General features: G+C 69.8%; 201 protein-coding genes, 3 tRNA genes, 3 rRNA genes, 1 pseudogene and 1 riboswitch (2 of these 209 only partly in view). Of the genes and pseudogenes, 112 read left to right on the forward strand and 96 right to left on the reverse strand.

From position 1 onward, the window contains the following. Positions 1–532, forward strand: partial view of a TauD/TfdA family dioxygenase gene (locus tag FIU83_RS00730; protein ID WP_152482295.1) — the final stretch only. The gene continues 689 nt to the left of window position 1, outside the view; the window shows 532 of its 1,221 coding nt (coding positions 690–1,221); the start codon falls outside the window, past its left edge; the stop codon is at positions 530–532. Between the two features lie 135 nt (positions 533–667). Here the strand turns inward: FIU83_RS00730 and FIU83_RS00735 are convergent, their stop codons facing one another. Together FIU83_RS00735 and FIU83_RS00740 are read right to left on the reverse strand one after the other, a co-directional pair. After that, positions 668–1,201, reverse strand: a complete 534-nt coding sequence (locus FIU83_RS00735) for an invasion associated locus B family protein (RefSeq protein ID WP_152482296.1) — start codon at positions 1,199–1,201, stop codon at positions 668–670. Between the two features lie 224 nt (positions 1,202–1,425). After that, positions 1,426–3,096: a BCCT family transporter gene (locus FIU83_RS00740; RefSeq protein WP_152482297.1), complete on the reverse strand. Its 1,671-nt coding sequence runs from the start codon at positions 3,094–3,096 to the stop codon at positions 1,426–1,428. Between the two features lie 316 nt (positions 3,097–3,412). Between FIU83_RS00740 and FIU83_RS00745 the strand changes: the two genes are divergently transcribed. The 5 genes from FIU83_RS00745 to ahpF all read left to right on the forward strand — a co-directional run bounded on the left by FIU83_RS00745 (position 3,413) and on the right by ahpF (position 10,943). Next, positions 3,413–5,131, forward strand: coding sequence for an NADH-ubiquinone oxidoreductase-F iron-sulfur binding region domain-containing protein (locus tag FIU83_RS00745; protein WP_152482298.1), 1,719 nt, complete (start codon positions 3,413–3,415; stop codon positions 5,129–5,131). A gap of 11 nt (positions 5,132–5,142) precedes the next feature. Continuing rightward, positions 5,143–8,001 (forward strand): formate dehydrogenase subunit alpha, encoded by a 2,859-nt coding sequence (gene fdhF, locus FIU83_RS00750; RefSeq protein ID WP_172975995.1) that lies wholly within the window; start codon positions 5,143–5,145, stop codon positions 7,999–8,001. Between the two features lie 123 nt (positions 8,002–8,124). Then, positions 8,125–8,517 carry a ribonucleotide reductase subunit alpha gene (locus tag FIU83_RS00755; protein ID WP_152482300.1) on the forward strand — a complete coding sequence of 131 codons (393 nt, stop codon included), beginning with the start codon at positions 8,125–8,127 and terminating at the stop codon, positions 8,515–8,517. Between the two features lie 136 nt (positions 8,518–8,653). After that, entirely contained in the window at positions 8,654–9,217 is a 564-nt protein-coding gene (gene ahpC, locus FIU83_RS00760) for an alkyl hydroperoxide reductase subunit C (protein WP_152482301.1), read from the forward strand. Between the two features lie 172 nt (positions 9,218–9,389). Then, entirely contained in the window at positions 9,390–10,943 is a 1,554-nt protein-coding gene (gene ahpF / locus FIU83_RS00765; RefSeq protein WP_152482302.1) for an alkyl hydroperoxide reductase subunit F, read from the forward strand. A 129-nt stretch (positions 10,944–11,072) separates the two neighbouring features. On the opposite strand, the gene FIU83_RS00770 is transcribed toward ahpF, so the two are convergent. From FIU83_RS00770 to FIU83_RS00780, 3 genes are all read right to left on the reverse strand, one after another. Continuing rightward, a complete protein-coding gene (locus FIU83_RS00770; protein ID WP_152482303.1) occupies positions 11,073–11,444 on the reverse strand; it encodes a DUF6164 family protein in 372 nt (123 codons plus the stop codon). Positions 11,445–11,454: 10 nt separating this feature from the next. Then, positions 11,455–12,051 carry a hypothetical protein gene (locus tag FIU83_RS00775; RefSeq protein WP_253939511.1) on the reverse strand — a complete coding sequence of 199 codons (597 nt, stop codon included), beginning with the start codon at positions 12,049–12,051 and terminating at the stop codon, positions 11,455–11,457. A 111-nt stretch (positions 12,052–12,162) separates the two neighbouring features. Continuing rightward, entirely contained in the window at positions 12,163–12,615 is a 453-nt protein-coding gene (locus FIU83_RS00780) for an Rrf2 family transcriptional regulator (RefSeq protein WP_152485197.1), read from the reverse strand. Between the two features lie 305 nt (positions 12,616–12,920). Here FIU83_RS00780 and hemN point away from each other — a divergent pair, with 305 nt between their 5' ends. After that, positions 12,921–14,306: an oxygen-independent coproporphyrinogen III oxidase gene (gene hemN / locus FIU83_RS00785; protein ID WP_152482304.1), complete on the forward strand. Its 1,386-nt coding sequence runs from the start codon at positions 12,921–12,923 to the stop codon at positions 14,304–14,306. A 105-nt stretch (positions 14,307–14,411) separates the two neighbouring features. Here the strand turns inward: hemN and gdhA are convergent, their stop codons facing one another. Next, the gene (gdhA, locus tag FIU83_RS00790; RefSeq protein ID WP_152482305.1) at positions 14,412–15,764 is read right to left on the reverse strand and encodes an NADP-specific glutamate dehydrogenase; all 1,353 of its coding nucleotides are present in this window, start codon (positions 15,762–15,764) and stop codon (positions 14,412–14,414) included. Between the two features lie 524 nt (positions 15,765–16,288). Between gdhA and FIU83_RS00795 the strand changes: the two genes are divergently transcribed. The 3 genes from FIU83_RS00795 (at position 16,289) to FIU83_RS00805 (ending at position 19,893) form a co-directional block, all read left to right on the forward strand. After that, a complete protein-coding gene (locus FIU83_RS00795) occupies positions 16,289–16,774 on the forward strand; it encodes an SCP2 domain-containing protein (protein ID WP_152482306.1) in 486 nt (161 codons plus the stop codon). 62 nt (positions 16,775–16,836) lie between these two features. After that, on the forward strand, positions 16,837–18,948 hold the full coding sequence (locus tag FIU83_RS00800) for an adenosylcobalamin-dependent ribonucleoside-diphosphate reductase (RefSeq protein WP_152482307.1): 2,112 nt from the start codon (positions 16,837–16,839) through the stop codon (positions 18,946–18,948). Between the two features lie 204 nt (positions 18,949–19,152). Beyond that, a complete protein-coding gene (locus FIU83_RS00805) occupies positions 19,153–19,893 on the forward strand; it encodes a ribonucleoside-diphosphate reductase (RefSeq protein WP_152482308.1) in 741 nt (246 codons plus the stop codon). Positions 19,894–20,037: 144 nt separating this feature from the next. On the opposite strand, the gene FIU83_RS00810 is transcribed toward FIU83_RS00805, so the two are convergent. Beyond that, complete coding sequence (locus tag FIU83_RS00810; RefSeq protein WP_152482309.1) at positions 20,038–20,955, reverse strand: U32 family peptidase; 918 nt, start codon at positions 20,953–20,955, stop codon at positions 20,038–20,040. 8 nt (positions 20,956–20,963) lie between these two features. Next, complete coding sequence (locus FIU83_RS00815) at positions 20,964–21,959, reverse strand: peptidase U32 family protein (RefSeq protein WP_152482310.1); 996 nt, start codon at positions 21,957–21,959, stop codon at positions 20,964–20,966. A gap of 198 nt (positions 21,960–22,157) precedes the next feature. Between FIU83_RS00815 and FIU83_RS00820 the strand changes: the two genes are divergently transcribed. Then, positions 22,158–22,586 (forward strand): globin, encoded by a 429-nt coding sequence (locus tag FIU83_RS00820; RefSeq protein WP_152482311.1) that lies wholly within the window; start codon positions 22,158–22,160, stop codon positions 22,584–22,586. Positions 22,587–22,706: 120 nt separating this feature from the next. Here the strand turns inward: FIU83_RS00820 and FIU83_RS00825 are convergent, their stop codons facing one another. From FIU83_RS00825 to FIU83_RS00835, 3 genes are all read right to left on the reverse strand, one after another. Continuing rightward, positions 22,707–23,903: a PLP-dependent aspartate aminotransferase family protein gene (locus tag FIU83_RS00825; RefSeq protein WP_152482312.1), complete on the reverse strand. Its 1,197-nt coding sequence runs from the start codon at positions 23,901–23,903 to the stop codon at positions 22,707–22,709. Positions 23,904–24,002: 99 nt separating this feature from the next. Then, positions 24,003–25,172, reverse strand: coding sequence for a globin domain-containing protein (locus FIU83_RS00830; RefSeq protein WP_152482313.1), 1,170 nt, complete (start codon positions 25,170–25,172; stop codon positions 24,003–24,005). A 100-nt stretch (positions 25,173–25,272) separates the two neighbouring features. Further along, positions 25,273–25,839, reverse strand: coding sequence for a YIP1 family protein (locus tag FIU83_RS00835; RefSeq protein ID WP_152482314.1), 567 nt, complete (start codon positions 25,837–25,839; stop codon positions 25,273–25,275). 142 nt (positions 25,840–25,981) lie between these two features. On the opposite strand from FIU83_RS00835, the gene FIU83_RS00840 reads away from it, so the two are divergent. The 13 genes from FIU83_RS00840 to FIU83_RS00900 all read left to right on the forward strand — a co-directional run bounded on the left by FIU83_RS00840 (position 25,982) and on the right by FIU83_RS00900 (position 38,267). Next, positions 25,982–26,395 (forward strand): MarR family winged helix-turn-helix transcriptional regulator, encoded by a 414-nt coding sequence (locus FIU83_RS00840; RefSeq protein ID WP_152482315.1) that lies wholly within the window; start codon positions 25,982–25,984, stop codon positions 26,393–26,395. A 301-nt stretch (positions 26,396–26,696) separates the two neighbouring features. Further along, a complete protein-coding gene (locus tag FIU83_RS00845; protein ID WP_152482316.1) occupies positions 26,697–27,905 on the forward strand; it encodes an NnrS family protein in 1,209 nt (402 codons plus the stop codon). Between the two features lie 38 nt (positions 27,906–27,943). Then, positions 27,944–28,330: a SirB2 family protein gene (locus tag FIU83_RS00850; protein ID WP_152482317.1), complete on the forward strand. Its 387-nt coding sequence runs from the start codon at positions 27,944–27,946 to the stop codon at positions 28,328–28,330. Positions 28,331–28,406: 76 nt separating this feature from the next. Further along, complete coding sequence (locus FIU83_RS00855; RefSeq protein ID WP_152482318.1) at positions 28,407–28,724, forward strand: carboxymuconolactone decarboxylase family protein; 318 nt, start codon at positions 28,407–28,409, stop codon at positions 28,722–28,724. Positions 28,725–28,852: 128 nt separating this feature from the next. Further along, positions 28,853–29,881: an amino acid ABC transporter substrate-binding protein gene (locus FIU83_RS00860; RefSeq protein ID WP_152482319.1), complete on the forward strand. Its 1,029-nt coding sequence runs from the start codon at positions 28,853–28,855 to the stop codon at positions 29,879–29,881. 86 nt (positions 29,882–29,967) lie between these two features. Continuing rightward, a complete protein-coding gene (locus tag FIU83_RS00865; protein WP_152482320.1) occupies positions 29,968–31,146 on the forward strand; it encodes an amino acid ABC transporter permease in 1,179 nt (392 codons plus the stop codon). A 28-nt stretch (positions 31,147–31,174) separates the two neighbouring features. Then, the gene (locus FIU83_RS00870) at positions 31,175–32,257 is read left to right on the forward strand and encodes an amino acid ABC transporter permease (protein WP_152485198.1); all 1,083 of its coding nucleotides are present in this window, start codon (positions 31,175–31,177) and stop codon (positions 32,255–32,257) included. A 22-nt stretch (positions 32,258–32,279) separates the two neighbouring features. Next, positions 32,280–33,044: an amino acid ABC transporter ATP-binding protein gene (locus FIU83_RS00875; protein ID WP_172975997.1), complete on the forward strand. Its 765-nt coding sequence runs from the start codon at positions 32,280–32,282 to the stop codon at positions 33,042–33,044. 185 nt (positions 33,045–33,229) lie between these two features. Next, positions 33,230–33,682, forward strand: a complete 453-nt coding sequence (locus FIU83_RS00880; RefSeq protein ID WP_152482321.1) for a c-type cytochrome — start codon at positions 33,230–33,232, stop codon at positions 33,680–33,682. Positions 33,683–33,719: 37 nt separating this feature from the next. Continuing rightward, entirely contained in the window at positions 33,720–35,075 is a 1,356-nt protein-coding gene (locus FIU83_RS00885; RefSeq protein ID WP_152482322.1) for a cbb3-type cytochrome c oxidase subunit I, read from the forward strand. 57 nt (positions 35,076–35,132) lie between these two features. Continuing rightward, positions 35,133–35,945 (forward strand): CbbQ/NirQ/NorQ/GpvN family protein, encoded by an 813-nt coding sequence (locus FIU83_RS00890; protein WP_152482323.1) that lies wholly within the window; start codon positions 35,133–35,135, stop codon positions 35,943–35,945. A gap of 163 nt (positions 35,946–36,108) precedes the next feature. Further along, the gene (locus tag FIU83_RS00895) at positions 36,109–38,049 is read left to right on the forward strand and encodes a nitric oxide reductase activation protein NorD (RefSeq protein WP_152482324.1); all 1,941 of its coding nucleotides are present in this window, start codon (positions 36,109–36,111) and stop codon (positions 38,047–38,049) included. A gap of 11 nt (positions 38,050–38,060) precedes the next feature. Continuing rightward, positions 38,061–38,267: a hypothetical protein gene (locus FIU83_RS00900; protein ID WP_152482325.1), complete on the forward strand. Its 207-nt coding sequence runs from the start codon at positions 38,061–38,063 to the stop codon at positions 38,265–38,267. Between the two features lie 35 nt (positions 38,268–38,302). Here FIU83_RS00900 and FIU83_RS00905 read toward each other — a convergent pair whose 3' ends face one another. From FIU83_RS00905 to FIU83_RS00935, 7 genes are all read right to left on the reverse strand, one after another. Beyond that, complete coding sequence (locus FIU83_RS00905; RefSeq protein ID WP_152482326.1) at positions 38,303–38,593, reverse strand: hypothetical protein; 291 nt, start codon at positions 38,591–38,593, stop codon at positions 38,303–38,305. 40 nt (positions 38,594–38,633) lie between these two features. Next, positions 38,634–39,215, reverse strand: coding sequence for a cytochrome c oxidase subunit 3 family protein (locus FIU83_RS00910; RefSeq protein ID WP_152482327.1), 582 nt, complete (start codon positions 39,213–39,215; stop codon positions 38,634–38,636). Beyond that, complete coding sequence (locus FIU83_RS00915) at positions 39,212–39,649, reverse strand: hypothetical protein (RefSeq protein ID WP_152482328.1); 438 nt, start codon at positions 39,647–39,649, stop codon at positions 39,212–39,214. The genes FIU83_RS00910 and FIU83_RS00915 overlap by 4 nt, the downstream gene beginning before the upstream one ends. A gap of 97 nt (positions 39,650–39,746) precedes the next feature. Next, positions 39,747–41,030: a nitrate/nitrite transporter gene (locus FIU83_RS00920; RefSeq protein ID WP_152482329.1), complete on the reverse strand. Its 1,284-nt coding sequence runs from the start codon at positions 41,028–41,030 to the stop codon at positions 39,747–39,749. 45 nt (positions 41,031–41,075) lie between these two features. Continuing rightward, positions 41,076–42,728 (reverse strand): MFS transporter, encoded by a 1,653-nt coding sequence (locus FIU83_RS00925; protein WP_152482330.1) that lies wholly within the window; start codon positions 42,726–42,728, stop codon positions 41,076–41,078. Positions 42,729–43,002: 274 nt separating this feature from the next. Next, a complete protein-coding gene (narL, locus tag FIU83_RS00930) occupies positions 43,003–43,665 on the reverse strand; it encodes a two-component system response regulator NarL (protein ID WP_152482331.1) in 663 nt (220 codons plus the stop codon). Further along, positions 43,662–45,569: a type IV pili methyl-accepting chemotaxis transducer N-terminal domain-containing protein gene (locus FIU83_RS00935; RefSeq protein WP_152482332.1), complete on the reverse strand. Its 1,908-nt coding sequence runs from the start codon at positions 45,567–45,569 to the stop codon at positions 43,662–43,664. The genes narL and FIU83_RS00935 overlap by 4 nt, the downstream gene beginning before the upstream one ends. Positions 45,570–45,722: 153 nt before the next feature. Between FIU83_RS00935 and FIU83_RS00940 the strand changes: the two genes are divergently transcribed. From FIU83_RS00940 to FIU83_RS01000, 13 genes are all read left to right on the forward strand, one after another. Next, positions 45,723–47,054 carry an MFS transporter gene (locus FIU83_RS00940; protein ID WP_152482333.1) on the forward strand — a complete coding sequence of 444 codons (1,332 nt, stop codon included), beginning with the start codon at positions 45,723–45,725 and terminating at the stop codon, positions 47,052–47,054. 203 nt (positions 47,055–47,257) lie between these two features. After that, positions 47,258–51,034, forward strand: coding sequence for a nitrate reductase subunit alpha (locus FIU83_RS00945; RefSeq protein ID WP_152482334.1), 3,777 nt, complete (start codon positions 47,258–47,260; stop codon positions 51,032–51,034). Then, on the forward strand, positions 51,031–52,611 hold the full coding sequence (narH, locus tag FIU83_RS00950; RefSeq protein WP_152482335.1) for a nitrate reductase subunit beta: 1,581 nt from the start codon (positions 51,031–51,033) through the stop codon (positions 52,609–52,611). The genes FIU83_RS00945 and narH overlap by 4 nt, the downstream gene beginning before the upstream one ends. Further along, a complete protein-coding gene (gene narJ, locus FIU83_RS00955; RefSeq protein WP_152482336.1) occupies positions 52,604–53,386 on the forward strand; it encodes a nitrate reductase molybdenum cofactor assembly chaperone in 783 nt (260 codons plus the stop codon). Before narH ends, narJ begins: the two co-directional genes overlap by 8 nt. Before the next feature lie 11 nt (positions 53,387–53,397). Continuing rightward, positions 53,398–54,081 carry a respiratory nitrate reductase subunit gamma gene (gene narI, locus FIU83_RS00960; protein ID WP_152482337.1) on the forward strand — a complete coding sequence of 228 codons (684 nt, stop codon included), beginning with the start codon at positions 53,398–53,400 and terminating at the stop codon, positions 54,079–54,081. A 174-nt stretch (positions 54,082–54,255) separates the two neighbouring features. After that, entirely contained in the window at positions 54,256–55,077 is an 822-nt protein-coding gene (locus FIU83_RS00965) for a peptidylprolyl isomerase (RefSeq protein WP_152482338.1), read from the forward strand. Positions 55,078–55,185: 108 nt separating this feature from the next. Further along, the gene (moaB, locus tag FIU83_RS00970) at positions 55,186–55,779 is read left to right on the forward strand and encodes a molybdenum cofactor biosynthesis protein B (RefSeq protein ID WP_152482339.1); all 594 of its coding nucleotides are present in this window, start codon (positions 55,186–55,188) and stop codon (positions 55,777–55,779) included. Then, positions 55,776–57,032: a gephyrin-like molybdotransferase Glp gene (glp, locus tag FIU83_RS00975; protein WP_152482340.1), complete on the forward strand. Its 1,257-nt coding sequence runs from the start codon at positions 55,776–55,778 to the stop codon at positions 57,030–57,032. The genes moaB and glp overlap by 4 nt, the downstream gene beginning before the upstream one ends. Further along, on the forward strand, positions 56,998–57,735 hold the full coding sequence (locus FIU83_RS00980; RefSeq protein WP_152482341.1) for a Crp/Fnr family transcriptional regulator: 738 nt from the start codon (positions 56,998–57,000) through the stop codon (positions 57,733–57,735). The genes glp and FIU83_RS00980 overlap by 35 nt, the downstream gene beginning before the upstream one ends. 28 nt (positions 57,736–57,763) lie before the next feature. Beyond that, positions 57,764–58,153 (forward strand): putative zinc-binding protein, encoded by a 390-nt coding sequence (locus FIU83_RS00985; RefSeq protein WP_152482342.1) that lies wholly within the window; start codon positions 57,764–57,766, stop codon positions 58,151–58,153. 99 nt (positions 58,154–58,252) lie between these two features. Continuing rightward, positions 58,253–59,023, forward strand: coding sequence for a sulfite exporter TauE/SafE family protein (locus FIU83_RS00990; protein ID WP_152482343.1), 771 nt, complete (start codon positions 58,253–58,255; stop codon positions 59,021–59,023). A 160-nt stretch (positions 59,024–59,183) separates the two neighbouring features. Next, on the forward strand, positions 59,184–60,587 hold the full coding sequence (locus FIU83_RS00995) for a D-alanyl-D-alanine carboxypeptidase family protein (protein ID WP_152482344.1): 1,404 nt from the start codon (positions 59,184–59,186) through the stop codon (positions 60,585–60,587). Positions 60,588–60,694: 107 nt separating this feature from the next. Then, positions 60,695–61,585, forward strand: a complete 891-nt coding sequence (locus FIU83_RS01000; protein ID WP_253939512.1) for a DMT family transporter — start codon at positions 60,695–60,697, stop codon at positions 61,583–61,585. A gap of 10 nt (positions 61,586–61,595) precedes the next feature. Here FIU83_RS01000 and FIU83_RS01005 read toward each other — a convergent pair whose 3' ends face one another. Further along, positions 61,596–62,258 carry a DUF1826 domain-containing protein gene (locus tag FIU83_RS01005; protein WP_152482345.1) on the reverse strand — a complete coding sequence of 221 codons (663 nt, stop codon included), beginning with the start codon at positions 62,256–62,258 and terminating at the stop codon, positions 61,596–61,598. A gap of 98 nt (positions 62,259–62,356) precedes the next feature. Between FIU83_RS01005 and FIU83_RS01010 the strand changes: the two genes are divergently transcribed. The 9 genes from FIU83_RS01010 (at position 62,357) to FIU83_RS01050 (ending at position 72,680) form a co-directional block, all read left to right on the forward strand. Beyond that, positions 62,357–63,706 (forward strand): TonB-dependent receptor, encoded by a 1,350-nt coding sequence (locus tag FIU83_RS01010; RefSeq protein WP_152482346.1) that lies wholly within the window; start codon positions 62,357–62,359, stop codon positions 63,704–63,706. Positions 63,707–63,769: 63 nt separating this feature from the next. After that, a complete protein-coding gene (locus tag FIU83_RS01015) occupies positions 63,770–64,195 on the forward strand; it encodes a TraR/DksA C4-type zinc finger protein (protein ID WP_152482347.1) in 426 nt (141 codons plus the stop codon). After that, on the forward strand, positions 64,195–65,415 hold the full coding sequence (zigA, locus tag FIU83_RS01020; protein ID WP_152482348.1) for a zinc metallochaperone GTPase ZigA: 1,221 nt from the start codon (positions 64,195–64,197) through the stop codon (positions 65,413–65,415). The genes FIU83_RS01015 and zigA overlap by 1 nt, the downstream gene beginning before the upstream one ends. 3 nt (positions 65,416–65,418) lie before the next feature. Beyond that, positions 65,419–66,492 carry a GTP-binding protein gene (locus FIU83_RS01025; protein WP_152482349.1) on the forward strand — a complete coding sequence of 358 codons (1,074 nt, stop codon included), beginning with the start codon at positions 65,419–65,421 and terminating at the stop codon, positions 66,490–66,492. Positions 66,493–66,516: 24 nt separating this feature from the next. Further along, a complete protein-coding gene (gene folE2 / locus FIU83_RS01030; RefSeq protein WP_152482350.1) occupies positions 66,517–67,413 on the forward strand; it encodes a GTP cyclohydrolase FolE2 in 897 nt (298 codons plus the stop codon). Further along, a complete protein-coding gene (gene hisI, locus FIU83_RS01035) occupies positions 67,413–67,826 on the forward strand; it encodes a phosphoribosyl-AMP cyclohydrolase (RefSeq protein WP_152482351.1) in 414 nt (137 codons plus the stop codon). Before folE2 ends, hisI begins: the two co-directional genes overlap by 1 nt. Before the next feature lie 35 nt (positions 67,827–67,861). After that, entirely contained in the window at positions 67,862–69,238 is a 1,377-nt protein-coding gene (cysS, locus tag FIU83_RS01040; RefSeq protein ID WP_152482352.1) for a cysteine--tRNA ligase, read from the forward strand. A gap of 50 nt (positions 69,239–69,288) precedes the next feature. Then, positions 69,289–71,310, forward strand: a complete 2,022-nt coding sequence (gene thrS / locus FIU83_RS01045) for a threonine--tRNA ligase (RefSeq protein ID WP_152482353.1) — start codon at positions 69,289–69,291, stop codon at positions 71,308–71,310. Further along, positions 71,307–72,680 carry a dihydroorotase gene (locus tag FIU83_RS01050; RefSeq protein ID WP_152482354.1) on the forward strand — a complete coding sequence of 458 codons (1,374 nt, stop codon included), beginning with the start codon at positions 71,307–71,309 and terminating at the stop codon, positions 72,678–72,680. Before thrS ends, FIU83_RS01050 begins: the two co-directional genes overlap by 4 nt. Before the next feature lie 46 nt (positions 72,681–72,726). On the opposite strand, the gene FIU83_RS01055 is transcribed toward FIU83_RS01050, so the two are convergent. Further along, the gene (locus tag FIU83_RS01055) at positions 72,727–73,074 is read right to left on the reverse strand and encodes a hypothetical protein (protein ID WP_152482355.1); all 348 of its coding nucleotides are present in this window, start codon (positions 73,072–73,074) and stop codon (positions 72,727–72,729) included. A gap of 222 nt (positions 73,075–73,296) precedes the next feature. Here FIU83_RS01055 and luxS point away from each other — a divergent pair, with 222 nt between their 5' ends. Then, positions 73,297–73,821 carry an S-ribosylhomocysteine lyase gene (gene luxS, locus FIU83_RS01060; protein WP_016854070.1) on the forward strand — a complete coding sequence of 175 codons (525 nt, stop codon included), beginning with the start codon at positions 73,297–73,299 and terminating at the stop codon, positions 73,819–73,821. Positions 73,822–73,842: 21 nt separating this feature from the next. Here luxS and FIU83_RS01065 read toward each other — a convergent pair whose 3' ends face one another. Both FIU83_RS01065 and FIU83_RS01070 read right to left on the reverse strand, forming a co-directional pair. Next, complete coding sequence (locus tag FIU83_RS01065) at positions 73,843–74,670, reverse strand: metal ABC transporter permease (protein ID WP_152482356.1); 828 nt, start codon at positions 74,668–74,670, stop codon at positions 73,843–73,845. Then, positions 74,670–75,437, reverse strand: a complete 768-nt coding sequence (locus tag FIU83_RS01070) for a metal ABC transporter ATP-binding protein (RefSeq protein WP_152482357.1) — start codon at positions 75,435–75,437, stop codon at positions 74,670–74,672. Before FIU83_RS01070 ends, FIU83_RS01065 begins: the two co-directional genes overlap by 1 nt. A 147-nt stretch (positions 75,438–75,584) precedes the next feature. Between FIU83_RS01070 and FIU83_RS01075 the strand changes: the two genes are divergently transcribed. Beyond that, the gene (locus tag FIU83_RS01075) at positions 75,585–76,712 is read left to right on the forward strand and encodes a zinc ABC transporter substrate-binding protein (protein WP_152485201.1); all 1,128 of its coding nucleotides are present in this window, start codon (positions 75,585–75,587) and stop codon (positions 76,710–76,712) included. A 48-nt stretch (positions 76,713–76,760) separates the two neighbouring features. Here FIU83_RS01075 and thiE read toward each other — a convergent pair whose 3' ends face one another. The 4 genes from thiE to dauA form a co-directional block, all read right to left on the reverse strand. Then, complete coding sequence (gene thiE, locus FIU83_RS01080) at positions 76,761–77,372, reverse strand: thiamine phosphate synthase (protein ID WP_152482358.1); 612 nt, start codon at positions 77,370–77,372, stop codon at positions 76,761–76,763. Then, positions 77,362–78,168 carry a hydroxyethylthiazole kinase gene (gene thiM / locus FIU83_RS01085; RefSeq protein ID WP_152482359.1) on the reverse strand — a complete coding sequence of 269 codons (807 nt, stop codon included), beginning with the start codon at positions 78,166–78,168 and terminating at the stop codon, positions 77,362–77,364. The genes thiE and thiM overlap by 11 nt, the downstream gene beginning before the upstream one ends. 36 nt (positions 78,169–78,204) lie before the next feature. Continuing rightward, positions 78,205–78,305, reverse strand: a riboswitch (TPP riboswitch). Positions 78,306–78,346: 41 nt separating this feature from the next. After that, positions 78,347–78,613, reverse strand: a complete 267-nt coding sequence (locus FIU83_RS01090; protein WP_152482360.1) for a hypothetical protein — start codon at positions 78,611–78,613, stop codon at positions 78,347–78,349. 119 nt (positions 78,614–78,732) lie between these two features. Further along, a complete protein-coding gene (dauA, locus tag FIU83_RS01095) occupies positions 78,733–80,472 on the reverse strand; it encodes a C4-dicarboxylic acid transporter DauA (RefSeq protein ID WP_152482361.1) in 1,740 nt (579 codons plus the stop codon). A gap of 142 nt (positions 80,473–80,614) precedes the next feature. Between dauA and FIU83_RS01100 the strand changes: the two genes are divergently transcribed. Further along, positions 80,615–80,809, forward strand: a complete 195-nt coding sequence (locus FIU83_RS01100; RefSeq protein WP_152482362.1) for a CopG family transcriptional regulator — start codon at positions 80,615–80,617, stop codon at positions 80,807–80,809. 20 nt (positions 80,810–80,829) lie between these two features. On the opposite strand, the gene FIU83_RS01105 is transcribed toward FIU83_RS01100, so the two are convergent. The 7 genes from FIU83_RS01105 to FIU83_RS01135 all read right to left on the reverse strand — a co-directional run bounded on the left by FIU83_RS01105 (position 80,830) and on the right by FIU83_RS01135 (position 87,493). Beyond that, positions 80,830–82,218, reverse strand: a complete 1,389-nt coding sequence (locus tag FIU83_RS01105; RefSeq protein ID WP_152482363.1) for an ATP-binding protein — start codon at positions 82,216–82,218, stop codon at positions 80,830–80,832. Next, positions 82,215–82,883, reverse strand: coding sequence for a response regulator transcription factor (locus FIU83_RS01110; protein WP_152482364.1), 669 nt, complete (start codon positions 82,881–82,883; stop codon positions 82,215–82,217). Before FIU83_RS01110 ends, FIU83_RS01105 begins: the two co-directional genes overlap by 4 nt. A gap of 93 nt (positions 82,884–82,976) precedes the next feature. Next, a complete protein-coding gene (locus tag FIU83_RS01115) occupies positions 82,977–83,819 on the reverse strand; it encodes an SDR family oxidoreductase (RefSeq protein WP_152482365.1) in 843 nt (280 codons plus the stop codon). Further along, positions 83,806–85,986, reverse strand: a complete 2,181-nt coding sequence (locus FIU83_RS17725) for an AMP-binding protein (RefSeq protein ID WP_152482366.1) — start codon at positions 85,984–85,986, stop codon at positions 83,806–83,808. Before FIU83_RS17725 ends, FIU83_RS01115 begins: the two co-directional genes overlap by 14 nt. Then, complete coding sequence (locus tag FIU83_RS01125; RefSeq protein ID WP_152482367.1) at positions 85,970–86,668, reverse strand: thermostable hemolysin; 699 nt, start codon at positions 86,666–86,668, stop codon at positions 85,970–85,972. Before FIU83_RS01125 ends, FIU83_RS17725 begins: the two co-directional genes overlap by 17 nt. A gap of 40 nt (positions 86,669–86,708) precedes the next feature. Next, entirely contained in the window at positions 86,709–87,149 is a 441-nt protein-coding gene (locus FIU83_RS01130; RefSeq protein WP_152482368.1) for a C40 family peptidase, read from the reverse strand. Beyond that, positions 87,149–87,493 (reverse strand): hypothetical protein, encoded by a 345-nt coding sequence (locus FIU83_RS01135; RefSeq protein WP_152482369.1) that lies wholly within the window; start codon positions 87,491–87,493, stop codon positions 87,149–87,151. Before FIU83_RS01135 ends, FIU83_RS01130 begins: the two co-directional genes overlap by 1 nt. 228 nt (positions 87,494–87,721) lie before the next feature. On the opposite strand from FIU83_RS01135, the gene gloA reads away from it, so the two are divergent. Together gloA and FIU83_RS01145 are read left to right on the forward strand one after the other, a co-directional pair. Next, entirely contained in the window at positions 87,722–88,267 is a 546-nt protein-coding gene (gene gloA, locus FIU83_RS01140; RefSeq protein WP_152482370.1) for a lactoylglutathione lyase, read from the forward strand. Positions 88,268–88,354: 87 nt separating this feature from the next. Next, the gene (locus tag FIU83_RS01145) at positions 88,355–89,323 is read left to right on the forward strand and encodes an ABC transporter substrate-binding protein (RefSeq protein ID WP_152482371.1); all 969 of its coding nucleotides are present in this window, start codon (positions 88,355–88,357) and stop codon (positions 89,321–89,323) included. 74 nt (positions 89,324–89,397) lie between these two features. Here FIU83_RS01145 and FIU83_RS01150 read toward each other — a convergent pair whose 3' ends face one another. The 8 genes from FIU83_RS01150 to FIU83_RS01180 form a co-directional block, all read right to left on the reverse strand. Next, the gene (locus FIU83_RS01150) at positions 89,398–90,576 is read right to left on the reverse strand and encodes a lipocalin-like domain-containing protein (protein ID WP_152482372.1); all 1,179 of its coding nucleotides are present in this window, start codon (positions 90,574–90,576) and stop codon (positions 89,398–89,400) included. Further along, positions 90,573–93,098: an ABC transporter permease gene (locus tag FIU83_RS01155; RefSeq protein WP_253939513.1), complete on the reverse strand. Its 2,526-nt coding sequence runs from the start codon at positions 93,096–93,098 to the stop codon at positions 90,573–90,575. Before FIU83_RS01155 ends, FIU83_RS01150 begins: the two co-directional genes overlap by 4 nt. Then, positions 93,089–93,775: an ABC transporter ATP-binding protein gene (locus FIU83_RS01160; RefSeq protein WP_152482373.1), complete on the reverse strand. Its 687-nt coding sequence runs from the start codon at positions 93,773–93,775 to the stop codon at positions 93,089–93,091. The genes FIU83_RS01155 and FIU83_RS01160 overlap by 10 nt, the downstream gene beginning before the upstream one ends. A 92-nt stretch (positions 93,776–93,867) precedes the next feature. Further along, entirely contained in the window at positions 93,868–95,019 is a 1,152-nt protein-coding gene (locus FIU83_RS01165) for a zinc ABC transporter substrate-binding protein (RefSeq protein WP_152482374.1), read from the reverse strand. A gap of 23 nt (positions 95,020–95,042) precedes the next feature. Next, positions 95,043–95,933, reverse strand: coding sequence for a metal ABC transporter permease (locus FIU83_RS01170; RefSeq protein ID WP_152482375.1), 891 nt, complete (start codon positions 95,931–95,933; stop codon positions 95,043–95,045). Continuing rightward, positions 95,917–96,651, reverse strand: coding sequence for a metal ABC transporter ATP-binding protein (locus FIU83_RS01175; RefSeq protein ID WP_152482376.1), 735 nt, complete (start codon positions 96,649–96,651; stop codon positions 95,917–95,919). The genes FIU83_RS01170 and FIU83_RS01175 overlap by 17 nt, the downstream gene beginning before the upstream one ends. Continuing rightward, positions 96,651–96,800 carry a hypothetical protein gene (locus tag FIU83_RS17405; protein ID WP_172975998.1) on the reverse strand — a complete coding sequence of 50 codons (150 nt, stop codon included), beginning with the start codon at positions 96,798–96,800 and terminating at the stop codon, positions 96,651–96,653. Before FIU83_RS17405 ends, FIU83_RS01175 begins: the two co-directional genes overlap by 1 nt. A gap of 74 nt (positions 96,801–96,874) precedes the next feature. After that, positions 96,875–98,053 (reverse strand): UbiH/UbiF/VisC/COQ6 family ubiquinone biosynthesis hydroxylase, encoded by a 1,179-nt coding sequence (locus FIU83_RS01180; protein WP_152482377.1) that lies wholly within the window; start codon positions 98,051–98,053, stop codon positions 96,875–96,877. Positions 98,054–98,142: 89 nt separating this feature from the next. On the opposite strand from FIU83_RS01180, the gene FIU83_RS01185 reads away from it, so the two are divergent. Next, positions 98,143–98,613, forward strand: coding sequence for a TspO/MBR family protein (locus FIU83_RS01185; RefSeq protein ID WP_152482378.1), 471 nt, complete (start codon positions 98,143–98,145; stop codon positions 98,611–98,613). Between the two features lie 25 nt (positions 98,614–98,638). On the opposite strand, the gene FIU83_RS01190 is transcribed toward FIU83_RS01185, so the two are convergent. Continuing rightward, positions 98,639–99,232 carry a cyclopropane-fatty-acyl-phospholipid synthase family protein gene (locus FIU83_RS01190; RefSeq protein ID WP_152482379.1) on the reverse strand — a complete coding sequence of 198 codons (594 nt, stop codon included), beginning with the start codon at positions 99,230–99,232 and terminating at the stop codon, positions 98,639–98,641. Positions 99,233–99,632: 400 nt separating this feature from the next. Between FIU83_RS01190 and FIU83_RS01195 the strand changes: the two genes are divergently transcribed. The 3 genes from FIU83_RS01195 (at position 99,633) to FIU83_RS01205 (ending at position 102,439) form a co-directional block, all read left to right on the forward strand. After that, entirely contained in the window at positions 99,633–100,844 is a 1,212-nt protein-coding gene (locus FIU83_RS01195; RefSeq protein WP_152482380.1) for a YbfB/YjiJ family MFS transporter, read from the forward strand. Positions 100,845–100,981: 137 nt separating this feature from the next. Continuing rightward, positions 100,982–101,323, forward strand: a complete 342-nt coding sequence (locus FIU83_RS01200) for a YbjQ family protein (protein WP_152482381.1) — start codon at positions 100,982–100,984, stop codon at positions 101,321–101,323. Between the two features lie 162 nt (positions 101,324–101,485). Continuing rightward, complete coding sequence (locus tag FIU83_RS01205) at positions 101,486–102,439, forward strand: DUF4349 domain-containing protein (RefSeq protein WP_152482382.1); 954 nt, start codon at positions 101,486–101,488, stop codon at positions 102,437–102,439. Positions 102,440–102,557: 118 nt separating this feature from the next. On the opposite strand, the gene FIU83_RS01210 is transcribed toward FIU83_RS01205, so the two are convergent. Continuing rightward, the gene (locus FIU83_RS01210) at positions 102,558–103,484 is read right to left on the reverse strand and encodes a glycerophosphodiester phosphodiesterase (protein ID WP_152482383.1); all 927 of its coding nucleotides are present in this window, start codon (positions 103,482–103,484) and stop codon (positions 102,558–102,560) included. 217 nt (positions 103,485–103,701) lie between these two features. Then, positions 103,702–104,250, reverse strand: a complete 549-nt coding sequence (locus FIU83_RS01215) for a GNAT family N-acetyltransferase (protein WP_253939514.1) — start codon at positions 104,248–104,250, stop codon at positions 103,702–103,704. Between the two features lie 191 nt (positions 104,251–104,441). Here FIU83_RS01215 and FIU83_RS01220 point away from each other — a divergent pair, with 191 nt between their 5' ends. Further along, positions 104,442–104,903: a DUF3592 domain-containing protein gene (locus FIU83_RS01220; protein ID WP_152482384.1), complete on the forward strand. Its 462-nt coding sequence runs from the start codon at positions 104,442–104,444 to the stop codon at positions 104,901–104,903. Between the two features lie 12 nt (positions 104,904–104,915). On the opposite strand, the gene arsH is transcribed toward FIU83_RS01220, so the two are convergent. Beyond that, on the reverse strand, positions 104,916–105,635 hold the full coding sequence (gene arsH / locus FIU83_RS01225) for an arsenical resistance protein ArsH (RefSeq protein WP_152482385.1): 720 nt from the start codon (positions 105,633–105,635) through the stop codon (positions 104,916–104,918). Positions 105,636–105,797: 162 nt separating this feature from the next. After that, entirely contained in the window at positions 105,798–107,345 is a 1,548-nt protein-coding gene (locus tag FIU83_RS01230) for an alkaline phosphatase (RefSeq protein ID WP_152482386.1), read from the reverse strand. A gap of 462 nt (positions 107,346–107,807) precedes the next feature. Here FIU83_RS01230 and FIU83_RS01235 point away from each other — a divergent pair, with 462 nt between their 5' ends. Continuing rightward, positions 107,808–108,413 carry a DUF4202 domain-containing protein gene (locus tag FIU83_RS01235; RefSeq protein WP_152482387.1) on the forward strand — a complete coding sequence of 202 codons (606 nt, stop codon included), beginning with the start codon at positions 107,808–107,810 and terminating at the stop codon, positions 108,411–108,413. A 59-nt stretch (positions 108,414–108,472) separates the two neighbouring features. On the opposite strand, the gene FIU83_RS01240 is transcribed toward FIU83_RS01235, so the two are convergent. The 3 genes from FIU83_RS01240 to FIU83_RS01250 form a co-directional block, all read right to left on the reverse strand. Beyond that, entirely contained in the window at positions 108,473–108,841 is a 369-nt protein-coding gene (locus FIU83_RS01240; RefSeq protein ID WP_152482388.1) for a DUF6746 family protein, read from the reverse strand. 75 nt (positions 108,842–108,916) lie between these two features. After that, positions 108,917–110,023 carry a C45 family peptidase gene (locus FIU83_RS01245; protein ID WP_152482389.1) on the reverse strand — a complete coding sequence of 369 codons (1,107 nt, stop codon included), beginning with the start codon at positions 110,021–110,023 and terminating at the stop codon, positions 108,917–108,919. Between the two features lie 183 nt (positions 110,024–110,206). After that, a complete protein-coding gene (locus tag FIU83_RS01250) occupies positions 110,207–111,463 on the reverse strand; it encodes a dicarboxylate/amino acid:cation symporter (RefSeq protein ID WP_152482390.1) in 1,257 nt (418 codons plus the stop codon). A 310-nt stretch (positions 111,464–111,773) separates the two neighbouring features. Between FIU83_RS01250 and FIU83_RS01255 the strand changes: the two genes are divergently transcribed. Then, positions 111,774–112,982 (forward strand): ABC transporter substrate-binding protein, encoded by a 1,209-nt coding sequence (locus FIU83_RS01255; RefSeq protein WP_152485204.1) that lies wholly within the window; start codon positions 111,774–111,776, stop codon positions 112,980–112,982. Between the two features lie 93 nt (positions 112,983–113,075). Here FIU83_RS01255 and FIU83_RS01260 read toward each other — a convergent pair whose 3' ends face one another. The 8 genes from FIU83_RS01260 to FIU83_RS01295 form a co-directional block, all read right to left on the reverse strand. Then, on the reverse strand, positions 113,076–114,377 hold the full coding sequence (locus FIU83_RS01260) for a branched-chain amino acid ABC transporter permease (RefSeq protein ID WP_152482391.1): 1,302 nt from the start codon (positions 114,375–114,377) through the stop codon (positions 113,076–113,078). Beyond that, positions 114,377–115,381: a branched-chain amino acid ABC transporter permease gene (locus FIU83_RS01265; protein WP_152482392.1), complete on the reverse strand. Its 1,005-nt coding sequence runs from the start codon at positions 115,379–115,381 to the stop codon at positions 114,377–114,379. Before FIU83_RS01265 ends, FIU83_RS01260 begins: the two co-directional genes overlap by 1 nt. 34 nt (positions 115,382–115,415) lie before the next feature. Further along, positions 115,416–116,120 (reverse strand): ABC transporter ATP-binding protein, encoded by a 705-nt coding sequence (locus FIU83_RS01270; RefSeq protein WP_152482393.1) that lies wholly within the window; start codon positions 116,118–116,120, stop codon positions 115,416–115,418. 82 nt (positions 116,121–116,202) lie between these two features. Next, a complete protein-coding gene (locus FIU83_RS01275) occupies positions 116,203–116,970 on the reverse strand; it encodes an ABC transporter ATP-binding protein (RefSeq protein ID WP_152482394.1) in 768 nt (255 codons plus the stop codon). 60 nt (positions 116,971–117,030) lie between these two features. Beyond that, positions 117,031–118,476, reverse strand: a complete 1,446-nt coding sequence (locus FIU83_RS01280) for a sodium-dependent transporter (protein WP_152482395.1) — start codon at positions 118,474–118,476, stop codon at positions 117,031–117,033. A 129-nt stretch (positions 118,477–118,605) separates the two neighbouring features. Next, positions 118,606–118,935: a hypothetical protein gene (locus tag FIU83_RS01285; protein ID WP_152482396.1), complete on the reverse strand. Its 330-nt coding sequence runs from the start codon at positions 118,933–118,935 to the stop codon at positions 118,606–118,608. 139 nt (positions 118,936–119,074) lie between these two features. Further along, the gene (gene typA / locus FIU83_RS01290) at positions 119,075–120,901 is read right to left on the reverse strand and encodes a translational GTPase TypA (protein WP_152482397.1); all 1,827 of its coding nucleotides are present in this window, start codon (positions 120,899–120,901) and stop codon (positions 119,075–119,077) included. 139 nt (positions 120,902–121,040) lie between these two features. After that, a complete protein-coding gene (locus FIU83_RS01295; RefSeq protein WP_152482398.1) occupies positions 121,041–121,580 on the reverse strand; it encodes a hypothetical protein in 540 nt (179 codons plus the stop codon). Between the two features lie 586 nt (positions 121,581–122,166). On the opposite strand from FIU83_RS01295, the gene glnA reads away from it, so the two are divergent. Further along, a complete protein-coding gene (gene glnA / locus FIU83_RS01300; RefSeq protein WP_152482399.1) occupies positions 122,167–123,573 on the forward strand; it encodes a glutamate--ammonia ligase in 1,407 nt (468 codons plus the stop codon). A 92-nt stretch (positions 123,574–123,665) separates the two neighbouring features. On the opposite strand, the gene FIU83_RS01305 is transcribed toward glnA, so the two are convergent. Then, entirely contained in the window at positions 123,666–124,379 is a 714-nt protein-coding gene (locus tag FIU83_RS01305; protein ID WP_152482400.1) for a ZIP family metal transporter, read from the reverse strand. 147 nt (positions 124,380–124,526) lie between these two features. Here FIU83_RS01305 and FIU83_RS01310 point away from each other — a divergent pair, with 147 nt between their 5' ends. The 4 genes and pseudogenes from FIU83_RS01310 to FIU83_RS17730 all read left to right on the forward strand — a co-directional run. Continuing rightward, on the forward strand, positions 124,527–125,105 hold the full coding sequence (locus FIU83_RS01310) for a DUF4124 domain-containing protein (RefSeq protein WP_152482401.1): 579 nt from the start codon (positions 124,527–124,529) through the stop codon (positions 125,103–125,105). A gap of 492 nt (positions 125,106–125,597) precedes the next feature. After that, positions 125,598–126,644 (forward strand): nitrogen regulation protein NR(II), encoded by a 1,047-nt coding sequence (gene glnL, locus FIU83_RS01315; protein ID WP_152482402.1) that lies wholly within the window; start codon positions 125,598–125,600, stop codon positions 126,642–126,644. After that, positions 126,637–128,049 carry a nitrogen regulation protein NR(I) gene (gene glnG, locus FIU83_RS01320; protein ID WP_152482403.1) on the forward strand — a complete coding sequence of 471 codons (1,413 nt, stop codon included), beginning with the start codon at positions 126,637–126,639 and terminating at the stop codon, positions 128,047–128,049. Before glnL ends, glnG begins: the two co-directional genes overlap by 8 nt. Positions 128,050–128,138: 89 nt before the next feature. Further along, a pseudogene (locus FIU83_RS17730) lies at positions 128,139–128,222 on the forward strand (helix-turn-helix domain-containing protein); the annotation flags it as partial. 115 nt (positions 128,223–128,337) lie between these two features. Here the strand turns inward: FIU83_RS17730 and FIU83_RS01330 are convergent. Both FIU83_RS01330 and FIU83_RS01335 read right to left on the reverse strand, forming a co-directional pair. Beyond that, positions 128,338–130,152: an aminopeptidase P family protein gene (locus tag FIU83_RS01330; RefSeq protein WP_152482404.1), complete on the reverse strand. Its 1,815-nt coding sequence runs from the start codon at positions 130,150–130,152 to the stop codon at positions 128,338–128,340. A 1-nt stretch (position 130,153) separates the two neighbouring features. Continuing rightward, on the reverse strand, positions 130,154–131,731 hold the full coding sequence (locus FIU83_RS01335) for a peptide MFS transporter (RefSeq protein WP_152482405.1): 1,578 nt from the start codon (positions 131,729–131,731) through the stop codon (positions 130,154–130,156). Positions 131,732–131,961: 230 nt separating this feature from the next. On the opposite strand from FIU83_RS01335, the gene FIU83_RS01340 reads away from it, so the two are divergent. Together FIU83_RS01340 and FIU83_RS01345 are read left to right on the forward strand one after the other, a co-directional pair. After that, positions 131,962–133,311 carry a deoxyguanosinetriphosphate triphosphohydrolase gene (locus tag FIU83_RS01340; protein ID WP_152482406.1) on the forward strand — a complete coding sequence of 450 codons (1,350 nt, stop codon included), beginning with the start codon at positions 131,962–131,964 and terminating at the stop codon, positions 133,309–133,311. A gap of 2 nt (positions 133,312–133,313) precedes the next feature. Continuing rightward, positions 133,314–134,153, forward strand: coding sequence for a ribonuclease I (locus FIU83_RS01345; protein ID WP_253939515.1), 840 nt, complete (start codon positions 133,314–133,316; stop codon positions 134,151–134,153). A gap of 12 nt (positions 134,154–134,165) precedes the next feature. Here FIU83_RS01345 and FIU83_RS01350 read toward each other — a convergent pair whose 3' ends face one another. Next, the gene (locus tag FIU83_RS01350) at positions 134,166–135,065 is read right to left on the reverse strand and encodes a nuclease-related domain-containing protein (RefSeq protein ID WP_152482407.1); all 900 of its coding nucleotides are present in this window, start codon (positions 135,063–135,065) and stop codon (positions 134,166–134,168) included. 124 nt (positions 135,066–135,189) lie between these two features. Between FIU83_RS01350 and FIU83_RS01355 the strand changes: the two genes are divergently transcribed. Beyond that, positions 135,190–136,071, forward strand: coding sequence for an NAD-dependent protein deacetylase (locus tag FIU83_RS01355; protein WP_152482408.1), 882 nt, complete (start codon positions 135,190–135,192; stop codon positions 136,069–136,071). Here the strand turns inward: FIU83_RS01355 and FIU83_RS01360 are convergent. After that, positions 136,052–136,426: a translation initiation factor Sui1 gene (locus FIU83_RS01360; protein ID WP_152482409.1), complete on the reverse strand. Its 375-nt coding sequence runs from the start codon at positions 136,424–136,426 to the stop codon at positions 136,052–136,054. The genes FIU83_RS01355 and FIU83_RS01360 overlap by 20 nt on opposite strands. Positions 136,427–136,557: 131 nt before the next feature. Then, positions 136,558–137,241, reverse strand: a complete 684-nt coding sequence (locus tag FIU83_RS01365; protein ID WP_152482410.1) for an HAD family phosphatase — start codon at positions 137,239–137,241, stop codon at positions 136,558–136,560. A 193-nt stretch (positions 137,242–137,434) separates the two neighbouring features. Between FIU83_RS01365 and FIU83_RS01370 the strand changes: the two genes are divergently transcribed. Both FIU83_RS01370 and FIU83_RS01375 read left to right on the forward strand, forming a co-directional pair. Further along, a complete protein-coding gene (locus FIU83_RS01370; RefSeq protein WP_152482411.1) occupies positions 137,435–137,818 on the forward strand; it encodes a DUF6394 family protein in 384 nt (127 codons plus the stop codon). Positions 137,819–137,861: 43 nt separating this feature from the next. Then, positions 137,862–139,598: a TrkA family potassium uptake protein gene (locus FIU83_RS01375; RefSeq protein ID WP_152482412.1), complete on the forward strand. Its 1,737-nt coding sequence runs from the start codon at positions 137,862–137,864 to the stop codon at positions 139,596–139,598. 35 nt (positions 139,599–139,633) lie between these two features. Here FIU83_RS01375 and FIU83_RS01380 read toward each other — a convergent pair whose 3' ends face one another. Continuing rightward, positions 139,634–140,662, reverse strand: coding sequence for a sodium:calcium antiporter (locus FIU83_RS01380; protein WP_152482413.1), 1,029 nt, complete (start codon positions 140,660–140,662; stop codon positions 139,634–139,636). Between the two features lie 231 nt (positions 140,663–140,893). On the opposite strand from FIU83_RS01380, the gene FIU83_RS01385 reads away from it, so the two are divergent. Beyond that, positions 140,894–141,178: a DUF4235 domain-containing protein gene (locus tag FIU83_RS01385; RefSeq protein ID WP_152482414.1), complete on the forward strand. Its 285-nt coding sequence runs from the start codon at positions 140,894–140,896 to the stop codon at positions 141,176–141,178. 105 nt (positions 141,179–141,283) lie between these two features. Here the strand turns inward: FIU83_RS01385 and fba are convergent, their stop codons facing one another. The 5 genes from fba to FIU83_RS01410 all read right to left on the reverse strand — a co-directional run bounded on the left by fba (position 141,284) and on the right by FIU83_RS01410 (position 145,844). Next, positions 141,284–142,348, reverse strand: a complete 1,065-nt coding sequence (gene fba / locus FIU83_RS01390; RefSeq protein WP_152482415.1) for a class II fructose-bisphosphate aldolase — start codon at positions 142,346–142,348, stop codon at positions 141,284–141,286. Positions 142,349–142,421: 73 nt separating this feature from the next. Next, positions 142,422–143,585, reverse strand: coding sequence for a phosphoglycerate kinase (locus FIU83_RS01395; RefSeq protein WP_152482416.1), 1,164 nt, complete (start codon positions 143,583–143,585; stop codon positions 142,422–142,424). 37 nt (positions 143,586–143,622) lie between these two features. After that, a complete protein-coding gene (locus FIU83_RS01400) occupies positions 143,623–144,678 on the reverse strand; it encodes a type I glyceraldehyde-3-phosphate dehydrogenase (protein WP_152482417.1) in 1,056 nt (351 codons plus the stop codon). A 90-nt stretch (positions 144,679–144,768) separates the two neighbouring features. Further along, a complete protein-coding gene (locus FIU83_RS01405) occupies positions 144,769–145,479 on the reverse strand; it encodes an LrgB family protein (protein WP_152482418.1) in 711 nt (236 codons plus the stop codon). Then, positions 145,476–145,844: a CidA/LrgA family protein gene (locus tag FIU83_RS01410; protein WP_152482419.1), complete on the reverse strand. Its 369-nt coding sequence runs from the start codon at positions 145,842–145,844 to the stop codon at positions 145,476–145,478. Before FIU83_RS01410 ends, FIU83_RS01405 begins: the two co-directional genes overlap by 4 nt. Before the next feature lie 264 nt (positions 145,845–146,108). Here FIU83_RS01410 and FIU83_RS01415 point away from each other — a divergent pair, with 264 nt between their 5' ends. After that, positions 146,109–147,161 carry a class I fructose-bisphosphate aldolase gene (locus tag FIU83_RS01415; protein ID WP_152482420.1) on the forward strand — a complete coding sequence of 351 codons (1,053 nt, stop codon included), beginning with the start codon at positions 146,109–146,111 and terminating at the stop codon, positions 147,159–147,161. Between the two features lie 93 nt (positions 147,162–147,254). Here the strand turns inward: FIU83_RS01415 and tkt are convergent, their stop codons facing one another. Beyond that, a complete protein-coding gene (tkt, locus tag FIU83_RS01420; RefSeq protein WP_152482421.1) occupies positions 147,255–149,258 on the reverse strand; it encodes a transketolase in 2,004 nt (667 codons plus the stop codon). 231 nt (positions 149,259–149,489) lie between these two features. On the opposite strand from tkt, the gene metK reads away from it, so the two are divergent. From metK to ahcY, 3 genes are all read left to right on the forward strand, one after another. After that, positions 149,490–150,710 (forward strand): methionine adenosyltransferase, encoded by a 1,221-nt coding sequence (gene metK / locus FIU83_RS01425; protein ID WP_152482422.1) that lies wholly within the window; start codon positions 149,490–149,492, stop codon positions 150,708–150,710. 99 nt (positions 150,711–150,809) lie between these two features. Then, the gene (gene ligB, locus FIU83_RS01430) at positions 150,810–152,513 is read left to right on the forward strand and encodes an NAD-dependent DNA ligase LigB (RefSeq protein ID WP_152482423.1); all 1,704 of its coding nucleotides are present in this window, start codon (positions 150,810–150,812) and stop codon (positions 152,511–152,513) included. Positions 152,514–152,601: 88 nt separating this feature from the next. Next, the gene (gene ahcY, locus FIU83_RS01435; RefSeq protein WP_152482424.1) at positions 152,602–154,011 is read left to right on the forward strand and encodes an adenosylhomocysteinase; all 1,410 of its coding nucleotides are present in this window, start codon (positions 152,602–152,604) and stop codon (positions 154,009–154,011) included. Positions 154,012–154,035: 24 nt separating this feature from the next. Here ahcY and FIU83_RS01440 read toward each other — a convergent pair whose 3' ends face one another. Then, positions 154,036–154,974: an AEC family transporter gene (locus tag FIU83_RS01440; RefSeq protein WP_152482425.1), complete on the reverse strand. Its 939-nt coding sequence runs from the start codon at positions 154,972–154,974 to the stop codon at positions 154,036–154,038. 139 nt (positions 154,975–155,113) lie between these two features. On the opposite strand from FIU83_RS01440, the gene metF reads away from it, so the two are divergent. Then, a complete protein-coding gene (gene metF, locus FIU83_RS01445) occupies positions 155,114–155,956 on the forward strand; it encodes a methylenetetrahydrofolate reductase [NAD(P)H] (RefSeq protein WP_152482426.1) in 843 nt (280 codons plus the stop codon). 94 nt (positions 155,957–156,050) lie between these two features. Here the strand turns inward: metF and FIU83_RS01450 are convergent, their stop codons facing one another. The 5 genes from FIU83_RS01450 to prlC all read right to left on the reverse strand — a co-directional run bounded on the left by FIU83_RS01450 (position 156,051) and on the right by prlC (position 163,770). Continuing rightward, the gene (locus FIU83_RS01450; RefSeq protein WP_152482427.1) at positions 156,051–158,234 is read right to left on the reverse strand and encodes a TRAP transporter permease; all 2,184 of its coding nucleotides are present in this window, start codon (positions 158,232–158,234) and stop codon (positions 156,051–156,053) included. Between the two features lie 81 nt (positions 158,235–158,315). Then, positions 158,316–159,311 (reverse strand): TAXI family TRAP transporter solute-binding subunit, encoded by a 996-nt coding sequence (locus tag FIU83_RS01455; RefSeq protein ID WP_152482428.1) that lies wholly within the window; start codon positions 159,309–159,311, stop codon positions 158,316–158,318. 304 nt (positions 159,312–159,615) lie between these two features. Then, positions 159,616–161,334, reverse strand: a complete 1,719-nt coding sequence (locus FIU83_RS01460) for a Na/Pi cotransporter family protein (RefSeq protein ID WP_152482429.1) — start codon at positions 161,332–161,334, stop codon at positions 159,616–159,618. Positions 161,335–161,341: 7 nt separating this feature from the next. Next, the gene (locus FIU83_RS01465) at positions 161,342–161,587 is read right to left on the reverse strand and encodes a YheV family putative zinc ribbon protein (protein WP_152482430.1); all 246 of its coding nucleotides are present in this window, start codon (positions 161,585–161,587) and stop codon (positions 161,342–161,344) included. Between the two features lie 134 nt (positions 161,588–161,721). Beyond that, on the reverse strand, positions 161,722–163,770 hold the full coding sequence (prlC, locus tag FIU83_RS01470) for an oligopeptidase A (protein ID WP_152482431.1): 2,049 nt from the start codon (positions 163,768–163,770) through the stop codon (positions 161,722–161,724). Positions 163,771–163,875: 105 nt separating this feature from the next. Between prlC and FIU83_RS01475 the strand changes: the two genes are divergently transcribed. The 3 genes from FIU83_RS01475 to FIU83_RS01485 all read left to right on the forward strand — a co-directional run bounded on the left by FIU83_RS01475 (position 163,876) and on the right by FIU83_RS01485 (position 166,562). Next, positions 163,876–165,216 (forward strand): sodium-dependent transporter, encoded by a 1,341-nt coding sequence (locus tag FIU83_RS01475; protein ID WP_152482432.1) that lies wholly within the window; start codon positions 163,876–163,878, stop codon positions 165,214–165,216. 45 nt (positions 165,217–165,261) lie between these two features. Further along, entirely contained in the window at positions 165,262–165,810 is a 549-nt protein-coding gene (locus tag FIU83_RS01480) for a gamma carbonic anhydrase family protein (protein ID WP_152482433.1), read from the forward strand. 80 nt (positions 165,811–165,890) lie between these two features. Then, positions 165,891–166,562, forward strand: coding sequence for a metal-dependent hydrolase (locus FIU83_RS01485; RefSeq protein ID WP_152482434.1), 672 nt, complete (start codon positions 165,891–165,893; stop codon positions 166,560–166,562). Here FIU83_RS01485 and FIU83_RS01490 read toward each other — a convergent pair. The 3 genes from FIU83_RS01490 to FIU83_RS01500 are packed head-to-tail and all read right to left on the reverse strand — an operon-like array spanning position 166,538 to position 170,606. Next, positions 166,538–167,920, reverse strand: coding sequence for a sigma-54 dependent transcriptional regulator (locus tag FIU83_RS01490; RefSeq protein ID WP_152482435.1), 1,383 nt, complete (start codon positions 167,918–167,920; stop codon positions 166,538–166,540). The genes FIU83_RS01485 and FIU83_RS01490 overlap by 25 nt on opposite strands. Next, on the reverse strand, positions 167,913–169,826 hold the full coding sequence (locus FIU83_RS01495; protein WP_152482436.1) for an ATP-binding protein: 1,914 nt from the start codon (positions 169,824–169,826) through the stop codon (positions 167,913–167,915). Before FIU83_RS01495 ends, FIU83_RS01490 begins: the two co-directional genes overlap by 8 nt. 9 nt (positions 169,827–169,835) lie before the next feature. Beyond that, complete coding sequence (locus tag FIU83_RS01500; protein ID WP_152482437.1) at positions 169,836–170,606, reverse strand: GntR family transcriptional regulator; 771 nt, start codon at positions 170,604–170,606, stop codon at positions 169,836–169,838. Positions 170,607–171,067: 461 nt separating this feature from the next. Between FIU83_RS01500 and lldD the strand changes: the two genes are divergently transcribed. The 9 genes from lldD to FIU83_RS01545 all read left to right on the forward strand — a co-directional run bounded on the left by lldD (position 171,068) and on the right by FIU83_RS01545 (position 183,351). Beyond that, positions 171,068–172,210, forward strand: coding sequence for an FMN-dependent L-lactate dehydrogenase LldD (gene lldD, locus FIU83_RS01505; RefSeq protein WP_152482438.1), 1,143 nt, complete (start codon positions 171,068–171,070; stop codon positions 172,208–172,210). A gap of 39 nt (positions 172,211–172,249) precedes the next feature. After that, positions 172,250–175,144, forward strand: coding sequence for an FAD-binding and (Fe-S)-binding domain-containing protein (locus FIU83_RS01510; protein WP_367642280.1), 2,895 nt, complete (start codon positions 172,250–172,252; stop codon positions 175,142–175,144). A 149-nt stretch (positions 175,145–175,293) separates the two neighbouring features. Then, positions 175,294–177,033 (forward strand): hypothetical protein, encoded by a 1,740-nt coding sequence (locus FIU83_RS01515; protein ID WP_152482439.1) that lies wholly within the window; start codon positions 175,294–175,296, stop codon positions 177,031–177,033. A gap of 725 nt (positions 177,034–177,758) precedes the next feature. Beyond that, positions 177,759–179,296: ribosomal RNA gene (locus FIU83_RS01520) — 16S ribosomal RNA — on the forward strand. A 98-nt stretch (positions 179,297–179,394) separates the two neighbouring features. Beyond that, positions 179,395–179,471, forward strand: a tRNA-Ile gene (locus tag FIU83_RS01525). Between the two features lie 14 nt (positions 179,472–179,485). Further along, positions 179,486–179,561, forward strand: a tRNA-Ala gene (locus tag FIU83_RS01530). Between the two features lie 197 nt (positions 179,562–179,758). After that, positions 179,759–182,647, forward strand: a 23S ribosomal RNA gene (locus FIU83_RS01535). 81 nt (positions 182,648–182,728) lie between these two features. Beyond that, positions 182,729–182,844 (forward strand): 5S ribosomal RNA (gene rrf, locus FIU83_RS01540). Together the 16S, 23S and 5S rRNA genes with 2 tRNA genes alongside form the textbook arrangement of a ribosomal RNA operon. A 306-nt stretch (positions 182,845–183,150) precedes the next feature. Continuing rightward, positions 183,151–183,351 (forward strand): hypothetical protein, encoded by a 201-nt coding sequence (locus FIU83_RS01545; RefSeq protein WP_216645048.1) that lies wholly within the window; start codon positions 183,151–183,153, stop codon positions 183,349–183,351. A gap of 138 nt (positions 183,352–183,489) precedes the next feature. Here FIU83_RS01545 and FIU83_RS01550 read toward each other — a convergent pair whose 3' ends face one another. After that, positions 183,490–184,296, reverse strand: coding sequence for a Tim44 domain-containing protein (locus FIU83_RS01550; protein ID WP_152482440.1), 807 nt, complete (start codon positions 184,294–184,296; stop codon positions 183,490–183,492). A gap of 118 nt (positions 184,297–184,414) precedes the next feature. Here FIU83_RS01550 and FIU83_RS01555 point away from each other — a divergent pair, with 118 nt between their 5' ends. After that, positions 184,415–184,990, forward strand: a complete 576-nt coding sequence (locus FIU83_RS01555) for an isochorismatase family protein (RefSeq protein ID WP_152482441.1) — start codon at positions 184,415–184,417, stop codon at positions 184,988–184,990. A gap of 15 nt (positions 184,991–185,005) precedes the next feature. On the opposite strand, the gene yaaA is transcribed toward FIU83_RS01555, so the two are convergent. Then, positions 185,006–185,785 carry a peroxide stress protein YaaA gene (gene yaaA / locus FIU83_RS01560; RefSeq protein WP_152482442.1) on the reverse strand — a complete coding sequence of 260 codons (780 nt, stop codon included), beginning with the start codon at positions 185,783–185,785 and terminating at the stop codon, positions 185,006–185,008. Between the two features lie 298 nt (positions 185,786–186,083). On the opposite strand from yaaA, the gene FIU83_RS01565 reads away from it, so the two are divergent. Both FIU83_RS01565 and FIU83_RS01570 read left to right on the forward strand, forming a co-directional pair. Then, a complete protein-coding gene (locus tag FIU83_RS01565) occupies positions 186,084–186,644 on the forward strand; it encodes a tetratricopeptide repeat protein (RefSeq protein WP_152482443.1) in 561 nt (186 codons plus the stop codon). Positions 186,645–186,693: 49 nt separating this feature from the next. Continuing rightward, positions 186,694–187,194, forward strand: coding sequence for a hypothetical protein (locus FIU83_RS01570; RefSeq protein ID WP_152482444.1), 501 nt, complete (start codon positions 186,694–186,696; stop codon positions 187,192–187,194). Between the two features lie 51 nt (positions 187,195–187,245). On the opposite strand, the gene FIU83_RS01575 is transcribed toward FIU83_RS01570, so the two are convergent. The 7 genes from FIU83_RS01575 to FIU83_RS01600 all read right to left on the reverse strand — a co-directional run bounded on the left by FIU83_RS01575 (position 187,246) and on the right by FIU83_RS01600 (position 190,770). Then, a complete protein-coding gene (locus FIU83_RS01575; RefSeq protein WP_152482445.1) occupies positions 187,246–187,800 on the reverse strand; it encodes a TIGR00730 family Rossman fold protein in 555 nt (184 codons plus the stop codon). A gap of 115 nt (positions 187,801–187,915) precedes the next feature. Continuing rightward, positions 187,916–188,038, reverse strand: coding sequence for a hypothetical protein (locus tag FIU83_RS17675; protein WP_301538566.1), 123 nt, complete (start codon positions 188,036–188,038; stop codon positions 187,916–187,918). Positions 188,039–188,099: 61 nt separating this feature from the next. Next, positions 188,100–188,621, reverse strand: a complete 522-nt coding sequence (locus FIU83_RS01580; protein WP_152482446.1) for a DUF501 domain-containing protein — start codon at positions 188,619–188,621, stop codon at positions 188,100–188,102. Then, a complete protein-coding gene (locus tag FIU83_RS01585; protein ID WP_152482447.1) occupies positions 188,590–188,919 on the reverse strand; it encodes a hypothetical protein in 330 nt (109 codons plus the stop codon). The genes FIU83_RS01580 and FIU83_RS01585 overlap by 32 nt, the downstream gene beginning before the upstream one ends. 91 nt (positions 188,920–189,010) lie before the next feature. Continuing rightward, positions 189,011–189,481, reverse strand: a complete 471-nt coding sequence (ybaK, locus tag FIU83_RS01590; RefSeq protein WP_152482448.1) for a Cys-tRNA(Pro) deacylase — start codon at positions 189,479–189,481, stop codon at positions 189,011–189,013. Beyond that, entirely contained in the window at positions 189,478–189,885 is a 408-nt protein-coding gene (locus FIU83_RS01595; RefSeq protein WP_152482449.1) for a thioesterase family protein, read from the reverse strand. Before FIU83_RS01595 ends, ybaK begins: the two co-directional genes overlap by 4 nt. Positions 189,886–189,942: 57 nt before the next feature. Then, positions 189,943–190,770 carry a hypothetical protein gene (locus tag FIU83_RS01600; protein WP_152482450.1) on the reverse strand — a complete coding sequence of 276 codons (828 nt, stop codon included), beginning with the start codon at positions 190,768–190,770 and terminating at the stop codon, positions 189,943–189,945. 54 nt (positions 190,771–190,824) lie between these two features. Here FIU83_RS01600 and FIU83_RS01605 point away from each other — a divergent pair, with 54 nt between their 5' ends. Continuing rightward, the gene (locus tag FIU83_RS01605; RefSeq protein ID WP_152482451.1) at positions 190,825–191,166 is read left to right on the forward strand and encodes a hypothetical protein; all 342 of its coding nucleotides are present in this window, start codon (positions 190,825–190,827) and stop codon (positions 191,164–191,166) included. Positions 191,167–191,172: 6 nt separating this feature from the next. On the opposite strand, the gene FIU83_RS01610 is transcribed toward FIU83_RS01605, so the two are convergent. Beyond that, on the reverse strand, positions 191,173–191,604 hold the full coding sequence (locus FIU83_RS01610) for a hypothetical protein (RefSeq protein ID WP_152485209.1): 432 nt from the start codon (positions 191,602–191,604) through the stop codon (positions 191,173–191,175). 43 nt (positions 191,605–191,647) lie between these two features. Here FIU83_RS01610 and FIU83_RS01615 point away from each other — a divergent pair, with 43 nt between their 5' ends. Beyond that, entirely contained in the window at positions 191,648–192,826 is a 1,179-nt protein-coding gene (locus tag FIU83_RS01615; protein ID WP_152482452.1) for a MalY/PatB family protein, read from the forward strand. A gap of 90 nt (positions 192,827–192,916) precedes the next feature. Here FIU83_RS01615 and FIU83_RS01620 read toward each other — a convergent pair whose 3' ends face one another. Further along, positions 192,917–193,852, reverse strand: coding sequence for a tetratricopeptide repeat protein (locus FIU83_RS01620; protein WP_152482453.1), 936 nt, complete (start codon positions 193,850–193,852; stop codon positions 192,917–192,919). Positions 193,853–194,155: 303 nt separating this feature from the next. On the opposite strand from FIU83_RS01620, the gene FIU83_RS01625 reads away from it, so the two are divergent. The 4 genes from FIU83_RS01625 to FIU83_RS01640 all read left to right on the forward strand — a co-directional run bounded on the left by FIU83_RS01625 (position 194,156) and on the right by FIU83_RS01640 (position 198,872). Beyond that, positions 194,156–195,451, forward strand: coding sequence for a dicarboxylate/amino acid:cation symporter (locus tag FIU83_RS01625; protein ID WP_152482454.1), 1,296 nt, complete (start codon positions 194,156–194,158; stop codon positions 195,449–195,451). A 149-nt stretch (positions 195,452–195,600) separates the two neighbouring features. Further along, positions 195,601–197,058 carry an aspartate/glutamate racemase family protein gene (locus FIU83_RS01630; protein ID WP_152482455.1) on the forward strand — a complete coding sequence of 486 codons (1,458 nt, stop codon included), beginning with the start codon at positions 195,601–195,603 and terminating at the stop codon, positions 197,056–197,058. 92 nt (positions 197,059–197,150) lie between these two features. Beyond that, a complete protein-coding gene (locus FIU83_RS01635; RefSeq protein WP_152482456.1) occupies positions 197,151–198,065 on the forward strand; it encodes a LysR family transcriptional regulator in 915 nt (304 codons plus the stop codon). Between the two features lie 189 nt (positions 198,066–198,254). Then, positions 198,255–198,872, forward strand: coding sequence for a LysE family translocator (locus FIU83_RS01640; RefSeq protein WP_152482457.1), 618 nt, complete (start codon positions 198,255–198,257; stop codon positions 198,870–198,872). A gap of 142 nt (positions 198,873–199,014) precedes the next feature. Here the strand turns inward: FIU83_RS01640 and FIU83_RS01645 are convergent. Continuing rightward, positions 199,015–199,091 (reverse strand) — tRNA-Met (locus FIU83_RS01645). Between the two features lie 194 nt (positions 199,092–199,285). On the opposite strand from FIU83_RS01645, the gene phbB reads away from it, so the two are divergent. Then, positions 199,286–200,032 carry an acetoacetyl-CoA reductase gene (gene phbB, locus FIU83_RS01650; RefSeq protein WP_152482458.1) on the forward strand — a complete coding sequence of 249 codons (747 nt, stop codon included), beginning with the start codon at positions 199,286–199,288 and terminating at the stop codon, positions 200,030–200,032. A gap of 104 nt (positions 200,033–200,136) precedes the next feature. On the opposite strand, the gene FIU83_RS01655 is transcribed toward phbB, so the two are convergent. Continuing rightward, positions 200,137–202,905, reverse strand: coding sequence for a DUF349 domain-containing protein (locus FIU83_RS01655; protein ID WP_152482459.1), 2,769 nt, complete (start codon positions 202,903–202,905; stop codon positions 200,137–200,139). A gap of 254 nt (positions 202,906–203,159) precedes the next feature. Here FIU83_RS01655 and minC point away from each other — a divergent pair, with 254 nt between their 5' ends. From minC to sbcB, 4 genes are all read left to right on the forward strand, one after another. Next, a complete protein-coding gene (minC, locus tag FIU83_RS01660) occupies positions 203,160–203,948 on the forward strand; it encodes a septum site-determining protein MinC (protein WP_152482460.1) in 789 nt (262 codons plus the stop codon). A 71-nt stretch (positions 203,949–204,019) separates the two neighbouring features. Further along, positions 204,020–204,838 (forward strand): septum site-determining protein MinD, encoded by an 819-nt coding sequence (minD, locus tag FIU83_RS01665; RefSeq protein WP_152482461.1) that lies wholly within the window; start codon positions 204,020–204,022, stop codon positions 204,836–204,838. Then, on the forward strand, positions 204,835–205,086 hold the full coding sequence (minE, locus tag FIU83_RS01670) for a cell division topological specificity factor MinE (RefSeq protein ID WP_108447396.1): 252 nt from the start codon (positions 204,835–204,837) through the stop codon (positions 205,084–205,086). Before minD ends, minE begins: the two co-directional genes overlap by 4 nt. A gap of 94 nt (positions 205,087–205,180) precedes the next feature. Then, positions 205,181–206,671: an exodeoxyribonuclease I gene (gene sbcB, locus FIU83_RS01675; RefSeq protein WP_152482462.1), complete on the forward strand. Its 1,491-nt coding sequence runs from the start codon at positions 205,181–205,183 to the stop codon at positions 206,669–206,671. 90 nt (positions 206,672–206,761) lie between these two features. Here the strand turns inward: sbcB and FIU83_RS01680 are convergent, their stop codons facing one another. Together FIU83_RS01680 and FIU83_RS01685 are read right to left on the reverse strand one after the other, a co-directional pair. After that, positions 206,762–209,599: an insulinase family protein gene (locus FIU83_RS01680; RefSeq protein WP_152482463.1), complete on the reverse strand. Its 2,838-nt coding sequence runs from the start codon at positions 209,597–209,599 to the stop codon at positions 206,762–206,764. After that, on the reverse strand, positions 209,599–210,285 hold the full coding sequence (locus FIU83_RS01685) for an SOS response-associated peptidase (RefSeq protein ID WP_152482464.1): 687 nt from the start codon (positions 210,283–210,285) through the stop codon (positions 209,599–209,601). The genes FIU83_RS01680 and FIU83_RS01685 overlap by 1 nt, the downstream gene beginning before the upstream one ends. Before the next feature lie 188 nt (positions 210,286–210,473). On the opposite strand from FIU83_RS01685, the gene FIU83_RS01690 reads away from it, so the two are divergent. Together FIU83_RS01690 and FIU83_RS01695 are read left to right on the forward strand one after the other, a co-directional pair. After that, on the forward strand, positions 210,474–211,091 hold the full coding sequence (locus FIU83_RS01690) for a TetR/AcrR family transcriptional regulator (RefSeq protein WP_152482465.1): 618 nt from the start codon (positions 210,474–210,476) through the stop codon (positions 211,089–211,091). Next, positions 211,091–211,852 carry a 1-acyl-sn-glycerol-3-phosphate acyltransferase gene (locus FIU83_RS01695; protein ID WP_152482466.1) on the forward strand — a complete coding sequence of 254 codons (762 nt, stop codon included), beginning with the start codon at positions 211,091–211,093 and terminating at the stop codon, positions 211,850–211,852. Before FIU83_RS01690 ends, FIU83_RS01695 begins: the two co-directional genes overlap by 1 nt. Here the strand turns inward: FIU83_RS01695 and FIU83_RS01700 are convergent. After that, entirely contained in the window at positions 211,849–213,132 is a 1,284-nt protein-coding gene (locus FIU83_RS01700) for an HlyC/CorC family transporter (protein WP_152482467.1), read from the reverse strand. The genes FIU83_RS01695 and FIU83_RS01700 overlap by 4 nt on opposite strands. 76 nt (positions 213,133–213,208) lie before the next feature. Continuing rightward, positions 213,209–214,009 (reverse strand): inner membrane protein YpjD, encoded by an 801-nt coding sequence (ccsA, locus tag FIU83_RS01705; protein WP_152482468.1) that lies wholly within the window; start codon positions 214,007–214,009, stop codon positions 213,209–213,211. A gap of 225 nt (positions 214,010–214,234) precedes the next feature. On the opposite strand from ccsA, the gene ffh reads away from it, so the two are divergent. The 10 genes from ffh to FIU83_RS01755 form a co-directional block, all read left to right on the forward strand. Further along, a complete protein-coding gene (ffh, locus tag FIU83_RS01710) occupies positions 214,235–215,644 on the forward strand; it encodes a signal recognition particle protein (RefSeq protein WP_152482469.1) in 1,410 nt (469 codons plus the stop codon). A 227-nt stretch (positions 215,645–215,871) separates the two neighbouring features. After that, the gene (gene rpsP / locus FIU83_RS01715; protein WP_152482470.1) at positions 215,872–216,120 is read left to right on the forward strand and encodes a 30S ribosomal protein S16; all 249 of its coding nucleotides are present in this window, start codon (positions 215,872–215,874) and stop codon (positions 216,118–216,120) included. A gap of 37 nt (positions 216,121–216,157) precedes the next feature. Continuing rightward, complete coding sequence (rimM, locus tag FIU83_RS01720) at positions 216,158–216,706, forward strand: ribosome maturation factor RimM (RefSeq protein ID WP_152482471.1); 549 nt, start codon at positions 216,158–216,160, stop codon at positions 216,704–216,706. A gap of 26 nt (positions 216,707–216,732) precedes the next feature. Then, positions 216,733–217,506 carry a tRNA (guanosine(37)-N1)-methyltransferase TrmD gene (gene trmD / locus FIU83_RS01725; protein WP_152485210.1) on the forward strand — a complete coding sequence of 258 codons (774 nt, stop codon included), beginning with the start codon at positions 216,733–216,735 and terminating at the stop codon, positions 217,504–217,506. A gap of 166 nt (positions 217,507–217,672) precedes the next feature. Further along, positions 217,673–218,029 carry a 50S ribosomal protein L19 gene (gene rplS, locus FIU83_RS01730; protein ID WP_152482472.1) on the forward strand — a complete coding sequence of 119 codons (357 nt, stop codon included), beginning with the start codon at positions 217,673–217,675 and terminating at the stop codon, positions 218,027–218,029. A 119-nt stretch (positions 218,030–218,148) separates the two neighbouring features. Beyond that, on the forward strand, positions 218,149–219,051 hold the full coding sequence (gene xerD, locus FIU83_RS01735) for a site-specific tyrosine recombinase XerD (RefSeq protein ID WP_152482473.1): 903 nt from the start codon (positions 218,149–218,151) through the stop codon (positions 219,049–219,051). Positions 219,052–219,054: 3 nt separating this feature from the next. Further along, positions 219,055–219,798 (forward strand): DsbC family protein, encoded by a 744-nt coding sequence (locus FIU83_RS01740; protein ID WP_152482474.1) that lies wholly within the window; start codon positions 219,055–219,057, stop codon positions 219,796–219,798. Positions 219,799–219,891: 93 nt separating this feature from the next. Continuing rightward, entirely contained in the window at positions 219,892–221,208 is a 1,317-nt protein-coding gene (locus FIU83_RS01745; protein WP_152482475.1) for a homoserine dehydrogenase, read from the forward strand. Between the two features lie 3 nt (positions 221,209–221,211). Continuing rightward, positions 221,212–222,600: a threonine synthase gene (thrC, locus tag FIU83_RS01750; RefSeq protein WP_152482476.1), complete on the forward strand. Its 1,389-nt coding sequence runs from the start codon at positions 221,212–221,214 to the stop codon at positions 222,598–222,600. Between the two features lie 257 nt (positions 222,601–222,857). Further along, a protein-coding gene (locus FIU83_RS01755) for a DHH family phosphoesterase (RefSeq protein WP_152485211.1) crosses the window boundary here: on the forward strand, positions 222,858–224,265 show its 5' portion. Its footprint extends 386 nt past the window's final position; only the first 1,408 of its 1,794 coding nucleotides appear in the window; it begins with the start codon at positions 222,858–222,860; its stop codon lies beyond the right edge, outside the window.

Raw genomic sequence — 224,265 nt, forward strand, 5'->3', positions numbered from 1 at the left:
CCCCGGCCTGCAGATGCTGCACTGCCTGGAGAACAGCGTCGAGGGCGGCCAGGCGGTGATGCTCGACGGCTTCGCCGTGGCCGAGGCGCTGCGCGAGCGCCATCCCGACGCCTGGGCGACCCTGACCCGGGTGCGCTGGTGCTACGCCAACACCGCCAGGACCACCGACTACGTCTGGTTCGAGCCGATGATCCGGCTGGACGCCCGGGGCGAGCTGCTCGAGGTGCGCATCGCCGACTTCCTGCGCGGCCCGCTGCAGACCGCCTTCGAGGACGTCGAGCCGGCCTACGAGGCGTTGATGACCCTGCAGCGACTGCTGTGCGATCCGGCCTTCGCCATCCGCTTCACCTACGCCCCCGGCGACCTCGTCATCTTCGACAACCGCCGCCTGCTGCACGCCCGGGACGCCTTCGAGGGCAGCACCGGCCGCCGCTGGCTGCAGGGCTGCTACATGGAGCGCGACGAGATCCGCTCGCGCTACCGCATGATCCAGCGCGCCCGGCGCCGCCGGCGGATCACCGCCGAGGCCTGAGGTTCCCGCGGAACGCGCAAGCGAGATCGCCCCGGCAGAGCCGCGGCCGTTATCGTCGTGCTCGCCTCGACGCCCGCCCCAACGCAACGCCCCGGCCAGTGGCCGGGGCGTTGGTGTCTCGGGGCGGACGTTCGTTCAGGGTGCGATGCGCGCGCTGGCGTCGGTGAAGCCCATCAGCGAGATGTCCAGGTCCATGCGGTTGCCCCGCGGGCCGACCAGGCTCAGGGTCGCGCTGCTGCCGCCGCGCAGGTCGCTGAGCAGCGCCGGCGACACCGGCAGGTCGGCACGGCAGCCCTGCTGCAGGCAGACCTGGTAGGGGAACTGGGCCGGCTCGCCGCCGCCCACGTCGAGCTGCAGGCCCGCGGCGAGGCGCACGCCCAGGGGCAGCAGGAAGGTCATCGCCGGCCGGCCCTCGAGCTCCGGCGGATAGCCCAGGATCACCCGCATCAGCGGGTCGTTGCTGTTGGGGTTGGTGACCAGCTGGCTCATGGTGCAGGGGCCCTGCTGGCCCTCGGGCGGGCAGAGCACCTGCCAGTCGCGGAACTGCTCGGTCTGGACATTGGCCCCGCCGGCGCCCGGCGTCGCCTGCTGGGCGAAGGCGTTGGGCGCGATGGCCAGCAGCGACAGCAGGGCGGCCAGGCACAGGCGTCTGGTCAGACGGTTCGACATCGGTAGTTCCTCCTTGGCCCCGGGGGCCATGAACGCTCGTGAGGGGCGTGGCACTCGGGTCTCGTCACCGCGGGCCGGCGGCCTTCCGCGCCCCGGTGCGACACCCGACACTAGGACTCAACCATGCCTGTTCGCCGGCGCGAGGTCGAGCCCGGCCGCCGTCTGGCCCGTAGACCAGGCGGCGCGAGTCGGGCACTCCCCGGCCGGGCCGGGGAGGCGTGGGGTCAGCCTCGCGGCTCGGAGAGCAGCCCCTTGATGATGGCGTAGCAGCCGACCAGCAGCACCAGGGTGAAGGGCAGGCCGGTGGAGACGGAAGCCGTCTGCAGGGCCGTGAGGCCGCCACCCAGCAGCAGGGCGATGGCGATGGCGCCCTCGATGATGGCCCAGAAGATGCGCTGCGGCTTGGGCGCATCGACCTTGCCGCCGGCGGTGATGGAGTCGATCACCAGCGAGCCGGAGTCGGAGGAGGTCACGAAGAACACGATCACCAGGATGATGCCGACGAAGGAGGTGATGGCGGACAGCGGCAGCTCGCCCAGCATGGCGAACAGCTTGATCTCCAGCGCCGCGTCCTTGACGCCCGTGAAGCCGTCGGCGATCACCTGGTCGATGGCGGTGCCGCCGAAGGCGGTCATCCACAGCACCGAGACCAGGGTCGGCACCAGCAGCACCGCGGTCAGGAACTCGCGCACCGAGCGGCCGCGGCTGACGCGGGCGATGAACATCCCGACGAAGGGCGACCAGGAGATCCACCAGGCCCAGTAGAAGGCGGTCCAGCCCTGGCTGAAGTTGGCGTCCTCGCGGCCGAACGGCATCGACAGCGCCGGCAGGTTGACCACGTAGGCCATCAGGTTCTCGAAGAAGCCGGTGGCGATCAGCAGGGTCGGGCCGACGATGATCACGAAGGCCAGCAGCAGGAAGGCCAGCACCATGTTGAGCTGGGAGAGGCGCTGCACCCCCTTGTCGACGCCGAGGACGATCGAGCACAGCGCCACGGCGGTGATGCCCATGATCAGCAGCACCATGGTGAGGTCACTGTTGGGCACGTCGAACAGGTAGTTCAGGCCGGCGGCGGCCTGGGAGGCGCCGAGGCCCAGCGAGGTGGCGAGGCCAAACAGGGTGGCGAACACCGCCAGGATGTCGATCAGGTGGCCCGGCCAGCCCCACACCCGCTCGCCCAGCACCGGGTAGAAGATCGAGCGCATGGTCAGCGGCAGGCCCTTGTTGAAGGCGAAGATCGCCAGCGACAGGCCGACGATGGCGTAGGCGCCCCAGGGGTGCAGGCCCCAGTGGAAGATGGTCGCGGCCATGCCCAGCTGGTGGGCGGCGGCCTCGTCACCGGCGGCGCCGCCCAGCGGTGCCCAGTCGGTGCGCAGGCCATCCTCGCCGATCGAGGTGCCGCCCATGGCGCTTGAGAAGTGCGACATGGGCTCGGAGACGCCATAGAACATCAGGCCGATGCCCATGCCGGCGGCGAACAGCATCGCGAACCAGCCCGCGTAGCTGAAGTCCGGCGTGGCGTGGGCCCCGCCGATGCGCACCTTGCCCAGCGGCGAGGCCACGATGCCGAGGCTGACCAGCACGAAGACGTTGCCGCCGAACAGGAAGACCCAGCTAAGGTTGCCCGTGAGGAAGCCGAAGACGGCGTCGAAGATCGGCTCGATCTCGTCCTGCAGCGCCAGCGTCAGGATCACGAAGACCAGGATCAGCAGCGACGAGATGGTGAAGACCTTGCCGTGCAGGTCGACATCGAGGCCGAACCGGCTGGTGGTGACGTTATCCTGGCCGATCACGTAGTCGGTATCGATCAGGTTCGCCGGGCCTTCCGGCTTGGGGACGCCGTCAGAGACAGGGGGGCCCTGATCGCTGTGCGCCTTGGGAGAGTCACTTGCCACGGGGAATTCTCCGGTGGGGGAACGAAAGGAGCACGCCGGGAAGGCTCGGGGCCAGGACGGCGTGCCGGGGAGGGGCTGCCATCGCCGGGCGATCGCAGCCGCGGAGGCGAGGGGGCCGCGCAAGGCCCCATGCGACAGATAAGACGTTAGTCTGAGGATTCGCCGGGGGAATTGCCAATCCGGGGATCAACGCTCGCCGGTGGGGCCCCTCGAGGCGGCCCGGGCGTCACGCGCCGGCATTGCCGACGCCGGCGGCCGGTGCCACGATGACGGGTAGGCGCGACGCCGGGTCGCGTCCCCCAACCCCGAGCCCGCCATGACCGTCGAGACCGTGACTCCCCCGCGTCGCTTTCGTGGCCAGCCCCGCGGCCGCGCGCTTCCCCCGGTGGCGCTGGCGGCCCTTCGCCAGCTGCTCGGCGACGAGCGCCGAGCGCCCGAGCTCGCCCGTCGCGACCGGCTGATCGAGCACCTCCACGCCCTTCAGGATGCCCACGGCCACCTGTCGCTGGTGGCACTGCGCGCCCTGGCCGCCTACATGAACCTGCCGATGGCGTCGGTCTACGAGACGGCGACCTTCTACGCCCACTTCGACGTGGTGCATGACGACGAGGCGCCGCCGCCGGAGGTGACGGTGCGGGTCTGCGACTCGCTTTCTTGCCAGCTGGCCGGCGCCGCGGCGCTGCGCGCCGAGCTCGAGGCGGGGCTCGATCCCGAGGCGGTGCGGGTGGTGCGCGCGCCCTGCATGGGGCGCTGCGACGCCGCCCCGGTGGCCGAGGTGGGTCACCATCACGTGCGCTTCGCCACCGCCGAGGGGGTCGAGGCGGTGGTGGATACCGGCCACCACCATCCCGAGGCGATCGACTGGCAGCGCCTGGCGGCCTATCGCGAGGCGGGGGGCTACGCCCTGCTCGACGCCTGCCGGGCGGGGCGGCTCACGGTCGAGGCGCTGGCCGACGAACTCGAGCGGGCCGGCCTGCGCGGCCTCGGCGGGGCGGGCTTTCCCACCCATCGCAAGTGGCGCTCGGTGCGCGAGGCGCCGGGCCCGCGCTACTGCGCGATCAACGCCGACGAGGGCGAGCCCGGCACCTTCAAGGACCGCCACTACCTCGAGCGCTCGCCGCACCGCTTCCTCGAGGGCGCGCTGGTCAGCGCCTGGGCGGTGGAGGCCAGTGCCCTCTACCTCTACCTGCGCGACGAGTATCCCGGCCTGCATCGGGTGCTCCACGAGGCGATCGGCGAGCTCGAGTCGGCCGGCCTCGCGCCCCCCGGCTTCATCGTGCTGCGCCGCGGTGCCGGCGCCTACATCTGCGGCGAGGAGTCGGCGATGATCGAGTCGCTGGAGGGCAAGCCCGGCAAGCCTCGCCACCGCCCGCCGCTGGTGGCCCAGGTGGGGCTCTTCGGCCGCCCGACCCTGGTCAACAACGTCGAGACGGTCTACTGGATCCCGCTGATCCACGAGAAGGGCGCCGACTGGTTCGCCGGCCACGGCCGCCATGGGCGCACCGGGTTGAGAAGCTTCTCCCTCTCGGGGCGGGTCAAGCGCCCCGGCGTGCACCTGGCCCCGGCCGGCATCACCCTGAACGAGCTCGTCGCGGAGTACGGCGGCGGCATGGCCGACGGCCACCGCCTGGCCGGCTACCTGCCGGGCGGGGCCTCCGGCGGCATCCTGCCGGCCAGCAAGGCCGATCTCCCGCTGGACTTCGACACCCTGCAGGCCGAGGGCTGCTTCATCGGCTCCGCCGCCGTGATCGTGCTGTCGGACCAGGATGACCTGCGCGCCGTGGCCGCCAACCTGCTGGCCTTCTTCGCCGACGAGTCCTGCGGCCAGTGCACCCCCTGCCGGGTCGGCACCGAGAAGATGCTGAGCCTGATCGAGCGCCCCGAATGGGAGGTTGAACAGCTCCGGCGACTCTCCCGGGTGATGCAGGATGCCTCGATCTGCGGCCTGGGCCAGGCGGCGCCCAACCCGGTGCTGGGGCTGCTCAGGGACTTCCGCGAGGCCCTGGCCGACCAGCACGTGATCGTCAGGGGGTAGGGGAGATGGCCATGAAGGTATCGCGCCAGAACGAACGCTTCACCCTGACCCTGGACGGTGCCGAGGTCACCGCCAGGGCCGGCGAGACCCTCTGGCAGGTGGCTCGGCGCGCCGGCGAGACGATTCCCCACCTCTGCTTCAAGGACGCCCCCGGCTACCGCAGCGACGGCAACTGCCGCGCCTGCATGGTGGAGATCGAGGGCGAGCGGGTGCTGGCGGCGAGCTGCCTGCGCGAGGCGCGACCCGGCATGGTGGTCAAGAGCGCCACGTCCGAGCGGGCCCGCCTGTCCCGGGAAGGGGTGATGGAACTGCTGGCCGCCGACCAGCCCGCCCGCGATGCCGGCCCCGATCGTGCCAGCCACTTCTGGGCGATGGCCGATCGGCTGGCCATCGACGCCACGGCGGTGCGCGAGCGGCTGCCGGCACGGGCCGAGCGACCCGGCCCCACGGTGCACCATGTCGCCGAACGCTGTGCCGCGCTTCCCCATGCCCACGGCCATGACACCAGTCATTCGGCGATGCACGTCAATCTCGACGCCTGCATCACCTGCGGGCTCTGCGTGCGCGCCTGCCGGGAGGTGCAGGGCAACGATGTCATCGGCCTGGCCCATCGCGGCGCCGCCGCCAAGGTCGTCTTCGACTTCGACGACCCCATGGGCGAGAGCACCTGCGTGGCCTGCGGCGAGTGCGTCCAGGCCTGCCCGACCGGAGCGCTGATGCCGGCGACCCTGGTCGACGAGGCGGGGCGCGGCGACTCGGCGGCGGCCGATCGCAGCGTCGACTCGGTCTGCCCCTACTGCGGGGTCGGCTGCCAGCTCACCTATCACATCGAGGGCCAGCACGCCGAGGACGAGCGCATCCTCTTCGTGGAGGGCCGTGACGGGCCTTCGAACCAGGGCCGGCTCTGCGTGAAGGGGCGCTTCGGCTTCGACTACCCCCGTCATCCCGCGCGGCTCACTCGGCCGTTGATCCGCCGGCCCGGCGTGGCCAAGAGGCTCGACCCCGCCTTCGATCCGGCCGACCCCGGCACGCATTTCCGCGAGGCGAGCTGGGAGGAGGCGCTGGATGCCGCCGCCGGCGGGCTCACCGCGCTCAAGACCGCCCATGGGCCCTCGGCACTGGCCGGCTTCGGCAGCGCCAAGTGCTCCAACGAGGAGGCCTGGCTGTTCCAGAAGCTGGTGCGTGCAGGCTTCGGCAGCAACAACGTCGACCACTGCACCCGGCTCTGCCACGCGAGCTCGGTGGCGGCGCTGATGGAGTGCCTCGGTTCAGGCGCCGTGACGGCCTCGTTCATGCAGGCGCTCGAGGCCGACGTGGTGATCCTCACCGGCTGTAACCCGGCGGTGAACCACCCGGTGGCGGCCACCTACTTCAAGCAGGCGGCGCGCCGCGGGACCCAGCTGATCCTCCTCGACCCCCGCGGCCAGGCGCTGGACGCCTACGCGAGCCTCAGCGTGCGCTTCACCCCCGGGGCCGACGTGGCGCTGTTCAACGCCATGCTCAACGTGATCGTTGGCGAAGGCCTGTACGACGAGGCCTATGTCGCCGCACACACCGAGGGCTTCGCGGCCCTCGCGGCGAGCGTCGCGGACATGACCCCCGAGGCGATGAGCGGCCTGTGCGGGGTGGCCCCGGCGACGATCCGCGAGATCGCCCGGCGCTACGCCACCGCCGAGCGGGCGATGATCTTCTGGGGCATGGGCATCTCCCAGCATACCCACGGCACCGACAACGCCCGCTGCCTGATCTCCCTGGCGCTGGCCTGCGGCCAGACCGGCCGGCCCGGCACCGGCCTGCACCCGCTGCGCGGCCAGAACAACGTCCAGGGCGCCTCGGATGCCGGCCTGATCCCCATGGTGCTGCCGGACTACCAGCCGGTGGGCGACGCCCAGCTGCGCGCCGCCTTCGAGGAGCTGTGGAACACGACGCTCGAGGAGAAGCCCGGGCTCACCGTGGTGGAGATCATGGACGCCATCCACGCCGGCGAGATCAAGGGCATGTACATCCTCGGCGAGAACCCGGCGATGTCCGACCCCGACCTTAACCACGCCCGCGGGGCGCTGGCCCGGCTCGAGCATCTGGTGGTGCAGGACCTGTTCGTCACCGAGACCGCCCAGTTCGCCGACGTCATCCTGCCGGCCACCGCCTGGCCGGAGAAGGCGGGCACGGTGACCAACACCAATCGCCAGGTGCAGCTCGGCCGCGCCGCCGTGGCGCCGCCCGGTGAGGCTCGGCCCGACTGGTGGATCATTCAGGAGATCGCCCGGCGCTTCGGGCTGGCCTGGGACTACGCCCACCCGCGGGAGGTGTTCGCCGAGATGAAGCGGGGCATGGCCTCGCTGGACCACATCACCTGGGCGCGACTCGAGCGCGAGGGCTCGGTGACCTACCCCTGCCCGGCCGAGGATGCCCCGGGCGCCGACGTGGTCTTCGCGGAGCGCTTCCCGCGCCCGGGCGGGCGGGCCCGCTTCTCCCCGACCCGGCCGCTGCCGCCGGATGAGCCCATCGATGCGGCCTATCCCACGGTGCTGACCACCGGCCGACAGCTCGAGCACTGGCACACCGGCTCGATGACCCGGCGCAGCCGGGTGCTCGACGCCCTGGAGCCGGAGGCGGTGGCGAGCCTCTCCCCGGGCGAGCTCGACCGCCTGGGCGTGAGCCCCGGCGAGGCGCTGACCATCACCACCCGGCGCGGCACCATCACCCTGAAGAGCCGGGTGGATCCGGGGATGCCGGATGGCATGGTCTTCGTGCCGTTCTGCTACGTGGAGGCCGCGGTCAACCTGCTGACCAACCCGGCGCTGGACCCCTTCGGTAAGATCCCGGAGTTCAAGTACGCCGCCTGTCGGCTGAGCCGGGCACAACACTGATCCAGGGCATGCGAGCCGCGATCCGCCCTTCACGCGGCGGGTGGCGGACCGCTACGCTGCCCCGTATGCGTCAGCTTCGAAACTGCCAGCTCCACCCCTGTCATGCCATCCCGAGGAGGGCCCATGGCCATTTCCTGTTTTGCCGATTTGCTGGACGAGGCGCGTGCCCAGCCCGAGCCCCAGCGCCTGCTATTTGTCTTCACCCATGCCGAGCTGCCCGATCACCCCAGCGAGGCGCAGCGGCGCCGCTTTGAGCAGGGCGAGGGCGGCGTGCTGACCCCGGTGGTCTGCGTCGACAAGGCCCCCGAGGCGCTTACCGACATGGCCGCGCTGGTGGCGGAGTCCCGGGAGACCGGCGCCGAGTGGGATATCGTCTTCGTCGCCGCCCTGGCCGGCCACAACGCCGAGGCCGAGGCCGAGCAGCACCTCAACCGCATGGTGGAATCGCTGAAGATGGGCAACGTCGCGTCCTACCTGGCCTTCGACCGCCGGGGCGAGGCGGTGAGCATCGGCTGATGCCCGCCGCTATAGCCATAGGATTGAATTATCAGATCCATGACGCCATTCAATTTACGCTATCAGGAGATGCGGGCTACCATGCCTCTCGTATCGCCACAGAACACTCAACGACACTCGAAAGGAGCACTACCGAATGTCCCTGCTGAACACCGAAGTCAAGCCGTTTAACGCCACCGCCTACCACAACGGCGAGTTTGTCGACGTCTCCGACGCCGATCTCAAGGGCCAGTGGAGCGTCTTCTTCTTCTATCCGGCCGACTTCACCTTCGTCTGCCCGACCGAGCTGGGTGACCTGGCCGACAACTACGACGAGTTCAAGAAGCTGGGCGTCGAGATCTACGGCGTTTCCACCGACACCCACTTCACCCACAAGGCATGGCACGACAGCTCCGAGACCATCAACAAGCTGCAGTACCCGATGCTGGCCGACCCGACCCACACCATCTCGCGCAACTTCGAGGTGCTGATCGAGGACGCGGGCATCGCCGAGCGCGGCACCTTCGTGGTGGACCCGGACGGCAAGATCCAGATCATCGAGCTGAACGCCGGCAACATCGGCCGTAACGCCGAAGAGCTGCTGCGCAAGGTCAAGGCCGCCCAGTACGTGCGCGCTAACCCGAACGAAGTCTGCCCGGCCAAGTGGGAAGAAGGCGAAGCGACCCTCTCTCCCTCCCTGGACCTGGTCGGCAAGATCTAAGCGATCTGCCCCTGCCGGCGAGGCCGCTCACGGCCTCGCCCGTCCCGACCCGGGCATCCCCCGCCCGGGTCCTTGATCTGGAAGCCTGAGCGAATCGAGGCGCCCCGTGCGGGACGCCATGATCTCCTCATACCTCCGTCTTCACCCCCGAACATGAAGGAATGCCGCTGTCATGTTGGACGACAATCTGAAAAGCCAGCTCAACGCCTACCTGCAGAAGGTCACTCAGCCGTTCGAGATCGTCGCGTCCCTCGATGACGGCGACAAGTCCAAGGAACTTCACGGCCTGCTGACCGATATCGTCGGCCTGACCGACAAGATCACCCTGCGCCTCGACGGCGAGGATGCCCGCACCCCCTCCTTCGCCTTGAACCGTCCCGGCGAGGAGAGCGGCGTGGTGTTCGCCGGTATCCCCATGGGTCACGAGTTCACCTCGCTGGTGCTGGCGCTCCTGCAGATCGGCGGCCATCCGCCCAAGGCCTCCGAGGAGGTGATCGAGCAGATCAAGAGCCTCGATGGCGAGATGCACTTCGAGACCTACTTCTCGCTCTCCTGCCAGAACTGCCCGGACGTGGTCCAGGCGCTGAACCTGATGGCGATCCTCAACCCCAACGTCCATCACGTCGCCATCGATGGCGCGCTGTTCCAGGATGAGGTGAAGGCGCGCGAGATCATGTCGGTGCCGAGCGTCTATCTCAATGGCGAGCCCTTCGACCAGGGCCGCATGAGCCTGGAGCAGATCCTGGCCAAGGTGGACACCGGCGCCGCCGAGCGCGAGGCCGCTAAGCTCAACGACAAGGCCTCCTTCGACACCCTGATGATCGGCGGCGGACCCGCCGGCGCCGCGGCGGCCGTCTATTCCGCGCGCAAGGGCATCCGTACCGGCGTGGCCGCGGAGCGCTTCGGCGGCCAGGTGCTCGACACCTTGGGCATCGAGAATCTCATCTCCGTGCCCCGCACCGAGGGCCCGAAGCTGGCCGCGGCGCTGGAGGAGCACGTCAAGGAGTACGAGGTCGACATCATGAACCTGCAGCGCGCCGTCGAGCTGGTTCCGGGTGAGCCGGGCGGCGAGCACGAGGTGGCGTTCGAGTTCGGCGCTCGCCTCAAGGCCAAGACCCTGGTGCTGGCCACCGGCGCCCGCTGGCGCGAGATGGGCGTGCCCGGTGAGGCCGAGTACCGCAACAAGGGCGTGGCCTACTGCCCCCACTGCGACGGCCCGCTGTTCAAGGGCAAGCGCGTGGCGGTGATCGGCGGCGGCAACTCCGGCGTCGAGGCGGCCATCGACCTGGCCGGCATCGTCGGCCACGTGACCCTGCTCGAGTTCATGGACGAGATGCGCGCCGACGCGGTGCTGCAGAAGAAGCTCAGGAGCCTGCCCAACGTCGAGATCATCCTCGGCGCCCGCACCACCGAGGTGAACGGCGACGGCAAGCGTGTCGACGGCCTGACCTATGAGGAGCGCGCCACCGGCGAGCTGCGCCGGGTCGACCTGGAGGGCGTCTTCGTGCAGATCGGGCTGGTGCCTAACACCGAGTGGCTCCAGGACTCGCCCATCGAGCTCTCCGAGCGCGGCGAGATCGTCGTCGACGAGCGCGGCATGACCTCGATCCCCGGCATCTTCGCCGCCGGCGATGTCACCACCGTGCCCTACAAGCAGATCGTCATCGCCATGGGCGAGGGCTCCAAGGCCGCCCTTGGCGCCTTCGACTATCTGATCCGCAGCTGATCGCGGCCGGTCGTCCGGCCCTTCCTCGACGCCCCCGCCGGTGCTGCCGGCGGGGGCGTCGTCGTTCAAGAGACAGCGGCGGCCGTGGGGAGCGGCGAGGTGGGCGCTCAGCCGATCGGCCAGAGCCCATCAGTCAGAGCCCGACAGCCATAGAAAGGGCAGCAGCGAGAGGGCGAGCACGCCGGCGGCCAGCAGGGCCAGCAGCAGCGTGCGCAGCGGCCGCCGCCGGAGGCGTCGCCACAGGGTCGGCGCCTCGCCGCAGGCGGCGAGGCGGGCCAGTTCGTCGCGCATCCGCTCGCCGAGCTCTCGCTGGTAGGCGTCGATCAGCGCCCGGGCCTCTTCCCGCTGGGCCTCGTCGCGCAGCCAGATGGCCGCCACGCCGAGCCCCCAGAAGCCGGCGCGGGTCTCGTAGGTCGCGATCCCGTGCTCGTCGAGCAGGCGGCGCACCGCCTCGGCCTCCTCGTCGGGCACGTTGCCCAGGTGAAACAGCAGCGTGGCCATCGAGCCCTCCTTAGGAATCGCGCCCGTCGTTGCCCGGGGCGGGCGCCTGGGCGCAGAGGCGGCGCATGCGCGCGATCGCCTCGCCGGCCCCGGCCAGGGCGAAGGCCATGTACCAGGGATCGTCCTCGCCGCGCATCAGGCGCAGGCGCAGCAGCTCGCCGTCGGCCATCTCCGCAAGCAGCCGGTCCAGTTCCGGCAGGGCCAGACGCACGTAGAAGCCGCGGTCGCCGCGTTCGGTGACGAAGGCGGCGCGGCCGCTGCGTATGGGCGCGTGATCGACCCGCGCATCGGCGGGCACGCGGTTCACCGTGGCGCTCTCGGGCTGGTAGTCGTCGAGTTCCACGCGAAGCTCCAGCCAGGGCAGGTCGCAGGCCCCGGCGCTGGCGTTGACGCTGAGGATCGCATCGCCATAGCTCTGCTGGTCGAGGGCGCGGAAGTGGCGCGCCTCGCCGAGCGTGAGGGCCAGGGAGTGCCAGCCGCCATGGGCCTGGACGTCGCTGGTGTTGTAGTTCGTGGCCGCGGCAGGGCCGGCCAGCAGCAGGCCTGCCGACAGCAGCAGCATCGAGCAGAGCGGCAGGAGCGGGGCGAGACGGGGGCGGCGGGGCATGGCAGGAGCTTCCTCGGACCGGGACGCGCCGAGGCTAGCACGGAGCGGCGGGACTGTCCTGTGGGACCATCCGCATGGCGGCGGCCCCGCCCCGGGGAGACAGGGGCGCCCTCAGTCGGCGGCAGTGACGTCGTCGAGCTGCAGCAGCTGCATCAGCTGGGGACGCCGGGGGCCGAGCAGGTCGGCCAGGGTGTAGCGGTCCAGCACGGCGAGGAAGGCGCTGAGGGCCTCGGCCAGGATCGGCTTGAGCCGGCAGGCGGGGGTGATCGTGCATGCGTTGTCGTCACCGAAGCACTCGACGAGCTGGAGGTCGCGTTCGGTGGCGCGTACCAGTTCGCCCAGCGGGATGGATTCCGGACGGCGCTTGAGCACCAGGCCGCCGTTCTTCCCGCGGATGGCGGTGAGGTAGCCCTGGTGATTGAGGTCCTGCACCACCTTCATCAGGTGGTTGCGGGAGATCCCGAAGCGCTCGGCGATCTCATGGATGGTCGAGCGTTCCTCGCCCTTGACGGCCAGGTAAAGCAGCACGCGCAGCGAGTAGTCGGTGAAACGGGTCAGATGCATGGGCATTCTGGCGCCTTGCAGGACGGGGTGGGTAGTAAACGCCCCACTATAGCATCCTGCCGGCAGGGAAGGCGTTTCGGCCCGGCTTGGTCGGGATGCGAGCTCATTATAACTTATATTATATATGAATCTTATTTCCTGGGTTCAAGGTGCCGATCCCAGCCATGTCGGCGCTTTTTTCCATGTCTTGATCTGAGTCAGCTACCCCTTCGAGGGTACCGACGGGCGCGGTCGCGGCTGGCATACTTCGCCCAACGGTGACGGCTGCGGCCGCCGCCCTTCGGTTCAAGAGGCTCGATTCGCTCATGCAAGATACCCTGCCGTTCATCCGTCCCCTGGTCGAGAAGTACGACCGCCCCGGCCCGCGCTATACCTCCTATCCCACGGCGCCGCAGTTCCAGGCGGCCTTCGCCGAGGACGACTACCGGGCCGCCGCCGAGCGCAGCAACGCGGCCGCCTCGCCCAAGCCGCTCTCGGCCTACGTGCATATCCCCTTCTGCGAGAGCCTCTGCTATTACTGTGCCTGCAACAAGATCATTACCCACAATCGGCAGCGGGCGGCGGAGTACCTGGCTTGGCTCAAGCGGGAGATCGAGCTGCAGGGGGTGCTGTTCGACGAGTCGCGGCGCATGACCCAGCTGCACTTGGGCGGCGGCACCCCGACCTACCTCGATAACGACCAGCTCGGCGAGCTGATGGCGGCGCTGGACGCGGCCTTCCACTTCGCCGAGCCCGAGGAACGGGAGTTCTCGCTGGAGGTGGACCCGCGCACCGTGACTCCCGCGCAGATCCATGAGTTGCGTGCCCTGGGCTTCAATCGCCTGAGTTTCGGCGTGCAGGACTTCGATACCCGGGTGCAGGAGGCGGTCAACCGTATCCAGAGCGAGGAGCAGGTGCTGGAGCTGGTGGGGGCGGCCCGCGAGGCGGGCTTCCAGTCGGTGAGCGTCGATCTGATCTACGGCCTGCCGCTGCAGACCGTGGGGAGCTTCGACGCAACCCTGGACAAGATCATCGCCCTGCGCCCGGATCGCATCGCCACCTACAGCTATGCCCACCTGCCGGAGCTGTTCAAGGCGCAGCGCTTGATCCGCCCCGAGGACATGCCGCCGCCGGAGCGCAAGATCGAGCTGCTGGAGCTGATCATCCGCCGCCTCACTGAGGCGGGCTACGTTTACATCGGCATGGATCACTTCGCCCTGCCAGAGGACGAGCTTTCGCTGGCCAAGGAAAACGGCACCCTGCAGCGCAACTTCCAGGGCTACTCGACCCACGCCGACTGCGATCTGATCGGCCTGGGCAACACCGCCATCGGCAAGGTCGGCGACAGCTACAGCCAGAACGTCAAGGAGACCGCCCAGTACCAGGCGCGCCTCGAGGCGGGGCGGCTGCCGGTGATGCGCGGCTACCGCCTCAACGCCGACGACGTGCTGCGTCGCGATGTGATCAACGCCCTGATGTGCCACGGCCGCATCGTCTTCGCCGAGATCGAGGCGGCTCACGGCATCGTCTTTCGCGATACCTTCTCCGAGGCCCTCGAGGAGCTCGAGGAGATGGTCGACGACGGCCTGCTTTCCCTCTCCGATACCGCCATCGAGGTGCTGCCCGCCGGGCGGCTGATGATGCGCAACGCCGCCATGGCCTTCGACGCCTACCTGAGCCACAGCACCGGGCGCTACTCGCGCACCGTCTGATCCCGGCGGCCATCCCTGCTCAGGGCGGTTCACCCCGCCCAAAGCAGTGCGGCGCCCCTCGGGGCGCCGCGTGGTCTTCCGTTACTGCGATCTCGCCCGTCGGGCTTAGCAGACGCCCTGCTCGATCATGGCGTCGGCGACCCTGCGGAAGCCGGCGATGTTGGCGCCCAGCACCAGGTTGGTGGGGTCGTCGAACTCGGCGGCGGTCTCGGCGCACTGCCGGTGGATATTGGCCATGATCGCCTTGAGCTTGGCGTCGACCTTCTCCAGCGGCCACTGCTCCATGCTGCTGTTCTGCGCCATCTCCAGCTGGCTGGTCGCCACGCCGCCGGCGTTGGCCGCCTTGCCGGGGCCGTAGGCGATCTTCGCCGCCAGGAAGCGATCCACGGCCGCGGCGGTGGAGGGCATGTTGGCGCCCTCGCTGATGCAGGTCACGCCGTTGCCCAGCAGGGTCTCGGCGTCGGCCTCGGTCAGCTCGTTCTGGGTGGCGCAGGGGAAGGCGACCTCGCCCTTGAGGCGCCACACCGCGTGGCCGTCGGCCGGGTAGTCGCCCGCCGGGATGTAGCGCGCCTCCGGGTGCTGGGCCAGGTAGGCCTCGAGCGAGGTGCGCTGGACCTCCTTGAGCTCGCGCAGCAGCGCCAGGTCGATGCCGTCGGGGTCGTGCAGGGTGCCGCGGGAGTCGGAGCAGCTGACGGGATTCGCGCCGAGTGCCTGGAGCTTCTCGATGGTGTAGATCGCGACGTTGCCGGCGCCGGAGACCAGGCAGGTCTTGCCGGCGAGGCTATCGCCGCGGGCCGCGAGCATGTTCTCGGCGAAATAGACGGCGCCGTAGCCGGTGGCCTCCTTGCGCCCGATGGAGCCGCCCCAGTTGAGGCTCTTGCCGGTCAGCACGCCTTCGTAGCGGCCGGTCAGGCGCTTGTACTGGCCGTAGAGGAAGCCGATCTCGCGCTCGCCCACGCCGATGTCGCCGGCCGGCACGTCGGTGGTCGGGCCGATGTGGCGGTAGAGCTCGCTCATGAAGGCCTGGCAGAAGCGCATGATCTCGCCGTCCGAGCGCCCCTTGGGGTCGAAGTCCGAGCCGCCCTTGCCGCCGCCGATGGGCAGGCCGGTAAGGGCGTTCTTGAAGATCTGCTCGAAGCCCAGGAACTTGATGGTCCCCGCGGTCACGCTGGGGTGGAAGCGCAGCCCGCCCTTGTAGGGGCCGAGGGCCGAGTTGAACTGGATGCGATAGCCCTTGTTGACCTGCACCTTGCCGGCGTCGTCGGTCCAGCAGACGCGGAACATGATCTGCCGCTCGGGTTCGACGATGCGCTCGATGATGTTGTGGTCGAGGTAGTGGGGGCTGCGCTCGAAGAGCGGGCGCAGGCACTCGAGCACCTCCTCGGCGGCCTGGTAGAACTCGGTCTGGGCCGGGCTGCTCCTGCGCAGGGCCTCGAGGGTGTCGTGAACGTAGGGCATGGGTCGTGTCCTGTGCGGTGGAAAACCATTCCACGCACTCTAATCGATGCACCATTATGCAGCAAGCGCATAGCTTATGCGGAGATTAGACATAGTATTGACGCGAAATTCCTTTAAAAGCGCAGAAATGTGTGCACCAGATTAAAACATCTAACCTATCTAATAAATTGTGTATCAACGATCTCCGAGTCGCATCGGCCGCGTCGACAGGGCAAGGGAGCCAGCGTGGGGGCGCCGGAGGACGCGAGCCGGGGGCCGGAAGGAGGCCGAGCAGGGGACGCAGGCGGGTGCGCCATCGCCTGGCTGCCGCCCCGCCAGGTGCCGCGGCGTGACCGGCGACGGCGTTGAGGCTTCGCTTGCACATCTTGTGCCAGGGGGGGGGCAGTGGTCTATATATGGTATGCAGCGCTTGGGGAGCGCGCCGCAGGCGACGCCTTGACGCACGTCAGTGCAGGCGGTTTAGATGCCCCCTAGGATGAGCGCTCCGGCGGCCTAGCCGCCCCGACATCATCAGGAGAAGCCGCATGTCTCTGCCCCATCCGACGCTGTCGCTTGTGCGCCCGCTCGCCCCGAGTCGTGTGATCCGCGCCCTGGATCCCCGGGTGCCGCTGGGCATCAAGCGCCGGCTGGTGGAGCCGCTGCTCAACCGCACCTTCGCCGGGCCGCTCGCCGAGGGCGAGTTCGACGCCCTTGAGGGCCGCCGCATCAGCCTGACCGTCGAGGACCTCGGCGTGACGCTGACGCTGAGCCTCGTCGAGCAGCGCCTGGTGCTCTGCCTCGAGCCCGGCGAGGCGACCATCCGCGGCGGCTGGCGCGAGTTTCTGTGCCTTGCCACCCGGAGGGAGGATCCCGACAGCCTGTTCTTCCAGCGTCGCCTTTCGATCGAGGGCGACACCGAACTCGGCCTGATGGTTAAGAACCTGCTCGACGGGCTCGAGGAGGGCCTCGCCCAGGGGCGTCTCGGCGAGTGGCTGTTGCGCCTGGAGCGCCTCACGGCGCGCGATCGCTGACCCGCCGCCCCGCGTTTCTCTCGATACCGACTCCCCCGACACCGCTCTGGAGACCCCCCGACATGAGCACATCCGCCAAGGCCGTCAAGACCTCCAACGAGGTGCCCCTGCAGGCGCCGTCCCGCGACATCTGGGACGCCAAGTACCGCCTCAAGGACCGTCACGGCCACCCCGTGGACCAGGACGTCCCTGCCACCTGGGAGCGCGTCGCCAAGGCGCTCGCGGCGGTGGAGGGCGATCAGGCCGAGGCGTGGCTGCCGAAGTTTCGCTGGGCGCTGGAGAACGGTGCCATCCCGGCCGGGCGGATCATGTCCAATGCCGGCGCCGAGGCCTACAAGCCGGCGGTGAGCCTGATCAACTGCACCGTCTCGCGCACCATCCGCGATGCCATGCACGATATCCTCGACTCGGTGGTGGATGCCGGCATGACCCTCAAGGCGGGCTGCGGCATCGGCTACGACTTCTCGACCCTGCGACACAAGGGCGCCTTCGTGTTCGGCGCCGGCGCCGGCACCAACGGCCCGCTGGCGTTCATGGATATCTACGACAAGATGTGCTTCACGGTGGCCTCGGCGGGCGGGCGCCGCGGCGCCCAGATGGGCACCTTCGACGTCGGCCACCCCGACGTGCGCCAGTTCATCGAGGCCAAGCGCGAGGCGGGCCGGCTGCGCCAGTTCAATCTCTCGCTGCTGATCACCGACGAGTTCATGGAGGCGGTGAAGAACGACACCGACTGGCCGCTGGCCTTTCCCCTCCACCCGGGCGAGAAGGACGACGTCGAGGAGAGCGAGCTGATCTACCGCGACTGGCCGGTGATCGAGGAGGGCTACACCCTCGACGACGAGGGGCGCGTGGCCTGCCGCATCGTCGAGGTGATCCGCGCCCGGGAGCTGTGGGACACCATCATGGCCTCGACCTACGACTTCGCCGAGCCGGGCTTCATCCTGATCGACCAGGTCAACCGCATGAACAACAACTGGTTCTGCGAAGAGATCCGCGCCACCAATCCTTGCGGCGAACAGCCGCTGCCACCGGAGGGCGCCTGCCTGCTCGGCTCGGTGAACCTGACTCGGTTCGTCATCGACCCCTTCGGCAAGGCGCCGCGCTTCGACTGGGAGCGCTACCGCCAGGTGGTGGCGATCTTCACTCGCATGCTCGACAACGTGGTCGAGATCAGCGGCCTGCCCCTGGAGGGCCAGCGACGCGAGATCGAGGCCAAGCGCCGCCACGGCATGGGGTTCCTGGGCCTGGGCTCGACCCTGACCATGCTCAAGATTCCCTACGGCTCGGCGGAATCGCTCGCCTTCACCGAGGAGGTGAGTCGCACCCTGGCCCTCGAGGGCTGGAAGCAGGCCCTGGAACTCGCCCGCGAGAAGGGCGCGGCGCCGGCGCTCACCGAGGACTACGCGATCACCCCGCGGATGATGCGCGAGCGCCCCGAGCTCAAGCGCGACGGCTACGAGGTCGGCGACAAGGTGCCGGGGCGCATCCTCCACGCCCGCTACAGCCGCTACATGCAGAAGGTCGCCGAGGTGGAGCCGGAGCTGGTGGCGGCGCTGGCCGAGCACGGCGCGCGCTTCACCCACCACAGCTCGATCGCCCCCACGGGCACCATCTCGCTGTCGCTGGGCAATAACGCCTCCAACGGCATCGAGCCGTCTTTCTCGCACCGCTACTTCCGCAACGTCATCCAGTCGGGCAAGAAGACCAAGGAGCAGGTCGAGGTGGTCTCCTTCGAGCTGGCCGCCTACCGCCACTTCATCGCCGCCGAGGCGGTGGAGAGCGACCTGCCCGACTACTTCATCACCGCCGACGCGGTGAGCCCGAAGCAGCACGTGGCGGTGCAGGCGGCGGCCCAGGGGTGGGTCGACTCGGCGATCTCCAAGACGGTCAACGTGCCCACCGAGTTCGCCTTCGAGGAGTTCAAGGACCTCTACCTCGACGCCTACGCCAGCAAGCTCAAGGGCTGCACCACCTTCCGCTTCAATCCCGAGGCCTTTCAGGGCGTGCTGGTGCGCGAGGACGACCTCAAGAACACCACCTACGTCTTCGAGCTGGAGAACGGCGAGACCGTCGAACTCAGAGGCGACGAGAAGGTCATCTACGACGGCGAGGAGCACAATGCGGCGAATCTCTATGATGCGCTGAAGGAAGGCACCTATGGCAAGTGGTAAGCCAGTGTTCTCGAGCTGGCCCTCAGCGAGAGGCGCCGGGGATGAGCCGAAGAGGAGGTCCTACGCCATGGATGGCGTCGGTAGCGTACAAGGACGTATTCACAGCGCCTCCTCGCTGGTCCGACATTTCGGGGCTTGTCCCCGTCTCAGCCCCGAGCGATGGATGTCCAGTGCCACCCAACAACTTTTCGGAGGAGTCTCCTGATGGCCGTCGAGATCACTTCCAAGATCGTCTCCTACAGCGTCAAGAAGGCGGTGGAAGCCCCGCCGCTGGCCGAGGAGAACCCGCTCACGGTGCGCATCCCCTCGCGCCCCGAGGGCACCCTGGAGGCCGTGTCGGAGAAGATCTCCTACGTCGGCGCCGAGGGGCGCAAGAAGGTCTACCTGCTGGTCTCCTTCATGCCCGTGGAGGGCGTGGTCAACGGCAAGCGGGTGGTGATCGAGCGCCCGGTGGAGTTCTTCTTTCCCTCTGGCCAGCTCTCCAGCGAGCACCAGTGGATCACCGCCACCATGCGCAGCCTGTCGCTGGCCGCCCGGGGCGGCTACGTCACCCAGGCGGTGGCCGACCTGCGCAAGGTGGCCTGGGACAAGGGCCTGGTGCGCTGCGGCATGAACCGCTGGGGCAAGCCGGTGTTCCACGACTCCGAGGTCGCGGCCATCGCCTGGTCGATCCAGCAGATCCTCTACCGCCGCGGCTTCCTCGACCAGGATGGCCACCAGGTGCCGGTGGAGGAGCTGGTCAGCCGTTACGCCCAGCGCCTGGCGAGCGGCCGCCCCTGGCATCCGCCCACCCCGGAGGAGCTCGAGCAGGCCGACCGCCAGGCGCAGGAGCAGGGCGGTGGCCCCGCCGTGGTCGGCCACTGCCCCGAGTGCAACGGCGAGCTGATCATGATGGACGGCTGCCCCACCTGCTACTCCGGCTGCGGCTGGTCCAAGTGTGGATAAGCGGGCCCGCTAGAGGGCCTGTGGATAACGCGGGCCGGCCCGGCTGAACGCCCGCGATGGGGGTAATAGCGATGGAGAGACGCCCCGGGACGCAGCGCGTTCCGGGGCGTCTCTTTCATGTTGGCATGGGAAGGCGCGTTGCGCTCAGGGCGCGGCCGAGCCGCGGCTGTGGTCCATGCCCGGGCGGCCGTACCAGTAGCCGTCGCAGACCTCGGCCTCCACCAGCGCCAGCGGGTCGGGGGCGGGAAGGGCGCCTCGCCGCGCCGCATCGAAGGCCGCGACCACCTCGGCCATGCCCTCGGCGCGGGGACTCAGCCGGGCGCTCGCCACGCCCATCTCGGCCATGGTCGGCAGCTCGTGGCGCAGGTCCTGGCAGGCGCCGGAGAGGGTCTGGATGCCGTTCAGCGTGAACACCTCCCGGGATTCCTGGGAGCGCAGGGCGAGGCCCTCGGGATACTTCTGGCAGACGAACTGGCAGCGGTCCTTGGGCTTCTGGTGGCGCCGCGCGGTGAAGCAGCGTGACGACCAGGCCAGCGGCAGGTGACCGTAGGCGACGACCTCGCAGGGCTGCTCGAGCCCCCTGTCGCTACAGTCGGCCAGCAGCCGGGTCAGATCGTCTCGGGACATCTCCACCGGCGCCTGCCAGCCCTGCATGCCGGCGCGGGCCAGCACGGCCAGCGAGGCCGGGTTGTAGAGGTTCAGCGCGGCCCCGGCGACGAAGGGCAGGCCGGCAGCGGCGAGACGCTGCACCGCGCTCTGGTCGTTGGCCTCGACGGTGAACTCGCCATTGTCGCAGAGCCTGCGCAGGTCGCGCAGGTCGGCCTCGGACTCGATCAGGGTCTGGCTCGCCAGCACCACCCGCTTGCCGTTCTGGGCGAGCTCGCGGCCGATCCCCAGCCAGTCGTCGAGCTTCATGTCGCGGCGCCGGGAGCAGACCGACTCGCCCAGGGTGACGGTCTCGACGGGCCAGTCGGCGGCGGCGCAGTAGAAGGCGGCGTAGTCCTCGCGGGTCCAGTAGAAGAGCACCGGGCCAAGGCTCATTTCCAGGGTCGTGGCGGTCATGAGGTCTCCTATTTCCAGCGCCGCTCGTAGGCGCCCAGGGTGGTTGTGGCGCCCTCGGAGAGCTCGCCGAGGCCGGCCATCCAGGCGGGCTCGGCGCGGAAGTGCCCGGGGGCGCGCTCGACACGATCCAGGGCCTGGCGCCAGATGCCGGCGACCTTCGAGACGTAGGCGGGGCTGCGCTGGCGTCCCTCGATCTTCACCGCGCTGATGCCCAGCTCCTTGAGCTCCGGGAGCAGCTCCAGGGTGTTGAGACTGGTCGGCTCCTCGATGGCGTGGTAGGTCTCGCCTCCCACCGCGAAGCGCCCCTTGCACAGGGTCGGGTAGCCGGCCCGTTCGCCCTCGGCGTAGCGGTCGATCAGCACGCCGTTGAGGCGTGACTCCCGGCCCCGGGGGGTCTCCTCCCAACGCACGTGGGCCGCCGGCGAGCAGACGCCGCGGGTGTTGGGCGACTCGCCGGTGAGATACGACGACAGGTAGCAGCGCCCCTCGGCCATGATGCAGAGGCTGCCGAAGGCGAACACCTCGAGCTCCACCGGGCTCTGCTTCGCCAGGTCGCGGACCTGGGTGATCGAGAGCACCCGCGGCAGCACGGCGCGCTTGATGCCGAACTGCTCGTGGTAGAAGCGCAGCGCCTCATGGCTGGTCGCCGAGCCCTGCACCGAGAGGTGGCGGTCGAGGTGCGGGTGGCGGCGGGCGGCATAGTCGAGCAGCCCCATGTCGGCCAGGATCAGAGCGTCGACGCTGAGCTCGGCGGCCTGGTCCACGGCGCGGGTCCACATCGCCCAGCCGTCCGGCTGCGGGTAGGTATTGATGGCGCAGAACACCCGCTTTCCCCGGGCGTGGGCATAGTCGATGCCCTCCCCGGCGCGCTTGTCGGTGAAGTTGAGCCCGGCGAACTGGCGCGCGTTGGTGGTGTTCTGGAAGCCGAAGTAGACGGCATCGGCACCCTCGTTCACGGCTCGCTTGAGGGCGGGCAGGTTGCCGGCGGGGCAGACGAGCTCCATGGCGCGACTCCTCTCGATGAAATCCCGGCCATGCTAGTCGACCCGCCCGGCCCCGCCCTTGACGGGCGTCATCTCGGGCGGGCATTCGCCCCCGACGTGATCCAGGTCATGTCCTGTCCACCGTTCGGCTCCCGGCCGTGGCGGGCATGCGCGCCTGGCCTAGGCTATGATCAGGCCCGTTCACCGTGCGGGGTGACCATGGACATCGAGCGGCTCTTCGACGAGAGCTACGTGCGGGTGCTGAACCGCGAGGTCGAGGGGCAGGCGTTCTTCGCGATCTTCTACGACCGCTTCCTCGCCGCCTCGCCCGCGGTCGCCGAGAAGTTCCGCCATACCGACATGGCGCGCCAGCAGGCGATGCTCAAGAAGGCCTTCTACCACCTGCTGGCGTTCTACGCCTCGAGCCATACCGACTATTACCTGCAGCAGGTGGCGATCACCCACGACCGGGCCCACCGGGATATTTCTCCGAGGCTCTACGACCTCTGGCTCGAGAGTCTGATCGACACGGTGCGCGCCTTCGACGAGGCCTTCGACGACGACATCGAACTGGCCTGGCGGCTGGTGATGACCCCGGGCATCGTCTTCATGACCTTCCACTACGACCGGGGAAACGGCGACGGCTAGGACTTTCCGTGAACACCCTGGTGGGTTGACACGACTGGGCGCGTGCAGGGCCCCCGCGGGCGGACGTCCAGGGGGCGATGCCGCTGAGTCGGTAGACCTCGCGCCCGGTGCGAGGCGCCCTCAGCCGGCCGGCTCCGGATCCAGCGCCTGGCGCAGGTCGGCGAGCAGGTCCTCGACCTCCTCCAGGCCGATCGATAGCCGCAGCAGGTTGTCGCCGATGCCGCGCCGGGCGCGCTCCCGGGGCGAGAGATCGGCGTGGGAGGTGGTGCAGGGCTGGGTCACCAGGCTCTCGGCGCCGCCGAGGCTGGGCGCCAGCGCGAACAGCGCCAGCCGGTCGGCGACCCGGGCTGCCGCCTCGCCGCCGCCCGCCAGCTCGATGCCGAGCATGCCGCCGAACCCCGACATCTGGCGGCAGGCCAGCGCGTGCCCGGGATGGCTCGGAAGGCCCGGGTAGAGCACCCGGGCGAGGGCGGGGTGATTCGCTAGCGCCTCGGCGATCGTCTGGGCGGAGGCGCTGTGGCGCTGAACGCGCAGCGCCAGGGTGCGCAGGCTGCGGGACAGCAGCGCAGCCGTCTGGGGGGAGAGCGCCGTGCCCAGGCTCTGGCGCCATGCCCACATCGGCGACAGCACCTCGGCACTCCCCATCACGGCGCCGGCGGTAAGGTCGCCGTGGCCCCCCAGGTACTTGGTGGCGCTGTGCACCACCAGGTCGGCGCCCAGTGCCAGCGGATTCTGGTTGATCGGCGTGGCGAAGGTGCCGTCCACCGCGACCAGGGCGCCGTGACGGTGGGCCTGCTCGGCCACCGCGGCGACATCGATCAGCTGGAGCCTGGGGTTGGTCGGCGTCTCCAGATAGACCAGGCCCGCGCCCGCGACCAGGTATCGCTCCAGCGCCTCGGCGTCATGGCCCTCGAGCAGGCAGTGCGTGTCGATGCCCAAGCCCGGCAGATGTCGCTCGAGCAGGCTCATGGTGCCGCCGTAGACCTCGCCGAGGCAGACGATGCCGCGCCGGCCGTGGGTCAGCAGCAGCGCGCTGATGGCGGCCATGCCCGAGCAGAAGGCCCAGGCCGACTCGGCCTGCTCCAGCGCCGCCAGGGTCTCCTCAAGGGCGTAGAGCGTGGGATTCTGGCCGTAGCGGGTATAGAGAGGGGCGCGTCGGCGCCCCTCGGTGACCTCGCGCAGCGCCGCGGTGTCGGGGTAGGCGAAGGTGGTGGTGTCGTAGATCGGCATGTGCGGGCTGCCGAAGGCGTCGCGCTGCCGCTGAGCGTGAATGGCCCGGGTCGCGGGGCCGTGGCGGGGCGGTTGGGAAGAGGACATGGGAACTCCTTCGCGCGGTGAGAGGATTGGACGCGGCCCCGGCCCCCGGCGGGGAGGCCGTCCCGGGGTCGGGGTGGCATGACCGGGCCCGACGTGCCGTCAGGCGGCCTCGAGGGGGCGGGAGGGGCCGAAGTGCTCGTAGTGGCGACGTTCCGCCGGCACGCCGAGGTCGGCCAGTGCCCGATCCACGGCGGTCATGAAGCCCGGGGGGCCAACGAAGTAGCAGCGGGCGCCCTCGGGCAGCAGATCGGCGAGCAGCTCGCGGTCGATGCGACCGATATGGTCGGCGTCGGCGCCGCGCTCATGGACGCTCACGGCATGCAGTCGCTGCGGGTGCGCGGAGGCCAGCGCCGCCACCTCGTCGCGGAAGGCGTGGTGCTCGGCGTCCAGGGCGGCGTGCAGGTAGATCACCCGGCGTCCCGCGGCCAGGGCGTGGCGCGCCATCGGCAGCAGCGGGGTCTGGCCGACGCCGCCGGAGGCCAGCAGCAGGGGCTCGTCCTCACCCTGCAGGATCAGCTCGCCGGCGGGCGGCAGCAGCTCCAGGGTGTCACCCACCGCCATGGCATCGTGGAAGTGGCGGCTCGCCCGGCCCTCGGGCTCGCGCTTGATCGAGATCCGGTAGGAGCGGCCGTTGGGCACGTCCGAGAGGCTGTAGTGGCGATAGAGCGGCTCGCCGTCGATGGTCAGCCGCACGCCGATGAACTGGCCGGGCGCGTGATCGGCCACCAGGCCGCCGTCCTCGGGCTCCAGCACGAAGGAACGGATCACCGCGCTCTCGCGGCGGATCTCGGCGATGCGAAAGCGCCGCGTGCCGCGCCAGCCGCCGGGGCGCTCGGCGAAGGCCCGGTAGCGGTGATCCTCCAGCTCGATGAGCAGGCCGGCGAGCTCCTCGTAGAGGGCGCTCCAGGCTCCGGCGACCTCCGGGGTCACCGCCTCGCCCAGCACCTCGCCGATGGCGGCCATCAGGCACTCGCCGACGATGGGGTACTGATCGGGCCGGATGCCCAGGGCGACGTGCTTGCCGACGATAGTACCCAGCGCCCCCCTGGCCTGCTGGGTATCCTCGCGCAGCCCCACGTAGGCCAGCACCGCGCCGGCCAGCGCCCGGGGCTGTCCGCCGTCGCGCTGATGGGCCTCGTTGAACAGCGGCTTCACCTCGGGGTAGCGCGAGAACATCAGCGGATAGAAGCGCTGGGTGATGGCGTCGAGATGCTCCGCCACCGTGGGCGCGGTGGCGGCGATCAGGCGTTCCTGGTCTGGGGTCAGCATGGCGGGGCTCCGGTCAGGGGTGTCTTTTAAAGTGCATTTAAAATACATCTTAAAGCCTGGCCCCGTCATCTCGCGGCGCTGACGCAAAATGTCGCAGGGATCAGTAAGCCCAGACGATGGTCATCAGCAGGCCCCAGGCCAGCACGCCGGCGGCCATGATCGTGTAGGCGGCCGACATGGTGTTGACGTCGTTGTCGCTGCGTCCACACAGCGCCTGCAGGCCGTGATAGAGCAGCTGACAGGAGATGCCGAGCGCCGTCAGCACGGCCAGGACGCCGAGCAGCAGGCTGGGGATCAGCAGGACGAGGGCCGAGGACCAGAGCGGCAGCGGCGCCAGGGCGGCCAGCAGGTAGGCGTCGTGATAGCTGATCGACAGCTCCCGGGTGCTGTTGACCACGGAGTGGATCAGCCAGCCCATCAGGAAGAAGGTGAGCAGCTCGGCCAGGAACAGGATGGTGGTGATGAAGCGCCACTCCCGGTCGGCGAAACCCATCACGAAGTCGTCGCCGTAGTGGGTGCCGGCGTAGTAGAGCATCACCGGGGGCAGCAGCGACATGGGTAGCACCAAACACCAGGCCAGCACGGGAATCGGCGTCTGGCGCTGTTGAAGCGACTTCCAGCCGGCCTGGCGGGTGAAGGGCAGCTTGAAGATCGTCACGGGGTTCATGGGAGGCTCCTCGCGTCCGGGCATGATAAAATATCACGGCATGATATAGTTGCTTAACCTTTTAGGCCCCGGCCCCCTCCCTGTCAAGCGACACGGACGCCGCCGGATCGCCCCACTTCCCTCTTTCGGATCGAGAACGGCCATGATCGACGACGCCTTGACCAAGCAGGACTTCCAGCGGCTCTCGCACTTCCGCTACCAGCTGCGCTGCTTCCTGCGCCAGAGCGATGACATCTGCCGCGAACACGGCCTGACGCCGCTGCAGTACCAGCTGCTGCTGCACCTGCTTGGCGGGGAGGGGAGCGAGTGGGCCTCGGTGGGAGAGCTGGCTGAGCGGCTCCAGGCGAAACACCACGGCACGGTGGCGCTGGTGGATCGCTGCGAGCAGCTGGGCCTGGTGGAGCGACGCACGAGTCGTGCCGACCGGCGGCGCACCGAGGTGCATCTGCTGCCCCGCGGAAGCGAGCTGGCCCGGCGCATTGCCGAGCTGCATCAGCCCGAGCTGCGCCATCTGCAGGAGGAGTTCCATCTCCCCGGCTGGCCCGAACTCTCCTGAGCCCCTCGTCGGGGCCCCTTGTCCCCTGAGGGGGCACCATCTACCGAGTGGACAAGCCGTCATGCCTTGCTGCGCTCGATGTCCAGGCCTGCGGCGGTGCCGAAACGCCGACCCGGTCAGCGCCTTATGGAACCGCCAGTCACCTCCTCGTCCTCCACTCCGCCGGCGGCCAGATTCCGGTTGCTGGCGACAGGAAGGAACGGCTCTTCTCGTAAGAAGTATTCTTGATGCCAGTCAAGGAAGGAGGAGAGAGCCCGGGCCACAATGGCCATCACCAAGCGTTCCAGTCGGGTATGGCGCCATGCATTCGACCTCCTCCGTTAGCTCCTCCTCGCTATCGCACCTGCCGGTGACGAGGCTGGCCTTTCGTCCCTTCTTCCTGCTGGCCGCGCTCTATGGCTTGGCGGCGATGACCGTGTGGCTGGCCTTCTGGCACGGCGACATCCTGCTGCGCCCGGTCGGCGGGCTGATGTTCTGGCACCAGCACGAGATGCTGTTCGGCTTCGCCGCCGCGGTGGTGGCGGGTTTCCTGCTCACCGCGGTGCAGAACTGGACGGGGCTGCCAAGCCTCCGGGGCGCGCCGCTGCTGGCGCTGGTCGCGCTCTGGCTGGCCGCACGGGGCCTGATGGCCTTCCCGGTGGGCATGCCGGCGTGGCTGCCGATGCTGGTCGACCTGGTCTTCCTGCCGGTGGTGGCCGTGGTGATGGCGAGCCTGGTGATCCGCGCCCGCCGCTGGCGCAACCTGATCTTCCTGCCGGCGCTGGGGTTGTTGACCCTGGCCAACCTGGCCATGCACCTCGGCGTGCTCACCGGCGAGGCCGAGCTGATCCGCCAGGCCGCCTACCTGGCGGTGCTCACGATCACCCTGCTGATGGTGGTGGTGGGCGGCCGGGTCATCGCCATGTTCACCGCCAATCGCCTGGGCCTCACCCGCCGGCCGGCGCTCCCCGCCCTGGAGTATGCAAGCCTCGGCAGCGTGATGGTCGTGGTGCTGGCCCAGGGGCTCGCCGTGCTCGGCGTGGCGCTGCCGGGCGCGCTCTTCGCCGTCCTGCTGGGGCTGGCGGCGCTGGCCAACGCGCTGCGCCTGGCGGGCTGGGACGGCCTTCATAGCTGGCGCGAGCCGCTGCTCTGGGGCCTGCACGGCAGCTACGCCTTCATCCCGGTGGGCCTGGCGATGTGGGCGCTGGCGGCGCTGGGCATGTTCCGCGTGGAGCTTGCCGTGCACGCCCTGACCGTCGGCGGCATGGGCACCATGATGCTGGCGATGATGTCGCGGGTGTCGCTCGGCCATACCGCGCGTCCCATCCGCACCCTGCCGGGCATCGGCGTGGCGCTCGGCCTGATGCTCGCCGCCGCCGTGCTGCGCTCGCCGGTGCTGGCGCTGGCCCCCCAGATCACCCACTGGACCTACAACCTAGGCATTCTCTTCTGGTGCCTGGCATATGCGATCTTCCTGTTCCACTATACGGGGCCGCTGCTGTCGGTTCGGGCCGACGGCAAGGACGGATAGGACACCGCTCCGCCATCGACGCCGAGGATACCGCGCCCGTGGAACACTACGCTCTGATCAAGCACCTGCACGTCACTGTCGCCGCCCTGAGCCTCGCCTTCTTCCTGCTGCGGGCCTGGTGGTCGGTACGCGAGGCGCCGCTGCTACAGCGGCGCTGGGTGAAGATCGCGCCCCATCTCATCGACACCGCCCTGCTGGGGCTCGGCGTGACGCTGATGGTGCTGCTCTCCGCCTGGCCCCACCAGCAGCCCTGGCTCGCCGCCAAGCTGATCGCCCTGCTGGTCTACATCGGCCTGGGTGCCCTGGCGATCAAGCGCGGCCGCACCCCCGCGGTACGCGCGACGTCGGCGCTGGCCGCGCTGGCCACCTTCGCCTACATGGTGGGGGCGGCCGTGACCCACAGCCCGCTCTCCTGGCTGGCCTGAGGCCAGGCGCGCCTGCGCTGAGCCGTATGCGCTGATCTATACTGCCCCCGCCACTCGTCTGCAGAAGGATGATCTCATGTCGAAACAGGAACTCCCCGCCGGTGCCGGTCAGGTGGCCGAGCAGTATCCCGAGGTGTGGTCGGCTTACGCCGAACTCGGCCGGGCCTGTGCCGAGTCCGGCCCGCTGGACGCGCGCACTCGCCGCCTGATCAAGCTGGCGTTGGCCGTGGGCGCGCGCTCCGAGGGGGCGGTACACTCCCACGTGCGCCGCGGCCTGGAAGAAGGCGAGTCCGCCGAGGCCCTGAAGCAGGTGGCCATGCTGGCTATCCCCACCCTGGGCCTGCCTGGGGGCGTCGCGGCCCTGACCTGGATCGAAGACATCACCGAAGCCTGAGGTATCGCGGCCATGGTGGCCGCTTGGACAAGCGTTTAAACGCGAGTTGGTCACGCCGTTCCGGGGTCTGCTAGGTTCGAGGCTGTTGCATCAGCAGCAATCGATTTATCAGACCCCGGAGTCATTTCATGCGGTACAACAACAAGACACTGCTCTCCCTCTCTACTGCGGCCCTCTGCGTCGGCATGGTCTCCTCCGCCTCGGCGGCCACTCTGGACGAGGTGAAGGAGCGCGGCGAGCTTCGCTGCGGCGTCAACGTGGGCCTCTCCGGTTTCTCCTCGCCGGACGAGAACGGCACCTGGCAGGGGCTGGACGTGGAGACCTGCCGCGGCATCGCCGCCGCGATCTTCGACGACCCCGAGGCGGTCTCCTTCACGCCGCTGACCGCCAAGGAGCGATTCACCGCCCTGCAGTCCGGCGAGATCGATGTCCTCTCGCGCAACACCACCTGGACCGCGACCCGCGACAACTCGCTGGGGCTGAACTTCACCGCCACCACCTTCTACGACGGCCAGGGCTTCATGGTGGCCAAGGATCTGGGCATCGAGGGGCCCGAGCAGTTCGACGGCGCCTCGATCTGCATCCAGTCCGGCACCACCCACGAGCTCAACCTGGCCGATTACTTCCCCTCCCGCGGCATCGATATCCAGACCGTCACCTTCGACACCCCCGACCAGACCGCTCAGGGCTTCGCTAGCGGCCGCTGCGACATCCTGACCTCCGATACCTCCCAGCTCAGCGCCCTGCGTCTGCAGCTGCCCGAGCCCGACAGCGTCGAGATTCTCGAAACGCTGATCTCCAAGGAGCCGCTCGGCCCCGTGGTTCGTCAGGGCGACGACCAGTGGCTGGATATCGTCAAGTGGTCGATCTTTGCCATGGTCAACGCCGAGGAACTCGGCGTGAACAGCGACAACGTCGATGAGATGAAGGCCGATCCGCCTAACCCCCAGGTGGCGCGCCTGCTGGGCGTGGACGGCGACTACGGCGAGCAGATGGGGCTCGAGAACGACTGGGCCTACCGGCTGATCACCCACGTCGGCAACTACGGAGAAGTGTTCGCCGGCACCGTGGGCACGGACTCGCCCATGCAGATCAGCCGCGGCGTGAACGCGCTGTGGGACGAGGGCGGCATCCTCTACGCCCCGCCGGTCCGCTGATCTCCCGGACACCGAACGTTCCCTGAACGGGCATCACGCATGGCGACATGCGTGATGCCGTGTCGTTGACGTCCACGAGGCTCGATATGCTGCGTTCTTCTTCACGGGAGCGGGGGCCGCTGTGGCGTGACCCCACCTTCCGCGCCCTGCTGGTGCAGGGCATCCTGCTGCTGGCGCTGGGGGGCTTCATCGCCATGGTGGTGTCGAACACCCTGGCCAACCTCGAGGCCCGGGGCATCACCACCGGCTTCGGCTTCCTCCAGGACCGTGCCGGCTTCTCCATCCCCCAGACCCTGGTCGCCTACTCCGGCGACAGCACCTATGCCCGCACCTTCGTGGTAGGGCTGCTCAACACCCTGCTGGTCTCCGCCATGGGCATCGTCGCAGCGACCCTGATCGGCTTCGCCGTAGGCATCGCCCGGCTGTCGCCCAACTGGCTGCTGGCCCGACTGGCCACCGCCTACGTCGAGATCTTCCGCAACATCCCGCTGCTGGTGCAGATCCTGTTCTGGTACTTCGCCGTACTCCAGGCCCTGCCGAGCCCGCGCAACAGCCATTCGCTGTTCGAGGCGATCTTCCTCAACGTGCGCGGCGTAGTATTGCCCGACCCCCAGCCGCTGCCCGGCTTCGCCGCCACCCCCTGGGCACTGCTGGTCGCGGTGATCGCCACCGCCCTGCTGGTGCGCTACGCCCGGCGGCGCCAGGCTCGCACCGGCCAGGCGCTGCCAGTCTTCAAGCTCGGCGCGCTGATCCTCGTCGGCCTGCCGGCGCTGGTCTTCGTCGCCACGGGCATGCCGCTCGACTGGTCCATCCCGTCGCTTGCCGGTTTCAACTTCCAGGGCGGCGTGACGATCCTGCCCGAGCTGATGGCGCTGTGGCTGGCGCTCTCGATCTACACCGCTTCCTTCATTGCCGAAATCGTGCGCTCTGGCATCCAGTCGGTGCCCCAGGGCCAGGTAGAGGCGGCCAAGGCGCTGAGCCTGCCGGGCGGCGTCATCCTGCGCAAGGTGGTGATTCCCCAGGCGATGCGGGTGATCGTGCCGCAGCTGACCAGCCAGCACCTCAACCTGATCAAGAACTCCTCGCTGGCCACGGCGATCGGCTATCCGGACCTGGTGGCGGTGTTCTCCGGCACGGCTCTGAACCAGACCGGCCAGGCGATCGAGATCGTCGCCATGACCATGGCCGTCTACCTGCTGATCAACCTGCTGGTGTCCGCGCTGATGAACCTCTATAACGCGCGCACGCTGCTCAAGGAGCGCTGAGATGGTCCAGACCACGACCGCGACCGAGATGGTCGCCGAGCGTCGGCCCCCCGACCTGCGCCGCGGCCTGCTCGGTTGGCTGCACGCCAACCTCTTCAATACCCTGCTCAACGGAGTGGTGACTCTGATCACCGTAACCCTGCTGGCCATGCTGCTTTGGCCCGCGCTGCAGTGGGCGGTGTTTCAGGCCGACTGGCTCGGCGACTCCCGGGAGGCGTGCAGCGGCGAGGGGGCCTGCTGGGTCTTCATCAGCGCACGCTTCGAGTCGATCGTCTACGGCTTCTATCCCGAGGCCGAACGCTGGCGGGTGAACCTGGTCTTCGCCCTGCTGGCGGCGCTGATCGCCTGGCTCGCCATCCCGAGCCTGCCCGCCAAGCGCTGGGTGGGCGCGTTCGCCCTGGTGGGCTTCCCGCTGCTCGCCTTCCTGCTGCTGGCGGGGGGGAACTTCGGCCTTCCGGCCGTGCCGACCCGCAACTGGGGCGGGGTGATGCTGACCCTGACCATCGCCGTCGTGGGGATCGTCGGCTCGCTGCCCATCGGCGTGGTGCTGGCACTGGGACGGCGCTCGCAGATGCCGCTGGTGCGAGGCTTCTGCGTGGTGTTCATCGAGTTCTGGCGCGGCGTGCCGCTGATCACCGTGCTGTTCATGGCCTCGGTGATGCTGCCGCTGTTCGTGCCTGCCCAGGTGGAGTTCGACAAGCTGCTGCGGGCGCTGGTGGGCATCATGCTCTTCTGGAGCGCCTACATGGCCGAGGTGGTGCGCGGCGGTCTCCAGGCGATTCCCCGCGGCCAGGAGGAGGCCGCCAAGGCGCTGGGCATGGGCTACTGGCAGCGCATGGCGCTGATCGTGCTGCCCCAGGCGCTCAAGCTGGTCATCCCCGGCATCGTCAACACCTTCATCGCACTGTTCAAGGACACCTCGCTGGTGTTGATCATCGGGCTCTTCGATCTGCTGGCGATCATCCGTGCGGGGCTCACCGACAGCAACTGGTTGGGTTTCGCCACTGAGGGCTACGTCTTCGCGGCCCTGGTGTTCTGGGTGTTCTGCTTCAGCATGTCGCGCTATAGCCAGTACATCGAACGGCGCCTGCACACCGGCCATCGGAACTGACCATCATCAACGGGACACACTCATGAATCAGGCAACTGCTGCCCGGGCCGACGCGCCCATGGTCGAGATCACCGGGCTCAACAAGTGGTACGGCGACTTCCACGTGCTGCGCGACATCAACCTGACGGTCGCCCAGGGCGAACGCATCGTCATCTGTGGCCCCTCGGGGTCGGGCAAGTCGACGCTGATCCGCTGCATCAACCACCTCGAGGAGCACCAGGAGGGGCGCATCGTGGTCAACGGCCTGCCGATGACCCGCGACGTGAAACGCATCGAGCAGATCCGCCGTAACGTCGGCATGGTGTTCCAGCACTTCAACCTCTTTCCCCACCTGAGCGTGCTGGACAACTGCTGCATCTCCCAGACCTGGGTGCAGAGGAAGCCCCGCGCGGAGGCCGAGCGCACGGCACTGGAGATCCTCGAGCGGGTGCAGATCGCCGACCAGGCCCGCAAGTACCCGGGCCAGCTCTCCGGTGGCCAGCAGCAGCGGGTGGCCATCGCCCGGGCGCTGTGCATGCAGCCGGAGGTGATGCTCTTCGATGAGCCGACCTCGGCGTTGGATCCGGAGATGATCAAGGAGGTGCTCGACGTCATGGTCGAGCTGGCCCAGGACGGCATGACCATGCTCTGCGTGACCCACGAGATGGGCTTCGCCAAGACCGTGGCCGACCGGGTGATCTTCATGGATCAGGGCCAGATCATCGAAGAGGCGCCCCCCGAGACCTTCTTCAATCATCCGCGCTCCGAGCGCACCAGGCTCTTCCTCGGCCAGATCCTCGGCCACTGAGCCCCTCCCAGGCGGCGGCTACGCGGCCGTCGCCCTCCTCTTCCCGAAAATTGATCGACGTCAAGGCTCCATACCATGCCCTGCTGCTACTCTTAACATGTATTTTTTATACATCTTAAAAGAGGCACAGGGCCGCTTGCCGTGAGAGGCGGCGGCGCTGCCACACGAGCAAGGGGGTATGGTCCATGGCCGACGGTCTCACCAAGTCGGCGGCCCGCAACATCTTCTACGGCGGGTCGCTGTTCTTCTTTCTGCTGTTCGCCGCGCTGACGGCCCACAGCCACTGGTACATGGTCAACACGTCCACCGACAGCGAGGGGCTCACCGAGTCCGTCAAGCACGGCAAGGAAGTGTGGGAAAAGAACATGTGCATCAATTGCCACAGCATCATGGGCGAGGGCGCCTACTTCGCGCCGGAGCTGGGCAACGTCTGGGAGCGCTACGGCGGTCACAAGAATCCCGACGCGGCCCGTGCGGGCCTCGCCGCCTGGATCCGCGCGCAGCCGCTGGGGGCCGAGGGGCGCCGCCAGATGCCCGCCTACGACTTCAGCGAGGAGGAGATGCAGGCGCTGATCGACTTCCTGGAGTGGACCGACGGCATCGACGACCAGGGCTGGCCGCCGCACCCTGCCGGCTGAGCCGGGGACCGCGGATCAATCGAGGAGAACGAGACCGATGAAATACGAAACCCAGAGGGTGGCGCTGCCCTTCTTCATGGTGGCCATGGCGCTCTTCGCGCTGCAGGTGGTCTTCGGGCTGCTGGCCGCCACCGTCTACGCCTGGCCCAACTTCATGGCCGAGCTGATGCCCTTCAACATCATGCGCGTCAGCCATACCAACCTGCTGATCGTCTGGCTGCTGCTGGGCTTCATGGGCTGCACCTACTATCTGATGCCGGAAGAGGCCGAGCAGGAGATCCACAGCCCGACCATCGCCTATATCCAGCTGGCGCTCTTCGCCTTCGCCGGTGCCGCCGCGCTGGTCGGCTACCAGTTCGGGATCCACGAGGGGCGCGAGTTCCTCGAGCAGCCGTTCTGGGTCAAGGTGCTGATCACCATCTCGTTTCTGATGTTTTTGTTCAACACCAGCATGACGCTGGCCAAGGGTCGCAAGACCGCCATCAACCTGGTGCTGATGCTGGGCCTGTGGCTGGCCGCGGTGTTCTGGCTGTTCGCCTTCTATAACCCGACCAACCTCGCCGTGGACAAGCTCTACTGGTGGTGGGTGGTGCACCTCTGGGTCGAGGGCGTCTGGGAGCTGATCATGGCCTCGTTGCTGGGCTACCTGTTGATCAAGATGACCGGCGTCGACCGCGAGGTGATCGAGAAGTGGCTCTACGTCATCGTCGGCCTGTCGCTCTTCTCGGGCCTGCTGGGAACCGGCCACCACTACTACTGGATCGGCGCGCCGAGCTACTGGCAGCCCATCGGCAGCATCTTCTCCACTCTGGAGGTGATCCCCTTCTTCGCCATGGTGGTGTTCGCCTTCACCATGTTCTGGAAGGGCAGCCGCAACCATCCCAACAAGGCCGCCATGCTGTGGGCCCTGGGCTGCCCGACCGTGGCCTTCTTCGGCGCCGGCGTGTGGGGCTTCATGCACACCCTGCACTGGATCAACTACTACAGCCACGGCACCCAGGTCACCGCCGCCCACGGCCACCTGGCCTTCTATGGCGCCTACGTGATGCTGATCCTGGGCGTGATCACCTTCGCCATGCCGCAGCTGCGCCGCGTGCAGCCCTATAACCAGGTGCTGAACATGTGGGGCTTCTGGGTCATGACCGGCGCCATGTGCTTCATGACCTTCACGCTGACCTTCGCCGGGGTCGTCCAGACCCACCTGCAGCGCGTGCTGGGCATGAACTACATGGAAGTCCAGGACCAGCTCGGCCTCTTCTACCTGATGCGCCTGGGCGCCGGCGTGGCCGTGGCCATTGGCGCGGTGATGTTGATCTACGCCTTCTTCGGCCCTGCCCGCGAGCAGGTGCCGGCCGGCGGCACCCAGCTGACCGCAGGCCCCGAGCGCGCCTGATCCGCCGAGGGTCCCGCTCGGGGCCCTCGTTCACTCACCCCGACGGGAGTGACCCCCATGTCCCTTTCCCCCGTGGCCATCCACGCCGACGAGCAGGCGATGCCCTACTATCAGAGCGTCAGCAACGAGTGCGCCCTGTTCGACCAGGCCTTTCGGCAGCGCCTGCCGGTGTTGCTCAAGGGGCCGACCGGTTGCGGCAAGACGCGCTTCGTCCACCACATGGCGGCCAGGCTCGGCAAGCCGCTCTACACCGTCTCCTGCCACGACGACCTGACCGCCGCCGATCTGACCGGGCGCTACCTGCTGCAGGGCGGCGAGACCCGCTGGGTCGACGGCCCGCTGACCCGCGCGGTGCGAGAGGGCGGCATCTGCTACCTCGACGAGGTGGTGGAGGCGCGCAAGGACGTCACCGTGGTGCTGCACCCGCTCACCGACGACCGCCGCCTGCTGCCGCTGGAGCGCACCGGCGAGCTGCTCGAGGCGCCGGACGACTTCATGCTGGTGGTCTCCTACAACCCGGGTTATCAGCACATCCTCAAGTCGCTCAAGCCGAGTACCCGCCAGCGCTTCGTGGCGATGTCCTTCGACTTCCCACCGCCGGCGGTGGAGCGCGACATCGTCGCCCGGGAGAGCGGTCTCGCCCCCGACCGCTGCGCGGCCCTGGTCAACCTGGCGGCGAGCCTGCGCGCCATGAAGGGCCAGGACCTGGAGGAGGGCGTCTCCACCCGGCTGCTGGTCTACTGCGCGATCCTGATCGGCGCCGGCATGCCGATCCTGGAGGCCGCCCGCGCCACCCTGGTGGAGCCGCTCTCGGATGACGCGGACGTCCAGGAGGGGCTGATGGAGGCCATCCAGGCCACCTTCGGTTAATCAGGTATCACATGGAACAGAGGGAGAAAGGGGGCGTCGGGGACAAGCCGAAGAGGAGGTCCTACGCCATGGATGGCGTCGGTAGCGTACAGGGAGGTATTCACAGCGCCTCCTCGCAGGCTTGTCCCCGAATTAGCCCCTTTCAATACCCGGGAGCTTGATCATGCTGGACTTTCTTGAGGTCGAGGAGACCGTCGGCCGCTTCTGGCACCGCTGGGCGTCCGGCGCGGCGAGCTACCCGGACCACCCCGAGGCGGCGGTGACCCTCGAGAGCCTGCGCCCCATGCTCGGCGTCTTCTTCCGCGCCGGCGGCGGCGAGGCGGGGGTCGAGGTGGCCGCCATCGCCCGGCGTGCCTCGGCGCACCGGCTGAGCCTGCGCCAGCGCCTGGGCCTTGACGAGGAGGACCTCGACCAGGCCCGCCGCGACGAGGAGCACCTGCTGCTGCCGCCGCGCCTGGCGCTGTTTCCCGAGGCCGCCCTCAACCGCGACCTCTACCTATGGCTCACCGCCTTCCTGGCCGAGGCCCGGCCGCTGACGCCGCCCGCGGACCCGCTGCAGGCCGATCTCGCGCGCCTGCGCGAGGCGCGCCGCACCGCCAGGGCGGCGCTGTCGCGCTTCCCGGGTCTGACGGAGCGCTACGTGCGCCTGAGCGGCGAACTGCTGGCGATCCGTCCGAGACGCAAGGGCCTGCCGCCCAGGGAGGCCGCCCTGGAGGCCGCCCTGCGCGCGGAGCTCGGCGACCCCGACCCCGAGGAGGCCTGGGCCCGGGCCATGCAGCGGGCCATCCGCGAGCCGGATCGTCCCCTGGAGGACTTCCGCGCCCCGCGCGGCTATCGCCCGCTGCTGCCGGTGCCGCTCTGGGGTCAGGCCATCACCCTGGGCACCCGCGACGCGGCCCGCGAGGCGTCGCCGGACGACGACGAGGCGCCGGCCGGCGCCTCCCCGGAAGACGACGGCGGCAAGCGCAAGGCCGACCGGCGAGAGCAGGACCAGGCCGACCGCGACGATCCGCTGATGCTCAACAACATGGAGAAGATGCTCTCCTGGGCCGAGATGGTGAACCTCAACCGCCACGTCGACGACGAGGAAGAGGAGGAGGCCCGCCAGGCCGCCGACCAGATCGACGAGATCGTGCTCACCCCCAACCGCAAGCGGGCGGCCTCGACGCTCAAGCTCGACCTCGACCTGGCCCCCGACGCGGCCGGCGGCGGCCGGCTGGCGGGGCGCCACACCTACCCCGAGTGGAACCATCGCAGGCAGGCCTACCTGCCCGACCACTGCGTGGTGCTCAGCGGCGTGCAGGAGGAGGAGGGCGAGGCGTGGGCACCGGACGAGCTGACCCGCCGGCGCATCCGCCGGGTGCGCCGCGAGTTCGAGGCCCTGCGCCCGCGGCGCGAGCTGCTGCGCGGCCAGCTCGACGGCTTTGATCTCGACATGGACGCGGTGATCCGCGCCCGCTGCGACCTGGCGGCCACCGGCGAGTCCAGCGACCGGCTCTACGTCGACAGCCGCACCCAGGCCCGGGACCTGGCGGTGTCGATCCTGGTCGACGTCTCGCTCTCCACCGAGGCCTGGCTGGAGGATCGCCGGGTGCTGGACGTGGCCAAGGAGGCGCTGCTGGTGCTGGGCCACGGCCTGGCCGGATGCGGCGACGACTACGCCATCCACAGCTTCACCTCCCAGCGGCGCCACAAGGTGTGGGTGAAGACCCTCAAGGACTTCGAGGAGCCTATGGGGGAGCGGGTCTCGCGTCGTATCTCGGCGCTCAAGCCGGGTAGCTATACCCGCATGGGGCCGGCCATTCGTCATCTCTCCAAGCAACTGAGCGAGCGCCCCAACCGTCACCGGCTGCTACTGCTGCTCACTGATGGCAAGCCCAACGATAACGACTACTACGAGGGGCGCTACGGCATCGAGGACACCCGCAAGGCGGTGCTCGAGGCGCGGCGTCAGGAGGTGAAAGTGTTCGGTGTGACCATCGACCGCGAGGCGGGCCGCTACATTCCCCACCTGTTCGGTCGCGGCGGCTATGCCATCGTGCAACGCCCCGAGCACCTCTCCCTGGCGCTGCCGGGCATCTATCGCCAGATCATTGCCACCTGAGGAGACCCGCCATGGCACCACACGCTCGATTCGTCCTGGCCGTGGCGGCCTGGTGCCTGGCCGCCGTGGCGGTGGTGCTGCCGCTGGCCTGGCTGATCAACACCCGCGACTGGGGGATAGCGCTGATGCTGTTGGTGCCCGTCGTCGTCTACGGCCTGCTGCGCCTGGGCCGTGTCCTGGAGGGGTGGGCCCGGGCCATGCCGCCGCCCCGGGGGTAAACCGCGAGTGCCCCGGCGCGGCCGAGCGCATCGCCTCAGCTCAGCCGCGCCGCCTGGACGCCGGCGCCGATCAGCGCCAGCGTCAGCAGCACCAGGCCCATGAAGGTGCCCCGCCAAGCCGGCGTGGCCGCGCGCAGGTTGAGATAGACCATCAGCAGCCGCTGCGCCTTGAAGCCGGTGGCGGCGATTACCAGCGCCGCCGACCACAGCGGCAGCGCCTGCCAGTCGTGCTGGTCCAGGCACGCCGAGAGCATCGAGAGCAGCGTCAGGGCCATCAGCGTGGCCCAGGTGGCGAGCAGGCGGCGGGTGCTGGGAAGCGGGGTCATGGTCACCTCGGGAGGGAGCCTTCAGCGTGATGGAGAGCCTTCAGCGCAATAAATAGAGCAGCGGATAGAGCAGGATCCAGATCAGGTCGACCATGTGCCAGAAGGCCGCGGCGGTCTCCACGTTCTCGGTGGAGGTGCGCCAGGTCACCAGCGCCAGCAGCGCCAGGCCGAACAGCACGTGGGCGAAGTGGAAGGCGGTCAGGCCGTAGTAGAAGCCGAAGAAGGCGTTGGTCTCCGGGGTGATGCCGATGGCGAACTTGTCGGCGTACTCGATCCCCTTGACGACGCCGAACAGCACCCCCAGCGCCATGCCCCCGCCCAGCCACTGGCGAGCCCGGCGGATGCGGTCAACGCTCACCGCCCCCACGGCGAGGGCCACGCAAAGCCCGCTGGTCAGCAGCACCAGAGTGTTGAGCCCGCCCATCAGCGGGTCGAGCTCGCGCTGGGAGGCGTCGAACAACGCTGTCGCGCCGACGCGCTCCGCCGCATAGAGCGCGAAGAAGGCGCTGAACACCAGCATCTCGCTGAGTATCAGCACCCACATCAGCGGGTTGCCGGGCAGCGCCGAGAGCGGTCCCCAGCCCGGGTTGGGCAGCTCGCGGGGCAGGGCGCGCTCGCTCATGCGTCCGCCAGGGTGACCCGGGCGCCGCCGAAGGCCAGGCTTCTCGGGTCGCGGATCGGGGCGTTGGCGGTCAGGCGGCCGATGCCCACGCCGCAGCGCGCCACCATCCAGATCAGGCAGGCGGTGAAGTAGACGTAGCCCAGCGCCCAGGGCGCCACCGCGGGGGCGCCGACCAGCCCCAGCAGCTGCCAGGCGGCGACGAAGAGCGCCCCGCCGAGCACGCCCAGCCAGAAGGTGCGGATCTGGAACTGCAGGTGGCTCTGCACCCAGAGCGCGGCGTCGCGCCGCTTGAGGTGGGCGATCAGCACGCCGATGGGCGCGGTGACCACGGCCAGCACGCTGCCCAGGAAGAGCATGTAGATGACGATGGCGGCGCCGCGGCCGCGGGACTGCTTGCCTGCGGCGTGGGAGGGAAGCGGGTGAGAGGCGGACATGGTGGGTCCTCGCGTGATGGGCGACCGGCCCTGGCGGCCGGTCTAAAGGTGCATCTTGTATGCTACTACAAGGCGACGCGACACGCCTTGGCCAGGATCAAGTCTCGACCCACTTGGCCTCGGGGGACCTGCCCGGATGCGTCTCGTCACGGGTCAGCATGGGAACGCGCCGCTCGGTCCACCACATCCAGATGATCGAGACCAGGGTCACGCCGAAGCAGAGCATCCACACGGTGGTGGCCACGCCGGTGATGTCCACCAGCGCGCCGAACATGATCGGCAGCAGGAAGCCGCCCACGCCGCCGGCCAGCCCGACGATGCCGGAGACCAGGCCGAGGTTCTCGTGGTACTCGTTGGAGAGGTACTTGAAGACCGAGGCCTTGCCGATGCCCCAGGAGATGCCCACCACGAACAGTGCACTGGTGAACAGCCACACCGGGATGCCGAAGCCGAACTCCACCACCCCTTCGCCGCCGGCGCCGGCCACGCGGTACTGGGTCTCGGGGTAGGACATGATGAACAGCGCGATCAGGCTGGCCCACATGCAGGCCCAGGTAACGGTGTGGGCACCGAAGCGGTCGGAGAGCCAGCCGCCGAAGGCGCGGATCACCCCCGAGGGCAGCACGAAGATGGTGGCGATCAGCGCCGCGACCTGGATGCCGAGGCCGTATTCGCCCATGTAGTAGCGGGTCAGCCACAGCGAGACGCCCACGTAGCCGCCGAACACCACGGAGTAGTACTGGCAGTACTTCCACACCCGGGGGTCGTTGAGCACCTTGAGTTGCTCACGCAGCGAGACGCGGCTGGCGCTGCGGTGGCTCGGGTTGGAGTAGGTGAAGCACCAGAACAGCACCGCGGTGACCAGCATGATGCCTGCGTAGATGTTGGGTACCGACTGCCAGCCCAGCACCACGATCACCGTGGGGGCGATGAACTTGGTCACCGCGGCCCCGGCATTGCCGGCGCCGAAGATCCCCATGGCCAGACCCTGGCGGTCCTTGTCGAACCACTTGGCGGTGTAGGTGATGCCCACCGAGAAGGAGCCGCCGGCGAGGCCGACGAAGGCGCCCAGTACCAGCAGCTGCCAGTACTCGGTGGCAAACTGCACCAGCCAGATGGCCGGCACGATCACCAGCAGGATGATGAAGAACACCGGGCGGCCGCCGTAGCGGTCGGTCAGCGAGCCCAGCGGCAGTCGCGAGAGGGCACCCGTGAGGATGGGAACCGCGGTGAGGATACCGAACTGGGTGCCGTTGAGATCGAGCTGCTCGGCGATCGGCACGCCGATCTCTCCGAACATCGTCCACACCATGAAGCACATGGTGAAGGCGAAGGTGTTGGCCACCAGCACCGAGGTCTGCTTGAAGCGTTCAGAGGCCATGGGACCCTCCGAGATGTCGAGTCAAAGGAGTGAGTTCGGAGTCGCTCAGGGGTTCTTCACGTAGGCCCCGGGGCGCAGGTAGAACCACCAGTTGACGATCAGGCACAGCGCGTAGAAGACCGCGAAGCCGTACATGGCGAGCTCCGGGGTGCCGGCCTTGATCTGTTCGCCCATCACCCGCGGGGCGATGAAGGAGCCGTAGGCGGCCACGGCGGAGGTCCAGCCCAGCGCGGGGCCCTTCTGCTGCGGATCGAAGATGAAGCCGATGCTGCGGAAGGTGGAGCCGTTGCCGATGCCGCTGGCGGCGAACAGCACGATGAACAGCGCCAGGAACATCCAGAAGTACTGGTTGGGGTCGGTGGCGTTGTAGGCCAGCATCATGACGTAGCCGGCGCCCACGGAGCCCACCACCATGATCGCGGTGATCACCTGGGTGACGATGGAGCCGCCCAGCTTGTCGGAGATCCAGCCGCCCACCGGGCGAATCAGCGCGCCGACGAAGGGACCCATCCAGGCCCAGGTGAGGGCGCTGGGGGCGTCGGGATTGGCGACGCGAGTCACGGTGCCGTCGGCGGCCACCTCCATCATGTTGCCGAAGATCACCGAGATGGAGAGCGGCAGCGCCGCCGAGAAGCCGATGAAGGAGCCGAAGGTGGCGATATAGAGCACCGTCATCGACCAGGTGTGCTTGTTGGAGAAGATCGCGAACTGCTTCTTGATGCCCGGCTTGATGTCGCCGGGGATCAGCCGCAGCAGCACCACGGTCAGCACGATGGTCAGCGGCAGGGCGAACCACATGTTGAGAAAGCCCAGCGCCACCACGCCGACCACCGAGGTCACCACGCCCACGCCGTAGAGGCCGAGGATCTTGCCGAAGGCCTGCAGCGGCGTGCCCGGGTTGGGGGTGATGGTGCGCAGGTTGTTCATGCCGAACCAGCCGGCGAAGGCCAGTGGCACCAGCAGCAGCATCCACACGAAGCCGGCGTTCTGGATCCAGGTGTCGGTGCCCGCCTCGATGCGTCCGATCAGGGTGCCGCTGGCCTTCTCGAGCGCCATGGGCTCGCCGCCCAGCGCGCCGAACAGGCCCACGGTCATCACCAGCGGAATCAGGATCTGCATGGTGGTGACGCCGAAGTTGCCGAGCCCGGCGTTCATGCCCAGCGCATAGCCCTGCTGCTTCTTGGGGAAGAAGTTGGAGATGTTGCTCATCGAGTTGGCGAAGTTGCCGCCGCCGATGCCGGAGAGCAGCGCCAGGGACTGGAAGACCCAGAAGGGCGTGCCCGGGTTCATCAGCGCGATGCCGGTGCCCATGGCGGGAATCATCAGCAGCGCGGTGGTCAGGAAGATGGTGTTGCGCCCGCCGGCGATGCGGATCATGAACGACGCCGGGATGCGCAGGGTGGCGCCGGCCAGGCCGGCGATGGCGGTCAGGGTGAACAGCTGTTCGACCGAGAAGGGGAAGCCCAGGTTCTGCATCTGGGTGGTGATCATCCCCCACATCAGCCAAACGGCGAAGCCCAGCAGCAGGCTCGGGATGGAGATCCAGAGGTTGCGGCTGGCGATCTTCCTGCCCTGCGTCTTCCAGAACGCCTCGTCCTCGACGTCCCAGTGCTCGATGTCGGCGTTGCGCCGGCCGCCGGTCGGCAGCGCCTGGCCCTTGTCCTCCCAGTGGGTGGAGTCGGCACTCTCTCTGGTCATGGTGGTTCCCCCTCGCGGTCTCTCGGTGGTGCCCCTCGTGCGATGGCGGTTGACCGACATCAAGCCTGGGGCTTTGCCACGCAAGATACGCGCGGGAGGCGAGGGGGGAAACGGCCCGAAAAGGCCGTCAAAACAGCGAGATACTCCTTGAGGGGTAGGAGGTAGGCGCGATGCTGTCCCGTCTTATCAGGGGCTTAGCGCCACCCCGCCCGCCGACGACGGCCGGCGGCGGGCGGGGTGGCTATTTGGAGGTATCCACACGGAGCCCCTCCCGCTACTTGTCCACACCCTCCTGCACGGCCCACACCGCGGCCTCCACCCGGGAGCGCAGGTTGAGCTTCTTGAGCAGGTGCTTGACGTGCACCTTCACCGTGCCCTCGGTGATGTCGAGCTGGCGGGCGATCAGTTTGTTGGAGAGCCCCGCGGCCAGCTCGCGCAGGATCTCCCGCTCGCGCTGGGTCAGGCTGTGGATATCCGGGGTGGCCGGCTGGCTGCGCTGGCTGCGCAGCGCCTCGGCGAGCAGGGCGGTGAGGCGCTCGCTGATCACCATGCGGCCCAGCGCCGCCTGGCGCAGCTGGCGGATCATGTCGTCCGGGTCCATGTCCTTGAGCAGGTAGCCGTCGGCGCCGGCGCGCAGGGCGGCGATCACGTCCTCCTCGTGGTCGGAGACGGTGAACATCACAATGCGTCCGGCGAACCCCTCCTGGCGCAGCCGCTTGAGGGTCTCGAGGCCGTCCATCTCCGGCATGTTGAGGTCCAGCAGCACCAGGTCCGGATCCAGCTCGCCGGCCAGTCGGACGCCTTCCTCCGGTTTGCCGGTCTCGCCGGCGAGCGTCAGGTCGTCCTCCAGCTCGAGCAGCTGGGTCACCCCGCGGCGCAGCAGCGGGTGATCGTCGATGATCAGAATCATGGCGGGGTCGTGAGCGGTCCTTGTCATCCTGCGGGGTCCCTGTTCGCTGGTTGAAGGGTGAGGGGCTGCTCGGCGGGCTGCTGGGCGATCAGCCGCGACGTCTGCGGGGTGAAAGCGATGGCCACGAGAGTGCCGCCGGCGTCGCGGTTGCGCACCCGGAAGTCGCCGCCGAGGGTATCGGCCCGATCACGCATGATCACCAGGCCATAGTGCATGGGCGGCGAGTCCTGGGTCTCTAGGCCGATGCCGTCGTCCTCGATCATCACCTCGAGGCGGGCCTCGACGAAGCGCACCGTGACCGCCGCCCAGTGGGCCCGGGCGTGCTTGTGCACGTTGGCCAGCGCCTCGCGCACCACCTGCAGCACGTGGATCTCCTCGTTGGGGCTGAGCAGATGCGGCGGCACATCGACGTAGAGCTCCACTGTGAAGCCCAGGCGCTCGCCGAACTCTTCGGTGGTCTGGCGCAGGGCACTCGAGAGCCCCGGGCCGTCGAGGCGCAGCCGGAAGGTGGTGAGCAGCTCGCGCAGCTGGCGATAGGCGCTGTCTAGCCCGGTGCGCAGCTCGTCGAACACCGGCGCCTGGGTCTCCCGGGGCATCTCCTTGGCCTGCATGCGCTCCAGTCGCGCCACCTGCATCTTCAGGTAGGAGAGCGACTGAGCCAGGGAATCGTGGAGCTCGCGGGCGATGATGGTGCGCTCGTTCATCAGCGTCACCTGTTGTTCCTCTTCGATGCGCCGCTGCAGGTAGACCGCCGTGGCCAGCTGGTCGGAGAGGGTATAGAGCAGCCGGCGGGTGCTGGCGCTAAGCGGCTGTGCGGAGGGGTACCAGACCTCCAGGGTGCCCAGCAGGGTCTCGCCGATGCTCACCGGCAGCAACAGCCGCTCTGACCCATCGCGCTCGGAGAGTTCCAGGGGTTGGGGGTCGATCAAGCAGGCATGGCAGTCGTGGTTGCGGCAGTAGGTCGGCCGACTGGGCGAGTGAGTGGCCAGTATCGACACCTCGCGCTGGTCGAACGGATCGTGCAGCGCGAGGCCGATGGGGCCGATACCGAGCAGCGTCTCGAGGCGGCGCAGCATGGGAGCAGCGCTGGCGCAGAGGTCGTTGCCGCCGCCGAAGAGCGCGCGGCTGCCGTCGTGGAGGATCTGCATGGCCTCGTTGCTGCGCGCCAGCTCCTGCTTATTGCGCGACACCCGAGCCTCGAGCTCGGCGTAGCTGGCGCCGAGTTCCGCGGCCATGGTGTCCAGGGTGTTGCCAAGCAGCGCCAGCTCGTCGCTGCCCGAGAGCCGGGTGCGATAGTCGAAGTTGCGGCGCCCGGCCTCCCGGGCCAGCACCACCAGCTGGTGCAGCGGGCCCACCAGGTTGTGGCGGATGTCGTAGAGGGCGATCGCCACCACCACCGCGGTTAGCACCAGGAAGAGGATCTGCAGGGCGCTGAGCAGGCGGATCTTGGCCTCGCTGTTCTGCTCGAGTTGAGTGACCACCAGGTCGATATTGCCCACCAGGCCGTCGAGGGCCTGGCGCAGGGCATCGACCTCCAGCCCGCCGCCGGCGATGGCGCGTGTTACCTGGGGCGCCAGCGCCTCTTCCCAGCGCGTCTGCAGCTGTCGGTACTGCTCGCGCAGCGGATGGTCCTCGGCCTCGGGCAACGCCTCGGTCAGCCGGGAGCTCGCCAGCCGCTCGCGAAAGCGCTCGCTTAGCGCCTGGACCCGCTCGCGCTGTGCGGGCTCAGGCGCGCGCTCGTAACGCTGCAGGGCCGCGACGATCTGGTAGGTGTTCATGCGTAGCGAGCCGGCCACGTTGATGGCGGCGGCGTCACCGCGGCTGCCGTTGGCCACCATCATGGTCACCACGATGCTGATCAGCGCTATGGCGCTGATCGCCAGCAGCGAGGCGCTGATGCGGGCCACCAGGGAGCGCTGCAGCAGCTTCATCGGGGTCTCCAGCCTGGCGAACGAAGGGATGTAGGACGCCACTATACCCTAGTAGGTAGGCGCCGCTCCCTCAAAGGCGTACCCCGACTGCCCCTTTGACGTCCTCCCCTCGGCTCCCGAGACTTCCGGGTAACTCTCTTCGAGCGTCGGCCCATGTCCTGCGAACTCCCGGCATCCTCACGCGCCACCCGCGCCTCGCCGCGCGACGCGCTCGAGGCGCCGCCGGGCTATCGCGCGCTGGTAGTGGTCGCGCTCTCGCCGCTGGCCTTCGCCCTGGTCTTCGCCTGCTGGACGCTGTTCGCCGTGCTCGGCGTGGAGCTGCGTCGCGACCTGGCCCTGGGCGGGGTCGCCTTCGCTGTGCTGCTCTCCACGCCGATGCTCGCCGGCGCCCTGGCAAGCCTGCCGATGGCGGGGCTGGCCCGACGCCACGGCGGTCGACGCGTCATGCTCGGCTGTCTGCTGCTGATCTGCCCCTTCCTGTGGTGGATCGGCCACGCCCAGCACTACGCGGAGTTCCTGCTGGCTGGCCTGGGGCTGGGGCTGGGGGCCGGGGCGCTGGCCGCCGGACTGGTCTACGTGGCGGAGCTGGGGCCATCCCGTCATGCCGGCCTGGCGCTGGGGCTCTACGCCGCCGGCATGGTCGGGGCGGGGCTCGGCTACCTGCTGCTGCCGCTGGTCAGCCAGGCCTACGGCTGGCGCACGGCACCTCTGCTCTACCTGCTGCCGGTGGGGCTGGTCGCCGGGCTCTTGTGGCTCTTCGCCGAGGACCGCGCCCCGCCGCCCGCGGGCGACTCCCTGGAGGACGATGCGCCACGCCCACCCCTGCCGTCGCGGCGGGCGCGCGCCCTGGTCCTCGCCCGGCGGCTCGCCGACGGGGCGGTCTGGCGCCTGGCCTTGCCCTACGCCTTCCTCTTCGGCGCCTTCCTGGCCCTGGCGCTGTGGTTGCCCGGCCACCTGGCGGCGCGTTTCGCGCTCTCGCTGCAGGAGGCGGCCCTGCGCGCCATTCCCTTCACCCTGGCCGTCGGGGCGGGCCAGGTGCTCGGCGGCTGGCTGGCCGACCGTCGCGACCTGCGCAGCCTGCGCTGGTGGATCTGCGCCTTCGTGCTGGTCTGTCTCTTCCTGCTTTCCTACCCGCCTTTCGAGCTGCGCATCGAGGGCACCCTGGGCCCGCGGACCTGGCATTACGCGGCGCCGCTGTGGGGCTTTCTTGCCCTGCTGCTGCCCATGGGCGTGGCCATGGGGCTCGGGCAGGGCAGCCTGATGCGCCTGATCCACCGCGACCACGGCGGCGACATGGCGCTGGTGGGCGGGCTTGCGCTGACCCTGGGCGGGCTCTTCGCCGCCCTGCTGCCACCGGTCTTCGTGCTGGGCAGCGAGTGGCTGGGGCTCTCCACCGCCGGCTTCATGTTCCTCTACGCCGCCCTGATCGCCTGCCTGCTGGCGATGCTCGCCGACCACGCGCGACACCGCGCTCGGCCGAGGTGACCCCGCCGGTCTAACCCCTCTCTCGGCGCCGCCTATCCCCTTGGGGGTAGGGGCCATGTATATGGAGGTAACCGGGCAGTAATCGGCGTGACGATGACCCAGAATCGGCCCCAACGACCCTGACCGCGAGCGAACTAGGCGGCGGTGCAGGAGGGGTGGCCCGGGGCGGTCACGCATCTTTTCGAGGAGCCTGGAGAGCGACCATGAGTCACTTTATCGATCGGCTGAACTTCTTCCGCAAGGCCCGCGAGCCCTTCGCGAACGAGCATGGCGAACTCCGACAGGAGTCTCGCGAGTGGGAGGACGGCTACCGCAAGCGCTGGCAGCACGACAAGGTCGTGCGCTCCACTCACGGGGTGAACTGCACCGGGTCGTGCAGCTGGAAGATCTACGTCAAGAACGGCCTGGTCACCTGGGAGACCCAGCAGACCGACTACCCGCGCACCCGGCCCGACCTGCCCAACCACGAGCCGCGGGGCTGCCCGCGGGGCGCCAGCTACTCCTGGTATCTCTACAGCGCCAACCGCCTCAAGCACCCGATGATCCGCAAGCCGCTGCTCAAGCTGTGGCGCGAGGCGCTCGCCGACAAGGGCGACCCGGTCGACGCCTGGGCCTCCATCGTCGAGGACCCGGCCAAGGCCAAGCAGTACAAGCGCGCCCGGGGCATGGGCGGCTTCGTGCGTGCCGACTGGAACGAGGTCAACCAGCTGATCGGCGCCTCCAACGTCTACACCGCCAAGCAGTACGGCCCGGATCGCATCATCGGCTTCTCGCCGATCCCCGCCATGTCGATGGTCAGCTACGCTGCGGGCAGCCGCTACCTGTCACTGATCGGCGGCGTCTGCATGAGCTTCTACGACTGGTACTGCGACCTGCCGCCGGCCTCGCCGATGACCTGGGGCGAGCAGACCGACGTTCCCGAGTCCGCCGACTGGTACAACTCCGGCTACATCATCGCCTGGGGCTCCAACGTGCCCCAGACCCGCACCCCGGACGCCCACTTCTTCACCGAGGTGCGCTACAAGGGCACCAAGACCGTCTCGGTGACCCCGGACTACGCCGAGGTCTCCAAGCTTACCGACGAGTGGCTCTCCGCCAAGCAGGGCACCGATGCCGCCCTGGCCATGGCCATGGGTCACGTGATCCTCAAGGAGTTCCACCTCGAGAACCCCAGCACCTACTTCACCGACTACGTGCGGCGCTACTCCGACATGCCCTGCCTGGTCGAGCTGGAGGCGCGGGAGGACGGCAGCTACGCGCCGGGCCGCCAGCTGCGTGCCAGCGACATCGCCGACAACCTGGGCCAGGCCAACAATCCCGAGTGGAAGACCCTGGCCTGGGATGAGACCTCCGACAGCCTCGTCGTCCCGCGCGGCTCCATCGGCTTCCGCTGGGGCGAGACCGGCGAGGAGGTCGGCAAGTGGAACCTCGAGTCCCGGGACGCCGCCGGCGCCGAGATCAAGCCGCTGCTGACCCTGGCCGAGCACCATGACGAGGTGGCCAGGGTCGCCTTCCCCTACTTCGGCGGCATTGCCCACGAGCACTTCGACCACGTCAAGAGCGGCGGGGCCAGCGACGAGCTGCTGTTCCACAGCCTGCCGGTCAAGCGCCTGAAGAAGTCCGACGGCAGCGAGGCGCTGATCGCCACCGTCTTCGACCTGATGTGCGCCAACTACGGCATCGATCGCGGTTTCGGCAAGGAGGGCGAGGACGACGGCGCCACCGCCTACGACCAGGTCAAGCCCTACACCCCGGCCTGGCAGGAGAAGATCACCGGCGTGCCCGCCGAGCAGGCCACCCGCATCGCCCGGGAGTTCGCCGACAACGCGAACAAGACCCAGGGGCGCTCCATGATCATCGTCGGTGCCGGCATGAACCACTGGTACCACATGGACATGAACTACCGCGGCCTGATCAACATGCTGATCATGTGCGGCTGCATCGGCCAGAGCGGCGGCGGCTGGTCCCACTACGTGGGCCAGGAGAAGCTGCGCCCGCAGACCGGCTGGACGCCGCTGGCCTTCGGCCTCGACTGGCACCGCCCGCCGCGGCACATGAACTCCACCTCCTTCTTCTACAACCACTCCTCCCAGTGGCGCTACGAGAAGCTCGAGATCAAGGAGATCCTGTCGCCGCTGGCCAATCCGGCCGATTACTCCGGCAGCCTGATCGACTTCAACGTGCGCTCCGAGCGCATGGGCTGGCTGCCCTCCGCGCCGCAGCTCGGCACCAACCCGCTGCGCCTGGCCAAGGCCGCCGAGGCCGCCGGCCTGTCGACCAAGGACTACGCCGTGCAGCAGCTCAAGGAGGGCAAGCTCGCCTTCGCCGCGGAGGACCCGGACAACCCCCAGAACTTCCCGCGCAACCTGTTCGTGTGGCGCTCCAACCTGCTGGGCAGCTCCGGCAAGGGCCACGAGTACATGCTCAAGTATCTGCTGGGCACCCGCCACGGCATCCAGGGCAAGGACCTGGGCGAGGAGGGCGGCACCAAGCCCGAGGAGGTCAAGTGGCACGACGAGGCCCCCGAGGGCAAGCTCGACCTGCTGGTGACCCTGGACTTCCGCATGTCCACCACCTGCCTCTACTCGGACGTCGTGCTGCCCACGGCGACCTGGTACGAGAAGGACGACCTCAACACCTCCGACATGCATCCCTTCATCCACCCGCTCACCGCGGCTACCGACCCGGCCTGGGAGTCGCGCAGCGACTGGGAGATCTTCAAGGGCATCGCCAAGGCCTTCTCCGCGGCCACCGAGGGGCACCTGGGTGAGGAGACCGACCTGGTCACCCTGCCGCACCAGCACGACTCCCCGGCCGAGCTGGCCCAGCTCGAGGTCAAGGACTGGAAAAGGGGCGAGTGCGAGCCGATCCCTGGCAAGACCATGCCGGCGCTGATCGAGGTCAAGCGCAACTACCCCGAGACCTATGAGCGCTTCACCTCCGTGGGCCCGCTGCTCGAGGAGGTCGGCAACGGCGGCAAGGGCATCGCCTGGAAGACCGAGAAGGAGGTCAAGCTGCTGGGCGATCTCAACCACCGCAAGACCGAGGGGCCGCACAAGGGGCGCCCGCGCCTCGACAGCGCCGTCGACGCCGCCGAGATGATCCTAACCCTGGCCCCGGAGACCAACGGCCAGGTGGCGGTGAAGGCCTGGGACGCGCTCTCCAAGATCACCGGCCGCGACCACACCCACCTCGCCGAGCCCAAGGAGGAGGAGAAGATCCGCTTCCGCGACATCGTCGCCCAGCCGCGCAAGATCATCTCCAGCCCCACCTGGTCGGGCCTCGAGGACGAGCATGTCTCCTACAACGCCGGCTACACCAACGTGCATGAGCTGATTCCGTGGCGCACGGTGAGCGGGCGCCAGCAGTTCTACCAGGATCACCCCTGGATGCGCGCCTTCGGCGAAAGCCTGCTGGTCTATCGTCCGCCCATCGACACCAAGGCGGCGGTGAGCGTGGCCGAACCCAAGGGCAACGGCAACCCGGAGATCGCGCTGAACTGGATCACCCCGCACCAGAAGTGGGGCATCCACTCCACCTACTCGGACAACCTGCTGATGCAGACCCTGTCTCGGGGCGGCCCCATCGTCTGGCTCTCCGAGGACGACGCCCAGTCCATCGGCGTCGAGGACAACGACTGGATCGAGCTCTACAACGCCAACGGCGCCATCGCGGCCCGGGCGGTGGTCAGCCAGCGGGTCAAGAACGGCATGGCGATGATGTACCACGCCCAGGAGCGGATCCTGAACATGCCCGGCTCCGAGCAGACTGGCACCCGCGGCGGCATCCACAACTCGGTCACCCGGGTCTGCCCCAAGCCGACCCACATGATCGGCGGCTATGCGCAGCTCTCCTACAGCTTCAACTACTACGGCACCGTCGGCTCCAACCGCGACGAGTTCGTCATCGTGCGCAAGATGAAGAAGATCGACTGGCTGGACGGCGAAGGCAACGACTACGAGCAGGAGGCCGTGAAATGAAGATTCGTTCCCAGGTAGGCATGGTCCTCAACCTCGACAAGTGCATCGGCTGTCATACCTGCTCGGTGACCTGCAAGAACGTCTGGACCAGCCGCGAGGGCGTCGAGTACGCCTGGTTCAACAACGTCGAGACCAAGCCCGGCATCGGCTATCCCAAGGAGTGGGAGAACCAGAGCAAGTGGAAGGGCGGCTGGATGCGCCGCAAGGATGGCAAGATCGAGCCGCGTATCGGCGGTAAGTGGCGGGTGCTGGCGAACATCTTCGCCAACCCCGACCTGCCGGAGATCGATGACTACTACGAGCCGTTCACCTTCGACTACGAGCACCTGCACACCGCCAAGCAGGGCGAGCATCAGCCCACCGCGCGGCCGCGCTCGCTGATCTCCGGTCAGCGCATGAACAAGATCGAGTGGGGCCCGAACTGGGAGGAGATCCTCGGCACCGAGTTCGCCAAGCGGCGCAAGGACATGAACTTCGAGAAGGTGCAGGCCGACATCTACGGCCAGTTCGAGAACACCTTCATGATGTACCTGCCGCGGCTGTGCGAGCACTGCCTCAACCCCACCTGCGTGGCGAGCTGCCCCTCAGGGGCGATCTACAAGCGCGAGGAGGACGGCATCGTCCTGATCGACCAGGACAAGTGCCGCGGCTGGCGGATGTGCATCTCCGGCTGCCCGTACAAGAAGATCTACTACAACTGGAAGACCGGCAAGTCCGAGAAGTGCATCTTCTGCTACCCGCGCATCGAGGCCGGCCAGCCGACCGTCTGCTCCGAGACCTGCGTGGGCCGCATCCGCTACCTCGGCGTGCTGCTCTACGACGCCGATCGCATCGAGGAGGTGGCGAGCTCACCGGACGAGCGCGATCTCTACCATCGCCAGCGCGAGATCTTCCTGGACCCCAACGACCCGGAGGTGATCGCTCAGGCCAGGCAGGACGGCATTCCCGACAACGTGATCAAGGCAGCCCAGGCCTCGCCGGTCTACAAGCTGGCCATGGACTGGGGCCTGGCGCTGCCGCTGCACCCGGAGTATCGCACCCTGCCGATGGTCTGGTACGTGCCGCCGCTGTCGCCGATCCAGTCCGCCGCCGAGGCCGGCAAGGTCGAGTTCGACGGCGTGATGCCCAGGATCGAGTCGCTGCGCATCCCGGTGAAGTACCTGGCCAACATGCTCACCGCCGGCGAGGAGGAACCCGTGGTGCTGGCGCTCAAGCGCCTGATGGCCATGCGCCTCTACATGCGCGGCAAGCACGTGGAGGGCCAGGCCAACACCGAGGTGCTGGAGGGCGTCGATCTCACCGAGGGGCAGGTGGAGGAGATGTACCGGTATCTCGCCATCGCCAACTACGAGGATCGCTTCGTGATCCCGACGAGTCACCGCGAGATGGCCACCGAGGCGTTTCCGGAGCGCGGCGGCTGTGGCTTCAGCTTCGGTGACGGCTGCCACGGCGACAGCGGCCAGAGCCTGTTCGGCGGGCGCAAGACCACCGCCACCCTGGTCAAGCCGGTGGAGACCTTCGATCCGAAGGGCGAGGCGCGGCGCGACGAGACAACCGAGGAGGCCCGTCATGGCTGAAGCCGCACAACAGATGCAAACGGTGGCAGACATGCTGAGCCTGCGCGTGCTGGCCCGACTGCTCGATTACCCCACCACCGAGCTGCAGGCCTCGGTACCCGAGATGATCGAGATCCTCGACGCGGAGCGCCGCCTGCCGGCGGCGTGCCGCGCCGCGCTGATGGAGTGGTGCCAGCGCACGCTTGAAGCCGACCTTATGGACCTGCAGGCGGAGTACGTGGCGCTGTTCGACCGCGGCCGCAATACCTCGCTGCTGCTCTTCGAGCACGTCCACGGCGAGTCCCGCGACCGCGGCCAGGCGATGGTCGACCTGATGGCCGAGTACACCGCCGCGGGCTTCGAGCTGGATGCCCACGAACTGCCGGACTACCTGCCGCTGTTTCTGGAGTACCTCTCCACCCGCGACGAGGCCGAGATCGGCCGCTGGCTGGGCGAGATCCGCCACATCCTGGCGCTGCTGACCGCGCGCCTGGAGGAGCGCGACGCCGACCACGCCCTGGTGCCGCTGGCGCTGCTGGCGCTGATCGGCGCCGAGGGCGAGGTCGACGCCCATCGCCAGACGGCGCAGGAGGAGGCCCCCGACTACACCGCCGAGGCGCTGGACCAGGTATGGGAGGAGGAGGCGGTACGCTTCACCGCCGAATCCGACCAGGACTGCGCGCTGCAGTCCGCCGAGGGGCGCCGGCTCGCCGAGCGCAAGCAGGCCGTGCCCAGCGACCCCGTCAGAATCATGCCCGGCAGCGGCCCGACCGAACGCGGCCCGACCGAACGCTAAGGAGAACCGTCATGTTTGGCGAATACCTGCAACACCTCATCTATGGCTACTATCCCTACCTGGCCGGCACGGTGTTCCTGGTCGGCAGCCTGCTGCGCTATGACCACGGCCAGTACACCTGGAAGACCGGCTCCAGCCAGATGCTCTCGTCGAGGAACATGCGTCTGGCCAGCAACCTCTTCCACATCGGCATTCTGGTGATCTTCTTCGGCCACCTGTTCGGCATGCTGACGCCGCACTGGGTCTATGCGCCCTTCCTGCACGCCGGCACCAAGCAGCTGCTAGCGATCGTGGTGGGCGGCATCGCCGGCGTCCTCTGCGTGGTGGGCGGGGCCATGCTCTTCTATCGGCGTCTGACCAACCCCCGGGTGAAGGCCTCCTCGAGCACCATGGACACGGTCATCCTCGGGCTGATCGTCTTCCAAGCGGCGCTGGGCCTGATCACCGTGATCTTCTCCCTGGGTCACCTGGACGGCGCGATGATGCTGACACTCTCCAGCTGGGCGCAGTCCATCGTCTTCTTCAGCGGCGGGGCGGCGGACTACATGGCCGAGGTCTCCTGGATCTACAAGCTCCATATCTTCATCGGCCTGACCATCATCCTGCTGTTCCCGTTCTCGCGCCTGGTACACGTGTGGAGCGTGCCCTTCGGCTACGTGACCCGCCGCTACCAGCTGGTGCGCAAGCGGGGCTGAGCAGAAAGGTTGCCGCTACGTCCGGCCAGGGCGCCGGGGGCAGGGCGAAGAGGAGGTCCGACGCCAGGGAGGGCGTCGGTAGCGCCCAGGGAGGGGTTCATAGCACCTCCTCGCAGTCCTGCCGCCGGAAAGCCCCTTATCCGACAGGTTGAGAAGAGCACCGAGGATTCTCCCATGCAGAAGATCGATATCGAGATGATTCCCGGGGGCGCGAGCCCGCCCCCGATCCGGGTCGGCGAGGCCACCATCGCCGAGGTCGCCATCGCCGAGGAGATGCAGTACCACCCCGCCGACAGCGCCGGCTCCGCCCAGCTCAAGGCCGCCCGCGCCCTGGTGGTGCGCGAGCTCCTGCGCCAGCGCGCCGCTCAGCTGGGGCTGGTCGAGGCCGATGACGCGGCGCTGGATGAGGGCGACGCCGCCATCGCCGCCCTGCTGGAACAAGAGCTCGACGTGCCCGATCCCGCCGAGGCGGACTGCCGTCGCTTCCACGCGACCCACGCCGAGCGTTTCAGTGAGCCAACGCGGCTTAAGGTGCGCCATATCCTGCTGCCAGCGGCGCCGGACGACGCCGAGGCTCGGGACGCTGGCTATCACCAGGGCCAGCGGCTGATCCGCGAGCTCGAGCAGGTGCCCGAGCGCTTCACCGAGCTCGCCCAGCGCCACTCCGCCTGCCCCTCGAAGGACGAGGGCGGGGAGCTTGGCTGGCTCGCCCCCGGCCAGACCGTGACCGAGCTCGACGGCGCCCTGCAGCGGCTGCCCGTCGGGCTGCACGATCGCCCACTGGCCTCACGCTACGGCTGGCACGTCATCAGCATCGACGCGCGCCAGGAGGGGCGCGAGCTGCCCTTCGAGCAAGTGGCCGAGCGGGTGCGTCACAGCCTGCGTGAACAGGCCACGCGTCGCGCCCTGCGCCACTACCTGCTGGCGCTGGAGGCCGAGATCGGCGTCGAGGGCATCGCCCTAGACGATGACGGCGGCAGCGCGCTGATGCAGTAAAGAAGCGTGCGAGGCCCCGCCGGCCGAGGCGGGATCTCGCGCTTTATTGATGCGCGTCATTTCCCTCTTTCCAGCGCCGCCGCACCATGTACGGCAAGGAGGATCCTCATGTCCCATGTCTCTGCCAACACCCCCTTCGTGCCCCTGGGCATCGCCGTGCTCACCGTCTCCGATACCCGCGGCTTCGCGGAAGACGGCAGCGGCGACCTGCTCGCCGCGCGCCTCAGCGCCGCCGGCCACCGCCTGGCGGAGCGCCGGATCGTGCCCGACGACGTCTACCGCCTGCGCGCCGTGGTCTCGGCCTGGGTGGTGCGCGACGATGTCCAGGTCATCCTGGTCAACGGCGGCACCGGCTTCACGCCCCGGGACACCACCCCCGAGGCCCTGGCGCCGCTGTTTGACAAGGCCATCGACGGCTACGGCGAGCTGTTCCGCCAGCGCTCGCTGGCCACCATCGGCACCTCGACGATCCAGTCCCGCGCCGTGGCCGGGCTGATCGACCGCACCCTGGTGTTCGCCATGCCCGGCTCGCCCAAGGCCTGCGCCACCGCCTGGGACGAGATCCTGGTCGAGCAGCTCGACGCCCGCACCCGGCCCTGCAACTTCGTCGCCATGGTGCGCCCCCAGGTCGCGCCCTGCGTCTCTCGCCAGGCGAGTGCCGGCCAAGACACGACGGGCGCGGCGTCGGGAGTGACGGCATGAACTGCGGCTGCGCCGACGTCGTTACCCCGGGCCTGCTCGATCTCTTCGAGGCCCGGGACCGCATGGTCCGGGCCGCCCGGCCGATTGCCGGCCTCGAGGGCGTGGCGCTGGAGGCGGCCGCGGGCCGGGTGCTGGCCGAGCCGGCGCGCGCGACACTCGACATGCCCGGCGTCGACAACAGCGCCATGGACGGCTACGCGCTGCGCCTCGATGACCTGGCCGCGGCCGGCGGCGGGCTCTCCGTGGTCCAGCGCATTCCCGCCGGGGCCGGCGTGCAACGCCTGGCCGAGGGCGGCTGCGCGCGCATTTTCACCGGCGCCTCGGTGCCGCTGGGGGCCGACGCCGTGGTGCCCCAGGAGCGCGTCTGGGTCGGAGACGACGGCCGGGTGCGTTTCCCAGCCGAGATCGCTGCCGGCGCCAATATCCGTCGCCGCGGCGAGGAGAGCCGCGCGGGCGATAACCTGCTGGCGGCGGGCACGCGGCTCACCGCTGCGGCCATCGCCCTGCTGGCCGGCCAGGGCATCGCCAGCGTCACGGTGCACCGGCGCCTGCGGGTGGCCCTGATCACCACCGGCGACGAGCTGATCGCCGCCGGCCAGGTCTGGCGGCCGGGCGCCGTCTACGACAGCAGCGGCCCGATGCTGCGCACCTTGCTGGCCGGCCAGGGCTGCGAGGTGCTCGATCTCGGCCCGGTGCTCGACACCCCCGAGGCGCTGGCCGCGGTGCTCGCCGAGGCCCGCGACACTGCTGACCTGGTGCTTTGCACCGGTGGCGTCTCGGTGGGCGAGGAGGATCACGTGCGCCCGGTGCTGGAGCGTCTCGGCGGCATCGCCTTCCACGGCGTGGCCATGAAGCCCGGCAAGCCCTTCGCCCTGGGCTGGCTCGGCGCCTCCCGGGAGGCCGGGACGCCGCTGATCGGCCTGCCCGGCAACCCGGTGGCCTCGCTGGTGGGCTGGCAGCTGCTGGCGCTGCCCTTCGTCCACGGGTGCCAGGGGCGCGCCCCCGCGCCGCTCGAGCGCTTCCCGGTCGCGGCCGGCTTCTCGCGCCGGGCGAGCCGGGGGCGCCGCGAGCTGCTGCGGGTGGTGCTGGACTGGCGCGCCGGCGCGCCCGTGGCGCGGCTGGCCGGTGGCCAGGGCTCGCATATGCTCGGCGCCGCCAGCCAGGCCCACGGCTACCTGATCATCGACGCCGACACGCCCGTGGAGGAGGGGCTCGCCTATGGCTACTGTCCCGGCGCCCAGTTCCTCGACTGAGCCGCTGCTGCGGCCGCGCCAGCTCCGCGAGCTGGTGCGCGGGGTGCCCTGGCTCAGCGGCCTCGACGACGAGGCCCTCGAGGGGCTGCTCCAGGATGCCGGGGTACGCACCCTGGCGAGCCGCGAGTGGCTGTTCCGCCAGGACGCCCCGGCGCGGCGGGTCTACATCGTGATCAACGGCCTGGTGCGCCTGGTGCGCAGCGGCCGCGACGGCCGGCTGGCGACCATCCGCTGCGTCGAGCGCGGCGGCACCCTGGGCGAGCTGAGCATGGTCTCGGGGCCGGGGAGCTACCTCTACTGCGCCGAGGCGCTGCGGCGCACCCAGGTGCTGGCAATTCCCGCCGCGCGCTGCCGCGAGATCCTCGATCGCCACCCCGACTGCCGGGCCGAGTTCATGAGCCGCCTGGCCCTGGAACTCACCGACCGCCTCGAGGACCTGGCCCTGCTCACCCAGGCGGACGCCATGTCGCGGCTGGTCAGCTATCTTCTCCGCCAGCTGCCCGCCGGCCATCTCGTGGGGCAGCAGGTGGTACGCCTGACCATCCCCAAGCGCTGGCTGGCCGCCCAGCTCGCCATGACTCCGGAGACCCTCTCGCGCCTGCTGGCCAGGCTACGCGAGGAGGGCGTCATCACCATCGATCGCCAGCGCCTGGTCGTGCTCGACGAGCACGCGCTGCGCGACTTCATGCTGGACGACGACTGACGCGAGATCCGTCGTCCGGGGAGGCCGCATGTCCCGTACCGCCAACCGATCCCGTCCCCTGATCTACGCCTGCTCGGGCTGCTCCGACGTGGCCCAGCTCGCCAACGAGGTCGCCCTGCGCCTGGACCACCGGCGCGACGCCGAGATGTCCTGCATCGCCGGGGTGGGCGGCGGCGTGCCGGGCCTGGTTCGCACCGCCCGTTCGGGCCGTCCCATCGTGGCCATCGACGGCTGTCAGATGCACTGCGCCGAGCACTGCCTGGCCAACGCCGACGTCGCGCCCACCGAGCACGTGCGGCTCTACGAGCAGGGCCTGAAGAAGCGCAAGGGCCGGCGCTACGACGAGGCGACCATCGCCGCGGTCACCGAGCGGGTGGGCGAGCTGATCGCCCAGCTGCCGGTGAATGCCGAGACCTGAGGGCAGCATCCAGGGCGCCCTGACGAGGGCGCTTGGGCCGGACGGCGAAGCCGGGCGGGCTCCGCTATAGTGGGCTCCTCACACGTTAAGGGGGATCCCATGGAGCTGCTCGCCGACCTCTCGCCGCTCGCCGCCTCGCTCAACCTGCTGATGATCCTGCTCTCGGCGCTCACCTCGGCGTTCACCGCGGCGGTGGGGGTCGGGGGCGGGGTGCTGATGATCATGGCGCTGGCCCAGGTGATGCCGGCGGCGGCACTGATCCCGGTTCACGGCATGGTGCAGCTGGGCTCCAACGTCGGCCGTACGGCGATGACCTGGCGCCACATCGATCGCGCGACGCTGGCCGCCTTCCTGCCCGGGGTGGCGCTCGGCGCCCTGGCGGCCGCCTGGCTGCTGATCCGGCTGCCGGCGGGGGTGCTGGAGCTCTGTATCGCCGCCTTCGTGCTCGTCACCCTCTGGGGGCCGGGGCTGCCCGGGCGCGCCCTGGGCCGCGTCGGTACCCTGGTCGTCGGCGCGGTGACGACCCTGCTCTCCAGCCTGGTCGGCGCCAGCGGCCCGGTGGTGGCGGCCTTCGTCAAGCAGCGCCAGGCGGGGCGGCTGCCCAAGGTGGCGACCTTCTCCGCCTGCATGGTGGCTCAGCACCTCACCAAGGCCTTCGTGTTCGGCGCCGCGGGCTTCGTCTTCCACGACTGGCTGGCGCTGATGCTCGCCATGGTGGCGGCGGGCTTTCTCGGCACCTGGCTGGGGCTGCGCCTGCTCCATCGCCTCTCCGAGCGGCGCTTCGACGCGCTCTTTCGCTGGGCGCTGACGCTGCTCGCTCTGCGGCTGGTGTGGATGGGCGCCCAGCACCTGGTGGGGAGCCCGGGCTGAGCCAGCGTCGTCTCACCGGCAACCATCCGACGCCACCGCCAATCGCGCCCGGGGGATTCAGTCGAAAAATCGGCGAAAAGTCTGATCCCCGCCCTGTACAGGGCGCGGCGGCTAGCCATAATGTTTAGGTGTCATGGGAACAACCTCGAGGGAACGCATCATGGTGCCTAGCACAACAACGATCCGGCGCCGCCTGGGGGGCGTTTGCGCGCTGTTGGCCTGCCTGCTGCTGGTGGCCGGGACCGCCAACGCCGGCAATCCCCGCTATGCCGGCATCGTCATCGACGCCGACAGCCAGGAGATCCTCTACGCGGAGAACGCCGACCGGCTCCGCTATCCCGCCTCGCTGACCAAGATGATGACGCTCTACCTGGTCTTCGAGGCCCTCGAGGAGGGGCGGCTGCGCCTGGACCAGCCGCTGCCGGTCTCCGCCTATGCGGCCGCCAAGCCCGCCTCCAAGCTTTACGTCAAGCCCGGCTCCAGCATCCCGGTGGACACCGCCATCGATGCGCTGGTGATCAAGTCGGCCAATGACGTGGCCGTGGTGGTGGCCGAGGCCCTGGGCGGCAGCGACACCCGCTTCGCGCAGATGATGACCGACAAGGCCCGTGAACTCGGCATGCAGGACACCGTCTTCCGCAATCCCCACGGCCTGCCCGACGCCGGCCAGGTCACCACCGCCCGCGACATGGCGGTGCTCTCGCGCCACCTGATGCGCGACTTCCCCCAGTACTACCCGCGCTTCTCGCGCACGCGCTTCACCTGGCAGGGCAAGACCATCACCGGCCACAATCGTCTGCTCGACTCCTACCCCGGCGCCGACGGCCTCAAGACCGGCTTCATCCGCGCCTCCGGCTTCAACGTCGCCACCTCGGCAGTGCGCGACGAGCGCCGCCTGCTGACCGTGGTGATGGGCGGCTTCACCGCCGCCTCTCGGGACGCCCACACCGCCGACCTGCTGGATCGCGGCTTCCTGCGTGCGTCGCTGGCCGACGGCCGCGACTGGCTGGCCAGCGCGGACATCAGTGGCGGCCGCCTGATGCCCGGCGAGCCCCTGGCACCGGGGCAGCCCATCGCCCGCGACCAGCGCCTGGCGAGCCTCGGCGCGACGCCGCGTAAGGTCGATCGCGAGGTCACGGTGGCCTCCCCGGCCGCGGCCTCGACGCCGAGCATGCCGTCGGCGCAGCCGGCGACGCAGATCGCCCGGGTGGAGCGCCCCGTCGCGGCCGAGGCGGTGGCCCCGGCACAGGGCTCCGTCGAGGAGGATCCCATTCGCGAGCTGATCGCCGAGGGCGCGGCCGCGCCGGGGTCGCTCGGTGGGGGCCGCTGGGGCGTGCAGGTCGGCGCCTTCCGCGATGCCGGCCACGCCCGCAGCCTGGCCGCCCGGGCCGCCGATCGCCTGGCCAGCGAGCTCGCCCATGCCCGGGTCGCCGTGGGCAGCGCCGAGTCCGCCGGCGTCTACCGCGCCCGGCTGGTCGACATGAACGAGGGGCAGGCGCACACCGCCTGCCGACGGCTGGTGGCCCAGGGCATGGAGTGCATGGTGGTGCAGGCCAGCCTCTGAGGCCTTGCCCCCGCGTGCGCCACCGACTAGCCTGACCCACCTGACACCCCGCCGGCCCCAGGCCGGCGGGGTGATCGTTTTCGTCGCCGCCAGGGAGGGACGTCGGCATGCCACCGACCTACACGTCATCCACCTTCAAGGGCATCGGCTTCATGTGCCTGGGCGTCTTCTGCCTGGCGCTGGGCGACGCCATCACCAAGTGGCTGGGCGAGGTGCACTCGCCGCTGCAGATCATCTTCTTTCGCACCCTGGTATCGCTGCCGCTGATCGCCCTGATCGCGCGCTTCAACGGCGGCCTGCGCACCCTCGCCACCCGGCGCCCTGGGGTGCACCTGCTGCGCGGCCTGATCTTCAGCGGCACTATGATCTGCTTCATGTGGGGCCTCACCCTGCTGCCCCTGGCCGAGACCACGGCCATCGCCTTCGCCGCGCCGCTCTTCGTGACCGTGCTGTCGGTGCCGCTGCTCGGCGAGCGGGTCGACGGGCCGACGCTGGCCGCCACCCTGCTGGGCTTCCTCGGGGTGCTGGTGGTGATCCGCCCGGGGGGCGCGAGCTTCCAGCCCGGCGCCCTGGTGGTGGTCGGCGCGGCGGTCTTCTATGCCCTGACCATGCTCACCGCGCGGCGCTACGGCGATCGCGAGCACCTCTGGGCGATGGTCTTCTACACCACCCTGGTGCCGTTTCTGGTCTCGGCGGCGACGCTGCCCTGGGTGTGGCAGACCCCGGCCCCGCAGCACTGGCCGGCCTTCCTGGTGGCGGGTGTGCTCGGGGTCGGCGCCATGACCGGCCTGACCCTGGCCTTTCGCTACGCCCCGGCGGCGCTGGTCGCGCCCTTCGACTACACGGCCCTGCTGTGGGCCGTGGGGCTGGGCTGGTGGTTCTGGGGCGAGGTGCCGGATCTCTGGGTCTTCGTCGGCGGTACCCTGATCATCGCCAGCGGCCTGGCGATCGCCTATCACGATCGGCGCACCACCCTGAAGCGCCGGCCCACCGCCTGAGCATCCGCCGCTAGGCGGGGTCCAGCGTCAGCAGCAGGCGCTGTTGGCCAGCCGGTACGCTCGGGCTGCGGTGGACCAGGCCGTGCGCCTCGTTGCCGATCCATCCGCTGCCCTTGAGCAGCGCCAGGTCACCGACCTCGAGCCGTTGCACGGCGCCCGGGTCGGTGACGATCTCCGGTTTCTCGGGCGTCGGTGCCCCCAGGCCGTGGCGGTTGACTGCCCGCTCGGGCAGCCACTCGCTGCCGGGGCCGTGGTAGGTCGTGACCAGGCGCACGGGCAGGTTGTCGCAGTGAAAGCGGGGACACATGGCGCCGTCCATCCGGCGCAGGCGCAGGCCCACGGTATCGGTGTCGAAGAGGTAGGCCATGGCGTCGGCCAGGGTCACGATATCCTCGATCAGCTCACTGCAGGCGTCGGGCGCATGGAGGTGTTGCGAAAGCTCCGCGCGCAGGGCGTCCCCGGCGGGGCCGAGCCAGGCAAAGGAGAGCGCCCGCTCGGCCTGGAGCTGTGCCGTCACGCCGGCCTCGACGCCGGGGGAAAGCCGGCGCCGCATGATGGCGATGTTGACCTCCTCCTCGAAGATGCGGGGCAGGATGCTGATCTCCTCGCCCTCGGCATGGCGGGGGGTAGTGCGAGAGCGAGGGGCGTTTAGGTTGAGTGCGCTCGACGGCATGGCGGGATCCCTACGACATGGGGTTGCTTGAATGTTATGTTATAACGTATCTTTTCTGGTCCTTGAAGCCGAGCCAGCTCATCCGACCGAGAGATACCATGACACGCCGCCCCTTTCGCCTTCTCACACCGCTCGCCGCCACCCTGCTGATGAGCACGACCGCACACGGGCAGGAGCAGGATGCCCACTCGCACGATCACGAGGCGCATGGGCATGACCATGAGGCGCATGGGCATGGTCACGACCACGACCACGACCATGACCATGACCGTGCTGGCGTGGGGCTTGCCGATCTGCGCCTGTCCGCCGCCTTGACCGTGGAGGGCATCTACCACAACCGCGTCTCCGGGGACGAGGGCTCCCCCGCCGGCTTTGGCCATGGCGAGGATCATGATGAAGGCCATCACGAAGGCCATGCCGGTCACGAGGATCACGGCCATGCGCATGGTCTCGATGAAGGCTTCAACCTGGGGCACTCCGAACTGATGCTGCGCGGGCAGACCTCGCTGTTCGAGGGGCAGGCCGTGGTATCGCTTACCGAGGACGACGTCAGTCTCGAGGAGGCCTTCGTGGCGACGCGGGCGCTGCCTCACGACCTGCGGATCAAGGCCGGCCGGTTCCTGTCGGAGATCGGTCACGTCAACAGTCGCCATCCCCATGCCTGGGACTTCATCGAACGCCCGCTGGTCAACGAGTACCTGTTCGGCGATCACGGCCTGCGTGAGGATGGCGTGCAGCTCACCTGGTCACCCTCGCCGCACACCACCCTGGGCACCGAGTGGCTGCAAGGGGACGGCGAGCGGCTCAGCCGCTTCGATGAAGGGGGCAGCGAGGCGCGAGACAGCGGCCCGCGGCTGGTGACGATCTTCGCCAAGCAGCGCACCGCCCTGGGCGATGGCCAGACCCTCGACTACGGCGCTTCCGCCGGCGTCAGTCGCCAGTACGTCCGTCTCGACGACCATGGCGAGCATGCCCATAGCCTGGAGGGCGACAGCTGGTTCGCCGGCCTGGATGCCCGCTATCACTACCGCAGCGGCCGGCATGGCGGTCAGGGCGACTGGACCCTGGGCGCCGAATACTTCTACACCGAGCGCGACCTGACCGAGCGGGTCAATCACCACGGTGACTGGGAATCGGGGGACGACTTCACCGAGCAGCAGGACGGCGCCTATGTCGAGGCCATTTACGGTGTCGCGCCGCACTGGGAGCTCGGGGTGCGCAGCGAGGCCCTGGGGCTGACCAACGAGACCGTCCACGCCCACCCCAGCGAACTGGAGTCCGCCGATGCCTCCTACCGCCACAGCGGACAGGCGACCTGGCGCTTCCGCGACCATGCCTTCCTGCGCGCCCAGCTGAGTCAGGAGGACTTCGCCGGCCAGGACGAGAGCTGGGTGGCCATGCTGCAGTTCAATGCCACCTTTGGCCACCCAGCCGGTCATGCCCATTAACCGCAGGCGCGGCGGTGGCGACGAGCGCCGCGCCTCGCGTGCCTGTCGCGAGAGGAGAGTGCGATGCCATCTGCCGAAGAGACCCGTCTGCTGTCGATGCCGGCTGATGACTACATGAACGACGAGCAGTTGGCGTTCTTCCGCCGTCGACTGCTTGCCGACAAGGCCCGCATCGAGGAACACCTGGGCGACATTCGTGCCGCCATGGCCGGCCACGAGCGCGACAGCGATGAGCTGGACCAGGCGGCCTTCGAGGAGGTGCTGCGCCTGCAGCTGCGTCAGGCCGATCGGGAGACCCGGCTGCTGGCCAATATCGGCGCGGCGCTGCGCCGCATCGAGGCGGGCGATTATGGCTACTGCGAGGAGAGCGGTGAGCCGATCGGCCTTCCTCGGCTCCTGCTGCGTCCCACCGCGCGGCTCAGCCTGGAGGCCAAGGAGCGCCAGGAGCATCGCGAGACCCACTACCGCAAGAACCGAGGTGAAGGCTGATGACACCCCTGCAACCGACTCTGCCGGTGACCGTGCTCTCCGGGTTCCTGGGCGCCGGCAAGACCACGCTGCTCAACCATATCCTCGCCAATCGCGAGGGTCGTCGAGTGGCGGTGATCGTCAACGACATGAGCGAGGTCAACATCGATGCCTCGCTGGTCCGGGGTGCCCCCGGCGAGCCGGGCGAGGTCACGCTCAATCGTGCCGAGGAGCAGCTCGTTGAGATGAGCAACGGCTGCATCTGCTGCACCCTGCGCGAAGACCTGCTGGTCGAGGTACGACGACTCGCCGAGGAGGGCCGCTTCGATACCCTGGTCATCGAGTCGACCGGCATCTCCGAGCCGCTGCCGGTCGCCGAGACCTTTACCTTCGCCGACGAGAACGGGGAAAGTCTCTCGCAGGTGGCGCGGCTCGATACCCTGGTCACGGTGGTCGATGGGGCGAACTTCCTCGGCCAGTATCGCGAGGCCCAGTCACTCGCCGAGGCGGGCGAGAGCCTGGGCGAAGAGGATGAGCGCAACGTCGCCGACCTGCTGGTCGACCAGATCGAGTTCTGCGACGTGTTGCTGATCAGCAAGACCGATCTGCTCGACGCCCAGCAGCTTGACGAGCTGAAGGCGGTGCTGCGCTCGCTCAACCCCGAGGCCGAGCTGATTCCCATCACTCATGGCCGTGTACCGCTGGAGAAGGTGCTCGACACCGGCCGCTTCAGCTTCGAGCGCGCCCAGCAGGCCCCGGGCTGGTTGAAGGAGCTGCGCGGCGAGCACGTGCCGGAGACCGAGGAGTACGGCATCTCGAGTTTCGCCTACCACGCTCGGCGTCCCTTCCATCCGCAGGCATTCTTCGACCTGCTCCACGGTGACTGGTTCGGCGGCAAGCTGCTGCGCTCCAAGGGCTTCTTCTGGCTGGCCACCCGGCCGCAGTTCGCGGGCCAGTGGAGCCAGGCCGGCGGCATCGCCCACTACGGTTTCGCCGGCCTGTTCTGGAAGGCCGTCCCCGAGGCGAACTGGCCCGATGACCCCGACTATCGCGCGGCCATCATAGACAAGTGGCAGGAGCCCTTCGGCGACATGCGCCAGGAGCTGGTCTTCATCGGCCAGAACCTCGACGAGGCGCGCATTCGCCAGGCGCTGGATGCCTGCCTGCTCAGCGACGAAGAGCTGCTGGCCGGCAAGGACGCCTGGCAGGCGCTGCCCGACCCCTTCCCCGCCTGGGAGTAAGCCATGCCCACGGAAGACCTCATTCCGGTCACGGTACTGACCGGATTTCTCGGCAGCGGCAAGACGACCTTGCTCAACCAACTGGTGCGCCAGCCTGCCATGCGTGATGCGCTGGTGGTGATCAACGAGTTCGGGGATATCGGGCTCGACCACCGGCTGGTCGCCGAAGGCGATGAGCATAGCGTGGTGGAGATGAGCAGCGGCTGCCTGTGCTGCACCATCCGCGGGGACCTCAGTCGCAGCGTCCAGCAGGCGCTGGAGCGCCTCGACCGTGGAGAGGGTCGACCGATCTCGCGGATGGTGATCGAGACCACGGGGCTGGCCGATCCGGCGCCGATTCTCCAGACCCTCATGACCGACCACTGGCTGGCCCACCGCTTTCGGCTGGATGGCGTGGTGTGTCTGGTGGATGCGGCCAACGGCATCTCGACCCTCAACGCCCATCGCGAATCTCAACGACAGGCGGCCATCGCCGACTGCCTGCTGATCACCAAGGCCGACCTGGTCGACGACAGCCGCCTGACGCGGCTCGCCGAGCGGCTGACCGAGATCAATCCGGCGGCCGAGCAGTGGACCGTGCACCACGGTGAGATCGAGGCCGAGCGGCTCACCGCCAAGCGCCTGCCCGTCTCGGAGCACGCCGACCGGCAGGCCGAGGACTGGCTGAGCGCGGGCGCCTACCTCCAGGTGTCTTCCCTCTCGGGACTGGCGCCCACGGCCAGCGCCGCCTTTGCGCCGATGCTGGCCCCCGCCGGCGAAGCGCCACTGAGCCGGCACGGCGAGCAGATACGCTCGTTCTGCTTCAGTGTGGAGGCGCCCATCGCGCCCGAGGTGCTGGAGGACTGGCTGGAGCTAGTGATGAGCCTGCTCGGCGACAGGATGCTGCGCATCAAGGCGATCGTGAACGTCGCGGGTCGGCCACAGCCGCTGGCCCTGCATGGGGTTCAGCATATCTTCCACCCGCCGGTGGCCCTGCCGTCGAAGGCGTGCCCCGATGGGGTCTCACGCTTCGTCTTCATCACCAGCGGCGTGGCGCCTGACGCCGTCACGCGGCTGTTCGACTACTTCGACCGCTAGTCGTCATTCACAAGCGAGCCCTACATGGAACAGCACTCTCTGGAAGACATCGCCGCCGCGCCTGCCGAACGCCTGGGCACGCTGAGCTGGGTCGGCATGGAAGGCATCGCGCTGCCGCTCCGGGTGGCCGGGCAGAGCATTGCCGGTCGCGCCTCGGCGGGCGTGAGCCTCGACGATCCCACCGCCCGGGGCATTCACATGTCGCGCCTCTACCTGGCGCTGGCGGACCTGGAAGCGCGTGAGCTCTCGCAGTCGCGGGTTGCCGAGGTGCTCGACGCCTTCCTGGCCAGCCATGAGGGGCTGGCCCGGCAGGCCTTCCTCGACCTGGAGGGCGAGGCGCTGCTGCGCCGCCCGGCGCTGATCAGTCCGCTGTCCGGATGGAAGACCTATCCCTTCGCCCTGCGCTGCCGGCGCGATGCCGAAGGCCTGGCGGTTACCCTGGACCTGACGGTCGGCTACTCCTCGACCTGCCCCTGTTCGGCGGCCCTGGCCCGCCAGCTGATCCAGCAGGCCTTCGACGAGGACTTCACCGACGTGCCGGTCACCCGCGAGGCGGTGCATGCCTGGCTGGGCAGCGAGCAGGGCATCCTGGCCACGCCCCACAGCCAGCGCAGCCAGGCCCATCTGTCGGTGCGCCTGGCGGATGACCTCGAGGCGCTGCCGCTTACGGCCCTGGTGGAGCGCGTCGAGAAGGCGCTCGGCACGGCGCTTCAGACCGCGGTCAAGCGCGTCGACGAGCAGGCCTTCGCCCTGGCCAATGGCCAGAATCTGATGTTCTGCGAGGATGCCGCCCGGCGCCTGCACCACGCGCTTCGCGACCAGCCCGGCATCGAGGGCTTCTCCCTGCGGGTGGTGCATGCCGAGAGCCTGCACGCCCACGACGCCGTGGCCCGCAGCCAGTGGAACTGGCAGGAGGCCTGATGGACATCTGGAGGCAACTGGAAGAGGCCGAGCGCGGTGAGCGCCGTCCGCTCGAAGCCGTCGTCGCCGCCATGCCGTGGAACAGCGACGGCCTGGTGACCGCCGTCGCCCAGCAGCACGACAGCGGCGAGGTGCTGATGCTCGCCTGGATGAACCGCGAGGCGCTGCGCGAGACCCTGGACACCGGGCGAGTCTGCTACTGGTCGCGCTCCCGGCAGGCCCTGTGGCGCAAGGGCGAGAGCTCGGGCCACCGGCAGCGGCTCATCGAGGCGCGGCTGGACTGTGACGGCGACGCCGTGCTGCTGCTCGTCGACCAGCAGGGGCCGGCCTGCCATACGGGGCGGCCCAACTGCTTCTACAACGCCATTCGCGACGGCTCGGTGGAGGTCATCACCGCACCGCTGAGTTCCTGACGGATCCGCCGCCCGAACGCCATGCCAGGAGCACGATGCAACTCTTCAATACCCTGACTCGCCGTCGCGAGACGCTGCGCACCGAACGACCGGACCGCGTCACGCTCTATGTCTGCGGTCCCACGGTCTACAACTACGCCCACATCGGCAACGCCCGTCCGGCGGTGGTCTTCGATCTGCTGTCACGGGTGCTGCGCCATGACTATGCGCGGGTGGTCTATGCGCGCAACTTCACCGACGTGGACGACAAGATCAACGCCGCCGCTGCGGCGGCGGGGGTGCCCATCGGCACCATCACCGAGCGCTATATCGCCGCCTATCAAGAGGACATGCAGGCGCTCGGCGTGCGCCCACCGGATCTCGAACCCCTCGTCACCGAGCATCTTCCCGAGATCATCGCGCTGATCGAGACCCTGATCGCACGCGGCCACGCCTACGAGGCCGAGGGGCACGTGCTCTTTCACGTCGGCTCCTTTGCGGAGTACGGCCGGCTCTCGGGCCGTCGCCCCGAGGAGATGCTGGCCGGCGCCCGGGTGGAAGTGGCCCCCTACAAGCGCGACCCGCTGGACTTCGTGCTGTGGAAGCCCTCCGCGCCCGAGCAGCCGGGCTGGGAGAGCCCCTGGGGGCGCGGGCGGCCCGGCTGGCACGTGGAGTGCACCGCCATGATCGGCGAACACCTGGGCCACACCATCGATATCCACGGCGGCGGCCAGGACCTGATCTTCCCCCATCACGAGAACGAGATCGCCCAGGGCACCTGCGCCCACGGCGCCCGCTACTGCCACACCTGGGTGCACAACAGCTTCGTCACCGTGGACGGGCAGAAGATGTCGAAGTCGCTGGGCAACGTGCTGCTGGTGCGCGACCTGCTCGACCAGGGCCCGGGGGAGGCGGTGCGCCTGGCGCTGCTCGGCACCCACTATCGCCGCCCCCTGGACTGGAACGCCGAGCGCCTGAAGCGTGCCCGGCGCACCCTGCTCCACCACTACCGGGCCCTGGCCGAGGTCGAGGCCCTGGAGGCCACCGACGCGCCCCCGGACGCAGAGCTGCTGGCGGCGCTGCGCCGTGACTTGAACGTCGCCGAGGCGCTCGGCCGCCTGCAGCGGCTGGTGGACGACCTGAAGGCCGCGGACAGCGATGCCGAGCGTGCCCGCGCCAAGGGCACCGTGCTGGCCTCGGCCAGGCTGCTCGGCCTGCTCCAGCAGTCCCCCGCCGAGGCCCTGGCCGCGCTGGCCCCCGAACGCGCCGACCTGCCGGTGACGCGCATCGAGGCGCTGGTCGCCGAGCGCGAACAGGCCCGGCAGCAGCGCGACTTCGCCCGTGCCGATGCCCTGCGCGACGCCCTGGCCGAGCTGGGCGCCGAGGTGCGCGATACGCCCGAAGGCCCCCGCTGGCAGCCGGTGCTTGCCTAGGACGGCCCCCCCTCATGCTTCGATATGCTTCGATCGACGAGACCCCTCCCATGACCGAGACGCTCCCTCCCGCCGCCGGCGACACCCTCATCATCACCCTGCCGGACGGACGCGAGCTGACGCTGACCGCGCCCACCTGCGTATCCAAGATCGCCGCCGCCATCGGTCCCGGCCTGGCCCGCCAGGCGCTGGCCGGCCGCGTGGACGGCCGGCTGGTGGATGCCTGCGACCCCATTACCGAGGACGCCCGGGTGCAGGTGATCACGCCCCGCGATCCCGAGGGGCTGGAGATCATTCGCCACTCCTGTGCCCACCTGGTGGGGCACGCCGTCAAGCAGCTCTATCCCGACGCCGAGATGGTGATCGGCCCGGTCATCGACGACGGCTTCTACTACGACATCGCCTTCGAGCGCCCCTTCACGCCGGAGGACCAGGCGGCCATCGAGGCGCGCATGGCGGAGCTGATCGCCCAGGAGTACGACGTCGTCAAGCGACGGGTGCCGCGGGAGGAGGCCCTCCGGATCTTCCGCGAGCGCGGCGAGGGCTACAAGCAGCGCCTGATCGAGGAGATGCCCGACGAGGCCACCCTCGGGCTCTACTTCCATCAGGAATACGTGGACATGTGCCGCGGCCCCCACGTGCCCAACACCCGTTTTCTCAAGCACTTCCGGCTGACCAAGCTGTCCGGCGCCTACTGGCGGGGCGACGCCCGCAACGCCCAGCTGCAGCGCCTCTACGGCACCGCCTGGGCCGACCGCAAGGCGCTCAAGGCCTACCTGACGCGCCTGGAGGAGGCCGAGAAGCGCGACCACCGCCGCCTGGGGCGCCAGCTGGGGCTGTTTCACTTCCAGGAAGAGGCCCCCGGCGCGGTGTTCTGGCAGCCCGGCGGCTGGACGGTACTGCAGACCCTGATCGCCTACATGCGTCGCCGCCAGGCCGCCGGCGGCTATGTGGAGGTGAACACGCCGGACCTCATGGATCGCGCCCTGTGGGAGACCTCCGGCCACTGGCAGAACTATCAGGAGCACATGTTCACCACGCGCACGGAGGATGGCCGCGACCTGGCGCTCAAGCCGATGAACTGCCCGGGCAGCGTGATGCTCTATCGCCACGGCCTGAAGAGCTACCGCGAGCTGCCGATCCGCATGGGCGAGTTCGGCAAGGTGCACCGCTACGAGCCCTCCGGCGCCCTGCATGGCCTGCTGCGGGTGCGCCACTTCACCCAGGACGATGCCCATATCTACTGCACGCCCGAGCAGATGAACGCGGAGTGCCGCCGCGTGGTGGCGCTGGTGCTCGACATCTATCGGGAGTTCGGCTTCGAGGAGGTGCGCCTCAAGCTCTCCACCCGGCCGGAGAACCGCATGGGCAGCGAGGCCGTCTGGGACCGTCTGGAGGGCGCCCTGACCACGGCGCTGGAGGGGATGGCGCTGGAGTACGAGCTCAACCCCGGCGAAGGGGCCTTCTACGGGCCCAAGCTGGAGTTCGTGCTGCGCGACGCCATCGGCCGCGACTGGCAGTGCGGCACCCTGCAGGTGGACATGAACCTGCCCGAGCGCTTCGCGCTCGACTACGTCGACGAAGCGGGCCAGCGCCAGCGTCCGGTGCTGCTGCACCGTGCGCTGTTCGGCTCACTGGAGCGCTTCCTCGGCATCCTGATCGAGCATCACGCCGGCAAGCTGCCGGCCTGGCTGGCGCCCCGGCAGGCGGTGGTGATGTCGATCACCGAGGCCCAGGCCGACTATGCCCGGGCGCTCGCCGAGGCGCTGTGCGGCGCCGGTTTGCGCGCCGAGGCCGATGTGCGTAACGAGAAGATCGGCTACAAGATCCGCGAGCAGACCCTGCAGCGTATTCCTTATCTGCTGGTCGTCGGCGGCCGGGAGGCGGCCGAGGGCAGGGTCACCCTGCGCCACCGGGACGGCACCGACCTCGGCACGCTCGGCGTGGAGGACGCCATCGCCCTGCTCGAGAGCGAGTGCCAGGCCCCCGACCGGGACGCCCAGCGCCGCGCCCAGGCGGACCGTCTGCAGCGCCTGCTCGCTCCGGGGAACGCCGAGGAGGCCACCGCATGAGCCCGATCGACGACCTCGACGCGCGCCTGGCCCGCCGCCATGCCGACCTGCTGGTGCTGGGCGGCCGGGTGGTCACGCCTGCCGGCATCGAGCGCATGGATGTGGCTTGCCTGGACGGGCGGATCGTGGCCCTCGGCGAGCTGCGTGACGGCTGGACCGCCGCCAGTACCCTGGACGCCGCCGGCCTGCACGTGCTGCCCGGGGTGATCGATACCCAGGTGCACTTCCGCGAACCGGGCCTCACCCACAAGGAGACCCTGGAGGCGGGCACTCGCGGCGCCGTGCTGGGCGGGGTCACCGGCGTCTTCGAGATGCCCAACACCGCCCCCCTGACCCTGACGCCGGAGGACCTGCAGGCCAAGTTCGACCGCGCCCGTGGCCGCGCCTGGTGCGACCACGCCTTCTACATGGGCGGGTCGGGGGTCAACGCCGAACGCCTGGCCGAGCTGGAGCGGCTGCCCGGCTGTGCCGGCGTCAAGGTGTTCATGGGCAGCTCCTTCGGCGACCTGCTGGCCGATGACGACACCGTGCTGCGGCGTATCCTGCGTCATGGCCGGCGCCGCCTGGCCGTGCATGCCGAGGACGAGGCACGGCTGCGCGAACGCCGCGCCCTGGTGGAGGCCAGCGGCGACGTCCGGGACCACCCCCGTTGGCGCGATCCACAGAGCGCGCTGATGGCCACCCGGCGCATCGTGGGGATGGCCGCCGAGAGCGGCCGGCGGCTGCACGTGCTGCACGTCTCCACCGCCGACGAGATGGCCTACCTGGCCCGCCACAAGCGCCGCGTCAGCGTCGAGGTGACCCCCCACCACCTGACGCTGTGCGCGCCGGAGTGCTACGAGCGCCAGGGCAGCCTGGCCCAGATGAACCCGCCGGTGCGCGACGATGCCCACCGCCGGGGGCTGTGGCAGGCGATTCGCGACGGCGTGGTGGATGTGATCGGCAGCGACCATGCGCCCCACACCCGCGAGGAGAAGGCCCGGCCGTACCCGGACTCGCCCAGCGGCATGACCGGCGTACAGACCCTGGTGCCCATCATGCTGGATCACGTGCATCGGGGCCGGCTCAGCTTGCAGCGGCTGGTGGACCTGACCAGCGCCGGGCCGGCCCGGCTGTTCGGCATCGAGGGCAAGGGACGCATCGCGCTGGGATACGACGCCGACCTGACCCTGGTGGATCTGAACGCCCGGCGCACCATCACCGATGAGTGGATCGCCAGCGTCAGCGGCTGGACGCCCTACCATGGTCAGGCGGTCACGGGCTGGCCGATCGCCACCGTGGTCCGTGGCCAGGCGGTGGTGCGCGACGAAGCGCTGGTCGGCCGCCCGCAGGGGCAGCCCATGGGCTTCCTGGAGTCAGCGCGACACTAGCGCCCCGGCATCACGCCGGGGCAGCGACAGGGGCCCGCCGTGGCCGTCAGCGCACCACGTCGATCGGCCCGTGATCGTCGCAGTGGTCACCGTGGGGGTGGTGCAGGTGGCCGTCGACCAGGTAGTCGGTGTGATCGCCATGCGGCACCGGCTCGTGGCCGCACCCCGGGCCGTGGACGTGGTCCGGGTCGTGCCCCTGGCACCGGTGGTGCGGCGTGCAGCCATCGGGGTTCGTCTCGGACACCTCGATGACGTGCTCATCCACGTGATCCTGATGGGGATGGTGCAGGTGCCCGTCGTGGAGGTAGTCGACATGGCCATCGTGCCTGATGCGCGTGTGGCCGCAATCCGGGCCATGCTGGTGGGGATGGTCGCGGTGGATCTCGCAGCTCATGATGACCTCCTTGGGGGTATCATCTCGTCGAGGCCAGGCGTCACGGTGCTCAGGGCCGCCATGGTGTCATGCCAAGCCTTCACGTCATGATCTCATGTTAGTCCCCGCCCGGCGTTTTTCCAGCCGCTGGGGTTGGCGAACCGCCGACGCAACGAGCTACCATGCCCGCATCGAGCACGGCCCAGGCGGCCGCGTCCTTCCCCATGACCTGCAGGAGCCGACATGCCCCTACTCGACAGCTTTACCGTGGACCACACCATCATGAGCGCCCCCGCGGTGCGCGTCGCCAAGACCATGCGCTCCCCCTCGGGCGATACCATCACCGTCTTCGACCTGCGCTTCAACAAGCCCAACGAGGACCTGATGAGCGAGAAGGGGGTTCACACCCTGGAGCACCTGTTCGCCGGCTTCATGCGCCAGCACCTGAACGGCGACGGCGTCGAGATCATCGATATCTCGCCCATGGGCTGTCGCACCGGTTTCTACATGAGCCTGCTGGGCAGCCCGAGCGAGCAGAGCGTTGCCGAGGCTTGGCAGGCCGCCATGCACGATGTGCTGAACGTCGAGCGCATGGAGGAGATTCCCGAGCTCAACGAGCATCAGTGTGGTACCTACCTGATGCACTCCCTGGAGGAGGCGCAGGAGATCGCCCGGGGCATCATCGATCAGGGCATCGGGGTCAACCGGAACGACGACCTGGCCCTCAGCCCCGAGAAGCTCAAGACGCTCGGCAACGACCTGGGCTGAGTGCCTCGCCGTCCGCCGCGCTCAAGGGGGCGCGGCGGAAGACGGCTCGGCGCGAGACAGCCGGCGCTTGAGCTGGCCGGCCAGGCTCGAGAGAGCGAACAGGATCGCCGCCAGGCAGACGATGGTGGGCCCGGTGGGGGTGTCGAGCCAGTAGGCGGCCTGCAGGCCGCCGGTGGTCGAGGCGGCCCCGATCACCGCGGCCACCAGGGCCATCGCCTCCGGGGTGCGGCAGAAGGGCCGGGCCGCGGCGGCCGGAATGATCAGCAGGGCGGCGATCAGCAGTACCCCCACCACCTTCAGCGCCACGGCCACCACCACGGCCAGCGACAGCGTCAGCACCAGCTGCTCGCGCCGGGGATCGATGCCGCTGGCCCGGGCGAGGTCGCCGTCCAGGGTCGCGGTGAGCAGCGCCGACCAGCGCCATCCTACCAGGCTGACGACCAGCAGCGCCCCGGCACCGATGATGGCCAGGTCGTCCTTGCCGACCGCCAGGATGTCGCCGAACAGATAGGCCATCAGGTCGATGCGTACCCCGGAAAGGAACGAGACCGCCACCAGACCGAAGGCGAGCGCCGAGTGCGCCATGACGCCGAGCAGGGTATCCATGGCATAGCCTCGCCCGCTGAGCAGCGAGACCAGGGTGGCCATCAGCAGCGAGACCACCAGCACGCCGGCGAAGATGGACGTGGAGAGCAGCAGCGACAGCGCCACGCCGAGGATGGCGGCATGGGCGGTGGCGTCGCCGAAGTAGGCCATGCGCCGCCATACCACGAAGCAGCCCAGCGGTGCGGCGGCGAGCACCACGCCGAGACCGGCCAGGGCGGCGCGTACCAGGAAGTCGTCGAGCATCAGCGGCTGGCCTCCAGTGGGGGTGTGCCGGTCGGCGCGGGCGTGCCGGCAGGGTGGTCGTGATGGATGTGGTTGTGGGCATGGCGATAGAACGCCAGGGCATCTACGGTGTCGGGCCCGAACAGTTCCCGATAGGCCGGCGACGCCAGCACCCGCTCGGGCGTGCCTTGGCAGCAGACATGGCGGTTCAGGCACACCACGCGGTCCGAGGCGCGCATTACCACGTGCAGCTCATGGCTGACCATCAGCACCGCGCAGCCCACTTCGCGCCGCACGCGCTCGATCTGGCGATAGAAGTCGGCGGTGCCGCGGTGATCGAGGCCCTGGGTGGCCTCGTCGAGCAGCAGCAGGTCGGGCTGCTCCAGCAGGGCTCGAGCGAGCAGGATGCGCTGGAACTGCCCGCCGGAGAGATTCGTCACCTGCTGTCGGCCCAGTCCGGGGACGCCGGCGCGTTCCAGGGCCTGACGCAACGTCTGAGCCGAATGGCGACGCGGCAGGTTCAAAAAGCGGGTGACCGTCATCGGCAGGGTGGGATCGATGGCCAGCCGCTGGGGCACGTAGCCGATGGTGAGGCCCGGCTGGCGCACGAGCCGGCCGCCGGCAGGCCGCACGGCGCCGATGATGGTGCGCAGCAGGGTCGACTTGCCGGAGCCGTTGGGGCCGACCAGGGTGACGATCTCACCGCGGTCGAGGCGCAGGTCGATGCCCTCGAGAACGGTTCGCCCGCCGAGAACGACATGCAGGTCATCGAGCGAGAGCAGTGGCATGGAGACCCTCCGGTGAGTTGCCGAGCCGGTGTGGGATGGCAGGGGCGTCGGATGGTGTTGACACGATCGTTAATGTTATAACATAACATTATTCGGCTCAATCGCTCGTTTACTGCCCGCCCGTACCCTGGATCCCGGAGGAGAATGATGAAGAACACCCTGCTACGTCCGCTCTGCCTGACCTGGCTGCTGGCACCCGCCGTCGCGGTGGCCGAGGTGCCCGCCGTGGCCGTGGATATCCCGCCGGTGCACTCGCTGGTCGACCGCGTGATGGGGGAGCTGGGCTCGCCCGACCTGGTGATCCAGCCGGGCGCCTCCCCGCACGGCTACTCCATGCGGCCCTCGGAGGCCGAGGCGCTGTCGCGGGCCGACGTCGTCTTCTGGGTCAGCGACGACCTGACGCCCTGGCTGGCTCGGGCCCGGCAGTCGCTGGCCGGCGACGCGCGGGAAGTGGAGCTGATGGAGGTGCCCGGCACGCTGCGTCACGCGTTTCGTCAGGGAGCGACGTTTGAGGCGCATGACCATGGGGGTGACGATCACGGCCACGATGATCACGGGCACGACGATCACGGGCATGACGACCATGGCCACGATGACCACGGGCATGACGACCATGGCCACGATGATCACGGGCACGACGATCACGGGCATGACGACCATGGCCACGACGATCACGGGCATGACGACCATGGCCACGGCCATGCCCATGAGGGCCTGGACCCGCACGGTTGGCTCGACCCGGTGAACGCCCAGGCCTGGCTCGAGGCCATCGCCGCATCGCTGGCCGAGCTTGATCCCGACAACGCCGACGTCTATCGCCAGAACGCGGCCGAGGGACAGGCCGAGCTGGACACCCTGATCGACGAACTGAACGACCGCCTCGCGGATGCCCGTGGGACGCGCTTCATCGTCTTCCACGATGCCTATCAGTACTTCGAGCACCGCTTCGAGGTGCCGGCGGCCGGGGCGATCTCCCTGGGCGATGCCTCGGACCCGAGCCCGGCGCGCATCCGCGAGATCCAGGCGCGCGTCGCCGAGCTCGGTGTCCAGTGCGTGTTCCGTGAGCCGCAGTACAACCCGGCGCTGGTCGAGAGCGTGTTCGAGGGCACCGGCGTCGAGACCTCGATCGTCATCGATCCCCTCGGTGTCGACCTGCCGCTCGGTGAGACGCTCTATCCGCAGCTGCTGCATGGGCTGGCCGAAGGCGTGGCACGCTGCGCCGTCCAGGCGGCATCGTCCGGCGGTCATGGCCATGATCACGATGACGCCGGGTGACGCGATGGGGGCAGCGCAGCCTCCTGGGGCCTGAACTGACCGAGTGGGTTACCGAACGAAACGCCGCGCGGCGGCCTCGGGGTCCGGCGTGCCGCAGATGGCGGAGATCACCGCCAGGCCGTCGGCGCCCGCCCGGTACACCGCCTCGGCGTGCTCGACCTTGAGCCCGCCGATGGCCACGCTCGGCAGCGGACTCGCCGCCACCAAGGCGGCCAGGCCGTCGACGCCCAGCGGCTCGGCGTGGTCATGCTTGCTGGGGGTGGCGAACACCGGGCCGAGCCCGAGGTAGTCCAGGGCGCTCGGGTCGAGGCGGGCGAGCTGCTCGTGGGTCTGCACCGAGAGGCCGAGGATCCCCTGTGGGCCCAGGGCGGCGCGGGCCCGGGCCACGTCGCCGTCGTCCTGGCCGATGTGCAGCCCGTCGGCCTCCGCGGCGAGCGCCACCTCCAGCCGGTCGTTGATGATCAGCGGCACGCCGGTGCCGGCCAGCAGCGCCTTGAGGCGGCGGGCCTGGTCGATCATCTCGGCGTCACTGGCGTGCTTGTCGCGCAGCTGCACCAGGGTCACGCCGCCGCGCACCGCGGCGGCGACGGTCGCCTCCAGGCCGTGGTCCGCGCAGAGGCCGGCGTCGGTGACGAGGTAGAGCGAGAGATCAAGGGGCATCGGTCATCTCCAGGCGGGCCCGCTCGGCGAGGGCCTCGTGGTCGAGGTGGTAGAGGGCGTCGAGGAAGGCGACCGCGAAGCTGCCGGGGCCGCGGGCCGTCTCGCCGGCGAGCTCGCCGGCCACGGCGTAGCCAGCGAGCGCCGCCGTCGTCGCCGCGAAGTGGTCGTCGGCGCCGGCCAGGAAGGCCGCCACCACCCCGGTCAGCGCGCAGCCCAGAGTGGTGACCCGGGGCATCAACGGGTGGCCGCCGCGCACCCGGGCGAGGCGCCGGCCGTCGGTGACCAGGTCCACCTCGCCGGTCACCGCCACCACGCCGCCGGTCCGCTCGGCCAGGCGACGGGCGGCCGCCAGGGCCGCCTCGGCGGGGTCGGTGCTGTCCACGCCGCGGCCGCCGCCGGCGCCGCCCGCCAGGGCGATGATCTCCGAGGCGTTGCCGCGGATCACGTCCGGCGAGAGCGCCAGCAGCCGCTCGCCGGTCTCGCGGCGGTAGCGGGTGGCGCCCACCGCCACCGGGTCCAGCACCCAGGGGCGTCCCGTCTCGCCGGCGGCCAGTGCGGCGGCCTCCATGGCGTCGACCCAGTGGGGCGAGAGGGTGCCGATGTTGATCGTCAGGGCGCCGGCCAGGGCGGTGAACTCGGCGGCCTCCTCGCGGGCGTGGACCATAGCCGGCGAGGCGCCGAGCGCCAGCAGCACGTTGGCCATGCTGTTCATGGCCACGTGGTTGGTGATGTTGTGGACCAGCGGGCGGGTCTCGCGCACCCGGTCGAGGTGCGCGGCGGGGTCGATGTGATGCATGGGGCCTCCCCGGCGGGGAGGTGCCGGCGCGGCGGCGGCCGGCGCGGCACGACTCCCTACGCCGGCATTGTCCGGGTCAGGTGCCAAGGGTGCGTCTCAGCCGTGTCGATATCGCCACGGCGCCCCTGTCGTCAGGCCCCACTATCCGTGTCGCCCCGGCGGCTGTAAAGAGTGGGCGTCAGGCCAGCAGCTGAATGCCGACCAGGGTGACCAGGCTGGCCAGGGTCAGGCAGTAGAGGGTCTCCCGGGCCTCCTCCTGCTGGAGCAGGCCGGGCGTCAGCAGCGCCAGCCCCGACGCCCCCAGGGCGACCAGCTCCAGCGGGATCGCCACCGGCTGCCAGCCGACCAGCAGCGCGCCAAGGGCCAGCAGCAGCAGGCCCGCGATGACGAGCCCGCCGGCCTGTCGGGCGTGGACGGTCAGGGCCTCCAGGGGGATCGTGCTCATGCGGTCATCTCCTCGTCGTGGCCGGGCCGCGCATCGGCCCCGTACCCTGACGCTACGGGGGGCAGCTTAACGGCCGCTTAAGGGGAGATGACCGTCGCGTGTCAGTGGCCCTGGGACGCTCAGACGGGTCGCTCGAGCCAGCGCTGCGCCACGCGTCGACCCCGCGGAAGATCCCGGCACCAGGTCAGCCGGCCGGCCGATCGGCGGATGCCCGCCCGGCGCAGCTTGACGAGGATCCGCGTTGGCAGGCCGACCAGCACCAGCGAGACGCCTTCGCGGTGCACCTCGTCGATCAGCGCCTCGAGGGCCACGATGGCGGTGCCGTCCATGCTCGGCACATCGTGCATGTCGAGGATGACGACCCGCACCTGCGGGTCCACGCGATGCAGCGAGGTGAGCGCCTTCTCGGCGGCGCCGAAGAACAGCGGGCCGTCGACGTCGTAGAGGGCGATCGCGTCGGGCAGCGCCTCGACGTCGGTCCGGGGCGCGCCGTCGACGCGACGGGTCTCGGTGAGCAGCGCCATGCGCCGGATGAACAGGGCGGCGGCCAGGCCCATGCCCACCCCCACGGCCAGCACCATGTCGAAGAGCACGGTCAGGGTGAAGCAGGTCGCGAGGATGGCCACGTCACCCGGCGGGGCCGAGCGCAGGGTGTGCAGGACATGACGGGCCTCGCTCATGTTCCAGGCGACGATGAACAGCAGGGCCGCCAGCGCGGCCATCGGTACCCGCCCCAGCAGCTCCGCCAGGGCCACCACCGCCAGCAGCACCACCAGCGCGTGTACCACGGCCGCGATCGGCGAGCGGGCGCCGCTTCGGATATTGGTGGCGGTGCGGGCAATGGCGGCCGTGGCGGTGATGCCGCCGAACAGCGGCGCGACGATGTTACCGAGCCCCTGGCCGATGAGTTCGGCGTTGGGATCATGTCGGGTCCGGGTCAGCCCGTCGGAGACCACGGCGCACAGCAGCGATTCGATCGCCCCCAGCAGGGCGATGGCGAAGGCGGGCCCCAGCAGGGCGCGAATCAGGGCGAAATCCACCGCCAGGGGCTCGCCGTTCGCGCCGGGCAGTCGCCAGGGCGCGATGAAGCTCGGCGCGATGGGGGGAATGCCGCCGCCCGCCTCGCCCTGAGCCTCCCATGTGAAGCGCGAGGCGATGGTCGCCACCTCCGCGCCCGACCCGGCCAGCCAGTGGTTGATGGCAAAGGCGGCCAGGGCCCCGGCCACCAGGCCGACCAGCGGCGCCGGAATCGGCAGCCCCAGGCGCGGCCAGAGCAGCATGACCCCCAGGGCGAAGAGGCCGACCCCCAGCTCGAGGGGGGCCACGGTCGGCAGCGACATGGCGATCTGCCCGAGGTTCTCGACGAAATGCTCGCCCAGCTCGACCTCGAGGCCCAGGAAGTCGGGCAGCTGCAGCACCGCGATCACCACCGCGATGCCCGCGGTGAAGCCGAGCACCACCGGATAGGGCACGAACTGGATCAGGCGCCCCATGCCGGTGAGGCCCAGTGCCACGAGGATCACGCCGGCCATCATCGAGGCGATCAGCAAGCCCCCCAGGCCGAACTGCTGGACGACAGGGAAGAGGATGACGACGAAGGCCGCGGTCGGGCCCGAGACATTGAAGCGCGAGCCGCCGGTCAACGCGATAAGCACACCGGCGACGATCGCCGTATAGAGCCCGTGCTGGGGAGGCACGCCGGTGGCGATCGCCAGTGCCATGGAGAGCGGCACCGCCACGGTGCCGACGGTCAGCCCGGCCAGGCTGTCGCGGCGCAGGTCGTCCAGGCCGTAGCCGTCTCGCCAGGCCGCGCGCAGGCCGGTGGCGATGGCGGGAAGAGACGGTCGGTGGCGTGCCATGCAGGATCCTCCCGGAGATCGCGGCGGTGATCTATGTTAACGACATTAACATGTGATTGGCATGGTCGGCAAAGACGCCACCGGCGTTGCCCAGCAGGGAAGTGAGCATTAACATTTGATGATAATGCTCTGGAGAAGCGACATGGAAAAGAAGACGGCACGCCTGACCCTGCTGATCGATCCGCACAAGAAGCGTGCCTTCGAGCAGCTCTGCGCGGCCCAGGACCTGACGCCCTCTCAGGTCGTGAGACAGCTGATTCGCGACTATCTGGGCGAGCACGGCGTGGACTACGAGTCGCGACCCGATCGGGCCAGTGAGGCGCCTGAGAAGCGCTGAGGCTCAGCGCCTGGCCTGCGTCACGCGTCGCGCGGCGTCCTCGGCAGCGAGGCCGTGACCCGCAGCCCGCCGCCCGGAGCCTCGTCGAGGCGCAGCTCGCCGCGGTGGCGCTGCAGCAGGCGATCGACGATGGAGAGCCCCAGGCCGGCCCCGGCGCCGGGGCCGCCGCGGTGGAAGCGTGCCAGCACCTGCTGGCGCTGCTCGGCCGGAATGCCCGGCCCCTGGTCCTCGACGGTGATCGTCACGGCGTCGTGGCCGGCGCTGAGCATGACGCGGATCAGCGCGCCCGCGGGCGAGTGCTGAAGGGCGTTGCCGACCAGGTTCTGCAGCAGGGTGTCGACCGTGCCGGGCTCCACGTCCAGTCGCCAGTCCGCCGTCTCGTCGGCCTCCAGCTGCAGCTCCTGGCGGCCCTCCACGGCCAGCGGCATCAGCTTGGCCAGCGCCTCGCGCACCTCGGGCAGCAGGGCGATCTCGCGGACCCGGCCGTCGCCCTCCTGTTCGGGCTCGAGCCGGGCCAGGGTGAGCAGCTGGGAGACCATTCGGGTGGCCCGGGCCACGCCGCCGCGCAGCTTGTCCAGCGCCTCGCGGCGATCCTCGGGATCCTCGGCGGCCAGGGCGTTCTGGGCGTGGAGGTCGAGCACGGCCAGCGGCGTGCGCAGCTCGTGGGCGGCATCGGCGATGAAGCGCTGCTCCCGGGCGCGCAGCGAGCGGATACGCTCGAGCAGCCGGTTGAGGGCGCCGGCGATGGTCGCAAGCTCCCGGGGCAGCCGCCGCATGACCAGCGGCTGCAGGTTCTGGGGGTCGCGGCTGCGGATCTGCGCGGCCAGCTGCGACAGCGGCCGCAGGCCCCAGCCGGTGGCCCACCACAGCAGCAGGCCCAGCACCGGCAGGCCCAGCAGGTCCGGGATCAGGGTGCGCAGAGCGATGGCCGCGATCAGCTCGCCGCGCACGTCCTCCCGCTGCCCGACGATGACCCGCAGGTCATCGTCCGGCGTGCTCAGGGCGTAGACCCGCCAACCGCCGTCCGCCAGCCGGGCGTTGCCGTAGCCGTTGTCCAGGTCGGTGAGCGGCGCCTCGGGGGCCAGGGCGGAGCGCAGCAGCAGGGTCTCGCCCCGCCAGGCCTGGAAGGCCAGCTTGCTCTCGTAGCGGTGCCCGGCGATGCTCTGGTCGGCCTGCTCGGCGCGCTTGAGCGCCGTGTCGATGCTCTCCAGCAGCAGGGCCCGCTGGGGCGCCGGCAGCGGGGCCTGCATCAGGCCCTCGAGCAGCCGGGCGCTCTGCACCATGTTGGCGTCGTAGAGCTCCTCGACCTCGTGGGCGGCGTAGTGGTAGCTGACGGTGCCGATCACCAGCATGCTCAGGCCGAACATCAGCAGCACCACGCCGAGGGTGCGGCGGCGGATCGAGGTCATGAGGGGGCCTTGTCCATCACGTAGCCGATGCCGCGCACGGTGCGGATCAGCTCGGGGAAGAGCTTGCGACGCAGGTGGTGCACGTGCACCTCGATGGCGTTGCTCTCCACCTCCTCGTCCCAGCCGTAGATCAGCCGGGTCAGGGTGTCGCGGGTGAAGACTCGCCCCGGATGGCTGAGGAACTCCTGCAGCAGGGCGAACTCGCGCCGCGACAGCGCCACCGGCGTGTCCCGGCAGCTGACGCTGTGGGTGGCGGGGTCGAGGCGGATGCCGCGCGCCTCCAGCACGTGGCTGGCCTGCCCCTGGCTGCGGCGCAGCAGGGCCCGCAGCCGCGCCTTGAGCTCGTCGACCTGGAAGGGCTTGATCAGGTAGTCGTCGGCGCCGGCGTCGAGGCCGGCGATGCGGTCATCGATGCCGTCCCGGGCGGTCAGCACCAGCACCGGCACGCGATTGCCGCGCCGGCGCACCGCCTCGAGCACCTGCATGCCGTCGAGCCCGGGCAGGCCCAGGTCGAGGATCACGGCATCGAAGGGCTCGTCGCCCTTTAGCGCCGCCAGGGCCTGGCGGCCGTCGGCCAGGCGGTCCACGGCGTAGTGTTCGGGCTTGAGCGCCAGGCGGATGCCCGCGGCCAGGCTCGGATCATCCTCCACCAGCAGTATGCGCATGTCCTGTCCTTGCGAGGGTCAACGTCGGCGGCGTCGCTGTCGGGATAGTCGCCGGGCGCGAGGCGGCTGTCGAGCCCCTGGGCGGTGTGCGCCTCACGGCGTCTCGCCCCCGGGGCGGGCGAGGAAGCGGCGAATGGTGGGCAGCTGGCGGCGCAGGGCCCGGTCGACCAGGCTCGGGGCGATCGCGTTGATCCGAGCGAAGAGCCGCTCCGGGCCGCCCAGCTGGGTCTCCTCGCGCCCGGTCTCGATGGCCCGGCGCACGCGATGGGCGACCCGCTGGGGAGCATCCATGGCGTTGCCCAGCGCCCGGTTCATCGCCTCGACCTCGGGGGCGTTCATGGCGGTGCGGGTGGCCCGGGGCGCCACGTGCAGCACGCGGACCCGGGTGTCGGCGAGCTCGCGGCGCAGGGCCTGGGTGAAGCCCCGCAGGGCGAACTTGGTGGCGCAGTAGCCGGCCTGGCCGGGATAGCCGAGGCTCCCGAAGGTCGAGCCCAGGTTGACCACCCAGCCGTGCTCGGCGGCGAGCAGCCGGGGCAGCAGCGCCCGGGTCAGCTGCAGGGTGCTGGTGAGGTTGAGGGTGACCAGCGCCTCGAGGTCCTCGTCGCTCGAGGCCTCGAAGAGCCCCGCCCGGTTCACCCCGGCGGCGTTGATCAGCATGGTGCAGCCCGCCTCGACGGCCGCCTCGACCAGCCGCCGGCGCTCCTCGGCGCGGGTCAGGTCGGCGGCGACGACCGTCACCCGGCCCGGATGGCGCGCCGCCAGGGCGTCGAGGGCCTCCCGGCGGCGTCCGGTGATCACAAGCCGCGCGCCGGCACCGGCCAGCTCCTCGACCAGCGCCTCGCCGATGCCGCCGCTCGCCCCGGTGAGCAGCACCGTCTGGGCGGCCCAGCCGCCCTCGGGGAGGCCCGGGGTCCCGGGCGTTTTAGTCCAGCGCATCGGCGAGCTCCCGGGTCGCGTCGCCGCCGGCACAGCGGGCGGTGACGCCGCGGAACATGGCGCCGTAGAGGCGATAGACCATCTTCGCGGTATCGATCACCGCCGCCAGCTCGGCCTCGTCCAGGCGGTTCACCAGCCCCTCGAAGAAGGCGAGGTGGCCGATGTCCAGGCTGCCGTGGGAGGTCAGGTAGCGCACCGCGTCGTCCGGCAGGCCGAGGTTCGCCTGGAGACCCTCGGCGGCCCGGGTGGCGATCGCCGTGCTGGTGCCCTCGAGCACCTGCACCATGCCGAAGAAGCCCACCGGGTTGCCATGGGCGATGACGTCGCGCACGTGGGAGACCATCAGCGCCGTGGCCGGGGCGGGCGGTGTGGCGGCCGCGGCGTCCGCATCGCCACCGGCGGCGCGGATGTCATCGAGGATCCACTGCTCGTGGCCGTGCTCCTCGTCGATGTACTCCACCAGGGCGCTGCGCAGCCAGCCGAGACGCTCGGGCAGGCGCGCGCCGCAGGCCATCATCAGCGGCACCGTGAAGCGCACGTGGTGGTAGGCCTGGCCGAGGAAGGCCAGATACTCCTCGCGGCTCACCTTTCCGTCGAGGGCGCGGGTCAGCAGCGGGGCGGCCAGCAGCCAGTCGCGCTCGGCGCGAGTGGCGTCCTGCAGGTGTTGATAGGGGGTCATGGGGTGGCTCCTTCGGGGCATGGATGGATCGAGCGGGGTAGAGCGCGACGGCGCGTCGGCGGGGCGCCGGAGCCAGTCGCGATAGGCGGCATGGAGGACGTCGCGGCGCAGGCGGCCGTTGGCCGTCAGCTGCCGGTTGTCGGGGGTGAAGGGCGGGCAGCGCCGCCACTCGCCGACCCGGGCATAGTCCGGGAGGGCGGCGTTGGCGGCGGCCACGGCCGCCGCCAGGTCGCGGTCGTCGAGCGCGGGGTCGGCGGGCACGATCAGCGCCCGGTTGCGGGCCAGCGCCTCGCCATGGACCAGGGCCTGGGCGATGGCGGGCCGGGCGCGGAGCTCGCCCTCCACCCACTGGGGGTCGACGTTGCGGCCGTAGGCGGTGATGAAGACGTCGCGGCGTCGGCCGTCGAGCACCAGGTGCTCGCCCTGCCAGTGGCCGAGGTCGCCAGTTCGGTGCCAGCCGGCCAGCGGCGGCTCGCCCAGGTAGCCGAGCATGGTGGCGCCGCGCACCCAGACCTCGCCGTCGGCCGCGACGCGGACCTCGGCGTGGGGCAGGGGACGGCCCACGCCGCGGGCGGGCTCGCCGGGCCGGTTGAGGCAGACCACCGAGGCGGCCTCCGAGAGGCCATAGCCCTCGATCACTGGCCAGCCGCCGGCCCGGGCCTGTTCGAGCAGCGAGGCGGCGACCGGGGCGCCGCCCACGGCGACCACGCGCAGCCCGGCCGGGGCCCGGGGCGAGTGCTCCACCAGCGCCTGCAGCAGCTGGGGCACCAGGATCAGGCTATGCGGACTGAAGGCCTCGATGGCCGAGAGCGCGAGGCGGGGATCGAAGCCGCTGGCGCCGGTCCAGCCCGCCTCGGCGGTGCCGGGCAGGCCGGCGCTGGCGCCGAGCCACAGCGGCACGTAGAGCCCGCCGATGGTCTCGAGCAGGGTGGCCAGGGGCAGCATGGCCAGGTGGCGCTTGAGGCCGAGCGGCGCCATCGCCTCGGCGAGGCTCTCGGCGACCCGCAGTGGGGCCGCGCGGTCGAGGCAGACCCCCTTGGGCGCCCCGCTGGTGCCGGAGGTGAAGGTGATGGTGCCGGTGCCTGCGTGCAGCCCGGGCGGCGCGGCCACCGCTCGGCGGTCGATGGCCGGGTCGGGGCTCGGGGAGAAGCCCAGCGCCGCGGCGCCGGGGCCGATCCAGGCATCCAGGCCGGCCCGGGCCACCAGATGGCGGCGCTGGGCCTCGCTGAAGAAGGCGGGGATCGGCACGTCGACGCGGCCCGCGGCCAGCAGGGCGAGGTGCCAGAGCGCCCAGTCGAGGCCGTTGTCCAGCGCCAGGCCCACCCGCCGGGCGCCCTGGGCCTCGAGGCGGGCGCGGCGCGCGGCGATCTCGCCGGGCAGCGCGCCGTAGAGGAGGCGTTGCCGCCCGTTGTCCAGGGCCACGGCGTCGGGCGTCGCCTCGGCGTGGTGGGCCAGCCGCGCGAGCAGCGCCTCAGTGCCGGGCCGCATGGGCGACCTCCTCGGGGCGGGTCGGGCCCAGCAGGCCGCGCTCGGTGAGCACGGCGTGGGCCCGGCGCAGGTCGCCGGCCATCACCTGCGGCCGGTGATCGTAGTAGCGACCCCAGTCCGCCTGCCCCTCTCCCAGTCGCGACGGGTCGGCGGCACCCAGCGGCTCGAGGGCGATGCCCAGGCGGCCGATGCCGTTGGCCACCGTCGGCGTCGCGGTGAACACCACCCAGTCGAGGCCATCGACGACCAGCCGATCGATCAGCGGCACGAAGAGGCGCCGCTGCAGGCCGCGGCGCAGGCTCGCCAGGTTGCCGATCTCGGCGATCGCCTCGCGGGCCACGGGGCGTGCGAGGTGGCGGGAGAGGACCCCCTCGACGGGGGCGTCCAGGTAGTGCTCCTGGAAGAGCGGCCCCTCGTCGGCGCGACCCGCGCCCACCGCCGCCAGGGGGACATCGCCCTGCCAGAGCCCGAAGAGGCGGGGCAGGAAATGGCGGATGCGGGCGCCGTGCTCGGCGGCGAAGCAGCGGCGCACCAGCCGCTCGAGGCGCCGGCGCTCCTGCCGGTGGCGGCCCTCTCGCCACGTGAGCGGGGCGTCCGCGGCGCGGATCACGCGCTCGGCAGGCGGGGGCGTCGACGGCCGGTGGCCGGCAGCGGGGGCGGGAACGGGATCGGGAATCGACATCGGGGCGTCTCCATGACGTGTCCCCGATACTGTGGCTGGGTCAACTTAACGACGGCTTAAGGCACGCGCGCCGGTCGTGCAGGAGGGGGGCGGCGATCAAGGCGCGGGGGCGGCGGCCCCCAGGAAGCGCGCCTGCCAGTAGTCCAGGGTCAGGGCGGTGGTGGTGACGCGCCTCCTCGATGCGCGGCAGGGTCTCGAACTGCGCCCGGGAAGTGCGCGGCACGCGGATGCCGGCGCGAGCGTAGGCGCGCTGCACAAGGCCCGAGCAGTCCAGGCCCTGCTCGCCGGTGCCGCCATAGCGATAGGGGGTGCCGAGGGAGCGCCTGGCCTCGGCGAGGATCAGCGCGCGATCGATCGAGAGCGCGCCCGGCTCGTCGCGGGTGGCGAGCTCGCGACCCGCGCAGCCCGTCAGTGCGATGGCGATCAGCAGGGCGATCGCCAGGCGGATCGCGCCGCCCGGGGGCCGTCGACGTCCAGGCATCAGCGAAAGGCGATGCGCGTGCCGCTGGCCAGCAGCTCGTCCGGCGAGAGGGCGTGGCCCGGCACGCCGATCATCTCGTCGCCGCACTGGTCGCCCCAGGTGAGCACGCCGTGGGTCAGGCCGATGCCGCCTAGCAGGTCGCGGATCTCGCCGGTGCCGAGGAAGGTGCGCGTCTTGCCGTCGGCGTCGGAGAGCTCCGAGACGTCGTTGGCGTGGTGGAAGCGCACGGTGTAGATGCCGTCCATCGATTCGACCTCGACGATGGGCGTCAGGCCGTGGGCGACGGCGTTGGCGATTTCCTTGAGGGTGACGTGGTCACCCAGCTGGTAGGCCGCGATGGACATGGGAAGTGCCTCTCTCGTTGTCGGAGTGTTGTACAAGGTTCTGTACAACTAGTGTAGAAGGTTGCCGGGCCACAGCAAGGGCGAGCGCATCGTCATGGCGAGCCGCGGTGCCTGCCGGGGGCTGGAAAAGCCTGCCCGTCGTCCCCACTTCCTTCATTCTCGTCACCATGGCGGCATCGTGCCGCGATTTTTTGGCCCATTCGCTACTTGCACCCACAGGAGTCCCGCATGAGCTTCCAGGGAGAACAGCACCCGGGCGTCCAGGCGCCCACCGCCGAGAGCAACGGCTTCCGCCTCAACCACACCATGCTGCGCATCAAGGATCCCGAGACGGCGCTGGCCTTCTACACCCGCGTGTTCGGCATGCGGGTGCTGCGCCGCCTCGACTTCGAGGAGATGCAGTTCTCGCTCTACTTCCTGGCGCGCCCCGAGGCCGGTGAGGCGGTTCCCGAGGATCGTGACGCGCGCACCGCCTGGACCTTCGACCAGCGCGGCGTGCTGGAGCTGACCCACAACTGGGGCACCGAGACCCAGGACGACTTCGCCTACCACGACGGCAACGCCGAGCCCCAGGGCTTCGGCCACATCTGCTTCAGCGTGCCGGATCTGGAGGCCGCCCAGGCCTGGTTCGACGCCAACGGCGTCGAGTTCGTCAAGCGCGCCGACCAGGGCAAGATGAAGGACGTGGTGTTCGTGAAGGACGTCGACGGCTACTGGATCGAGGTGGTCGAGGCGGGCCGCATGGCCGGCAAGGGAGACGGCGCGCAGGCCTAGCGTTGGCAGCGCCCGCTTGATCGGTGACGCCGGGCGGCCTAGGTTCATGTATTGGTTTTCAACGGCATGACCTGCCAAGGAGTCTCCATGAACCTGTCCCTTCGCCCCCTGACGCTGGCCCTCGCCGGCACCCTGCTGGTCGCCCCGCTGGCCGTGAGCAGCGTGGCCCAGGCCGCCGAGCCGGAAGACGTGCGCTTCTCGGTGCCGGCCTGGCCCGGCGTGACCGTCAAGACCGCCCTGGCGACCACCCTGCTCGAGACCCTCGGCTACGAGGTCACCCAGGAGGAGCTGGGTTCCACCATCACCTACGAGGCCCTGACCCAGGAAGAGATCGACGCCTACCTCGCGGCCTGGCTACCCGCCCAGCAGGCCATGTTCGATGCCTCCCTAGAGAAGGATGCCATCGTCGACCTGGGCAACAACGTCGACGGGGCGCGCCTGGGTTTCGCCGTGCCGACCTACGTCTACGAGGCGGGAGTGACCAGCGCCGAGGACCTGGCCGACGAAGAGATCGCCGATAAGCTCGACCGCACCATCTACTCCATCGAGGTGGGCTCCGGGATGAGCGATACCCTCAACGGGGCGGTGGAGAACGACACCTATGGCCTCGGCGACTGGGATCTCTCCGAGACGTCCACGCCGGGCATGCTGAGCGCCGTCGACGCCGCGATCGATCGCGAGGAGTGGATCGTCTTCGCCGGCTGGACGCCCCACTGGATGAACATCGAGTACGACGTGCAGTACCTGACCGACACCCAGGACATGTGGGGGCCCGAAGGCGGCCGCAGCGACGTGCGTAGCCTGGTCTCCACGGCCTTCAATGCGTCCAATCCCAACGCCACCCGACTGCTCGACCAGCTCAGCTTCACCGCCGACGACCAGAGCGCGATGATCCGCGGCTTCAGCTACGAAGAGCGCGAGCCGGAAGAGGTAGCCCTGGAGTGGATGCGCGAGAACCCCGCCAAGGTCAAGGCCTTCCTCGAGGGCGTGACCACCCTCGACGGCGAGCCGGCCTGGCCGGCGGTGCAGCAGGCGCTGGAGATCCCCGCCGCCTGATCCTGCCCTGCGTGATGTGACGAGGCCGCCCTCAGGGGCGGCCTCGTCGTCATTGGGGCCATGAAAACCGCGCGTCAGTAGCCGGTCATCTCGAGGTAGCCCTCTCCCCGCGGGGTGCCGTCGTCGCGGTCGGTGACCCGCACCGCGCCCTCCCAGTAGCTCACGGTGGTCGCCATCCAGCGCTCGGCATGGGGCGCGGCCACGATCAGGTCGAGCCCCCGCCCCGGGAGCTCGAGCCGCCAGCGGGTCGGCATCTCGCGCCCGGCCACCGGGCGGCGCTCCAGCGGGGTCAGGCGCAGGGCATCGCGCTCGAGCGGCGTGGCCTCGCCGGCGGGGGTGATCCAGGTGCCGGAGAGATAGTCGCCGCCCCCCTCGCCGCCCCCGCGCAGGCGGAAGGCCATCAGCTTGTGGCCGTCGTCGAGGTGCAGCGAGAACCAGTCCCAGCCGGTCTGGTCGGGGCCGAGCAGCTGGCTGCTCCACTCGCGGTCGAGCCAGGCGCGGCCGGTCACCGTATGGGTCTCGCCGGCCAGGGTGACCTCGCCGGCGACATCGAAGAAGGGCTGGCTCACGTAGATCGAACCCTGGCCGTCGGCGGACTTCTGGCTGAAGCCGCCCTCGCCGTGGCGCACCAGCGGGCCCCGGGCCGCGAGATCGAGCCGGTAGCCGAAGGCGTCCTCGCCCTCGCCTTCGCGGGCGCGCAGCGTCAGCCGGTCCAGGGCGTCGCGCCCGGGCGTCGCCACGCGGCTCGCCAGCGTCCAGTCGTCGATCCAGGCGCGAAAGGGCCGGGCGGTGACGCCGGCCGGGTCCCGCTCGGGCGAGGCGACATCGGAGTCGCCCCGGGCGAAGCGCTCGGCGACCCGGTGGAGCTCGCCTCGGGAGACCGCCATGTGCGCCATCCACAGCTGCTCGGCGGCCCAGGGACCTGGCGTCGCCGGGCGCTCGGCCGGCGCCTGCTGGGCCTGACGGAACAGCGTCCACTGAATGCCCAGCGCCTCGCCGTCGGCGTCCTCCAGGTTGGCGGTGAGGTACCACCACTCCAGGCGGTAGTCGGGGTGGGCGCCGTGGTCCTCGGGGAAGTGAAGCGGCGTGCCCGGGGCGGCCTGGATGAAGCCGCCGGCCTCGGCGCCGAGCCCGGCGAAGCCCCGGGACGCGGCGGGGGGCGACTCCTCGGCGCAGCCCGCCAGCAGGGGGGCCAGGGCGAAGAGCGCGCCGAGCAGTTGCCGTCGCCATGCGCGGGTCAGGGAACGCCTCATGTGGTCTCCTCCTCGGCGAGCAGCGCCCGGGGTGGGGTGCGCCAGAGCGTCAGGGCCGGCAGGGCGGCGGCCAGCAGTGCGACCGCCACGGCGGTGGCCAGGGTCAGCGCGATCTCGCCGGGAAAGATGTGCAGCGGCAGGCGCCAGCCGAAGGCGGCCACGTTGATCACCGCCACCAGGCAGGCGGTGATGGCGATGCCCAGCGGCACGGCGAGAAGCCCCGTCGCCAGCGCCGTCCCGCCCAGCTGGACGAGCTGCAGGCCCGCCAGGGTGCGGCGCGACACCCCCAGTGCCCAGAGCGGCGCCAGCCGGCGACGCCGCTCCCGGGCCTGGGCCAGCAGGCTGGCGAGCAGCGCCAGGGCGGCCACCGCCAGCGTCAGGGCGTTGAGGGCGCGGGTGATGGCGAAGGTGCGCTCGAAGATGTCGGTGGCGAGCGCCTTGACCCGGCGCTGGTCGATCAGCGCCTCGTCGTCGAGATCGAAGCGCGCGGTCAGCGCCCGGGCGAGCGGGGCGGCGGCGTGCCCCTCGGCGAGCACGATGCCGATGGACGAAGGCGGCGCGGCGAAGCGCTCGCGCAGCCGGGTCGTGGAGAGCAGCACCTCGCCGCGGGGGCTGCCGTAGTCGGGATAGACGGCGGCCACCGTGACCGTCTCTCTGTCTGTGCCCTGGTCGCTCGGCGCCTGCAGGACGAGCCGGTCACCCGGGGCGATGCCCCGGCCCAGGGCCAGCTGCTCGTTGACGAAGGCCTCGCCGTCCGAGAGGGCGGCCCAGGCCGCGTCGCGTCCCTCCCTCGTCGCCAGCAGCGGCCAGCTCGGGGTGAGGCGCTCGCCCGGGGTGAGGCCGAAGAGCGTCACCGGCACCCCCAGGAGGCGGGGATCGCGCCCCCGGGGCGCCAACTCGAGCAGGGTCGATTCGGCCTCGGCGGTGGGCAGCAGTTCGGCGACGGCGTCGCGGCCGGCGAGCCAGGCCTGCACCGCGTCGAAGTGCTCGGCCGGCGGGCGCAGATAGAGATCGGCGGCCAGCCGCTGATCGAGCCAGTCGAGGAAGGTGAGGCGGAAGCCGCCGACCATGCTGCCGACGCCCAGGTTGGCGGAGAGCGCGATCGCGAGCGCCATCATGGCGAGCGACAGCCGCGGCAGCTGCAGCTGCAGATCGGCCAGGGCCCACTGGGACAAGGGGCGGCGCCGGGCGAGTCTGCCCAGCCACGTCAGGCCCACCGCCAGCAGCGGCGCGAGCCACAGCGCGACGGCCAGCAGCAGCGCCGCGATCAGCACGAAGCCGGCGATCAGCCCCTCCCCAGGCGGCCGGGTCGCGAGCCATCCCCCGGTGGCCAGCGCCAGCAGGGCGGCCCCGCCGCCGGCGAGGACCTGGCGTCTCAGCTGGCGCCGGTAGCCGGCGCGCCAGGCCTGGGCCTGGCCGAGTGCCAGCACGCCAAGCCGGGCGGCCCGCCACAGGGTGCCGCCGCCGGCCACGGCGAGCCCGCCCAGGGTCACGCCGAGCCCGCCGAGCCAGTAGTGCCAGGGCAGCGCCAGCCGGGTGCCCACCGCGGCGCCGTAGAGGTTCTGCAGGGTGGCGGCCACGTCCGGCAGCAGGGCGCGGGCGAGCCACACGCCGCTGGCGATGCCGGCCAGGGCGCCCATGAGCCCGAGCAGCACGAGCTCCAGGGCCAGCACGCCGACCAGGGTGCGGCCCGGCACGCCCAGGGCGCGCAGGGTGCGCAGTAGCCCCAGGCGCTGCTCCAGCGCCAGGCCCAGCGCCGCCTGGACGATGAAGAGCCCGACGATCAGCGCCAGCAGCGCCATGGCGGTGAGGTTGAGGTGAAAGCTCGCGGTGAGCTCGCCGGGAGTGGCGAGGGTCGCGGCGCGGACCAGCCGATAGCCCGCGGGCGCCGCCGCCAGGGCACCCGCCTCGACCCCCAGCCGGTCGAGGCGCTCGTCGCGGCCGAGCAGCCTTGCCGCGGCGGCGATGTCCATCACCAGGGTATCCGGCGGCAGCGAGGGGGCGAGGGCCAGGGGCGGCAGGCGCCGGCCGTCGGCCAGCGCCGGAGTGGCGCCGGGGGCCGTGGCGGCCTCGCGCCCCAGGCGCTCCGCGGTCTCCGGCGCCAGGCGGGTCTGGCCGGGCGGCATGAAGAAGGCGGTGAGGTCGTCGCCGGCCCCCGGCGTGGCGAAGGCGCTGTCGCCGGGCAGGGTCAGCGGGTCGATGCCGATGACCATCAGCCGCTCGCCCGCGACGCTGACCACCTCCCCCTCCAGCAGCGGCGAGACGGGCAGCCCCGCGCGGCGCAGCGCGACGAAGTCATCCCGGGAGAGCGCCGCGCCGTTGCGGCGCTCGAGGCGATCCAGGCCGCCGGTGAAGAGCGCCTCGGCCCGGGCGTAGCTCTCCCTGGCCGAGGCGTTGATCGCCTGCACGCCGCTCCACAGGGCGCCGGCCACCCAGAGGCCCAGCAGCAGCATGGCGAGCTGTCCGGGGTGGCGGCGATAGTGGCCGAGTAGCGTGACCAGGGCGACGAGGATCAGGCGCACGCGTCGCCCTCCGACGGGCGATGCGGCGCGAGCCGGCCGCGGCTGAGCCGCAGGCAGCGCGTCAGCGGCGCGGCGACTCGCGGGCTGTGCGTGACCATCAGCAGGCTGCAGCCGGTATCGCGCACCAGCGCCAGCAGCAGCGCGAGCACCTCGCCGGCGGTGGCCTCGTCGAGGTTGCCGGTGGGTTCATCGGCGAGCAGCAGGGCGGGGCGCGGCGCCAGGGCGCGGCCGATGGCCAGGCGCTGCTGCTGGCCGCCGGAGAGCTGCTCGGGGTAGCGGTGCTCCAGCCCGCCGAGGCCCAGCCGCGCGATCAGCTCGGCCGTCCAGTCGGGACGCTCGCGGCCCGCCAGGCGCGCCTGCAGGCGCAGGTTGTCGCGCACGGTGAGGCTCGCCACCAGGTGGAACTGCTGGAACACCAGGCCCAGAGTCTCGCGGCGCCGCCGCGCCCGGGCCGGTTCGGCAAGCGAGGAGAGCGCCCGCCCGGCGAGGTAGACCTCGCCGCGGTCGGGCAGGTCGAGGCCCGCGGCCAGGTGCAGCAGGGTCGACTTGCCGCTGCCCGACTCGCCCATCAGCGCCAGGCTCTCGCCGGGGGCGAGGGTGAGGTCGACCCCGGCGAGCACCTCGAGGGCGCCCTGGGGGGTGGCGTAGGCCTTCTCGACCTGGCGAAACTCGAGCATGGCGACGGTCCTGGCGAGGGGCGTGGCTCGATGTTACACAAAAACGGGCGCCATCCGAGGATGACGCCCGCGTGCGTGCCGTGCGCGAGGCCTCAGTGCGCGTGGTCGTGCCCGTGCTCATGGTCGTGCTGGTGGTCGTGCTGGTGGTCGGGTGACGCCGCGTGGTCGTCGTGCGCATCATGGCCCTGCTGTTCATGGCCCGGCTTTTCATGATCCGCTGCCAGGGCGTCGTGGAGCACCCGGGCGTTGTGGCGCAGCATGCCGAGCCAGCTCGAGGCCTCGCCGTCGCTTGCCAGGGCGTCGGCATAGAGGGTGCCGGCCACCGGCAGGTCGGTCTCCTCGGCCAGCTGGTCGATCATGGCGGGGCTGGTCATGTTCTCGTGGAACAGCGCCCGGACGTTCTGCTCGCGGATCACGTCGATCAGCCGCGCCATGTTGGCCGCGCTCGGCTCGCCGGCGGTGGAGAGCCCCTGGGGCGAGAGGAAGCGCAGGCCGTAGGCGCGGGCGAAGTGGCCGAAGGAGTCGTGGCCGGTGATCACGCTGGTGTCGGCGGGGATCTCCTCGAGCAGCGCGCGCAGCTCGGCGTCGGCCTCGTCGATGGCCGCCAGGTAGCGCTCGGCGTTGGCCCGGTAGGCGTCGGCGTGGGCCGGGTCGGCGGCGATCAGGCCGTCGCGGATGTTGCCCACGTAGACCTCGCCCAGGCCCAGGTCCTGCCAGGCATGGGGGTCCGCGCCGTCGTGGTCGTGGCCGTGATCGTGGCCCCGATGAGCGTCGTGATCCTCGTGGCCGGCGTGGTCCGCATGATCGTCATGGCCAGCATGATCGTCGTGGCCCTCGTGGCCCTCGTGGCCCTCGTGGCCCTCGTGGCCCTCGTGGTCGTCGTGGGCGCCGTGATCGTCGCCTTCGGCGAGGTGCGCCTCGAGGCCGTCGGTGGCGACCGCCAGCGGGCCGTCGAAGTCGCTGGCGTCGATCAGCCGCTCCATCCAGCCCTCGAACTGCAGGCCGTTGAAGACCACCAGGTCCGCCTCGGCGAGCCGGCGGGCGTCGGTGGGGCGCGGCGAGTAGACGTGGGCGTCGCTGTCCGGCCCGACCAGCGCCGTCACCTCGACGTGGTCGCCGCCGACGTGGTCGATCATGTCGGCGAGGATGCTGAAGCTGGTGACCACCTGGACGCGTTCGGCGGCCAGGGCGGGCAGGGCCAGCAGGGTGGCGGTGAGCAGGGCGAGGGGGCGGGAGAGGCGCATGGTGGCTTCCTTCTTGGGTGGCGTCAGTGGGGCTCGGCGGCGCCCAGCGGCATGGCGTGGCGGCGCCGGCGGGCGGCGAGGCTGTGGTGGCGGCCGAACAGCGCGGAGAGCACGTAGGCGAGGCCGGCCAGCAGGATGATCGCCGGGCCCGAGGGCAGGCTCAGGTGGTAGGAGAGCATCAGGCCGCCGGTGCTGGCCGCCAGCGCCACGCCGATGGCGATGGCGATCAGCCCCTCCAGGCGCTGGCTCCAGAAGCGCGCTGTGGTGGCGGGCAGCATCATCAGGCCCACGGCCATCAGGGTGCCCAGGGTCTGGAAGCCGGCGGTGAGGTTGAGCACCACCAGGCCGAGAAAGATGCCGTGAACGAGTCCGCCGCGCACCCCCTGGCCGCGCAGGAAGAGCGGGTCCAGGCACTCCACCACCAGGGCGCGGAAGATCACCGCCAGGGTGATCACGATCAGGCTGCTGATGCCGGCGATCAGGATCAGGGCGGTGGAGTCGACGGCGAGGATCGAGCCGAACAGCACGTGGGTGAGATCCACGCTGCTGCCGCCCAGCGACACCAGCATCACCCCCGCGGCCAGCGAGATGAGGAAGAAGCTGGCCATGGCCGAGTCCTCCCTGTGGCCGGTCATCTGCGAGACGCTGCCGGCGAGCACCGCGATCAGCAGGCCCGAGAGGATGCCGCCGAGGCTCATGATCGGCAGCGAGAAGCCGGCGGCCAGGAAGCCCAGCGCCACCCCGGGCAGGATGGCGTGGGCCATGGCGTCGCCGATCAGGCTCATGCCGCGCAGCATCAAAAACACCCCCAGCGGCGGCGCGGCCAGCGACAGCGCCAGCCCGGCCACCAGGGCGCGCTGCATGAAGCCGTAGTCGAAGGGGGCGAGCAGCCAGGCGTCAAGCAGTGCCAGCACGGGAGGTCTCCGGGAAGGTCAGGGGCAGGCGCGGCGCCCGGGGCGCCAGGCCGCTGTGGTGGTCGAGCAGGGCATCGGGGCGCACCCAGCGGCCGTGGCCGCCGGAAAGCAGCAGCACGTCGTCGGCCAGGCGGGCGAGCTGCTCCATGTCGTGGAGCACCACCAGGATGGTGGTGCCCTGGCGGGCCATGTCGCGCAGCACCTCCATCAGCACCTCCACCGTCTCGATGTCGACGTTGGCGAAGGGCTCGTCGAGCAGCAGCAGCTCGGCCTCCTGCATCAGGGTGCGGCCGAACAGCGCGCGCTGGCGCTGGCCGCCGGAGAGCTCGCCGAGCGGGCGGTGGGCCAGGTGCGAGATGCCGAGCTTGGCCATGATCTCGCGGCCGCGGCGGTAGTGGGGGCCGCAGTAGCCCTTCAGGGCGCCGTGACTCGGCCAGGTGCCGGTCATGATCAGCTCTTCCACGCTCATCGGGAAGGTCAGGTCGAGCGCCAGCTGCTGGGGCAGCCAGGCGCGGCGCTCCCTGGGCACCGTGCATTCGACCCGGCCGGCGACCGGCTCGAGCATGCCCATGATCGCCGCGATCAGGGTGCTCTTGCCGGCGCCGTTGGCGCCGATCAGCGCGGTGATGGCGCCATCCATGAAGCGCCCGTCGAGGTGCTCGAGAACCGTCTGGCCGCCGCGGGCCAGCTGCAGGTCGTGCAGTTGCAGGCGTGTCATCAGGACCACCACCCCGCGGCCCAGGAGACCGCTAGCCACAGGGCGGCCAGCGGCGCGGCGGCCAGCAGCAGCCGGCGCGTCGCGGAGAGCGACATCAGCGAGAAGTGGCAGGGCCCTTCGGGGCGGTGCCGGTGGTGTCGGTGTGCCATGGGAGCGCCTCCGGGAATGCGGCGGAGGTTATAACATAACGCTGCCCGCCCGGGCCACCGCGTGTTGCGCTTCGTCAGAGCCCCAGGGCATGGCGCATCACCTGCCGCTTGGCCCCCGTCAGGCGGTCGGCCACGGCCAGGCCGGCGGCGCCGGCCCGGCGCAGCGCCGCGGTTCCGGTGAAGACCCGGTGGAAGGTCTCCATGGCGGCGATCATCGCGAGAGTCTGGGGCCGCCGCTCGCGGGCATAGCCGGCGAGGAGCCGGCGCTCTCCCGGGTCCTCGCCCGCCTGGAAGGCGGCGATCACCCGGCGACTCAGCGCCTCGGCGTCCTGCAGGCCGAGGTTGAGCCCCTGGCCGGCCAGCGGGTGGATCACATGAGCGGCGTCGCCCACCAACGCCAGGCGCGGTCGCACGTAGCGCTCGGCGTGGCGGCGACGGATGGGGAAGCTGGCGCGACCCAGCACCGCCTCGACGCCGCCGAGGCGGTCGGGGAAGTCGCGCTCGATGGCCCGGCACAGGGTCTCGTCGTCGAGCTCCTCCCGGGCTCGGGTGGCGGCGTCGTCGTCGTACCACACCAGCGAGGCGCGATGGCCAGGCAGCGGCAGCATCGCCCGGGGGCCGCGGGCGGTGAAGCGCTGCCAGCTCACGTCCTGCTGGGGCAGGCGTGTCTGCACATTGATGATCAGGGCGCGCTGGCCGTATTCCTCGTCGCGGGTGGCGATGCCGGCAAGCTGACGGGTGCGGGAAGCCGCCCCATCGGCCCCCACCACCAGCCGCGCGGCCAGCAGCCGGCCGTCGTCGAGTTCCAGCAGGCCGTGCTGGCCGCCGGGGAGCCAGGCCGCCGGGCCAGCGCCGGTGATGACGGTCGCCCGGGGCATCTCGGCCAGCCGCTGCCACAGGGCGCGGCGGATCACTCGATTCTCGACGAAGTGGCCGAAGTCCGGCAGTTCGAGCGCCTCGGCGCTGAATCGGACATGGCGCCGGCCGGCCTCGTCGCTGGCCTCGATGTGCTGGAAGGGGCAGCGCCGGGCCTCGGGGATGAACGCCCAGGCGCCGATCGCCTCCAGCAGCCGCTGGGAGGCGAGGTTGAGCGAGGAGACCCGCAGGTCGAAGGGGGCATCGACGTGGATCGCCTCCGGGGGCTCGCCGCCCTCGACCATCGCCACGCGCAGGCCGGCCTGGGCCAGGGCCACGGCGGTGGCCGCGCCGACCATGCCGCCGCCCACGATGAGGGTATCCAGGATCTCGTCCATGTCGTTCTCCCCGTGTCTATGCGTCACCATCTTCGACGGCGGGACCGCCACCGCCTAGGATACCGACTCCACCATGATTGGGAGTGATCATGACCACGACGCGTTCCGCCCTGGTGCTGATCGGCTGGCTGGCGCTGGTGGCGCTGGCCGCCCTGAGCGGTATCGCCACCCCGCCCGGCGACTGGTACGCCGGGCTCGCCAAGCCGCCGCTCACGCCGCCCGACCTCGCCTTCCCCATCGCCTGGAGCACGCTTTACCTGCTGATGGCGCTGGCCGCCTGGCGGGCCACCCTGGCCGCCCCGCCTGGGGCGCGCTGGTTCACGCTCTGGCCCTTCCTGGCCCAGCTCGCTGCCAATGCGCTCTGGTCGATCCTCTTCTTCGGCCTGCACTGGATGGGCCCGGCGCTGCTCGACCTGCTGCTGCTCTGGGGACTGATCGTGCTGACCCTGCGCCGCTTCGCACGGGTGTCACCCGCCGCCGCCTGGCTGCTGGTGCCCTACCTCGCCTGGGTGAGCTTCGCCGCCTACCTCAATGCCGCCACCTGGTGGCTCAACGGCTAGGTCATGATGGCCGCCGGCGGTCACGTCAGCGCTTGCGGGCGATGAACTGCACCACGGCCCCCAGGCAGGTATGGCCGCGACCCTCGATAACCGGGCGGTCGAACTCGCGGCTCGCGAGGATCTCGAGCTCGGCATAGGCCGCCTCCAGCTCCGCGGCGGTGGGGGTGCGATCCGGGGTGTCCGGCCCGCCGGTATCGCGCGGCACCTGGGCCGGGGTGTAGGCCTCCAGGATCAGCACGCCGCCGGGCTTCAGGGTGCGTACCACCTGGCGATGCAGGTGCGGGCGCCCCGCCTCGGGCAGGTGACAGAAGATCGACACCACCGCGTCGAAGGCCTCGGCGGCGAAGCGGTGTTCCGTGAGATCGGCGTGAAGGGTCTGAAGCGCAACGCCCTCGGTCTCGGCCAGTCGGGCGGCCTTGCGCAGGCCGACCGCGGAGGCATCCACGGAGAGCACTCGATGGCCGAGCCCGGCCAGGTAGACGCCGTTGCGCCCCTCGCCATCGGCCAGGCACAGCACCCGCTTCGGCGGGGCGCCGATCAGGTCAACATGCTCGCGAAGAAAGTCGTTGGGTTCGGTGCCGTAGAGGTAGTCGTCGCTGTCGAAGCGTTCATCCCACATGGCCGTTCCTCATCTCTGGCGATGGATAGGGTCATCGAGCCTACCAAGGTGGCGGGAGAGCGTCTGTGGGGTAGGGTGTCGCACCTCGCCCGCGTAAACTCCTCGCCCCCCGAAAGATGCACAGGAGTGGTGAGATGCCACAGACGTTCTCCTCTCGTATCTCCCTCGCCGCCGCCGAGATCGGTGCTCGCGATATGCCTACCGCCGGGGTGACCTACAGCTTCTGAGGATCCGGTGACGGCTCGGCTTTGCCGTGAGGCGGGGCCATGCTCCGCGCCGAAGGTCGCATCGGCCTGGCGCGCATTTCCCCTTACCCTGAGGCCCACCGGCGGCCACGCCGGCGAGTTCGTTCCCGTGAGGCCAGGAGGCGGCCTTAACTGTCGCTCAAGGAGAGCCCGGCATGGCGAGACCCTTTTCTCTTTCCCCGCGTCTCAGGGTCCTGCTGGCCGGCCTGTTCAGCCAGCTGCTGTGCGTCGGGGTCGCGCGTTTCGCCTACACGCCGCTGCTGCCGGTGATGCAGCAGCAGACCTGGCTGAGCGATGCCCAGGGGGGCTGGCTGGCCGCCCTCAACTACGCCGGCTATATGCTCGGGGCCTTGATCGCCGCCTCCATCGGCAGCCTTCGGCTCAAGGACCGGCTCTACCGACTCACCCTGGTACTGGCCCTGCTCTCCACGGCGGGCATGGCGCTGGCCGACAGCTTCTGGCTATGGGCGACGATGCGTCTGATCGCCGGGTTCTCGAGCAGCGGTGCCATGCTGCTCGCCTCTGGGCTGATCCTGCACTGGTTGATCAGCCATCGGCAGCGCGGCGAGCTCGGCATCCATTTCGCCGGCGTCGGCCTGGGCATGCTGCTGGCCGCCCTGGCCGTGGAGCTCATGGTGCGCCTTGCGCTTGGCTGGCAGGCCCAGTGGTGGGGGTTCGCCACCCTGGCGGTGGCGCTGCTGATCCCGGCCTGGTGCTGGCTGCCGCGCCCCGCGGCGCCGGTGCCGGGCAGCGGGGCAAGCCCGCCCCGGGCCGAGCCCCCCAGCCGCACCTTCATGCGGCTGATGCTGGCCGCCTACTTCTGTGCCGGGTACGGCTTCGTGATCAGTGCCACCTTCATCGTCGCCATTGTCGAGCGCGAGCCGCTGCTGGCCGGGGCCGGCAACTGGACCTTCGCCCTGGTGGGTTTGGCGGCGGCGCCCGCGGTGATGCTGTGGGATCTGGTCGCCCGCTGGATCGGCTATCTCGGCGCGCTGATCGCTGCCATGGGCCTGCAGGTGGTGGGGATCGTGCTGCCGGCGGTGACCGACAGCCTGGCGGGGGTGCTGACGAGCGCGGTGCTCTACGGCGGTACCTTCCTGGGCTGCGTGAGCCTGGTGCTGACCATGGCCGGCCGGCTCTATCCCCAGAGCCCGGCCCGCATGATGGGACGCATGACCCTGGCCTACGGCGCCGCCCAGATCCTCGCGCCGGCATTGACCGGCATGCTCGCCGAGGCCACCGGCCACTACGACATCGGCCTGTGGCTGGCCGGTGGCTTCGTCGCCCTGGGGGCGGTGCTGCTGGTGTGGCTACGCCTGATCGACCGCACCGCTCAGCGGCTGGACGACGAGGCCAGGGCGATCTGAATCCGGGCGTCGCTCCGTCGTCGCCGCCTGACATCTTGCCCGGTCGCGCCCTGGCCGCGCATGATGACCGGGCGGTCGCCGTGCACTGAGTCGCGCGCTGCCGCTCACCATGATCGCCACCACAGGGAGTGCCGTGCATGTCAGAGCGCGTGATCCTCACCACCTCCTCGCACCTCGAGGGATACCGTGTGACCGAGCACCTCGACATCGTCTCCGCCGAGTGCGTGTTCGGCATGAACGTCCTCAAGGACATGTTCGCCGGCTTCCGCGATTTCTTCGGCGGGCGCAACAAGTCTTCCCAGGACGCACTGCGCGATGCCCGGGTCGCCTGCCTGGACGAGCTGCGCCTCGAGGCGGCGTCGCTGGGCGCCAATGCCGTGGTTGGCATCGACCTCGACTACAGCGAGATCTCCGGCGGCGGCAAGTCGATGCTGTTCCTGGTGGCGACCGGCACGGCGGTGAAGGTCGCCCGGGGCTGAGCCGAGCGCGCTCCCGGGAGCAGGGGCATCGAGGCCGAGGCGATCGAGGGCCGGGATCGACTCATCGCCGGGAGGCGCCGATCCCCATGAGGCGGGTGTTCCGACGCAGGCGGCGGGCGGGATGCTAGGCTTGAAGCGTCGCTTCTCGTCAAGGATGACCCCATGCCCGTTCAGCCGCGCCGCCTCCTGCCGTTGCTCCTCTGTCTGCCACTGGCTGCCGGTCTTGGCGGCTGCGACCAGGCCCCGCACACCACGGCGCCGCCGGCCAGGCTCGCTTCCCCGTCGGCGGATATCGCCGGTGAGGCCCTGGTGCGCGCCGCCCCGGAGGCCAGCGCCAAGCGCGATGCCGAGCCGCGCATCGAGGAGCGCCGCGACTACCGCCTGCAGTTCGAGGCGGCCGAGCCCCTGCTGACCGCCTACCGCGAGACCCATGAGGCCTGCCTGGCCAGCCCCGACTGTCAGGTGCAGCAGGGGCGCCTGCAGACGCCGCGGCACGGCCTGGCCAGCGCCTATCTCGCCATGCGCGTGGCGCGCGATCGGGTCGCGGAGGCCGAGCCGGTACGGCTGGTGACCGAATCTCCGGCGCTGAGCGGGGTGGAGATCATCCGCAACGATCGCACCCAGCAGATGATCGACACCGAGGCCCGCCTCGCCCAGCAGATCGTGCTGCGCGAGCGCCTCCAGGAGCTGGCCCGGGAAGGGCGCGGCTTCAGCGAGCGGCGCATCCAGGACCTGCTGCAGGTAGAACGCGAGCTGGCCCGGGTGCAGGGGGAGATCGAGTCGATGCAGGGCCAGCAGCGCCACCTCGCGCGGGTCACCGACACCGTGGCGATCGCCGCCAGCTTCCAGAAACAGCGCTGGGTGGAGCCCCACCAGCACGGCGTGCTCGCTCCCCTGTGGCGAGCGCTGGACCGCAGCGCGGCGCTGTTCTTCGAGTCGGTGGGCCAGGTCATCCTGGTGGTGGTGTTCCTCACGCCCTGGCTGGTGCTCGGCCTGCCGGTGCTGTGGCTGCTCAGCCGGCTGTGGCGCCCGGTACGGCGGGGCCTGGGGCGGATGGGCGCGGGCCGCCGGGCGCGGCGTCGGCGGGCGCGGCGTCGGCGGGTGGAAGAGGGGTAGGCCGCACCGGGCCCGAGGCGGCCATGCGGGCGAGGGGCCCAGGAAACCCGGCCGGCACGGGATCGCTCCCGGGCCGGCCCGTGTCATCCGACCTCTCGGCCATGTGAGGCGAGGCGCCTTACTCCACGATCTCGCGGAGCCGATCCGGGAAGTTGGTGAACATGCCGTCCACGCCCCAGTCGAGCAGGCGCTGCATCTGCTCGGGCTCGTTGATGGTGTAGGGATGCACCAGCAGCCCGTTGGCGTGGGCCTGTTCCACGAAGCTCTTGTCGATCACGTCCTCGCCGTCATAGACGACGTTGGGGCCGACGCCCACGGCGTACTCGGCGATGGCCTGGAAGTCGGCGTCGGTGATCTCGGCGGGCGCCGGGGTCACGCCGGTCCACTCGACCAGGCCGTCGCCGTCCTCGGCGGGGGAGTACCACACCAGCTGCACCAGCGGGATGTCGGCGTTGAGCTCGTGGACCTGCTCGAGGCTGTCGCGGCTGAACGACTGGATGATCACCGAGCCGGCGTCGACCAGTCCCTCGGCCTCCAGGGTCTCGACCAGGGCCCGCTGCAGCTCCGGGTAGCGCTCGGGCGACTTGGTCTCGATGTAGTAGCGCACATCACGCCCGTAGCGGTCGATCACCTCATCCAGGGTCAGCAGCCGGGCGCCGGCGTAGGCGTCGTCGGCCCGCTCGGGGTGGGCCTGGTTGAACCAGGAGCCGGCGTCCAGCGCCTTGAGCGCCTCGAGGGTGAAGTCCTTCACCTTGCCTTCGCCGTCGGTGGTGCGCTCCAGGGTGGTGTCGTGGATCACCATCAGCTCGCCGTCGGCGTTCATGTGCAGGTCCAGCTCGAGGTAGTCGGCGCCCATCTCGCGGGCCAGCTCGTAGGCCGGCCAGGTGTGCTCGGGCGCGTGGCCGCTGGCCCCGCGGTGGGCGATGATCTGGAATTGCTGCAGGTCGTCGAGCTGCTGCTCGAGGGCGTCGGCCTGGGCGGTGAGCGGGGCGGTGAGCCCGAGCGCCAGGGCGGTGGCGAGGGGAAGGCGGATGAGGATGTTCATGGGCGTCCTTTTATTGAATGACCGTGCAATAACCTAGCGGCCCTAGCGCCGGCTGGCAAACGTCGAGTCGATGGCGGCGGCGGTCAGCCGCGTGACGGCATGCTGGCATGACGAGGTGACAGCGCCGAGACATCGGTGGTGGTCAGCAGGGTCGTCATCCATCGCAGGTTCTTCGTGTCTCCCTCCTCTCAACGTGATGGGTCGCTCCCTGCGTTGCCTACCAGAACACCGGGTCGTCGAGTGCCGCGACGCAGCGCGCCTTGCCCTGCAACGGCGTCATCTCGGCCCCCGTCAATGACTGCGCCAGCCAGCCCTCGGGATGCTGCAGGGGGAAGGGCGCCGGCGCGAAGGCCTCGCTGATCGGCGCGAAACCGATCCGCGCGTAGTAGCCCGGATCGCCATAGGTCATGGCGACATCGACCCCCGCGTCGCCCAGCGTCTTCAGGCCGTGGCTCAACAGCCGCTGCCCGATGCCCTCCCCCTGCCGCTCGGTCGCCACCGCCACCGGGCCCAGCACGAACACGGTTCGCGCCTCCCGGTCGTAGATCAGCCGGGAGAAAATCGCCCCACCGACGATCGTTCCACCGGCCTCGGCGGTGAACACGTAGCGATCCGAAGCCGGGGTGTCGGCCAGCAGGCGGCGCACCAGGTCGCCGATCAGCGCGCCCTCCGCTGCGCCTTCCGAGGCCGTGAAGGTCGCGGTGAACAGGGCGACGAGTGCCGGTTCGCGCCCCTTGCCGGCCTGAGAGATGTCCATCGGTGCCATGCCCCTCGGTGTGTGCCTGCCCTGCCGGGTGACGGCCCAGCTGCGGTCGCCCGGTTCGTCCCAGTGTGCGGCGCTTTTCCTCGCGTGTCAGCCGGGGCCCTGTGTCGTTGCGGCAGGGGCGCGATCGATGCCTTTGCAACGCCGCCGCCGGCGGCCATGATGGCGGCTCCCTCGATGACCGGAGCCGCGCCATGTCCCCGCTTCCCCTGCTGATCGCCGTCGCTGCCCTGGCCGGTGCCATCCTCTCGGCCCGGGCCGCCTGGCGGCGGCGCAGCGCGAGCCGCTGGCCCGAGGCGACGGCCCGGGTGACCGATACCGCGCTCGAGGAACTCGGCTCGCCGGTGCAGAACCGCGAGAGCCCCGACCAGCCGAGGCGCTACCTGGCGCGGGTGACGATCGTCTATCGGGTCGGCGGCCGGGAGGTCGCCTCGGACAACGGCCGCTTCGACGGCGCGCCGACCTTCCCGGGGCGCGAGCAGGCCGAGGCGTATCTCGCCGACTACCCGCCCGGCCGTACCCTGACCATCCGCCACGACCCGGCCGAGCCTGCCCGTGCCCTCATCGGTGCGGCGCGCCTGCCGACCCGGCGCCTCGGCCTGGCGCTCTTCCTGCTGGGCGTGGCCGTCGCCGCCCTGTGGCTCGCCTGGCGCTGAGCGCCGTGGCGCTCAGATCGCCCGCTGGTTGACCCGCGCCGAGAGTTCGGCGGCGCTCTCCTTGCGCTCGGAGTAGCGGTCGACCAGGGCGTCGGTGCGGCCGCGCACCAGCCAGGTGAACTTCACCAGCTCCTCCATCACGTCGACGATGCGGTCGTAGTAGGGGGAGGGGCGCATGCGGTCCTGCTCGTCGAATTCCAGGTAGGCCTTGGGCACCGAGGACTGGTTGGGGATGGTCAGCATGCGCATCCAGCGCCCCAGCACGCGCAGCTGATTGACGCTGTTGAACGACTGGGAGCCGCCGCACACCTGCATCACGGCGAGCGTCTTGCCCTGGGTGGGGCGCACGGCGCCCAGCGAGAGCGGGATCCAGTCGATCTGCGCCTTCATGATGCCGGTCATCGCCCCGTGGCGCTCCGGCGAGCACCACACCATGCCGTCGGCCCAGGCGGCCAGCTCCCTGAGCTCGGCCACCTTGGGGTGGCTGGCCTCCTCGGCGTCGGGCAGCGGGAGCCCGCGGGGATCGAAGATCCGGGGCTCGGCGCCCATGGCGGCCAGCAGCCGTGCGGCCTCCTCCACCGCCAGGCGGCTGAAGCTGCGCTCCCGCAGCGAGCCGTAGAGCAGCAGGATGCGGGGCGGGTGCGTCGGCGCGTCATGCGCGGCGAACGCCTCGGGATCGGGGACGCGAAACAGCGGTCGGTCGATATTGGGCAGGTCGTGCAGCGAAGACATGGTCAGCGAAGGCCCTGAAGCGAAGAGAGGAATGAGTCGCCAGGATATATGTTAATCCATATATGAGCAACGTGCCGTCTCGGCTTCCTGCGCACTTCCCGGTCGGCGCCGCGACAGGGCCTCGTCGCCGTGCCCGGGGCCCGGCGACGAGGCCGCACGCGGTCAGGCGCGCTCGGGCGTCAGCACCTGGGTGTGCAGGGCGCTGCCCGCCGCGTCCATCAGGGTGACGGTCAGCGCCTCGCTCTCGCCGTCCAGATCGACCTGGCCGAAGAACTGGTAGCCATCGGAGGGCGGCAGGTTGGACTGCCCGGCCGGCGGCGCCTTCTGGAAGACCACCTCGGGGCCGAAGGTGGCGTCCAGCTCCCCGGGGCCGAAGGTGCCGGCGTGCAGCGGGCCGCTGACGAACTCCCAGAAGGGCGCGAAATCCTTGAAGGCGGCGCGCTCGGGGGCATAGTGGTGGGCCGCGGTGTAGTGCACGTCGGCGGTCAGCCACACCACGTTGTGGATCGCCTCGTCGCGGATCGCGCGCAGCAGGTCGGCGATCTCCAGCTCGCGCCCCAGGGGCTCGCCGCCGTGGCCGTTGGCGACCGCCTCGAAGTGCTCGCCGTCGCGCACCATCAGCCCGATGGGCATGTCGGCGGCGATGACCTTCCAGGTGGCGGTGGAGCGACGCAGGCCGTCGAGCAGCCAGCGCAGCTGGTCGCGGCCGAGGAAGGTGGCGGCCTCGCCGCCGGCCTGGCGGTTGCGGCTGTTGGCGGCGCGGTGGCTGCGCATGTCGAGCATGAAGACTTCGAGGCCGGGGCCGTAGGCGAAGCGCCGGTGGATGCGTCCGGGGGCGTCGGGCCTCTGGCGCAGCGGCGTGTACTCGAGGAAGGCGCGCCGGGCGCGGGCCGACAGCAGGTCGACGTTCTTCTCGGTGTAGCGGGGGTCGTCGAGGAGCTCCCCCGGGTACCAGTTGTTGACGGTCTCGTGGTCGTCCCACTGGGCGAGCATCGGCACCTCGGCGTTGAAGCGCCGCACGTTGGCGTCCATCAGGTTGTAGGCGTGCTGGCCGCGGAACTCGTCCAGGGTCTCGGCCACCTTGCGCTTCTCCGGGGTGACCAGGTTGCGCCAGGTCTCGCCGTTGGCGAGCGTCACGCGCTCCTCCATGGGGCCGTCGGCATAGACGGTGTCGCCGGAGTGGATGAAGAAGTCGGGGCGCTGGCGGCGCATGGTGGCGTAGGTGGTCATGCCGCCGCGGGACGCGTCGATGCCCCAGCCCTGGCCGGCGGTGTCGCCGGACCAGACGAAGCGCACGTCGCGGCGGGTGGTCGGCGGCAGGCGCAGGCGGCCGGTGATCGGCTCGCTGATGGCTCGGTGGTCGTCCAGGGCGGCGAAGCGCATCCGGTAGTAGGCGGTGTCCAGGTCGCCGAGGCCCGTCACGTCGAGCCTGGCGGTGAGGTCGGTGGCGGGCAGCACCTCGGGGCCCCGAATCTGGCGGGCGCCGCGAAACTCGGGGTTGTCGGCGACCTCCAGCAACAGGCGCGCGGGGCGGTCGGCGCGGGCCCAGAGCATGGCGCGGTCGGCGAGCATATCGCCGCTCATCACGCCGTAGGGCAGCGTGGGGCGCCGGCCCTGGGCCAGCACGATGGACGGGGCGGCCAGGCAGGCGCCGAGGGCGGCACCTCCCTTCAGGCCGAGCTTGATGGCATCGCGACGCGTGATCGTCATGGGGGCTCCTGCACGGGATCGGGAAACGCCGGGTGGGGCGAGGGGCAGATGCAGGATCGGGGCTCTCCATGACAGCGGTGGGTCGACCCCATGACAGGGCGATGATGCGGCGAGCACCCGAGGGCGATGGGCCGTGATGGGGCAGCGGGCGGACAGTCGGTGCCGCCATGGTGCAGGTGCAACGTGGAGCGGGCGGCGCGGCGAGGCGCCGTTTTTCTATAAGCCTTTGTTAAGTAATTAGATTTTCATTTCTGGCGTGCTTTTCGCTTATAGCTTGTCAGGATCGCCATCGGAGTGGCGATGCAACGAGTGAGCTGGCGTGCTCCAACTGGCCCCCTTCCGGGGGCCTTTTTTATGCGCGCGTCCCCCCGGCGGGCGGGCTGGGCGCCGAGCCGGGCGGCCCGGTATGCTGGTGGCGGCGAACCCCACCGACCCGACCCTACTCGACCCAGGAGCACGCCCATGCCTGTCGAATCTCCTCACGACTCTTCCCCGTTCGCGGCGACCCTCGCCGCCCTGGATGCCCTGCACGCCGAGGACGCACGCCGCGTGACGGTGGCGGGAGAGTCGGTGCCCCAGGAGCTGTGGCACGCCGGCCGGATGAGTGCCTGGCTGGAGCGGCTCGAGGCGTCGCCGGACGAGCTGGTGCGCCTGGCGGTGCGCGGCCAGCACCTGCAGCGCTGGGAGGTGCCGCGCAGTGACTATCCCGAGGGGCGCGTGGGCTATCTGACCTGGCGTCGCGACCAGGGACGGCGGGCCGGTGAGACCACCGCGACGCTGATGAGGGAGGCGGGCTACGATGCCGCCGCGGCCGAGCGGGTGGCGACGCTGATCCGCAAGCAGGGGCTGGGGCGCGACCCGGGGGTGCAGGCGGTGGAGGACTGCGCCTGCCTGGTGTTCCTGGAGCACTACTTCGCCGACTTCTCCCGGCAGGTCGACCACGACCACCTGATTCGCATCGTGCAGAAGACCTGGCGGAAGATGTCGCCGGGCGCCCATGCACTGGCCCTCGGCCTGCCGATGAGCGCCGAGGCCCGGGCGCTGGTGGAGGAGGCGCTGGCCGGCTGAGGCACCGGCGCGGCCTCGCGGCCGCCGGGAGCGCGGCCGGAAGCGGGGATGACCGAGGCTCAGTCGGCGGTCAGCGGCCGCGCGGCGTTGAGGTAGGCCATGCCGTTGAGGCGGACGCGCTCGCGGTCGACGCTCTCCGAGCCCAGGTGGACCTCCTCGAGGGAGACGGCCATGGCATCGACCTCGGCGTCGATGCGGGCCAGGGCGTTCTCCAGGGTGTAGGAGAGCTCGTGGACGGTGCCCAGGTCGCGGTTGCTCAGCTCGTCCTTGGCCAGCAGCTCGGTCAGCCGTGCGTTGTATTCGTTGAGATGGGTCAGCGCCTCCTCGAGGGTGCGCGAGGGCTCGCCCGAGAAGTGGTCCGGCCCCTCGGCGTGGGCGGTTGAGGCGAGCAGGCCGGTGCAGAGGGCGGTGAGCAGCAGGTTCTTCATGCGGGCGTCCTTGATGAAAATGAGAATGTATCGCGCCGTTACGTTAGCACCGCTGTCTGCGGTTGACAATCATTGCTATTCGGAATCCTGTCGCGCTTGATCCGGGGCCATGCCGGGGGCATCGCCGAACTGCACCGTCAGGCTCTCGTCGCTCTCGCATGGCTTGCCGTGGCGCAGGGTGAGGCGTCGGCGGGTCAGGTCCATCACCACCGCGAAGAGCGTCTCCATGCGTTCCTCCGCGGGCTGGTCGGGGTTGAAGTGGCGACAGATCGAGAGCGGCGCGTCCTGGTGGTCGGCGAGCAGCGCGAAGAGCTCTCCCTCGCCGATCGTGCCCTGGTGCGTCCTCGTCTCTTCCTGAAGGGCGCCCAGCAGGCGGTCCAGTCGCGCCAGGCGGGGACGGGAGTCGACCCGCGGAAAGTCCTCGACCCCCGCGGCGCCGCCGCCGGCGTAGAGGTGGTTGGTGTGAGTCACCACGCCGTGGCGCGGGGCGAGGACACCGGGTTCGCCGGGGTGCACCTCGAGGCCCAGCGCCCGGCCGTCGCCCTGGGCGACGAGGAAGTGGGCCGGCGAGCAGACCCGGTCGCGACGCGTCACCGCCACGGCGTCGTCCAGGTCGCGGCACTCCAGGATCTTGCGCAGGGCGACGTGGATGGGCAGGCCCTCGCCGCAGGTACGGGAGCGGATGGCGTTGAGGCAGACGCCGAGGCCGTGCTCGTTCATGCCGATCTTGGCCACCATGCCGGCCTCGCCGATGCTGAACAGCGTCGGGGCGTCGTCGCCGCTAATCTCCAGCGCCACCACGTTGTGCAGCTGGTCGCTGCGCCAGTCCCAGTTCTGGGCCAGCCACTGGGTAGGGCCGTGCGTCAGGGCGAAGGCCGAGCAGCCGCCGCTCGCCTGGGTCAGCGAGATCTCGCTGCGGCAGTTGAGGGTCAGGATATCGGCAAGATCGAGGCCCGCGCCCCGGGCGATCCCCTCCATCTCCTCGAGGATCGCCGGGAAGCCGCGCTCGATCATCGGCAGGAAGCGCTCGGCCACGCGGCGCGCCCGGGGCCAGTCGAGGCCCACGAAGTCCCGGAAGAGCCGGTCGTAGACCGCCAGGCTCCGGGTGATCCGCTCGCCATGGGCGCGGCCGTGGGCCTCGCCGATCTCGGCCCGGCTGCCGGTCAGGGGGGTGATATGCATGGAGACCTCGCCACTCGCGGTGCGTCGACAGGATCACTGTAGCACTCGGTGGGGCGGGGGCGTCGCGGCTGGGGTCGTCGCGGCAGGGAAGCGTCGTGAAGGGAAGCGTCGTGGCAGAGGAGCGTCATGGAGGGGGCGGCGCCGGCCGGGGCCGGCGCCGGCCGGGGCCGGCGCCGCCGGGGATCAGCGCTTGTCGGAGGCGTTGTAGACGGCCTCGTCGAGCTCGCCCTCGCTCTTGCCGACCAGGGTGGTGACCATCAGGTCGCCGGCCACGTTGACGCTGGTGCGGGCCATGTCGAGGATGCGGTCGATGCCGGCGATCACGGCGATCGCCTCCAGCGGCAGGCCGATCTGGGCCATGACGATGGAGAGCATCACCAGGCCCGCGCCGGGCACGCCGGCGGTGCCGATGGAGGCCAGGGTGCCGGTCACGATGATCATGCCGTAGTCCATCATGCTGAGCTCGACGCCCAGCAGCTGGGCGATGAACACCGCCACCACGCCCTGGTAGATGGCCGTGCCGTCCATGTTGATGGTGGCGCCCACCGGCAGCACGAAGCCGGCCACGCCCTCGGAGACGCCGAGGTTCTTCTGGGCGCAGCGCAGCGAGACCGGCAGGGTGCCGGAGGAGGAGGCCGAGGAGTAGGCGACCACCAGGGCGTCGAGGATGCCCTTCAGGTAGCGCACCGGGTTGAGGCGGCCGAGCAGCGCCAGCAGGCCCGAGTAGACGATCAGCACGTGCAGCACGCTGGCGAGGTAGGCCACGCCGATCACCTTGGCCAGCGGCAGCAGCACCTCCAGGCCGTAGCTGCCCGAGACGTGGGCGATCAGGCCGAACACGCCGAAGGGGGCGAGGGCCATGACGAAGCTGGTCAGCTTGTACATCGCCTCGGCGAAGCTCTCGAAGACGCGCACGACCGGCTCGCCCTTCTCGCCGATCATGGTCAGCGAGATGCCGAGCCCGATGGCGAAGACGATGATCTGCAGGATATTGCCGCTGGCCAGGGCATCAATGGGGTTCTGGGGCACCAGGCCGACCAGGATCTCCACCAGGCTCGGCGCGTCCTGGGCCTCGACGCCGGACTCGAAGCTCATCGTGAGGCCGACGCCGGGCTGGAAGATCAGCGAGGCGAGCAGGCCGATGGCGATGGCGAAGGCGGTGGTGAGCAGGTAGAGCCCGATGGTTCGGATGCCGATGCGGCCCATCTTCTGCGGGTCGCGCATCGCCGTGATGCCCACCACCAGGGTGGAGAACACCAGCGGCACGATCAGCATCTTGATGGCGCTGATGAAGATGTCACCGATGGGCTTGAAGACGCTGGCGTCCTCGCCCATCAGCGCGCCGGCGAGGATGCCCAGCGCCAGACCGGCGAGGATCTTCTGCCACAGCGGGATGCGCCGCCATACGCCGGTGGAGGCGGTCGTCGAGGGGGTGGTCACGTAGGGACTCCTTTCTATCAAACAGCTTTTATGTGGTGATTGTCGTTCAAGGAGGGCGATTCTACAGAAAGAAAAACCACGAATCCTTATTCAGGCGGCCGGCCCTCGGCACGGGCCGGGGACCCGGTTGCGTTGAAGCGCGCGTGCGAACGCTTAAGCATCGGGACTTCGCCATGGCGATCAATGATTTGCCGGGTACTGGCGGGGGGCGAGCGTTGGTAGCGTCGGCTTGTGTTTTGGGGCTTGGCCTTCCAGATTGGAGGGGTGATTCATGCAGTCCATGATCCGAGCAACCAGAGCGAGACCAACAATCATGAAGAAACGCGTTCTAGCGACGGCGGTAGCGGCGTCCACCCTGGCCCTCTCCGGCATGGCACAGGCCGAGGTCAAGGTCGGCTTCCTGGGGGGCTTCACCGGCGGCATCGAGAGCCTGACGCCGCCGATCTTCGACGGCGCCCAGCTGGCGGTGGAGCAGGTCAATGCGCAGGGCGGCCTGCTGGACGGCCAGGAGCTGGTGATGCCCACCGGCGACACCACCTGCTCCGATGCCTCGGCCGCCTCGAATGCCGCCGACCGCATGGTCAACACCGAGCAGGTCACCGCCATCGTCGGCGCGCTGTGCACCGGGGCGACCATCGCGGCGGCCAACAACGCCGCCGTGCCGGGCGGGGTGACCATGGTCTCGCCGGCCTCCACGGCGCCCGCGGTCACCGACCTCGACGACAACGACCTGGTGTTCCGCACCGTGCCCTCCGACGCCTTCCAGGGCGAGATGCTGGCCAAGCTGCTGATCGACAAGGGCATCGAGGAGGTCGTCGTCACCTACGTCAACAACGACTACGGCCGCGGCCTCTCCGACGCCTTCGCCGCGGCCTTCGAGGCCGAAGGTGGCATGGTGGCCGAGAACCTCGCCCATGAGGACAACCGCGCCGACTATCGCTCGGAACTGGGCACCCTCTCCTCCACCGGCGTGCCGAACCTGGTGGTGCTGGCCTATGCCGACACTTCCGGCCAGACGGTGGTGCGCCAGGCCTACGAGAGCGGCATGTTCACCCAGTACATCGGGGCCGACGGCATGGTCGGCGACAGCCTGGTCGAGGCCATCGGCGCCGACGTGCTCGAGGGCATGATCGCCACCCGTCCGGGCAGCCCGGAGCTGCCGGGTACCGCCATGTTCCAGGACCAGGCCGAGGAGGCCGGCATCGACCCCAGCGCGGTGTTCGCCGCCCAGGCCTACGACGCCGCCTTCCTGCTGGCGCTGGCCATCGAGCAGAACGGCAGTGCCGAGCGCGAGGGGCTCAACGAGGCGCTGCGCAGCGTCGCCAGCGCCCCTGGTGAGGTGATCCTGCCCGGCGAGTGGGAGAAGGCGGTGGAGCTGATCGCCGCCGGCACCGAGATCAACTACGAGGGCGCGTCGGGCACCCATGAGTTCGACGCCAACGGCGACGTGCCGGGCGTGGTGCTGGAGATGGTGGTCGAGGACGGCAGCTTCACCAGCCAGGGCTACGTCGACCTCTGAGCGGCGCGCCCACGCTGCGCAAGGGCGAGTGAACGAAGGCCCCGACGGGTTACCACCCGTCGGGGCCTTTCTGGTGGGCGCGGCCCCTGGCCATCAGGCCACGTGCTTGACCTTCTCCGGCAGCAGCCCCTTCGGCGCGAAGCGCAGCACCAGGGTGATCAGCAGCCCGATCACGAACACCCGGGCCTGCAGCGCCCGACTGTCCATGTTGGTGGGGGCCTCCCAGCCGAAGGCATCCTGGCCGAAGGAGACGGCCAGCTCCATCAAAAACAGCGCCAGCGGTTCGGACATGATCCAGATGATGTAGACCGCCACGGCGCCGAAGATGGTGCCCAGGTTGTTGCCGGGGCCGCCGAGGATGACCATCACCAGCACCAGGAAGGTGTGGTTGAGCGGCAGGTAGCCCTGGGGGTCGAACATGCTGTTGAAGCTCGCCAGGGCGGCGCCGCCGAGGCCCATCAGGATGCAGCCCAGCACGAAGATCTCCAGGCGCCGCCGGTTGATGTCCTTGCCCATGGCGGCGGAGGAGAGCTCGTTGTCGCGGATGGCGCGGATCATCCGTCCCCAGGGGGCGTGATAGGCGCGGCTCAGCAGGAAGAAGATCAGCGCGATCATCACCGCGGTCACCGACAGGTACATCGCCCGGGCCAGGGTGAAGCCGACGGCCTCGGGACCCGGCACCGGCCAGGGCAGCGGCGAGACGGTGGCGGTGCCGCGGGTCAGCCAGTCGGAGTTCTTGAGGAAGGCCTTGATGATCTCGGCGATGCCCAGCGTCGCGATCGCCAGGTAGTCGCTGCGCAGCCCCAGGCAGACCCGGCCGATGAAGAAGCCCACGGCGCCTGCCAGCGCGCCGCCCACGATCCAGCCCACGCCGACCGGCAGGCCCAGCCCGCCGATGAAACCGGCCCGGGACTCGATCTGGTCGGTCACGCCGCGCAGGGCGTTGATCACCACCAGGTAGAGCACCACCCCGAGCACCACGGCGATGAGGGTGCGCAGCTTCCGGGGCACGCCGAGCCGGTCGAGGCGGGTGGCGCCGAACACCACCAGCACGGCGGCCACCATGGCGAGCAGCACCAGGCCGAGCTCGCCGGGCAGCTCGCTCTCCCAGAAGGCCTCGTTGACCGGGATGCTGAAGAACATGGCGCTGAAGCCCCCCAGCGCCACGAAGCCCATCACCCCGGCGTTGAACTGGCCCGCGTAGCCCCACTGGATGGTCAGGCCCAGGGCCAGGATGGCGTAGCACGAGGCTTCCACCAGCATGCGAGTGCTGTAGGCGCCGCCCATCACGGCATAGACCCCCACCACGGCCACCAGCAGGGCGATGAAGAGGCCGGCCTCGCGCAGCGGGAAGCGGCTCGGGGCGGCGACGATATCCGCGCGTTTGGTTTCCATCAGATCACCTTGCCCTTGAAGATGCCGGTGGGACGCCACACCAGGATGACGACCAGGATGAAGAAGGGCACCACGATCTTGTACTCGGTGCCGACGAAGGCGAGGTTGCCGGCCTGGGTCAGCCACTCCGGCAGGCTGTCGCGGAAGGGCCTGAGCAGCACGCTCCAGTTGAACACCGCCAGGGTTTCGGCGAAGCCCACCACGAAGCCGCCGGCCACCGCCCCGAAGGGGTGGCCGACGCCGCCGACGATGGCGGCGGCGAAGATCGGCAGCAGCAGGAAGAAGCTGAGGTCGGGCTTGAAGGTGACGTCCAGCGACAGCAGGGTGCCGGCGATGGCGGCCAGGCCACCGGCGATCACCCAGGTCACGGCGACGATGGTGTTGGTGTTGATGCCCGAGGCCTGGGCCAGGTCGGGGTTGTCGGACATGGCGCGCATCGCCTTGCCGAGCCGCGAACGGGTCAGGAAGAGGTGCAGGCCCACCACGGCGACGAGGGTGATCACGAAGAGGTAGAGCTGGGGCTCGGTGATCACCACCGGCGCCCGCACCCCCTCGAAGGGCAGGGCGAGGCGGAAGATCTCCTTGCGGTCGTCGACGTAGAGGCTCGACCCGCCGGTGCCCGAGAACAGCCGGATCAGCCCCTGCAGCATCAGGGTCACCCCCAGCGAGCCGATCACCAGCACGATGGGCTTGACCCCGTGGGCGCGCAGCGGCTTGTAGAAGGCGCGGTCGATGCCCACCGCCAGCAGCGCGGTGAGCGCCATGGCCACCGGCAGCAGCACCACGGCGGCCGGCATGCCGAAGGCCGCCCCGGCGCCCGGGAAGGCGCTGGCCAGCAGCAGCACCATGAAGGCGCCGAAGGTCATCATGTCGCCGTGGGCGAAGTGGGCGAAGCGCATGATGCTGAAGATCAGCGTCACGCCCACCGCGCCGATGGCGTAGATCGAGCCGGTCACGCTGCCGGCGATCACCACGTTGTTGATAAAGAAGACCAGTTCATTCACGTCGATACTCTCCCACCTTCTCTGACCTTCCGGGCTAGCCGCCCAGGAAGCTCTTGGCCACGTCCGGGTCGGCCAGCAGGGCGGCCCCGGTATCGGTGAAGCGATTCTGGCCGGCGGCCAGCACGAAACCCTTGTCGGCGATGCCGAGCGCCTGCTTGGCGTTCTGCTCGACCATCAGGATGCCCACGCCGGCCGAGTTGACCAGCTTCACCTGCTCGAAGATCTCGTTCATGTAGAGCGGCGAGAGGCCGGCGGTCGGCTCGTCGAGCAGCAGCAGGCTGGGCTCGGCCATCAGCGCCCGGCCCATGGCCACCATCTGGCGCTGGCCGCCGGAGAGCTCGCCGGCCGGCTGGTGGCGCTTCTCGTGGAGCGGCGGGAAGAAGTCGTACACCTGGGCCAGCATGCGCTTGACGTTGCCCGGCTTGAGGAAGGCGCCCATCTCCAGGTTCTCCTTCACCGTCAGGCTCGGGAAGACGTTGTTCTCCTGGGGCACGAAGCCCATTCCCTTCTGCACCAGCTTGTTGGGGGGCAGGTTGTGGATCGGCTCGCCGCGCAGCAGGATCTCGCCCTGACTGACGTGGAGCAGGCCGAAGACGGCCTTGAGCATGGTGGACTTGCCGGCCCCGTTGGGGCCGACGATCACGCCGATCTGGTCGGACTCGATGGCCATGTCCACCCCGTTGAGGATGTTCATGCCGCCGTAGCCACCGTGCACGTCGCGTGCGTCGAGTAATGGCATGGTCAGTCGTTCTCTGCGTTCGTTATCGTTATTGGTGGCGCCCGGTGAAGCGCCGAGCCCCGGGGCGGCCTCGAGGCGCCGGTCAGCTCGCGGCACCGAAGTAGGCCTCGATGACCTCGGGGTTGTTCTGGATCTCCTCGATGCTGCCCTCGACCATCACGCTGCCCTGGGCCAGCACGATCACCGGGTCGCACAGCCGGGCGATCATGTCCATGTCGTGCTCGATGACCAGGAAGGTGTAGCCCATCTCGCGATTGAGGCGCTCGATGTTGGTGACCAGGTCGCCGAGCAGGGTGCGGTTGACCCCGGCGGCGATCTCGTCGAGCAGCACCACCCGGGCGTCGGTCATCATGGTGCGGCCGAGTTCGAGGAGCTTCTTCTGGCCGCCGGAGAGGTTGCCGGCGAGCTCGTTGCGCACGTGGTACAGGCCGACGAAGTCGATCACCTCCAGCGCCCGGCGGCGCACCTCGGCCTCCTCGCTCTTGACCAGGCCCGGCGTGAACCAGGCGGCGAACAGGTTCTCGCCGGACTGTGCCGGCGGCACCATCATCAGGTTCTCCAGGGCCGTCAGGTGGGAGAACTCGTGGGCGATCTGGAAGGTGCGCAGCAGCCCCTGGTGGAAGAGCGCGTTGGCCGGCTGGTTGGTGATGTCGTCGCCGTCGAGCAGGATCCGACCGCTGTCCAGCGGCAGGGCCCCGGCGATGATGTTGAACAGCGTCGACTTGCCGGCCCCGTTGGGGCCGATCAGGCCGGTGACCGAGCCCTTCTCCACCTGGATCGAGCAGTCATTGATGACCTTGAGGCCCCCGAAGGCCTTGTTGACGTGCTGTACATCGATGATGGCAGCCATGGCGGATTCCGTTGGTTGTTGTTGTGACGTCTCGGCGCCGAGGTTCCCGTTCTCGGGCGCCTACTGCTGCTGACTGTCGTCGGCGAGGAAGGTGCGACCCGCGGCGAAGGCGCCGACGATCACCACCGCGCCGATGGCCGGGATCAGGTAGCCCTCCACCTGGGGGATGCTGCGCAGGAAGACGAAGGCCACGGCCGCCGGCGCCACGAAGCGTACCAGGAAGCGCCAGATGCGGAACCAGCGCTCGTTGGTATGCATCTCCCTCATCACCTCGGAGTGGGTCAGCGCCCAGCCGGCGAACAGCGCGATCATCAGGCCGCCGAGCGGCATGAAGATGTTGGTCAGCATCTCGATGAAGCCGAAGGCGCTGCGCCCGAACAGGGTGTGGAAGAGGGTGCCCTCGGCCCAGAGGTTGAAGCTGACCACAGTGAGCAGGCCCAGCGCCCAGCTGGCGATGACCATCAGGACCACGGCCTGGGGGCGGGTCAGGTCGAAGCGCTCGACCAGGAAGGCCGCCACCGGCTCGATCAGCGAGATCGACGAGCTGATCGCCGCGCCCAGCACCAGGACGAAGAAGACCCCGCCGACCAGGGCGCCGCCCGGCATCTCGGCGAAGGCCAGCGGCAGGGTGACGAACATCAGGCCGGGGCCCTCGCCGGGGTTCAGGCCGGAGCCGAAGACCAGCGAGAAGATCGCCAGGCCCGCCACCATGGCCACCGCGGTATCGACCAGGGCGATCGCGAAGGCGGTGCGGGTCAGCGAGGACTCGCCCGGCATGTAGGCGCCGTAGGCCATGATCGCGCCCATGCCGAGGCTCAGGGTGAAGAACGACTGTCCCATCGCCTCCAGCCAGCCCTCGAGGCTCAGGTCCGCCAGGTTGAAGGTGAACAGGAAGCTCGCCGCGGCGCCGATGTCGCCGACCACGGCGCCATAGCCCAGCACCACCAGCAGGATCACGAACAGCGACGGCATCAGCAGGCGCAGGCCCGCCTCGATGCCCTTGTGGATGCCGAGGCCAACGATCAGCGCCGAGGCGGCGATGAACAGGGTGTGGTAGAGGGTCAGCAGCGTCGGCGAGGCGAGCAGCGCATCGAAGCGCTGGCCGGCCCCGGCGGCGTCGATCTCGGCCAGCCCGCCGGTCAGCATCAGCCCGGTGTAGTGGATCGCCCAGCCGGCGATCACCGAGTAGAAGCTCAGGATCAGGAAGGCCGAGGCGGCCCCCAGCCAGCCGATCGATTCCCAGGCGCGGGAGGTCTGGTGGGTGCGAGTGAGAAAGCGCATGCCCATGATCGGGCTGCGCCGGCTGTTGCGGCCCAGCATGATCTCCGCGATCAGGATCGGAATGCCCACGGCGAAGATGGTCAGGGCGTAGACCAGGATGAAGGCCCCCCCGCCGTTCTCGCCGGTCAGGTAGGGGAAGCGCCAGAGGTTGCCCAGCCCGACGGCCGAGCCGACGGCGGCCAGCAGGAAGGTGCCCTTGTGGGTCCAGACGTTATGCGTGCTCATGGGAATCCGGGATTGCCTTGATGGGCCTTGTGAGCCTGTGCCGCCAACTTTGCGGCACGAGGGCCTGGCTGGCTAGTCGGCCAGCGTTTAGGAGACGTTGGCGGTGGCCGGTAGCCACCGCCGTCGGGATCAGTCTTGCGACTCGTCCGGCTCCTCCGACTCCTCGGGGTGGCGAGGCTCGAGGGCGCGGAAGGCGTCGGGCAGGCGCACCGTGTCGCCCAGTGCCAGGTCGCCGGCGGCCTGCTGGCGCCGCCCGTTGTCGTCGGCGATCAGCGCCACCACCTCGCCGATGTTGGTCTCCTCGACCCGCGCCTCGACCCGTACCCGGACGGTGAACCCCCGGTAGCTGGCCGAGAGGATGCTGCCGCGCTGGGGCGGACGGTAGTCGTCGGGATGGTCGGCGTAGTAGTCCAGGACGCTCCTCTCGCCGGGATCGTCCCATTCCACGTGCTTGTGCATGACGGCACTCCTTGGGTGGGTGAGCTCGGCCTCCGGCCTGCCCATCACAGCATAGCCGTCGCCGGGGCGCGGGGCCGAACGCGGTGGCCACAAACGACAGAGCCCGCCGATGGGCGGGCTCTGTCGGCGGCGGGCCGGCTTACTTCTTGCTGGCGCGCTTGCGCTCGTTCTCGGTCAGGTGCTTCTTGCGCAGCCGGATGTGGTTCGGGGTGATCTCGACCAGCTCGTCGTCATCGAGGAACTCGATGGCCTGCTCCAGGGTGAAGCGAACCGGCGGCGTGAGCACCAGGTTCTCGTCGTTGCCGGAGGCGCGCATGTTGTCGAGCTTCTTGGCCTTGGTAGGATTCACCACCATGTCCTCGGCGCGGTTGTTGATGCCCACCAGCATGCCCTCGTAGACCTCGGTGCCGTGCTCGATGATCAGCTTGCCGCGATCCTGCAGAGCGAACAGGGCGTAGGCCAGGGCCTTGCCGGAGACCATGGAGACCAGCACGCCGTTGCGACGCTCCACCGAGGCGTCCGGCTTGAGCGAGCCGTAGTGGTCGAAGCGGCTGGTGAGGATGCCGGTGCCGGAGGTCAGGGTCAGGAACTGGCCGCGGAAGCCGATCAGCCCACGCGCCGGGATGATGAAGTCCAGGCGCACGCGGCCCTTGCCGTCCGGGTTCATGTTCTTGAGCTCGCCCTTGCGGTAGCCGAGCTCTTCCATGATGGAGCCCTGGTGCTGCTCCTCGCAGTCGATGATCACTTCCTCGTAGGGCTCCTGCTTCTCCCCGTCGATCTCGCGGATGATCACCTCGGGACGCCCCACGGCCAGCTCGAAGCCCTCGCGGCGCATGCTCTCGATCAGCACCGAGAGGTGCAGCTCGCCGCGCCCGGAGACGATGAACTTCTCGGGGCTGTCGCCCTGCTCGACGCGCAGCGCCACGTTGTGGATCAGCTCCTGCTCGAGGCGATCCTTGATGTTGCGGCTGGTGACGAACTTGCCGTCCTTGCCGGCGAAGGGCGAGTCGTTGACCTGGAAGGTCATGGAGACGGTCGGCTCGTCGACGGTCAGCGCCGGCAGCGCCTCGACGGCGGCCGGGTCGCACAGGGTATCGGAGATCGCCAGGGCGTCGATGCCGGTGATGCAGACGATGTCGCCGGCGGTGGCCTCGTCGGTCTGCACCCGCTCCAGGCCCAGGTGGGTCATCACCTGGCCGATCTTGCCGCGGCGCTCCTGGCCTTCCTTGCTGACCACGGTGACCTGCTGGTTCGGCTTGACGCTGCCGCGGGTGATGCGGCCCAGGCCGATGACGCCGACGTAGCTGTTGTAGTCCAGCGCCGAGACCTGCATCTGGAAGGGACCGTCGAGCTCGACCTTGGGCGGCTCGACGATGTCGATGATCGACTGGAACATCGGCGTCATGTCCTCGGCCAGCTGGTCCGGTTCGGGACCCGCGATGCCGTTGAGGGCCGAGCAGTAGATGATCGGGAAGTCGAGCTGCTCGTCGCTGGCGCCGAGGTTGTCGAACAGGTCGAAGATCTGGTCGATGACGTAGTCAGGGCGCGCGCCGGGGCGGTCGATCTTGTTGACCACGACGATCGGCTTCAGGCCCTGGTCGAAGGCCTTCTGGGTCACGAAGCGGGTCTGGGGCATCGGGCCGTCGACGGCGTCGACCAGCAGCAGCACGGAGTCGACCATCGACATCACGCGCTCGACCTCGCCGCCGAAGTCGGCGTGTCCGGGGGTGTCGACGATGTTGATGTGGTAGTCCTGGCCGTCGGGGGCCTGCCAGCGGATCGCCGTGTTCTTGGCCAGGATGGTGATGCCGCGCTCCTTCTCCTGGTCGTTGGAGTCCATGATCCGCTCCTGCCCCTCGGCCTTGCGGTCGAGAGTGCCGGACTGGCTGAGCAGTTTGTCGACCAGGGTGGTCTTGCCGTGGTCGACGTGAGCGATGATGGCGATGTTGCGAAGATTCTCGATCACGACGGGATCCTGCTGACAAAATTGGGGGCGCATTATAGGGGCAGGGCGATGACGGCTACCAGCTTTGTCGCCGTGAATCTTCCGTCACGACCAGATATCAGTGGCTTGGAACGGGCCGAAAGGGCCGCCAGCGGGCGCTTCAGGCCTCGATGGCGGTGACGCGCGCCTGGCAGGCATGCAGCCGCGCGATCAGGTCGGGCAGGGCCTCGGCGTCCAGCGAGGGGTCGCAGCCGCCGATGCGCTCGAACCAGGCGCGGGAGACGCAGAGGGTATCGGTGAGGGCGCGGTGGCGCAGGCGCTGCCAGAACAGCGACAGCCGGTTGGGGCGGCCGGCCGTCAGCACCACGGCGTCCCGGACGTGGTGTTCGACCTCGGCCAGGGTGTCCACCAGCCAGGCCGGCGAGAGGGGGCGCCCCGGGGCCGGAAACAGCAGCGCCTGGCCCTGGCTGTGGGCCACCACGGTGTTGAGGCGGTCACCGAGCGGGGTCCCCTCGGTGGCGATCAGGTGGACGTCGTGGCGAGTGGCCAGGCGGTGCAGGCGCGCATCGCCGGTATCGTCGGCCAGCAGCACCTCGAGGTGCAGGTCGCGGCGCTGTCGCAGGGGCCTCAGCGCCGCCAGGCGTCGCGGCAGGCCGGCACCCGAGGCGCGGGCATCGAGGAGGATGCTGCAGACGATCATGCTCGGGTCGGCTCCCCTGGTTGGGCGCTGGGCGTCGGAATGGCGCTCACTCCAGAACCCGCGCCACCCCTCCGGGGGGTCGCGCCACCCCGGGCCGGCGCCGTCATGTAAACGAGTGTAGTTTTTGGTGTTAACACGTATCAACGGACGCCGGACTGATATTTCTGTGTTGCCAAGCTGACCTTCCGACTGTCGCCCGCATGAGAGAGGTCATGGCGGCAAGGGAGCGCGAGGTGACAGAGGACGCTTGCTTGCTTCAATGCGGTGCAACTGGCGATCTAGCTGCACGCAAATGGTGCGGAAGGGGGCGAGGCACGCCACGCCGATGGCCCGGGTTGCGATTCTGGTGCACGGAAGGTGGCAGGAAGTTTTGATAAAGCTTCATTTTTATCAATGGGTTATGGGCAGGGTGTCGTGAGATGGTGCAAGATTGGCACGCACCCTGCATTCCTCTTGGCAGGCCATGCGGCGGCATCGTGGCCGTGGGCACCGGCCCGACGACATGCTACAACGTCGTGGGAACCGGCCCGCACCACGGCCCCGCCACCGCTCCAGCTTTTCAGCCCAGCTCACTGTGGAGGACCTCATGTCCGAGAAGACGCTCGCCCTGATTGAAGAACATGACGTGAAGTGGATCGACCTGCGCTTCACCGACACCAAAGGCAAGGAACAGCACGTCACCATTCCGGCCCGTGACGTCGACGAGGAGTTCTTCGAGAACGGCCAGATGTTCGACGGCTCCTCCATCTCCGGCTGGAAGGGCATCAACGAGTCCGACATGATCCTGCGCCCGGAAGACGGCACCGGCTTCCTCGACCCCTTCACCGAAGATGCCACCCTGATCCTGCGCTGCGACATCATCGAGCCGGCCACCATGCAGGGCTATGAGCGTGATCCGCGCTCCATCGCCAAGCGCGCCGAGGCCTACCTGCAGTCCTCCGGCCTGGGCGACACCGCCTTCTTCGGCCCGGAGCCCGAGTTCTTCATCTTCGACGAGGTGCACTGGAAGGCCGACATCGAAGGCGCCATGTACAAAATCACCTCCGAGGAGGGCGCCTGGGCCACCGACCGCCAGGTCGAGGGCGGCAACCTGGCGCACCGTCCGCGGGTCAAGGGCGGCTACTTCCCGGTGCCCCCGGTCGACAGCTTCCACGACATCCGTGGCGCCATGTGCAACACCCTCGAGGCCATCGGTCAGACCGTCGAGGTGCACCACCATGAGGTCGCCAACGCCGGCCAGAACGAGATCGGCGTCAAGTTCAACACCCTGGTGAAGAAGGCCGACGAACTTCAGGAAATGAAGTACGTGGTGCACAACGTCGCCCACGCCTACGGCAAGACGGCCACCTTCATGCCCAAGCCGCTGGTCGGCGACAACGGCTCCGGTATGCACGTCCACCAGTCCTTCTGGAAGGACGGCCAGAACCAGTTCGCCGGCGACGAGTACGCGGGCCTCTCCGAGATGGCGCTCTACTACATCGGCGGCATCATCAAGCACGCCCGTGCCCTGAACGCCTTCACCAACGCCTCCACCAACTCCTACAAGCGTCTGGTGCCGGGCTTCGAGGCGCCGGTCATGCTGGCCTACAGCGCCCGCAACCGCTCCGCCTCCATCCGCATTCCCTACACCGCGAGCCCCAAGGGCAAGCGCGTCGAGGCTCGTTTCCCCGACCCGACCGCCAACCCCTACCTGTGCTTCGCGGCGATGCTGATGGCCGGCATCGACGGCATTAAGAACAAGATCCATCCTGGCGACGCCATGGACAAGAACCTCTATGACCTGCCGCCGGAAGAGGGCAAGTCCATCCCGACCGTCGCCGAGAGCCTGGACCAGGCCCTCGAGGCGCTGGACGCCGACCGCGCCTTCCTGACCGAGGGTGGCGTCTTCACCGACGACATGATCGATGCCTACATCGAGCTGCTCGAGGAAGACGTGGAGCGCCTGCGCATGACCACTCATCCGGTCGAGTTCGACATGTACTACAGCTGCTGAGCCCGCGGCGCCCCGGCGCCGCCCTCCGCATCGCAAGAGGCACGCCCCGGGCGTGCCTCTTTTTTATGCGAGTCGCCGCCGGTCGCAGCGGGTCAATCGAGCAGCATATGGCCGACGAGGCCCAGCGCGAAGCCGAGTACCGCGCCCAGGGGCGGCCCCCAGTGGCGCTCGAGCCTGGCCTGGGGCGCGAGGTCCTGGAACACCGAATAGAGGATGCCGCCGGCGGCGAACAGCATGATCATCGCCACTGCCGTGGGGTAGGGCGCCAGCCACAGGAAACCGCCCAGCCCGGCCAGCGGCCCCAGCCAGGCCATGGCGAAGAACAGGCCGATCAGCCGCCGGCTGGTGTAGGGGGTGGAGCGGCGCAGCTCGTGGTAGGCGTTGAAGCCCTCGGGCAGGTTCTGCAGGGCCATCAGGCCGGCGAGCAGCAGGCTGCCGCTGCTGCCGTGGGCGAAGGCCGCGCCCAGGGCCAGGGCCTCGGGCACGAAGTCCGCCAGCATGGCGGCCAGCTGGCTGGCCGAGGTGCCGCTGCGGTTGAGGGCGATGTCCAGGGCCATGAACGCCATCCCGCCGGCCACGAAGCAGGCCGTGGCGGTGGCGATATCGAGGGCCGGCAGGCTGTCCGGCACCAGCACCAGCGCCACGGCGGAGAGCAGGGCCCCGCCGCCGAAGGCGATGATACCGTGGCGCAGCTCGTTCTCGAGCCAGTCGATCGGGATGCACTCCACCCGCGCCAACCAGGCGCCCAGGGGCATCGCCATGCCGGCCATCAGGGTGAGGACGATTACCGTCTGCCAGGCGTCCATGCCGCGTCTCCTCTCGTCATCGGGCCGTGTCATCCCCGGCCTCGGCGTCAATGTCGCCCGGAAACGCTATCCGCGTTCCTCGGGGGCGGCTTCTAGGCTAGTCTTGCATCATAAAGGGAAACCCATCGGCAACGCAGGAATCGGCGCATGAACAAGGCACTGGCCATGGTGGCGCTGGGGCTGTCGTTGAGCCTGGCGGCTCACGCCCAGACCATCTACCGCACCACCGACGCCCAGGGCAACGTGGTCTTCACCGACAACCCCGACGGCGGCGGCGAGGCGGTGACCCTCGACCCGCTCACCGTGGTGCCGAGCCCCGGCGAGACGGCGGGCATGGCGCCCGCGGTGCAAGGAGCGCAGGGCGCGCCCGAGGCGGCGGCGCCGGGGCAGCCGTTCATGCCCTACGATCGCTTCGGCATCCTCTCGCCCGGCCAGGAGGAGACCCTGCCCACCGGCGCGGCCGGCAACGTCCAGGTGACTCTTGGCATCCAACCCGAGCTGCGCGAGGACCATCGGGTGCGCCTGCTGGTGGATGGCCGGGTCAGCCAGACGGCCATGCATACCGATACCTTCCTGCTCAACAACCTCCCGCGCGGCGAGCACGTGCTCCAGGCCGAGCTGCTGGACGGCAGCGGGGCGGTGCGCCACCGCAGCTCGCCGGTGACCCTCTACGTGCAGCGGGCCAGCGTCAATCTCCCCCGCAACCCCAACAACCCGAGCGGTTAGCTCACCCCTCGCCGGACACATCGGCCGCCGTGTCCGGACGGCACCCATCGGCCCTGTCGCGAGCCTGTGCCTCGCGACGATGGGCGCTTCGACGCCTTCGATCACGCCGACCGGGTGAAGGAGGGGCGCGCCTTCCAGCATCTCGAGCGGCTGCGCGACGGGCCGCGCAAGGCGGGCGACGATCGCCCGCCCCGGCATCACCCTCCCCGGCATCACCCTCTCCGATACCCCGGGCCACCCCCGCAGTCCCATCCCCGGCACGATCCGTCGCCGCGCGACGCCTCCTGAGCGTTCGGCTCGCTCGATCGGCTGCACATGAACGGGCGTTCGACGATCGGTTGCACTAAAATGGTGCGCCAAGATGGGGCGGTCCTGCCCTGGAAAGGCGCCACCCGCCGCCTCACGAGGTGGCGCGCTTCTTGCAGGTCCTCCCCAGTGCAGGCTCACGGCGCCTCCTCGCGAGGCGCCCACCGAACCGGGCAGGACGGCTTCATGTATCGACGCTTGATGGAACACCTCACCACCGCGGTGCTGCTGCTCGACGGCGAGCTGCGGTTGCGCTGGATGAACCCGGCCGCCGAGGCGCTGCTGGCGCTCAGCCTGAGTCGCCTGCAGGGCCAGCCGCTGCCCGACCTGGTAGAGGGGGAGGAGGACCTCGGCGGGCTGCTGGCCAAGGCCCGCGACGAGTTCCACCCCTTCACCCAGCGCGAGGCGCGCCTGATCCGGCCCACCGGCGAGCCGCTGACCGTCGACTACACCGTCACCCCCCTCGGCCCGAACGAGCTGCTGCTGGAGATGGAGCCCCGGGACCGGCTGCTGCGCATCTCCCGGGAGGAGGCGCTGCAGACCCGCCAGGAGACCATCAAGGTGCTGGCCCGGGGGCTGGCCCACGAGGTCAAGAACCCCCTGGGCGGCATCCGCGGGGCGGCCCAGCTGCTGGAGCGGGACCTCGATGATCCGGGTCTCCAGGAGTTCACGCGAATCATCATCGAGGAGGTCGATCGCCTGCGCGACCTCGTCGATTCGATGCTCGGGCCCAACCGGATGGTGCGCCACGATCCGCTCAACATTCACAAGGTGCTCGAGCGGGTGCGCTCGCTGCTGATCGTCGAGCACCCGGCGGTATGGATCGAGCGCGACTACGACCCCAGCCTCCCGGAGCTCGCCGGCGACGAGGCGCAGATGATCCAGGCGCTGCTCAACGTGGCGCGCAACGCCGTGGAGGCGATGACCGAGGCCGAGACCCCGTCGCCGCGGCTGACGCTGCGTACCCGCGCCCGTCGCCAGTTCACCCTGGGCGCCGAGCGCCATCGGCTGGTCTGCGAGGTGGCGATCACCGACAACGGCCCGGGGATCCCCGAGGCGCTGCGTGAGACGCTCTTCTATCCCATGGTCTCCGGGCGCGCCGAGGGCAGCGGCCTGGGCCTCTCGATCGCCCAGTCGATCCTGCACCAGCACCAGGGGCTGATCGAGTGCGACTCGCGCCCCGGCCATACCCAATTCCGACTGCTGATTCCGCTGGAGAAGCGCCATGACTGATGCCGCCCGCGTCGTTGTCGTCGACGACGATCGCGCCATTCGCTGGGTGCTGGAGCGTGCCCTGGCCCAGCCCGACCTCGAGGTGGAGACCTTCGAGCGCGCCGACCGTGCCCTCGAGCGCCTGCTCGAGGCCCCGCCGGAGGTGCTGGTCACCGATATCCGCATGCCGGGGCTCGACGGCCTGGACCTGATGGCCCGGGTGCGCGAGGCCCACCCGGAGCTGCCGGTGATCGTGATGACCGCCCACTCCGACCTCGACAGCGCCGTGGCCTCCTACCAGGGAGGCGCCTTCGAGTACCTGCCCAAGCCCTTCGACGTCGACGAGGCGCTCGCCCTGGTGCGCCGGGCCGTGGCCCACGCCCGCGAGCGCCAGCGCCCGGTCAGCGTGCCCGAGGGGCTGGATGCCGAGATCATCGGCGAGGCGCCGGCGATGCAGGAGGTGTTCCGGGCCATCGGCCGGCTCTCCCACTCGCACATCACGGTGCTGATCAACGGCGAGTCGGGTACCGGCAAGGAGCGCGTCGCCCGCGCCCTGCACCAGCACAGCCCACGGGCCGGCAATCCCTTCATCGCGCTCAACATGGCGGCGATCCCGAAGGACCTGATCGAGTCGGAGCTGTTCGGCCACGAGAAGGGGGCCTTCACCGGCGCCACAGCCCAGCGCCAGGGGCGCTTCGAGCAGGCCAACGGCGGCACCCTGTTCCTCGACGAGATCGGCGACATGCCCGCCGAGACCCAGACCCGCCTGCTGCGGGTGCTAGCCGACGGCGAGTTCTACCGGGTCGGCGGCCACACCTCGGTGAAGGTCGACGTGCGCATCATCGCCGCCACCCACCAGAACCTCGAGACCCTGGTGAATGACGGGCGCTTCCGGGAGGATCTGTTCCACCGCCTCAACGTGATCCGCGTGCACCTGCCCACCCTGGCCGAGCGTCGCGAGGACATCCCGCGGCTGGCCCGTCACTTCCTCTCCGAGGCGGCCAAGGAGCTCGCCACCGACATTAAGGTGCTGACCCCCGAGGCCGAGGCCCATATCACCCGGCTGCCCTGGCCGGGCAACGTCCGCCAGCTCGAGAACACCTGTCGCTGGCTGACCGTGATGGCCTCCGGCCGCGAGGTGCTGGTCGAGGACCTGCCACCGGAGCTTCGCGAGCCCGGCGTCACCGAGGGACGGATCGGCGACTGGCGCACCGCCTTCCGCGACTGGGCCGACCGCGCGCTGAGCGACGGCCACACCCACCTGCTCGAGGAGGCGGTGCCGGACTTCGAGCGCATCCTGATCGAGACCGCCCTCAAGCACACCGGCGGGCGCAAGGGCGAGGCCGCCGAGCTGCTGGGGTGGGGGCGCAATACGCTCACCCGCAAGCTCAAGACCCTGCTGCCGGCGCTGGCGGATGGAGATTGAGGAGGCACTGCCGCTGACCAAAACTCACGAGCGCATCCTGATCGAGACCGCCCTCAAGCACACCGGCGGGCCCTCTCCACAAGACCGGCGAGGCCGCCGAGCTGCTGGGCTGGGGGCGCAATACGCTTACCCGCAAGCTCAAGACCCTGCTGCCGGCGCTGGCGGAGGACTAAGTCGAGAGACGGCTCACGCTCTGTGGTGCTGTCACTGTGACTCCAACGACGAGGGGCGCCGGCATGCCGGCGCCCCTTTTCCGTGTCGGGCGACGCCCTGGGGGGCGACGCGCGATCAGCCGCGGTCGAGCGGCCGGGTGCGCTCCTCGAGCCAGGCCAGGGACTCGCCCTCGAGGTACGGCGCGAGCCGGCCGCGGACCTCGGCGTGGTAGGCGTCGAGCCAGTCCGCCTCGGCGGCGTCGAGCAGGGCGACGTCGAGGCAGCGGGTGTCGATGGGGCACAGGGTCAGCGTCTCGAAGCGCAGGAAGTGGCCGAAGTCGCTCGCCTCGGCGGGCCGGTTGGCGACCAGGTTCTCGATGCGCACGCCCCACTCGCCCGGGCGATACACGCCGGGCTCGATGGAGGTGATCATCCCCGCGCGCATGGCGGTGTGGGGCGCCACCGGGGCGCCGGAACTGATCACCTGGGGCCCCTCGTGGACGTTCAGGAAGTAGCCCACGCCGTGGCCGGTGCCGTGGCCGTAGTCGCGGCCGGTGGCCCACAGCGGCGCCCGGGCGATGGCGTCCAGGCGCGGCGCGGCGATGCCCTCCGGGAACCGGGCCCGGGACAGCGCGATGGTGCCCTTGAGCACCAGGCTGGAGTCCTCGCGCTGGGCCGCCGAGACCTTGCCCACCGGCACCATTCGGGTGATGTCGGTGGTGCCGCCGTGGTACTGGCCGCCGGAGTCGATCAGCAGCAGGCCGTCGCCCGCGATCACCGCGTGGGCCTCGGGCGTGGCCCGGTAGTGGGGCAGGGCGCCGTTGGCGTTGAAGGCGGCGATGGTATTGAAGCTCTCGCTGACGAAGTGGGGATCCCGGGCGCGCTCCTCGCGCAGCCGCGTCTCCACGTCCAGCTCGGTAACCCGCTCGCCTTCGGACAGCGCCCGCTCCAGCCAGGCGAAGAAGCGGCACAGGGCGGCCCCGTCGGCCTCCATGGTGCGGCGCACGTGGGCCAGCTCGGCGTCGCTCTTGCGGCCCTTGTCCAGGGTGCTGGGCTGGAAGGCCTCGACCACCGCCATCTCGGCGGGCAGCGCCTCGCGGGTGCCCAGGGTCAGCCGGGTCGGGTCGAGCAGCACGCGCTCATCGGCGGGCAGGGCGGCGAGCCGCGCGCGCCAGGCGTCGTAGGGCGCGACGGCGATGCCGTCGGCGGCCAGCGCCGCCTCGAGCTCGGCCTCGAGGCTGCCGGGGGCGACGAACAGGGTGGCGGTGTCGCGGCCGATCAGCAGATGGGCGAGAAACACCGGGTTGTAGGCGACGTCGTCGCCGCGCAGCTGAGTCAGCCAGGCGATGTCGTCCAGGGTCGAGATCGGGTGCCAGTCGGCGCCGTGCTCGGCCATGGCCGCGCGAAGCCGCGCCAGGCGCTCGGGGCGGATCTCGTCCCGGAAGGCGGCGGGCTGGGCATACAGCGGCTGGGCGGGCAGCGCCGGGCGGTCGGGCCAGACGGTGTCGAGCAGGTCCAGGTCGCCGCGTCGGGCGATGCTGACCGGGCCGAGGATCTCCTCCATCTGCCGGGCGTGGGCCAGCGAGACCACCTGGGCGTCGTAGCCGAGGGTGGCGCCGGCCGGCAGGCGCTCGGCCAGCCAGCTCATGGGCGCCGTCGCCTGGCCCTGGACGAGCTTCATCATCTCGATGCCGGAGCCCGCGAGCTGCGCCTCGGCCTGCACGAAGTAGCGGCTGTCGACCCACAGCCCGGCGGTCTCCTGGGTGACCACCAGGGTGCCCACCGAGCCGTCGAAGCCGGAGAGCCAGGCGCGGCCGGCCCAGTGCTCGGGCAGGTACTCGGAGTTGTGGGGGTCGGACGAGGGCAGCCACCAGGCGTCGATGGCGTGCTCGCGCATGGCGTCGCGCAGGGCGGCGAGACGGGCCGCGGGGGTCGTGGGGGCGTGGCTCATGTCAGGCTCCGGTGGTGGATGAGGAGGGGGACGAGGCGGCGGCCTCGCGCTGGCCGCCCTTGAGCATGCGGCCGATCAGCGGCGTCAGCAGCGCCAGCACCAGGGCACAGAGTACCAGTGCCACGGCCGAGCGGCCGAACAGCGCCGGCAACTCGGCGAGCTTGTCGGCGCTGACGTTGCCGCCGATCAGCCCGGCCACCAGGTTGCCCAGCGCCAGGGAGGTGAACCACAGGCCCATCAGCTGGCCGCGGATGCGCCGGGGCGCCAGGGTGCTCATGGTGGAGAGGCCCACCGGGCTCAGGCACATCTCGCCGAGGGTCAGCAGCAGCAGGCTGGCGGTGATCCACAGCGGCGAGACCAGGCCGTCGCCGACGAGCACCTGGCGCGCGGCGAGCATCATCAGGCCGAAGCCGGCGGCGGCGAACAAGAGCCCCATCACGAACTTGGTGGCGCTGCCCGGCTCCAGGCCGCGGCGGCCCAGGGCCGGCCATAGCCAGCCGAACAGCGGGCCGAGCAGGATGATGAAGACGGCGTTGAGCGACTGGAACCAGACCGTGGGGATCTCCCAGCCGAACAGCGCACGGTCGGTGTAGTCGTTGGCGAAGAGGTTGTAGGAGGTGGGCTGCTGCTCGAAGGAGGCCCAGAAGAAGGCCGAGGCGACGATCAGCAGGAAGGCCACCACCACCCGGGCGCGCTCCCGGGTGTCGAGGCCGGCGAAGGCCATCAGGTAGACGAAGAAGCCCAGCGCGCAGGCGATGATCACGCTGGTCATCGCCTCGGCGATCGCCACCGGCTCTAGCCGGATCACGCCGACGGCCGCGAGGCCGACCAGGGCGGCGGCAAGGATCGACAGCCCCGAGACCGCCAGCCCCACCCCACGGCGCTGGACCGCCGGGGCGTCCCAGCCGGCGTCGCGGCCGCGTTCGGCGTCGGCGCGCCGCATGGCGGGGATCGCCCAGAGGCGGAAGATCAGCAGCGCGGCCAGCATGCCGAGCCCGCCGATGCCGAAGCCCCAGTGCCAACCGCCGCGCTCGATCAGAAGGCCCGTCATCAGCGGGGCCAGCAGGGCGCCGAGGTTGATGCCCATGTAGAAGATCGCGAAGCCGCCGTCGCGGCGCGCGTCGCCCTCGTCGTAGAGGCTGCCCACCATCACGGTGATGCAGGTCTTGAACAGCCCCGAGCCGAACACGATCAGCAGCAGGCCGACGAAGAAGGCGGTGGCGCCCCACAGTGCCGAGAGGGCGATGGCCAGGTGGCCCAGGGCGATCAGGAGCGAGCCGTACCAGACGGCGCGGCGCTGGCCGAGCCAGTTGTCGGCCAGCCAGCCGCCGGGCAGAGCCGAGAGGTAGATGGCGCCGGCGTAGATGCCGACGATGGCCGCGGCGTCCTCGCGGCTGAAGCCCAGGCCGCCCTCGGCGAGGCCGGCGGCCATGAACAGCACCAGCAGCGGGCGGATGCCGTAGTAGGAGAAGCGCTCCCACATCTCGGTGAAGAACAGCGAGCCCAGCGGGCGGGGGTGGCCGAAGAAGCCGCGATCCCCTCCGGACGTCGCGGCGGGAGCATCGGAAGTCGAGGACATGAAGCGTCTGCCTTGTAAGGGGGTTGTAGCGTCGGGGCCGCGTCGAACCGCACGATGCCAGACATCAGCGCTGTATCGTGTCGGATTTTGTGGGTTTTCTTCTGCAAGGCGCGGCCATGGCAGACGATTCTATGGAAATTTGTTAGCCGGCGAAATGATGGCGCCGGCGCGCGCGATGGCCATCGTGCGCATGGCGGTGCCAGAATGGAGCCTCCAAGGAGAGATTGCCCATGACGCAGATGAGCTGGGAGCGGCTGCTCGACCCGGGGCGGCTGCACGACCGGCGCGGCGCGCGCCCCGGAAGCGGGCGCGGCGAGATCGGCCGCAGCCCCTTTCACAAGGATCACGACCGGATCGTCTTCGCCGGCTCCTTCCGCCGCCTGGGGCGCAAGACCCAGGTACACCCGCTGACCGACAACGACCATATCCACACCCGCCTGACCCACTCGCTGGAGGTGGGCTGCGTGGGCCGGTCGCTGGGCATGATCGTCGGCGAGCGGCTGAGCGAGCGCCTGCCGGCCTGGATCACCCCCGCCGACCTGGGGGTGATCGTCCAGGCGGCGTGCCTCGGCCACGACATCGGCAACCCGCCCTTCGGCCACGCCGGCGAGTACGCGATCCGCGACTGGTTCGCCCGTGCCGAGGTCGACGGCAGCGGCCTGCTCGACGGGCTCTCGCCCCGGGAGCGCGAGGACCTGCTCACCTACGAGGGCAACGCCCAGGGCTTTCGCATCGTCACCCAGATCGAGTACAACCAGTTCCGCGGCGGCATGCGCCTGACCACGGCGACCCTCGGCACCCTGCTCAAGTACCCCTGGACCGTCGAGCACGGCGGGGCGGCCGGCAAGTTCGGCTGCTACCAGAGCGAGCGGGCGCTGCTCGAGGAGGTGGCCGACCGGCTCGGCCTGCTGCCCCGGGGCGACGGGCGCTGGTGCCGCCACCCGCTGGCCTGGCTGGTCGAGGCGGCCGACGACATCTGCTACGCCCTGCTCGACCTCGAGGACGGCCTGGAGATGGGCATCCTGGGCTTCGAGGAGGTGGCCGAGATCCTCACCCAGATCGCCGGCGGCGCCCCGCCGGACTATCCCGAGATGCAGGCGAGCGGCGTCTCCCAGCGTCGGCGCATCGCCGCCCTGCGCGGCGCGGCCATGGAGCGGGCGGTGAGCGACGTCGGCGCGGTCTTCGTGCAGCACGAGGCGGAGCTCCTGGGCGGGCGCCTCCAGGAGGACCTGCTGGAGCTCTGCCACCCGGACCTCGGCTGGGGCGTGAAGATGGCCAAGCAGCTGGCCCGCAAGCGGATCTTCCAGAACGAGCGCAAGGCCAAGCTGGAGATCGGCGCCTATACCACCCTGGGGATCCTGCTGGAGGCCTTCATCGGCGCCGCCCATGAGCTGCACTACCAGGGGCGCTCCACCTTCAAGCACCAGCGGGTGCTGGCGCTGATCGGCGAGAACACCCCGCGCCCCTCCTGGAGCCTCTACGACAGCTACCGGCGCATGCTCGACTTCATCGGCGGCATGACCGACCACTATGCGGTCGACCTGGCCCAGGAGATGGGCGGTCGGCTGAGGGGCGACTGAGCGTGGCGGGCTGGCGGCGAGCGCGGCGGGGCGTGGCGGCGGCGCTGCTGGTCGGCGTCGCGGCGCTCGCGCAGGCCCCGGGTGTGGTGCCGGCGCAGGCGCCGGTCACGATGGCGGTGCAGGAGGCCGAAGCGCGTGCCCCCCTCGCGGCGCTCTCGGCCGAGGGCTTTTCGCACTACACCCTGGCGCTGACCTGGCACCCCGGCTTCTGCGCGAGTCGCGCGCGCCCGCCGCGGGAGTGCCGCGAGCCGGCCCTGGCCGAGGGCGCCGACCGCGGCTTCGTGCTCCATGGCCTCTGGCCCTCGCTGCCCGAGCGCTTCGCCGAGCGGGGCGTCGACCGCCGCCGCTGGTGGCGGGAGGGGTGCTTTCTCGAGCGGCCTCGCCCCGACGGTGGCTTCTGTCGCGCCCATCCGCCGCTGGCGCTGCCGGCGGCGCTGGCGCGTCGCCTCGACGCGGCGATGCCGGGGCGGGCCAGCTGCCTGGATCGTTACCAGTACGCCAAGCACGCCGCCTGCCTGGCGCTGCCCGAGGCCGATTATATCGCGGCCTCGGTGGCGCTGGTCGAGGCGGTCAACGAGAGCGCCTTCGCCGCCTTCGTGACGCTCAACCAGGGCGGCGAGGTGGCGCGCAATGCCCTGATCGACGCCTTCGAGGCGGCCTTCGGCGAGGGCACCGGGCGGGCGCTGCGGCTCTCCTGCGGCGGCCGAGGCAACCGCCTGCTCACCGAGGTGCGCATCGGCATCGCCGCCGACCGCCTGGCGGACTTCCCGGCGGCCGAGAGCCTGGTGCGCCAGGGGCGCGGGCGCTGCGCGACCCGGGTGCGCATCGCCCGCCTCGAGTGAGGGGAGGCGGGCTCAGGCCGCGGGCGGCGGGCTCGACAGGCCGGCGTGTCGGCGCAGGACGACGAGGGCGGCGTCGTGAAGGGCGGGGTCGAGCTCGCCCGGGGCGTCCTCGCTCAGGCGCCGCGCCAGGCCCTCGCCGTTGACCACCAGCAGGTCCTCGGCGGCGTCTTCCTGTTCGACCCGCCAGCCGGGCAGCGCCAGCACGCCCTGGACCGGTACCGCCTGGCCCACCTGGCGCTCCAGCCAGCTCGACAGCCACTGCGCCGCGGCGCGGGTCCGGTGCAGCGGCGCCCGCTCGCTCCAGCCGGGGAAGCGCAGCCGCGCGGCCTCGACGACGACGCGGTTGTCCTCCTGCCCGCTCGGGGAGAGGGCCGGCGTGCGGGCGCGGGTCTCGACCACGAAGATGCCGTGGGGCGTGACCGCGACGTGGTCGAGGGAGCGGCCGTCGCCCGGCACGTCGTGGAAGACGTAGTAGGGGTGCCCCTCGGGACGGATCAGCCGTTCGAGCTCCTGGCCCACGGCCAGCTCGCAGGCGAGCCCCAGCTTGAGCCGTCGGATGCGCTGGAAGTCGCGGATCAGGCGGAAGCAGAACACTAGCACCAGCAGGGTGCTCAGGGCGCCGTAGAGGGCCCATTCGATCCAGTTCTGCTCGCTGGCGAAGAGCATGCGTCCCATGCCGTAGACCAGCGGCGCCAGGACGACGATGGGGCCCAGGGCGCCATCGAGGAAGAGGCCGGCGAAGGCGCGGTCGAGGCGGTCGCGCAGGCCCTGGCCGGGCTCCTTGAGCGGGTGGGCGTCGAAGGGCGAGTGCACCCGGGCATCGTGCAGGTTGCGCAGCGCCAGCACGATCACGGCGGTAGCCGCCAGCGGAAACAGGAAGATCAGCGGCAGCAGGTATTCCAGCCAGGCCATCGGGTGTCCTTGCCCTGAGGGGGAGGCTCCATTCTAGACAACCTGCCCCCCGGGGGGCCATGCTCATTCGGCGCGATCGGCGAGGCCCGGGACGCGGGCATGAGGAGGCAGAGAGGAGGCAGAGGTGAGGCAGCCAAGAGAGACAGCCAACGAGTCCGACCTGGAGGCCCTGGCGACCTTCGTCCGCCGCCATCCGCGGCTCGCCGTGCTCACGGGCGCCGGCATCAGCACCGCCAGCGGCATCCCCGACTACCGCGACGACCGGGGCGACTGGAAGCGCCCGCCACCGATGCAGCACCAGGCCTTCATGGGCAGCCACGCCGCCCGCCAGCGCTACTGGGCCCGGGCGCTGGTCGGCTTTCGCACCCTGCAGGAGGCGACCCCCAACGCCGCCCATGCCGCGCTGGCGCGGCTCGAGGCGCGGGGCTACGTGAACGGCGTGATCACCCAGAATGTCGACGGCCTGCACCAGCGGGCCGGCTCGCGGCGGGTGATCGACCTGCATGGCCGGGCCGACCGGGTGCGCTGCATGGGCTGCGGTGCCCGGCGCATGCGCCACGACCTGCATGCGGAGCTGGCCGAGCGCAATCCCCACTGGCGGGAGGTCGGCGCCCGGGCGGGACCCGACGGCGACGCCGACCTCGAGGCCGACTTCGCCGACTTCCGGGTGCCCGGCTGCTCGCGCTGCGGCGACGGCATCTACAAGCCGGACGTGGTGTTCTTCGGCGACAGCGTGCCGCGCGCCACCGTGGAGGCCGCCTTCGATCTGCTCGAGGAGAGCGACGCCCTGCTGGTGGTGGGCTCCTCGCTGATGGTCTTCTCCGGGTTCCGCTTCGCCCGGGCCGCGGCCAAGGCGGGGCGGCCCATCGCCTGCCTCAACCTCGGCCGAACCCGCGCCGACGACCTCTACGCCCTCAAGGTGGCGGCCTCCGCCGAGGCCCTGGCAGGGCTCAGCGAGGCGCTGGACGCCGGCCCGGACGAGGCCCTCAGCCGCCGGCCAGCTTGACCCGGTAGCCGCGCTGCTCGAGCTCGGCCTTGAGCACCTCGCGCTGGTCGCCCTGGATCTCGATCACGCCGTCCTTCAAGGCGCCGCCGGTGCCGCAGCGCTTCTTGAGCGCCTTGGCCAGGGTCTTGAGCGCGTCGGCCGGCAGCGGCACGCCCTCGATCAGGGTCACGCCCTTGCCCTTGCGGCCCTTGGTCTCGCGACGCAGGCGGACGATGCCGTCCAGGTCGGCCAGGCGCGCCTGTTCGGCGGCCTCGACGCAGCGGCAGTCGTCGATCGGCTGGCGGCACTCGGGACAGGTGTCGCCGTGCTCGGTGGAGTAGACCAGCCCGCCGAGCTGCTCCTTCAGGGATGCCATGGGGCCTCCTCGCGCTGTGGTGTGTCGATGCGGCGATGATAGTCCTCCCGGCGGCGGGCTGCATCCGCCGGGCGATACCGGGCCGCCGGCGGGCCGGGCTAAATCATCGGAGGGAAGCGGAGGGGCGGCGATCAGGCGTGGGCGGCCAGGGCGCGGGTCGTCTCCAGGTGGGCGATGACCGTGGGGAGCTGGAACATGTTGCTGATCATGATCGCGCCGTCGGGGGTCTGCTCGGCGTCGGGGAAGCGGTTGAGGTGGACCACCGTCATGCCGGCGGCCAGGGCGCCCCGCACGCCGACCAGGGCGTCGTCGATGACCACGCACTCGTGGGAGGCGAAGCCCATCCGGCTCGCCGCGTGGTGGAAGAGGCAGGGGTCGGGCTTCCAGCACTGGGCCGTGTAGGCGCTGAACAGCCGGTCGCCGAAGACCTCGGCGAGGCCGGTGGCATCGAGCGAGGTGCGGATCTTGTTCTCCGGGCCGTTGGAGACCACGCCCATGGGGTGGCCGCTCAGGGCGGCCAGCGCCTCGGCGGCGCCGTCGATGGCGACCAGCTCGCTGGCCAGGCGCCGATTGAGGTTGGCGCGCATGGTGTGCTCGAGGGGCTCCAGCGTCTCCGGGTCGACCTGACCGTGGCGGCTCTCCAGCTCTGCGACGATGCGACGAAAGCGGGCCCCGCGGAACTCGCCGATATAGTCGCTGGCCTGGAAGGGCAGCCCCACGGCGTTGAGCGCGGTGGCCATCTCGTCGGCGAGCAGCGGTTCGCTGTCGACCAAGGTGCCATCACAATCGAAGAGCAGGCAGAGGGGGTGCGCCATCACCGGGCCTCATGGGCAATCACAGAGTTATAACGTCATTGTTACAGATATCGCGTCGTCCTGCCCATCAGTAAAGCCCAGTTTCCGTATTTTGTGAACACTGTTCTTGAATGCTCGGTGATCCTCGTTGCCGGTCGCGCTAAATAAGCCCCCTTGCCTATACTGACGGCGCGCCCCGGCCAGGAGCAGGTTCATGAATCTCGAACGCGTCGTCTTCGGCTTCTTCATCATCCTCACCCTGAGCCTCAATGCCGCCTTCGTGGCCGGGGGCCTCGAAACGGTCGCCCACCACAACGTCTGGATCCTCACCGTCACCATCATCGTCAACCTGGTGGCCATCGGCCTGAAGCTCGGCGATCGCTCCCAGACCGGGGCGCTGCTGCTGGCCGCCGGCCTGGTGGCCGGCCTGCTGCTGGTCACGGCGCGCATCGTCTGGATCGTCGCCGACCCCGAGGGCGGCGGCGGGCCGGGACCGGCCGAGATGGCCGATATCGTCTCCATCGCCACGGGGGCGCTGGTCGCGAACGTCATCGCGACGGTGATCCTGGTCGGCGACACGCTGCTCTCGCGGCGCTGACGCGTCGCCGCCATCCCGGACGGGCACAGGGAGGGCCGATCCCGTGACGCCGACCTCCGATCTCGACCGCGTGACGATGATCGTGCTGCGCTACATGCGCCGGCCGCTGTTCGTGCTGCTGTTCGTCTACTCGGTGGGGATCCTGGGCATGGCCCTGATGCCGGGCCGGATCGTCGACGGCGAGACGACGCGCATGACGCTCTTCCACGCCTTCTACTTCTTTACCTACACGGCGACCACCACCGGGTTCGGCGAGCTGCCCAACGGCTTCAGCGAGGAGCAGCGGCTGTGGACGATCTTCTGCCTCTATACCGGCGTGATCGCCTGGTTCTATGCGATCGGCTCGCTGATCCACCTGGTGCAGAACCCCCACTTCATCCAGGCCATGGACGGCTTTCGCTTCGCCCGCAAGGTCAAGGGCAACGCGGAGCCCTTCGTCATCCTCTGCGGATTCGGCGATGCCGGCAGCCTGCTGGCCCGGGGCCTGAGCGACCACCGCATGCGCGCGGTGATCCTCGATGCCGACCCGGAGCGGATCAAGGCCCTGGGCGTGCGCGACTATACGGTGCCGATGCCGGGCCTCCACGCGGACGCCAGCGTGCCCAAGCACCTGCTGGCCGCCGGGGTGGAGCACCCGGCCTGCCGAGCCCTGGTCGCGCTGACCAACGACGACGACGTCAACGTCAAGATCGCGGTGATGGCCCGTCACCTCAACCCGCGGCTGCGGGTCATCTGTCGCTCGACCTCGGCCCGCCACGAGGCCAACCTGCGCGCGCTGGACAACGTCACGGTGGTCGATCCGTTCGAGATCTTCGCCCAGCTCGTCTCCTGGGCGATCGCGCGCCCGGCGCTGCACAATCTCAACGCCTGGTTCGTGGGCGCGCGGGGCGTCGAGCTCGGGGTGCCGGTGCAGGCGCCCCGGGGCAACTGGATCCTGTGCGGGTACGGGCGGATGGGCTCCTGGATCCATCGTCACCTCCGGGCCCACGGCCTTGAGGTGCGCATCATCGACCCGGAGGTGGAGGCCGACCAGATCGACGAGGGCACGCTGATCGTCCGGGCCCACGCCGACCACGCGGCCCTGACGAGCGCGGCGATCGAGGACGCCGCCGGGGTCATCGCCGCGACGAGCGGCGACGGCGACAACCTCAGCACCCTGCTCTCGGTCACCGAACTCAATCCCCGGGCGTTTCGCATCGTGCGCCAGAACCGCCACGAGAATCAGGTCGCGTTCGACGCTGCGCGGGCCGACCTGGTCCTCCAGCACAGCCTGACCACGGCGCGCCGGATCCTGAAGCTGCTGATCTCGCCGCTGGTCCAGTCGCTGATCGACTGGCTCGCCGACCGCGACCCGGCCGAGACCCGGGCCCTGGTGGTTCGTCTCAAGGCGGCGCTGGGCGAGGCGCCGCCCCACCTCTGGTCGGTGCGGCTGCTGCCGGAGGAGGCGCCGGCGGTCATCGACCACCTGGCGGCCGGAAAAGGCCTGGCCCTGGGGGCGCTCTGCGTGGATGCGCGCGCCTATCCGGCCCGGCTGCCCTGCGAGGCGTTGGCCGTCCACCGCAACGGGGCGTCGACGATGCTGCCGGCGTCGACGCTTTCGCTTCGCGCCGGCGACGAGGTGCTGTTCTGCGGCACGCCGGAGGCGGAGTCGATGCTTCGGGCGACGCTGCACAACCCCTACACCCTGGACTTCGTCGTCACCGGCGAGGAGGCGCCGCGAGGCTATCTGTTCGCCTGGCTCGACGCGCGCCGCCGGCGCGGGCCGCGGCCTCGGCCCTGAGCGAGGCGACGGGGGGGCGACGAGGCTCCCGCGCTTCAGGGGGTGAGCAGCAGGGCCAGCGCCCCGGCCAGGTAGCAGGCGATGATGCCGACGCTCTCGAAGCCGATGCGCGCCGGGCCGCGGCGCTCGCGATGCAGCATCCCGACCATCAGGATGGCGGTCATCAGCATCGCCAGGGCGACCCACAGCGAGACCGCGTCCGGCATGGCGTGGTAGATGGACCCGCCGCGGTAGGCGACGTCCGAGACCGCCACGAACAGGGTGTCGAAGGCGTTGCCGCCGATGATGCCCGCCACGGCCAGGGTCAGGGCGCCGCGGCGCACCGCCGCGATCGAGGTGACCAGCTCTGGCAGCGAGGTGACCACCGCGGTCATCAGCGCCCCCACCACCGACTGCCCCAGGCCGGTCTGCTCGGCGATCGTCGCCGCGCTGCGCTCCAGCAGCCAGCCACTCGCGCCGAGCAGCGCCGCGAGTCCCGCGAAGGCGAGCCACAGGCGCGTCGCCGAGCGCGCCAGGGCCTGCTCGTCGGGCACGTCGGGCTCGGTCTCCCGGGTCTGGGCGGGACGCCACATGGGGTTGTCGCGGCTCTGGCCCACCAGCCGCAGGCCGAACAGGTAGACGACCAGCAGCAGCGGGGTGACCGGGTGCACCTGCCAGAGGGTCCCGTCGGGAGCGAAGCGCCCCACCAGCACCAGCGACAGCAGGCAGAGCAGCAGGCCCCCCTGCATCAGGTTGCCAAGCGAGGCGGCGGCGTGCTCCAGGTTGGCGCGTCGGTGGGTGATGTCGGCGACGGTCAAAAACAGCGTCTGCACGGCGATACCGCCCAGGGCGTTGCTCAGCGCCAGGGTCGGCCGGTCGGCGAGGGCCGCCGCGGCCGAGACCATCAGCCCCGACAGCGAGGTGGCCATGCCCAGCAGCAGGGTGCCGGCGATGGCCTCGCCGAGGCCGGTGCGATCGGCCAGGTCGTCGACGATGCCGGTCAGCCGGGTGCCCACCACGGCGATCACCAGGGCGCAGCCGGCGAAGAGCGCGAGGGCCGTGGCCAGGGACGGATCGCTCAGCAAGGGGCCCCCCCCGGGGCGGAGGAGAGGGGTGAGGTGTCGGAGTCTGCCGCCCGGTGAGGCGGGGAATCGGGCATGTCGGCTCCTGCCGCGAGGCACGGGTCACTTGGCGATGGGCGACGGACCATGGTCGACGCGCTACGGTCTACGGGCTATGAAGGCGGTGTCCCGTCGTGATACTCAAGGGGGACACCGCCCTGCCAGTCCACCGCGTCACCCGGAGGTCGTCAAGCCATGAAACGCAACTTGCTTCTGTCGATGGTCGGCTACGGCGCCGTCCTCGGCGCCAGCCTGCTGACGCGCCACGCCGCCAGGGAAGCCTATCGCAAGACGGCCGGTGCCGCGCCGCCGGAGCATCCCGGGCGCCGCGACACCCGCTGGCGCGAGGCCCTCGCCTGGGGCGTGGCGAGTGGCGCCCTGGTCGGGGTGGCCAGGGTCGTCGGCCAGCGCCTGGGCGACGAGGCGGAGCGCCGGCGTCGATCGAGGGTGCGGCGGGCGCTGGCGCGGCGGGACGACTAGTCGCCACGCGCCGAGCGCGTGACGGGGGACCGGCCACCTCTCTCAATGAAAGAGGGCGGCCCGTCGGGGCCGCCCTCTTGTGATCAGCGTCCTGCTGGCAGGTGATCACTTCACCTTCGGGGCGAGCTCGCCGCGCTCGTAGCGCAGGAACATCTCCTCGAGGTTGATCGGCTTGATCTTGGAGGCGTTGCCGGCGGTGCCGAAGGCCTCGTAGCGGGCCTTGCAGACCTCCTTCATGGCCGCGGTGCTGACCTTGAGGAACTTGCGCGGGTCGAACTCGGCCGGGTTCTCGGCCAGGAAGCGACGCACCGCGCCGGTGGAGGCCAGGCGCAGGTCGGTGTCGATGTTGACCTTGCGCACGCCGTGCTTGATGCCCTCGACGATCTCCTCGACCGGCACGCCGTAGGTCTCGGGGATGGCGCCGCCGAACTCGTTGATGATCGCCAGCCACTCCTGGGGCACCGAGGAGGAGCCGTGCATCACCAGGTGGGTCTCGGGGATGCGGGCGTGGATCTCCTTGATGCGCTGGATGGAGAGGGTGTCGCCGGTGGGCGGCTGGGTGAACTTGTAGGCGCCGTGGCTGGTGCCGATGGCGATGGCCAGGGCGTCGACGTGGGTCGCCTTGACGAACTCGGCGGCCTCTTCCGGGTCGGTGAGCAGCTGCTCCATGTCGAGCTTGCCCTCGGCGCCGACGCCGTCTTCCTCGCCGGCCATGCCGGTCTCGAGGCTGCCCAGGCACCCGAGCTCACCCTCGACGGAGACGCCGCAGGCGTGGGCCATCTCGACGGTGCGACGGGTGACGTCGACGTTGTAGGCGTAGTCGGCCGGGGTCTTGCCGTCTTCCTTGAGCGAGCCGTCCATCATCACCGAAGAGAAGCCCAGCTGGATGGAGCGCTGGCAGACCGCGGGGCTGGTGCCGTGGTCCTGGTGCATGACCACCGGGATATGCGGGAACTCCTCGACGGCGGCCAGGATCAGGTGGCGCAGGAAGGGGGCGCCGGCGTACTTGCGGGCGCCGGCGGAGGCCTGGACGATCACCGGGGAATCGGTCTCGTCGGCGGCCTCCATGATGGCGCGCATCTGCTCGAGGTTGTTGACGTTGAAGGCCGGCACGCCGTAGCCGTATTCGGCGGCGTGGTCCAGCATCTGGCGCATGCTGATCAGTGCCATGGGGGCTCCTGTTGTCTGTCGGGTCGTGGTGGCGCGGCGGCTCGGGCCGCGCCGGTCGTGTCGGGGCGGCGCCTCAGCGGGCGGCGTCTTCCAGGGCGGCCACCGCGGGCAGGGTCTTGCCTTCCACGTGCTCGAGGAAGGCGCCGCCGCCGGTGGAGATGTAGGAGACGCGCTCCTCGATGCCGTACTTGTCGATGGCCGCGAGGGTGTCGCCCCCGCCGGCGATGGAGAAGCCGTCGCTCTCGGCGATGGCCCGGGAGAGCGCCTCGGTGCCGTGGCCGAACTGGTCGATCTCGAACACCCCGACCGGGCCGTTCCAGAGGATGGTGCCGGCATCCTTGAGCAGGCCGCCCAGGCGCCCGGCGGTCTCGGGGCCGATGTCGAGGATCATCTCGTCATCGCCCACCTGGTCGACGGGCTTGACCACCGCGGAGGCGTGCTCGGAGAACTCGGTGGCCACCACCACATCGGTGGGCAGCGGGATCTCCACCTTGGCCATCAGCGCCTTGGCCTGATCGATCAGGTCGGCCTCATGCAGCGACTTGCCGACGTTGTAGCCGGCCGCGGCGATGAAGGTGTTGGCGATGCCGCCGCCGACGATCAGCTGGTCGCACTTCTCGGAGAGGGCGTTTAACACCTCGAGCTTGGTGGAGACCTTGGAGCCGCCGACGATCGCCGCCATCGGGCGCTTCGGGGTGGCCAGCGCCTTCTCCAGGGCGTCGAGCTCGGCGGCCAGCAGCGGGCCGGCGCAGGCGGTCGGCGCGAAGCGCGCCACGCCGTGGGTGGAGGCCTGGGCGCGGTGGGCGGTGCCGAAGGCGTCCATCACGAAGACGTCGCACAGCGCGGCGTAGCGCCGGGCCAGGGCCTCGTCGTCCTTCTTCTCGCCGCGGTTGAAGCGCACGTTCTCGAGCAGCACCACCTCGCCGTCGGTCACCTCGAGCCCGCCGTCCAGATAGTCCGCGACCAGGCGCACCGGGCGGCCGAGCAGCTCGCCCAGGTGATCGGCCACCGGGGCCAGGGAGAACTCCTCGGCGGGCTCGCCCTCGGTGGGGCGGCCCAGGTGGCTCATCAGCAGCACCTTGGCGCCGGCCTCGAGCGCCGCCTGGATGGTCGGCAGGCTGGCCCGCAGGCGGGCGTCGCTGGTCACCTTGCCGTGCTTGACGGGCACGTTAAGGTCCTCGCGGATCAGCACCCGCTGGCCGCTGAGGTCGAGGTCGGTCATCTTGCGCACGTTCATGGAAGCAGGTTCCTCGTCTGGAAAGGCCAAAGGGATGTCATCTGTCGGGGGAACCGGCCGAGGCCGGGGGGAGGCGGGCCAGCCGCCGGGTGACGTCGAGCATGCGGCTGGCGAAGCCCCACTCGTTGTCGAACCAGCACAGCAGCTTGATCAGGTGGCCGCCGGCCACCCGGGTCTGGGTGGCGTCCACGATACCGGAGCGCGGATCGTGGTTGAAGTCGACCGAGGCCACCGGCTCCTCGGTATAGCCGAGCAGCCCCGAGAGCCGCCCGCGGCTGGCCTCGCGCAGCAGGGCGTTGACCGCCTCGGCCGAGGTGTCGCGGCGCACGCTGATCGACAGGTCCATGGTCGAGACGTTGATCGTCGGCACCCGCACGTGCAGGCACTCGAAGCGGCCGGCCAGGTGCGGCATCAGGCGGTTGATGCCGCGGGCGAGCCCGGTGTCCACCGGCACGATGGAGTGCATCGCCGAGCGGGTCAGGCGCAGGTCGGTCTGGTGGTAGGCGTCGATCACCGGCTGGTCGTTCATCGCCGAGTGGATGGTGGTGGTGACGCCGTGCTCGATGCCCAGCGCCTCGTCGAGCACGGTGAGCACCGGCACCAGGCAATTGGTGGTGCAGGAGGCCGCGGAGACGATGCGGCAGGCGGCCGTCAGGTCGGCGTCGTTGACGCCGGTGACGATGGTGGCGTCGACGTCGCTCTCGGCGGGCTGGGAGAAGAGCAGCCGCCCGGCGCCGGCGGCCAGGTGGGCCTCGGCGGTGGCGCGATCCTTGAAGCTGCCGGAGCACTCCAGCACCAGGTCGATGCCGAGCTCGCCCCAGGGCAGGCGCGCGGGGTCGGGCTCGCAGAGCACGCGGATCGGTCGGCCGTCGATCACCAGCCGGTCGCCCTCGACCTCGACGCCGCCCGGGAAGCGGCCGTGGGTGGTGTCGTAGCGGGTCAGGTAGGCGATGGTGGCGAGGTCCGAGAGCTCGTTGATCGCCACGACCTCCAGGGCCGGGCCGTCGTGGCGAGCCGCCTCCCCCTCGATCAGGGCGCGCAGCACGCACTGGCCGATGCGGCCGTAACCGTTGATGGCGATGCGAAGGGCCATGAGGGGGCGGGGACTCCGAAGCCGGGAAACCGAAACGGCGATTCTAGCGCATCTCGCCCTCGAGCGTCTGCTGTGCCGGCCGCGGGGCGCTCAGGCGCCCAGCAGCCGCCAGGCCAGCGGCAGAAAGAGCGCGCTGAGGATGCCGGTCAGGCTCATGCCCAGCGACGCGAAGGCGCCGGCGACCGGGCCGACCTCGAAGGCGCGCACGGTGCCGATGGCGTGGCCGTTGAGCCCCAAGGCGAGGCCGATGATGCGCTCGTCGCGGATGCCGAGCAGCCGGGCGCCGAGGCTCACGAAGCCGACGGCCGCCACCCCGGTGATCAGCAGTCCGCCCATCATCAGCGAGACCGGGCCGCCGATCTGGGCGTTGATGCCCAGCGCGATGGGCGCGGTGACCGACTTGGGCGCCAGCGCGGCGAGGATCTCCGGCGGAGCCCCCAGCCACCAGGCGATGCCCACGGCGTAGGCCGCGGCGAGTGCCACCGCCACCGGCAGGCAGGCCAGCAGCGGGCGCCACAGGGCGACGATGCGCGGCATCTGCTGATGCAGCGGCAGGCCCAGCGCCACGGTCGCCGGCCCCAGCAGCAGCATCAGCCAGGCGGCGCCCTGGCGGTAGTCCGCGTAGTCGATGGAGAGCAGCGCCAGCGTGCCGGCGAGCAGCAGCGCGGCGGCGAGGATCGACGGGCACCAGGCGGGGGCGCCGAGGGCCTGGAGCAGCCGCGCGCCGGCGGCGTGGGCGGCGAGCGTCAGGGCGATGGCCAGCAGCGGGGTGGCCAGCAGGTGGTCGAGCAGGGCCGTCATGCGTCGCGCTCCTCCGGCGTGGGGGAGTCACCCATCAGGCGGCGCATCAGCGCGAGGGTCGTCATCACGCTGAGCAGGGTGCCGCCGATCAGGGCGGCGAGGATCGCCGCCCAGTGGCCGGCGAGGGCGTCGAGGATGAAGAAGGCGCCCACCACCCCGGGCATGATCAGCAGCGCCAGCACCGCGATCAGCGGCTGGGCGGCGGCGGCGATATCGTCAAGGCCCCCGCCGTGGAGGCGCAGCCAGGCGGTGAGCAGCAGCAGGCCGATCACCCCGGCGGAGACCGGCAGGCCGGTGAGGGTGACCAGGGTCTCGCCGAGCAGCAGGAAGCCCAGTAGCCACAGGAAACCGCGCAGGGCGGGCATGGCAGGTCCTCGTGTGAAGAGAGCGTGAAGGGACGCGGCGCGCGGCGGCGCGCCGGGGGCTCCTATTGTGCAGATCCCGTGACGTTTCGCGAGCCGTCGTTGGCCCCTGCGGCATGCCGTCGCGCCCGGCATAGCGGGCGCTTACCCGAGCGTCTCGATGCCCCGGGCTGTCGAGGCGGCTTTGCATGCGCACTCCTCGCTCGGTAGGGTCATCCGCTACGCTGGGAAGAGGGTCTTCACCCCGTTACCAAGGAGAGGAGTGACATGAGCGATATCATCTCGCGGCTCGGCGACGAGGCCGACGACCTGCTGGGACACGTCTGCCGCGGCGTGCCCGCCGACACGATCCATCCGCCCGGTCCGGACTTCGTCGACCGGGTCATGGCCCAGAGCGACCGCCGCCCCCACGTGCTGCGCAACATGCAGGCGCTCTTCGACCATGGCCGGCTGGGCGGCACCGGCTACCTCAGCATCCTGCCGGTGGACCAGGGGATCGAGCACTCGGCGGGGGCCTCCTTCGCCCCCAATCCGCGCTACTTCGACCCGGCCAATATCGTCGAGCTGGCCCTCGAGGGCGGCTGCAACGCCGTGGCCTCGACCCTGGGCGGGCTCGCCTCGGTGGCACGCCGCTACGCCCACCGGATCCCGATGATCCTCAAGCTCAACCATAACGAGACGCTGAGCTACCCGGCGATCTACGACCAGACGCCCTTCGCCCAGGTCGAGCAGGCCTTCGAGATGGGCTGCGTGGCGGTGGGGGCGACCATCTACTTCGGCTCCCACGAGAGCCGTCGCCAGATCCAGGAGATCAGCGAGGCCTTCGAGCGCGCCCATGAGCTGGGCCTGGTCACCGTGCTCTGGGCCTACCTGCGCAACCCGGCCTTCAAGCAGGAGGACGCCGACTACCACGTGGCGGCCGACCTCACCGGCCAGGCCAACCATATGGCGGCGACGCTCAAGGCGGACATCGTCAAGCAGAAGCTGCCCGAGACCAACGCCGGCTACCGCGACATCGGCTTCGGCCATACCCATCCGCGGGTCTACAGCGACCTCACCTCCGATCACCCCATCGACCTGGCCCGCTACCAGGTGGCCAGCTGCTACCTGGGCCGCGCCGGCCTGATCAACTCCGGCGGCGGGTCCAAGGGGGCCTCCGACATCGGCGAGGCGGTGCGCACCGCGGTGATCAACAAGCGCGCCGGGGGCATGGGACTGATCTCCGGGCGCAAGGCGTTCCAGAAGCCCACCGACGAGGGCATCGCGCTGCTCAACGCCATCCAGGACGTCTACCTGGACGAGACCATCACCCTCGCCTGAGGGCGCAGGGATGAGCGGGCATGAAAAAGGGGCACGGCGTCTGCCGTGCCCCTTTGTCGTCCCGCGCAGGCTCGTCCCGCGCCGGCGCCGCGATCAGTCCTCGGCGTCGTCGAGGAGCTGCTCGGCCTCGCTCACCAGGTTCTCCACGGTGAAGCCGAAGTGCTTGAACAGGTCGCCGGCCGGCGCGGACTCGCCGAAGGTGGTCATGCCGAGGATGCGCCCCTCGAGGCCCACGTACTTGTACCAGAAGTCGCGATGGCCGGCCTCGACGGCGATGCGGAGGCCCACCTCGGCCGGCAGCACCTGCTGGCGGTAGGCGGCGTCCTGGCGATCGAAGGCGTCGGTGGAGGGCATGGAGACCACCCGCACCGCGCGGCCCTGCGCCTCGAGCCGCGCCGCGGCGTCCATGGCCAGGCCGACCTCGGAGCCGGTGGCGATCAGGATCAGCTCCGGCGTGCCCGCGCAGTCCTTGAGGATGTAGCCGCCGCGCTGGATGTCGGCCAGCTGCTGCTTGCTGCGCGCCTGGTGGGGCAGGGCCTGGCGGGAGAAGACCAGCGCGGTGGGGCCGGAGCGACGCTTGAGGGCGGCGTTCCAGGCCACGGCGGTCTCCACGGCGTCACAGGGGCGCCAGGTGGCCAGGTTGGGCGTGGAGCGCAGGGTGGTCAGCTGCTCGATCGGCTGGTGGGTGGGGCCGTCCTCGCCCAGGCCGATGGAGTCGTGGGTGAAGACGTGGATCGCCTGCTGCTTCATCAGCGCGGCCATGCGCAGGGCGTTGCGCATGTACTCGGAGAAGATCAGGAAGGTCGCGCCGAAGGGCACGAAGCCGCCGTGCAGGGCGATGCCGTTCATGATCGCGGCCATGCCGAACTCGCGCACGCCGTAGTGCAGGTAGTTGCCGCCCGGCACCTCGGAAGAGATCGCCTCGGCGCCCTTCCAGAAGGTCAGGTTGGAGGGCGCGAGGTCGGCGCTGCCGCCGAGCAGTTCCGGCAGCTGCGGGCCGAGCTCGTTGAGGCAGCCGAGCGAGGCCTTGCGGCTGGCGACGCTGTCGCCCTTGGCCTGGGCCTCCTCGATCATCGCCTCGCTGGTCAGCGCCGCCGGCAGCTCGCCCTTGAGACGACGCTGCAGTTCGCGGGCCTCGTCGGGGTAGGCCTCGGCGTAGCGCGCGAAGCGCTCGTCCCAGGAGGCCTGGTGGCTCTGGCCACGCTCGGTGGCGTCCCAGCCGCGGTAGATCTCCTCGGGGACGTGGAAGGGCGCGTGGGGCCAGTCGAGTTGCTGGCGGGCGGCGGCGACCTCGTCCTCGCCCAGGGCGGCGCCGTGGCACTCCTCCTTGCCCTGCTTGTTGGGCGCGCCGAAGCCGATGATGGTCTTGCAGATGATCAGGCTCGGCTTGTCCTCGTGGCTCTTGGCGAGCTCGATGGCGGCCTTGATCTCCTCGGGCTTGTGGCCGTCGACGTTGGGCACCACGTGCCAGCCATAGGCCTCGAAGCGCTTGGCGGTGTCGTCGGTAAACCAGCCTTCCACCTCGCCGTCGATGGAGATGCCGTTGTCGTCGTAGAAGGTGATCAGCTTGCCCAGGCCCTGGGTGCCGGCCAGGGAGGCGACCTCATGGGAGATGCCCTCCATCAGGCAGCCGTCGCCGACGAAGCACCAGGTGTGGTGGTCGATGACGCTGTGGCCGGGGCGGTTGAACTGGGCCGCCAGGGTGCGCTCGGCGAGCGCCATGCCCACGGCATTGGCCAGGCCCTGGCCCAGCGGGCCGGTGGTGGTCTCGACGCCCGGCGCGTAGCCGAACTCCGGATGGCCGGCGGTCTTGGCGTGCAGCTGGCGGAAGTTCTGCAGCTCCTCCAGGCCGAGCTCGTAGCCGGTCAGGTGCAGCAGCGAATAGAGCAGCATCGAGCCGTGGCCGTTGGAGAGCACGAAGCGGTCGCGGTTGGCCCACTGCGGGTCGGCGGGGTTGTGGACGAGGTAGTCGTTCCACAGCACCTCGGCGATGTCGGCCATGCCCATGGGCGCGCCGGGATGGCCGGAGTTGGCCTTCTGGACGGCGTCCATGGACAGGGCACGTACGGCATTGGCCAGTTCGAAACGGGACGGCATGGGAAGCTCCTCGCCTGCGGCAGAATGATGGCCACGACACGATCGGGCCAGGGGGAGTGGCCGGACGTGGCTTCTGGCTGGGTGACGCCGCGGGACGGGGCGGCGCAGTCAAATTCGGGCGCCTATTGTCGCCGACTTGCCGCCCTGCATCAAATCGCGGATGCCCGGGGAGGCCGCAGCGTGTAGACTCCGCGACTGCCTATTGCCGATACCAAGAGGGCCGAGGACGCCATGAGCGAATACTCCCTGTTCACCTCCGAATCCGTGTCCGAGGGACACCCGGACAAGATCGCCGACCAGATCTCCGACGCGGTGCTCGACGCCATCATCGCCCGGGACAAGAACGCCCGGGTGGCCTGCGAGACGCTGGTCAAGACCGGCGTGGCCATCGTCGCCGGCGAGATCACCACCTCGGCCTGGGTCGACCTCGAGGCGCTGGTGCGCGAGGTGATCACCGGCATCGGCTACACCTCCTCGGACGTCGGCTTCGACGGCGAGACCTGCGGCGTGCTCAACCTGATCGGCAAGCAGAGCGTGGACATCGCCCAGGGCGTCGACCGCGCCAAGCCCGAGGACCAGGGCGCCGGTGACCAGGGCCTGATGTTCGGCTACGCCACCAACGAGACCGACTCCTACATGCCGGCGCCGATCCACTACGCCCACCGGCTGGTGGAGCGCCAGTCCGAGCTGCGCCGCCATGGCCTGCTGCCCTGGCTGCGCCCGGACGCCAAGAGCCAGGTCACCTTCCGCTACGGCGACGACGGCAAGCCCTGCGCCGTGGACGCGGTGGTGCTCTCCACCCAGCACGACCCGGAGGTCGATCAGGCGGAGCTGCGCGAGATGGTCAAGCGCGAGATCATCGAGGAGGTGATCCCCGCCGAGTGGCTGACCGAGGCGACCCGCTACCACATCAACCCCACCGGCACCTTCGTGATCGGCGGGCCGGTGGGCGACTGCGGCCTGACCGGGCGCAAGATCATCGTCGACACCTACGGCGGCATGGCCCGCCACGGCGGCGGCGCCTTCTCCGGCAAGGACCCCTCGAAGGTCGACCGCAGCGCCGCCTACGCCGGCCGCTACGTGGCCAAGAACCTGGTCGCCGCCGGGCTCGCCGACAAGTGCGAGATCCAGGTCTCCTACGCCATCGGCGTGGCCGAGCCCACCTCGGTCTCGATCAACACCTTCGGCACCGGCAAGGTCGACGACGCCCGGATCATCGAGCTGGTGCGCGAGCACTTCGACCTGCGTCCCAACGCCATCACCCGCATGCTCGACCTGCTGCATCCCATGTACCAGCTGACCGCGGCCTACGGCCACTTCGGTCGCGAGCCCTTCGAGACGAGCTACACCTGGACCGACACCCAGGGCCAGGCGCACACCGAGACCTTCACGGCCTTCCCCTGGGAGAAGACCGACAAGGCCGCCGCCCTGCGCCAGGCCGCCGGCCTCTAGGCGCTCGCCTGACGTCACGACGGGCCCCGCCGGCACTGCCGACGGGGCCCGTCGCGTGTCGGGTGCTATGGTCAAGGCAGTCCCCTCGCAGGAGCCGCCATGGTCCCCCGCGCACTGGCCCGTCCGCCGACCGTCGTCCTGTTCCTCTGCCTGCTCCTGTCGACTCTCGGTCCTCGGGCGAGCGCGGCCCCCTGTCCCGACGGCGTGAAGGCGCCGGCCGAGGCCGAGCTCGATGCCCTGGCCCAGCGGCTGGCCGAGTGGGACGACGCCTACTATCGCCGCGGCGAGTCCCCGGTCAGCGACGCGATCTACGACCAGGCCCGCCGGCAGTACGAGCGCTGGCGGCGCTGCCTTCCCGAGCGGGTGCCCGAGGCGGCGGTGCTGAGCCATCCCGTCGGCGAGGCGCACCACCCGGTCGCCCAGACCGGGCTCGCCAAGTTCGAGGACGCGGCCGCGGTGGGCCGCTGGCTGGCGCGTCGCGACGGGGTCTGGGTGCAGCCCAAGGTGGACGGCGTGGCGGTGACCCTGGTCTACCGCGACGGCCGGCTGGCGCGCGCCATCAGCCGCGGCGACGGGCGCCACGGTCAGGACTGGACGGCGGCGGTGCGGCGCCTGCCCGCCGTGCCCGAGCGGCTGCCCGACGCGGTCGATGCGCTGCTGCAGGGGGAGCTCTACCGGCGCCTCAAGGCGCATGTCCAGGCCGAGGCGGGCGGGGCCGGGGCGCGCAGCGAGGTGGCCGGGTGGCTGGCCAGGGAGGCGCTTTCTGCCAATACGGCGGCGCGCATCGGGCTCTTCGTCTGGGACTGGCCGGACGGCCCGGCCGCCATGCACGAGCGCCTCGCGGGGCTCGCCCGCCTGGGCTTTCCCGACAGCGCCGCCCTGACGTACCCCGTCGCCACGCTCGAGGAGGTCGAGCGTTTTCGCGCGCGCTGGTATCGCGGCCCGCTGCCCTTCGCCACCGACGGGGTGGTGCTGCGCCAGGGCGCTCGCCCGGCGGGCGAGGGGTGGCGGGCCGAGCCGCCGACCTGGGCCGCGGCCTGGAAGCACCCGCCCCGGGAGGCCCTGGCCACGGTGCGTGGCGTCGAGTTCCGCGTCGGGCGCACCGGGCGCATCACGCCGCTGCTGCATCTGCACCCCGTCGAGCTCGAGGCGCGCACCATCCGCCGGGTCAGCGCCGGCTCGCTGGCGCGCTGGGAAGCGCTCGACATCCGCCCCGGGGACCGGGTGGCCATCGCCCTGGCCGGCCTGACCATCCCGCGGCTCGAGGGGGTGGTCTGGCGCCCCGCCTCGCGCCCGGCGCTCTCCGTGCCCGACCCGGCGGCCTACCATGCGCTGAGCTGCTGGCGGCTTTCGCCGGGCTGCGAGGCGCAGTTCCTCGAGCGCCTGGCCTGGCTCGGCGGCCCCGAGGCGCTCGACCTGCCGGGCGTCGGGCCCGGCACCTGGGCCGCCCTGGTCGAGGCGGGGCTGGTCACCGGCCTGCTCGACTGGCGGGACCTGGCAGCGCCGGCCCTGCGTCGCGCCCACGGCATCGGCGAGGCGCGGGCCGAGGCCCTGACGGCCGCCTTCGCGGCCACGCAGGCGGCGCCCTTCGCTCGCTGGCTCGAGGCGCTGGGTGCGCCGCCCGGCGTCGAGGCCGCCCTGCCGGCGGACTGGGCGACGCTTGCCGGGATGAATCCTCGCGACTGGCGGGCGCTGCCCGGCGTGGGGCCCGATCGCGCCGCCGCGCTGGTCGAGTTCTTCGTCCATCCCGAGGTGCACGCCCTGGCGCGGCGGCTGGGCGAGGCCGGGGCGCACGGCTTCTAGCGCGGGACGGCTTCCAGGGCGGCTTGTCCGGTTTTCCGCCCACTGCCTATAGTGAAGGTCACGCTTTTCCCCGGGAAAGAGGTGACGCATGAACCACCCCGCCGTATCCGCCCCCGTGGCCACCGACTGCAAGGTCGCCGACCTCTCGCTCGCCGACTGGGGCCGCCGCGAGATCCGCATCGCCGAGACCGAGATGCCGGCGCTGATGACCCTGCGCGCGCAGTATCGCGACCGCCAGCCCCTGGCCGGCGCGCGCATCGCCGGCTGCATTCACATGACCATCCAGACCGCGGTGCTGATCGAGACCCTGGTGGACCTGGGCGCCACGGTGCGCTGGTCGTCGTGCAACATCTTCTCCACCCAGGATCACGCCGCCGCCGCCATCGCCGCCGCGGGCATCCCGGTGTTCGCCTGGAAGGGCGAGACCGAGGAGGCGTTCTGGTGGTGCATCGAGCAGACCGTGGAGGGGCCCGACGGCTGGACCCCCAACCTGGTGCTCGACGACGGCGGCGACCTGACGGCGCTGCTCCACGAGAAGCGCCCGGAGCTCCTGGACGCCATCCACGGTATCTCCGAGGAGACCACCACTGGCGTGCATCGCCTGCTGGAGATGCTGCGCGACGGCCAGCTCCGGGTGCCGGCGATCAACGTCAACGACGCCGTCACCAAGTCCAAGAACGACAACAAGTACGGCTGCCGCCACTCGCTCAACGACGCCATCAAGCGCGCCACCGACCACCTGCTGGCCGGCAAGCAGGCGCTGGTGGTGGGCTACGGCGACGTCGGCAAGGGCTCCGCCGCCTCGCTGCGCCAGGAGGGCATGATCGTGCGCATCGTCGAGATCGATCCGATCTGCGCCATGCAGGCCTGCATGGACGGCTTCGAGGTGGTCTCGCCCTACCGCGAGGGCATCAATCGGGGCGAGGCGAGCGTCGATGCCGAGCTGCTCGGCCGCATCGACCTGGTGGTGACCGCCACCGGCAATCTCCACGCCTGCGACGCCGCCATGCTCCGGGCCCTCAAGCGGGGCGCGGTGGTCTGCAACATCGGCCACTTCGACAGCGAGATCGACACCGCCTACATGCGCCGCCACTGGCACTGGGAGGAGGTGAAGCCCCAGGTGCACCAGATCTATCGCGACAGCACGCCGGGCCAGTTCGATCCCGACAGCCGCGACTACCTGATCCTGCTCGCCGAGGGGCGCCTGGTGAACCTCGGCAACGCCACCGGCCACCCCTCGCGGGTGATGGACGGCTCCTTCGCCAACCAGGTGCTGGCGCAGATCCACCTCTACGAGGGCCGCTTCGCCGAGCTGCCCGCGGGGGATCGCCACGACGCCCTCGGCGTCTCGGTGCTGCCCCGCCATCTCGACGAGGAGGTGGCGCGCTACATGGTCGAGGGCTTCGGCGGCGTGGTCACCCGCCTCACCGAGGAGCAGGCCGACTATACCGGCGTTCCCGTCGACGGCCCCTACAAGCCCGACGCCTACCGCTACTGAGAGCGCTCCGGGCGGCCTTCGGGGTCACGAGAGTCCGGCGACACGCATCATCAGCGTCAGGTAGAAGGGGATCAGCAGCGGCGCGGCCAGGGTGGTGATCAGCACCGCCAAGGCGCCCTTCTCCGGGGCGATGCCGAGCTCCATGGCCACCACTACCACGTTGGCGGCCATGGGCACCACGCCGACCAGCAGCAGCGCCAGGGCCAGCTCTCCCGGCAGCGGGACGAGCGCCTGGAGCCCCATCACCCCGGCGAGCGCCAGCAGCGGCCAGAAGGCGTAGCGGATCGCCAGGCAGACGCCGATGAAGCGCCAGTCGAGCTGGCGGATGTTCACCCGCCCCAGCGTCATGCCGATGATCATCATGCCGAGCAGGGTATAGGCGGCGGGGAAGGCCGCCAGGCCCTCCATCATCGCCTCGGGCAGGGTGATGTCGGCCCCGCTGACCAGCAGCGCGGCGAGGAAGGCGTAGATCAGCGGCAGCCGCACGATCTTGGCCAGGCTCTGCCGCACCGAGAACTGCCCCCGGGCGCTGAGGTAGAAGCCCACCGTGAACTCGTAGAGGGTCACCCCCAGCACGCCGAAGAGGTAGAGCGTCACCCCCTGGGGCGGCAGCAGCACCAGCGCCACCGGTAGGCCGAAGTAGCCGGTGTTGCCGGTGCCGGAGGAGAAGGCCAGAAGGGCGCTCTCCTGGGGCGCGAAGCCGTGCCGCGCTAGCCGGTGGACGAGCACGGCGATCAGGCTCGCCACCGTGAACAGCGCCGCGGTCAGCAGCAGGTAGTCGGGCGTGGGGCCGCCCTGGACCAGGCCGCGGAAGAAGGTCAGCGGGGCGATCAGGTAGATCAGCAGGGTGGCCACGGGGCGCGGGTCCACCGCCAGGCGGCGCGCGGCCAGCCAGCCCAGGGCGATGTAGGCGAGCAGGGTCCAGAGCGGACCCATCAGGGTGCCGGGATCGATCGAGGTCATGTCCGTCCTTGGCGCATGGCGGTATTGGCGCCTCTCTGTATGAAAGGGATTGATGTTGAGTCGCGTATCTTTCATTAGTCGGCGGATACGTCGGCGGTCAGAATAGCGGCAATATGCAACGCTTTCATGAGGTCCGCCGATGAGCACGCAGCAACACCCGCTGGGGATCAGCTTCGAGTTCTTCCCGCCCAACACCGACGCCGGGCGCGACAAGCTCCTCGGCGTCCGCGATGCCCTGGCCGAGCGCAAGCCGCGCTTCTTCTCGGTGACCTACGGCGCCGGGGGCTCCACCCAGGCGCGCACCCTGGACACCGTCAGCCGGGTGCGTGCGTCGGGCATCACTACCGCGCCGCACCTCTCCTGCATCGGCAGCGACAAGGGCGCGCTGCGCGAGCTGCTGGCCCAGTACCGGGAGGATGGCATCGACAGCCTGGTGGCCCTGCGCGGCGACCTGCCCTCGGGCATGGGCGGCATCGGCGAGCTGCGCTACGCCAACGAGCTGGTCGAGTTCATCCGCGAGGAGACCGGCGACCACTTCGAGATCGCCGTGGCCGCCTACCCCGAGTCCCACCCCCAGGCGCCCAGCTTCGAGCGCGACCTTGAGAACTTCGCGCGCAAGATGAAGGCCGGCGCCAACCTCGCCATCACCCAGTACTTCTTCACCGCCGACGCCTACTTCCACTTCGTCGAGCGGGCCCGCGCCCTGGGCGTCGAGGCACCCATCGTGCCGGGCATCATGCCGATCACCAACTACGCCAAGCTGGCGCGTTTCTCCGACGCCTGCGGCGCCGAGATCCCGCGCTGGATCCGCAAGCAGCTCGAGGCGTATGGCGACGACAGCGAGGCGATCGCCGCCTTCGGCGAGGAGGTGGTCTCGCGGCTCTGCCAGCGCCTGCTGGACGGCGGTGCGCCCGGGCTGCACTTCTATACCCTGAACCAGGCGGCGCCCTGCCTGCGCATCCTCGACAATATCACCGGCTGAGTGAATCGCAGCACGACCGATGCCGCCATGCCGCAACGCAACGGGCCCCGCCACTGGCGGGGCCCGTTGCGTTCAGGGGCGCTGCATCCCCCCCTCAGCCGGTGGCGACGGCCTTGTCGCCGCCGTGGCGGCCGCGCTGCAGGAAGAACATCAGCGCGCCGATGGCGAGGCCGGCGACGTCGGAGTAGAGGCCGCCGTAGATCATGCAGACGGCGCCGACCAGCATCACCAGTCGCTGCCAGGCCTTGACCGGCCCGAAGAACCAGGCCTGCACGGTGGCGGCCAGCAGCACGATGCCCAGCGTCGCGGTCACGCCCACGCGCAGGATCTGCAGCCAGGAGCCCTCCATCAGCATCGCCGGGCTGTAGAAGAACATGAAGGGCACGATGAAGGCCGCCAGGCCGATCTTGAACGAGGCCACCGAGGTGCCCATGGCGTTGTCCCCGGAGATACCCGCCGCCGCGTAGGAGGCCAGCGCCACCGGCGGGGTGATCGCCGAGACCACCGCGAAGTAGAACACGAAGAAGTGCGCCACCAGCGGCTCGATGCCGATGTTGATCAGGCCCGGGGCGACCACCGAGGCGGCCACCGCGTAGGCGGCGGTGGTCGGCATGCCCATGCCCAGCAGGATCGAGATCAGCATGGCGAAGACCAGCGCCAGCAGCTGGCTGACGCCGGCGAGGCCGAGCAGCAGCGACGAGAAGCGCGCGCCGACCCCGGTCAGCGAGATCACCCCGACGATCAGGCCGGCGCAGGCACACACGGCGATGATCTGGATGGCCATGGTGCCGGCCAGCTGCAGCGCCCGCAGGATCGCCGCGACGCCCATCTTGTGGGGCGAGAGCCAGCTGACGATGGCCGCCGAGGCGGTGGCCAGGGTGCCGGCGCGGATCACCGAGTAGCCCATGAAGAGCGCGGCGATCAGGATGATGATCGGCGCGAACAGGTAGACCTGCTTGATCAGCTTCGAGAAGAGCGGGATCTCCTCCTTGCGCATCCCGCGCATGCCCTTGCGGGTCGCCTCGAAGTCGACCATGCAGTAGATCGACAGGAAGTAGAGGATGGCGGGGATCAGCGCCGCCACGGCGATCTCGGTATAGGGGATGCCGGTGATCTCGGCCATGATGAAGGCGCCGGCGCCCATGATCGGCGGCATGATCTGCCCCCCGGTGGAGGCGGCGGCCTCGATGGCGCCGGCGCTCCTCGCCGGGTAGCCCACCTTCTTCATCAGCGGGATGGTCAGCGAGCCGGTGGAGACCACGTTGCCGGCGCTGGTGCCGTTGATCATGCCCATCAGGCCCGAGGCGAAGATCGACACCTTGGCGGGACCGCCACGGGCCCGACCGGCGGCGGCGAAGGCGAAGTTGACGAAGTAGTCGCCCACCTTCGAGGCCTGCAGGAAGGCGGCGAAGATGATGAACAGGATGATGTAGGTCGAGGAGACGGCGGTGGTCGGCCCGAGGATGCCGGCGTCGGTGTAGACCTGGCTGAAGAAGCGGCCCACCGAGAGCCCGGGGTAGCCGAGGAAGCCCGGCAGCCAGGGGCCGGCGAAGACGTAGACCAGGAAGATCGCGGAGATCACCACCAGCGCCAGGCCGGCGACGCGGCGCGTCAGCTCGAGGATCAGCAGCGAGCCGGCGATGGCGGCGTAGGAGATGCCCATGGGCGCGAAGGAGGTGCCGGTGGCGGCGCGCAGGGGGCTGTTGAACATCACCAGCAGGTAGCCGGCCACGGCCAGGGCGCAGACCATCAGCACCAGGTCGGCCGGCGACAGGCGATCGCGGAACTGGCGATAGCTCCAGGAGAGCAGGATGCCGGCCACGGTGGCCAGTATCAGCGGATAGCCGAAGTGCCAGGTCTCGATCGCCGGGTCGATGCGCATGGCGCCGCCGCTCATCGCCTGGTACATCATCACCACGCGCACCAGGGCGTAGACCGCCGGGGCCAGCAGCGCCCAGCTCACCCAGGCGAGCCAGGCGGGAGAGGGGCGATGGGTCTCGTCGGCGAAGCGCGTGCCGGCATAGAGGCCGTAGCCGAGCACCAGCGCGCCGGCGATGTGCACGATGCGAAACGACCAGGTCTCCAGCGGATAGACGTTGAGCGAGATCAGATGAAAGCCGGAGTAGGCGATGGCCAGGGCACCGAAGAGCAGCCACTGCCAGCCGGTATAGAGGCGCCGGTTGGACTCCACGGCGACGTCGTCGACGCCCTCGGCGTTGACCGTCTCGACGACGTCGTCCTGGGGCGCGTCGTCACGGGATTCGGGGGTATGGGACATGGGTGGCACCCTTGGGGGGTTGTCGGAGGAGCAGAGGGAGCCCTCCCCCGCCGCGCGGCGGGGGAGGGTCGGGTCAGCGGATCAGCGCTTCAGCTCGGCCGGGATCTCGTAACCGTTCTCCTCGTACCAGCGCACGGCGCCCGGGTGGAAGGGCAGCACGGTGTTGTACTGGAGGTTCTCCGGCACGCTGGTCGCGGCGCTGCGGTGCACGTCGCGCATGCGGTCGTTGTTCTCCAGGCTCAGCTTGGTGACCTCGTAGACGAAGTCCTCCGGCAGGTCGCAGTTGGCGATGGTGAAGTTCCACATGGAGACGGCGCGGGCATCCTCCTCGAGTGTCTGGTAGGTGCTGGCCGGGATCTGGAACGCAGAGACCGGGAAGTCCTCGAGCACCTTCTGCTGCTCCTCCTCGGTGAACTCGATGATGTTGACGTCGGTCTGCACCTCGAGCTGGCTGACGGCCGGGATCGGGATGCCGGCGGCGAAGGCGATGACGTCGATCAGGCCGTCCTGCAGCTGGCCGCCGAGGTCGGACCAGCCGCCGTTGCGGCGATCGAACTCCACCCCCAGGTCCTCCAGGATGGCGGGGAAGTAGGTGTCGGACGTCGAGGCGGCCGGGCCGAAGCCGATGCGCGCGCCGTCCGGGATCTCCTCGATCGAGGTGATGCCGCTGTCGGCCAGCGCAGTGATCGAGAAGGGCGTCTCGTACATCGGGAAGAGCGCACAGACGTTGTCCATGGCCATGCCCGGGGCGAGCGGGCTCTCGCCGGCCAGCGCCTCGGCGGCCGGGCCCATGGTGGTCAGGCCCAGGGCGATGTCGCCGCTGTGCACCAGCGCCATGTTCTGGGTCGGGCCGCCGGTGACCTCGCCGCCGCCGGAGATGCCGAGCTCGTCGGCGATCAGGTTGGCCCAGCCTGAGCCGTAGACGAAGTAGGTGCCGCCCTGGCTGGCGGTGCCGACGGTGAAGCTCTCGGGCCAGTCGCTGCGATCCTGGGCCGCAGCCGAGGCGGCGACCAGCAGGGTGCCGGCCAGCGTACCGGCCAGAGTGCCGACGAGGGTCCGTGAGGTGGCGTTGCGCATGGCGTATCTCCTGTTTGGCGTTGCTCTTGTTGAGTGCCCGGGCGTTCTCGCCCGGTGCTGCATGCCGTCGGCCCCAGTATGGTCGGCGGTTCGGGGACCTGCCGTGAGTCGTACCGGAGTGGCATCAACGCCCCGGTAGAGGCAAGCGCCGTGCCCTTCGAGGATTATCCCTTTTGATTCAAAAGGTTATAAATATCTTCTTCGACCTTGGTCGACATGGGGGCGTCGCCTCGGGGCCGGGATCCCGCACGGGGCGGGCGTCGCGGTGTGCGGATATCCGCACAGCGGGCGCGGTGTGGCGGCGTCAGGCCGCCACGGCGGGGGGCGAGGCCAGGGCGGCGGTCAGCCGGCTGGCCTGGTGGAGGTCGTTCATCAGCGAGGAGGCGAGCCAGGGATCCAGGCGCTGGTGGCGCAGCCGTTCGGCCAGCTCGTGCTGCCAATGGCGGCGCACCTCCTCGAGGGGCGCGCCGATGTCGGCCGCGGTCGGGTCGTTGGCCAGCCGGTTGAGGCCCTCGGCGACGGCCAGGCGCAGGTCGTCATGGGCCTCGCGCAGGGGGCTTGTCGCCGCGGCATGGCGCAGCAGGCTGCGCTGCAGCACCTCGCCGAAGCGTACCGCCTCGACCAGTCGCAGCGTGCGGGCGTAGAGGGCCTCGAGGCGCGCCTCCTGGGTCTCGGTGAGGGGCATGTCGATGCGCGAGTAGAAGTCGAGGATCTCGGCCATCAGCGGCTTGATGCGCTCGTGGTAGCGGGTGTTGACCGGCGGCCAGGCCTCGGGATCGATGGGGGCCTTGATCACCGCGCGGCTGGGCGGGTGGCCGGTCACCTCGCCGCTCGGCACCAGCAGCGCCGCGGCGAGCAGGTGGTAGGTGCGCCGCTCCAGGCGCCGACACTCCTGGGCGATGGCGGCCAGCGCCGTGTCGGCGTGCTGCAGGGCCGTGGCGTCCAGGTAGCGCGCCTGGGAGGGGGGCAGCCGCGCGGGCCCCGGGAAGAGGCGCTCCAGGCGCGCCGCGAGCCGCGGGATGACGGGCAGCATCAGCGCGATGCCGAGCCCGTTGAAGAGGGTGTGGAAGAGCGCCAGCTTGAGCGGCCAGGCATCGGGAGCGAGCCCGATCAGTGCGGCGATGCGGTCCACCAGGCCGGCCATCGGCAGCAGCAGCGCCAGGGCCACGGCCGCGGTGACCAGGTTGAAGATCACGTGGGCCCCGGCCAGGCGCCGGCCGGCGGTGCTGGCGCCGAAGGCGCCGATCACCGCGGTCACGGTGGTGCCGATGTTGGCGCCGATGGCGATGGCCAGTGCCGGCAGGTAGGGCAGCTGGCCGGAGGCCAGGGCCGTGAGGGTGATCAGCAGGGTGGCGTGGCTCGACTGCATGACCACGGTGGCGGTGACGCCGAACAGCACCAGCAGCGGCCAGTGCCAGAGGCGCCCGCCGGCCAGGCCGTCGAGGGTCAGGCCGTCCTGCCAGCTCTCGAAGCCGAGCTTCATGAAGTCGATGCCGAGCAGCAGCAGGCCCACGCCGAGCAGCAGGCCGGCGAGCCCGGCGCGACTGCCCTGCAGCAGCCGCGAGCCCAGCAGCCCCAGGGCCAGCAGCGGCATGGCGTACTGGGCGAGGCTCGCCTTGAGGCCCAGGCCGGCGATCAGCCAGGCGCCGGTGGTGGTGCCGAGGTTGGCGCCGAACAGCAGGGCGATGCCGGCGGGCAGCGCCACGAGGCCGGCGCCGACGAAGGACATCGCCAGCAGGGTGACCAGCGAGCTGGACTGCACCAGGGCGGTGGCCAGGGCGCCCACGGCGATGGCCCGGGAGGTCCGCCGGGTGGCGGCGTGCAGCCAGCGATCCAGGGTGCCGCCGGAGAGGCGCTTGATGGCCTCCTCCAGGTGGGTCATGCCCCACAGGAAGAGCCCCAGGCCGGCGGCCAGGGTGGCGATGTCGAGCCGCGCGACCAGCAGGGCCGCCGCCGTGGCGAGGCCCAGCAGCTCCAGCATAGGGCGCCGGGCGGTGAGGGCCGCGCTCGCTCCCTGGATCATGGGCGGCTCAGGGCCCCTTGGGGTCGAGGATCTTGACGGTCTGCAGGTCGGCGCTTTTCTGCTCCTCGCGCTCGCGGTTGACCCGGGTCTCGAGCTCGGGAAGCGCCTCGTCCTCGATGGGCAGCTGCTCGAAGAAGTCGCAGCTGACGCACTCGCGGTAGCGCACGCCGTTCTGCTCCCAGCTGCGGATGCGGTCCATCTCGGCGCAGCGCGGGCAGATGGCGCCGGCGATAAAGCGTTTCTGGGTGGCCATGGGGCCTCCTGGGAATCGATGAGTGTGACGTGTCACGGGACGTCGTGCCGTCATTCTAACCGACACGGCGCGCCGGCTGGGCCGGCGCGCCGTGTCGATGCCGTCGGTCAGGCGGCCGTCTCGGGCCGCTTTTCTCAGGCGGCGCGGATACCGCTGTGGCGCAACAGCGGCTCGACGCTGGGCTCGCGGCCGCGGAAGGCGCGGAACAGCTCGGCGGCGTCCCGGGAGCCGCCGCGCTCGAGGATCTCGGTGCGGAAGCGCCGCCCGGTCTCGGGGTCGAAGATGCCGGCCTCCTCGAAGGCGCTCCAGGCGTCCGCCGAGAGCACCTCGGCCCACTTGTAGCTGTAGTAGCCCGCCGCGTAGCCGCCGGCGAAGATGTGGCCGAAGCCGTTCTGGAAGCGGTTGAACGCTGCTCGCGGCACCACCGAGACGGCGTCGCGCACGGCGTCGAGCAGCGCCTGGATCTCCCCGGCCGAGGGGGCGGCGTGCTCCCGGTGCAGGCGGAAGTCGAACAGCGAGAACTCCAGCTGGCGCACCATGCCCATGGCGGACTGGAAGTTCTTGGCCGCGATCAGCTTCTCGAACAGCGCCTCGGGCAGCGGCTCGCCGGTCTCCACGTGGCCGGCGATCAGGTCCAGGCCCTCGCGCTCCCAGCAGAAGTTCTCCATGAACTGGCTGGGCAGCTCCACCGCGTCCCAGGCCACGCCGTTGATGCCGGAGATGTCGGCGACGGTCTGGCGGGTCAGCATGTGGTGCAGGCCGTGGCCGAACTCGTGGAACAGGGTGGTGACCTCGTCGTGGGTCAGCAGCGCCGGGGCGTCGCCCACCGGGCGGGTGAAGTTACAGGTGAGGTAGGCCACCGGCAGCTGGACCTCGCCGGCCTCCAGGCGGCGCACCCGGCACTCGTCCATCCAGGCGCCGCCGCGCTTGCCCTCCCGGGCGTAGAGGTCTAGGTAGAAGCCGGCGATGGGCGCGCCCTGCTCGAGGATCTGGAAGTAGCGCACGTCGGGATGGTAGCGCGGCGCGGTCTCGTCCTCGGCGAAGGTCACGCCGTAGAGGCGCTCCACCACCCTGAACAGGCCGTCGACCACCCGGGGCGCCGGGAAGTAGGGGCGCAGCTGCTCATCACTGATGGCGTAGCGCGCCTCCCGCAGCTTCTCGCTGGCGAAGCCCACGTCCCAGGGCTCGAGCGCTTCCATGCCCAGCTCGTCCCGGGCGAAGGCGGCGAGCTCGGCGAATTCCTCGCGGGCCTGGGGCACGGCGCGGCTGGCCAGGTCCTCGAGGAAGGTGATCACCTGGGTGGGGGACTCGGCCATCTTGGTGGCGAGCGAATAGTCGGCATAGTCGGCGAAGCCCAAAAGCCCGGCGAGCTCATGGCGCAGGGCGAGGATCTCCTCCATCACCGGGGCGTTGTCGTACTCGCCGGCGTGGGGGCCCTGGTTTGATGCGCGGGTGACGAAGGCGGTGTAGACCTCGCGGCGCAGCGCGCGATCCTCGGCGTAGGTCATCACCGGGAAGAAGCTCGGGAAGTCCAGGGTGATGCGATAGCCCTCGAGGCCCTTGGCCTCGGCGTTGGCCTCGAGCGTCGCCAGGGCGCTCTCGGGCAGCCCGGCCAGGCGGCCCGCATCGGCGAGGTCCAGGTGCCAGGCCTGGGTGGCGTCCAGCAGCTGGTTGGAGAAGGTGTTGGAGAGCTCGGAGAGGCGCGACTTGATCTCGCCGTAGCGCCGCTTCTGCTCGGCGGGCAGGTCGACGCCGGCCAGGCGGAAGTCGCGCAGGGCGTTCTCCACGGTACGCCGCTGGCCCTCGTCGAGGCTCGCCCAGGCGGGGCCGTCACGCAGCGCCTGCCAGGCGCGGAAGAGCCCCTCGTGCTGGCCGATCCAGGTGCTGTAGTCGGAGAGCTGGCCCAGGCAGGCCTGGTAGGCCTCGCGCAGCTCCGGGCTGTTCATGGTGCCGTTGAGGTGCGAGACCGGCGACCAGGCCCGGGCCAGCCGGTCGTTGAGGGCCTCCAGGGGGGCGGCCAGGCTCTCCCAGGTCGGCGGCGCCTGCTCGGCGCTCGCCACCAGCGCCTCGATGGCGGCGCGGTTCTCGGCGAGCAGCGCCTCCACGGCGGGCACCACGTGATCGGGCCGGATCGCGTCGAAGGGGGGGAGGTCGTGGGCGTCGAGCAGGGGGTTGCGGGGCATGCGCACCTCGAAACGGAAATGAAGGATGGGTCCTAGATGCGGGCGGTCGTGCCGGCTTTCAATATGCTAGGCTTGCGCCCTTTTCAGGCACGCAGGGTGTGACCGATGAACGAGACGCTGGAACGCTGGGGCACGCGACGCGCCTTTATCCTGGCGGTGACCGGAGCGGCGGTGGGGCTGGGCAACATCTGGCGCTTTCCCTACATCACCGGGGAGAACGGCGGCGCCGTCTTCCTGCTGCTCTACGTGGCCTTCGTGCTGCTGCTGGGTCTGCCGATGATGATGGCCGAGATCCTGGTCGGCCGGGCCGGGCGACGCAGCCCCATGCAGTCGATCGGCCACCTGGCCGCCCAGGCCGGGGCCTCGCGCCACTGGCGCTGGCTGGGGCTGTTCGGCGCCTTCACGGTCTTCTGCATCCTCTCCTTCTACTCGGTGGTGTCGGGCTGGTCCATCGAGTTCCTGGTGGCCTCGATCAACGGCGACTTCGTGGGGCGCAGCGCGGCCGAGATCGGCGCCGGCTTCGACGCCTTCCTCGCCGACCCGCGGCGGCTGACCTTCAACCACACCCTGTTCCTGGTGATGACCATCCTGGTGGTCGCCGCCGGGGTGACCAAGGGGCTCGAGAAGCTCAACAACCTGCTGATGCCGATGCTCTACGCGCTGCTGCTGGTGCTGGCGGGCTATGCCGCCACCACCGAGGGCTTCGGCCCGGCGCTTTCCTGGCTGTTCCTGCCCGACGTCTCGGCGGTGACCCCCCTGGTGATGCTGCAGGCCATGGGCCACGCCTTCTTCACCCTGGCGGTGGGCGCCTGCGCGCTGATGGCCTACGGCGCCTACATGCCGGACCACCAGAGCCTGCCCCGCGCCGCGGCGGCGGTGGCGGTGCTCGACGTGGCGGTGGCGCTGCTCGCCGGCATCGCCATCTTCTCGGTGGTGTTCGCCCAGGGCATGGACCCGGGCGAGGGGCCGGGGCTGATGTTCGTGACCCTGCCGGTGGCCTTCGCCGAGCTGCCCGGCGGGCCGCTGTGGCTCTCGCTGTTCTTCCTGCTGCTGCTGCTGGCGACCTGGACCTCCTCGATCAACCTCGCCGAGCCGATGGTCGCCACCCTGCAGGGCTGGGGCCTGTCGCGGGGCCTGGCGTCCGCCGCCGTGGGGATCTCGGTGTGGGGGCTCGGCATGCTCTCGGTGCTCTCCTTCTCGACCCTGGCCGAGACCCGGGTGCTGTTCGGCATGAACCCCTTCGAGCTGGTCAGCACCATCCCGCCGGAGATCTTCCTGCCGCTGGGCGGCCTCTTGATCGCGGTGTTCGCCGCCTGGGTGATGCCCGAGCAGGAGGCCCTGCGGGCGCTGGATGCCGGCCCCAACGGCTTCCGCTTCTGGCGCGCGCTGCTGCGCTGGGTGTCGATCCCGCTGACGCTGGTAGTATTGGGGGCCGGGCTGATCTGATCGGCCCGAACAGAGCGGCCTGACCCAACGACAACGAGGTGAACGATGAGCGAGGCAACGTGCCTGCGGCCCTGGCAGGGCCATGAGCCGCAGCTGGGCGAGCGGGTCTACATCGACCCGGACTGCGTGGTGCTGGGCGACGTGGTGCTGGGCGACGACTGCTCGGTGTGGCCGATGGCGGTGATCCGCGGCGACATGCACCGCATCCGCATCGGCGCACGGGTCAGCGTGCAGGACGGCAGCGTGCTGCACATCACCCACGCCAGCGACTTCAACCCCGACGGCTTCCCGCTGACCATCGGCGACGACGTGACCATCGGCCACAAGGCGATCCTGCACGGCGCCACCCTGGGCAGCCGCATCCTGGTCGGCATGGGCGCCATCGTCATGGACGGCGCGGTGGTCGAGGACGAGGTGATCATCGCCGCCGGGGCCGTGGTGACGCCCGGCAAGCACCTGGCGAGCGGCCATGTCTACGCCGGCAACCCCGCCAAGGCGCTGCGGCCGATCAAGGAGGCCGAGCGGGCCTTCTTCCCCTACACGGCCGGCAACTATGTAAAGTTGAAGGACGAGTACCTGGCCGCCGCACAATGATGCGCTAACCCATTGTTTTCCATTGTCGGGGCGCGCGATAATCTGGTCATTTATCCAGTAATCGAGGGGCGCGCCCCGGCATGGCCAACTTTCGCACCCATCTCGGCGTGGCCGCCGCCGGCGGCGCCGTGCTGGCCCATGGCGGCTGGCAGGCGGGCCTCTGGGGCGCCGTGGAGAGCCTGCCGCTGCTGGCGCTGGTCACCCTGGGCGGCATCCTGCCCGACATCGATGCCGACCGCTCCAAGGCGATCCGCCTGATCTTCCACCTGCTGGCCGTGCCCGCGGTGGTCGCCAGCGCCCTGCTGCTGCAGGCGCGGCTGCCCGTCGGCACCCTGCTGATGGCGTGCGGCGCGATCTATCTCGCCGTGCGCTTCCTGGCCGGGGCGCTGTTCGCCCGCTTCACCGTGCACCGCGGCCTCTGGCACTCGCTGCTGGCGGCCGGGCTGTGCGGGCTCTCCACCACCGCGCTGAGCCACCGGCTGTTCGATCAGCCCGACCACCTGGCCTGGGCCCAGGGCGCCGCCCTGGCACTCGGCTTCGTCATCCACCTGCTGCTCGATGAGCTCTACAGCGTCGATCTCACCGGCGCGCGCCTGAAGCGCTCCTTCGGCACGGCCCTGAAGCCCTTCGACTGGCGCGAGCCGGGCAACTCCCTGGCGATGCTGATGGCGGCGGTGAGCCTCGCCCCCTGGCTGCCGCCCTGGGGGCCGCTGCGCGAGCTGCTGGTTCAGGGCGCCTCGCTCTGGCGGTAGTCCTCGGCCTTGAGGTCGTGCTTTCTGAGCTTGTCATAGAGGGTCTTGCGCGGCAGGCCGAGCGCCTCGCAGGCCTCGGAGACCCGGCCGCGATGGCGCGCCAGCGCCTGGTTGAGGAGCTGCTTCTCGAACAGCTCCACCTGCTGGGGCAGCGGCAGCTCGGCGCCGTCGGTGCCCACGCCCTCCAGCAGGGCGTCCAGGCGGTAGTCGCAGGTCACGCCGAGCAGCACGTAGCGCTCGGCGAGGTTCCTGAGCTCACGGGCATTGCCCGGCCAGTCGTGGGCGAGCAGCGCCGAGACGCCGCCGGCGTCCAGCGGCGGGGCCTCCAGGCCGCTGCGGCTGGCGGCCACGGCGGCGAAGTGCTGGAACAGCAGCGGGATGTCCTCGCGACGCTCGCGCAGCGGCGGGATCGGCAGGGTCACCACCTCGAGGCGGTAGTAGAGGTCCTGGCGGAAGTGTCCCGCCTCGGCCGCGGCCTTGAGGTCGACCTTGGTGGCGGCGATCACCCGCAGGTCCAGTGGCACCGGCACGTTGGCGCCGAGGCGCTCGACGGCGCGCTCCTGGAGCACCCGCAGCAGCTTGACCTGCAGGGCCAGCGGCATCGACTCGATCTCGTCGAGGAACACCGTGCCGCCCTCGGCGTGCTCGAACTTGCCGATGCGCCGCTCCACGGCCCCGGTGAAGGCGCCCTTCTCGTGGCCGAAGAGCTCCGACTCGATGATGCTCTCGGGCACCGCGCCGCAGTTGATGGCCACGAAGGGGTGGCCGCTTCGCCGGCTGCGCTCGTGGATGGCCCGGGCCACCAGGTCCTTGCCGGCCCCGGTCTCGCCGAACAGCAGCACGTCGGTCTCGACCTGGCTGATGCGCTGGACCATCGAGGCGAGACGCTGGATGGCCGGGGTGCGCCCCACCAGGCGCGGTCCCGGCGCCGACTGCTGGGCCTCCAGCTCGGCCTTCAGCGCGCGGTTCTCGAGGCTCAGGCGGCGCTTGTCGACGCCGCGGCGCACCACCTCCACCAGCCGCTCCCCGGCGAAGGGCTTCTCGAGGAAGTCCCAGGCGCCCTCGCGCATCGCCTCCACGGCCGTGGAGATATCGCCGTGGCCGGTGATCAGGATCACCGGCAGGTCGGGGTCGCGGTGTCTCACCTCGCGCAGCAGCGCCATGCCGTCCATGCCGGGCATGCGGATGTCGCTGACCACGACGCCGGGGAAATCCGCGGGCAGGGCCGCCAGGGCGGCCTCGGCGCTCTCGTAGGCCTGGGGAGCGTAGCCGGCCAGCTCCAGGGTCTGGCCGGCGGTGATGCGCAGGTGGGCCTCGTCGTCGATGATCATCACCGGGAGGGTCGCCGGGTCATGCATGGGTGTCGTGCTCCGTGGTCCGCGGCTCGCCGGCGCCGTCGGGGCCGGCGGCGCGGGGCAGGGTGATGGTGAAGCGGGCGCCGCCGCCGGGGGCCCGGTCCGCGCTCAGCTCGCCGTCCAGGTCGTCGATGATCCGCGCCGAGATCGACAGGCCCAGCCCCAGGCCGCTGCCCGGTGCCTTGGTGGTGAAGAAGGGCTCGAAGATCCGCCCGAGGTGCTCGTCGGCGATCCCGGGGCCATTGTCGCTTACCCGCAGGCGCACCGTCGCCTCGCCCGGCTCGATGGTGAGCGCCAGGCGCGGCTCCGGCGTCTGGCTCATCGCCTGCAGGGCGTTGCCGATCAGGTTGACCAGCACCTGCTCGAGGCGCACCAGGTCGGCGCGCACCCAGGCCTCCTCCGCGGGCCAGTCGCGCTCGATCGCGACGCCGCCCTCGCGCAGCCGCGACTGGAAGAGGCGCAGGGCGTAGTCGAAGCAGGCCGATACCGACACGGCGGTGGGGCGATCGCCGCTCTTGCGCGAGAACTGGCGCAGCTGGGCGCTGATCTCCGCCATGCGCTCGGTGAGCTCGACGATCTGCGCCAGGTTGTCGCGGGTCGCCTCGAGGCGGCCGCGCGCGAGGAAGGCGCTCGCGTTCTCGGCATAGGCGCGGATCGCCGCCAGCGGCTGGTTGAGCTCGTGGTTGATGCCGGCGGCTAGCTGACCGAGCACGGCCAGCTTGGCCGCCTGGACCAGCTCGTCGCGGGTCTGACGCAGGCGCTCCTCGGCCAGCCGACGCTCCTCGATCTCCCCGGAGAGGCGCCGGTTGGTCTCGACCAGGTCCCGGGTGCGGCGCTGGACGTTACGCTCCAGCTCGTCCCGGGCCCGGGCCAGGGTGCGGCGCTCGCGCTCGGCGAACTGCTCGCGCTCGCGGCGCAGCCGCCGGCGCTGCCAGCCGATGCCGCCGGCCAGCACCACCACGCCGTAGAGGCCGCCGGCGAGCAGTGCAGCAAGCCACTGCGCCCGGGTCACCGGGGCCAGCGAGGTGAGGATCTGCATTCGCCAGCCGAAGTCCGGCATGGGGCGCGAGAGCCCCAGGTACTCGGTGTCGGCCAGCGGGCCGTGGCGGAAGCCGATCCCCTGGCCTTGTTCCTCGAGATCGCCCAGATAGGCGATGCCGGAGGCGTCGAGGGCCTCGTCGGCGTAGCGGCGGGTCGCCAGCAGCGCCTCGCGCTCGGCGCCGGAGAGCGGTCGCAGCGCCTGCAGGCGTAGCTCCGGGCGGCTGGCCATGAAGATGATGTCGTCGCCGTCGATCACCAGCAGCTCGGCGTCCTGCTCGGCCCAGCCCGCCTCCACGGTGTCGAGCAGCACCTTCACCACCATCACGCCGTCGGCGGTGGCGTCGGGGGCGGTCTCCTCCAGCCAGACCGGCGCCGAGAAGTAGTAGCCGCGCTCGCGGGACTGCACGCCGAGGCCGTAGAAGCGCCCGGGCCGGCCGGCGATCGCCTCCTGGAAGTAGCGGCGAAAGGCGTAGTTCTGGCCGATGAAGGTGGCGGGGCGGTGCCAGTTGCTGGACGCCAGGGTGTCGCCGTGACGGTCGAGCAGGTAGATGTCGGAGACCCCCACCGTGGCGCGGAAACGGTCCAGCAGGCGGTTGAGCGGCATCGCGTCCTGGGTGTCGGGGGCGGCCAGGAAGCGCTTGACCATCTCCCGGGAGGCGAGCAGCTCGGGCAGGTAGTCGTGGCGCGACAGGTGGCCGACCAGGCCCTCGGCGGAGAGGCGCAGCTCGTTCTCGGCGTCCTGGCGCAGCTGTGTCAGGGCCTGGTCGCGGGCCAGCTGGGCGGCCTGCCACATGGCGAGCACGAGCCCCAGCGGGGCCAGCACCCAGAGCAGGCGGCGCACGCCGCGGCCGCGGGGCGAAGTCGGCATGGCCGGGCCTCAGGAGTCGGCGGGCATGACCTGCGAGCGGCGCAGGGCGCGCTGGGCCCGGGTCTCGGCGCGCTCCAGCTCCAGAAGCCCCTCCTCGACGAACACCAGGTGCTCGTGGGCCCGGGCCCGGGCGTCCTCGGCGCGCCCCTCGAGGATGGCGTCGAGCAGGGCGCGATGCTGCACCATCAGCCGCGGACGGGCGTCGGGCTTCTCGAACAGGTGCGCCAGGTTGTCGACGATACTCTTCTCCAGCAGGTGGAAGATCCCGCGGATGGTGTGCAGCAGCAGGACGTTGTGGGCGGCCTCGGCGATGGCCAGGTGGAAGGCCGCGTCGGCCTTGGCCTCCTCGATGGGGTCGCGTCCCTGGAAGCAGGCCTCCAGCTCCTCGAAGCGCGCGATCAGCAGCGCCTTGTCGGTGGGCGTTGAGCGCAGGGCCGCGTAGTAGGCGGAGAGCCCCTCCATGGCATCGCGGAACTCCAGCAGGTCGAGGTGGAACTCGCCGTGGCGGGAGAGCATCTCCAGCAGCGGGTCGCTGTAGCCGCCGTTGAGCTCCTCGCTGATGAAGGTGCCGCCGCCCTGGCGGCTGGTCAAGAGCCCCCGGGCCGAGAGCTTCTGGATGGCCTCGCGCAGGGAGGGGCGCGAGACGCCGAAGCGCTCGGCCAGCTCGCGCTCGGGCGGAAGGCGCTGGCCGGGCCGCAGGCTGCCCTCGAGGATCAGGGCCTCCAGCCGCTCGGTGATGACGTCGGCGAGGCGCGGGTGCTGAACGGGTTGGTAGGCCATGGGGGCACCATCGAGAGAAAGGGTAAAAGAGGAAATTGGTAAGACCAATATTAGGCGATGAGATGCCTGCCTGGCAAGTCGGCGTCGACGAGCGAAGGCGCTGTCGATCAACGAGTTATGGAGACTCTGGGCGAGATGTGACTAAAGTATAAGCGCCCTTGGCGAGGGGAGGTTTGACACCGCTTGTCGGGCGCTTCTAGAGTGCGCCTCACGTCTTATGTAAATTGGTTTTACCAATAATCGATGACTCGTCCGGTCATGCATCATGTCACGTGGCCGTGCCTGATTGCCTCAAGACGCTCCCCGGCAGGCTCACGCCACACTTCCCGAGCGCGCGCAGGGAGAGGGGGCTGGCTCGTCATGATGCGCTCGCTCGCATACCGGGGGGGAGACGCTTCTCACCCGACACGAGATCGTCGCCAGCCACTCCTGGATTGTCCATCCACTGCACGGGACTCGCCATGATCATTTCCGCTTCCACGGACTACCGCCGGGCCGCCGAGCGCCGTATTCCGCCCTTCCTCTTCCACTATGCCGACGGCGGCGCCTACGCCGAGCATACGCTGCGGCGCAATGTCGAGGATCTGGCCGGTGTTGCCCTGCGCCAGCGGGTGCTGAAGGACATGTCGTCCCTGTCGCTTGAGACCGAGCTGTTCGGCGAGTCGCTGGCCATGCCGGTGGCGCTGGCGCCGGTGGGCCTGGCGGGCATGTACGCCCGGCGAGGCGAGGTGCAGGCGGCGAGAGCGGCGGCCGGGAAGGGCATTCCGTTCACGCTGTCCACGGTGTCGGTCTGCCCCATCAATGAAGTCGCCTCGGCCGTGGATCGTCCCCTCTGGTTCCAGCTCTACGTGCTCAAGGATAGAGGCTTCATGAAGCATGTACTGGAGCGCGCCAAGGCCGCGGGGGTCAAGACGCTCGTCTTCACGGTCGACATGCCGGTGCCCGGGGCGCGCTATCGCGATGCCCATTCCGGCATGAGCGGCAAGCACGGCGGCATCCGCCGCATGCTTCAGGCGGCGACCCATCCGCGCTGGGCCTGGGACGTGGGCGTTCACGGTCGCCCTCACGATCTGGGGAATGTCTCGGACTATCGCGGCCACCCCACCGAGCTCGAGGACTATATCGCCTGGCTCGGCGACAACTTCGATCCGTCCATCTCCTGGAAGGATCTGGAATGGATCCGCGAGTTCTGGGACGGGCCGATGATCATCAAGGGCATCCTCGACCCCGAGGACGCTCGCGATGCCGTGCGCTTCGGCGCGGATGGCATCGTCGTCTCCAACCATGGCGGTCGCCAGCTCGATGGTGTGCCCTCCACGGCACGCGCTCTGCCGGCCATCGCCGATGCGGTCAAGGGCGACCTGGCCATCCTGGCCGATTCCGGCGTGCGCAACGGCCTCGACGTGGTGCGCATGATCGCCATGGGAGCCGATACCGTGCTGATGGGGCGTGCCTTCATCTATGCGCTGGCCACCTCTGGAGAAGCGGGCGTGTCGCATCTGCTCGAGCTGATCGACAAGGAAATGCGCGTGGCAATGACGCTCACCGGAGCGCGTACCATCGCCGATCTCGGGCCGGATTCGCTGGTGGGCGAGCCGCGGTGAATAACGACTCGGCGTGTCGGCATGAGTCGGCGTGTCGGCATGAGACAGGAGAATGAGATGGGCGACGAGACGGCACGGGGAACCGAGGCCAGCGGCATGACGGCACCCTTCAAGGCGCTGCGCGAGGCGCTGCGCGACGTGCTGCCCGACGAGCGGCTGATCGACGATCCGCTGCGTACCCTGGCCTACGGCACCGACGCCAGCTTCTATCGGCTGATCCCGGGGCTGGTGGTGCGCCCCGAGAGCGAGGCGGAGCTCATGCACACCCTGGCCGAGTGCCGGGCGCGCCGGCTGCCGGTGACCTTCCGCGCCGCCGGTACTTCGCTCTCCGGCCAGGCGGTGACCGACTCGGTGCTGATCCAGCTGGGGCGCGGCTGGCGCGACCACGAGATCCTCGATGACGGCCGGGCGATCCGCCTGCAGCCCGGGGTGATCGGCGCCCGGGCCAACCAGCTGCTGGCCCCCTTCGGGCGCAAGATCGGCCCCGACCCGGCCTCGATCGCCAGCTGCATGGTCGGCGGCATCGCCGCCAACAACGCCTCAGGGATGTGCTGCGGCACGGCCCAGAACAGCTACCGCACGGTGCGCGAGCTGCGCGTGATCCTGGCCGATGGCAGCCTGCTCGACACCGCCGATGCCGAAAGCGTCGCCGCCTTCCGGGCCTCCCATGGCGAGCTGCTGGCCGGGCTCGAGCGCCTCGCCGCCGAGACCCGGGACAACGCCGCCCTGGCCGAGAAGATCCGCCACAAGTACCGGCTCAAGAACACCACCGGCTACGCCCTCAACAGCCTGGTCGACTTCACGGATGGCATCGAGATCCTCAAGCACCTGATGATCGGCTCCGAGGGCACCCTCGGCTTCATCAGCGCCATCACCTACGACAGCGTGGTCGACGAGCCGCTCAAGGCGGCGGCCCTGGCCTTCTTCCCCGACATGGGCACTACCTGCCGCGCGACCATCGCGCTCAAGCAGGCGCCGGTCTCCGCGGTGGAGCTGATGGATCGCGCCGCGCTGCGCTCCGTGCAGGACCAGCCGGGCATGCCCGGGGTGCTGAAGACGCTGCCCGAGGGGGCGGCGGCGCTGCTGATCGACGTGCGTGGCAACGACGAGGCCGAGCTCGAGGCACGCCTGCAGGCGGTGCGGGCGACCCTCGAGGGCATCCAGACCCTGGAGCCGGTCACCTTCACCCGCGAGGCCGACACCTACACCCTCTACTGGAAGATCCGCAAGGGGCTCTTCCCGGCGGTGGGGGCGGTGCGCGAGGTCGGCACCACGGTGATCATCGAGGACGTGGCCTTTCCCATCGAGCGGCTCGACGAGGGCGTGCTGGCGCTGACCGACATCTTCCACCGCCACGGCTACCGCGACGCCATCCTCTTCGGCCACGCCCTGGAGGGGAACCTGCACTTCGTCTTCCCCCAGGGGTTCGAGAAGCCCGGCGAGGTGGAGCGCTACCAGGCGCTGATGGACGAGGTGGCCGAGCTGGTCGGCGTGAAGTACGGCGGCTCGCTCAAGGCCGAGCACGGTACCGGGCGCAACATGGCGCCCTACGTGGAGCTGGAGTGGGGCCCCGACGCCTACGCGCTGATGTGGGAGATCAAGGCGCTCTTCGACCCGGAGAACCTGCTCAACCCCGAGGTGATCCTGAGCCGCAACCCGACCCTCCACCTGGAGAGCCTCAAGCCCCTGCCGGCGGCCGACGCGATCGTCGACAAGTGCATCGAGTGCGGTTTCTGCGAGGCGGTCTGCCCGTCGAAGGACCTGACCCTCACCCCGCGCCAGCGCATCGTCATCGCCCGGGAGATGGCGCGGCTCGAGGCGCTGGGCGATGCGCGCGGCACCGAGGACGAGGCACGCCTGGCCGCCCTGCGCGACGACTATCGCTACGCGGGCGACGAGACCTGCGCCGCCGACGGCCTCTGCTCCACCCAGTGCCCGGTGGGCATCAATACCGGCGACCTGGTGCGCGGCATGCGTCACGAGCGGGCCGCCGGCACGGCCGGGGTCGCCCGACGCATCGGGCGTCACTTCTCCGGCGCGACCCGGGTGGCCCGGGGCGGACTGAATGCGGCCGGCGCGGCTCGGACCCTGCTCGGCACCGACCTGATGGCCAAGGCCAGCGGCGGGGCGCGACGCCTGAGCGGCGACCGCCTGCCCCGCTGGAGCCCGGCGCTGCCCAAGGCGGCCTCGATCCGGGTGCTCCAGCGAGGGGCGTCGGCCGATGCCTCGCGCGACAAGGTGGTCTACCTGCCCTCCTGTGCCACCCGCATCTTCGGCGCCGACCATGACGACGCGGAGCGGCGCTCGGTGATGGAGATCACCCTGGCGCTGCTCGACAAGGCGGGCTTCGAGGTGATCCTCCCAGAGATGATCGGCCACCTCTGCTGCGGCATGGCCTTCCAGTCCAAGGGGCAGTTCGAGGAGGCGACCCACAAGGGGCGCGAGCTCAACCGCGAGCTGCTGGTGGCGAGCCAGAACGGCCGCTATCCGGTGCTCTGCGATACCAGTCCCTGCACCCTGCAGATGCGCGAGCACCTCGACGAGCGCCTCGAGATGCTCGAGCCGGTCGCCTTCGCCCACGATCATCTGCTGCCGAGGCTCGCCCTGACTCCGCTGGACGAGCGCATCGCCGTCCACGTGACCTGCTCGAGCACGCGCATGGGGCTGGCCGACAAGTTCGTCGCCCTGGCCCGGGCCTGCGCCCGGGAGGTGGTGGTGCCGGCCGAGATCACCTGCTGCGGCTTCGCCGGTGACAAGGGGTTCGCCACGCCGGAGCTCAACGCCTCCGCGCTGGCGGGGCTGGCCGAACAGGTGGCCGACTGCAGCGCCGGCTACTCCAACTCGCGCACCTGCGAGATCGGCCTGACCGAACACGGCGGCATCCCCTACCGCTCGATCCTCTCGCTGCTCGACCGGGCCAGCGCCGCGCCCTGAGCGCCGCTCCCGGCGGGTGCCCGCCGGGAGCGGCGTCGCGGTGACGTCCGACGGCTCGACGCGTCCCCTTCCATACCGTTTTCGGCTAAAGTATTGCCACTCGTCGCATGGGTGCGACGGAGGATGCTACTGACGCAGGGAGACTTCGAGTGGTCATTCAAGCAATCCGGAAGGCGTCCGGTCATGCGGTGCTACGCCCCCATCGCCTGCTGGTCGGGGCCGCCGGCCTGGTCCTGCTGGCCGGCTGTGTCGAGGAGGAGACGCGCTTCGTCGCGGCTCCCGAGGCCACGCTCGGCAGCGACATCGCCGGCGAGCTGACCTCGTCCAGCGAGATCAACCTCAGCGACGGCTCCCGCGTGGCCGCCCACTGGCTGTGCGCCGATGCGGACGCTGCGGCGTCGTCGGTGGTGCGCTACGCCCTCGAGGCGCCCTTTGCCGCCCGCCTCTCGGCCTTCGACGAGCAGGGACAGTGGCTGGGCAGCGTCACGAGCACGCCCGACGGCGAGCGCCCGGTGCTGATGGCGGCCGCCGGGGCGTGCACCCTGGTGGCCGTCAGCGGCCAGGACGGCGGGGCCTTCGGTCCCTATCGCCTGGAGGCCGAGCCGGTCTCCTTCGCCACCGAGCTCGAGACCGGCCGGCCGCTGGTCGGGCGGCTGGAGGAGGGGCGCGCGGCCTATCCCCTGACCCTCGATGCCCCCGCCTGGATCGACCTCTCCCTCTCCGGCGATGCCGACCTCGGCCTGCGCCTGGTGGGCGACGACCTCAGCCGTCAGGCCCGCGCCTGCGCGCCCGGCGAGCTGCGCCTCGACGCCTACCTCGAGGCCGGGGAGTATCGCGTCGAGGTCGCGCAGGGCGACACGGCGGTCGAGGCCGCGGGCGAGGCGTGCGAGCCCCGCCTGCTGGGCGCCGAGGGCATCCATCGCCTCGAGGCCAAGCGCAACGACCTGGCCGACGGCCGCCGCAACGCCGGGCCGCTGCGCGACGGCGATCGCATCACCGGCACCCTCGCGTCGGGCGCCGGCAACGCCTACACCCTGCGCATCGACGAGCCCAGCCACCTCTCGCTGGCGCTGCGCTCCTCGGCCTTCGATACCGTGCTGCACGTCACGGGAGAGGGCAGCGAGCTGGTCGACGATGACGGCGGCACTGGCACCGACTCGCGGCTGCAAACCGTGCTGATGCCCGGCGAGTATCGCGTCGAGGTGAGCGGCTACGGTGAGGAGCACGGCGAGTATACGCTGGACGTCTCCCTCGGCGCCTTCGACGGCGAACTGCGCAACGGCGGGGAGGTGACGCCCGGCGAGAGCCTCGGCGGCAACCTGGCCGGCGTCGGCACCAGCCATACCTATCGCTTCGCGATCGACGAGGTCAGCGAAGTGGAGCTGGCCCTCGACTCCGGTGCCTTCGATCCCGTGCTGCGGCTCTATGGTAACGGCATCGACCTGCGCGACGACGACGGCGGCGGCGATCGCAATTCCCTGATTACCACCGTGCTCCAGCCCGGCGAGTACCGCCTGGACGTGGAGAGCTACAGCGGCACCGGCGCCTACCGGCTGCGCACCGAGCATCGGCCCTTCGAGGGGCGCATCAGCAACGGGGGAGAGGTGGCGACCGGCGAGGTGGTCTATGGCCAGCTGCCCCCAGGGCGCAGCCTGACCTACCGTCTGGTCGTCGACGCCGCCCAGGACGTGGTCATCGAGACCACCTCGGGCGCCGTGGACACCATCCTCGCCCTGACGGGCCACGGCGTCAGCGAGCAGAACGACGATGCCGGGGACCTCGGCTTCGGCTCGCGGATCCGTCGCCACCTCGAGCCCGGCACCTACGAGATCGAGGTGAGTGCCTACGAGAGCAGCGGGGGCCAGGTGCGCCTGGCCATCGGCGGCTGAGGCCGGCCCTCCCATCGGCAGCGGCCTCGCCACGAGGCCGCCCGGGCGTTATCCTGCGCCCGCCACGACGCCCGCCCCGCGCGGGCGTTCGTGTCTCTGGCCGGCGCTAAAACTATCCACACCCGGTCATAGAGCCGGGCGTCGAAAGGCGCTGTGGATAAGCTGCCGTCGGCCTCGCGGTCATCGTGTCGTCACCGCCGCGACACGCCGGCGACATTTTTCTTCACGAAGGCCTTGCGCGCCTCCGGGGAAATCCGTAAAGTACGCATCCGCTGCCGGCGACGGGCCAACGTTGCAGGCGGTAATGGTGGCAGAAGTGCTTGTTTCCATTTGGGTTTTTCGAAGACGCTTTGAAAATTCCCGCTTGACGAACTCGCCGCATTCGGTAGAATGCACGCCACTCGATCGGCACTCACCTCGCAGGGCGAGATGAGGTTTCGGTCACCCGCTTCGCTTCTTCGGAACGCCTCGCAGGGTTGACAAGAAACGCCGGTCAGGTAGAATACGCCTTCCTCGCAGGGCGCCGGCGAGACCGCCGCTTCGTTGATGCGGCCGGCACGACGGCAACAGCGAGATGCTCTTTAACAATCGATCAGGTAATTCATGTGGGCGCTTGTCGGGATGTCGGTGACCAGTCACTGAAACATTCAAGGCAAGCGACTCGTCAAACGAGACGTTTGAACCTTGAGCCAGGTTTGGTTCCACCTTAGGAACTATCAGACTTTAAACTGAAGAGTTTGATCATGGCTCAGATTGAACGCTGGCGGCAGGCCTAACACATGCAAGTCGAGCGGAAACGATCCTAGCTTGCTAGGAGGCGTCGAGCGGCGGACGGGTGAGTAATGCATAGGAATCTGCCCGGTAGTGGGGGATAACCTGGGGAAACTCAGGCTAATACCGCATACGCCCTACGGGGGAAAGCAGGGGATCTTCGGACCTTGCGCTATTGGATGAGCCTATGTCGGATTAGCTAGTTGGTGAGGTAATGGCTCACCAAGGCCGCGATCCGTAGCTGGTCTGAGAGGATGATCAGCCACATCGGGACTGAGACACGGCCCGAACTCCTACGGGAGGCAGCAGTGGGGAATATTGGACAATGGGCGAAAGCCTGATCCAGCCATGCCGCGTGTGTGAAGAAGGCTTTCGGGTTGTAAAGCACTTTCAGTGAGGAAGAACGCCTTCGGGTTAATACCCCGGAGGGAAGACATCACTCACAGAAGAAGCACCGGCTAACTCCGTGCCAGCAGCCGCGGTAATACGGAGGGTGCGAGCGTTAATCGGAATTACTGGGCGTAAAGCGCGCGTAGGTGGCTTGATAAGCCGGTTGTGAAAGCCCCGGGCTCAACCTGGGAACGGCATCCGGAACTGTCAGGCTAGAGTGCAGGAGAGGAAGGTAGAATTCCCGGTGTAGCGGTGAAATGCGTAGAGATCGGGAGGAATACCAGTGGCGAAGGCGGCCTTCTGGACTGACACTGACACTGAGGTGCGAAAGCGTGGGTAGCAAACAGGATTAGATACCCTGGTAGTCCACGCCGTAAACGATGTCGACTAGCCGTTGGGGTCCTTGAGACCTTTGTGGCGCAGTTAACGCGATAAGTCGACCGCCTGGGGAGTACGGCCGCAAGGTTAAAACTCAAATGAATTGACGGGGGCCCGCACAAGCGGTGGAGCATGTGGTTTAATTCGATGCAACGCGAAGAACCTTACCTACCCTTGACATCGAGCGAACTTTCCAGAGATGGATTGGTGCCTTCGGGAACGCTCAGACAGGTGCTGCATGGCTGTCGTCAGCTCGTGTTGTGAAATGTTGGGTTAAGTCCCGTAACGAGCGCAACCCTTGTCCCTATTTGCCAGCGATTCGGTCGGGAACTCTAGGGAGACTGCCGGTGACAAACCGGAGGAAGGTGGGGACGACGTCAAGTCATCATGGCCCTTACGGGTAGGGCTACACACGTGCTACAATGGTCGGTACAATGGGTTGCGAAGCCGCGAGGTGGAGCTAATCCCATAAAGCCGGTCTCAGTCCGGATCGGAGTCTGCAACTCGACTCCGTGAAGTCGGAATCGCTAGTAATCGTGAATCAGAATGTCACGGTGAATACGTTCCCGGGCCTTGTACACACCGCCCGTCACACCATGGGAGTGGACTGCACCAGAAGTGGTTAGCCTAACTTCGGAGGGCGATCACCACGGTGTGGTTCATGACTGGGGTGAAGTCGTAACAAGGTAGCCGTAGGGGAACCTGCGGCTGGATCACCTCCTTAATCGACGACGTCGCCGACACTCGGCAAGTGCTCACAATGAATTACCTGATCGACCAGAGCAAAGACTGTTTGGGTCGCGGACCCAGTGGTTTGTAGCCGGGTCTGTAGCTCAGTTGGTTAGAGCGCACCCCTGATAAGGGTGAGGTCGGCAGTTCAAGTCTGCCCAGACCCACCATTTGCAGGATCAGAGGGGCCTTAGCTCAGCTGGGAGAGCGCCTGCCTTGCACGCAGGAGGTCAGCGGTTCGATCCCGCTAGGCTCCACCATCTCTTCCCAAGACAGTCCGGTCACAGAGACCAGCGGCAAGCCAGATGGCTTCCCACTGTTCTCTGAACAGTGCTCTTTAACAATGTGAATCATGCTGACAAAGCGTTGCTTTCGAAAGAAGGCAACATGAGATACGTCTCAAGCGTATCCGGCAATTGTCGATTGTCATCGCGGACCAGACCTCTTGGGGTTATATGGTCAAGCGATGAAGCGCACACGGTGGATGCCTAGGCAGCCAGAGGCGATGAAAGACGTGGAAGCCTGCGATAAGGCTCGGCGAGGTGGCAAACAACCTGCGACCCGGGCATTTCTGAATGGGGAAACCCACCCACGGTAACGTGGGTATCCTGCACTGAATACATAGGTGCCAGGAGGCGAACCGGGGGAACTGAAACATCTCATTACCCCGAGGAAAAGAAATCAACCGAGATTCCCCTAGTAGCGGCGAGCGAACGGGGACCAGCCCTTAAGCACCATGACCGATAGACGAAGTGGTTGGGAAGCCACGCGATACAGGGTGATAGCCCCGTAGTCGAAATCCGATTGGTGTGAAATCGAGTAGGTCGGGGCACGAGAAACCTTGACTGAAGACGGGGGGACCATCCTCCAAGGCTAAATACTCCTGGCTGACCGATAGTGAACCAGTACCGTGAGGGAAAGGCGAAAAGAACCCCGGAGAGGGGAGTGAAATAGATCCTGAAACCGTGTGCGTACAAGCAGTGGGAGCCGACTCGTTCGGTGACCGCGTACCTTTTGTATAATGGGTCAGCGACTTATTTTCAGTGGCGAGCTTAACCGTATAGGGGAGGCGTAGGGAAACCGAGTCTTAACTGGGCGACCAGTCGCTGGGAATAGACCCGAAACCGGGCGATCTATCCATGAGCAGGTTGAAGGTTGAGTAACATCAACTGGAGGACCGAACCAGGATCTGTTGAAAAAGATTTGGATGACTTGTGGATCGGAGTGAAAGGCTAATCAAGCCCGGAGATAGCTGGTTCTCCTCGAAAGCTATTTAGGTAGCGCCTCACGTAGCGCCGCCGGGGGTAGAGCACTGTTTCGGCTAGGGGGTCATCCCGACTTACCAACCCGAGGCAAACTCCGAATACCGGTGAGTGACGCGTGGGAGACACACAGCGGGTGCTAACGTCCGTTGTGAAAAGGGAAACAACCCAGACCGTCAGCTAAGGTCCCCAAATCCTGGTTAAGTGGGAAACGATGTGGGAAGGCTCAGACAGCTAGGAGGTTGGCTTAGAAGCAGCCATCCTTTAAAGAAAGCGTAATAGCTCACTAGTCGAGTCGGCCTGCGCGGAAGATGTAACGGGGCTCAAACCAGGTACCGAAGCTACGGGTTCATCCTCTGGATGAGCGGTAGAGGAGCGTCGTGTACGCCGATGAAGGTGAGTCGAGAGGCTTGCTGGAGGTATCACGAGTGCGAATGCTGACATGAGTAACGACAAGGGGAGTGAAAAACTCCCCCGCCGGAAGACCAAGGGTTTCTGTTCGACGCTAATCGGAGCAGAGTGAGTCGGCCCCTAAGGCGAGGCCGAAAGGCGTAGTCGATGGGAAACGGGTCAATATTCCCGTACTTCACTGTATTGCGATGGGGGGACGAAGAAGGCTAGGTGAGCCAGGCGTTGGTTGTCCTGGTGAAAGTCAGTAGGCCGAGGAATCAGGCAAATCCGGTTCCTTAACGCCGAGAGACGAGACGAACAGACTACGGTCTGGAAGTCATCGATGCCACGCTTCCAGGAAAAGCCTCTAAGCTTCAGATACAGTGGAACCGTACCCCAAACCGACACAGGTGGTCAGGTAGAGAATACCAAGGCGCTTGAGAGAACTCGGGTGAAGGAACTAGGCAAAATGGTGCCGTAACTTCGGGAGAAGGCACGCCGCACTAGCGTGATGGGACTTGCTCCCTAAGCGCGAAGCGGTCGAAGATACCAGGTGGCTGCAACTGTTTATTAAAAACACAGTACTCTGCAAACGCGTAAGCGGACGTATAGGGTATGACGCCTGCCCGGTGCCGGAAGGTTAATTGATGGTGTTAGCGTAAGCGAAGCTCCTGATCGAAGCCCCGGTAAACGGCGGCCGTAACTATAACGGTCCTAAGGTAGCGAAATTCCTTGTCGGGTAAGTTCCGACCTGCACGAATGGCGTAATGATGGCCACGCTGTCTCCACCCGAGACTCAGTGAAATTGAAATCGCAGTGAAGATGCTGTGTACCCGCGGCTAGACGGAAAGACCCCGTGAACCTTTACTATAGCTTCACACTGGACGCTGATGTTGCTTGTGTAGGATAGCTGGGAGGCTTGGAAACCGTGGCGCCAGCCACGGTGGAGCCAACCTTGAAATACCAGCCTGGCATCATTGGCGTTCTAACTCAGGTCCGTTATCCGGATCGAGGACCGTGTGTGGTGGGTAGTTTGACTGGGGCGGTCTCCTCCCAAAGCGTAACGGAGGAGCACGAAGGTACCCTCAGCACGGTTGGAAATCGTGCATTGAGTGCAAGAGCATAAGGGTGCTTAACTGCGAGACAGACACGTCGAGCAGGTACGAAAGTAGGTTCTAGTGATCCGGTGGTTCTGTATGGAAGGGCCATCGCTCAACGGATAAAAGGTACTCCGGGGATAACAGGCTGATACCGCCCAAGAGTTCACATCGACGGCGGTGTTTGGCACCTCGATGTCGGCTCATCACATCCTGGGGCTGAAGTCGGTCCCAAGGGTATGGCTGTTCGCCATTTAAAGTGGTACGCGAGCTGGGTTTAGAACGTCGTGAGACAGTTCGGTCCCTATCTGCCGTGGGCGTTGGAGATTTGAGAAGTGCTGCTCCTAGTACGAGAGGACCGGAGTGGACGCACCTCTGGTGTTCCGGTTGTCACGCCAGTGGCATTGCCGGGTAGCTATGTGCGGACGGGATAACCGCTGAAAGCATCTAAGCGGGAAGCCCCCTTCAAGATGAGATCTCCCCGAGGCCTCGAGCCTCCTGAAGGGCCCAGCAAGACCAGCTGGTTGATAGGCCGGGTGTGGAAGCGCTGCAAGGCGTTGAGCTAACCGGTACTAATGGCCCGTGAGGCTTGACCATATAACACCCAAGCGGTCTGCCGATGGCAACCGACAGACGGATACGCGAGACGATCTCGTCAGCATGATTCACCGTTTTTCGCCTGACGACCATAGCGTACGGGAACCACCTGATCCCATGCCGAACTCAGCAGTGAAACCGATCAGCGCCGATGGTAGTGTGGGGCCTCCCCATGCGAGAGTAGGTCATCGTCAGGCACCTATTCCGAGAAAACCCCGAGCTCAACGAGCTCGGGGTTTTTTCATGCGCGGGTGTTTTTGCGCGAGGCGTGCACCCGCCCCGATCGCCGGCCATCGGCGCTACCCAACACCAGAACGCCCCCGCCTCCTCGAGGCGGGGGCGTTCTGGTTCAGGGAGGGGCGTTCTCGGCTCTTTCCCCAGACCTCTCCGACAGGAAAGCTGGCGGAAAGGTCGAGGGCCTCGATTGGCAAGGTCGCGCCTTTGCGGTTACGGTGTGACGGGTATGACCCACACGGATTTCATCGTCTCAGGAGGAGAAGATCATGAAGAAGAGCGACATGCTGCGCCGACTGGGCCTGGCCCTGCTCATCGCCATGCTGGGTGCCGGGCTGGCCGCCTGTGAAGAGGAGGGGCCGGCCGAGCAGGCGGGCGAGAGCATCGACGAGTCCATGGAGGAGATGGGCGAAGGCGTCGAGGAGATGGGTGAGGGGCTGGAAGAGGCCGCCGAGGACGCCCAGGAATAATCGCCCGGCTCCCCGTGCCCCGGATTCAGGAGGGGGAGGCGTCAGGGCGTCAGGGCGATACGCCGCTGATCGCGCATCGATAAAGAGAAAGGCCGGGCATTGCCCGGCCTTCTTGCGTAGCGTTGATGGGGCGAGCGATCAGCTCGGGTTCTGCTCGATGCCCTGGAGGTACCAGGGGGCGCCATCACGCAGCTGGCGAGTGAGGTGCCAGGTCTCGTTGAACTCGGTCTCCTCGCCGTTCTCGGCGATGATGCCGTGGAAGATCACCGTGGCCTCGGCCTCCTGGCCGTGCTCGCGGATATCGCCCAGCTCGGCGAACAACCGCACGATCTCGGTGCGGTTGTTGGCGGGCTGGCGACCGCGCTCCTCACGCAGCAGGTTGTAGAGTTCCGGTGTCACGTACTCCTGGATGCCGGCGAAGTCGTTGTTGTCCCAGGCGCGCTGCAGGGTCATGAAGTGCTCCTTGGCGCCGCCCAGGAAGCGCTCGCGGTCGAACCACTCGGGCTCAGAGGCGAGGCCGCCGCCCATCGACGCGCTCGCGGCCTGGAAGGCCTGGGGACGTACCGGCGCCTCCTGGGGCCCGGGACCGCCCGCCGTGGCGGCGCGCCGGCGGCTGGCGAAGAGCTTGAAGAGCAGGAAGGCCACGCCGGCGACCAGCAGGATATCCATCAGGCGAAGTTCATCGAAGGCGCCGCCGAAGAACAGCGCGGCGAGCAGGCCGCCGGCCAGCATGCCGCCGAGCATCCCGCCCAGGCGAGACTTCGGACGGGTCTGGGCGGTGCGGGTGCCGGCGGCGTCCCGGCTGGTGGTGGCGGCCGGTTGCTGAACGCTGCGCGACTGGCTGCCGAAGCTCTTGCCGCCGCCCAGGCGGCGCGCATCGGCATGATCCACGGCCAGGCCGAAGCCCAGCACGCCGACCATGAGCATGACGAGAAGGTGACGCATCGGGGGATCTCCATCGGGGAAGGGGGAATCGGGAAAATCGGAAGATTCCATTCTAGCCGCTATGCTGGTCGGCCACGACAACTAACCGCGCGACCCGCGCCAACCGAGGAGTCCGCCCATGCGCCTGTCACGAGAGAAGAGCCTGCTGCTGATCGTCGACCTGCAGGCCGGCCTGCTGCCGGTGATCGAGCATGGCGACCAGGCGGTCACTGAAGCCGCCTGGCTGGGGGCGCTGGCCGGTGCCCTGGCGGTGCCTGTCTGGGTCACCGAGCAGTATCCCCAGGGACTGGGGGGCAGCGAGCCCCGCCTGCTGGAGGCGCTGCCGGAGCATCGCCTCTGGCAGAAGCGTCACTTCGGGGCCCACGACGAGCCGGCCTTCGCCGAGGCGCTGGCCGAAAGCGGCAGGCGTCAGGTGGTGCTGTGCGGCACCGAGGCGCATATCTGCGTGATGCAGACCGGGCTCGGCCTGCTCGAGGCGGGCTATGAGGTCTACTGGCTGGTGGAGGCGACCGCCAGCCGACGTGCCGCCGAGGCGCGGCTGGCGAGGGAGCGGATGACCCAGGCCGGCGCGGTGGCGGTGAGTGCCGACATGGTGGCCTACGAGTGGCTCGAGCGCTGCGACGACGAGCGCTTCAAGCAGGCCCACCGGCGCTTCCTCAAGGGGCGCTCGGCGCGCCCCCTGACGTTTGCGTGAACGCCTGGCCGGGCCTCAGGCGGCGCCCTCGGCGCGGGTGAAGACCAGGGTGTCGCCCTCGGAGAGCGCGGGGTCGAAGGCGTAGCCGGCGACGTCGAAGTCCTTCAGCCCCTCCGGGTCGTCCAGGCGCTGATGGATCATCCAGGCGGCCATCAGGCCGCGGGCCTTCTTGGCGTAGAAGCTGATGATCTTCAGCTTGCCGTTCTTCTCGTCCTTGAAGACCGGGGTGATCACCCGGGCGGCGAGTCGCCGGGTATCGATCGCCTTGAAGTACTCGTTGGAGGCCAGGTTGACCAGCACGGGGCTGCCGCTCTCGGCCACGGCGCGGTCGAGCTCGGCGGTCAGCGTCGCCTTCCAGAAGGCATAGAGGTCCTTGCCGGCCGGGTTCTCGAGCCGGGTGCCCATCTCCAGGCGGTAGGGCTGGATCAGGTCCAGCGGGCGCAGCAGGCCGTAGAGGCCGGAGAGGATACGCAGGTGTTCCTGGGCGAAGGCGTTGTCGCCGTCATCGAAACGGTCGGCCTCGAGGCCGACGTAGACGTCGCCCTGGAAGGCCTGGGCGGCGGGCTTGGCGTTCTCCGGGGTGAAGGGCGTGTGCCAGTCGGCGAAGCGGGCGGCGTTGAGCCCGGCGAGCTTGTCGCTGATGCCCATCAGCTCGCTGAGCCGCTGGGGCGAGTAGTCCCGGAGGATCTCGATCAGCGCCTGGCTCTTGTCGAGGTGATCCGGCTGGGTGTGCCGGGGCGTGGTGGCAGGGGTCTCGAAGTCCAGCGTCTTGGCAGGCGAGATCACGCTCAGCATGGGGGGGCTCCTGTGGCGAGAGGGTGGCCGGATGGCGTCGGCGTCCAGTATATCAACTCGCTTGCACGCGATGGGCTATCGGGCGGATAGCCTCTGCCCGCTTTCTCTGGCAGGGAACGGCCCCAGGCCTCGCCTGGCGCGACAACCCGCCAGGGTTGAGTCACCGACGGGGCGCGCGTATGCTTGCCCTCCCAAAGCCCCGGCGGAGCCCGGAAGGCCATCGTTTTTTGCCAGGAGGGATGCCGGACACAGGGTGTGAGCGGCCTCCCTCCGCTTCACTGGACGCAGGGTAGTTGCCATGCCAGAGGCATCCTCACTGTTCACCCGGCTCGAGTACCGGCTTGCGCAGCAGCTGTTCCACATTCGCTGGCTGCCCCGTTCGCCGCGAACGCAGCGCCTGACCATGCACCTCTTCCAGCGCTGTGCCGATGCCGGGCATCCGGCGGCGCTGGCGCAGTACGGTCACATGCTCTTCCACCGTGGCGTCAGTCCCCAGGACAAGGCCCGCGGGGCGCGCTACGTGCTGGAGGCCGCCCAGGCCGGGGATGCCAAGGCGCAGTATCAGGCGGGCCAGATCCACGAGCACGGCTGTGCCCAGTACCCCCGTCGCGATGACCACGCCGTGACCTGGTACGCGCGTGCCGGCGAGGCGGGCCATCCGCTGGCGGCGACCCGGCTCGCCCGGGCCTATCGCCATGGCGAGCTCTCTCTGCCGGTGGATCTCGAGAAGGCCGGGCACTGGCAGGCCCTGGCCGATCGGCTGGCCGGCTTCGACGAGGCGCCGGCGGGCGACGCCTCCCAGGCGAACGCCCTGGATGCCCCCGCAGTGGACAAGGCCGGAGGCGAGACGCGACACTAGGGCTTTGCCGTGACGGCACCGGCCACTTCGACAAAGGACTCTCCCGCCCGTGACGCTACCCACACTGCTGGATATCGAGGCGTCCGGCTTCGGGCGCGGCAGCTACCCCATCGAGATCGGCCTCGCCCGGGCCGATGGCAGCACCTGCGCCTTCCTCGTCCAGCCGCTGGAGGAGTGGACGCACTGGGATCCCAAGGCCGAGCTGCTGCACGGCATCAGTCGCAGCCGCCTGCAGCGCGAGGGGCATCCGGTGCGCCAGGTGGCGCGCTGGCTCAATGACGAGCTGGGGGAGGTCGGCCTCGCCTACAGCGACAGCTGGGGCTACGACAACACCTGGCTGTCGCTGCTCTTCCACCATGCCGGCATGCTGCCGGCCTTCCGCCTGGAGGCGCTGCGCATCCTGCTGAGCGAGTCGCAGCAGGCGCTGTGGAGCCGCACCAAGGAAGCCCTCATCCTCGAGCGGGACATCCATCGGCATCGCGCCGGGGAGGACGCCCGCCTGCTGCAGCTCACCTACCAGCGTACGCTCGAGCTCACCGCCGACGCCTGAGGCGCGCCCGACACCGACCGTCCGCCCGCGCCACGGGCGCGCGGACCTCGTTCAGGCGTGCTGGCCCAGCCGGGCCTCCAGGGCGTCCAGCAGGTCGGCGGGGTCGGCGGCATCGATCAGCTCGGCCCGGGTGCGACCGTCCAGGAAACCCTGTTCCACGGTGCTGTCGAGGAAGGTCAGCAGCGGCGCGTAGAAGCCGGCGCTGTCGAGCACGCCGATGGGCTTGTCGTGCAGGCCCAGGTAGTGCCAGGTCCAGGCCTCGAAGAGCTCCTCGAGGGTGCCGATACCGCCCGGCAGCGCGATGAAGGCGTCGGCATGGGCGGCCATGCTGGCCTTGCGCTCGTGCATGTTGCGCACCCGCACCAGCCGGGTCAGGCCCTGGTGGGCCTGCTCGCGCTCGACCAGGTGGTCGGGCATCACCCCGATCGCCTCGCCGCCGGCGGCCATCACGGCATCGGCCAGGCGGCCCATCAGGCCGACGCGGGCGCCGCCGTAGACCAGGCCGTGGCCGCGGCGGGCGAGCTCCTCGCCGAGCCGCTCGGCGGCCGCGAGGTGTTGCGGGTCGCGGCCCTCCCGGGACCCCAGGTAGACGCAGAATCTCGACATGCTTTTCTCCTTGGCAGGGCCATCATCCTAGCGGTCCGGCCCCGGGGCCGGAAGCCCCACCCGAAAACGCGAAGGGCGCCCTCCGGGGGCGCCCTTCGTGGTCGTGATGGCCGGCTCAGCGAGCGCCCGAGGCGTCGCGCTTCATGGCCTGGCGCAGCAGCTTGATGCCCACGCCGCTGATGACGAGCATGCTGGCGATCAGGGCGAGACTGGCAATCACATGGGTATCCAGGTACATCCGGGGTCTCCTGTGGTGTTATCGATACGTCGGGAAGGGGGATCGTCGGCCGCGGGCCGGCTCACGGCAGGCAGTCGGCGACCGCGTAGTGCTCGTCGAGCCACTGGCCGATGACGTTCTCGCCGCACAGGTGGTGCGCATACTGGGTATGCAGGCAGCGCACCTGGTCGCGGTTGGCGATCCCGCCGATGCCGCGCGCGGTGAGGACGCCATCATACCCGAGGCGGGCGACTTCCGCCTTCTGCGCCTCGCTCATGTAGGCCCAGCGCGCCGCGACATAGGCGTCGTGGCTGCGGTGGTAGGCGGCCAGGAATTCGGGATCCTCCTTGAGGCGGGTCTCCAGCTGCTTGATCACCCCGGCGGCCTCGATGTGCGAGATCTCGATCTTGAGACGCTCCGAGCAGAGCCAGTAGAGGGTCGGGAACGGCTTGCCGTCGACGATGGGCGCCATGCGCAGCACCAGCGGGGTGCCCTCGCCGTCGGTGGCGGCCAGCGCCTCGATGCCGCGGGGCGCGCGGCCGAGCTGCTCGGCGATGATGGCCAGCTGGCGCTCATCGGGGGCCTGATCGGTTCGGATCACCATCGTCGTTGTCCCGTACAAACTTGTTCGAGTGCCCCACGGCCAGGAAGAAGGCGCGGTTGAGCTGCTCGGGGGTGGGCACGTAGCGCCACTCCCGCTCGCAGTACTCGCCGGCCCTCGCCATCAGCGCATCGTAGAGGCGATTGAACGGCGCATCATAATCGTAAGGGTCGGCGCCGAACAAGCGGATGTGCGGGTAGTCGGCGAAGCGTTCGAGGAAGTAGCGCTGCAGGTCGGCCTCGACGGCGCGGTGGCGCGGGGTGTCGTCCGGGTCCAGCCAGAGGGTATAGCGGATGGCCATGGGGGCTCCCGTCGGTGGAGGGCTGTGGGGGTATGACAGCGGCGCGCCGGGTTCGGCTCGGGGTCTGTGTCATCCCCCGGCAAGGCCCCGTTCAGCGCCGGGCCAGCGGCGCCTCGCGGGCGCCGGTGAGCCGCGCCAGGTCGCTCGGGGAGAGGCAGAGCTCCAGTCCCCGCCGGCCGGCGCTGACGTGGATCGCCTCCCGGCCCCGGACGCTCTCGTCGAGGAAGGTGGGCAGGCGCTTGCGCTGGCCCAGCGGGCTGATGCCGCCCACCACGTAGCCGGTGGCCCTCTCGGCCTCGGCGGGGTCGGCGAGGCTCGCCTTGCGCGCCCCGGCGGCCCGGGCCAGGGCCTTGAGGTCGAGCTGGCAGGGCACCGGCACGATGGCCACCACCAGCCGGCCGTCGTCGAGGCGGGCGAGCAGCGTCTTGTAGACCTCGTCGGCCGGCAGGCCCAGGGCGCGGGCGGCCTCCTCACCGTAGGCGGTAGTGCGCGGGTCGTGGTCGTAGCTGTCGAGCCGAAAGGTCACGCCGGCCTTCTCCAGCGCCGTCACCGCCGGGGTCATGCGTCGGCCGGCTCAGGCTGGCGATGGGCCTCCAGGGCCTCGCGCAGTGCGCCCTCGATGGGCACGGCCTGCTTGGTCGCATGATCGAAATGCACCATGACGGTATGGCCGAGGTTGGTCAGCTGCCCGTCCTGCCGGGCCTCCTGGCTCACGGTGAAGGAGCTGTTGCCGAGGCGCGAGACATAGGTGCGGATCTCGATCTCGCGGCCGTACTGCAGCTCGGCCCGGTAGTCGACCTCCATGCGGGCCATGATCAGCCGCCACTTGCGCGGGTCCAGGTCCGGCGTGAAGAGCCGGAAGAGGTCGTTGCGGGCCAGCTCGAACCAGGCCGGCAGCCGGGTGTTGTTGACGTGTCCCAGGGCATCGGTGTCATAGAAGGCGGGTTCCACGGTGCGAACGAACATCGGTGGCTTCCTCGTGAGCGTCTCGGAGGGACAGCTTTACCCCGAGCAAGCGCTCGGTCAAGTGTTGGCGCGGGATCGCCGGAGCTTCTGGCGCGTGGCGCGCCAGGCCTGCAGGCGGGTCCAGGCCAGCAACCAGGCGGTGGCGGCGACGAAGCCGGCCAGGGTGCCGAGCGCGAGCCCGAAGCGTCCGTAGGTCAGCGAGATGCAGAGTGCATAGCAGAGCAGCGCGCCGAGCCCGGCCGGGTAGTGCTTGATCACCGTGGCCACCGGGGCGGCGCCGTGGGTCAGGTGCAGGATCACCAGGAAGGGGTACATGGTCACCGGGAAGGCGGCCATGACCCCGGCCCAGGCGGCGGGCATCACGTGGGCGAGGCCGGTGATCAGGAAGATGATGCCGGCCGCCAGGGCGGCGCGCAGGCCGAGCGCCGCCCAGCTGAAGCCGCCCCGGGGGCCGGTCGCGGTATCGGGGACGCGACGATAGAGCCAGATGAACAGCGCGATCGCGGCCAGGGTGGTCAGGGTGCCGGTCAGTCGCGTGAACTCCACCTGGGTCAGCAGCAGGCTCGCTGCCAGCCAGGCCGCGAAGCCGCCGGCGCTGCCGGCGAGCACGCCGGGCAGGCCGTCGCGACGCCCGCACAGCAGGTAGCCGCCGGCCAGCGCCAGGGTGGCGCTGAAGCCGGCCAGGGTGTGCACGGCGCTCTGGGTGGCGAAGGCCGGCGAGATCTCCAGGCCGATGAAGAACAGGGCGATGGCGGTGCCCAGCGGGTAGCCGGCGAGCAGGCCGGCCACGCGGGCGCTGACGCGCTCGGCGATCATCGAGAGGCCGAGCACCACGCCGATGGAGACCGCCAGCTTGGCCAGCTGCCAGGAGAAGGGAACGTCCATATCGTATCCGGGTCCTTGTGATCAGGGTTAGACGAGTCGTCGAGGAGGCGCGCCATGGCCGGTCATGAACTCTCGCCCCCGCCGCGCCCGGCGGCCTGCGAACTCTGCGAGCGGGCGGCACCGCTGACCAAGCACCACCTGATCCCGCGGGCTCTGCACGGCAAGGCCCGCTACCGGCGCCGCTTCGACCGAGTCGAGCGGCTTACCGCTATCCTCTGGGTCTGTCACGCCTGCCACCGGCACATCCACGCGGTGCTCAGCGAGCGCGAGCTGGCCGATCATTATCGCAGACGAGAGGCGCTGCTGGCGCACCCGGAGATCGCGACCTTCGTGGCATGGCTTTCCACCAAGCCGGCGGGCTTTCGTCCCAAGAAGCGGGCCGCCCGCCGCGGCTAGCCGGGCTCAGACCAGGCGCAACCCCTTGAGGTCGGTCCAGGCGGCCCGCAGCGCCGCGGCCAGTGGCCCGAGCAGGTGCTCGGGCAGCGCGCGCTCGGCGGCCTCGACGTCCTCGTCGTCGCGGTTGCGCAGCCAGCAGTAGGCCCAGGCGCAGGCCTCGTCGTCGCCGGCCGGCACGGGGCGGGCGGGCATCTGCACCAGCAGGAAAGTGGCGGTACGTGCCGCCCACAGCGGCGGCTCTTCGCCGTCGGGGCGGCTCCAGGCGGCGAGGGTCTCGCCGCTCGGCGTCTCCTCCGGCAGGCCGATCCGCGTCACCCGGGCGGTCTCGGCGAGCAGCAGCGCCAGGCGGTCGGCATCGCCCTGGCCGAGGGTCAGCCACTGGGCGACCAGATCGGGCAGGCCGCGGCGCACCTTGGCATAGAAGCCGTCTTGCGGCATGGTCTTGGTCATCTTGTGGGCCTTCTGGGAGCGGGAACTGCACATGGAATTCGATTTTGCCACGCCCGTCGAGCGGCGCCACCCACCGGAGGGTGACTGGCCCTCGCAGAAGTGGCATCGCTACGGCGAGGACGTGCTGCCGCTGTGGGTCGCCGACATGGACTTCGCCTCGCCGCCGGCGGTCATCGAGGCGCTTGAGGCGCGGGTCGCCCACGGCGTCTTCGGCTACGGCCAGGTGCCCGAGAGCCTCCGGCAGGCGCTCTGCGACTGGAGTGCCGAGCACTACGGCTGGGCCCTCGACCCGGCCTGGCAGCTGTGGCTGCCGGGCGTGGTGCCCGCCCTGCACCTGGCGAGCCTGGCGCTCACCGCGCCGGGGGATGGCGTGCTCACGGTCACGCCCATCTACCCGCCCTTCCTGCAGGTCGCCGAGCGCACCGGCCGCCTGCCCCAGCAGGCGGCGCTGAGCCCTCCGGCGGCGCCCGGGGAGCCCTGGCGACTCGACCTCGAGGCGCTGGAGGCGGCGATCACTCCCGAGACCCGGCTGCTGCTGTGGTGCCAGCCCCATAACCCCACCGGCCGCGTCTGGACGCGGGAGGAGCTGGCGGGGCTCGCCGCGCTGGTCGTGCGCCACGACCTGCTGGTGGTCTCCGACGAGCTGCACTGCGACCTGCTGCTCGACGAGGGGGCCCGCCATGTGCCCCTGGCCGCCGCCTTCCCCGAGCTTGCCTCGCGCACCCTGACCCTCTGGGCCCCCTCCAAGACCTTCAACCTGGCGGGGCTCACCACGGCCTGCGCGGTGATCCCCGACGCCGAGCTGCGCCGGCGCTTCGCCGCGGCGGCCAAGGGCCTGCAGCCGGACGGCAACGTGCTCGGGCTGGTGGCCGCCGAGGCAGCCTATCGCCATGGCGAGCCCTGGCGCCAGGCCCTGCTCGAGACGCTGCGCGACCATCGCCGGCGGCTGGTCGAGCGGGTGGCGCGGTGGCCGGGGGTGACCCTGAGCGTGCCCGCGTCCACCTACCTGGCCTGGCTGGACCTGCGCGAGGCCCCGGCCCTGCAGGGCGGCGACGCCTCGCCCCAGCGCCTGCTGCTGGAGCGGGCGGGCGTCGCCCTCTCCGACGGCGCCGACTTCGGCTGGCCGGGCTTCGTGCGGCTCAACTTCGGGACCACGGCGAGCCAGCTGGAGGCGGCCCTGCAACGCCTGGACGCCGTGCTGGCGGGCTGAGCGCCGCGCACGCCAGCCCGGCCAGGACGACGACGGCCGCCCCTCGGGGCGGCCGTTCTCGTGCGGGGCGGCGGTTCGCGTGAGGGGTGCTCAGTAGAGCAGGGCGAAGAGCTTGCGGCGGTAGGTGACCGTCAGCGGATGATCGGCGCCCAGGGCATCGAAGGCCTGGAGCAGGGTGCGGCGGGCGGCATCCTCGCCGTAGGCGCGATCGCGCTTCATCAGGGCGAGCAGGGCCTCCAGACCGGCCTCGTACTGGCCGTCGGCCAGCTGGCGCAGGGCGCGCTGGAACTGCGCCTCGCTGTCATCGCGATCGCCCAGGGCCGCCAGCGCCTCGGCGGAGGGGGCCTGCTCGCCGAAGGCGATGCTGGCGCGCACGCCCCGGGCCGGGGCGGCATCGCGCTCCTCCGGCGGCAGGTTGTCGAGCAGCTCGCGGGCCTGGTCGGCCTCGCCGTCGGCCACCAGGGCGCGGGCCAGCTCCACCTGGTAGGGCGTGTGCTGGGGGTACTGCTGGATGAGCTCCTGGTAGATGCGCCGGGCGGTGGCGGCATCGCCGGCGGCCAGGGCCTCGGCGGCCTGGTCCTCGGGCGCCTGGGGCGCCTCCTCCGGGGCCGGGAAGTAGCGGCCCAGCCACTCGCGGACCTGCTTCTCCGGCAGGGCACCCTGGAAGTGGTCGACCAGGCCGCCCTGGCTGATCAGCTTGACGTCGGGGGCGGCCTGCACGCCCAGCTGGGCCGCGATCTCCGGCTCTTGGTCGATGTCCAGGCGGCCCAGCAGGAAGGCGCCCTGATACTCCCGGGCCAGCTTTTCCAGCACCTGGCTCAGCTGCTGGCTCGCCGCCTCGCCCTGGCTCCGGCAGTCGAGCAGCACCGGCACCTGCATGGAGGTCTCGAGCATCTGCTGGACGTTGCTGCGGTCGACGTCGAGGACGACATCGGCCTGCTGGCCTTGGGCAGGCCCGGCGCTGGGCTCGCCGGCGGAGGTGTCGGTGGTGAGCGGCTCACCGGTGCGGGGGTCGACGATGGGCATGGTGACGGTAGCCTTGATCCAGAATGAGTTTGCCCTATAGATGCGGGCCGCCGCCGGCGACTTCAAGGGCCGCTCGGCGATGGTTGCCATCACGACGGCCCCCTCCCGAGGCACCCGCCGCCTCCTGAACCGGGGGCGGCCGTCCTCCGCCGACGCCGTCTGTCACCGCTTCATTAGATGATGCAAGTTTTGCATGAGAAATAGAAAGAAAGCGTTGGTCGCTGCTTCAACGGCTGTATCACCATGATGGCCAGGCCCGCACGAGGTGCGCGGGACACACAACGACAACGCAGGAATCTCACTATGGCGGGTACACAAGCCCCGACGCGTCGAGGGATCTTATCGCCCTGGACGCGCCTCCCCCTCTGGAAGCAGATCTTCATTGCCCTGGTGCTCGGCCTGAGCCTCGGGGTGTTGCTCAATCAGACCGGCCACGCTGACCTGGCGGCCGACATCAAGCCGCTGGGTGACCTGTTCATTCGCGGCATCAAGATGCTGATCGTGCCGCTGGTCTTCATCTCGCTGGTCACCGGCGTCGCCTCGCTCAATGACATGGCCAAGATCGGCCGCCTGAGCCTCAAGACCCTGGTGCTCTATCTGGGCATGACGGCCGTGGCGATCACCCTCGGTCTGGGGCTGGCCAGCCTCTTCCAGCCGGGCGTCGGCATCGACCTGGGCAGTGCGGCGAGCGTCGACGTCCGCGAGCCGCCCACGGCGGTCGATACCCTGCTCGGGCTGGTGCCGACCAACGCCGTCGAGGCCTTTGCCGAAGGCAACGTGCTGCAGATAATCGTCTTCGCGATCCTGTTCGGCCTGTCCATCACCCTGGTGGGTGAGAAGGCGCGCCCGGTCAAGGCGTTCTTCGACTCCGCGGCCGACATCATCTACCGCATGACCAGCATCATCATCTCCTTCACGCCCTACGGTGTCTTCGCGCTGATGACCTGGGTGGCGGGGACCTACGGGCTGGCGATGCTGGCGCCGTTGGCCAAGGTGATCGGGATCGTCTACCTGGGGTGCCTGCTGCACGCCGTGGTGGTGTACGGCGGCTTGCTGCGCTTGCTCGCCCGCCTGAACCCCGTGCGCTACTTCCAGGGCAGTGTCGAGCCGATCATGCTGGCCTTCACCAGCACCTCCAGCTCCGGCACCCTGCCGGTGACCATGATGGCCGCCGAGCAGAACCTGGGCGTCAAGCGCAGCGTCTCGAGCTTCGTGCTGCCGCTGGGCGCGACCATCAACATGGATGGCACCGCGCTCTATCAGGGGGTCTGTGCGCTGTTCATCGCCCAGGCCTACGGCGTCGACCTGGGGGCCGCCGAATTCGTCACCATCATCCTGACCGCCACCCTGGGCTCCATCGGCACCGCCGGCGTGCCGGGAGCCGGGCTGATCATGCTCTCGCTGGTGCTGACCTCGGTCGGCCTGCCGCTGGAAGGGGTCGCCATCATCGCCGGTATCGACCGTATCCTCGACATGGCGCGTACCGGGCTGAACGTGGCGGGCGATTGTGCGGTGAGCTGCCTGGTCGCCAAGAGCGAGAAGGAACTGGACGAGGACGTCTTCAACACGCCTCACGTGATGCGCTCCTCGCTCGCCTGATAGCGGAAACGCCGCGGCGGCCGGCAGCACTCGCGTGCTGCCGGCCGCTGCCTTCTCAGGGCCCGGCACGGTCTGGAGGCGGCGTTCCCTGGCCTGGGCGCGGCCTCGGCCTTGTGCTTTCCCGACCCTATCCACAGGAGACAGTCGCCATGGTATCCACTGGGGCCCACCGTCCCGCTTCCGTCTCGCCGGTCCAGCGCTATGGCGTGGTGGGCGGGCTGGGCGCGCTCGGCAGCGCTGACGTGCTGATCAAGACGGTGCGAACCGCGGAGCACTGCAAGCAGAACGGCGGTGTCGACATCGCCTTCGAGCAGCGTCACTTCGAGGAAGGCCCCGGCATGGCCGACGAGGGCTATGATCCGCTGCGGCGCAAGTTCTACGTCTACAGCGTGCTCAAGGAGCTGCAAGGCAGGGTCGAGCACGCCTTGGTGCCCTGCTTCCTGTCGCATACCTTCCTGGCCGAGATCACGCCGGAGATCCCCTACAGCGTCATCGATATCTTCGATGCCCTGCGGGAGCGCATCGCGCGAGACTATCCGGAGGTGCGCAAGATAGGCGTGCTGACCTCCAGCTACGTGCGCGCCTCGCGCATCTTCGACGCGCGCCTCGGCGATCGGGTGGAGATCGTCTATCCGGATGCGGACGTGCAGCGCGATGCCCTCATGCAGGCGATCTACGGCCCCAGCGGCATCAAGCAGGGCCATCATGGCGGCGAGTGCCTGCAGCTGCTGATGGCCGCCTGCGACAACCTGGTCAGCCGGGGCGCCGAGATCATCGTCCCGGGCTTGAGCGAGATTCCGGTGCTGATGTCGTCGCTGCAGCCGCTGACACCGGTGCCGCTGCTGGACGCCAACCTGATCTATGCCGAGTACGCGCTGGGCTACGACCGTGAACGCGAGCGCCGCCAGTTCAAGCTGGGGGTGCTGGGCGGGGTCGGGCCCGCGGCGACGGTGGATTTCATGCGCAAGGTGGTCGGCCTGACCGAGGCCGAGCGCGACCAGGACCACCTCAAGATGGTGGTCGAGCAGAACCCGCAGATTCCCGATCGCACCGCCAACCTCATCGGCAACGGCGAGGACCCGAGCATCCCGATGCTGGCCACCTGCCAGCGTCTCGAGGCCGATGGCGCCCACGCGATTGCCATCCCCTGCAACACGGCACACGCCTTCGTGGCGCGCATCCAGCCCTATATCGGGATTCCCATCGTCAACATGCTGACCGCCGTGGTCGAGCACATCAGCGCCAGCCGCGAAGCGCCTGTCCGGGTGGGGCTGCTGGCGACCAGCGGCACCGTAGAGAGCCGTGTCTATCACGAGGTGGTGACGGCCGCAGGCCACGAGCTCCTGGCCCCGGACGCCGAGTATCAGGCGCGCGTCATGGAGGCCATCTACGGCGGCCTCGGCGTGAAGGCCGGGCATGTCGTCGGCGCCTGCAGCGAGCACCTGCAGGCCGCCATCGAGCATCTGCTGGCCAGGGGGGCGGAGGTCATCATCCTCGGCTGCACCGAGCTGCCGCTGATCGAGCTAGACCCGGCGCGGTTTCAGGGGGTGGCGCTGCTGGATCCCTCGGAAATCCTGGCGCGGCGCTGCGTGGCGCTGGCGCAGTAGGCGGCCACCGCGCCCGGGACGCGGGCGTCTCGCGGCGAGGCGAGCATTGACGGTATCCTGCTGCACAAGGCTCTCGCGCACAGGAGTTCGTCGTGGAAATAAACTGGCTGGAAGACTTCCTTACCCTGGCGGTGACGCGCAACTTCTCCCGCGCCGCCACGCTGCGCCACGTGACTCAGCCGGCCTTCAGCCGACGTATTCGCAACCTGGAGTACTGGGTGGGGGCCTCCCTGATCGACCGCAGCCTCTACCCGGTGGGGCTGACCCCGGCGGGAGAGGCCTTCCAGCGCACCGCCCAGGATGCCCTCTCGGTTCTGCGCATCGGACGCGAGGAAGCGCTGGGGTATGTGCCCAAGATGGAGGAGGTCGTGTCCATCTCCGCCTCCCATACGCTGGCGGTCAGCTTCTTCGCGGACTGGCACGAGCAGCTGCAGGATGACCTGGGGGTCATCAAGGCGCGAATCATGGCCGATCACGTGGCCGGCTGCGTCGAGTCCCTGATCAGCGGCAACTGCGACCTGATGCTGGCCTACAATAGCCCGCTGCTGCCGACACTGACCGATATCGGGTGCTACCCCTCGATCGTGCTGGGCGGCGAGCGCCTGGTGCCGGTCAGCGCCGTGGACAGCCACGGGCAGGCGATTTTTCCCCTCGACGGCGACAGTCCCCAGCCCTATCTCTGCTACTCCACCGACAGCTACCTGGGGCGTCTCACGGCGCTCATCATCAACCGTGAACGCCTCTCGTCGCGGCTGGAGTTCTGCTATGAATGCTCCATGTCCGACGTCCTGACGCGTGGTGCACTCGCCTGCAGCGGCATTGCCTGGGTGCCGGAGCGTGCCGTGAGGGAGGAGCTCGAGGGAGGGCGTCTCGTCATCGTCGGCGACGAGTCCCACACCGCTCCGCTGGATATCTGCCTCTTCCGCCGCGCCGACCTCGATCTGCCCGTCGCGGAGCGGATCTGGCAGGCATGTCTGCCGGCGCCTGGGGAATCAGAGCGGCACTGAGAGGCGCTCACTATCGCCATGCCGGATGGACCGGGTCGGCCGTCGCGGGGGGCCGGGGCGCGACGCGATACAATACCGCGAGCTTCTTGCCTGAGTGGCCGAGGGCATACTGATACCCTGACGTGGAAGCGTTGGCCGAAGGACAGGAGCCCAAGGGCTGCTGTCGCCTTGTTTCGTAGTGGAGACACCATGACCCTGGAAAGCGCGATGTCGTTTCTCGCCGCCGTGTTCCTTTTCGGCATCACCCCCGGCCCCGGGGTCTTTGCCATCCTGGCGCGCGCTCTGGTGGGCGGTGTGGGCTCTTGCGCCCTGTTGGCGCTTGGCATGGTCGTCAGCGACATCATCTATCTGGTGGCTGCCTGTCTGGGCCTCGCCGTCATTGCCACGCTCTGGGGCGACGCCTTTACCGTGATACGCATCGTCGGCGCCGTCTATCTCATCTATCTGGGATGGAGAATGTGGAGGGCGCCGCTGGACCTGGAGGGGGAGAATGCGAAGGGAGGCGCAACCGGTATGGCGCTGAGTTTCGTGCAGGGCTTTCTGATTTCGGCCTCGAATCCGAAGGTCATTCTGTTCTACATCGCCTTCTTGCCCACGTTCATGGACCTGGCCGCCCTCGATGCGGGCGATATTCTGTTGGCCTCGGCTCTGACGCTCATTGGCTTGATGCTTGGCCTCATGATGATTGCCCTGTTCGCCGCCAAGGCCCGTCGCTTCTTTCGCACCCAGGCATCCGTGCAGACACTGAATCGAAGCGCGGGCTCCATCATGATCGGTGCAGGCGTTTTCCTGGCGACCAAGCACTGAGCCCATCGGTCGGCGTCCCTGTGCTCAACGCAGCCCGTGGCGATCACGTGTTGAGGTCCTGATCTGCAGCAAGGACGAGCGAGAAGGCGAGGGCACAACGAAAGAAGGCGTACCGCCCTGGGGCGACACGCCTTCTCGAAGATGGTAGCGGGGACCGGATTTGAACCGATGACCTTCGGGTTATGAGCCCGACGAGCTACCAGACTGCTCCACCCCGCATCAACGTAGGGCATATTCTACACAGCGTTCGCCTTTAGTCAAGGACCGATGGCGAACGCTCGTCCCAGGCCCGCTCCCTGGTCCATACTCGAGGGGCGTCACGAAAATGACCGTCCAACAAGTCAACATGGTCATGCTGGGGATGGCCGCCCGGCCACCCCATGTCGATGTCATTCATATCAGGGAGATAGCCAATGACAAAGCAAGCACCCGTCGCCTGGGTCACTGGTGGTACCGGCGGTATCGGCAGTGCCATCTGCCGCGAGCTCGCCACACAGGGCTATATGGTGGTCGCGGGATATCACAATCCGGAGAAGGCGAAGGCCTGGCTGGAGACCCAGAAGGCAGAGGGCTATGACAACATCGCCCTGTCCGGGATCGATCTCACCGACTACGCGTCCTGCGTGGACGGGGTGAAGGAGATCCGCGAGGCCTACGGCCCCGTCAGCGTGCTGGTCAACTGCGCCGGCATCACCCGCGATGGCACCATGAAGAAGATGTCGCCGGAGCAGTGGAGCGAGGTGATCGACACCAACCTCAACAGCGTCTTCAACACCTGTCGCAGCGTGATCGAGGACATGCTGGAGGAGGGCTACGGCCGGATCATCAACATCTCCTCCATCAACGGCCGCAAGGGGCAGTTCGGCCAGGTGAACTACGCGGCGGCTAAGGCAGGGATGCACGGCCTGACCATGTCACTGGCCCAGGAGACCGCCACCAAGGGCATCACCGTCAATACCGTGTCGCCCGGCTACATCGCCACCGACATGATCATGAACATTCCCGAGAAGGTGCGCGAGGCCATTCGCGAGACCATCCCGGTCAAGCGCTACGGCACCCCCGAGGAGATCGGTCGCGTGGTTGCCTTCCTGGCCGACAAGGACCAGGGCTTCATCACCGGCGCCAACATCGACATCAACGGCGGCCAGTTCATGGGCTGATCGCCACGGCGCCACAGGAGACCCGCCGACGGCGATCCCGTCGGCAGAGCGCAGAACGCGAGGCCTCGGCCTCGCGTTCTCGTGTCTGGGGCGGCGCTGTGGGTTCAGGTTGGCGGGCGCTCGGCGAGGACCGCGAGCATCCGGTCGAGCTCGCCGACCTCGCGCTCCCAGGCAGGCGGGGGCATCGGGCCGTTGGCGAGCAGCTCGCCGAGCAGCTGGTGAAGCTCGTCGGCGCGGGAGACCGTCTGCCCCATGTTCTCGTTGAGGCGCTCCACCTGGATCGCCAGTCGCAGCGGGTCGTCGCGCTGCTGGACGCGTCCGCCGGCCAGCAGGGAGAGGTGGGCCCGCAGCCGGGCGAGCTTCTCCTCCGCGTCGGCGGGGGTGCCTGCCTGGCGGGCGGCGTTGCGCGCCTCGTGGGCGCGGCGCAGCTCCGCCGGCAGGGCGGGGTCGCGGGGCGGGTCGACCTTCTCGGCGGGGCCGCCCGCCAGGCAGCGGGCATCCGCCTGGAGGTGCGCCGTGAGCAGGGGGCGCATGGCCTGCCAGCGGTGAGCCTCCTCGGCCAGGGCCAGGCGCTCCAGGCGCTCCCGACGCGCCCGCACGATGCCACTCCAGCGTCGCCGCATGCCCTCGGTGCGCCGTCCGGAGGGCAGGGGCTCCAGCGCCGAGGCCTCGCGGAGGGCCTCGTCCAGCACGTCGCCTTCGCGGCTCCGAGCGGGATGCCAGGCGTCCATGCGGTCGATCAGCGCCTGCATGGCATCCAGCCGGGCGCGCTGGCGGTGGGCCCGGTCGTCGCGGGCGGCGTCGCGGCTGGAGAAGATCTCGTCGCAGAGACCGCGAAACTCCCGCCACAGGGCCTGCTCCTCCCCCTTGGGCGCGCGTCCCAGGTCGCGCCAGCGCCGCTGCAGGGCTTTCGCCTGGTCGGCCCGCTGGCCAGGAGGCAGGTCGCGTGCCAGCAGTTCGCGCGTCTCGTCGATCAGGGCCCGCTTGGCCTCGGCGATCTCCCGCGCCCGCCGATCGATCAGCGCCTGGAGCTTGTGGAGGATGCGTCCGAAGCGCCGACCGGTCGGTTCCGCCTGCTCGCGAGGCACCGGGGCGAGGCGCCGCCACTGCTCGCGGGCGCGGTCGCGGATCCTGCGCAGCCCGTCGGGGTCGGCCCGGTCGGCGGGCTGCTCTAGCAGCGTCTCGAGCTGCTCGCACAGGGCCTGGCGAGCCTCCAGGTGGCGCTGGCGCTCGGCCTGCTGGCGCTCGTGCCAGGGCGCCAGGCGCGCCTTGATGCGATCCGAGGCGGCGCGGAAGCGGGCGGAGAGCTCGCGGTTGGCGGCGGCATCGCCCAGCGCCTTCCACTCCTTGACCAGCCGGCGATGGCGGCGGTCGAGCTCGGCCTCGGTCGTCTCGTTCTGTTCGGCGAGCGCCTCGATGGCCTGGCTGAGCTGGTCGCGCTTGGGGCCGGCGACGAAGCCCCGCCAGTCGCGCAGCTCGGCCAGGCGCGCCGCGAGGCGCTTGAGGCGCGCCTGCTCCGTCGGTGGCAGGAGCCCGGGCCGCCGCTCGGCCTGCTGGCGCAGGCGCTGATGGAGCCGGCTGGCGCCCTTGAAGGCGCCGCGCTCCAGCAGGGCCTCCAGCTGGTCGAGCGCCTCGACGAGGCGCGCCTGCTGCGCCTGGGGCTCGTCGTCGTCCTGGGCCAGGCGCGCTCGGGCGCGGGCCAGCAGTTGCGTGGGTGCCAGGCGCGCCGGCCAGCCGCAGGCGTCGATCAGGGCGCCCAGGCGCTCGTCGTCGCCGTCGGCCAGCGCCTGCTCGATGGCCTCGGCCCGCTCGTCCAGGCGCACCCGGGCCTGGACGATCCGTTCGTACTCGGCGAGGGCCGCGTCATAACGACGGCGCAGCGCCTCGTCGGCCAGGTGCTGGTCGGAGAGCGCCTGCCAGCGGCTGGCCATCAGGCGCTTCTGGGCGCGCAGGCTGGCGATGTCCTGGTCAGTGAGCCGCTCGCCCTGGTGCAGCCCCTCGAGGCTCTCCTCCAGGGCCTCGACGAGGGATTCGCGGGTCTGGTTCGCGTCCTCGCGGCGGCGGAGATCTGCGTCGCGGGCATGCTCCTGGGCCTCGTGGTCGCCGAGAATCTTGCGGCAGCGCTGGCAGGCGTCCTGGTAGCGCCGCTCCTGGCGGGCATCCGCCAGGTCGCGCAGCTTCGCCCACTCGCGCATCAGGTGGCGCAGGCGACCGGCGTAGAGCGGCTCCCAGGGGCCCTGGGCGTGGCGCTCGAGTGTCTCCAGCAGCGCCTCGCGCTCGGCGCGGGCCGCCGCCAGGGAGGCGGCGTCGGCGCGCCGTCGGTTGAGCCGCTCGCGGGCCTGGCGGGCCACCTGGCGGTCGCGCCGGGCCTCGCGCGCCAGCCGGGCGAGCCCCGCCTCGCTCTCGACCCGGGCGGCCGCGGCATGCCGCACGGCGGCGATGCCGTTGTCGCAGGCCTGGCGGACCAGGTCCTCCTCCGCGTCGAGGCGGGCCAGGGCGGCCAGGCGCAGCTGCTGGTTGTCCCCCTGCAGGGCCAGCTCGTTGAGCAGCGCGCGATCCTCGAGCCGCTCCACCAGCGCGATGCGCGCCGGCAGGTCGTGATGCCCGCAGCGGCCGGCGAGCAGGCTGACCAGTCGCTGGCGAAGCTCGGGCGACGTGACCGCCGGCTCGCTCAGCATCAGCAGGGCCTCGGGGTCATCGAGGGCCTCCAGGGCGGCCAGGCGCACGCCGGGGTCGGGGTCCAGGGCCAGCCGCTCGAGGGTGCGACGCTGGTCGTCGCTCGACGGATCGAGGCGCGATACGGCCTGGCGGCGCACCTCGGGATCCGGGTGCTTCCAGCGCGGGGCGAACAGGCGGCGAAGGAGTCCTGGCATAGGGCATCCTGACGAGGAGGGGCGCCCGAGCGGGGCACGGGATGGTCGTGGGGGTCGGCAGCGGCGCGGCGGCACTTGCGTCTCTCGTATCTAAGCACGTGGCGTGGCGGCAGAAAAGGTCGGCGGTGGTGAGGTGTGGCCGCCTGGAGACACTGACAAGGCGCCCCGATGCCCTTATGATCGGTTGCAGGGTTGCAGTCACTCGCTTAGCTTTGAGTGGTACCCCCGACCATCACCCGACGTGGAGTTCGGCAATGAGTCTCAACGCGGACAGGGACCGTATGGCCTTCACCTTCAAAGGCGGGATGCTGCCGATGACGGTCATGGAACTGACCAGTGCCGACCCCGAGCGCATTCGCGAGCAGCTGGCGGGCAAGCTCAGCCAGTCGCCGGCCTTCTTCCAGCATACCCCGGTGGTGCTCAACGTCGAGAAGCTCGATGAGCCTCACCTGGCGCTCGAGCGCATCTGTGCCGTGTGCCGCGCCCATAAGCTGCTGCCCGTGGCGGTGCGCGGCGGGCCGGATCCCGTCAAGCAGTCGGCCTGGGCCCTGGGGCTGGGCTGGTTCCCGCCCCAGGAGGCCTCGCGGCCGCGCGCCCTGGAGAGCGTGGCCGAGGTCGAGGCGGCGGATGACGCGGTGGCGGCCGACGTCGCCCCCGAGGCGCCGGCGTATACCGCCTCCGAGGGGGAAGACGAGGCCCGTCCGGTCGCGGTCGCCCGGGGGCGAATCTACCGTGGCACGGTACGCTCCGGCCAGCAGGTGACCGCCCCGGAGGGCGACCTGGTGGTGATCGGCGCGGTCAACGCCGGCGCCGAGGTGCTCGCCGCCGGCAACGTGCACGTCTACGGCGCCCTGCGTGGGCGGGCCCTGGCCGGCATCCACGGGGACGTCAAGGCCGGGATCTTCTGCCGTGAGCTGCATGCCGAACTGCTCTCGGTGGCCGGCAACTACAAGCGCCTCGAGGACATCGACCCACGCCTGCTGGATACCACCGTCCAGGTCCAGCTGTTCGACGGTCAGCTGAGCATCAAGGCGCTGGACTGATGTCGGCCAGCGCGCGGCGCCCGGACTCACGTCCGCGTCCCTTTTCCTCATGACAAGACAGGATGTGACATTTGGCCAAGATCATCGTTGTGACCTCCGGCAAGGGAGGGGTCGGCAAGACCACCAGCGCGGCCGCCATCGCCACCGGGCTGGCGCTGCGCGGCAAGAAGACCGCGGTCATCGACTTCGACGTGGGGCTGCGTAACCTCGACCTGATCATGGGGTGCGAACGCCGCGTGGTCTATGACCTGGTCAACGTGATCCAGGGCGAGGCGGGGCTCAACCAGGCCCTGATTCGCGACAAGCGGGTCGACAACCTGCATATCCTCCCGGCCTCCCAGACCCGCGACAAGGATGCCCTGACCCAGGAAGGCGTCGAGAAGGTGCTCGATACCCTGGGCAAGGACTTCGACTTCATCATCTGCGACTCCCCGGCAGGCATCGAGCGTGGCGCCCAGCTCGCCATGTACTACGCCGACGAGGCGATCGTGGTCACCAATCCCGAGGTCTCCTCGGTGCGCGACTCCGATCGCATCCTCGGCCTGCTGGCGTCCAAGACGCGGCGCGCCGAGCGCGGCGAGGACGCCATCCGGGAGCACCTGCTGATCACCCGCTACAACCCCAGTCGGGTCGACCTGGGCGACATGCTGAACCTGGACGACATCCGCGAGATCCTGGCCATCGACCTGGTGGGCCTGATCCCCGAGTCCGAGGCGGTGCTGCGGGCCTCCAACCAGGGGGTGCCGGTCACCCACGACGACAGCAGCGATGCCGGCCAGGCCTATGCCGACACCGTGGCCCGGCTGCTCGGCGAGGAGGTGCCGCTGCGCTTCCACGAGTACCAGAAGAAGGGCCTGTTGAGCCGCATGTTTGGAGGAACCCGCCGGTGAAGTTGCTCGATTTCCTCAAGCGAGAGCGCAAGAAGTCCGCGTCGGTCGCCAAGGAGCGGCTGCAGATCATCGTGGCCCACCAGCGCACCCAGCGCGGGCAGCCCGACTACATGCCGCTGCTGGAGAAGGAGCTGTTGGAGGTGATCCGACGCTACGTGCAGATCGACGACGACGCGGTCAACATCACCCTCGACAGCGAAGACAACTGCTCGGTGCTGGAGCTCAACGTGACCCTGCCCAGGGCCTGAGGCGCCGGGGCCGCGCCGCGTGGCCGACGGCTGAGCCGGTCGCGGCGCTGTGATAGGCTGGGCCGCTGAATCCCTGCCTTCGGAGAGCTCGCCCATGGCGCAGTCGCCCGCCGCCCCGCAGACCTTCCTGTGGCACGACTACGAGACCTTCGGCGCCGACCCTCGCCGCGATCGCCCCTCGCAGTTCGCGGCCATCCGCACCGACGCCGAGTTCAACGAGATCGGCGAGCCGATCGAGCTCTTCTGCAAGCCCGCCGACGACTTCCTGCCCCATCCCCAGGCCTGCCTGATCACCGGCATCACGCCGCAGCAGGCGCGGCGCCGCGGCCTGCCGGAGGCCGAGTTCGCCGGCCGCATCGAGGCGGCCATGAGCGAGCCGGGCACCTGCGCGCTGGGCTACAACAGCCTGCGGTTCGATGACGAGGTGAGTCGCCACCTCTTCTATCGCAACCTGCTCGACCCCTACGCCCGGGAGTGGCAGAACGGCAACTCGCGCTGGGACCTGATCGACGTGGTGCGCGCCTTCCACGCCCTGCGCCCCGAGGGCATCGAGTGGCCGACCCGCGATGACGGCGCGCCGAGCTTCCGGCTCGAGGACCTGACCGCCGCCAACGGCATCGCCCACGTCGGGGCCCACGATGCCCTGGCGGACGTTCGCGCCACCATCGCCCTGGCGAAGCTGTTGCGCGAGCGCAACGCCCGACTGTTCGACTACCTGCTGGGCCTGCGCGGCAAGCGTGCCGTCTCCCGGCAGCTGGACCTGCCCGGCCGCAAGCCGGTGCTGCACATCTCGCGCCGCTATCCGGCCAGCCGCGGCTGCAGCGCCCTGGTGATGCCGCTGGCCGAGCACCCCACCAACCCCAACGGGGTGATCGTCTTCGACCTGTCCATGGACCCGGCCCCGTTGCTGGAGCTCACGCCCGAGCAGATCCGCGAGCGGGTCTTCGTCAGCAACGACGACCTCGCCGAGGGCACCGAGCGGATCCCGCTCAAGGTCATCCATATCAACAAGTGCCCGGTGCTCTTCCCGGCCAGCGCGCTCAAGGACGCCTCGGGGCCCCGCCAGGGCGAGTACGGCGAGATCGTCGAGCGCCTGGGGCTCGACCTGCCCGCCTGCCGCGAGCACTGGAAGCGGCTCGCCGCCCGTCCCGAGGTGGCGGCGCGGGTCGCCGAGGTGTTCGCCGCGCCCCATCCCGAGCCGCCCCACGATCCCGACCTGATGCTCTACGCCGGCGGCTTCTTCTCGCCGGCGGACCGCCAGCAGATGCAGCGGGTGCGCGAGACCGATCCCTGGGACCTGGTCGGGGCGCGCTTCGCCTTCCAGGACCCGCGCCTCGAGGAGATGCTGTTCCGCTACCGGGCCCGCAGCTACCCCGACACCCTGGAGAGCGAGGAGCTGGCGCGCTGGGAGGCCTTCCGCTGGGAGCGCATCAACGACGCGGCCGTGGCCGGCCTGACGCTCAAGGACTTCGCCCGGGAGATCGAGCGGCTCAACGGCGAGCCCCTCGCCGACCGCGACCGCCAGGTCCTCGAGGAGCTGGTGATGCACGTCGAGGCGATGATGCCGCCCCAGGCCTTCGGCTGACGACGCCCTTCTGTCACGCCCGCCAACGACGGCGCCCGGCCATCTGGCCGGGCGCCGTCGCCTGTGGGGCCTGCCGAGGCTGGCCCCGTGTCAGCCGTCCTCCTCCGGCAGCGGCGCCAGGTGCCGGCTCAGGGCCAGCACGTCGCTGGGCTCGTCACCCGGGTCGAAGCTGACCCGGGCGACGGCGCTGGCGCTGAGTGACGGCCAGGCCGCGCGCAGCTCGTCGGCGGTCACCGCCAGGACCCGCTCGGCGAGGCGCCGGTGGCGGTCGAAGCCGGTGTCGTCGTTTGCCAGCGCGCGCCACAGGCGATTGGTGCGCCCGGCGAGGCTGGTGTCGCGCTGCAGCAGCGCGTCGTGGACCGCCTGCCGATAGGGGGCCAGGGCCTCGTCGTCGAGCGTCTCGAGCCGCCCGGCGAAGTCCGCCAGGAAGGCGTCGATATGCGCCTGGATCGCCTCGCTGTCGGTGTCGGGGGACTGCACCAGCAGGCTGATGCCGGGGGCGTCGAGCAGGGGGGAGTAGCCGGCGTTGACCACGTAGCCGAGCTGCTGCTCGGTGCGCAGGCGCTGGTAGAACGGGGTCTCCAGCAGCTGGCCCAGCACCGCCATGCGCGCCTGGTTCTGCAGCGAGCGATCCGGCCCCTGCAGGTAGCGCAGCACCAGCGAGTCCTCCCGGATGGTGGCCGGGGTGAGGTCGGGGAGGTCGTCGGCCTGCAGCGGGGTGAGGTCGGGAATCGCCTCGGAAGGCAGTCGCGGGTCGAGCGCCTCGGCCACCTTGTGCGCCTCGCGGCGGGCGAGCTCACGGCCCAGGTTGCCCACCGCCATCGCCTCGACGTGCAGGTCGGCGAGGAAGCGGCGGCGGAAGTCGCGCAGGTCGGCGACGTCGAGGCCGTCGATCGCCGCCAGCAGCGACTCGCTGGGCCACTGCGGGCGCACCAGCGCCTCGGAGAGGGTGCGGTGGGCCTGGCGATAGAGCGCATCCTTGGGCGCGTTGCGCCACTCGCGCTGGAGGCGGTAGCGCACCCGCTCGAAGGTCGTCGCGTCGATCTCGGCCTCCTCGAGCTGGTGGATGACCCGCTCGAGCAGGCGGTCCTGGCGGTCCCGCCAGCCGGAGAACGACAGGGTGATGCCGCGGGCGTGGGCATAGGCATCGAAGTGGTGACCGGCCAGGCGCGCCGGGTAGAGGGTCTCGTTCAGGCTGTCGACGAGCCAGCCGGCGAGCAGCCGGGAGAGTGCGGCCTCGCGGGCCTCGCGGCCGGCGGCGGGGTGCTGGAGGCTGATGCGCCACTCGACCCGGGGGGTGTCGAAGGTGGCGTCCGCCATGTGCCAGAAGTCGAAGCCCGTCTCGTCTATGGCCAGGCTCGGAGCCTCGTCCTGGGCCTCGATCAGGGTCAGGTCCGCGGCGATGTAGGGGTTGGGCTCGGGGAGGGCGATGCCGGGCAGCGGCTCGCCCGCCTCCTCCATGGCGACCTCGCGCCAGGGGGTGTCGAACCAGGGCGAGACGCGCCCGCCCTCGACCTCGGGCCCACTGTAGAGGCGCAGCAGGCGATCGGGGCGCAGGCCGTCGAGCCACTGCGCGATCAGCTCGCGGTCGAAGCCGTCGTGGCGGTAGGGCGCGACGTTGACGTCCTCCAGCGGATAGCGGGAGAGGTTCATGGCTAGCCGCATGGCATCCCCCTGGGGCGCGCCGTGCTGCTGGAAGCGGAACTGCTGGTCGGCCAGGCGCGCCTGCTCCTCGTAGCGCCATGCCTCGAGGCCGCCCTCGCGGATGCGCTCGATGGCGGCGAACAGGCTCGCCTGGACGCGCTCGAGGTGTTCGGCGCCCTCCGGGGTCAGGCTGATGTCCACGGCGAACAGCGCATGGCGGCCGTCGCCGCGGGTCACCCCGGCGGAGAGGCCATCCGCCCAGCCCGCCTCGCGCAGCACCGCGAGCAGGCTGCCCTCGCCCTCATGGCCGAGCAGGTGGGCCAGGTAGTCGGCCGGCTTTTGACGATAGGCGGTCTCGGGGTCGGGGACCGGGAAGAGGAAGCTGACCCGCTGGCTGTCGCGGATCGACTGGAGCCGAACGGCGCGCGGCAGCTGCTGCGCCTCGACCAGCGGGGCCTCGATGGTCGGCCGAGCGAGGCCGCGGTCCGGCACGTCGGCGAAGCGCTCGGTGACCAGGCCCTCGAGCTCGTCAAGGGGCTGGGGGGCGACCACGGCCAGGTGCATGACGTTGGCGCCGTAGTGCGCCTCGTAGAAGTCGATCACCCGCTCGCGCAGGCTCGGCTCACCCCCCGGCCGGTCGCCGAGGGTCTCCCGGCTGCCCACCGAGAAGCCGGTGGTGGGGTGGGCCGGGTTGAGCAGCTGGTCGAGCACGTCCTGGGCGCGCCGTCCGTCGTCGCGCAGCCGCGCCTGGTACTCGGAGTGCACCACGTTGCGCTCGCTCTCCAGGCGTTCTGGATTGAACAGCGGTGACACGAAGAAGCGGCTGAAGCGGTCCAGGGCGCCGGCCAGGGCGCCGGGCTCGATGTCGAAGAAGTAGTTGGTGTCGTGAGGCGCGGTGAAGGCGTTATGGCTGCCGCCATGGCGACTCAGGTAGCCCTGGTAGGCGTCCGGTGCGGGGTAGGCGTCGGTACCGAGGAACAGCATGTGCTCGAGGTAGTGGGCCAGGCCCGCGAGGTCCTCGGGATCCTGGGCGCTGCCCACGTCCACGTTCAGGGAGGCGGCGGCCTTGTCGGCCTCCGGGTCGCTGACCAGCAGCACGCTCAGCCCGTTGTCGAGGGTCAGGGCGCGGTAGTGGCGGTCATCATGGGGGCTGACCTTGGGCGAGACGGTGGCATGAACGGCGTCGGCGCGGGCGGTCAGGGCCGTCAGCAGGGCCGCGGCAACGGCCAGCCCGGCGAGCAGGCGGCGCGGCCGGCGGCAAGTGTCAGGCGAGGCGTGATTCATCATCGCTCCTGTGAGACGGGATGGCGCAGCATGGGGCCGATGGGATGGGCGCAGCTCGACTCCTGGCAGGCGGGGTCGTTGACCTTCCTTGATACCGCGAAGGCGCCCAGAAGTTCCTCCGGGGCGGGGTCGAGCAGGGCCTGGGCCTCCTCCGGCGAGGTCTGCGGATCGAGCCAGCGCGCGGCCTGCCCGGGCGCGATCACCGCCGGCAGGCGGTCGGTGATCGGGGCCAGCAGGGCGTTGGTCGGCACAGTGATCAGCGCCAGGGAGTCGTGGTGCTCGCTGAGACTGGTGTGGAAGCGACACCAGATCCCGGCCAGCAGCAGCGGGCCGCGATCGGCGCGGGTCACCAGGTAGGGCTGCTTGAAGCGCGGCTGGGGCTTCCAGGCATAGACGCCGCTCGCCGGTACCAGACAGCGCCGGGCGGCGAAGGCCTCGCGAAACATCGGGCGCGTCTGCAGGGCCTCGGCCCGGGCGCAGTGGGGCGCATGATCGAGCACCTTGAGCCAGGGGGGCGTCAGCCCCCAGAAGGCCGTCGCCAGGCGCGGCCGGCCGGCCTCCCGGCGAATCATCGACAGCGGGCGGCGCGGCGCCAGGTTGGGGCCGGTGATCGGGGCGCTCTCGATGACCAGGTCGGGCAGCAGGCGCTCGAGGTCGAGCGGGGCGATGTGCAGTCGGCCGGCCATGGGGACTCCGAGTGGATGGAGCGTTAGGGTAACCAAGTCCATCGGTGGAGAAAAGCCGCGAACGCGGCGCCATCCTGCCCGCGCTTTGCATCCTCGGCGGGCGAGGATAAGCTATCGAAAACAGTGTTCGATGAGGGTATCCTTGTCGTCCGACGCGCGCTGCGCGCCACCCTGCCGCGAGGATTCCGATGGCTCGTCCCCGACAGCACGCCCCCGACGCGCTCCATGCCCAGGTCATGGAAGCCTGCGACGCCTGGCTCAGGCAGCATCCGGTCCACACGCTTTCGCTGCGCTCCCTCGCGCGCGAGGTCGGCTGCGCGCCCAGCACGCTGCTCAAGCTCTACGGCAGCTTCGGCAACCTGCTGCAGCACGTCAACGTCGAGAGCCTGGCGCGGCTGCGCGAGGTGATCGAGCCGCTGCTCGCCGACGAGCGGCCCGAGCGGCGCCTCAAGGCCCTGGCGCGCGCCTACTGGCAGTTCGCTCGCCAGGATCCCCACCGCTGGCAGCTGCTCTTCGACTACCCCCTGGCCCAGGAGGGCGAGCTCGACCAGCGCCAGAACGAGATGATCGAGGGGCTTTTCCTGCGCGTGGAGGCGACGCTCAAGGAGTACCAGCCGTCGCTGGACGACCTCGAGGCCTGGCGGCTGAGCCGCACGCTCTGGGGCAGCGTGCACGGCCTGGTCCAGCTGGGGCTCAACGAGCGCCTCGGGCACTGGCAGGGCGAGCCGCTGGAGGTGGGCGAGCTGCTCGACCAGCTGCTCGCGACGATCCTGGCCGGCCTCAAGCGCGCGCCGGACGCGTCGTGATGTCCCCGCTGCTGTGGGGGGCGACGGGGCTGGTGATGGCGGCGGGCGGCTGGCGCCTGGCCAGCGCTCCCCGGCCCGTGCTGCGGCGTCTGCTCGCCCTGCTGCTCCACCTGGCCTATCGGCTGCGCTTTCGCGGCCGTGGGCACATTCCCGCGAGCGGCCCGGCCCTCGTCGTCTGCAACCACGTCAGTTTCATGGACGCCCTGGTGGTGGGCGTGGCCAGCCCCCGGCCGCTGCGCTTCTTGATGGACAAGCCGATCTACGATTCGCCCTGGCTCAACTGGCTGTTCCGCCGGGTGGGCGCCATTCCCGTGGAGGCCGATCGGCGCGACCCGGGCAGCGTGCGCCAGGCGCTGGACGAGGTCAGCCGCGCGCTGCGCCAGGGCGAGGTGGTGATGGTGTTTCCCGAGGGACGCTTGACGACGAACGGCGAGATCCAGCCCTTTCGCCGTGGCCTCGAGCTGATCCTGACCCGCGATGCGGTGCCGGTGATCCCCGCCGGGCTCGCCGGTCTCTGGGGCTCCTGGACCTCGCATCATGGCGGCAGGGCGCTGACCCGGCCGCCGCGGCGCTGCCGCGCCCGGGTGGCGCTCTACTTCGGCGAGGCCATCTCGCCGGCCGAGGCGACTCGGCAGCGCGTCGCCGAGCGGGTGCGCGCCCTCAAGGCCGAGGCGGATGGCTGGGCCGTGCCCGACGCGCGCCGCGACCAGGCGGCGGCATCGGGTGACGCGGGGCGTTCGAGGGGCTGGCCGAAGGGCTAGGCGACCCGGGCGGGGCGGCGCACCGGCAGCCAGCAGCGGGCCGCGGTTATCAGGTTGTCGCGCACCTCGAGGATCTCCATGCGCACCTGGCCGATCTGCAGGCAGACCGGGCCGTCGGGGAAGGACTCCAGGTGCTCGAGGATCACCCCGTTGAGGGTCTTGGGGCCGTCCGTCGGCAGCTGCCAGCCCAGCGCCTTGTTGATGTCGCGGATGTTGGCGGTGCCGTCGATCAGGTGGCTGCCGTCCTCCTGGGGGTGGATCTCCTGGTCCAGGCCCGCCACGTCGGTGGTGAACTCGCCGACGATCTCCTCGAGGATGTCCTCCAGGGTCACCAGCCCCTCCACGTCACCGTACTCGTCGACCACGATGCCGATGCGTCGCTTCTGCTTCTGGAAGTTGAGCAGCTGGGTGTGCAGCGGGGTGGACTCGGGAATGAAGTAGGGCTCCCGTGCCTCCTGGACGATGGCCGCCTTGGTCACGTCGCCGCGGGAGAGGAAGCGCGCCGCGTTGCGCAGGTGGAGCATGCCGATGATGTTGTTGATGTCGCCCTTGTAGACCGGCACCCGGGTGTGCTGGCTGGTGCGGATCTGGGCCAGGATGTCCTCCAGGTCGTCGTCCAGGTCGAGACCCACCACCTCGTGGCGCGGCACCATGATGTCGTTCACGGTGACGTTCTCCAGGTCCAGGATCGACAGCAGCATCGACTGGTGGCGGCGCGGAATCAGGGTGCCGGCCTCGTGCACCACGGTGCGTAGCTCATCGCGCGTCAGGTGGTCGGCGCCGCCGTCGATGCTCTTCACGCCGAGCAGCCGCAGCAGGCCGTTGGAGATGGCGTTGACCAGCCACACCAGCGGGTAGAGCAGCTTGAGCAGCGGCTCCAGGGCCAGCGAGGCGGGGTAGGCGATGCGTTCGGGCTTGATCGCAGCAAAGGTCTTGGGCGTGACCTCGGCGAAGATCAGGATGGTGATGGTCAGAAGCGCCGTGGCCACGGCGGGGCCGGTGACCTCGCCGAAGAAGTGGATGGCGATGATGGTGGCGATGGAGGCCGCCAGGTTGTTGACGAAGTTGTTGCCGATCAGGATCACGCCGATCAGCCGGTCCGGCCGCGCGAGCAGGCGCATCACCCGCTGGGCGCGCGTCTCGCCGCTGCTCGCCTGATGGCTCAGGCGGTAGCGGTTGATCGACATCATCCCGGTCTCGGAACTGGAGAAGAAGGCGGACAGGCAGACGAGCAGGAACAGCAGGCCGAACAGCAGTCCCAGCGGGAAGTCGTCACTCAATGTCGAAGGATCCTCAAAGGCGTATCAGGCTCGAGTTGTAGGGACTCGGCCGGCGGGTGTCAAGGCGGGGGCGGCCTCAGCCGCGGTCGAGCACGATCTCCAGCACGAACTTGCTGCCGAAGTAGGCCAGCAGCAGGACCAGGCAGCCGCCGAGGGTCCAGCGCACCGCGCGCATCCCACGCCAGCCCAGCCGGTGGTGGCCCAGCAGCAGGGTGGCGAAGATCACCCAGGCGGCCAGCGACAGGAGCGACTTGTGGGCCAGGTGCTGGGCGAACATGTCGTCGACGAACAGGAAGCCGCTGACGATCGACAGGGTCAGCAGGAGCATGCCGGCCCAGATCAGCTCGAAGAGGATGCGCTCCATGGTGGTGAGCGGCGGCAGCGACTGGACCACGCCACGGATGTGGTGATGGCGCAGCGCCTGGTTCTGGATGCCCAGCAGCACCGCCTGGATCGCGGCGATCGCCAGCAGGGCGAAGGCCAGGGCGCTGCTCAGGGCGTGCAGGGCGATGCCCGGCGTCATGCCGCTGGCGCGCTCGGGGCTCGGCAGCCCCACCGCCGCCAGCAGGCTCAGCCCGGCCAGGGGCAGCAGCCCGGTGGCGATGTTGAGCACCGGCTTGAAGAGGCTGACCAGCAGCAGCACCAGCACGGCCAGCGCCCCGGCCAGCACGGCGCTGGTGGAGAGGCCCGGCAGCAGGGAGTCGCCCGGGGCCAGCAGGGTGGCGGCCAGCGGCAGGTGGCAGAGCAGGCCGAACAGGGCCAGGGCGCGCACCAGGAGGTCGCGCGGCGGAACCCGCCGGGCCAGGGCGAGACCCTGCCAGGAGGCGGCTCCCAGATAGAAGAGGAAGGCCATGAGGGCAAGTGATAGCGGCTGCATCGATCGCTGTCCGTGCGCCTGCGCCAGCGCCTGAGCATATGAAGTGGTGCCGCCACTATACCGAATCCCGGGGGCGGCGCACAGCAAGGTGGGGGCTCGCGGCGGCAGCGAATCCTGGTCATGCATGGAGACTGCCGGCCAGGGCGCGTATAATTTTCGACCATTGCAGGGAGCCCCGGCCGGTGCCGGAGCGGTTTCCCCGGCCATCGTGATTGGAGAGGCCCCATGTTCCAGAATCTCAGCGAGCGTCTGTCCCAGACGCTCAAGTCCATCAAGGGTCAGGCGCGCCTGACCGAGGACAACGTCAAGGACACCCTGCGCGAGGTGCGTCGAGCGCTGCTCGAGGCGGATGTCGCCCTGCCGGTGGTCAAGGCCTTCATCGACCGGGTGCGCGAGCGCGCGGTGGGTCAGGAGGTCTCCCAGAGCCTTTCCCCGGGCCAGCAGTTCGTCAAGATCGTCCAGCAGGAGCTCGAGGCGATCATGGGCGAGGCCAACGAGGGCCTGACCCTCAAGGGGGCGCCGGCCGTGGTGCTGATGGCCGGCCTGCAGGGCGCGGGCAAGACCACCTCAGTGGCCAAGCTGGCGCGCTACCTGCGCGAGCGCGAGAAGAAGAAGGTGCTGGTGGTCTCCGCCGACGTCTACCGTCCGGCGGCCATCGACCAGCTCGAGACCCTGGCCCGCGAGGTCGAGGTCGACTTCTTCCCGTCGCGCAGCGACCAGCAGCCGGTGGCCATCGCCGAGGCGGCGATCAAGCACGCCAAGATCCAGTTCCACGACGTGGTGCTGGTCGATACCGCCGGTCGCCTGGCCGTCGACGAGGCGATGATGGCCGAGATCCAGGCCCTCGAGAACGCCGTCTCGCCGGACGAGACGCTGTTCGTCGTCGACGCCATGACCGGCCAGGATGCCGCCAACACCGCCAAGGCCTTCCACGAGGCGCTGCCGCTGACCGGGGTGATCCTCACCAAGGCCGACGGCGATGCCCGCGGCGGCGCGGCGCTCTCGGTACGCCACGTCACCGGCAAGCCGATCAAGTTCATGGGCGTGGGTGAGAAGGTCGATGCCCTCGAGCCCTTCCATCCGGACCGGGTGGCCTCGCGGATCCTCGGCATGGGCGACGTGCTGTCGCTGATCGAGGAGGCGGAGCGTACCGTCGACAAGAAGAAGGCCGACCAGCTCGCCAAGAAGGTCAAGAAGGGCCAGGGGTTCGACCTCGAGGACTTCCGCGACCAGCTCCAGCAGATCAAGAAGATGGGCGGCATGGGCGGCCTGATGGGCAAGCTGCCGGGCATGGGGCAGATGGCCGAGATGGCCCAGGGGCCGGGGCCCGAGAAGGAGATGGGCAAGCTCGAGGCGCTGATCAACTCGATGACGCCCAAGGAGCGCCGCAACCCCGACATCATCAACGGCTCGCGCAAGCGCCGCATCGCCGCCGGTGCCGGCCTGCAGGTGCCGGACCTCAATCGCCTGCTCAAGCAGCACAAGCAGATGCAGAAGATGATGAAGAAGGCCGGCAAGAAGGGCGGCATGCAGAAGATGATGCGCGGCATGTCCGGCATGATGGGCGGCGGTGGCCCGGGAGGCCCCGGCAGCATGGGCGGCATGGGTGGTCCCGGCGGGCTGCCCTGGCGCTGAGCCGGCGCATGGCGGGGCGTCGAGCGCAAAAAGGTTTCCAAGTCGAGCGCTTTTCCGTAGAATGTCGCGTCTTCACAGGCAGGACCGCGAACGACGCGGTCATCGTCGTGACCGAATGACCCGAAGCCGGGCCGTCGGCCCGCTTCCCGGAGCAGATCGTCGAGGCCTGCCGGGCACCGGCACCTCGGCCGAAATATCCGTAACTTCAACCGAAGGATAATCAACGCATGGTTACCATTCGTCTGGCACGTGGTGGCGCCAAGAAGCGTCCCTTCTACCACCTCACCGTGACCGATTCTCGCAAGTCCCGTGACGGTCGCTTCATCGAGCGCCTGGGCTTCTTCAACCCCGTCGCCCGTGGCCAGGAAGAGCGCCTGCGCGTCGACCTGGAGCGCGTCACCCACTGGCAGAGCCAGGGTGCCCAGCTCTCCGACCGCGTCGCCGAGCTGGTCAAGGAAGCCCGCAAGCAGGCCTGAGCCTGATGCGGCGGCAGCAACGGTCCAGGGGTCGTCGATGAGCGAACATGCGCAAGCGCAGCCGGCCGACGATCACGTGGTGCTGGGCAAGCTGACCAGCCCCTACGGCGTCAAGGGCTGGCTCAAGGTGTATTCGTACACCAGCCCCATGGACGGCATCCTCGACTACGAGGCCTGGGTGCTGCGCCAGGGCGGTCGCCTGACGCGTGCGCGCCTGCTTCAGGGGCGTCGCCACGGCAAGGGCCTGGTGGCGCGGCTCGAGGGCATCGACGGCCGCGAGGCGGCCGAGGCCCTGGCGGGTGCCGAGATCCTGCTGCCCAAGGCCGAATTGCCCGAGCTCGATGCCGACGACTACTACTGGTATCAGCTCGAGGGGCTCGCCGTGGTGACCCGCGAGGGCGTCGCGCTGGGACGCATCGATCACCTCTTCGAGACCGGCGCCAACGACGTCATGGTCGTGAAGGGGGACGTCGACGAGCGTATCGAGGCGCGCGAGCGCCTGCTGCCCTTCCTGCCCGGCGACGTCGTGCTGGACGTCGACCTCGAGGCGGGCGTGATGACCGTCGACTGGGACCCGGAATTTTGAGTTCCGACGCGGTCCCGGCACCGGCCATGTGGATCGGCGTGGTGTCGCTGTTTCCCGAGATGTTCGAGGCGATCACTCGCCACGGCGTCACGGGCAGGGCCGTGGAGAAGGGGCGTATCGCGCTCGAGTTCTGGAACCCCCGGGACTACGCCACCGACCGGCATCGCACCGTGGACGACCGCCCCTACGGCGGCGGCCCGGGGATGCTGATGAAGGTCGACACCCTGCGCTCGGCGATCCACGCCTCCCGGGCGCGCGCCGAGGCCGCCACCGGCCAGCGTGCCAAGGTGATCTACCTCTCCCCCCAGGGGCGACGGCTGGATCAGCGGGGCGCTCAGGAACTGGCCTCGGGTCCGCCCCTGGTGGTGGTGGCCGGGCGCTACGAGGGCATCGATGAGCGGGTGGTGGAAGCCGACATCGATGAGGAGTGGTCGATCGGCGACTATGTGCTCAGCGGCGGCGAGCTGCCGGCCATGGTGCTGATCGATGCCGCGGCAAGGCTGGTGCCCGGAGTGCTGGGCCATCAGGATTCCGCGGTCGAGGACTCCTTCAACGACGGGCTGCTGGACTGCCCGCACTACACCCGCCCCGAGGACGTCGAGGGGCGGCGAGTGCCGGAGGTCCTGCTCAGTGGCCACCATGGCGCCATCCGGCGCTGGCGGCTGAAGCAGTCCCTGGGGCGGACCTGGCTCAGGCGTCCCGACCTGCTGGAAAGCAGGACGTTGAACGACGAGCAGCGCGTGCTGCTCGAGGAGTTCATCGAGGACTACGCGCTGTCCACTCGGCAGGCCGAGCCATAGGCCGGTCGAGCGAGCAGGGCGGAGGTGCAGGACGCGTCCGAGGACGGCGGACCTGTGTCACCAACAGCACTCCCGCGCTCTCGAGCCCGCTCGAGCGCCGGGATCACGACACGCCGGCGACGAACCGCATCCGGCGAGTCACGAAGTCTATTGAGGAGTTATTGTCATGAGCAGCAAGAACAAGGTGATCCAGGCGCTCGAGAGCGAGCAGATGAGCAAGGAAGTCCCGGCCTTCGCCCCCGGCGACACCGTGGTCGTCCAGGTCAAGGTCAAGGAAGGTTCCCGCGAGCGTCTCCAGGCCTTCGAAGGCGTGGTCATCGGCAAGCGTAACCGCGGCCTGAACTCCGCCTTCACCGTACGCAAGATCTCCCACGGTGTCGGCGTCGAGCGTACCTTCCAGACCTACAGCCCGCTGGTCGACTCCATCCAGGTCAAGCGTCGCGGTGACGTCCACCAGGCCAAGCTGTACTACCTCCGCGAGCGCAGCGGCAAGTCTGCCCGCATCAAGGAAAAGCTGGCCTGAGGCGAGCGCCTCTGCCCGCGTGTGGCGTCGGGGCCTCGAGCCCCGTCCCCACGGTCGAAACCCCGTCACCGCTGCCGCGGGGCGGGGTTTCGTTCTGACTGGGCCCGCTCGGGAGTCTTATGGGAAGCACCACGCAGGCCGCAGCGCTGATCGACGCCTTCCTCGATGGCCTGTGGCTGGAGCAGGGCGCCAGCGACAACACGCTGAGCGCCTATCGTCACGACCTGACCCGCTGGCAGGCGCGCCTGGCCGAGGCCGGCGAGGCACTGCTGTCGCCCGCCGGGGGGGCGCTGCCGACCTGGCTCGACGAGCGCCGCGAGGCGGGCTATAGCCTGCGCAGCAACGCCAGGCTGCTGTCGAGTCTGCGGCGCTTCTACCGCTGGGCCCTTGGCGAGGGGCTGGTCGATCACGACCCGCTGGTCGACGTGCGCCTGCCCCGGGTGAGGCCGTCGCTCCCCGATACCCTGGAGGAGGACGAGGTGGAGCGCCTGCTCGCCGCGCCGGACCTCGCCACCGCGCTCGGCGTGCGCGACCGGGCCATGCTTGAGGTGCTCTACGGCGCCGGCCTGCGGGTCACCGAGCTCGTGGGGCTGACCACCGATGCGGTCAACCTGCGCCAGGGCGTGGTCCGCGTGCGCGGCAAGGGCGACAAGGATCGCCTGGTGCCGCTGGGCGAGGAGGCCGTGAGCTGGCTCGAGCGCTACCTGCGCGGTTCCCGCGGCGCGCTGATGGCCGACATCACCCGGCCGGCGCTGTTTCCCGGGCGCGACGACCGCTGCCTGACCCGCCAGGCCTTCTGGTACCGGATCAAGGCCCATGCCCGGGTCGCCGGCATCGACCGGCCGCTCTCGCCGCACACCCTGCGCCACGCCTTCGCCACCCATCTGTTGAATCATGGGGCCAATCTGCGTGTCGTACAGCTGCTGCTCGGTCACAGCGACCTCTCGACCACGCAGATCTATACCCATGTGGCGCAGGTGCGACTCGAAGACCTGCATGCCCACCACCATCCTCGAGGCTGAACCATGAGATTATCGACCCTTACCGTCGGCGGGGGGCTGCTGGCGGCATCCCTGGCCCTGCTGCCCGTCGCCCAGGCCGACCCGGCCCGGCAACTGGCCGAGACCCTGTCGGTCAACGGCCAGGCCATGCCGGTGGAGCGCGTGCGCGAGACGCCGCTGGAGGGCTTCTATCAGGTCACGCTTTCGAGCGGCGAGACCTTCTACAGCAACGCCGAGGGCAGCCACTTCCTGGTCGGCGACCTCTACGAGAACGCCGAGCACGGCCTGGTCAACCTCACCGAGCAGGGCCGCAACGCCGAGCGCAGCGCGCGTCTCGCCGAGGTGCCGGAGAGCGAGCGGGTGATCTACCGCGGCACCGGCGAGACACGCGCCGAGCTCGTGGTCTTCACCGATACCACCTGCCCCTACTGCCGCCAGCTCCACGAGGAGGTGCCGCGGCTCAACGAGATGGGCATCGAGGTGCACTACCTGGCCTTCCCGCGCAGCGGCCTGGGCTCACCGGGCGGGCGGGAGCTGCAGCAGGTGTGGTGCGCCGACAATCCGACCGAGGCGCTGTCGGCGGCCAAGCGAGAAGACACGCTGACGGGCGCCGCGGACTGCGACAATCCGGTCGAGGAGCAGTATCATCTGGGCATGCAGCTCGGCGTGCAGGGCACGCCGGCGATCGTGCTGCCCGACGGCCGCCTGGTGCCCGGCTATGTGCCGGCGGAGCGCCTGGCCGCCATGCTCGGCCTGAGCGAAGGATGATCGAGGACTGACCGACGCCGACGAGCGTCGGCACGAGGGGCCCGCTTGGGCCCCCTACACGCTGAGACACACGCCAGAACAAGGGGAAAGACATTGAAACCGGTGAGAGTGGGAATCTGTGGCCTGGGGACCGTCGGTGGCGGAACCTTCAACGTGCTGACACGCAACGCCGACGACATCGCCCGGCGGGCGGGGCGCCCGATCGTCATCGAGCAGGTCGCCTTCAGGAGCCTCAATCCCGAGTGTGACACCACCGGCATCCGCACCACCTCCGACGTCTTCGAGGTGGCCACCAATCCCGAGGTCGACGTGCTGGTCGAGCTGATCGGCGGCTACGACGTGGCCCGCGAACTGGTGCTGACCGCCATCGAGCACGGCAAGCACGTGGTCACCGCCAACAAGGCGCTGATCGCGGTGCACGGCAACGAGATCTTCAAGGCCGCCCACGAGAAGGGCGTGATCGTCGCCTTCGAGGCCGCCGTGGCCGGTGGCATCCCGGTGATCAAGTCGCTGCGCGAGGGCCTCGGCGCCAACCGCATCGAGTGGGTCGCCGGCATCATCAACGGCACCGGCAACTACATCCTCACCCACATGCGGGACGAAGGCCGCGCCTTCGAGGACGTGCTGGCCGAGGCCCAGGCGCTGGGCTATGCCGAATCCGACCCGACCTTCGACGTCGAGGGCATCGACGCCGCCCACAAGCTGACCATCCTCGCCTCCATCGCCTATGGCGTGCCGCTGCAGTTCGAGAAGGCCTACACCGAGGGCATCTCCCGGGTGACCGCCGAGGACGTCGAGCAGGCCGACAACCTCGGCTACATCATCAAGCACCTGGGGCTCTCCAAGCGCACCGAGGCCGGGCTCGAGCTGCGCGTGCATCCGACCCTGATCCCCAAGGACCGGCTGCTGGCCAACGTGCACGGCGTCAAGAACGCCATCGCCGTGATGGGCGACGCCGTGGGCCCGACCCTCTACTACGGCGCCGGCGCCGGCGCCGAGCCCACCGCCTCCGCGGTGGTGGCCGACCTGCTGGACGTGGCCCGCGACATCGCCACCGACCACCACTACCGCGTGCCCTACCTGGCCTTCAGCGGCATCGACGAGGACGTCAGCCAGCTGCCGATCATGCCCATGGAGGAGATCACCACCGCCTACTACCTGCGGCTGCTGGCGGTGGACCGCCCCGGCGTGCTGGCCCGGGTGGCGACCATCCTCTCCGAGCAGGGCATCTCCATCGAGGCGCTGATCCAGAAGGAGGCCACCGAGGGCGAGCTGGTGCCGATCATCCTGCTGACCCACCGCACCCGCGAGAAGCAGATGAACGAGGCGATCCGCCAGATCGAGTCGCTGGCCGACATCGCTGGCCCGCTGACGCGGATCCGCGTCGAGTCGCTGGACGAGCAGGAGTAAGGCATGCGCTACATCAGCACTCGCGGGCAGGCGCCCGCGCTCTCCTTCGAGGAGGTCGTGCTCACCGGCATGGCCAGCGACGGCGGGCTCTACGTCCCCGAGACGATCCCCACCCTCGGCCATGACGAGCTGGCCGCCATGGCCGGGCTCTCCTATGCCGAGATCGCCTTCCGGGTGATGCGGCCCTACGTCAACGGCGAGATCGACGACGACACCTTCCGTGAGCTGGTCCGCGACGCCTACGCGACCTTCAGCCACGACGCCGTGGTGCCGCTGAACCAGCTCGACGCCAACCACTTCCTGCTCGAGCTGTTCCACGGCCCGACGCTCGCCTTCAAGGACGTGGCGCTGCAGCTGCTCGGCCGCATCCTCGATCACTTCCTGAAGAAGCGCGGCGAGCGCGCGGTGATCATGGGCGCCACCTCCGGCGACACCGGCTCCGCGGCCATCGAGGGTTGCCGCCACTGCGACAACCTCGACATCTTCATCCTCCACCCGCACAACCGGGTCTCGGAGGTGCAGCGCCGCCAGATGACCACGGTGCTGGCCGACAACGTCTTCAACGTCGCCATCGAGGGCAACTTCGACGACGCCCAGGCGATGGTCAAGGCGAGCTTCGCCGACCAGGGCTTCCTGGAGGGCACCCGGCTGGTCGCGGTGAACTCCATTAACTGGGCGCGCATCATGGCCCAGGTGGTCTACTACGTGGCCTCCGCCGTGGCGCTGGGTGCCCCGCACCGCGAGGTCAGCTTCTGCGTGCCCTCGGCGAACTTCGGCAACGTCTTCGCCGGCTACATCGCCAAGCGCATGGGGCTGCCGGTGGCGCAGTTCGTCATCGCCACCAACGCCAACGACATCCTGCACCGCACGCTGTGCGACAACGACTTCTCCAAGCAGGCGCTCAAGGCTACCCTGGCGCCCTCCATGGACATCGTGGTGTCGTCCAACTTCGAGCGGCTCCTGTTCGAGGCCTACGGCCGCGACGGGGCCGCGGTGAAGGCCCTGCTCGAGCGCTTCCAGCACGAGCCCACGGCCCTGGCCGAGGCGCCGCTGGCCACGCTTCGCGAGAGCTTCGCCAGCCACAGCGTCGATGACGCCACCATCCTCGAGGTGATCCGCGAGGCGCACCATCGCACCCAGGAGATCCTCGACCCGCACACCGCCACCGGCTACCGGGCGGCCGAGCGGGCCCGCGCCGACGCGACGACCCCGATGATCACCCTGGCCACGGCCCATCCGGCCAAGTTCGCCGAGGCGGTGGTCAAGGCGGGCTTCCCGGGCGTGCCGCTGCCGCCGCACATGGATGACCTGCTGGAGCGCGAGGAGCGCTACACCGTGCTGCCCGCGGAGCTCTCCGCCGTGCAGGCGTTCGTGGCCGAGAATCGTCGCTAACGCTGGAAGTCGGAAGCGAAAAGTAGCGAGGGGCGCCAGGGATAGGCCCGGAGGGGGTCCTATGCCAGGGATGGCATCGGTAGCGCCCAGGGATGGGTTCACAGCGCCCCGAACGGGCCGATCGCTGGATCAGCCCCGAGCGGTGATTGCTGGCATCGCTCACCCTTCGGCCCCTCTCATGGTGCCCCCTCGCTCGGCCCGGGGCCTTTCTGCCTAGCGGACACAGACTTGAACCTGAGGAGCCTGGTGTGGACGCCGTGACCGACCCCATCGACCTGCATGATCGCCTCCAGCCGCGCATCGAGCCGCGCCCCCGGGACGAGGCGCTCTACGCCCGTGCCCGCGCGGAGGGGCTCACCGAGCTGCAGGCCCGGGTGCTGGCCGGGCGCCTCCACGGCTACGCGGGGGAGCTCGCCCCGCTGGTATCGCCGAGCCTGCGCCATCTGGCGCACCCCGAGCGGCTCGCCGATGGCCGCCGCGCCGCCGAGCGCATCGCCCAGGCGGTGGTCGACGGCGAGCATATCGGCATCCTCACCGACTACGACGTCGACGGCATCACCTCCCACGTGGTGATCCGGCGCACCCTGGTGGAGCTCTTCGGAGTACCCGAGGCGAAGCTGCACAGCCTGATCGGCCACCGCATCCACGACGGCTACGGCATCAGCCTGCCGCTGGTGGAGCGCACGCTTTCGCTCTCGCCGCGGCCGAGCCTGGTGATCACCGCCGACTGCGGCAGCAGTGATGAGCCGCGCATCGCCCGGCTCAAGGCCGCCGGCGTCGACGTGGTGGTCAGCGACCACCACGCCCTGCCGCTGGAGGGGCCGCCGGCCTCGGCCTACGCCACCGTGAACCCGACCCGCGAGGACTGCGACTACCCGGACCCGACCATCGCCGGCTGCATGGTGGCCTGGCTCGTCATGTCGCTGGCCCGCCGGGTGCTGGTCGAGTGGGGCGTGCTGGCGGACGCCACGCCGAAGCTCTCGCCCTGGCTCTCCTACGTGGCGCTGGGCACCGTGGCCGACTGCGTGTCGCTGGGGGGCAGTGCGGCCAACCGCGCCGTCGTCCACCACGGCCTGACCCTGATCAACCGCATGGAGGCCGCCTGCTGGCGCGCCATGGCGGCGCGGCTGGGGGCCGACAGCGTGCCCTTCGACGCCGAGACCCTGGCCTTCCAGATGGGGCCGCGGATCAACGCCCGCTCGCGGCTCGACGACCCCTATGCGGCGCTGCACTTCATGCTCGCCGCCGACGAGGCGGTGGCCCATCGCCACCTCGAGACCCTCGACCAGGACAACCAGTCCCGCAAGGCGATCGAGGCGGAGATGGCCCAGCAGGCCAAGGCGCTGGCGCTGCCGGCGCTGACCGCCGATGCGCCCGCCGTCGTGGTCTACCTGGAACAGGGGCATCCCGGGGTGCAGGGGATCGTCGCCTCCCGGCTGGTGCAGGCCTACGGCCGGCCGGCCCTGGTGCTGACCCCGGCGGCGGCACCCGGCATGCTGACCGGCTCCGGGCGCTCCATCGAGGGGCTGCACCTGCGCGAGGCGCTGCAGCGCACCTTCGAGCTCGCCCCCGAGGCCCTGCCGCGCTTCGGGGGCCACCGCGGCGCCGCCGGGGTAGGGGTGACGGCCGAGAGGCTGGACGCCTTCCGCGAGGCCTTCCTCACCG

It is taken from the genome of Halomonas sp. THAF5a (assembly GCF_009363755.1).
In the GTDB taxonomy this organism is placed as follows: domain Bacteria; phylum Pseudomonadota; class Gammaproteobacteria; order Pseudomonadales; family Halomonadaceae; genus Halomonas.

Excerpts from the sequence above, each read along its gene's own strand:
- FIU83_RS00735 (WP_152482296.1), bottom strand. The coding sequence starts at position 1,201 with ATGTCGAACCGTCTGACCAGACGCCTGTGCCTGGCCGCCCTGCTGTCG.
- FIU83_RS00745 (WP_152482298.1), top strand. The coding sequence starts at position 3,413 with ATGACCGTCGAGACCGTGACTCCCCCGCGTCGCTTTCGTGGCCAGCCC.
- fdhF (WP_172975995.1), top strand. The coding sequence starts at position 5,143 with ATGAAGGTATCGCGCCAGAACGAACGCTTCACCCTGACCCTGGACGGT.
- FIU83_RS00755 (WP_152482300.1), top strand. The coding sequence starts at position 8,125 with ATGGCCATTTCCTGTTTTGCCGATTTGCTGGACGAGGCGCGTGCCCAG.
- ahpC (WP_152482301.1), top strand. The coding sequence starts at position 8,654 with ATGTCCCTGCTGAACACCGAAGTCAAGCCGTTTAACGCCACCGCCTAC.
- ahpF (WP_152482302.1), top strand. The coding sequence starts at position 9,390 with ATGTTGGACGACAATCTGAAAAGCCAGCTCAACGCCTACCTGCAGAAG.
- FIU83_RS00770 (WP_152482303.1), bottom strand. The coding sequence starts at position 11,444 with ATGGCCACGCTGCTGTTTCACCTGGGCAACGTGCCCGACGAGGAGGCC.
- FIU83_RS00775 (WP_253939511.1), bottom strand. The coding sequence starts at position 12,051 with ATGCCCCGCCGCCCCCGTCTCGCCCCGCTCCTGCCGCTCTGCTCGATG.
- FIU83_RS00780 (WP_152485197.1), bottom strand. The coding sequence starts at position 12,615 with ATGCATCTGACCCGTTTCACCGACTACTCGCTGCGCGTGCTGCTTTAC.
- hemN (WP_152482304.1), top strand. The coding sequence starts at position 12,921 with ATGCAAGATACCCTGCCGTTCATCCGTCCCCTGGTCGAGAAGTACGAC.
- gdhA (WP_152482305.1), bottom strand. The coding sequence starts at position 15,764 with ATGCCCTACGTTCACGACACCCTCGAGGCCCTGCGCAGGAGCAGCCCG.
- FIU83_RS00795 (WP_152482306.1), top strand. The coding sequence starts at position 16,289 with ATGTCTCTGCCCCATCCGACGCTGTCGCTTGTGCGCCCGCTCGCCCCG.
- FIU83_RS00800 (WP_152482307.1), top strand. The coding sequence starts at position 16,837 with ATGAGCACATCCGCCAAGGCCGTCAAGACCTCCAACGAGGTGCCCCTG.
- FIU83_RS00805 (WP_152482308.1), top strand. The coding sequence starts at position 19,153 with ATGGCCGTCGAGATCACTTCCAAGATCGTCTCCTACAGCGTCAAGAAG.
- FIU83_RS00810 (WP_152482309.1), bottom strand. The coding sequence starts at position 20,955 with ATGACCGCCACGACCCTGGAAATGAGCCTTGGCCCGGTGCTCTTCTAC.
- FIU83_RS00815 (WP_152482310.1), bottom strand. The coding sequence starts at position 21,959 with ATGGAGCTCGTCTGCCCCGCCGGCAACCTGCCCGCCCTCAAGCGAGCC.
- FIU83_RS00820 (WP_152482311.1), top strand. The coding sequence starts at position 22,158 with ATGGACATCGAGCGGCTCTTCGACGAGAGCTACGTGCGGGTGCTGAAC.
- FIU83_RS00825 (WP_152482312.1), bottom strand. The coding sequence starts at position 23,903 with ATGTCCTCTTCCCAACCGCCCCGCCACGGCCCCGCGACCCGGGCCATT.
- FIU83_RS00830 (WP_152482313.1), bottom strand. The coding sequence starts at position 25,172 with ATGCTGACCCCAGACCAGGAACGCCTGATCGCCGCCACCGCGCCCACG.
- FIU83_RS00835 (WP_152482314.1), bottom strand. The coding sequence starts at position 25,839 with ATGAACCCCGTGACGATCTTCAAGCTGCCCTTCACCCGCCAGGCCGGC.
- FIU83_RS00840 (WP_152482315.1), top strand. The coding sequence starts at position 25,982 with ATGATCGACGACGCCTTGACCAAGCAGGACTTCCAGCGGCTCTCGCAC.
- FIU83_RS00845 (WP_152482316.1), top strand. The coding sequence starts at position 26,697 with ATGCATTCGACCTCCTCCGTTAGCTCCTCCTCGCTATCGCACCTGCCG.
- FIU83_RS00855 (WP_152482318.1), top strand. The coding sequence starts at position 28,407 with ATGTCGAAACAGGAACTCCCCGCCGGTGCCGGTCAGGTGGCCGAGCAG.
- FIU83_RS00860 (WP_152482319.1), top strand. The coding sequence starts at position 28,853 with ATGCGGTACAACAACAAGACACTGCTCTCCCTCTCTACTGCGGCCCTC.
- FIU83_RS00865 (WP_152482320.1), top strand. The coding sequence starts at position 29,968 with ATGCTGCGTTCTTCTTCACGGGAGCGGGGGCCGCTGTGGCGTGACCCC.
- FIU83_RS00870 (WP_152485198.1), top strand. The coding sequence starts at position 31,175 with ATGGTCGCCGAGCGTCGGCCCCCCGACCTGCGCCGCGGCCTGCTCGGT.
- FIU83_RS00875 (WP_172975997.1), top strand. The coding sequence starts at position 32,280 with ATGAATCAGGCAACTGCTGCCCGGGCCGACGCGCCCATGGTCGAGATC.
- FIU83_RS00880 (WP_152482321.1), top strand. The coding sequence starts at position 33,230 with ATGGCCGACGGTCTCACCAAGTCGGCGGCCCGCAACATCTTCTACGGC.
- FIU83_RS00885 (WP_152482322.1), top strand. The coding sequence starts at position 33,720 with ATGAAATACGAAACCCAGAGGGTGGCGCTGCCCTTCTTCATGGTGGCC.
- FIU83_RS00890 (WP_152482323.1), top strand. The coding sequence starts at position 35,133 with ATGTCCCTTTCCCCCGTGGCCATCCACGCCGACGAGCAGGCGATGCCC.
- FIU83_RS00895 (WP_152482324.1), top strand. The coding sequence starts at position 36,109 with ATGCTGGACTTTCTTGAGGTCGAGGAGACCGTCGGCCGCTTCTGGCAC.
- FIU83_RS00900 (WP_152482325.1), top strand. The coding sequence starts at position 38,061 with ATGGCACCACACGCTCGATTCGTCCTGGCCGTGGCGGCCTGGTGCCTG.
- FIU83_RS00905 (WP_152482326.1), bottom strand. The coding sequence starts at position 38,593 with ATGACCCCGCTTCCCAGCACCCGCCGCCTGCTCGCCACCTGGGCCACG.
- FIU83_RS00910 (WP_152482327.1), bottom strand. The coding sequence starts at position 39,215 with ATGAGCGAGCGCGCCCTGCCCCGCGAGCTGCCCAACCCGGGCTGGGGA.
- FIU83_RS00915 (WP_152482328.1), bottom strand. The coding sequence starts at position 39,649 with ATGTCCGCCTCTCACCCGCTTCCCTCCCACGCCGCAGGCAAGCAGTCC.
- FIU83_RS00920 (WP_152482329.1), bottom strand. The coding sequence starts at position 41,030 with ATGGCCTCTGAACGCTTCAAGCAGACCTCGGTGCTGGTGGCCAACACC.
- FIU83_RS00925 (WP_152482330.1), bottom strand. The coding sequence starts at position 42,728 with ATGACCAGAGAGAGTGCCGACTCCACCCACTGGGAGGACAAGGGCCAG.
- narL (WP_152482331.1), bottom strand. The coding sequence starts at position 43,665 with ATGACAAGGACCGCTCACGACCCCGCCATGATTCTGATCATCGACGAT.
- FIU83_RS00935 (WP_152482332.1), bottom strand. The coding sequence starts at position 45,569 with ATGAAGCTGCTGCAGCGCTCCCTGGTGGCCCGCATCAGCGCCTCGCTG.
- FIU83_RS00940 (WP_152482333.1), top strand. The coding sequence starts at position 45,723 with ATGTCCTGCGAACTCCCGGCATCCTCACGCGCCACCCGCGCCTCGCCG.
- FIU83_RS00945 (WP_152482334.1), top strand. The coding sequence starts at position 47,258 with ATGAGTCACTTTATCGATCGGCTGAACTTCTTCCGCAAGGCCCGCGAG.
- narH (WP_152482335.1), top strand. The coding sequence starts at position 51,031 with ATGAAGATTCGTTCCCAGGTAGGCATGGTCCTCAACCTCGACAAGTGC.
- narJ (WP_152482336.1), top strand. The coding sequence starts at position 52,604 with ATGGCTGAAGCCGCACAACAGATGCAAACGGTGGCAGACATGCTGAGC.
- narI (WP_152482337.1), top strand. The coding sequence starts at position 53,398 with ATGTTTGGCGAATACCTGCAACACCTCATCTATGGCTACTATCCCTAC.
- FIU83_RS00965 (WP_152482338.1), top strand. The coding sequence starts at position 54,256 with ATGCAGAAGATCGATATCGAGATGATTCCCGGGGGCGCGAGCCCGCCC.
- moaB (WP_152482339.1), top strand. The coding sequence starts at position 55,186 with ATGTCCCATGTCTCTGCCAACACCCCCTTCGTGCCCCTGGGCATCGCC.
- glp (WP_152482340.1), top strand. The coding sequence starts at position 55,776 with ATGAACTGCGGCTGCGCCGACGTCGTTACCCCGGGCCTGCTCGATCTC.
- FIU83_RS00980 (WP_152482341.1), top strand. The coding sequence starts at position 56,998 with ATGGCTACTGTCCCGGCGCCCAGTTCCTCGACTGAGCCGCTGCTGCGG.
- FIU83_RS00985 (WP_152482342.1), top strand. The coding sequence starts at position 57,764 with ATGTCCCGTACCGCCAACCGATCCCGTCCCCTGATCTACGCCTGCTCG.
- FIU83_RS00990 (WP_152482343.1), top strand. The coding sequence starts at position 58,253 with ATGGAGCTGCTCGCCGACCTCTCGCCGCTCGCCGCCTCGCTCAACCTG.
- FIU83_RS00995 (WP_152482344.1), top strand. The coding sequence starts at position 59,184 with ATGGTGCCTAGCACAACAACGATCCGGCGCCGCCTGGGGGGCGTTTGC.
- FIU83_RS01000 (WP_253939512.1), top strand. The coding sequence starts at position 60,695 with ATGCCACCGACCTACACGTCATCCACCTTCAAGGGCATCGGCTTCATG.
- FIU83_RS01005 (WP_152482345.1), bottom strand. The coding sequence starts at position 62,258 with ATGCCGTCGAGCGCACTCAACCTAAACGCCCCTCGCTCTCGCACTACC.
- FIU83_RS01010 (WP_152482346.1), top strand. The coding sequence starts at position 62,357 with ATGACACGCCGCCCCTTTCGCCTTCTCACACCGCTCGCCGCCACCCTG.
- FIU83_RS01015 (WP_152482347.1), top strand. The coding sequence starts at position 63,770 with ATGCCATCTGCCGAAGAGACCCGTCTGCTGTCGATGCCGGCTGATGAC.
- zigA (WP_152482348.1), top strand. The coding sequence starts at position 64,195 with ATGACACCCCTGCAACCGACTCTGCCGGTGACCGTGCTCTCCGGGTTC.
- FIU83_RS01025 (WP_152482349.1), top strand. The coding sequence starts at position 65,419 with ATGCCCACGGAAGACCTCATTCCGGTCACGGTACTGACCGGATTTCTC.
- folE2 (WP_152482350.1), top strand. The coding sequence starts at position 66,517 with ATGGAACAGCACTCTCTGGAAGACATCGCCGCCGCGCCTGCCGAACGC.
- hisI (WP_152482351.1), top strand. The coding sequence starts at position 67,413 with ATGGACATCTGGAGGCAACTGGAAGAGGCCGAGCGCGGTGAGCGCCGT.
- cysS (WP_152482352.1), top strand. The coding sequence starts at position 67,862 with ATGCAACTCTTCAATACCCTGACTCGCCGTCGCGAGACGCTGCGCACC.
- thrS (WP_152482353.1), top strand. The coding sequence starts at position 69,289 with ATGACCGAGACGCTCCCTCCCGCCGCCGGCGACACCCTCATCATCACC.
- FIU83_RS01050 (WP_152482354.1), top strand. The coding sequence starts at position 71,307 with ATGAGCCCGATCGACGACCTCGACGCGCGCCTGGCCCGCCGCCATGCC.
- FIU83_RS01055 (WP_152482355.1), bottom strand. The coding sequence starts at position 73,074 with ATGAGCTGCGAGATCCACCGCGACCATCCCCACCAGCATGGCCCGGAT.
- luxS (WP_016854070.1), top strand. The coding sequence starts at position 73,297 with ATGCCCCTACTCGACAGCTTTACCGTGGACCACACCATCATGAGCGCC.
- FIU83_RS01065 (WP_152482356.1), bottom strand. The coding sequence starts at position 74,670 with ATGCTCGACGACTTCCTGGTACGCGCCGCCCTGGCCGGTCTCGGCGTG.
- FIU83_RS01070 (WP_152482357.1), bottom strand. The coding sequence starts at position 75,437 with ATGCCACTGCTCTCGCTCGATGACCTGCATGTCGTTCTCGGCGGGCGA.
- FIU83_RS01075 (WP_152485201.1), top strand. The coding sequence starts at position 75,585 with ATGAAGAACACCCTGCTACGTCCGCTCTGCCTGACCTGGCTGCTGGCA.
- thiE (WP_152482358.1), bottom strand. The coding sequence starts at position 77,372 with ATGCCCCTTGATCTCTCGCTCTACCTCGTCACCGACGCCGGCCTCTGC.
- thiM (WP_152482359.1), bottom strand. The coding sequence starts at position 78,168 with ATGCATCACATCGACCCCGCCGCGCACCTCGACCGGGTGCGCGAGACC.
- FIU83_RS01090 (WP_152482360.1), bottom strand. The coding sequence starts at position 78,613 with ATGAGCACGATCCCCCTGGAGGCCCTGACCGTCCACGCCCGACAGGCC.
- dauA (WP_152482361.1), bottom strand. The coding sequence starts at position 80,472 with ATGGCACGCCACCGACCGTCTCTTCCCGCCATCGCCACCGGCCTGCGC.
- FIU83_RS01100 (WP_152482362.1), top strand. The coding sequence starts at position 80,615 with ATGGAAAAGAAGACGGCACGCCTGACCCTGCTGATCGATCCGCACAAG.
- FIU83_RS01105 (WP_152482363.1), bottom strand. The coding sequence starts at position 82,218 with ATGACCTCGATCCGCCGCCGCACCCTCGGCGTGGTGCTGCTGATGTTC.
- FIU83_RS01110 (WP_152482364.1), bottom strand. The coding sequence starts at position 82,883 with ATGCGCATACTGCTGGTGGAGGATGATCCGAGCCTGGCCGCGGGCATC.
- FIU83_RS01115 (WP_152482365.1), bottom strand. The coding sequence starts at position 83,819 with ATGCGCTGGACTAAAACGCCCGGGACCCCGGGCCTCCCCGAGGGCGGC.
- FIU83_RS17725 (WP_152482366.1), bottom strand. The coding sequence starts at position 85,986 with ATGCGGCCCGGCACTGAGGCGCTGCTCGCGCGGCTGGCCCACCACGCC.
- FIU83_RS01125 (WP_152482367.1), bottom strand. The coding sequence starts at position 86,668 with ATGTCGATTCCCGATCCCGTTCCCGCCCCCGCTGCCGGCCACCGGCCG.
- FIU83_RS01130 (WP_152482368.1), bottom strand. The coding sequence starts at position 87,149 with ATGCCTGGACGTCGACGGCCCCCGGGCGGCGCGATCCGCCTGGCGATC.
- FIU83_RS01135 (WP_152482369.1), bottom strand. The coding sequence starts at position 87,493 with ATGTCCATCGCGGCCTACCAGCTGGGTGACCACGTCACCCTCAAGGAA.
- gloA (WP_152482370.1), top strand. The coding sequence starts at position 87,722 with ATGAGCTTCCAGGGAGAACAGCACCCGGGCGTCCAGGCGCCCACCGCC.
- FIU83_RS01145 (WP_152482371.1), top strand. The coding sequence starts at position 88,355 with ATGAACCTGTCCCTTCGCCCCCTGACGCTGGCCCTCGCCGGCACCCTG.
- FIU83_RS01150 (WP_152482372.1), bottom strand. The coding sequence starts at position 90,576 with ATGAGGCGTTCCCTGACCCGCGCATGGCGACGGCAACTGCTCGGCGCG.
- FIU83_RS01160 (WP_152482373.1), bottom strand. The coding sequence starts at position 93,775 with ATGCTCGAGTTTCGCCAGGTCGAGAAGGCCTACGCCACCCCCCAGGGC.
- FIU83_RS01165 (WP_152482374.1), bottom strand. The coding sequence starts at position 95,019 with ATGCGCCTCTCCCGCCCCCTCGCCCTGCTCACCGCCACCCTGCTGGCC.
- FIU83_RS01175 (WP_152482376.1), bottom strand. The coding sequence starts at position 96,651 with ATGACACGCCTGCAACTGCACGACCTGCAGCTGGCCCGCGGCGGCCAG.
- FIU83_RS17405 (WP_172975998.1), bottom strand. The coding sequence starts at position 96,800 with ATGGCACACCGACACCACCGGCACCGCCCCGAAGGGCCCTGCCACTTC.
- FIU83_RS01180 (WP_152482377.1), bottom strand. The coding sequence starts at position 98,053 with ATGGACGAGATCCTGGATACCCTCATCGTGGGCGGCGGCATGGTCGGC.
- FIU83_RS01185 (WP_152482378.1), top strand. The coding sequence starts at position 98,143 with ATGACCACGACGCGTTCCGCCCTGGTGCTGATCGGCTGGCTGGCGCTG.
- FIU83_RS01190 (WP_152482379.1), bottom strand. The coding sequence starts at position 99,232 with ATGTGGGATGAACGCTTCGACAGCGACGACTACCTCTACGGCACCGAA.
- FIU83_RS01195 (WP_152482380.1), top strand. The coding sequence starts at position 99,633 with ATGGCGAGACCCTTTTCTCTTTCCCCGCGTCTCAGGGTCCTGCTGGCC.
- FIU83_RS01200 (WP_152482381.1), top strand. The coding sequence starts at position 100,982 with ATGTCAGAGCGCGTGATCCTCACCACCTCCTCGCACCTCGAGGGATAC.
- FIU83_RS01205 (WP_152482382.1), top strand. The coding sequence starts at position 101,486 with ATGCCCGTTCAGCCGCGCCGCCTCCTGCCGTTGCTCCTCTGTCTGCCA.
- FIU83_RS01210 (WP_152482383.1), bottom strand. The coding sequence starts at position 103,484 with ATGAACATCCTCATCCGCCTTCCCCTCGCCACCGCCCTGGCGCTCGGG.
- FIU83_RS01215 (WP_253939514.1), bottom strand. The coding sequence starts at position 104,250 with ATGGCACCGATGGACATCTCTCAGGCCGGCAAGGGGCGCGAACCGGCA.
- FIU83_RS01220 (WP_152482384.1), top strand. The coding sequence starts at position 104,442 with ATGTCCCCGCTTCCCCTGCTGATCGCCGTCGCTGCCCTGGCCGGTGCC.
- arsH (WP_152482385.1), bottom strand. The coding sequence starts at position 105,635 with ATGTCTTCGCTGCACGACCTGCCCAATATCGACCGACCGCTGTTTCGC.
- FIU83_RS01230 (WP_152482386.1), bottom strand. The coding sequence starts at position 107,345 with ATGACGATCACGCGTCGCGATGCCATCAAGCTCGGCCTGAAGGGAGGT.
- FIU83_RS01235 (WP_152482387.1), top strand. The coding sequence starts at position 107,808 with ATGCCTGTCGAATCTCCTCACGACTCTTCCCCGTTCGCGGCGACCCTC.
- FIU83_RS01240 (WP_152482388.1), bottom strand. The coding sequence starts at position 108,841 with ATGAAGAACCTGCTGCTCACCGCCCTCTGCACCGGCCTGCTCGCCTCA.
- FIU83_RS01245 (WP_152482389.1), bottom strand. The coding sequence starts at position 110,023 with ATGCATATCACCCCCCTGACCGGCAGCCGGGCCGAGATCGGCGAGGCC.
- FIU83_RS01260 (WP_152482391.1), bottom strand. The coding sequence starts at position 114,377 with ATGGAAACCAAACGCGCGGATATCGTCGCCGCCCCGAGCCGCTTCCCG.
- FIU83_RS01270 (WP_152482393.1), bottom strand. The coding sequence starts at position 116,120 with ATGCCATTACTCGACGCACGCGACGTGCACGGTGGCTACGGCGGCATG.
- FIU83_RS01275 (WP_152482394.1), bottom strand. The coding sequence starts at position 116,970 with ATGGCTGCCATCATCGATGTACAGCACGTCAACAAGGCCTTCGGGGGC.
- FIU83_RS01280 (WP_152482395.1), bottom strand. The coding sequence starts at position 118,476 with ATGAGCACGCATAACGTCTGGACCCACAAGGGCACCTTCCTGCTGGCC.
- FIU83_RS01285 (WP_152482396.1), bottom strand. The coding sequence starts at position 118,935 with ATGCACAAGCACGTGGAATGGGACGATCCCGGCGAGAGGAGCGTCCTG.
- FIU83_RS01295 (WP_152482398.1), bottom strand. The coding sequence starts at position 121,580 with ATGATCGTCTGCAGCATCCTCCTCGATGCCCGCGCCTCGGGTGCCGGC.
- glnA (WP_152482399.1), top strand. The coding sequence starts at position 122,167 with ATGTCCGAGAAGACGCTCGCCCTGATTGAAGAACATGACGTGAAGTGG.
- FIU83_RS01305 (WP_152482400.1), bottom strand. The coding sequence starts at position 124,379 with ATGGACGCCTGGCAGACGGTAATCGTCCTCACCCTGATGGCCGGCATG.
- FIU83_RS01310 (WP_152482401.1), top strand. The coding sequence starts at position 124,527 with ATGAACAAGGCACTGGCCATGGTGGCGCTGGGGCTGTCGTTGAGCCTG.
- glnL (WP_152482402.1), top strand. The coding sequence starts at position 125,598 with ATGTATCGACGCTTGATGGAACACCTCACCACCGCGGTGCTGCTGCTC.
- glnG (WP_152482403.1), top strand. The coding sequence starts at position 126,637 with ATGACTGATGCCGCCCGCGTCGTTGTCGTCGACGACGATCGCGCCATT.
- FIU83_RS01330 (WP_152482404.1), bottom strand. The coding sequence starts at position 130,152 with ATGAGCCACGCCCCCACGACCCCCGCGGCCCGTCTCGCCGCCCTGCGC.
- FIU83_RS01335 (WP_152482405.1), bottom strand. The coding sequence starts at position 131,731 with ATGTCCTCGACTTCCGATGCTCCCGCCGCGACGTCCGGAGGGGATCGC.
- FIU83_RS01340 (WP_152482406.1), top strand. The coding sequence starts at position 131,962 with ATGACGCAGATGAGCTGGGAGCGGCTGCTCGACCCGGGGCGGCTGCAC.
- FIU83_RS01350 (WP_152482407.1), bottom strand. The coding sequence starts at position 135,065 with ATGGCCTGGCTGGAATACCTGCTGCCGCTGATCTTCCTGTTTCCGCTG.
- FIU83_RS01360 (WP_152482409.1), bottom strand. The coding sequence starts at position 136,426 with ATGGCATCCCTGAAGGAGCAGCTCGGCGGGCTGGTCTACTCCACCGAG.
- FIU83_RS01365 (WP_152482410.1), bottom strand. The coding sequence starts at position 137,241 with ATGGCGCACCCCCTCTGCCTGCTCTTCGATTGTGATGGCACCTTGGTC.
- FIU83_RS01370 (WP_152482411.1), top strand. The coding sequence starts at position 137,435 with ATGAATCTCGAACGCGTCGTCTTCGGCTTCTTCATCATCCTCACCCTG.
- FIU83_RS01385 (WP_152482414.1), top strand. The coding sequence starts at position 140,894 with ATGAAACGCAACTTGCTTCTGTCGATGGTCGGCTACGGCGCCGTCCTC.
- fba (WP_152482415.1), bottom strand. The coding sequence starts at position 142,348 with ATGGCACTGATCAGCATGCGCCAGATGCTGGACCACGCCGCCGAATAC.
- FIU83_RS01395 (WP_152482416.1), bottom strand. The coding sequence starts at position 143,585 with ATGAACGTGCGCAAGATGACCGACCTCGACCTCAGCGGCCAGCGGGTG.
- FIU83_RS01400 (WP_152482417.1), bottom strand. The coding sequence starts at position 144,678 with ATGGCCCTTCGCATCGCCATCAACGGTTACGGCCGCATCGGCCAGTGC.
- FIU83_RS01405 (WP_152482418.1), bottom strand. The coding sequence starts at position 145,479 with ATGACGGCCCTGCTCGACCACCTGCTGGCCACCCCGCTGCTGGCCATC.
- FIU83_RS01410 (WP_152482419.1), bottom strand. The coding sequence starts at position 145,844 with ATGCCCGCCCTGCGCGGTTTCCTGTGGCTACTGGGCTTCCTGCTGCTC.
- FIU83_RS01415 (WP_152482420.1), top strand. The coding sequence starts at position 146,109 with ATGAGCGATATCATCTCGCGGCTCGGCGACGAGGCCGACGACCTGCTG.
- tkt (WP_152482421.1), bottom strand. The coding sequence starts at position 149,258 with ATGCCGTCCCGTTTCGAACTGGCCAATGCCGTACGTGCCCTGTCCATG.
- metK (WP_152482422.1), top strand. The coding sequence starts at position 149,490 with ATGAGCGAATACTCCCTGTTCACCTCCGAATCCGTGTCCGAGGGACAC.
- ligB (WP_152482423.1), top strand. The coding sequence starts at position 150,810 with ATGGTCCCCCGCGCACTGGCCCGTCCGCCGACCGTCGTCCTGTTCCTC.
- ahcY (WP_152482424.1), top strand. The coding sequence starts at position 152,602 with ATGAACCACCCCGCCGTATCCGCCCCCGTGGCCACCGACTGCAAGGTC.
- FIU83_RS01440 (WP_152482425.1), bottom strand. The coding sequence starts at position 154,974 with ATGACCTCGATCGATCCCGGCACCCTGATGGGTCCGCTCTGGACCCTG.
- metF (WP_152482426.1), top strand. The coding sequence starts at position 155,114 with ATGAGCACGCAGCAACACCCGCTGGGGATCAGCTTCGAGTTCTTCCCG.
- FIU83_RS01450 (WP_152482427.1), bottom strand. The coding sequence starts at position 158,234 with ATGTCCCATACCCCCGAATCCCGTGACGACGCGCCCCAGGACGACGTC.
- FIU83_RS01455 (WP_152482428.1), bottom strand. The coding sequence starts at position 159,311 with ATGCGCAACGCCACCTCACGGACCCTCGTCGGCACTCTGGCCGGTACG.
- FIU83_RS01460 (WP_152482429.1), bottom strand. The coding sequence starts at position 161,334 with ATGATCCAGGGAGCGAGCGCGGCCCTCACCGCCCGGCGCCCTATGCTG.
- FIU83_RS01465 (WP_152482430.1), bottom strand. The coding sequence starts at position 161,587 with ATGGCCACCCAGAAACGCTTTATCGCCGGCGCCATCTGCCCGCGCTGC.
- prlC (WP_152482431.1), bottom strand. The coding sequence starts at position 163,770 with ATGCCCCGCAACCCCCTGCTCGACGCCCACGACCTCCCCCCCTTCGAC.
- FIU83_RS01475 (WP_152482432.1), top strand. The coding sequence starts at position 163,876 with ATGAACGAGACGCTGGAACGCTGGGGCACGCGACGCGCCTTTATCCTG.
- FIU83_RS01480 (WP_152482433.1), top strand. The coding sequence starts at position 165,262 with ATGAGCGAGGCAACGTGCCTGCGGCCCTGGCAGGGCCATGAGCCGCAG.
- FIU83_RS01485 (WP_152482434.1), top strand. The coding sequence starts at position 165,891 with ATGGCCAACTTTCGCACCCATCTCGGCGTGGCCGCCGCCGGCGGCGCC.
- FIU83_RS01490 (WP_152482435.1), bottom strand. The coding sequence starts at position 167,920 with ATGCATGACCCGGCGACCCTCCCGGTGATGATCATCGACGACGAGGCC.
- FIU83_RS01495 (WP_152482436.1), bottom strand. The coding sequence starts at position 169,826 with ATGCCGACTTCGCCCCGCGGCCGCGGCGTGCGCCGCCTGCTCTGGGTG.
- FIU83_RS01500 (WP_152482437.1), bottom strand. The coding sequence starts at position 170,606 with ATGGCCTACCAACCCGTTCAGCACCCGCGCCTCGCCGACGTCATCACC.
- lldD (WP_152482438.1), top strand. The coding sequence starts at position 171,068 with ATGATCATTTCCGCTTCCACGGACTACCGCCGGGCCGCCGAGCGCCGT.
- FIU83_RS01510 (WP_367642280.1), top strand. The coding sequence starts at position 172,250 with ATGAGACAGGAGAATGAGATGGGCGACGAGACGGCACGGGGAACCGAG.
- FIU83_RS01545 (WP_216645048.1), top strand. The coding sequence starts at position 183,151 with ATGAAGAAGAGCGACATGCTGCGCCGACTGGGCCTGGCCCTGCTCATC.
- FIU83_RS01550 (WP_152482440.1), bottom strand. The coding sequence starts at position 184,296 with ATGCGTCACCTTCTCGTCATGCTCATGGTCGGCGTGCTGGGCTTCGGC.
- FIU83_RS01555 (WP_152482441.1), top strand. The coding sequence starts at position 184,415 with ATGCGCCTGTCACGAGAGAAGAGCCTGCTGCTGATCGTCGACCTGCAG.
- yaaA (WP_152482442.1), bottom strand. The coding sequence starts at position 185,785 with ATGCTGAGCGTGATCTCGCCTGCCAAGACGCTGGACTTCGAGACCCCT.
- FIU83_RS01565 (WP_152482443.1), top strand. The coding sequence starts at position 186,084 with ATGCCAGAGGCATCCTCACTGTTCACCCGGCTCGAGTACCGGCTTGCG.
- FIU83_RS01575 (WP_152482445.1), bottom strand. The coding sequence starts at position 187,800 with ATGTCGAGATTCTGCGTCTACCTGGGGTCCCGGGAGGGCCGCGACCCG.
- FIU83_RS17675 (WP_301538566.1), bottom strand. The coding sequence starts at position 188,038 with ATGTACCTGGATACCCATGTGATTGCCAGTCTCGCCCTGATCGCCAGC.
- FIU83_RS01580 (WP_152482446.1), bottom strand. The coding sequence starts at position 188,621 with ATGGTGATCCGAACCGATCAGGCCCCCGATGAGCGCCAGCTGGCCATC.
- FIU83_RS01585 (WP_152482447.1), bottom strand. The coding sequence starts at position 188,919 with ATGGCCATCCGCTATACCCTCTGGCTGGACCCGGACGACACCCCGCGC.
- ybaK (WP_152482448.1), bottom strand. The coding sequence starts at position 189,481 with ATGACCCCGGCGGTGACGGCGCTGGAGAAGGCCGGCGTGACCTTTCGG.
- FIU83_RS01595 (WP_152482449.1), bottom strand. The coding sequence starts at position 189,885 with ATGTTCGTTCGCACCGTGGAACCCGCCTTCTATGACACCGATGCCCTG.
- FIU83_RS01600 (WP_152482450.1), bottom strand. The coding sequence starts at position 190,770 with ATGGACGTTCCCTTCTCCTGGCAGCTGGCCAAGCTGGCGGTCTCCATC.
- FIU83_RS01605 (WP_152482451.1), top strand. The coding sequence starts at position 190,825 with ATGGCCGGTCATGAACTCTCGCCCCCGCCGCGCCCGGCGGCCTGCGAA.
- FIU83_RS01610 (WP_152485209.1), bottom strand. The coding sequence starts at position 191,604 with ATGCCGCAAGACGGCTTCTATGCCAAGGTGCGCCGCGGCCTGCCCGAT.
- FIU83_RS01615 (WP_152482452.1), top strand. The coding sequence starts at position 191,648 with ATGGAATTCGATTTTGCCACGCCCGTCGAGCGGCGCCACCCACCGGAG.
- FIU83_RS01620 (WP_152482453.1), bottom strand. The coding sequence starts at position 193,852 with ATGCCCATCGTCGACCCCCGCACCGGTGAGCCGCTCACCACCGACACC.
- FIU83_RS01625 (WP_152482454.1), top strand. The coding sequence starts at position 194,156 with ATGGCGGGTACACAAGCCCCGACGCGTCGAGGGATCTTATCGCCCTGG.
- FIU83_RS01630 (WP_152482455.1), top strand. The coding sequence starts at position 195,601 with ATGGTATCCACTGGGGCCCACCGTCCCGCTTCCGTCTCGCCGGTCCAG.
- FIU83_RS01640 (WP_152482457.1), top strand. The coding sequence starts at position 198,255 with ATGACCCTGGAAAGCGCGATGTCGTTTCTCGCCGCCGTGTTCCTTTTC.
- phbB (WP_152482458.1), top strand. The coding sequence starts at position 199,286 with ATGACAAAGCAAGCACCCGTCGCCTGGGTCACTGGTGGTACCGGCGGT.
- FIU83_RS01655 (WP_152482459.1), bottom strand. The coding sequence starts at position 202,905 with ATGCCAGGACTCCTTCGCCGCCTGTTCGCCCCGCGCTGGAAGCACCCG.
- minC (WP_152482460.1), top strand. The coding sequence starts at position 203,160 with ATGAGTCTCAACGCGGACAGGGACCGTATGGCCTTCACCTTCAAAGGC.
- sbcB (WP_152482462.1), top strand. The coding sequence starts at position 205,181 with ATGGCGCAGTCGCCCGCCGCCCCGCAGACCTTCCTGTGGCACGACTAC.
- FIU83_RS01680 (WP_152482463.1), bottom strand. The coding sequence starts at position 209,599 with ATGAATCACGCCTCGCCTGACACTTGCCGCCGGCCGCGCCGCCTGCTC.
- FIU83_RS01685 (WP_152482464.1), bottom strand. The coding sequence starts at position 210,285 with ATGGCCGGCCGACTGCACATCGCCCCGCTCGACCTCGAGCGCCTGCTG.
- FIU83_RS01690 (WP_152482465.1), top strand. The coding sequence starts at position 210,474 with ATGGCTCGTCCCCGACAGCACGCCCCCGACGCGCTCCATGCCCAGGTC.
- FIU83_RS01695 (WP_152482466.1), top strand. The coding sequence starts at position 211,091 with ATGTCCCCGCTGCTGTGGGGGGCGACGGGGCTGGTGATGGCGGCGGGC.
- ccsA (WP_152482468.1), bottom strand. The coding sequence starts at position 214,009 with ATGCAGCCGCTATCACTTGCCCTCATGGCCTTCCTCTTCTATCTGGGA.
- ffh (WP_152482469.1), top strand. The coding sequence starts at position 214,235 with ATGTTCCAGAATCTCAGCGAGCGTCTGTCCCAGACGCTCAAGTCCATC.
- rpsP (WP_152482470.1), top strand. The coding sequence starts at position 215,872 with ATGGTTACCATTCGTCTGGCACGTGGTGGCGCCAAGAAGCGTCCCTTC.
- rimM (WP_152482471.1), top strand. The coding sequence starts at position 216,158 with ATGAGCGAACATGCGCAAGCGCAGCCGGCCGACGATCACGTGGTGCTG.
- trmD (WP_152485210.1), top strand. The coding sequence starts at position 216,733 with ATGTGGATCGGCGTGGTGTCGCTGTTTCCCGAGATGTTCGAGGCGATC.
- rplS (WP_152482472.1), top strand. The coding sequence starts at position 217,673 with ATGAGCAGCAAGAACAAGGTGATCCAGGCGCTCGAGAGCGAGCAGATG.
- xerD (WP_152482473.1), top strand. The coding sequence starts at position 218,149 with ATGGGAAGCACCACGCAGGCCGCAGCGCTGATCGACGCCTTCCTCGAT.
- FIU83_RS01740 (WP_152482474.1), top strand. The coding sequence starts at position 219,055 with ATGAGATTATCGACCCTTACCGTCGGCGGGGGGCTGCTGGCGGCATCC.
- thrC (WP_152482476.1), top strand. The coding sequence starts at position 221,212 with ATGCGCTACATCAGCACTCGCGGGCAGGCGCCCGCGCTCTCCTTCGAG.